General features: G+C 67.8%; 199 protein-coding genes, 2 tRNA genes and 2 riboswitches (1 of these 203 only partly in view). Of the genes, 108 read left to right on the top strand and 93 right to left on the bottom strand.

Annotated elements, in window-relative coordinates; genetic code table 11:
* From ODI_RS13430 to ODI_RS13420, 3 genes are all read right to left on the bottom strand, one after another.
* On the bottom strand, positions 1 to 364 hold the start of the coding sequence (locus tag ODI_RS13430; RefSeq protein ID WP_067751195.1) for a carboxynorspermidine decarboxylase. It extends 734 nt beyond the left edge of the window; only the first 364 of its 1098 coding nucleotides appear in the window; its start codon is at positions 362 to 364; the stop codon falls past the left edge of the window.
* A gap of 440 nt (positions 365 to 804) precedes the next feature.
* The gene (locus ODI_RS13425) at positions 805 to 1368 is read right to left on the bottom strand and encodes an N-acetyltransferase (RefSeq protein ID WP_197707099.1); all 564 of its coding nucleotides are present in this window, start codon (positions 1366 to 1368) and stop codon (positions 805 to 807) included.
* A complete protein-coding gene (locus tag ODI_RS13420; protein ID WP_067751190.1) occupies positions 1358 to 2272 on the bottom strand; it encodes a polymer-forming cytoskeletal protein in 915 nt (304 codons plus the stop codon). The genes ODI_RS13425 and ODI_RS13420 overlap by 11 nt, the downstream gene beginning before the upstream one ends.
* Before the next feature lie 480 nt (positions 2273 to 2752).
* Between ODI_RS13420 and ODI_RS22540 the strand changes: the two genes are divergently transcribed.
* Entirely contained in the window at positions 2753 to 3751 is a 999-nt protein-coding gene (locus ODI_RS22540) for an ABC transporter substrate-binding protein (RefSeq protein WP_067751900.1), read from the top strand.
* A gap of 97 nt (positions 3752 to 3848) precedes the next feature.
* Positions 3849 to 4346, top strand: coding sequence for a YbaK/EbsC family protein (locus tag ODI_RS13410; protein WP_067751188.1), 498 nt, complete (start codon positions 3849 to 3851; stop codon positions 4344 to 4346).
* Between the two features lie 16 nt (positions 4347 to 4362).
* On the opposite strand, the gene ODI_RS13405 is transcribed toward ODI_RS13410, so the two are convergent.
* On the bottom strand, positions 4363 to 4830 hold the full coding sequence (locus ODI_RS13405) for a CopD family protein (RefSeq protein WP_067751185.1): 468 nt from the start codon (positions 4828 to 4830) through the stop codon (positions 4363 to 4365).
* A 20-nt stretch (positions 4831 to 4850) separates the two neighbouring features.
* Positions 4851 to 5618 carry a GntR family transcriptional regulator gene (locus tag ODI_RS13400; protein ID WP_067751183.1) on the bottom strand — a complete coding sequence of 256 codons (768 nt, stop codon included), beginning with the start codon at positions 5616 to 5618 and terminating at the stop codon, positions 4851 to 4853.
* Between the two features lie 196 nt (positions 5619 to 5814).
* Between ODI_RS13400 and ODI_RS13395 the strand changes: the two genes are divergently transcribed.
* The 7 genes from ODI_RS13395 to ODI_RS13365 all read left to right on the top strand — a co-directional run bounded on the left by ODI_RS13395 (position 5815) and on the right by ODI_RS13365 (position 11497).
* Positions 5815 to 7377 (top strand): FAD-dependent oxidoreductase, encoded by a 1563-nt coding sequence (locus ODI_RS13395; protein ID WP_082985216.1) that lies wholly within the window; start codon positions 5815 to 5817, stop codon positions 7375 to 7377.
* Positions 7374 to 7706 (top strand): 4Fe-4S dicluster domain-containing protein, encoded by a 333-nt coding sequence (locus ODI_RS13390; RefSeq protein WP_067751180.1) that lies wholly within the window; start codon positions 7374 to 7376, stop codon positions 7704 to 7706. The genes ODI_RS13395 and ODI_RS13390 overlap by 4 nt, the downstream gene beginning before the upstream one ends.
* A gap of 56 nt (positions 7707 to 7762) precedes the next feature.
* Positions 7763 to 8779 (top strand): taurine ABC transporter substrate-binding protein, encoded by a 1017-nt coding sequence (locus ODI_RS13385; protein WP_067751177.1) that lies wholly within the window; start codon positions 7763 to 7765, stop codon positions 8777 to 8779.
* Entirely contained in the window at positions 8779 to 9549 is a 771-nt protein-coding gene (locus ODI_RS13380; RefSeq protein ID WP_067751175.1) for an ABC transporter ATP-binding protein, read from the top strand. Before ODI_RS13385 ends, ODI_RS13380 begins: the two co-directional genes overlap by 1 nt.
* Positions 9546 to 10343 carry an ABC transporter permease gene (locus tag ODI_RS13375; protein ID WP_082985215.1) on the top strand — a complete coding sequence of 266 codons (798 nt, stop codon included), beginning with the start codon at positions 9546 to 9548 and terminating at the stop codon, positions 10341 to 10343. The genes ODI_RS13380 and ODI_RS13375 overlap by 4 nt, the downstream gene beginning before the upstream one ends.
* 77 nt (positions 10344 to 10420) lie before the next feature.
* A complete protein-coding gene (locus ODI_RS13370; protein WP_082985214.1) occupies positions 10421 to 10822 on the top strand; it encodes a DUF4878 domain-containing protein in 402 nt (133 codons plus the stop codon).
* Positions 10823 to 10843: 21 nt separating this feature from the next.
* Positions 10844 to 11497 (top strand): YiiX/YebB-like N1pC/P60 family cysteine hydrolase, encoded by a 654-nt coding sequence (locus ODI_RS13365; protein ID WP_082985213.1) that lies wholly within the window; start codon positions 10844 to 10846, stop codon positions 11495 to 11497.
* Here ODI_RS13365 and ODI_RS13360 read toward each other — a convergent pair.
* The gene (locus ODI_RS13360) at positions 11494 to 12570 is read right to left on the bottom strand and encodes a calcium:proton antiporter (protein ID WP_067751172.1); all 1077 of its coding nucleotides are present in this window, start codon (positions 12568 to 12570) and stop codon (positions 11494 to 11496) included. The two genes, ODI_RS13365 and ODI_RS13360, sit on opposite strands and share 4 nt — an antisense overlap.
* 60 nt (positions 12571 to 12630) lie before the next feature.
* Here ODI_RS13360 and ODI_RS22630 point away from each other — a divergent pair, with 60 nt between their 5' ends.
* A complete protein-coding gene (locus tag ODI_RS22630) occupies positions 12631 to 14418 on the top strand; it encodes a sensor domain-containing phosphodiesterase (protein WP_067751170.1) in 1788 nt (595 codons plus the stop codon).
* Positions 14418 to 16637: a putative bifunctional diguanylate cyclase/phosphodiesterase gene (locus ODI_RS13350; RefSeq protein WP_067751168.1), complete on the top strand. Its 2220-nt coding sequence runs from the start codon at positions 14418 to 14420 to the stop codon at positions 16635 to 16637. The genes ODI_RS22630 and ODI_RS13350 overlap by 1 nt, the downstream gene beginning before the upstream one ends.
* Here the strand turns inward: ODI_RS13350 and ODI_RS13345 are convergent.
* The 4 genes from ODI_RS13345 to ODI_RS13330 all read right to left on the bottom strand — a co-directional run bounded on the left by ODI_RS13345 (position 16634) and on the right by ODI_RS13330 (position 20609).
* Entirely contained in the window at positions 16634 to 17572 is a 939-nt protein-coding gene (locus tag ODI_RS13345; protein WP_067751165.1) for a DMT family transporter, read from the bottom strand. The two genes, ODI_RS13350 and ODI_RS13345, sit on opposite strands and share 4 nt — an antisense overlap.
* Positions 17573 to 17723: 151 nt before the next feature.
* Entirely contained in the window at positions 17724 to 18194 is a 471-nt protein-coding gene (locus ODI_RS13340; protein WP_067751163.1) for a DUF2214 domain-containing protein, read from the bottom strand.
* A 17-nt stretch (positions 18195 to 18211) separates the two neighbouring features.
* Positions 18212 to 18598 (bottom strand): DUF6152 family protein, encoded by a 387-nt coding sequence (locus tag ODI_RS13335; RefSeq protein ID WP_067751160.1) that lies wholly within the window; start codon positions 18596 to 18598, stop codon positions 18212 to 18214.
* Between the two features lie 61 nt (positions 18599 to 18659).
* Complete coding sequence (locus tag ODI_RS13330) at positions 18660 to 20609, bottom strand: sigma-54-dependent Fis family transcriptional regulator (protein WP_067751158.1); 1950 nt, start codon at positions 20607 to 20609, stop codon at positions 18660 to 18662.
* 211 nt (positions 20610 to 20820) lie between these two features.
* Here ODI_RS13330 and exaC point away from each other — a divergent pair, with 211 nt between their 5' ends.
* Together exaC and ODI_RS13320 are read left to right on the top strand one after the other, a co-directional pair.
* Positions 20821 to 22347, top strand: a complete 1527-nt coding sequence (gene exaC / locus ODI_RS13325) for an acetaldehyde dehydrogenase ExaC (protein WP_067751156.1) — start codon at positions 20821 to 20823, stop codon at positions 22345 to 22347.
* Between the two features lie 115 nt (positions 22348 to 22462).
* Positions 22463 to 23482 (top strand): hypothetical protein, encoded by a 1020-nt coding sequence (locus ODI_RS13320; RefSeq protein ID WP_067751153.1) that lies wholly within the window; start codon positions 22463 to 22465, stop codon positions 23480 to 23482.
* Here the strand turns inward: ODI_RS13320 and ODI_RS13315 are convergent.
* Together ODI_RS13315 and ODI_RS13310 are read right to left on the bottom strand one after the other, a co-directional pair.
* On the bottom strand, positions 23479 to 24180 hold the full coding sequence (locus ODI_RS13315; RefSeq protein ID WP_067751151.1) for a glutamine amidotransferase: 702 nt from the start codon (positions 24178 to 24180) through the stop codon (positions 23479 to 23481). The genes ODI_RS13320 and ODI_RS13315 overlap by 4 nt on opposite strands.
* Positions 24177 to 24962 carry a YggS family pyridoxal phosphate-dependent enzyme gene (locus ODI_RS13310; RefSeq protein ID WP_067751142.1) on the bottom strand — a complete coding sequence of 262 codons (786 nt, stop codon included), beginning with the start codon at positions 24960 to 24962 and terminating at the stop codon, positions 24177 to 24179. The genes ODI_RS13315 and ODI_RS13310 overlap by 4 nt, the downstream gene beginning before the upstream one ends.
* Before the next feature lie 76 nt (positions 24963 to 25038).
* On the opposite strand from ODI_RS13310, the gene ptsJ reads away from it, so the two are divergent.
* On the top strand, positions 25039 to 26352 hold the full coding sequence (ptsJ, locus tag ODI_RS13305) for a MocR-like B6 salvage transcription factor PtsJ (protein WP_067751140.1): 1314 nt from the start codon (positions 25039 to 25041) through the stop codon (positions 26350 to 26352).
* Positions 26353 to 26467: 115 nt separating this feature from the next.
* Positions 26468 to 27061, top strand: a complete 594-nt coding sequence (locus tag ODI_RS13300) for a biotin transporter BioY (RefSeq protein ID WP_067751137.1) — start codon at positions 26468 to 26470, stop codon at positions 27059 to 27061.
* 42 nt (positions 27062 to 27103) lie between these two features.
* Here the strand turns inward: ODI_RS13300 and ODI_RS13295 are convergent, their stop codons facing one another.
* Genes ODI_RS13295 through ODI_RS13280 form a run of 4 tightly spaced genes read right to left on the bottom strand, consistent with a single transcriptional unit; the run spans position 27104 to position 32216 of the window.
* On the bottom strand, positions 27104 to 28222 hold the full coding sequence (locus ODI_RS13295) for an ABC transporter permease (RefSeq protein WP_067751135.1): 1119 nt from the start codon (positions 28220 to 28222) through the stop codon (positions 27104 to 27106).
* A gap of 15 nt (positions 28223 to 28237) precedes the next feature.
* A complete protein-coding gene (locus tag ODI_RS13290; RefSeq protein ID WP_067751134.1) occupies positions 28238 to 29392 on the bottom strand; it encodes an ABC transporter permease in 1155 nt (384 codons plus the stop codon).
* Positions 29389 to 31188, bottom strand: coding sequence for an ATP-binding cassette domain-containing protein (locus ODI_RS13285; RefSeq protein ID WP_067751131.1), 1800 nt, complete (start codon positions 31186 to 31188; stop codon positions 29389 to 29391). Before ODI_RS13285 ends, ODI_RS13290 begins: the two co-directional genes overlap by 4 nt.
* Positions 31185 to 32216, bottom strand: coding sequence for an HlyD family efflux transporter periplasmic adaptor subunit (locus ODI_RS13280; RefSeq protein WP_067751129.1), 1032 nt, complete (start codon positions 32214 to 32216; stop codon positions 31185 to 31187). The genes ODI_RS13285 and ODI_RS13280 overlap by 4 nt, the downstream gene beginning before the upstream one ends.
* A 134-nt stretch (positions 32217 to 32350) precedes the next feature.
* Between ODI_RS13280 and ODI_RS13275 the strand changes: the two genes are divergently transcribed.
* Entirely contained in the window at positions 32351 to 33046 is a 696-nt protein-coding gene (locus ODI_RS13275; protein ID WP_067751127.1) for a TetR/AcrR family transcriptional regulator, read from the top strand.
* Here the strand turns inward: ODI_RS13275 and ODI_RS13270 are convergent.
* Positions 33040 to 34731 carry a methyl-accepting chemotaxis protein gene (locus ODI_RS13270; RefSeq protein ID WP_082985211.1) on the bottom strand — a complete coding sequence of 564 codons (1692 nt, stop codon included), beginning with the start codon at positions 34729 to 34731 and terminating at the stop codon, positions 33040 to 33042. The genes ODI_RS13275 and ODI_RS13270 overlap by 7 nt on opposite strands.
* Here ODI_RS13270 and ODI_RS22310 point away from each other — a divergent pair.
* From ODI_RS22310 to dusA, 3 genes are read left to right on the top strand one after another with little or no spacing between them, the layout of a single operon-like run.
* Positions 34730 to 34975, top strand: coding sequence for a hypothetical protein (locus ODI_RS22310; RefSeq protein ID WP_157929759.1), 246 nt, complete (start codon positions 34730 to 34732; stop codon positions 34973 to 34975). The genes ODI_RS13270 and ODI_RS22310 overlap by 2 nt on opposite strands.
* 25 nt (positions 34976 to 35000) lie before the next feature.
* Positions 35001 to 35174, top strand: coding sequence for a hypothetical protein (locus ODI_RS13265; protein ID WP_162292301.1), 174 nt, complete (start codon positions 35001 to 35003; stop codon positions 35172 to 35174).
* Positions 35175 to 35183: 9 nt separating this feature from the next.
* Positions 35184 to 36215, top strand: coding sequence for a tRNA dihydrouridine(20/20a) synthase DusA (gene dusA / locus ODI_RS13260; protein ID WP_074046775.1), 1032 nt, complete (start codon positions 35184 to 35186; stop codon positions 36213 to 36215).
* Positions 36216 to 36244: 29 nt separating this feature from the next.
* On the opposite strand, the gene ODI_RS13255 is transcribed toward dusA, so the two are convergent.
* A complete protein-coding gene (locus ODI_RS13255; RefSeq protein ID WP_067751121.1) occupies positions 36245 to 36709 on the bottom strand; it encodes a CBS domain-containing protein in 465 nt (154 codons plus the stop codon).
* Positions 36693 to 38069 carry a YihY family inner membrane protein gene (locus ODI_RS13250; RefSeq protein WP_082985210.1) on the bottom strand — a complete coding sequence of 459 codons (1377 nt, stop codon included), beginning with the start codon at positions 38067 to 38069 and terminating at the stop codon, positions 36693 to 36695. Before ODI_RS13250 ends, ODI_RS13255 begins: the two co-directional genes overlap by 17 nt.
* Positions 38070 to 38086: 17 nt before the next feature.
* Between ODI_RS13250 and ODI_RS13245 the strand changes: the two genes are divergently transcribed.
* From ODI_RS13245 to ODI_RS13235, 3 genes are all read left to right on the top strand, one after another.
* On the top strand, positions 38087 to 38461 hold the full coding sequence (locus ODI_RS13245) for a DUF2069 domain-containing protein (RefSeq protein ID WP_067751118.1): 375 nt from the start codon (positions 38087 to 38089) through the stop codon (positions 38459 to 38461).
* Complete coding sequence (locus ODI_RS13240; protein WP_067751115.1) at positions 38458 to 39954, top strand: protein adenylyltransferase SelO; 1497 nt, start codon at positions 38458 to 38460, stop codon at positions 39952 to 39954. Before ODI_RS13245 ends, ODI_RS13240 begins: the two co-directional genes overlap by 4 nt.
* Positions 39955 to 40137: 183 nt before the next feature.
* On the top strand, positions 40138 to 40869 hold the full coding sequence (locus tag ODI_RS13235; protein ID WP_067751112.1) for a response regulator transcription factor: 732 nt from the start codon (positions 40138 to 40140) through the stop codon (positions 40867 to 40869).
* Here ODI_RS13235 and ODI_RS13230 read toward each other — a convergent pair.
* The 4 genes from ODI_RS13230 to ODI_RS13215 form a co-directional block, all read right to left on the bottom strand.
* On the bottom strand, positions 40851 to 42080 hold the full coding sequence (locus ODI_RS13230; protein ID WP_067751109.1) for a sensor histidine kinase: 1230 nt from the start codon (positions 42078 to 42080) through the stop codon (positions 40851 to 40853). The two genes, ODI_RS13235 and ODI_RS13230, sit on opposite strands and share 19 nt — an antisense overlap.
* A complete protein-coding gene (locus tag ODI_RS13225) occupies positions 42077 to 44020 on the bottom strand; it encodes an EAL domain-containing protein (protein WP_067751106.1) in 1944 nt (647 codons plus the stop codon). Before ODI_RS13225 ends, ODI_RS13230 begins: the two co-directional genes overlap by 4 nt.
* Before the next feature lie 101 nt (positions 44021 to 44121).
* Positions 44122 to 45396 carry a GGDEF domain-containing protein gene (locus ODI_RS13220; protein WP_067751103.1) on the bottom strand — a complete coding sequence of 425 codons (1275 nt, stop codon included), beginning with the start codon at positions 45394 to 45396 and terminating at the stop codon, positions 44122 to 44124.
* A gap of 22 nt (positions 45397 to 45418) precedes the next feature.
* Complete coding sequence (locus ODI_RS13215) at positions 45419 to 45967, bottom strand: molybdopterin-dependent oxidoreductase (RefSeq protein ID WP_157929758.1); 549 nt, start codon at positions 45965 to 45967, stop codon at positions 45419 to 45421.
* 548 nt (positions 45968 to 46515) lie between these two features.
* Here ODI_RS13215 and ODI_RS13210 point away from each other — a divergent pair.
* The 4 genes from ODI_RS13210 to ODI_RS13195 all read left to right on the top strand — a co-directional run bounded on the left by ODI_RS13210 (position 46516) and on the right by ODI_RS13195 (position 53015).
* Positions 46516 to 47880, top strand: a complete 1365-nt coding sequence (locus ODI_RS13210) for a putative bifunctional diguanylate cyclase/phosphodiesterase (RefSeq protein WP_231968054.1) — start codon at positions 46516 to 46518, stop codon at positions 47878 to 47880.
* 58 nt (positions 47881 to 47938) lie between these two features.
* On the top strand, positions 47939 to 49015 hold the full coding sequence (gene aroC, locus ODI_RS13205; protein ID WP_067751098.1) for a chorismate synthase: 1077 nt from the start codon (positions 47939 to 47941) through the stop codon (positions 49013 to 49015).
* 14 nt (positions 49016 to 49029) lie between these two features.
* Positions 49030 to 49857 (top strand): M48 family metallopeptidase, encoded by an 828-nt coding sequence (locus ODI_RS13200; protein WP_067751095.1) that lies wholly within the window; start codon positions 49030 to 49032, stop codon positions 49855 to 49857.
* A gap of 443 nt (positions 49858 to 50300) precedes the next feature.
* Entirely contained in the window at positions 50301 to 53015 is a 2715-nt protein-coding gene (locus ODI_RS13195; RefSeq protein WP_067751092.1) for an AAA domain-containing protein, read from the top strand.
* A 245-nt stretch (positions 53016 to 53260) separates the two neighbouring features.
* Here ODI_RS13195 and ODI_RS13190 read toward each other — a convergent pair whose 3' ends face one another.
* The 13 genes from ODI_RS13190 to bcsD all read right to left on the bottom strand — a co-directional run bounded on the left by ODI_RS13190 (position 53261) and on the right by bcsD (position 72430).
* A complete protein-coding gene (locus tag ODI_RS13190) occupies positions 53261 to 54418 on the bottom strand; it encodes an alginate O-acetyltransferase AlgX-related protein (protein WP_067751089.1) in 1158 nt (385 codons plus the stop codon).
* Complete coding sequence (locus tag ODI_RS13185; protein WP_067751086.1) at positions 54418 to 55830, bottom strand: MBOAT family O-acyltransferase; 1413 nt, start codon at positions 55828 to 55830, stop codon at positions 54418 to 54420. Before ODI_RS13185 ends, ODI_RS13190 begins: the two co-directional genes overlap by 1 nt.
* 51 nt (positions 55831 to 55881) lie before the next feature.
* Complete coding sequence (locus ODI_RS13180; RefSeq protein WP_067751083.1) at positions 55882 to 56556, bottom strand: cell division protein FtsQ; 675 nt, start codon at positions 56554 to 56556, stop codon at positions 55882 to 55884.
* Entirely contained in the window at positions 56553 to 57209 is a 657-nt protein-coding gene (locus ODI_RS13175; RefSeq protein WP_331716296.1) for an SGNH/GDSL hydrolase family protein, read from the bottom strand. Before ODI_RS13175 ends, ODI_RS13180 begins: the two co-directional genes overlap by 4 nt.
* Before the next feature lie 140 nt (positions 57210 to 57349).
* On the bottom strand, positions 57350 to 58009 hold the full coding sequence (locus tag ODI_RS13170) for an SGNH/GDSL hydrolase family protein (RefSeq protein ID WP_067751079.1): 660 nt from the start codon (positions 58007 to 58009) through the stop codon (positions 57350 to 57352).
* A 51-nt stretch (positions 58010 to 58060) separates the two neighbouring features.
* Positions 58061 to 62338, bottom strand: coding sequence for a cellulose biosynthesis protein BcsC (locus tag ODI_RS13165; RefSeq protein ID WP_067751077.1), 4278 nt, complete (start codon positions 62336 to 62338; stop codon positions 58061 to 58063).
* On the bottom strand, positions 62314 to 63594 hold the full coding sequence (gene bcsZ / locus ODI_RS13160; protein ID WP_082985206.1) for a cellulose synthase complex periplasmic endoglucanase BcsZ: 1281 nt from the start codon (positions 63592 to 63594) through the stop codon (positions 62314 to 62316). The genes ODI_RS13165 and bcsZ overlap by 25 nt, the downstream gene beginning before the upstream one ends.
* A gap of 31 nt (positions 63595 to 63625) precedes the next feature.
* Positions 63626 to 65962: a cellulose biosynthesis cyclic di-GMP-binding regulatory protein BcsB gene (gene bcsB / locus ODI_RS13155; RefSeq protein ID WP_067751075.1), complete on the bottom strand. Its 2337-nt coding sequence runs from the start codon at positions 65960 to 65962 to the stop codon at positions 63626 to 63628.
* Between the two features lie 14 nt (positions 65963 to 65976).
* Positions 65977 to 68277: a cellulose biosynthesis cyclic di-GMP-binding regulatory protein BcsB gene (gene bcsB, locus ODI_RS13150; protein WP_231968053.1), complete on the bottom strand. Its 2301-nt coding sequence runs from the start codon at positions 68275 to 68277 to the stop codon at positions 65977 to 65979.
* 20 nt (positions 68278 to 68297) lie between these two features.
* The gene (bcsA, locus tag ODI_RS13145) at positions 68298 to 70550 is read right to left on the bottom strand and encodes a UDP-forming cellulose synthase catalytic subunit (RefSeq protein ID WP_067751071.1); all 2253 of its coding nucleotides are present in this window, start codon (positions 70548 to 70550) and stop codon (positions 68298 to 68300) included.
* Entirely contained in the window at positions 70547 to 71323 is a 777-nt protein-coding gene (gene bcsQ / locus ODI_RS13140) for a cellulose biosynthesis protein BcsQ (protein WP_067751069.1), read from the bottom strand. The genes bcsA and bcsQ overlap by 4 nt, the downstream gene beginning before the upstream one ends.
* The gene (bcsP, locus tag ODI_RS22465; protein WP_197707098.1) at positions 71320 to 71922 is read right to left on the bottom strand and encodes a cellulose biosynthesis protein BcsP; all 603 of its coding nucleotides are present in this window, start codon (positions 71920 to 71922) and stop codon (positions 71320 to 71322) included. Before bcsP ends, bcsQ begins: the two co-directional genes overlap by 4 nt.
* Before the next feature lie 52 nt (positions 71923 to 71974).
* A complete protein-coding gene (gene bcsD, locus ODI_RS13130; protein WP_067758473.1) occupies positions 71975 to 72430 on the bottom strand; it encodes a cellulose biosynthesis protein BcsD in 456 nt (151 codons plus the stop codon).
* Between the two features lie 539 nt (positions 72431 to 72969).
* On the opposite strand from bcsD, the gene ODI_RS13125 reads away from it, so the two are divergent.
* Positions 72970 to 74403 (top strand): mannose-1-phosphate guanylyltransferase/mannose-6-phosphate isomerase, encoded by a 1434-nt coding sequence (locus ODI_RS13125; RefSeq protein ID WP_197707097.1) that lies wholly within the window; start codon positions 72970 to 72972, stop codon positions 74401 to 74403.
* A 198-nt stretch (positions 74404 to 74601) separates the two neighbouring features.
* Positions 74602 to 76023, top strand: coding sequence for an undecaprenyl-phosphate glucose phosphotransferase (locus ODI_RS13120; protein WP_231968052.1), 1422 nt, complete (start codon positions 74602 to 74604; stop codon positions 76021 to 76023).
* Between the two features lie 226 nt (positions 76024 to 76249).
* On the opposite strand, the gene ODI_RS13115 is transcribed toward ODI_RS13120, so the two are convergent.
* Both ODI_RS13115 and ODI_RS13110 read right to left on the bottom strand, forming a co-directional pair.
* Positions 76250 to 77551 (bottom strand): hypothetical protein, encoded by a 1302-nt coding sequence (locus ODI_RS13115; RefSeq protein ID WP_098020906.1) that lies wholly within the window; start codon positions 77549 to 77551, stop codon positions 76250 to 76252.
* On the bottom strand, positions 77548 to 78336 hold the full coding sequence (locus ODI_RS13110) for a WecB/TagA/CpsF family glycosyltransferase (RefSeq protein ID WP_067758908.1): 789 nt from the start codon (positions 78334 to 78336) through the stop codon (positions 77548 to 77550). Before ODI_RS13110 ends, ODI_RS13115 begins: the two co-directional genes overlap by 4 nt.
* Positions 78337 to 78469: 133 nt before the next feature.
* Here ODI_RS13110 and ODI_RS13105 point away from each other — a divergent pair, with 133 nt between their 5' ends.
* The gene (locus ODI_RS13105; protein WP_082985475.1) at positions 78470 to 79573 is read left to right on the top strand and encodes an SLBB domain-containing protein; all 1104 of its coding nucleotides are present in this window, start codon (positions 78470 to 78472) and stop codon (positions 79571 to 79573) included.
* 29 nt (positions 79574 to 79602) lie between these two features.
* Here ODI_RS13105 and asnB read toward each other — a convergent pair whose 3' ends face one another.
* Positions 79603 to 81498: an asparagine synthase (glutamine-hydrolyzing) gene (gene asnB, locus ODI_RS13100; RefSeq protein WP_067758485.1), complete on the bottom strand. Its 1896-nt coding sequence runs from the start codon at positions 81496 to 81498 to the stop codon at positions 79603 to 79605.
* Positions 81499 to 81723: 225 nt separating this feature from the next.
* Between asnB and ODI_RS13095 the strand changes: the two genes are divergently transcribed.
* From ODI_RS13095 to ODI_RS13080, 4 genes are read left to right on the top strand one after another with little or no spacing between them, the layout of a single operon-like run.
* Positions 81724 to 82503: an SGNH/GDSL hydrolase family protein gene (locus ODI_RS13095; RefSeq protein ID WP_098020905.1), complete on the top strand. Its 780-nt coding sequence runs from the start codon at positions 81724 to 81726 to the stop codon at positions 82501 to 82503.
* 10 nt (positions 82504 to 82513) lie between these two features.
* On the top strand, positions 82514 to 84175 hold the full coding sequence (locus ODI_RS13090) for a GMC oxidoreductase (protein WP_067758490.1): 1662 nt from the start codon (positions 82514 to 82516) through the stop codon (positions 84173 to 84175).
* A 27-nt stretch (positions 84176 to 84202) separates the two neighbouring features.
* The gene (locus tag ODI_RS13085) at positions 84203 to 85153 is read left to right on the top strand and encodes an NAD-dependent epimerase/dehydratase family protein (RefSeq protein ID WP_067758492.1); all 951 of its coding nucleotides are present in this window, start codon (positions 84203 to 84205) and stop codon (positions 85151 to 85153) included.
* Positions 85154 to 85165: 12 nt separating this feature from the next.
* Positions 85166 to 86239 (top strand): acyltransferase family protein, encoded by a 1074-nt coding sequence (locus ODI_RS13080; protein ID WP_067758495.1) that lies wholly within the window; start codon positions 85166 to 85168, stop codon positions 86237 to 86239.
* 27 nt (positions 86240 to 86266) lie between these two features.
* Here ODI_RS13080 and ODI_RS13075 read toward each other — a convergent pair whose 3' ends face one another.
* Genes ODI_RS13075 through ODI_RS13045 form a run of 7 tightly spaced genes read right to left on the bottom strand, consistent with a single transcriptional unit; the run spans position 86267 to position 95793 of the window.
* Positions 86267 to 87442: a glycosyltransferase family 2 protein gene (locus ODI_RS13075; RefSeq protein WP_067758498.1), complete on the bottom strand. Its 1176-nt coding sequence runs from the start codon at positions 87440 to 87442 to the stop codon at positions 86267 to 86269.
* A 27-nt stretch (positions 87443 to 87469) separates the two neighbouring features.
* Positions 87470 to 89887: an alpha-amylase family protein gene (locus tag ODI_RS13070; RefSeq protein WP_067758501.1), complete on the bottom strand. Its 2418-nt coding sequence runs from the start codon at positions 89885 to 89887 to the stop codon at positions 87470 to 87472.
* Positions 89884 to 91218, bottom strand: coding sequence for an O-antigen ligase family protein (locus ODI_RS13065; protein ID WP_067758504.1), 1335 nt, complete (start codon positions 91216 to 91218; stop codon positions 89884 to 89886). Before ODI_RS13065 ends, ODI_RS13070 begins: the two co-directional genes overlap by 4 nt.
* Positions 91199 to 92116, bottom strand: coding sequence for a glycosyltransferase family 2 protein (locus tag ODI_RS13060; RefSeq protein ID WP_067758507.1), 918 nt, complete (start codon positions 92114 to 92116; stop codon positions 91199 to 91201). The genes ODI_RS13065 and ODI_RS13060 overlap by 20 nt, the downstream gene beginning before the upstream one ends.
* Before the next feature lie 7 nt (positions 92117 to 92123).
* Positions 92124 to 93398, bottom strand: a complete 1275-nt coding sequence (locus ODI_RS13055) for a lipopolysaccharide biosynthesis protein (protein WP_067758510.1) — start codon at positions 93396 to 93398, stop codon at positions 92124 to 92126.
* Positions 93386 to 94381, bottom strand: coding sequence for a polysaccharide biosynthesis tyrosine autokinase (locus ODI_RS13050; RefSeq protein WP_067758513.1), 996 nt, complete (start codon positions 94379 to 94381; stop codon positions 93386 to 93388). Before ODI_RS13050 ends, ODI_RS13055 begins: the two co-directional genes overlap by 13 nt.
* Entirely contained in the window at positions 94378 to 95793 is a 1416-nt protein-coding gene (locus tag ODI_RS13045) for a GumC family protein (protein WP_231968263.1), read from the bottom strand. The genes ODI_RS13050 and ODI_RS13045 overlap by 4 nt, the downstream gene beginning before the upstream one ends.
* Positions 95794 to 96103: 310 nt before the next feature.
* On the opposite strand from ODI_RS13045, the gene leuC reads away from it, so the two are divergent.
* The 7 genes from leuC to ODI_RS13010 all read left to right on the top strand — a co-directional run bounded on the left by leuC (position 96104) and on the right by ODI_RS13010 (position 103692).
* Positions 96104 to 97507 (top strand): 3-isopropylmalate dehydratase large subunit, encoded by a 1404-nt coding sequence (gene leuC / locus ODI_RS13040; RefSeq protein WP_067758517.1) that lies wholly within the window; start codon positions 96104 to 96106, stop codon positions 97505 to 97507.
* Positions 97508 to 97513: 6 nt separating this feature from the next.
* Positions 97514 to 98164 carry a 3-isopropylmalate dehydratase small subunit gene (gene leuD / locus ODI_RS13035; protein ID WP_067758520.1) on the top strand — a complete coding sequence of 217 codons (651 nt, stop codon included), beginning with the start codon at positions 97514 to 97516 and terminating at the stop codon, positions 98162 to 98164.
* 63 nt (positions 98165 to 98227) lie between these two features.
* Positions 98228 to 99304, top strand: coding sequence for a 3-isopropylmalate dehydrogenase (leuB, locus tag ODI_RS13030; protein ID WP_067758523.1), 1077 nt, complete (start codon positions 98228 to 98230; stop codon positions 99302 to 99304).
* 133 nt (positions 99305 to 99437) lie between these two features.
* Complete coding sequence (asd, locus tag ODI_RS13025; protein WP_067758525.1) at positions 99438 to 100571, top strand: aspartate-semialdehyde dehydrogenase; 1134 nt, start codon at positions 99438 to 99440, stop codon at positions 100569 to 100571.
* A gap of 143 nt (positions 100572 to 100714) precedes the next feature.
* Entirely contained in the window at positions 100715 to 102469 is a 1755-nt protein-coding gene (locus tag ODI_RS13020; protein ID WP_098020904.1) for a FimV/HubP family polar landmark protein, read from the top strand.
* 65 nt (positions 102470 to 102534) lie between these two features.
* The gene (gene truA, locus ODI_RS13015; protein ID WP_067758533.1) at positions 102535 to 103326 is read left to right on the top strand and encodes a tRNA pseudouridine(38-40) synthase TruA; all 792 of its coding nucleotides are present in this window, start codon (positions 102535 to 102537) and stop codon (positions 103324 to 103326) included.
* Between the two features lie 150 nt (positions 103327 to 103476).
* The gene (locus tag ODI_RS13010; protein ID WP_067758536.1) at positions 103477 to 103692 is read left to right on the top strand and encodes a hypothetical protein; all 216 of its coding nucleotides are present in this window, start codon (positions 103477 to 103479) and stop codon (positions 103690 to 103692) included.
* Between the two features lie 150 nt (positions 103693 to 103842).
* Here the strand turns inward: ODI_RS13010 and ODI_RS13005 are convergent.
* Together ODI_RS13005 and ODI_RS13000 are read right to left on the bottom strand one after the other, a co-directional pair.
* Positions 103843 to 103919: transfer RNA gene (locus ODI_RS13005), tRNA-Val, on the bottom strand.
* A gap of 100 nt (positions 103920 to 104019) precedes the next feature.
* Complete coding sequence (locus ODI_RS13000; RefSeq protein WP_067758539.1) at positions 104020 to 104685, bottom strand: phosphoribosylanthranilate isomerase; 666 nt, start codon at positions 104683 to 104685, stop codon at positions 104020 to 104022.
* A gap of 148 nt (positions 104686 to 104833) precedes the next feature.
* Between ODI_RS13000 and ODI_RS12995 the strand changes: the two genes are divergently transcribed.
* On the top strand, positions 104834 to 105175 hold the full coding sequence (locus ODI_RS12995) for a DMT family protein (RefSeq protein WP_067758542.1): 342 nt from the start codon (positions 104834 to 104836) through the stop codon (positions 105173 to 105175).
* A gap of 22 nt (positions 105176 to 105197) precedes the next feature.
* On the opposite strand, the gene ODI_RS12990 is transcribed toward ODI_RS12995, so the two are convergent.
* A complete protein-coding gene (locus ODI_RS12990; RefSeq protein ID WP_231968051.1) occupies positions 105198 to 105578 on the bottom strand; it encodes a hypothetical protein in 381 nt (126 codons plus the stop codon).
* A 498-nt stretch (positions 105579 to 106076) separates the two neighbouring features.
* Here ODI_RS12990 and thrS point away from each other — a divergent pair, with 498 nt between their 5' ends.
* The 8 genes from thrS (at position 106077) to ODI_RS12950 (ending at position 113992) form a co-directional block, all read left to right on the top strand.
* On the top strand, positions 106077 to 108032 hold the full coding sequence (thrS, locus tag ODI_RS12985) for a threonine--tRNA ligase (RefSeq protein WP_067758545.1): 1956 nt from the start codon (positions 106077 to 106079) through the stop codon (positions 108030 to 108032).
* A gap of 29 nt (positions 108033 to 108061) precedes the next feature.
* Positions 108062 to 108619 (top strand): translation initiation factor IF-3, encoded by a 558-nt coding sequence (infC, locus tag ODI_RS12980; protein WP_074046843.1) that lies wholly within the window; start codon positions 108062 to 108064, stop codon positions 108617 to 108619.
* Positions 108620 to 108736: 117 nt separating this feature from the next.
* Positions 108737 to 109708: a glutathione synthase gene (gshB, locus tag ODI_RS12975; protein WP_067758551.1), complete on the top strand. Its 972-nt coding sequence runs from the start codon at positions 108737 to 108739 to the stop codon at positions 109706 to 109708.
* A complete protein-coding gene (locus ODI_RS12970; protein ID WP_067758554.1) occupies positions 109705 to 110103 on the top strand; it encodes a PTS sugar transporter subunit IIA in 399 nt (132 codons plus the stop codon). Before gshB ends, ODI_RS12970 begins: the two co-directional genes overlap by 4 nt.
* Positions 110104 to 110149: 46 nt before the next feature.
* Positions 110150 to 110419 carry an HPr family phosphocarrier protein gene (locus ODI_RS12965; protein WP_067758556.1) on the top strand — a complete coding sequence of 90 codons (270 nt, stop codon included), beginning with the start codon at positions 110150 to 110152 and terminating at the stop codon, positions 110417 to 110419.
* A gap of 88 nt (positions 110420 to 110507) precedes the next feature.
* Complete coding sequence (gene ptsP / locus ODI_RS12960; protein ID WP_067758920.1) at positions 110508 to 112238, top strand: phosphoenolpyruvate--protein phosphotransferase; 1731 nt, start codon at positions 110508 to 110510, stop codon at positions 112236 to 112238.
* Positions 112239 to 112413: 175 nt separating this feature from the next.
* Entirely contained in the window at positions 112414 to 112914 is a 501-nt protein-coding gene (locus ODI_RS12955; protein WP_067758559.1) for an RNA polymerase sigma factor, read from the top strand.
* 34 nt (positions 112915 to 112948) lie between these two features.
* Complete coding sequence (locus tag ODI_RS12950; RefSeq protein ID WP_082985478.1) at positions 112949 to 113992, top strand: FecR family protein; 1044 nt, start codon at positions 112949 to 112951, stop codon at positions 113990 to 113992.
* 41 nt (positions 113993 to 114033) lie between these two features.
* Here ODI_RS12950 and ODI_RS12945 read toward each other — a convergent pair whose 3' ends face one another.
* Complete coding sequence (locus ODI_RS12945) at positions 114034 to 116418, bottom strand: TonB-dependent receptor (protein ID WP_082985479.1); 2385 nt, start codon at positions 116416 to 116418, stop codon at positions 114034 to 114036.
* A gap of 175 nt (positions 116419 to 116593) precedes the next feature.
* Between ODI_RS12945 and ODI_RS12940 the strand changes: the two genes are divergently transcribed.
* Together ODI_RS12940 and ODI_RS22305 are read left to right on the top strand one after the other, a co-directional pair.
* On the top strand, positions 116594 to 117142 hold the full coding sequence (locus ODI_RS12940) for a GNAT family N-acetyltransferase (RefSeq protein WP_067758561.1): 549 nt from the start codon (positions 116594 to 116596) through the stop codon (positions 117140 to 117142).
* The gene (locus ODI_RS22305; RefSeq protein WP_067758563.1) at positions 117139 to 117384 is read left to right on the top strand and encodes an AAA family ATPase; all 246 of its coding nucleotides are present in this window, start codon (positions 117139 to 117141) and stop codon (positions 117382 to 117384) included. Before ODI_RS12940 ends, ODI_RS22305 begins: the two co-directional genes overlap by 4 nt.
* Here the strand turns inward: ODI_RS22305 and ampC are convergent.
* The gene (gene ampC / locus ODI_RS12930; RefSeq protein WP_067758566.1) at positions 117359 to 118564 is read right to left on the bottom strand and encodes a class C beta-lactamase; all 1206 of its coding nucleotides are present in this window, start codon (positions 118562 to 118564) and stop codon (positions 117359 to 117361) included. The genes ODI_RS22305 and ampC overlap by 26 nt on opposite strands.
* A 49-nt stretch (positions 118565 to 118613) precedes the next feature.
* Positions 118614 to 119510 (bottom strand): alpha/beta fold hydrolase, encoded by an 897-nt coding sequence (locus ODI_RS12925; RefSeq protein ID WP_067758925.1) that lies wholly within the window; start codon positions 119508 to 119510, stop codon positions 118614 to 118616.
* 104 nt (positions 119511 to 119614) lie between these two features.
* Between ODI_RS12925 and ODI_RS12920 the strand changes: the two genes are divergently transcribed.
* The gene (locus tag ODI_RS12920) at positions 119615 to 120505 is read left to right on the top strand and encodes a LysR substrate-binding domain-containing protein (RefSeq protein ID WP_067758568.1); all 891 of its coding nucleotides are present in this window, start codon (positions 119615 to 119617) and stop codon (positions 120503 to 120505) included.
* 153 nt (positions 120506 to 120658) lie between these two features.
* On the opposite strand, the gene ODI_RS12915 is transcribed toward ODI_RS12920, so the two are convergent.
* The gene (locus ODI_RS12915) at positions 120659 to 121891 is read right to left on the bottom strand and encodes an ammonium transporter (protein WP_067758570.1); all 1233 of its coding nucleotides are present in this window, start codon (positions 121889 to 121891) and stop codon (positions 120659 to 120661) included.
* 30 nt (positions 121892 to 121921) lie between these two features.
* The gene (locus ODI_RS12910; protein ID WP_067758572.1) at positions 121922 to 122260 is read right to left on the bottom strand and encodes a P-II family nitrogen regulator; all 339 of its coding nucleotides are present in this window, start codon (positions 122258 to 122260) and stop codon (positions 121922 to 121924) included.
* Between the two features lie 289 nt (positions 122261 to 122549).
* Here ODI_RS12910 and ODI_RS12905 point away from each other — a divergent pair, with 289 nt between their 5' ends.
* Positions 122550 to 122837 carry an accessory factor UbiK family protein gene (locus ODI_RS12905; protein ID WP_067758575.1) on the top strand — a complete coding sequence of 96 codons (288 nt, stop codon included), beginning with the start codon at positions 122550 to 122552 and terminating at the stop codon, positions 122835 to 122837.
* 73 nt (positions 122838 to 122910) lie between these two features.
* On the opposite strand, the gene ODI_RS12900 is transcribed toward ODI_RS12905, so the two are convergent.
* Positions 122911 to 124290: an amino acid permease gene (locus ODI_RS12900; protein ID WP_067758578.1), complete on the bottom strand. Its 1380-nt coding sequence runs from the start codon at positions 124288 to 124290 to the stop codon at positions 122911 to 122913.
* A gap of 43 nt (positions 124291 to 124333) precedes the next feature.
* A complete protein-coding gene (locus ODI_RS12895) occupies positions 124334 to 125221 on the bottom strand; it encodes a LysR family transcriptional regulator (protein WP_067758580.1) in 888 nt (295 codons plus the stop codon).
* 123 nt (positions 125222 to 125344) lie between these two features.
* Here ODI_RS12895 and ODI_RS12890 point away from each other — a divergent pair, with 123 nt between their 5' ends.
* The 6 genes from ODI_RS12890 to ODI_RS12865 are packed head-to-tail and all read left to right on the top strand — an operon-like array spanning position 125345 to position 130254.
* Positions 125345 to 126019: an RraA family protein gene (locus ODI_RS12890; protein WP_067758583.1), complete on the top strand. Its 675-nt coding sequence runs from the start codon at positions 125345 to 125347 to the stop codon at positions 126017 to 126019.
* Positions 126016 to 127230 (top strand): aminotransferase class I/II-fold pyridoxal phosphate-dependent enzyme, encoded by a 1215-nt coding sequence (locus tag ODI_RS12885; RefSeq protein WP_067758586.1) that lies wholly within the window; start codon positions 126016 to 126018, stop codon positions 127228 to 127230. The genes ODI_RS12890 and ODI_RS12885 overlap by 4 nt, the downstream gene beginning before the upstream one ends.
* A 39-nt stretch (positions 127231 to 127269) precedes the next feature.
* Positions 127270 to 128097: an ABC transporter substrate-binding protein gene (locus tag ODI_RS12880; RefSeq protein WP_067758927.1), complete on the top strand. Its 828-nt coding sequence runs from the start codon at positions 127270 to 127272 to the stop codon at positions 128095 to 128097.
* A gap of 24 nt (positions 128098 to 128121) precedes the next feature.
* Positions 128122 to 128820: an amino acid ABC transporter permease gene (locus ODI_RS12875; protein WP_067758589.1), complete on the top strand. Its 699-nt coding sequence runs from the start codon at positions 128122 to 128124 to the stop codon at positions 128818 to 128820.
* A 1-nt stretch (position 128821) separates the two neighbouring features.
* Complete coding sequence (locus tag ODI_RS12870; RefSeq protein WP_067758592.1) at positions 128822 to 129532, top strand: amino acid ABC transporter permease; 711 nt, start codon at positions 128822 to 128824, stop codon at positions 129530 to 129532.
* Positions 129529 to 130254, top strand: coding sequence for an amino acid ABC transporter ATP-binding protein (locus ODI_RS12865; RefSeq protein ID WP_067758594.1), 726 nt, complete (start codon positions 129529 to 129531; stop codon positions 130252 to 130254). The genes ODI_RS12870 and ODI_RS12865 overlap by 4 nt, the downstream gene beginning before the upstream one ends.
* A 29-nt stretch (positions 130255 to 130283) precedes the next feature.
* Here the strand turns inward: ODI_RS12865 and ODI_RS12860 are convergent, their stop codons facing one another.
* Complete coding sequence (locus tag ODI_RS12860) at positions 130284 to 131471, bottom strand: MFS transporter (RefSeq protein ID WP_067758597.1); 1188 nt, start codon at positions 131469 to 131471, stop codon at positions 130284 to 130286.
* A 108-nt stretch (positions 131472 to 131579) separates the two neighbouring features.
* Between ODI_RS12860 and ODI_RS12855 the strand changes: the two genes are divergently transcribed.
* The 11 genes from ODI_RS12855 to ODI_RS12810 all read left to right on the top strand — a co-directional run bounded on the left by ODI_RS12855 (position 131580) and on the right by ODI_RS12810 (position 141144).
* A complete protein-coding gene (locus tag ODI_RS12855) occupies positions 131580 to 132044 on the top strand; it encodes an Lrp/AsnC family transcriptional regulator (protein ID WP_231968050.1) in 465 nt (154 codons plus the stop codon).
* A gap of 96 nt (positions 132045 to 132140) precedes the next feature.
* A complete protein-coding gene (locus ODI_RS12850) occupies positions 132141 to 133670 on the top strand; it encodes a YifB family Mg chelatase-like AAA ATPase (protein ID WP_067758602.1) in 1530 nt (509 codons plus the stop codon).
* Between the two features lie 54 nt (positions 133671 to 133724).
* Complete coding sequence (locus ODI_RS22625) at positions 133725 to 133847, top strand: hypothetical protein (protein WP_269460521.1); 123 nt, start codon at positions 133725 to 133727, stop codon at positions 133845 to 133847.
* Positions 133848 to 134129: 282 nt separating this feature from the next.
* Positions 134130 to 134327, top strand: coding sequence for a 50S ribosomal protein L35 (rpmI, locus tag ODI_RS12845; protein ID WP_067758605.1), 198 nt, complete (start codon positions 134130 to 134132; stop codon positions 134325 to 134327).
* A gap of 13 nt (positions 134328 to 134340) precedes the next feature.
* Complete coding sequence (gene rplT / locus ODI_RS12840) at positions 134341 to 134700, top strand: 50S ribosomal protein L20 (RefSeq protein ID WP_067758608.1); 360 nt, start codon at positions 134341 to 134343, stop codon at positions 134698 to 134700.
* Between the two features lie 133 nt (positions 134701 to 134833).
* On the top strand, positions 134834 to 135862 hold the full coding sequence (gene pheS, locus ODI_RS12835; RefSeq protein WP_067758611.1) for a phenylalanine--tRNA ligase subunit alpha: 1029 nt from the start codon (positions 134834 to 134836) through the stop codon (positions 135860 to 135862).
* Between the two features lie 15 nt (positions 135863 to 135877).
* A complete protein-coding gene (gene pheT, locus ODI_RS12830) occupies positions 135878 to 138304 on the top strand; it encodes a phenylalanine--tRNA ligase subunit beta (RefSeq protein ID WP_067758614.1) in 2427 nt (808 codons plus the stop codon).
* Between the two features lie 15 nt (positions 138305 to 138319).
* Positions 138320 to 138664, top strand: coding sequence for an integration host factor subunit alpha (locus ODI_RS12825; protein WP_067758616.1), 345 nt, complete (start codon positions 138320 to 138322; stop codon positions 138662 to 138664).
* An 85-nt stretch (positions 138665 to 138749) separates the two neighbouring features.
* Entirely contained in the window at positions 138750 to 139160 is a 411-nt protein-coding gene (locus ODI_RS12820; RefSeq protein ID WP_067758619.1) for a MerR family transcriptional regulator, read from the top strand.
* Between the two features lie 65 nt (positions 139161 to 139225).
* Positions 139226 to 139302: transfer RNA gene (locus tag ODI_RS12815), tRNA-Pro, on the top strand.
* Positions 139303 to 139494: 192 nt separating this feature from the next.
* A complete protein-coding gene (locus ODI_RS12810; RefSeq protein WP_067758623.1) occupies positions 139495 to 141144 on the top strand; it encodes an ABC1 kinase family protein in 1650 nt (549 codons plus the stop codon).
* A gap of 48 nt (positions 141145 to 141192) precedes the next feature.
* On the opposite strand, the gene ODI_RS12805 is transcribed toward ODI_RS12810, so the two are convergent.
* On the bottom strand, positions 141193 to 142167 hold the full coding sequence (locus ODI_RS12805) for a zinc-dependent alcohol dehydrogenase family protein (RefSeq protein ID WP_067758626.1): 975 nt from the start codon (positions 142165 to 142167) through the stop codon (positions 141193 to 141195).
* A 70-nt stretch (positions 142168 to 142237) separates the two neighbouring features.
* On the bottom strand, positions 142238 to 142540 hold the full coding sequence (locus ODI_RS12800) for an ArsR/SmtB family transcription factor (protein WP_067758628.1): 303 nt from the start codon (positions 142538 to 142540) through the stop codon (positions 142238 to 142240).
* 170 nt (positions 142541 to 142710) lie between these two features.
* Between ODI_RS12800 and ODI_RS12795 the strand changes: the two genes are divergently transcribed.
* Complete coding sequence (locus ODI_RS12795; RefSeq protein ID WP_067758631.1) at positions 142711 to 143841, top strand: hypothetical protein; 1131 nt, start codon at positions 142711 to 142713, stop codon at positions 143839 to 143841.
* Here ODI_RS12795 and ODI_RS12790 read toward each other — a convergent pair.
* The 7 genes from ODI_RS12790 to ODI_RS12760 all read right to left on the bottom strand — a co-directional run bounded on the left by ODI_RS12790 (position 143838) and on the right by ODI_RS12760 (position 150759).
* On the bottom strand, positions 143838 to 145280 hold the full coding sequence (locus ODI_RS12790) for an amidase (protein ID WP_067758634.1): 1443 nt from the start codon (positions 145278 to 145280) through the stop codon (positions 143838 to 143840). The two genes, ODI_RS12795 and ODI_RS12790, sit on opposite strands and share 4 nt — an antisense overlap.
* 16 nt (positions 145281 to 145296) lie before the next feature.
* Positions 145297 to 145977 (bottom strand): RraA family protein, encoded by a 681-nt coding sequence (locus ODI_RS12785; protein WP_067758637.1) that lies wholly within the window; start codon positions 145975 to 145977, stop codon positions 145297 to 145299.
* Between the two features lie 70 nt (positions 145978 to 146047).
* Complete coding sequence (locus ODI_RS12780) at positions 146048 to 147322, bottom strand: TRAP transporter large permease (RefSeq protein WP_231968049.1); 1275 nt, start codon at positions 147320 to 147322, stop codon at positions 146048 to 146050.
* On the bottom strand, positions 147319 to 147879 hold the full coding sequence (locus ODI_RS12775; RefSeq protein ID WP_082985480.1) for a TRAP transporter small permease subunit: 561 nt from the start codon (positions 147877 to 147879) through the stop codon (positions 147319 to 147321). Before ODI_RS12775 ends, ODI_RS12780 begins: the two co-directional genes overlap by 4 nt.
* A gap of 60 nt (positions 147880 to 147939) precedes the next feature.
* Positions 147940 to 149058, bottom strand: coding sequence for a TRAP transporter substrate-binding protein DctP (gene dctP, locus ODI_RS12770; RefSeq protein WP_067758642.1), 1119 nt, complete (start codon positions 149056 to 149058; stop codon positions 147940 to 147942).
* A gap of 25 nt (positions 149059 to 149083) precedes the next feature.
* Positions 149084 to 149932, bottom strand: a complete 849-nt coding sequence (locus ODI_RS12765; RefSeq protein ID WP_067758645.1) for a putative hydro-lyase — start codon at positions 149930 to 149932, stop codon at positions 149084 to 149086.
* A gap of 119 nt (positions 149933 to 150051) precedes the next feature.
* Complete coding sequence (locus ODI_RS12760) at positions 150052 to 150759, bottom strand: maleate cis-trans isomerase family protein (RefSeq protein ID WP_231968048.1); 708 nt, start codon at positions 150757 to 150759, stop codon at positions 150052 to 150054.
* Positions 150760 to 150952: 193 nt separating this feature from the next.
* Here ODI_RS12760 and ODI_RS12755 point away from each other — a divergent pair, with 193 nt between their 5' ends.
* The 13 genes from ODI_RS12755 to ODI_RS12695 all read left to right on the top strand — a co-directional run bounded on the left by ODI_RS12755 (position 150953) and on the right by ODI_RS12695 (position 165827).
* The gene (locus ODI_RS12755) at positions 150953 to 151846 is read left to right on the top strand and encodes a LysR family transcriptional regulator (RefSeq protein ID WP_067758651.1); all 894 of its coding nucleotides are present in this window, start codon (positions 150953 to 150955) and stop codon (positions 151844 to 151846) included.
* An 8-nt stretch (positions 151847 to 151854) separates the two neighbouring features.
* The gene (locus ODI_RS12750; protein ID WP_197707096.1) at positions 151855 to 153087 is read left to right on the top strand and encodes an MFS transporter; all 1233 of its coding nucleotides are present in this window, start codon (positions 151855 to 151857) and stop codon (positions 153085 to 153087) included.
* Positions 153088 to 153154: 67 nt separating this feature from the next.
* Complete coding sequence (locus ODI_RS12745; RefSeq protein ID WP_067758933.1) at positions 153155 to 153649, top strand: sigma-70 family RNA polymerase sigma factor; 495 nt, start codon at positions 153155 to 153157, stop codon at positions 153647 to 153649.
* The gene (locus ODI_RS12740; protein WP_074046844.1) at positions 153642 to 154667 is read left to right on the top strand and encodes a FecR domain-containing protein; all 1026 of its coding nucleotides are present in this window, start codon (positions 153642 to 153644) and stop codon (positions 154665 to 154667) included. The genes ODI_RS12745 and ODI_RS12740 overlap by 8 nt, the downstream gene beginning before the upstream one ends.
* A 243-nt stretch (positions 154668 to 154910) precedes the next feature.
* Positions 154911 to 157346 (top strand): TonB-dependent siderophore receptor, encoded by a 2436-nt coding sequence (locus ODI_RS12735; protein WP_067758660.1) that lies wholly within the window; start codon positions 154911 to 154913, stop codon positions 157344 to 157346.
* A 47-nt stretch (positions 157347 to 157393) separates the two neighbouring features.
* On the top strand, positions 157394 to 158722 hold the full coding sequence (locus ODI_RS12730) for a lysine N(6)-hydroxylase/L-ornithine N(5)-oxygenase family protein (RefSeq protein WP_231968047.1): 1329 nt from the start codon (positions 157394 to 157396) through the stop codon (positions 158720 to 158722).
* Positions 158719 to 159984: an MFS transporter gene (locus tag ODI_RS12725; protein ID WP_067758664.1), complete on the top strand. Its 1266-nt coding sequence runs from the start codon at positions 158719 to 158721 to the stop codon at positions 159982 to 159984. The genes ODI_RS12730 and ODI_RS12725 overlap by 4 nt, the downstream gene beginning before the upstream one ends.
* Positions 159981 to 161837 (top strand): IucA/IucC family protein, encoded by a 1857-nt coding sequence (locus tag ODI_RS12720; protein WP_408635827.1) that lies wholly within the window; start codon positions 159981 to 159983, stop codon positions 161835 to 161837. The genes ODI_RS12725 and ODI_RS12720 overlap by 4 nt, the downstream gene beginning before the upstream one ends.
* Before the next feature lie 225 nt (positions 161838 to 162062).
* Entirely contained in the window at positions 162063 to 162863 is an 801-nt protein-coding gene (locus tag ODI_RS12715; protein WP_067758667.1) for a MetQ/NlpA family ABC transporter substrate-binding protein, read from the top strand.
* Positions 162864 to 162999: 136 nt separating this feature from the next.
* Entirely contained in the window at positions 163000 to 163782 is a 783-nt protein-coding gene (locus tag ODI_RS12710; RefSeq protein ID WP_067758670.1) for an enoyl-CoA hydratase-related protein, read from the top strand.
* 12 nt (positions 163783 to 163794) lie between these two features.
* Complete coding sequence (locus ODI_RS12705) at positions 163795 to 165009, top strand: CaiB/BaiF CoA transferase family protein (protein ID WP_067758673.1); 1215 nt, start codon at positions 163795 to 163797, stop codon at positions 165007 to 165009.
* A 49-nt stretch (positions 165010 to 165058) separates the two neighbouring features.
* Positions 165059 to 165436, top strand: coding sequence for a hypothetical protein (locus ODI_RS12700; protein WP_067758676.1), 378 nt, complete (start codon positions 165059 to 165061; stop codon positions 165434 to 165436).
* A 28-nt stretch (positions 165437 to 165464) separates the two neighbouring features.
* Positions 165465 to 165827, top strand: a complete 363-nt coding sequence (locus tag ODI_RS12695; RefSeq protein ID WP_157929756.1) for a hypothetical protein — start codon at positions 165465 to 165467, stop codon at positions 165825 to 165827.
* Between the two features lie 85 nt (positions 165828 to 165912).
* Here the strand turns inward: ODI_RS12695 and ODI_RS12690 are convergent, their stop codons facing one another.
* The gene (locus ODI_RS12690; RefSeq protein ID WP_067758683.1) at positions 165913 to 166881 is read right to left on the bottom strand and encodes a LysR family transcriptional regulator; all 969 of its coding nucleotides are present in this window, start codon (positions 166879 to 166881) and stop codon (positions 165913 to 165915) included.
* A gap of 144 nt (positions 166882 to 167025) precedes the next feature.
* Between ODI_RS12690 and ODI_RS12685 the strand changes: the two genes are divergently transcribed.
* Positions 167026 to 168549 carry a CoA-acylating methylmalonate-semialdehyde dehydrogenase gene (locus ODI_RS12685; protein WP_067758686.1) on the top strand — a complete coding sequence of 508 codons (1524 nt, stop codon included), beginning with the start codon at positions 167026 to 167028 and terminating at the stop codon, positions 168547 to 168549.
* A gap of 19 nt (positions 168550 to 168568) precedes the next feature.
* On the opposite strand, the gene ODI_RS12680 is transcribed toward ODI_RS12685, so the two are convergent.
* Together ODI_RS12680 and ODI_RS12675 are read right to left on the bottom strand one after the other, a co-directional pair.
* Positions 168569 to 169024, bottom strand: a complete 456-nt coding sequence (locus ODI_RS12680; protein ID WP_067758689.1) for a hypothetical protein — start codon at positions 169022 to 169024, stop codon at positions 168569 to 168571.
* 136 nt (positions 169025 to 169160) lie between these two features.
* A complete protein-coding gene (locus ODI_RS12675; RefSeq protein ID WP_067758692.1) occupies positions 169161 to 170417 on the bottom strand; it encodes a D-amino acid dehydrogenase in 1257 nt (418 codons plus the stop codon).
* Positions 170418 to 170466: 49 nt separating this feature from the next.
* A riboswitch (glycine riboswitch) is annotated at positions 170467 to 170548 on the bottom strand.
* 3 nt (positions 170549 to 170551) lie between these two features.
* A riboswitch (glycine riboswitch) is annotated at positions 170552 to 170643 on the bottom strand.
* 165 nt (positions 170644 to 170808) lie between these two features.
* Here ODI_RS12675 and ODI_RS12670 point away from each other — a divergent pair.
* The 9 genes from ODI_RS12670 (at position 170809) to ODI_RS12630 (ending at position 182287) form a co-directional block, all read left to right on the top strand.
* Entirely contained in the window at positions 170809 to 171441 is a 633-nt protein-coding gene (locus ODI_RS12670) for a biliverdin-producing heme oxygenase (RefSeq protein ID WP_067758695.1), read from the top strand.
* A 91-nt stretch (positions 171442 to 171532) separates the two neighbouring features.
* Positions 171533 to 172039, top strand: a complete 507-nt coding sequence (locus tag ODI_RS12665; protein ID WP_067758698.1) for an RNA polymerase sigma factor — start codon at positions 171533 to 171535, stop codon at positions 172037 to 172039.
* A gap of 69 nt (positions 172040 to 172108) precedes the next feature.
* Positions 172109 to 173107 carry a FecR family protein gene (locus tag ODI_RS12660; protein ID WP_082985481.1) on the top strand — a complete coding sequence of 333 codons (999 nt, stop codon included), beginning with the start codon at positions 172109 to 172111 and terminating at the stop codon, positions 173105 to 173107.
* A 142-nt stretch (positions 173108 to 173249) separates the two neighbouring features.
* Positions 173250 to 176261, top strand: a complete 3012-nt coding sequence (locus tag ODI_RS12655) for a TonB-dependent receptor (protein WP_231968046.1) — start codon at positions 173250 to 173252, stop codon at positions 176259 to 176261.
* A gap of 126 nt (positions 176262 to 176387) precedes the next feature.
* The gene (locus tag ODI_RS12650) at positions 176388 to 176996 is read left to right on the top strand and encodes a heme acquisition protein HasA (protein WP_067758700.1); all 609 of its coding nucleotides are present in this window, start codon (positions 176388 to 176390) and stop codon (positions 176994 to 176996) included.
* A gap of 137 nt (positions 176997 to 177133) precedes the next feature.
* Positions 177134 to 179062 (top strand): type I secretion system permease/ATPase, encoded by a 1929-nt coding sequence (locus ODI_RS12645; protein ID WP_067758703.1) that lies wholly within the window; start codon positions 177134 to 177136, stop codon positions 179060 to 179062.
* Positions 179059 to 180429: an HlyD family type I secretion periplasmic adaptor subunit gene (locus ODI_RS12640; RefSeq protein ID WP_082985483.1), complete on the top strand. Its 1371-nt coding sequence runs from the start codon at positions 179059 to 179061 to the stop codon at positions 180427 to 180429. The genes ODI_RS12645 and ODI_RS12640 overlap by 4 nt, the downstream gene beginning before the upstream one ends.
* Before the next feature lie 41 nt (positions 180430 to 180470).
* Positions 180471 to 181820: a TolC family outer membrane protein gene (locus ODI_RS12635; RefSeq protein WP_231968045.1), complete on the top strand. Its 1350-nt coding sequence runs from the start codon at positions 180471 to 180473 to the stop codon at positions 181818 to 181820.
* A gap of 11 nt (positions 181821 to 181831) precedes the next feature.
* Positions 181832 to 182287: a YbaN family protein gene (locus tag ODI_RS12630; protein WP_067758710.1), complete on the top strand. Its 456-nt coding sequence runs from the start codon at positions 181832 to 181834 to the stop codon at positions 182285 to 182287.
* On the opposite strand, the gene ODI_RS12625 is transcribed toward ODI_RS12630, so the two are convergent.
* Positions 182260 to 183705: a diguanylate cyclase gene (locus ODI_RS12625; RefSeq protein ID WP_082985485.1), complete on the bottom strand. Its 1446-nt coding sequence runs from the start codon at positions 183703 to 183705 to the stop codon at positions 182260 to 182262. The two genes, ODI_RS12630 and ODI_RS12625, sit on opposite strands and share 28 nt — an antisense overlap.
* Before the next feature lie 287 nt (positions 183706 to 183992).
* Between ODI_RS12625 and ODI_RS12620 the strand changes: the two genes are divergently transcribed.
* Complete coding sequence (locus ODI_RS12620) at positions 183993 to 186125, top strand: ATP-dependent helicase (protein WP_098021011.1); 2133 nt, start codon at positions 183993 to 183995, stop codon at positions 186123 to 186125.
* A gap of 45 nt (positions 186126 to 186170) precedes the next feature.
* On the opposite strand, the gene ODI_RS12615 is transcribed toward ODI_RS12620, so the two are convergent.
* Positions 186171 to 186935, bottom strand: a complete 765-nt coding sequence (locus ODI_RS12615; protein WP_082985486.1) for a FadR/GntR family transcriptional regulator — start codon at positions 186933 to 186935, stop codon at positions 186171 to 186173.
* Between the two features lie 193 nt (positions 186936 to 187128).
* Between ODI_RS12615 and ODI_RS12610 the strand changes: the two genes are divergently transcribed.
* From ODI_RS12610 to ODI_RS12600, 3 genes are all read left to right on the top strand, one after another.
* Positions 187129 to 188052 (top strand): dihydrodipicolinate synthase family protein, encoded by a 924-nt coding sequence (locus ODI_RS12610; protein ID WP_067758719.1) that lies wholly within the window; start codon positions 187129 to 187131, stop codon positions 188050 to 188052.
* 141 nt (positions 188053 to 188193) lie between these two features.
* A complete protein-coding gene (locus ODI_RS12605) occupies positions 188194 to 189174 on the top strand; it encodes a Bug family tripartite tricarboxylate transporter substrate binding protein (protein ID WP_067758721.1) in 981 nt (326 codons plus the stop codon).
* A gap of 74 nt (positions 189175 to 189248) precedes the next feature.
* On the top strand, positions 189249 to 189689 hold the full coding sequence (locus tag ODI_RS12600; protein ID WP_067758723.1) for a BPTD_2524 family lipoprotein: 441 nt from the start codon (positions 189249 to 189251) through the stop codon (positions 189687 to 189689).
* Between the two features lie 89 nt (positions 189690 to 189778).
* Here the strand turns inward: ODI_RS12600 and ODI_RS12595 are convergent, their stop codons facing one another.
* The 4 genes from ODI_RS12595 to imuA all read right to left on the bottom strand — a co-directional run bounded on the left by ODI_RS12595 (position 189779) and on the right by imuA (position 195690).
* Positions 189779 to 190246, bottom strand: a complete 468-nt coding sequence (locus ODI_RS12595) for a GatB/YqeY domain-containing protein (RefSeq protein ID WP_067758725.1) — start codon at positions 190244 to 190246, stop codon at positions 189779 to 189781.
* Positions 190247 to 190330: 84 nt separating this feature from the next.
* Positions 190331 to 193558: an error-prone DNA polymerase gene (locus tag ODI_RS12590; RefSeq protein WP_067758728.1), complete on the bottom strand. Its 3228-nt coding sequence runs from the start codon at positions 193556 to 193558 to the stop codon at positions 190331 to 190333.
* 16 nt (positions 193559 to 193574) lie between these two features.
* Positions 193575 to 195053 (bottom strand): Y-family DNA polymerase, encoded by a 1479-nt coding sequence (locus ODI_RS12585; protein ID WP_067758731.1) that lies wholly within the window; start codon positions 195051 to 195053, stop codon positions 193575 to 193577.
* Positions 194983 to 195690: a translesion DNA synthesis-associated protein ImuA gene (imuA, locus tag ODI_RS12580; protein ID WP_067758734.1), complete on the bottom strand. Its 708-nt coding sequence runs from the start codon at positions 195688 to 195690 to the stop codon at positions 194983 to 194985. The genes ODI_RS12585 and imuA overlap by 71 nt, the downstream gene beginning before the upstream one ends.
* A 154-nt stretch (positions 195691 to 195844) precedes the next feature.
* On the opposite strand from imuA, the gene ODI_RS12575 reads away from it, so the two are divergent.
* Positions 195845 to 196141, top strand: coding sequence for an ArsR/SmtB family transcription factor (locus ODI_RS12575; RefSeq protein WP_067758735.1), 297 nt, complete (start codon positions 195845 to 195847; stop codon positions 196139 to 196141).
* A gap of 23 nt (positions 196142 to 196164) precedes the next feature.
* Positions 196165 to 197247, top strand: coding sequence for an alkene reductase (locus ODI_RS12570; protein ID WP_067758738.1), 1083 nt, complete (start codon positions 196165 to 196167; stop codon positions 197245 to 197247).
* 56 nt (positions 197248 to 197303) lie between these two features.
* On the opposite strand, the gene ODI_RS12565 is transcribed toward ODI_RS12570, so the two are convergent.
* Positions 197304 to 198143, bottom strand: coding sequence for an NRDE family protein (locus tag ODI_RS12565; protein WP_067758741.1), 840 nt, complete (start codon positions 198141 to 198143; stop codon positions 197304 to 197306).
* A 61-nt stretch (positions 198144 to 198204) separates the two neighbouring features.
* Here ODI_RS12565 and arfB point away from each other — a divergent pair, with 61 nt between their 5' ends.
* On the top strand, positions 198205 to 198621 hold the full coding sequence (gene arfB / locus ODI_RS12560; RefSeq protein WP_067758751.1) for an alternative ribosome rescue aminoacyl-tRNA hydrolase ArfB: 417 nt from the start codon (positions 198205 to 198207) through the stop codon (positions 198619 to 198621).
* Positions 198622 to 198853: 232 nt separating this feature from the next.
* On the opposite strand, the gene ODI_RS12555 is transcribed toward arfB, so the two are convergent.
* Positions 198854 to 199693 carry an SDR family oxidoreductase gene (locus ODI_RS12555; RefSeq protein WP_067758753.1) on the bottom strand — a complete coding sequence of 280 codons (840 nt, stop codon included), beginning with the start codon at positions 199691 to 199693 and terminating at the stop codon, positions 198854 to 198856.
* A 206-nt stretch (positions 199694 to 199899) separates the two neighbouring features.
* On the opposite strand from ODI_RS12555, the gene ODI_RS12550 reads away from it, so the two are divergent.
* The gene (locus ODI_RS12550; protein WP_197707094.1) at positions 199900 to 200808 is read left to right on the top strand and encodes a D-hexose-6-phosphate mutarotase; all 909 of its coding nucleotides are present in this window, start codon (positions 199900 to 199902) and stop codon (positions 200806 to 200808) included.
* 113 nt (positions 200809 to 200921) lie between these two features.
* Entirely contained in the window at positions 200922 to 201521 is a 600-nt protein-coding gene (locus ODI_RS12545) for a DUF1415 domain-containing protein (protein ID WP_067758756.1), read from the top strand.
* Positions 201522 to 201533: 12 nt separating this feature from the next.
* Here ODI_RS12545 and ODI_RS12540 read toward each other — a convergent pair whose 3' ends face one another.
* Positions 201534 to 202388 (bottom strand): class I SAM-dependent methyltransferase, encoded by an 855-nt coding sequence (locus ODI_RS12540; RefSeq protein ID WP_067758762.1) that lies wholly within the window; start codon positions 202386 to 202388, stop codon positions 201534 to 201536.
* Between the two features lie 346 nt (positions 202389 to 202734).
* Between ODI_RS12540 and ODI_RS12535 the strand changes: the two genes are divergently transcribed.
* The 5 genes from ODI_RS12535 (at position 202735) to ODI_RS12515 (ending at position 208433) form a co-directional block, all read left to right on the top strand.
* Positions 202735 to 203247 (top strand): (2Fe-2S)-binding protein, encoded by a 513-nt coding sequence (locus ODI_RS12535; RefSeq protein WP_231968262.1) that lies wholly within the window; start codon positions 202735 to 202737, stop codon positions 203245 to 203247.
* 15 nt (positions 203248 to 203262) lie between these two features.
* Complete coding sequence (locus ODI_RS12530; RefSeq protein ID WP_067758766.1) at positions 203263 to 204282, top strand: FAD binding domain-containing protein; 1020 nt, start codon at positions 203263 to 203265, stop codon at positions 204280 to 204282.
* Positions 204279 to 206504 carry a xanthine dehydrogenase family protein molybdopterin-binding subunit gene (locus tag ODI_RS12525; RefSeq protein WP_067758769.1) on the top strand — a complete coding sequence of 742 codons (2226 nt, stop codon included), beginning with the start codon at positions 204279 to 204281 and terminating at the stop codon, positions 206502 to 206504. Before ODI_RS12530 ends, ODI_RS12525 begins: the two co-directional genes overlap by 4 nt.
* A gap of 208 nt (positions 206505 to 206712) precedes the next feature.
* On the top strand, positions 206713 to 207675 hold the full coding sequence (locus ODI_RS12520; protein WP_067758772.1) for an ABC transporter ATP-binding protein: 963 nt from the start codon (positions 206713 to 206715) through the stop codon (positions 207673 to 207675).
* On the top strand, positions 207672 to 208433 hold the full coding sequence (locus tag ODI_RS12515) for an ABC transporter permease (protein ID WP_067758774.1): 762 nt from the start codon (positions 207672 to 207674) through the stop codon (positions 208431 to 208433). The genes ODI_RS12520 and ODI_RS12515 overlap by 4 nt, the downstream gene beginning before the upstream one ends.
* A 33-nt stretch (positions 208434 to 208466) precedes the next feature.
* Here ODI_RS12515 and ODI_RS12510 read toward each other — a convergent pair whose 3' ends face one another.
* The 15 genes from ODI_RS12510 to egtB form a co-directional block, all read right to left on the bottom strand.
* A complete protein-coding gene (locus ODI_RS12510) occupies positions 208467 to 209276 on the bottom strand; it encodes an ABC transporter ATP-binding protein (protein WP_067758961.1) in 810 nt (269 codons plus the stop codon).
* A complete protein-coding gene (locus ODI_RS12505) occupies positions 209273 to 210337 on the bottom strand; it encodes a FecCD family ABC transporter permease (protein ID WP_067758778.1) in 1065 nt (354 codons plus the stop codon). Before ODI_RS12505 ends, ODI_RS12510 begins: the two co-directional genes overlap by 4 nt.
* Positions 210334 to 211278 carry a FecCD family ABC transporter permease gene (locus ODI_RS12500; RefSeq protein ID WP_231968044.1) on the bottom strand — a complete coding sequence of 315 codons (945 nt, stop codon included), beginning with the start codon at positions 211276 to 211278 and terminating at the stop codon, positions 210334 to 210336. Before ODI_RS12500 ends, ODI_RS12505 begins: the two co-directional genes overlap by 4 nt.
* A gap of 86 nt (positions 211279 to 211364) precedes the next feature.
* Positions 211365 to 212474: an ABC transporter substrate-binding protein gene (locus ODI_RS12495; protein ID WP_231968043.1), complete on the bottom strand. Its 1110-nt coding sequence runs from the start codon at positions 212472 to 212474 to the stop codon at positions 211365 to 211367.
* A 43-nt stretch (positions 212475 to 212517) separates the two neighbouring features.
* Positions 212518 to 214710 carry a TonB-dependent alcaligin siderophore receptor FauA gene (gene fauA, locus ODI_RS12490; RefSeq protein WP_067758781.1) on the bottom strand — a complete coding sequence of 731 codons (2193 nt, stop codon included), beginning with the start codon at positions 214708 to 214710 and terminating at the stop codon, positions 212518 to 212520.
* 116 nt (positions 214711 to 214826) lie between these two features.
* The gene (locus ODI_RS12485) at positions 214827 to 216014 is read right to left on the bottom strand and encodes a multidrug effflux MFS transporter (protein ID WP_067758784.1); all 1188 of its coding nucleotides are present in this window, start codon (positions 216012 to 216014) and stop codon (positions 214827 to 214829) included.
* A gap of 215 nt (positions 216015 to 216229) precedes the next feature.
* A complete protein-coding gene (locus ODI_RS12480) occupies positions 216230 to 217174 on the bottom strand; it encodes a helix-turn-helix transcriptional regulator (RefSeq protein WP_067758970.1) in 945 nt (314 codons plus the stop codon).
* Between the two features lie 152 nt (positions 217175 to 217326).
* Entirely contained in the window at positions 217327 to 218490 is a 1164-nt protein-coding gene (locus tag ODI_RS12475) for an aromatic ring-hydroxylating oxygenase subunit alpha (RefSeq protein ID WP_067758787.1), read from the bottom strand.
* Positions 218491 to 218533: 43 nt separating this feature from the next.
* Positions 218534 to 219283: a siderophore ferric iron reductase gene (locus ODI_RS12470; RefSeq protein ID WP_067758788.1), complete on the bottom strand. Its 750-nt coding sequence runs from the start codon at positions 219281 to 219283 to the stop codon at positions 218534 to 218536.
* Positions 219284 to 219323: 40 nt separating this feature from the next.
* The gene (locus ODI_RS12465) at positions 219324 to 221192 is read right to left on the bottom strand and encodes an IucA/IucC family protein (protein ID WP_067758791.1); all 1869 of its coding nucleotides are present in this window, start codon (positions 221190 to 221192) and stop codon (positions 219324 to 219326) included.
* Positions 221189 to 221818, bottom strand: coding sequence for a GNAT family N-acetyltransferase (locus ODI_RS12460; protein WP_067758794.1), 630 nt, complete (start codon positions 221816 to 221818; stop codon positions 221189 to 221191). The genes ODI_RS12465 and ODI_RS12460 overlap by 4 nt, the downstream gene beginning before the upstream one ends.
* Positions 221815 to 223173 (bottom strand): lysine N(6)-hydroxylase/L-ornithine N(5)-oxygenase family protein, encoded by a 1359-nt coding sequence (locus tag ODI_RS12455; RefSeq protein WP_067758797.1) that lies wholly within the window; start codon positions 223171 to 223173, stop codon positions 221815 to 221817. The genes ODI_RS12460 and ODI_RS12455 overlap by 4 nt, the downstream gene beginning before the upstream one ends.
* Before the next feature lie 455 nt (positions 223174 to 223628).
* Positions 223629 to 224537, bottom strand: coding sequence for a DMT family transporter (locus ODI_RS12450; protein ID WP_067758799.1), 909 nt, complete (start codon positions 224535 to 224537; stop codon positions 223629 to 223631).
* A gap of 127 nt (positions 224538 to 224664) precedes the next feature.
* Complete coding sequence (gene egtD, locus ODI_RS12445) at positions 224665 to 225648, bottom strand: L-histidine N(alpha)-methyltransferase (protein ID WP_067758802.1); 984 nt, start codon at positions 225646 to 225648, stop codon at positions 224665 to 224667.
* A gap of 1 nt (position 225649) precedes the next feature.
* Positions 225650 to 226909, bottom strand: coding sequence for an ergothioneine biosynthesis protein EgtB (gene egtB / locus ODI_RS12440; RefSeq protein WP_067758805.1), 1260 nt, complete (start codon positions 226907 to 226909; stop codon positions 225650 to 225652).
* Positions 226910 to 227023 lie beyond the last annotated feature (114 nt).

The raw sequence follows: 227023 nt of genomic DNA, 5'->3' as shown, positions 1-227023 counted from the left end.
GATTCAGGCGCAGGCCCACGGGCAGGCCCTGGGCACGCGGCGCATGGCGAGCCAGTTGGCCGAGGCTGTTGAAGATGATCTTGTCGGCGCAGGACACGACTTCGTCGATCTCATGGTCGGCATAGGCCACGCTGTAGGCATGGGTCTCGCCGCCGAATTTCTCGCGGCCCAGCCGCACCTCGTAGAGCGAGGACGACGTGGTGCCGTCCATGTGTTCGCGCATGAGGTCGAAGACGGACCAGGTGGCGAAGCACTTCAGCGCAAGCAGGACCTTGGCGCCGGAATGCTGGCGCACATGGTCGATGCGCCGCATGTTTTCCATGAGGCGGGCGGCGTCGATCAGGTAGTAGGGGGTTTGAATCATCTATCGGTCTGTACCACGGTAACGAAGCCGCGCGGGCCGGATGGGCGCGCGCGCAATGGCGGCCTGCGCCGCATGGCGCAGGCGTCAGGGCAGGGCTGGACGAAAGCCCTTAGTGTTCGGGGGGTGTTCGGCCGTGGCGAACGCCACGGGCCATCAGTCCGAAGCCTGGCTTGCCGCAGCGCGGCGGGGCTTCCTGAGGGGTTTCCTGAGGGGTTTCCGTTAGGGAGATGTTCAGACGGACTGACGCGATCCCCAATTGGAACAGGACGTCTGTAGACATGGCGACCTCTCCAACCAGCAGATGGTGGTCCGGCTTCAGGGGCCGGGCGACCCTGCATTCTAGGACAGCGGACGATTTGACTCAAGGCTTGCGCGCCTGGCGGGCCGTTTTTGGGCTGCCAGGCGCGCTGCCATTGTCTTCGCTCGTACGGCGTCATGGCTCAAGGCAGCGCGCACAAGCCGGCCAGGCGAGTGGCATTCCAACCGGCGCCGCACAGCAGCAGCCGGGTTTCCAGCGCATCCAGCTGGGCGGGCGATACGCTCGTACCCAGGTCGTGCAGCTGGCGCCGCCGTAGCTGTGCGTGCGTCAACGGAAAGCGTGCGCCCAGGGCCCGCCACAACGCGTGCGCTGCCGGGGACTGACGCGCGCCGCTGAGCAGGCACACGCCCGATGCCAGCATGTGCCCATAGATCCACGAGGCCAGGCCCCGCCGCTGATCGCGCGGTCGATAGCGTGAATGCGGGGATCGGACGTACGGGTCCAGGCGCTTGTCTATTTCCACCAGGCGATTGAAGACCGTGCAGCCGGCAAGCCTGCCCGTTACCGGGTCGTGGACATAGACGTAGTGCTCGCCGTCCGCCGTGCGAACGTGCAGGCGGTAATGCGGCAGGCCGGGGGCATCCGGCAGGCGGCGGGCGTGCCGCAGGTAGTCGGGCAGCCGGACCTGTAATGCGTCCAGCTCGGCGTCCAGGCGATCCGGCGTCGGGCTGACGTCAAGCCGCATGGCTGTCGCCCGCGCAGGCATCCTCCTCTTCCTGGCAGCCTGGCGGCGCACCGGCCCACCAGCCGCTGCGCAAGCCTTCGGGGCGCCGTCGCGCCCGCACGCTGGCACTGGACTCCCACGCGTCCACGCGCACATCCATGCCTGCATAGACGCCGTACCCGTCGCCCGCGAGGATGTACCCGTCCGCCCACAGGCTCTCACCGACCCGTATCGCTCCGCCCGCCGCGATGTCGCCGCGTGCGCGGATGCCCCAGCCCGCCAGCAGGTGCATGGCTGCGCGCACGTCGCCCTCCGCTTCCACGCCCTGGCCGGCCTGCAGCGTCGCGCCGCAATCGAGGCCGGCGCCGACCTGCAATTGCTTGCTGCAGCGCAGCGCGCCGCCCGTGCGAAGCTCGCCGCCGATACGCGCGTGTCCGTCCATCCGCGCGTCGCCCTCGCAGTGCACTTCCCAGCCCGCACGCAGGGTCTCGCAGTGCAGGCTGCCTTGCACGCTCACGCTCCAGGCGGCCTGGAGCGCGCCCGCCGTCATGAGGTCTTCGCCTATCGTCACGGCGCCGCCGCTGTGCACGTCCGCGCCGGCGTGCAGGCTGCCGCCCACGCGGATACCGCCTTCCGCGTGCAGACCCCGGCCCGTGCGCAGGGTGCCCGTGATATCGACGCCGCGACGCACGCGGACGGTGCCCGCGAAGACGAGATCGTCGGCGCCCAGCTCGTCGAGGTCGAGGGTGGCGTCGGTGGGACCGAACTGGGTCAGCAGCCAGCACGCGTCCTGCACGCGGCCGGCGGCCACGAGCGCATCCAGGAGTTCCTGGTAGCTACTGTCTTCATGAGCGTTGCGCACGTACCAGCGAAAGCCGTCCGCGCAAGGTTGCTTGGCCTTGATGAAGGCCTTTGTGATGTCCATGCGTATCCATGCTGCCCAGGCACGGAAGCACCGTGGCTGGGAGAGAAGGGCGGAACCGGTGGAACCGCCACACGTCGCGCGGGAGATGTGCCCGGTGACCTGTGGATTGCGCTGGAGGGGAGTGTGGTCGCCGGGCTTAGGTGTCTGCGGCGAGGTGCGCCGCGGCGGCACGCGAGCAACCGCGCTGCGGCAGTGCAGCGGCGCAGCGGGCTTGCGCGAAGAGGCGGGAGAGAGGGGTGGTCATCGAGGCGGGATTCTACTGATTGGCGCAGGCGCTGTACAGCTGTGCCGCCCGTACACCTCGGCCAGCTTTGTCATGCGCGCTTACATCGCCGCGCCACGCTGGCGGCTAAGATCGTTCCGGAGTCGCGCTTGAGCGCCCGCGTGTCGCGGGGCAGGCAGCGGCGGGAGAACACAGTGCGCAAGCTTTCACGATTCCACCCCCGCCGGCTCGCGCTGGCCGCGCTGGGCGCCGCGGCCATCGCCGCCGGCCCCGCCGCCTTCGCCGCCGGCCCCTCGGCGCCCGCAGTCGCGCCTGCAGCCGCGCTTGCCGCCGCGCCCAAATGCGAGATCGATACGCCCGTGCGCTTCAGCGGCCTGAACTGGGAGTCGAACCTGCTGCTGGTCAGCATCGAGCAGTTCATCCTGGAGAAGGGCTACGGTTGCAAGACCTCCACCGAGTCGGGCGAGACGCTGGCCATGCTGGCCGCCTTGCAGCGCGGCGATGTCGAGGTGACGTCCGAGATCTGGCCCGGCCAGATCGAAAGCGCGTGGCGCAAGGCGCTGGACTCCGGCAAGGTCATCGGGGTGGGGCACGTCTTCGACGCGGGCGAAGGCTGGTATATCCCGCGCTATACCGCCGAGCGGCATCCCGACCTGAAAAGCGCCGCGGATCTCGCGCGCTACAAGAAGGTCTTCGCCGATCCCGAAGAGCCGGGCAAGGGCCGCATCTATGGCTGTCCGGCAGGCTGGGCCTGCGACACGCTGAACGTGAACCTGCTGAAGGCCTTGAAGCTGGAGGACGACTACACCCTGTTCGCACCGGGCGCGGGCGCCGCGCAGAAGGCGGCCATCGTGTCCGCCTACCAGCGCAAGCGCGACATCGTGTTCTATTACTGGACGCCGACCGCGCTGGTCGGCGCGCTCGACCTGGTGAAGCTGTCGCTGCCGCCGTTCGACGAGAAGGCCTATGCCTGCATGACCGATCCGAAGTGCGAGAACCCGGTGCCTACCGAGTTCAAGGGCAACAAGGCGGTGACGGGGCTGAATGCCGGCTTTTCCAAGCGCGCGCCGATGCTGACGGCATTCTTCACCAAGCTGCACATGCCCGGTCCCGTCATCGACGATGCGCTGGGCTGGATGGAGCGCGAAGAGGCCGAGCCCGAGGCGGCGGCACAGTATTTCCTGAAGCGCCACGCAGCCATCTGGAAGGCCTGGGTGCCCGAGGACGTGGCGAGCCGCGTCGAAGCCGCCCTGTAGTTTCCGCGCGGCTTTGCGGTATCGTTGCCCACGCGCCCTCCGGGGCGCGTGTCTCATTGTGGCGGCTACGCGCCGTCCTCCACCCCTGAAGGATTCCATGAGCCTGCAGAGCGTCCGCCAGTTCTTCGCCGACAAGGCGCCCGACATCGTCATCCTGGAAGCCGAGACCAGCACCGCCACGGTGGAACTGGCCGCGCGCGCGCATGGCGTGGCGCCCGGACAGATCGCCAAGACCCTGTCGCTGCGCGTGGGTGAGGAGGTGGTGCTGGTCGTGGTGCGTGGCGACGCCAGGCTGGACAACGGCAAGCTCAAGCGCGCGTTCGGCGCCAAGGTGCGGATGCTGGATGCCGAGCGCGTGATGGCGTTGACGGGCCACCCCGTGGGCGGCGTCTGCCCCTTCGGGCTGGCGACGGCATTGCCCGTCTATTGCGACGAGTCGCTGAAGGCGTACGAGGAAGTCTGGCCCGCGGCAGGCGACATCCACACCGCCGTGCGCATCACGCCCCAGCGCATGGCGGACCTGGTGTCCGCGCGCTGGGTGGACGTGGCGAAGCTGCCGGAACCGGAAGCAGCGGTGGCGCAGCCCGGCGCCTGATGCCTGGCCTGCGGCGTCAGAGCAGCACGACGGCCGCCACCGCCAGCACGCCCAGGCAGAGATTCAGCAGCACCAGCTTGCGGATGCCACCCAGGGCGGCCGCGCCTGCCGGCCAGTCCTGCGCGGCCACGGCGCGCGACAGGCGGCGATACAGCGCAAAGCGGATGTGGCCGAAGATGAGCAGCATGACGATGCCCAGCGTGGCCATCACGGTCCAGCCCAGCGGCATCTGGAACTGTCCGCCGGCCTGCACGATCTGGCGCGCGGCCTGGCCCATCATGACCACGCCCGTCACCACGCTCAGACAGGACGCCCACAGCACGACCGAGAAGAAGCGGCCCAGCACGTCGTGCATGAGCGGCAGGCGCGTGGGCGGCGCCAGCGACGCCACGGCGGGGCGCAAGGCGAAGTGGGCGAAGACCATGCCGCCGATCCAGATGATGACGGACAGCAGATGGACGAGCTTGAGCAGGGCGTAGAGCATCGGGACCTCGGTTCGGGGAGTCAAGGGCGAAGCGCGGTCCGGCCTTGCCGGTCCACGCGCATGCGGTATTGAAAGGCGTCGGCGCGAAAGCGCAGGGTCTCGTACAGCAAGGGGGTGCCGCCCGCTTCGAATACCAGGCGGTCGATCCTGAGCACGGGCGATCCCGTGTGGCACTGTAGCAGCGTGCAGAGCGCTTCGTCGGCCAGTTCAGACGTGATCGCGACATCGGCGTGGCCCAATGCCACCCGGCCGTCGTGCTCGAGGATATGGAAGAGGTCGCGGTGCGCCAGGTCGGCACCGGCGAGTGCCTGGCCCAGCACTTCCGGGACATAGGTGGTTTCGTAGGAGATCGGCTGCCCGTCCAGCACGCGCACCCGGCCGATCTCGGCCAGCAGGGCCGTGGCAGGCAACTGCAGTCTGCCTGCCAGGCTTTCGCCGGCAGTCACGTAGCGGAACTGATGGAGGCGGTTGCGCACGTCGTGGCCCAGCGGCGCCATGGCCTCGGCGAATCCCTGGAGCGTCGAGACGTTCTGCGCGGCCCGCGGGCGGCAGGCGAAGGTGCCGCGCCCCTGGATCTTCTGCACCAGTCCTTCGTTCTGCAGCGCAGCCAGCGCCTGGCGCACGGTGATGCGGCTGACCTGGAACTGTGCGCACAACGCGTGTTCGGAGGGCAGGCGTGACTGCGGCGGATAGGTGCCGTCGAGCAGGCGCGCCCGCAGGCCTTCCTGCACGCGCAGATGCAGCGGCAGTTCGCCGCTGGCAGGCGGTTGAGTGGTTCGGCGGCGCATTTTCAACTTGTCATGACAGGAAGGTTGGGGCGGCTGCCGCCCCGCGGCGGGGACGCGCGCTGAAGCATGAGGCGTCCTGGGCTTTCCGGCAAATAGCAAGAGACCATAAGCTTTTGATGAACATGTTGTTTGTGCTGGCGCAAGGTGTTCCTACACTGCGAGGCATCATCTTGTTATAACAAGTTGGAAGCCAACCGTGTCCCAGGCAGTTCTTCATTCTAGTTTCTCCTCCGAGGCGCCGCCGCTGCACGCGGATGTGCTCGTGTTGGGCGGCGGCCCGGCCGGCGCCTGGGCGGCGTTGACCGCCGCGCGAGCGGGCGCGGAGGTGGTGCTGGCCGACAAGGGCCATTGCGGCACCTCTGGCGCGGCCGCGGCGTCCAACAACAGCGTCTGGTATGTGCCCCAGCCCGAGGATTACCCGCGTCACCACGCCGAGCGCTATGACAGTGGCGGCCAGTTGAGCGAACGCGAGTGGGTGGATGCGGTGCTGGCGCAGGCTGCCGCCCAGCTGCATCTGTTTGCCGAGCTGGGTTATCCCTTTCCGCGCACGCAGTCCGGCGCGTTGAACTACGCCTCGTTGCGAGGGCCGGACGCCCAGCGCCTGCTGCGGCAGTTGCTGCGGCGCGCCGGCGTGACGATCCTGGATCACAGCCCCGCCACCGGGCTCTTGCGCGACGGTGCGGCGGTGGTGGGCGCACAGGGCTGGACCCGTGAAGGCGCGCACTGGCAGGCCTGGGCGCCCGCCACCGTGATCGCCACGGGCGGCTGCGCCTTCCTGAGCGGTGCCTTGGGGACGAATGTGTGCACCGGCGATGGCCAGCTTGCCGCGGCCGAGGCGGGCGCCTTGTTCTCGGGCATGGAGTTCTCGAATCAGTACGGCTTGTCGGCGGCGTTTTCCTCGGTGACGAAAGGCTTGCCGTTCCACTGGGCCAGCTATTACCGGGCGGATGGCCGCGAGATCGAAGTGGAGGGCGAGGAACCGTTCGTGGCGGTGGCCCGGGTGCTCCAGGAAGAGGCCGTGTATGCCTGTTTCGACCGGGCCGATGCCGATATCGAGCGCTGGTTGCGCAGCGCGCAGGCCAACGCGTTCCTGCCTTACGACCGGATGGGCATCGACCCTTTCTCCCAGCGCTTCCCGGTAGGGTTGCGGCTGGAAGGCACGGTTCGGGGCACCGGCGGCATCCTGTTGCGCGACCGCAGCGGCGCCACCCAGGTGCCGGGCTTGTATGCGGCGGGAGATGCGGCGTCGCGCGAGCCTATCGTTGGCGGGCGCAGCGGCGGCGGTTCGCCCAATGGCGCGTGGGCCATCGCCACCGGGACCTGGGCAGGCAAGGGGGCCTGGGAGCACGCGCAACGCGTGGGCAGGGTCAGGCATGCGGACACGGACCCCTGTTCCCTGCGCGTGGCTGATCCCGCTGACGCCCTGGCCGTGATCCGGCGCGAATTGTGGCCCCTCGGAAAGAATGTGTTTCGTGAGGAGGCAGGCCTGCTGGCCTCGCTGCAGGCGCTCGACGACGCATGGGCGCAGCCCGTACAGGCCGTGGCCGGGCAGGTGGCCGCCGGCAGGCAGGCCCGTGCCATGCTGCTCATGGGCCGCATGGCCTACCGCAGCGCGCTGGCGCGCCGCGAGTCGCGCGCCTTGCACCAGCGCATGGATCATCCGGCCAGCCAGGGCCACCCTTATCGCCAGCACGTGCGTGGCCTGGACACGTTGTCCGTGTCGGCCGCGGCGATGCGCCTTGCGGAACCCGCGCCATGATCGAACTCATCAGCGAAAGCCGCTGCACGTCCTGCAACCGCTGCGTGGATGTCTGTCCCACCAATGTCTTCGACATCGTCCAGGGCGGCATTCCCGTGATCGCGCGCCCGGACAGCTGCCAGACCTGTTTCCTGTGCGAACTGTATTGCCCTGTCGATGCCATGTATGTGCATCCCTGCGCGGACGTGCATGTCACGGTCGACGAGTCCGCCCTGGTGGCCGAGGGCCGCCTGGGCGGCTACAGCGCGAGCCTGGGCTGGCGAAAGGCCCGTGCGCAAGGGACGGAGCAGGACCAGATGGATCGCATCTTCGCCCTCGGCGTGTATTGAGAACGGCCCGCCAACCGTCGTTTTTCCCCATCCCTTCCTCATCCCTGGAGTTTTCGATGCTGAGCCGTCTTCTGCGTCTCGTTCTGCTGTGCCTGGCCCTGGCCGGCGCGGCGCCCTCGGCCCTGGCCCAACCCTTGCCTGTGCGCATCGGTTATCAGACGGGCGATATCAATGTGCTGCTGATGTATGCGGCGAACGCCAAGCTGTTCGAGGCGCAGCAACTGGCGGTGACGCTGGTGCCTTTTCCCGCGGGGCCTGCCATGCTGCCCGCCCTGGCCGCCAGCGAGATCGATCTTGCCTGGATGGGTGAGTTTCCCGCGGTGACGGGATACAGCAATGGCATGCCCATCGAGATCCTGATGGTCGAGCGGCTGGACGCCACCAATGTGCGCCTGGCCGTCAATCCGGCGGCGGGCATCCAGTCCCTGGCCGATCTGAAGGGCAAGCGCATCGCGGCCAGCGTGGGGTCGACCAGCCACAACCACCTGCTGCACGCCTTGAAGCAGGCCGGACTGCGACAGGAGGACGTGACGATCGTGAACCTGGCGCCTGCCAACATGCCGCCGGCCTATCTGGCCGGGCAGGTGGATGCCGCCCTGACCTGGGAGCCGAACATCGGCCTCATCGAGCAGGAGGGCGCCAGGACGCTGGCCACCACGCGCAGTCTTGGCATGATCACGGGCGGCATCTGGGTGTCGCGCCAGGCTTTCACCCGCGAGCAGCCCGAGACCGTGCAGCGCTTCCTGAAAGCCTGGCGACTGGCGCAGCAGGCCTATCAGGGCGCGCCCCGCGAGGTGCGCCAGTACGAGGCTGCACGGGTCAAGCAAAGCGGCGATGCGTTCGATGCGTTGATTGCCCGGCAGACCGCCCAGCATCCCGGCTTCGAAGCGCAACTTACCGCGGAAGTGCTGGGCGCGCCGGGGCAGGAGCTGGACGCCCGCTTTGTGCGCCATCTGCGCGGCATCGGCGATTTCCTGCTGGCTGAAAAGCGCATCCAGGCCTTGCCTGCCGACTGGCGCGGGCTCATCAACACGCGTCCGCTGCAGCAGTTCCTGGCGGAGCCGCCGCGCTGATGGGGTCGGCATTTCCTTCAGTGGTGCCGGCACTGGCGGTCGACGGCGTGGGCTTTGCGTATGGCGGCCTGCCGGTGCTGGACAAGCTGAGCTTTCACGTCGCGCCGGGCGAGGCCGTGGCCTTGCTGGGCCCGTCGGGCTGCGGCAAAAGCACCGTCCTGAACCTGCTGGCGGGATTCATCGCGCCGGATACGGGCAGCGTGCACGTCGATGGCGTGCCCGTGCATGGCCCTGGACCGGATCGTGGGATGGTGTTCCAGTCCTATGCCTTGTTCGACTGGATGACCGTGGGTGAGAACATCGCGTTCAGCCTGCGGTGCGCGGGCCGTTCGCGTACCGAGCAGCGGGCGGCGGCGCGCGACATGGCGGCGCTGGTCGGACTGGCGGGTTTCGAGTCCGCCTATCCCTACCAACTGTCGGGCGGCATGCGCCAGCGTTGCAGCCTGGCAAGGGTCCTGGCTGCCAAGCCGCGTGTCATGCTGATGGACGAACCCTTCGCTGCCGTGGATGTGCAGACGCGCGAGAAGCTGCAGGAGGAAATCCTGCGCATCCAGGCCGCGACGGGCACCACCATCGTCTTCGTCACCCACAGCATCGACGAGGCCGTATTCGTGGGGCATCGCGTGCTGCTGTTCGGCGCTTGCGGCCAGGCGCCGCGCGCTTTCAGCGTGGATCTGCCCGCGCCGCGCAGCCAGAAGCGCAACCGGCTGCATCCTGATTTCCTGGCATTGCGCAATCAGATCTACCAGGCCATGCACGAGGACGCATGAAGACGCCACGATATCGATCACGTACCTGTTTGCGCGCCGGCCTGGTGCTGGCCAGTCCGGTGGCACTGCTGCTGCTCTGGTGGGCGGCCGCGGGCCTGGGGTGGGTCCGTCCCATCATCCTGCCGTCGCCGGACGCGGTGCTGGCGAGCTTCCTGGACATGCTGCGCCACGGTTATTCGGGCGTGCCGCTATGGACCCACCTTGCGGCCAGCGCGGGGCGGGTCGGGGTGGCCTTCGCGACAGGGGCCGTGCTGGGGGTGGCGCTGGGGTTGTGGCGGGCGCGCAGCGGCGTGGCCGACGCCTTGCTGCTGGTGCCCGCCGAAGTCCTGCGGCCGATACCGCCGCTGGGACTCGTTCCCTTGTTCATCCTGTGGTTCGGCATCGGCGAGCTGTCGAAGGTGCTGCTCATCCTCTTGTCGGTGCTGCTCATCATGATGGTCAGCGCACAGGCCGGCGCGGCGGGCGCCAGCCTGGATGCGATCCGCGCGGCCCGCTCGCTCGGGGCGGGCCGGCTGCAGGTGTTCCGGCACGTGATCCTGCCCAGTGCCTTGCCGCAGATCATGACGGGCCTGCGCGTGGCGATGGGAGCAGCGCTTTCCATCCTCGTTGCCTCGGAGCTGCTGGGCGGGGACAAAGGCCTGGGCTTCATCGTGCTGGATGCCGCCAATTTCTTCCGCACCCCCTATGTTTTTGCGGGCGTGCTGCTGATCGGCGCATTCGGCATGGCGGCTGACAGGCTGTTTGCCTGGCTCGGCCGCCGGATCGTGCATTGGCAGCGCCAGGCAGACACATGACGTAACCAAGTTGGCACCGAGACGCATTTGCGAGTGATATAGTCCGACGCGATTTCCTCACCCATCAGGAGTAGTCCATGCAGGTCTCGCGCATTTGGTCGTTCTTCATGCTGGCGGCGTTCAGCGCGCTGTTGTCGGCGTGCTCGGGCGGTTCGCCCGAGTCCGTGGTCGAGACCTTCTACAAGGCCGCGGCCAAGGGCGATACGGACACCGCGGTGAAACAGATCTCCTTTGCCAAGTTGGATGCGGGCCAGACCAACCAGGCCAAGGGCAAGGTCCAGATGATGGTCGGTGAAATGCAGCGCCGCGCCGATGCCAACGGCGGCCTGGACAAGGTGGAAGTGCTGGAGTCCCAGATCGACGAGAAGGGCGAATCGGCACGGGTGCGCGTGAGGCTGGTCTTCAAGAACGGCAAGACGTCCGACGAAAGTGGCCGCCTGGTGAAGGACGATGGCGACTGGAAGATGGCCCTGAAGTAACGCAGCGCAGCCGCCTCGCCCATGCCGGCGCGCAGCCGAGCCTGGCGCCCCCGCGCGTTGCTCGCGCCGCTCCTGCTGGCTGGCGGGCTGGCGGCGCAAGCCGCCGCGCCCACGGCGGCCTCGCCCACGGCGACGTCCGCCTCCGCTTTCGCCGCAACGCCGTGGCGCTTGCCCGCCGAGGCGCAAGCCGGTGACCTCATTTTCCGCGAAGGCACCGAAACCATCAGCGACATCATCCTCGGCATCGACCCGGGCGGTTACAGCCACGTCGGCATGCTGCTGGGCTCGGCGGGCAACTGGCAGGTGCTGCATGCCACGCCGTCCGAGGTGGCGGGACGCCCTGATGGCGTCGTCATCGATACCCTCGATTTCTTCCTTGATCCCGTGCGCGCGCGCCGGCATGCGGTGTATCAGGTGCGGGCGGACGACGCCGCGCAGCGCGAACAGGCCGTGCGCCGCGCGCGGGCGGCGCTGGGCAGGCCGTTCCGCATGGCCGACGACAGCGGCACCTATTGCACGCGGCTGGTCTGGCAGGCCTGGCAGGACGCCGGGCTGAGCCTGGCTGCGCGGTTCCGGCACCTGGACCTGCCGCTCATTCCTGGCGACTATCTGCTGCCCAGCGGGCTCATCGCCTCGCCGCGCCTGCGCGCCCTGACGCAGGACGCGCCAGACTAGAGTCCCAGCGCCGCGAGCATCAGGAAGGTCGCGAACAGCACGAAGTGCGTCATGCCCTCGATGGCATTGGTCTGGCCGTCGTTCAGGTTGATGGCCGTCACGATGAGCGTTACCAGCACCATCATGGTCTGCACCGGTGTCATCGCCATGACGAAGGGCTGCCCGGTCAGCAGCGACAAGGCTTCGATCAGCGGCACGGTCAGGATGACGGTGGAGAGCGACGCGCCGAGCGCGATGTTCACGACGGCCTGCATGCGGTTGGCCAGCGCCGCGCGCAAGGCGGTCAGGATCTCGGGGCTGGCCGAAATGAAGGCGACGACGATGGCGGGAATGGCGATGGGCACGCCCAGTTCGGCCACCGATGCCGACAGGCTCTTGGACATGACCTCGGCCAGCACCCCCACCAGCACGACGCCGGACGCCAGCAGCAGGATGCTCGAGCGCGCCGAGGGCGGCGGCAGGGCGCGCGCCTCCTGCTTGCGGCGCTTTTCGGGATAGCTGTAGCTGAAGAAATAGCTGTGCGGCCCCGTCTGCATGCGCAGGAAGGCGGCATACAGCGTGATCATGATGAGGATGGTGAAGATCGAGTAGGCGTGCTGCGCCTCGCCGGGGATGAATTCCGGCACGACCATCGACACGGCCATGGCCGTCAGGATCATGACGGTGTAGGTACGGCTGGAGTCGTCGTTGTAGGATTGTTCGCCGTGCTTCAGGCCGCCCATGAGCGCCGCCAGGCCCAGGATGCCGTTGATGTCGAGCATGACGGCGGCATAGATGGTGTCGCGCGCCAGCGTGGGCGAGCCTTCGTGGAAGATCACGAAGCCCAGCACCACGACTTCGACCAGCACCGCGGACAGCGTCAGCACCATCGTGCCGTAGGGATCGCCCAGGCGGCGGGCGATCTGCTCGGCATGGTGGGCGATGCGCAGCGAGGCGCAGATGATGGCTCCGACCAGGATGGCGGTGGACGCGTAGGCGGCGGCGGGAGAGCCCGTGAGCAGCTGTCCAGGTAGCGCGAGTGCCACACATCCGACCCCCAGCGCGACGATCAGCAGGATTTCGTGTCGAATCATGGTGAGATGATCATAAACTGGCGCATCATACCTCCACGCGACCTGATCTGGAGAGCACGCATGCCTGGCCCCATCGTGAAGGAAAAAGAACGCATCGGCGTGCTGCGCTCGATGGGGCTGCTGGACTCGGCCGAGTCCGAGGACTTCGACCGCCTTACCCGGCTCGCGGCCTACTGCTTCGATGTTCCCATTGCGCTCATCTCCCTGGTGGATGCCGACCGGCAGCAGTTCCTCTCCAAGGTCGGTTTCATTCCCAAGGAGACCACGCGCGACGTCTCGCTGTGCGCGCATGCCATCCATGTGAAAGACATCCTCGAGGTGCCAGACCTGAGCAAGGATGAGCGTTTCCAGGAAAACCCGCTGGTATCGGGCCAGTCGCACATGCGCTTCTATGCGGGTGTGCCGCTGGTCACGGATTCCGGTTACGCCATCGGGGCGCTGTGCCTGATCGACACCAAGCCCCGCCGGCTCGATGCGCGGATGCGGGAACAGTTGAAGGCCCTGGCCAAGTTGGTGATGGACCAGATCGCCCTGCGCCAGATGGTGGGCCGGCGCGATGCGGTGAGCGGGCTGCCGAACCGCCACCAGTTCGTGGAAGACCAGGGAAGCATGCTGCGGCTCGACGGCAGCGTCAGCCGCAGCCTGATCCTGCTGGATCTGCTGGAACTGGCGCGGGCGCACGAGATCGCGCAGGCGGTGGGGATCGGCGTGATCGAGTCGCTTCTGCGGCAGCAGGCCCAGCGTTTACAGAAGGCATTGGGGGCGGAAGTGGATGTCTACCAGGTGGGGGTGACCCGCCTGGCCTTCACGGTCGATGCGGCTCAGGAGGTGGATGTGCTCCTCCGCGACGTGCTGGCGGTACTGGCCGAGCCCGTGATCGCCGAAGGCGTGCCGGTGCAACTGGATGCCTGCGTGGCGGTGGTGCCCTATGTCCAGGGCGAACGCACGCCCCTGGACAATCTGCGTTGCGCCATGGTGACGCTGGGCGCGGCGAAGGCGTCGGAACGGCGCTGGGCCCTGTACGACGCCGCCCAGGATGCGCAACTCAAGCGCAAGTATCGGCTGGCGCTGGATATCCAGCGGGCCATTGCCGGCTCGCAGCTCCACCTCGTCTTCCAGCCTCGCATCGATGCGGCCTCGGGCCGCCCGACCGCCCTCGAGGCGCTCTTGCGCTGGACGCACCCCGAGTTGGGAGAGATCGGACCCGCCGAATTCATCCCGATCGTCGAGCGCACGGCCGTGATGCAGTCCCTGACACGCTGGGTGCTGCACGAAGCCATGTCGGCCCTGCCGCGCCTGGACGCGTTGTTCCCGGGCTGCCGCCTGGCCGTGAACCTGTCGCCGCGTGACTTCGACGACGGCAAGCTGGTCGGGAACGTCCTCGAACTGTGCAGGACACTGGACGTGCCGCCGGGTCGGTTGGAGCTTGAAGTCACGGAGGGCGAATGGCTGCATGCCGACACGGGGGTCTTGAAGCAGATGCAGGCGCTGTGCGAGGCCGGTGCCGTCATTGCCATTGACGACTTCGGCACGGGATACAGCAATTTCTCCTATCTGACCGAGATCCCGGCCAGCGTGGTGAAGATGGACCAGTCCCTCGTGCGACGCGCGGATACGAACGCGCGCCATCGCACGCTGTTGCGAAGCGTGCTGGGCGTCGCCCGCGACCTGGGGTACCGGACCGTGGCCGAGGGCGTCGAAACGCAGGAAATGTTCGACCTCATGCGGGAGTGGGGCGTGGACGAGATTCAAGGCTTCCACGTCAGCCGTCCGGTGCCGCTCGAGGCCTTGCCCGCCTTCCTCGCCAACTGGCGCGGCGGCAAGGGCGCCGCAATGCCGGAGGCGTGATGAGCGAGCCTGACGACATCTGGACGACGGGCCTGCCGGTGCGCCAGGACGAGCCTGCGCGCCTGGCCAGCCTGGCCGAATACGGCATCCACGAGACATTGGACGACCCGGGCTTTGAGCGCCTGCTGCTCCTGGCGCAACGGCTTTTTGGTGTGTCGACGGCCCTGGTTTCGCTGGTCGAGGCGCAGCGCCAGCTCTTTGCCGTGCGGGCAGGGCTGTCGCTGTGCGAGACGCCACGGCAATGGTCGTTCTGCGCCCATGCCCTGGGCAGTGAAGATCTGCTGGTCGTGCCCGATGCAAGGTTGGATAGCCGGTTCGCCGCCAATCCGCTCGTGCTCGGACCGCCTCATATCCGGTTCTACGCGGGGTGCCCGCTGGTCAGCCCGCAGGGCTTTGTGCTGGGCACCCTATGCCTGATCGACCAGGCGCCACGGCCGGCAGGGCTGGACGCCGAGGCCTCCCGGAATCTGCGCGACCTGGCCGCGCTGGTCATGGACAAGCTGGAATGGCGCCGCCTGGCGCAGGCGCGCCAGGTCAGCCAGGCATGCCTGGAAAGCATGGCGCGTCATTCGCCGGATGCCATTTTCTGCCTGGACGCCGAAGGCGGCATCACCTTTCAGAACGGCAGCGGGCGGCGCTTGCTGGCGCGCCTGGCGCCAGGGAAGTGCGACACCGCCGGGCGCGTGCCCGCGCGGATACTGGCCGTGCTGCGCAAGCTTTTCGATCGGCGCGACAGCGCGGCTGAAGAGGCGGGGATCGCCGAGCTCGAGCTGGAGGACCAGGCCGGCCAGACGCTGTTGGTGGAGATGGCGGCGTCGCGCTGGGGCGTCGCGCCCCAGGCGAGTTGCTGCGTGGTGCTGCGCGACGTGACCGAGCGCCGGCGCAACGAAGCCAAGCTGTATCAGCTCGCCCACATCGACGCGCTGACCGGCCTGCCCAACCGCGTGCTGTTCCGCAGCCGGCTGGATGCCTTGCTGCGGGACGAATCCGCGGTCAGCGTGATGATGCTGGATCTGGACGGATTCAAGGACGTGAACGACAGTCTTGGGCACCCGGGCGGCGACGCCGTCCTGAAGGAAACGGCCCGCCGCCTGCTCGCAGGGGTGCGCGAGACGGACGTGGTGGCGAGGATGGGCGGGGACGAATTCGCCCTGCTCATCCGGGGCATGCGCGAAGAGGCGGGAAGGCTGGCCGCGGAGCTCATCGATGTCCTGTCGCGTCCGATGCTCGTGGAGGGGCAGCCCGTCACGGTGGGCGCGAGCGTGGGCATCGCGTTGTTTCCCGAGCACGGCACAGGCAGCCAGGAGCTGCTTTCCGGCGCCGATCTCGCGCTTTATCTGGCCAAGTCCGAGGGCCGCCATGGCTGGCGGTTTTTCTCGCCCAGCCTGCGCGATGCCGCGGCGGCCAGACGGGCTTACCAGGCGGAGCTCGAACGCGCCTTCTCGCAGGGCGAACTGGTGCTGCATTACCAGCCGCTGGTGCGGCTGGCCGACAATGCGCTGACGGGCGCCGAAGCGTTGCTGCGCTGGCGCCATCCCGAGCGGGGGCTGCTGGGCGCGGCGGCATTCCTGCCCGCGCTGCAGTCCAGCCCCTTGGCCGGCGCGGTAGGCAACTGGGCGCTGCAGGAGGCATGTGCTCAAGCCGTCGCATGGCGCCGGCGGGTGCCGGGCCTGCGCATGAGCGTGAACGTGTTCCCGGCGCAGTTCCGCCGCGGCGATCTGGTCGAACGGGTGGCGGGCGCGCTGCATCAGGCCGGCCTCGCGCCGGAGGCGCTGGAGCTGGAGGTCCGGGACGACCTCGTGGCTCGCCACGACGAGGCCCTGCTGGTCGTGATGCGCGCCATCCGCGAGTTGGGCGTGGGGCTGGTCTTCGATGATTATGGCACCGGCCACGCTTCGCTCAACATGCTCAAGCAATACCCCCTGAGCCGCCTGAAGATCGACCGCAGTTTCGTGCGCGGCATTCCCGGCTCCCCCGCCGATGCCGCCATCGTCAGGGCGATCCTGTATCTGGGGCGCAGCCTGGGCATGGCCGTGACGGCCGAGGGCGTCGAGAACCCGGTCCAGTTCGAGCGCCTGCGCCGCAAGGGTTGCGAGGAAGCGCAGGGCTATTACCTGGGGCCGCCGGTGGCGCCCGCCGACTTCTCGGCCTATCTCGAGTCCGAGGTCTTGCGGCTGGGCGCCAGCGAGCAGCTATCCGCGCCCCCTGCGGGGGCCTAGCGCGAGTCGCCGGGTCGGCCGGCCACGCGGCGGCGACGGGTTTCCCCGGACTGGCCCATCACCATCCGGATCCCCCAGGCCGCCAGCGCCATGCCGGCCCAGCCCAGCGGCGGGATGGTCTCGCCCAGCACGATCCAGGCGATGACCGCGGTGACGGGCGGCACCATGAAGAAGAGCGCCGACACACGCGAGGCCTCGCCGTGCCGGATCATGGCCAGCAGCAACGAGATGGCGACGATGGAGTTGCCCACCACCAGGAAGAGCAGGGAGCTGAACAAGGCGCCTGTCCATTCGACGTGCATGGGTTCCAGCGCCAGGGCCAGCGGCAGCGTCACGGCCAGGCCCACGCCGTATTGCACCAGGTTGGCGGTGAGCGGATGGGTGTCCTTGCCATGGCGCTTTTCCCACAGGGTGCTGGCGGTGATGACGGCCAGCGCCAGGATGGCGAACACGATGCCGCCGGTGGTGGCGCCCATTTCATCGGCCGATTTCGACAGCAGCACGATGCAGGCGCCGGCCACGCCCAGCAGCAGGCCGATCCAGCGGCGCCGGCCCACGCGCTCGCCCACCAGCACCGGCGCGAGCAGCGCCACCAGGATGGGTTGCTGCGAGGTCACCAGCGCAATGCCGCCCGATGACAGGCCCGACTTCAGGCTGAGATAGACGAAGGAGAAATAGCCCGCCTGAAGCAGCAGGCCCGTGACAGCCAGGTTGCCCCATTCGCGCGGCGTGGCGGGCAGCGCGGGGCGCAGCCACAGGAAGGGCAGGATCAGCAGGCCGATGACGCAGGCATAGCGCAGCGCGAGGAAGGTAAGCGGATCGCTGTACGCGAGGCCGAGTTTCAGGAAGACGAAGCCGCTGGACCACAGCAGCAGGAAAAGAACGGGCGCGGCGGCCAGCCAGCGCGGCGCCGCAGTGGTGGGGGTGGCTTGCATCGTGTGGCTGTCTCCCGGCGCCGCGGGCTTGTGATTGTCGTGGGCTTGATGCCCGCGCGGCGCGCCTGCCAGCGAGTGTACCGCTCGCGTGATGCGTCGAGGCGGTCGAGCGCGCCTCGGACAGCGGGTTGGAAACAGCGGGTGGGAAACGCTAGAGGAATCCGATCCAGCGGCCCGCCACCAGGACGGCCAGCCACAGGAACACGGAAAGCAGCGCGCGCAGCTTCACGCCCGGGCTGACGGCCTGCCCCGCGTAGGCGCGGCGCAGGGCGGGCGACAGGTGCTGCCAGGCCACGTTCGCCAGCGCCAGGCCCAGCAGCCCAAGCTTGTAGAGGAAGGCGGCGTTGTCGAGATAGGTGGCGGCGTTGACGGTGAAGAGCCACAGCCCGGTGAGCAAGGCCAGCGCCACGCCGGTGGCGCCGATGCGCGAGAGCAGCGGTCCGGCGACGGTGAGCGGCACGCTGCGCAGGCCGCCAGCCAGGCGCAGGTCCAGCGGCAGCACCGCGCCCAGGATCAGGCCCACGGCCAGGATGTGCGCGGCGTTGACGAAGATATAGGCCGTGGCCGAGCCCTGCAGCCAGGCGGCGCCGGGCCAGGCGCTCAGCCAGTCTACGAACGCCATGGGGAAGTCCGTCCTCGTCAGTGCTTGATGCGCTCGGGGTACATGTCGTAGTGCTTGCCGTCGATGGTGATGCGGACGGCCTTGATGTGCGGCTTGCTGCTGTCCTTGTTGCGGTTGCCCAGCACGGTGATGGGATCGCCGGGCTTGGTGGTCTTCGCGGTGAAGCCGGAGCGCTCGGTCTGGCCCGGATTGCCCAGGTCCACCTGCCAGACGACGCCGTCATCGGCCTTCACGCGCAGCGAGGGATGAGGCGGGGCCATCGAGACCTGCTCGACGGTACCTTCGAGCGTGGTCTGTTCGCCATCGGCCCAGGACCAGCCGTGGTGAGCCTGGGCGGCGCCGGCGGCGGCGAGGCACGCGGCAAGCAGGGCGGCGCCGGCGCGGCGTGACGTGATCAGGTTCATAACAAGACTCCTTGTCGAAGGGAACTGGCGGAATCGACGCCTCGGCGCGCGGAAAGTTCCGCTATCGATGGATCGGCCCAGGCATGCCGGGGCGAGCCAGGTGACGGTGCAGGGTGCTGCGGTGGATGCCCAGGTCGCGCGCCGCGCGGCTGATGTTGCCGCCGTGGCGCGCCAGGGCCTCGCTGATCTGCTGGCTTTGCTGGCTGCGCAAGGTGGCGTGCGCGGCGATGTCTGGCGCCGGGGCGGCCTGGGAGGAGGACGAAGCGTCCTGGGCATGATGGGCGGTGGCTGGCCGGCATGCCTGTATCTCCTCGGGCAGGTCGCCGACCCGGATCAGGCTGCCCGGCGGATGGAAGAGCGCCAGGCCGCGCAGCACCGCCTGCAATTGCCGGTAATTACCCGGCCACGGATAGCGAGCCAGTTGCGCCAGGGCGCCGTCGTCCAGGGTGGGCGGCGCAGCGGGCGCGGCGCAGGCGCGCAGGGTCGTGCACACATGGGCGCGCAGGTCTGCACGCGAACGCAAGGGAGGCAGGTCGACGCGGCAGTCCTGCAGCCGGTAATACAGGTCCGCGCGAAACGCGCCTGTTTCCACCATCGCCGCCAGGTCGCGGTTGCTGGCGCTGACCAGCCCGAATTCCACGGGCACGGCGCGGCCCGCGCCCAGCGGCTGGACCGTGCGTTCCTGCAGGACGCGCAGCAGCCGCGTCTGCAGCGTCAGCGGCATGTCGCCGATCTCGTCCAGGAACAGGATGCCGCCGTCCGCTTCCCGCAGCCGGCCGCGCGCACCCTGGCGGCGGGCGCCGGTGTAGGCGCCGGCCTCATAGCCGAACAGTTCCGCCTCGATCAGGGTATCGGGCAGCGCACCGCAATTCACTGCCACGAGCGGGCCCGCATGCCAGCGGCTGGCCTGGTGCAGATGGCGGGCATATACCTCCTTGCCCGCGCCGGTTTCCCCTTGCAGCAGCACGGCCAGGCCGGCATCCAGCGCACGGCGGCTGCGCGTGAAGCGTGTCTCCAGCGCCGGGTCCAGCGGTGGCAGCAGGTCGGTGCGCACTACCGGTGCGCGCGTCGGCTGGGCAGGGGCAGGCGTGGCAGGGCCAGGTGGCTTGGGCGAGGCGGGCGTGTCCGCTTGGGCGCGGGTCCAGACCGGCGTGCCGGCAGGCTGGCGCAGCAGCGCAAACAAGGCCTGGCCGTCATGGCCCCGCAAGGGGGCGGGCGAGGCGGGCAGGGTGCGCCAGGCGGGCAGCCAGCGCTCGACGGGCTGGTCCAGCAAACGGCGCCAGTCGGTCCGCAGCAGCGCCAGCGCCGCGTCGTTCGCGCCCACGACACGGCCATCCTCGATCAGCAGCAGGCCCCGGTCGGCGGTTTCCAGCATGCCGGCCTGGTGGTGGAAGACCAATTGCTGGCAACGCGGGCCGGCGTGCAGCATGAGGCGATTCGCGACCTGCCGCGCGCACAGCGTTGCCAGGCCCAGCGCATAGGCATGCAGCCGCTGCGCGTCGCCGGAGATGTCCAGCACGCCCAGGATGTCGCCACGCGGCGAGCGGATGGGCGCGGCATGGCAGCTCAGTATCTGGTTGCGCGGCAAGAAGTGCTCGGCGCCATGCACGCACAGCGGCGCGGCTTCCGCCAGCGCCGTGCCGATGGCATTGGTGCCCCGGTGGTTTTCGGCCCAGCTGACGCCGGGCCGCAGCGCCACGCGGTCGGCGCGGCGCAGGAAGTCGGTATTGCCCGTGGCCTGCAGGATGACGCCGCTGGCATCGGCCAGCAACACCAGGCTGGAGGCGCTGGCGACGAGGCTGGCCAGCGTGTCGATCTCGGGCTGGGCGGCGCGCAGCATGCTGGCGTGCTGCTCGTGGCGGGCATCGAGGTCGCCGCGGCCCAGGGCCACCGGGTCGTCGGGCAGGTCGTCCGCCCATTGCGCGCAGCGCGCCCAGGAACGCCGGATGAGGGCGGGCGGGGTGGCGGCCGCAAGCGCGTGCCGCGTTCCAGGCAATGGCAAGCCATCCATGATCTGTCTCCTTGCGTGTCGCGACATGCCACGGGCTGTCGCGGCCGGCGACGCCTGGGTGTCGCAAAACGCGACAGTGGGGCGTTCATGCGGGCGGCAATTCTTGTCGGGCCATTATGCATCAGGCGCGCACGGCGGGATGGAACGGTTCTTGCATGGGTGTGGGTATCCCCGTGATGGCGCGGGGCACACCCACATCAAGGAGACAGCCATGGATTTGTCGGATCTGAAGAAACTTGGCCTGGACGTCGAGTACCCCTTCAAGGAGCAATACCAGAACTACATCGGCGGCGAGTGGGTACCGCCCAAGGGCGGCCAGTATTTCGAGAACCTGTCGCCCATCACCGGCAAGGCCTTCTGCAAGGTGTCCCGCTCGGACGCCGCCGACATCGAGCTGGCCCTGGACGCCGCGCACCGGGCGCGCCAGGGCTGGGCCGAGACCTCGCCCGCCGAGCGCGGCAACCTGCTGCTGCGCATCGCCGACCGCATCGAGCAAAACCTGCCGCTGCTAGCCGTGGCCGAATCCATCGACAACGGCAAGCCGCTGCGCGAGACGACGGCGGCCGACCTGCCGCTGGCGGTCGACCACTTCCGTTATTTCGCGGGCTGCATCCGCGCGCAGGAGGGCGGCATTTCCGAGATCGATGCGCATACCGTGGCCTATCACTTCCACGAGCCCGTCGGCGTCGTCGGGCAGATCATCCCGTGGAATTTCCCGCTGCTCATGGCCGCGTGGAAGCTGGCGCCGGCGCTGGCCGCCGGCTGCACGGTGGTCCTGAAGCCCGCCGAGCAGACGCCCGCATCCATCATGGTGTTGATGGAGCTGATCGGCGACCTGCTGCCGCCGGGCGTGGTCAACGTGGTGACGGGCTATGGCAAGGAGGCCGGCCACGCGCTGGCGACCAGCAAGCGCATCGCCAAGATCGCCTTCACGGGCTCCACGCCGGTGGGCAAGCAGATCCTGCATGCCGCGGCCGACAACCTGATCCCCGCCACGGTGGAGCTGGGCGGCAAGAGCCCGAACATCTTCTTCGACGACGTGATGGATCACGACGATGCCTTCCTGGACAAGGCGCTGGAAGGCCTGTCGATGTTCGCGCTGAACCAGGGCGAGGTCTGCACCTGCCCCTCGCGCATCCTGATCCAGGAATCGATCTACGACGCGTTCATCGAGAAGGCGGTGGCGCGCGTGTCCGCGATCAAGACGGGCAATCCGCTGGACAAGCAGACCATGGTCGGCGCGCAGGTCTCGCAGGCGCAGATGGACAAGATCCTGTCCTACATCGACGTGGGCCGCCAAGAGGGCGCGCAATGCCTGACCGGCGGGGCGCGCAATGCGCTGAAAGGGGGCCTGGACCAGGGCTATTACATCAGCCCGACGATGCTGCTTGGCAAGAACGACATGCGCATCTTCCAGGAGGAGATCTTCGGGCCGGTGGCGGCGGTAACAAAATTCAAGGACGAAGCCGAGGCCATCGAGATCGCCAACGACACCTTCTATGGCCTGGGCGCGGGGGTGTGGAGCCGCGATGGTGCGCGGGCCTATCGGGTGGGACGCGGCATCCAGGCGGGCCGGGTGTGGACCAACTGCTATCACCTCTATCCGGCCCACGCGGCTTTCGGCGGCTACAAGCAGTCGGGCATCGGCCGCGAGACGCACAAGATGGCCTTGTCGAACTACCAGCAGACCAAGTGCCTGCTGGTGAGCTACAGCCCGAACGCGCTGGGTTTCTTCTGATGTCCTTGCGACACAAGCGGTAGCATCCGCCTGCGGAGGGCGCCTCTACACTGGCGCCTTCCCAGACTCCCCTGCGGCGTGCCGTGCCCGAGCGGCGGGCGCGCCGTGCACGCCGATGCGTTTCCTGTTGTTGTTCATCGCCCTGATCCTGGCCATCGTGATGCCCATCGGCGCAGCGATCTATGTAGGAGCCGCCGGACCCGGTCCCTATCTGCTGGTCGATGAAGGTCCAGGCGAAGCGTGGCTGACGCCGCGCAACGTGGGGCAGGGGCAGGCCGTGGCGCGCCGTTATGCGTCGCAGGCCGAGGCGCGCGATGCCGCGGATGCCGAGCGCGATTCGCTGGAGACGTCTTCCTATTCCTCGACCCTGGCCGTGACGCGCTATCGCCTGAGGGAGGGCGGCGTGGGCCTGTTGCTGCCGGTGGAGGGATGGCTGGTGCACGTCGTCGCGCCGGACCGCGCGGCGCTGGATACGCAGGTGGCCGCGCTGCCGTTTCTCCAGGCCAACCCCGACCCGAATCCCGTCGCCCGGGCGCTGGACCAGCATCCCGGCGGGGTGGCGCTGGGCATCCTGGGGTATGCCTTTTTCCTGGGCATCTTCATGTTCCGTGGCGCGGCCTGGGCCGGCACGGTCAAGCCAGCACCGGGCACGCCGGTGTTGGACGCCACGCAGTTGCGGGCGCGTCTGCTGGCGGTGAATGGACTCGATGTGCCCATGCAGGTCTCGCAGACCGAGAAGGGCCGCTATGTGCTGACCTGGGTGCTGGATCACGCGCGCTGGGCACGCCCGGGCGGCATGACGTTCGCCAGCAAGGTGAAGCGCGTGGAGCTGGAATTCGATGACGCGCGGAACGTGGTGCGCGTGGTCGAAACCACGATGCTGCGCGACAAGGACAAGGGGGTGACGGGCCTGAGCGCGCGCATTGCGCTGTTCCGCGGCGTCACGATCGCGGAACACTCGCACAAGGTGGACATCGGGCTTAACTACCATCCCTCATTGGGCTGGACGGTGCGCCCCGAGCACACGTTCCGTTATCGGGACAGCGAGCTGAAGGGACCGTTCATCCAGTGCGTGACGGGCAGCGGTTGGTCCTGGCGGCCCGTCATCACGTTCTGGCGTCCGCTGGGCGGCTAGGCCGTTTCCAGCGCCGCCAGCCAGGCCGACAGGCAGCGGCGCGCGGCGTCGGGCAGCGTGGCCTGGGCCTGGCGCGCCGCCTCGCGCAAGGCGCGCGGATCGATGCCCGCGCCTTCCAGTTCGCAGGCATGTCCCACCAGCCAGCGCTCGATCCGCGCGGCATCCGCTTCCAGATGGCATTGCAGGCCCAGTGCATGCGCGCCCAGCGCGAAGGCCTGGTTGTCGCAGACCGGGGTCGATGCGAGGCGGATGGCGCCGTCGGGAATCTCGTAGCGGTCGCCATGCCAGTGCAGCACGGGCACGCCCGCCAGGGCGGCCAGCGGCGAGGCCCGGCCTTCCGGCGTCAGCGTCAGCGGCGCATAGCCGATCTCCTTCACCCCCATCGATGCCACGCGAGCCCCCAGCGCCCGCGCCATCAGTTGCGCGCCCAGGCAGATGCCCAGGATGGGCAGGCGGGCTGCCAGCCGCTGGCGCACCAGCGTCAGGTCGGCGGCCAGGAAGGGGTATCGGTCGTCATCGAAGGCACCGATAGGGCCGCCCAGGACCACCAGCAGATCGGGCTGCAAGGCATCGATCCCGGCCAGGTCGTCCACGCCCGGATCGATGTAGCGCAGGGCGTATCCCTGCGCCTGCAGCACGGGGGCGAAGGTGCCCAGGTCTTCGAAATGGAGGTGGCGCAGCACCAGGGCGGTCTTCATGCCGTGGATTCCCGGTCGGAAGAGGATTCGGGCCAGTAGTGATGGTCGGGCAGGGCGCGCGCGCCGAAGATGGCCTGGCCCACGCGCACGGTCGTGGCGCCTTCCTCGATGGCGAGCGTGAAGTCGCCCGACATGCCCATGGACAGTTCATCGAGGACGATGCCGGCGGGCGCCGTCTGGCGCAGGTGTTCTCGCAAGGTGCGCAGGCGGCCGAAACACGGCCGCACGCGCGCGGCGTCGGCCGACAGCACGGCCAGCGTCATCAGCCCGCGCACGCGCAGCGACGAATACGCGGGCAGTTGCTTCAGGAAGCCCGCCACCTCCTCGGGCGCCAGTCCGAACTTGCTGGCTTCGCCCGAGGTGTTCACCTGCACCAGCACGTCCAGCCCGCGCCCCAGCGCCTGCAGCCTGCGGTCCAGCGCCTCGGCCACGCGCGGGCTGTCCAGGGCCTGGAATTCGCTGGCGCAGCGCGCCACCAGCTTGGCCTTGTTGGTCTGCAGATGGCCGATCACGACCCAGCGCAGATCGGCCAGGTCGCCCATGGCCTCCCACTTGCGGTCTGCCTCTTGCGGCTTGTTCTCGCCCAGTTCGCGGCAACCGGCGGCATAGGCCAGGCGGATGCGGGCTTCTTCGACCGTCTTGCTGACGGGCAGCAGGCGCACCTGGGCGGGATCGCGGCCTACGCGTTCGCAGGCGGCCTGGATGCGCGCGCGCACCTGCGCAAGATTGCGCTGGAAGTCCGCGACGGTCAGGGCGGTGGGGTAGGGGGTGTCGCCAGCCATGGAAGTCCTGGAGAAAACGGCAGGGGGGCCGGTGTACTATCGGCTTGGGTCAGATTGTACATTGTCATAGGACAAAATGAGAATACAAGGCGAAACCGCGGCCGGCATCTTCGACAGCATCCGCGACCAGGTGCAGGCGCGCGTCATCGAGCCCGGCCAGGCGCTGCCGCCCGTGCGCGAGCTGGCCGTGGCCTTGGGTGTCAACCGCAACACGGTGGCCGCCGCCTACAAGCGGCTGGTCAGCGCCGGCATCGCCATCACGCAGGGCCGGCACGGCACCTCGATCCGGCCTGCCCAGGGGCCGGGCGAACAGGAGGGCAGCCTGCCCGGGTCACCGCTGACGGATCTGGCCAGCGGCAATCCCGCGACGGCCTGGTTGCCCGACATGGCGCGCGTGTGCCGGGCCGTGGCCGCCGTGCCGCGCCTGTACGGCGAACCCACGCTGAATGCGGACCTGGCCGACAGCGCACGCGCCTGGCTGGACGATGATCCGCCCGCGGGCTACGCGCTGGACCTGTGCCATGGCGCGGTGGACGCGGTGGAGCGTCTGCTGGCGGCCTGGCTGGCGCCGGGCGACAAGGTGGCGGTGGAGGATCCGTGCTTTCTTGGCAGCCTCAACACCTTGCGGCATGTCGGGCTGGTGCCGGTGGGCGTGCCGGTGGACGAGGAAGGCTTGCGGCCCGAGGCGCTGGTCGACTCGCTGGCGCAGGGCGTGCGCGCGGTGATCTGCACGCCGCGCGCGCACAACCCGACGGGCGCGAGTTTCAGCCCTGCGCGCGCCAAGGCCTTGCGCCGCGTGCTGGCGGACTTTCCGCAAGCGCTGCTCATCGAGGACGATCATTTCGGGCCGCTGTCCGCGACGCCCTACCGCAGCCTGATCGCCCCTGCGACAGCGCATTGGGCGCTGGTGCGCACGCTGTCGAAATGCCATGGTCCCGACCTGCGCCTGGCGGTGGTGGCCAGCGACGCGGAAACATCGCGCCGCCTGCGGCTGCGGCTGGCTCCGGGCAATGTCTGGGTCAGCCATGTGCTGCAGGACATGGCGCACGTGCTGTTGTCCTCGCCCGAGGACAGCCGGCGGGTCGGCGAGGCGCGCGAGGATTACGCCCAACGGCGGCGCACGCTGGCCGATGCCTTGCGCGCGCAAGGCATTGCGTCGTGGTCGCGCGGCGATGGCCTGAACGTGTGGGTGCCGCTGCCCGTGGCGGGCCGTGACGTGGCCGAGCGGCTGGCCCGGCTGGGTTGGCTGGTGCGGGTGGCCGACAGTTTTTGCGTGGATACACCGGTGCAGGCCATCCGCGTGACGGTGGCGGAACTCGCACCTGCCCGCGCCGCGCGCTTTGCGCGGGATCTGCGTGCGTGCCTGGACGCCTTGCAGGCCGCCGCCTGAACCTGGGTTCGTTCCGGTGTCGCATCGGCGCATCGCAGCGGGCGGCAAGGCCAGCGGGCGGCGCCAGGCCCGCACACGGCAGTGTTACGCTGCGATTCTCTTCCCTGGAGCCTCCATGAATTCGATCTCCGAGCGTCCGCCGCTGCCCGCTCCCCGCAACTACTGGTTGAAAGGCCGCTCCCCGCTGGTTCACGCCGTCGCGCTTGTCCTGACCTTTGTCGCCTTGGTCCTGTCGTCCTATGCGACGGTGCCGATGGTGCCGGTGCCCATGACCCTGCAGACCCTGGCCGTGTTGCTGGCCGGCGCGCTGCTGGGCTGGCGGCTGGGCATGATCGTCGTCATCACGTGGCTGGTGCTGGCCGCGACAGGCTTGCCGCTGCTGTCCAACGGCGGAGGCGGCGTGCGTCATTTCGTCGGCCCGACGGGCGGTTATCTGGTGGCTTTCCCGCTGGCTGCCGGCCTGGTGGGCTGGCTGGTCCAGCGCGGCTGGAATGGCGAGCGCGCCCTCTGGGCCCTGGCGGCGTTCCTGCTGGGTCACGTGGTGTGCCTGTTGCTGGGTGGCATCTGGCTGGCCGCGGCCATCGGCCCCACGAAAGCCTGGCTGCATGGCATCCTGCCGTTCCTGCTGGGCGGCGTGGTGAAGTCGGTGCTGGGCACCACGGTGCTGAAGGTGCTGGCCTTGCGCACGCGCGCGTCCGCCTGGGCCTGAACCCGGGCGGCATGCAGCCGGCGCGGCGCGCCGGCGCGGGCATCAGGCCAGCTTGTGCCGGAACAGCCAGGCTGCCAGCGGCAGCGTCACGGCGGCAATCCCGATGAACGGAATGAAGTCCGGCCACACCAGCGACCACGAGGCGCCTTCAAGATAGACCCGCCGCACCAGGTCGATGGCGAAGCGCAGCGGATTCACGTAGGTCGCGATCTGCAACGCCTCCGGCATGTTCCGCACGGGCGTGGCCAGGCCCGACAGCAGGACCAGCGGCATCAGCAGCACGAAGGTGTAGAGCATGGCCTGCTGCATGTTGGCCGACAGTGCCGATACCGACAGGCCGATGCCCACCACCGCAATGGTGAAGAGGGTCAGCCCCGCATACAGCACCAGCAGGTTGCCTGATAGCGGTATCGCGAACCAGTACAGCGCAATCGCCAGGATGAGCGAGGACTGCAACAGACCGATAGCGATGGCCGGCAGGGCCTTGCCCGCCAGGATCATCATCGGGGTATAGGGCGTGACCAGCAACTGGTCGAAGGTGCCTTGCTCGCGTTCGCGCGCCACGGCCAGCGCCGCCAGCATCATGGTCTGCATCATGCTGAGCGAGGCAATGAGTCCCGGCACGATGTTCCAGCGCGTCTCCAGGTTGGGGTTGTGCCAGGCGCGCGCCGTCACGCTCACCGGCAATTGCGTGCCCATGCCGTGGCGGCGGTTGAAGTCGTCGACGATGGTGCGGATCTGTCCGGCCGCGGCGCCCGCGGTGGTGGAGTTGCGGCCGTCCAGGATGATCTGCAGCGGCGCGGGCTCGCCGCTCGTCAGCTTGCGTTCGAAGTCGGGCGGGATATGGATGACCAGCAGCGCGTCGCCGGCGTCGACGGGCTCGGCGATCTGCCTGCTGCTCTGCAGGGTGGCGACGCGGTGGAAGACGCCGGTGCCGTCCAGCCGCGCCATGAGCTCGGTGGAATAGGCGCCGCGGCTCTGGTCCAGCACGGCATAGGGCACGTTGGTGAGGTCATAGGTGGCGCCATAGCCGAACAGCAGGGCCTGCAGGATGGGCGGAATCACCAGCACCACGCGGCTGGACGGGTCCTTGAAGATGGCCAGGAATTCCTTGTGGCAGAGATTGCCCAGGTGCTGGAGGAAAGCGAAGAAGGCACGCATGGCTCGGTCCGGGTCTCAATCCAGTTTCTTGCGGGTGGCCAGGCGCGCGGCGCCCAGCAGGCAGACGGCATAGGCGGCCAGGATGGCGCAGTTGCGCGCGATCAGCCCCCACTGGTTGCCGGCCAGGAACAGCGACTTGGCCAGCTCCATGAAATAGGTGGCGGGCAGCATGTGGCCGATGATGCGCACCGCCGCGGGCACGTTGCGCAGGTCGAAGACGAAACCCGACAGCATCATGGCCGGCAGGAAGCTCGCCAGGATGGCGATCTGGCTGGCCAGGAACTGGTTCTTGGTGAAGGCCGAGATCAGCAGGCCGATGCCCAGCGAGACGAACATGTAGAGCATCGAGGCCACCAGCAGCACGCCCAGCGAGCCGTGCAGCGGCACGCCGAAGAGCAGCCGGGCCGCCACCAGGCACAGCGCCAGGCCCAGCAGGCCCACGCAGAAATAGGGGATGATCTTGGCGACCAGGATCTCGACCGGGTGCACGGGCGTGACGAACAGGGACTCCAGCGTGCCGCGCTCCCATTCGCGCGCCATGACCAGGGCGGTCAGGAAGGTGCCCACCAGCGTCATGATGAGCACGATGAGGCCGGGCACCAGATACCAGGTGCTGTTGTTGGCGCTGTTGAACCACAGGCGGTCCACCACCTGGACGCCGTCCTGCGTGGCGGCGCTGCCTTCGCGGTCGGCCCGTTGCAGGGCCCAGGCGCCGACGGCGCCGTCCACATAGCCCTGGATGACGAGCGCGCGGCTGGGGTCGCCGCCCTGCGTCAGCACCTGCAGTTGCGCGTCGCCCGCCGCCAGGCGGCGCGAGAAATCGCTGGGCACGTGCACCAGCGCATCCACCTCGTGCCGGTCCATCATGGCCTTGGCTTGCGCCAGTGAGCGGGCGGGCAGCACGCGCAGATAGCTTGAGCCTTGCAGGCCCGAGACCACGTCGCGCGCATCGGGCGAGACGTCCTCCATCGCCACGGCGAGGTCCGCGCGCTTCACGTCCAGCGACAGCCCGTAGCCGAAGATCAGGATGAGCACGATGGGCAGGCCGATGCCGATGAGCAGGTTGCTGCGGTCGCGCAGCAGTTGCCGGAACTCCTTGCGCGTCAGCGAGACCAGGCGTCGCCAGAAGCCGCGTGCGGCATTGTCGCCGGCATGGGGGGCGGCGCTCATGCGGCCTCCCTGGCGCGGCGGCCCTGTTCGACGATGCCGATGAAGGCCTGCTCCATGTCCAGCCGCGCGTCGGGCGTTTCGCCGGCCTGCTGCCTGACCTCTGCGGGCGTGCCCAGCGCCAGCAGCTTGCCGGCATCCTGGATCACGATGCGGTCGCAGTATTCCGCTTCTTCCATGAAGTGCGTGGTGATGACGATGGTGGTGCCGGTGTCGGCCAGCGCGGTGATGCTGCGCCAGAAGCGCCGCCGCGCCAGCGGATCGGCGCCGCTGGTGGGCTCGTCCAGGAACAGGATGTCGGGTTCGTGCAGCAGTCCCACGGCCATGGCCAGGCGCTGCTTGGTGCCGCCCGGCAACTGGCCGGCGGGGGCGTTCTCGTGGCCATGCAGGCCGAACTGCGTGAGCACCGTGTCGATGCGCCGGGCCAGGCGCTTGCCGCGCAGGCCATAGGCGCCGCCGAAGAAACGCAGGTTTTCCATCGCCGTCAGGTTGCCGTACAGCGCGAATTTCTGCGAGACGTAGCCGATATGGCGGCGCGCCCGCGCGCGCGCCGTGCGCAAGTCCATGCCGGCCACCTGGGCGTGGCCGCCGCTGGCGGGCAAGAGGCCGCACAGCATGCGGAAGGTGGTGGTCTTGCCCGCGCCGTTCGGGCCGAGCAGGCCGAATATCTCGCCCCGGCTGACGGAGAAGGTGGTGCGATCGACCGCCGTGAAATCGCCGAATTTGCGCACGAGGTCGCGAACCTCGATGGCGGGGCGGTCCAGGGCCAGCGCCTCGTCGTCCGGGTCCGTTGGCAGGGCGTCCTGGGCCGTGTCCTCTCCGGCTTGCATGCCCGGATCGTCCACGGCGCCGCTGTCGGCGTCTTCCTGGCGGGCGCGCAACAGCACCATGAAGCCGTCTTCCAGCCTTTCGGGCACTGGCCGCAAGACCGCGCCGCGCAAGGCCGGCAGGGCGGCGGTGTCATCGCCGCGGATCAGCCGGACCTCGCCGCCTTGCGGCACCGCGTCGATGATGTGGGCGGTGTCGTCCAGCAGGCGGGCCTGCAGTTCGCGGGCGGGCTCGCCGTCGGCGGGCGTGGCCACGAAGCAGCGGCCGTGGGCGTGCCGGGCGATGGCGGCGGGGTCGCCCGCGGCCAGCAGCCTGCCTTCGTGCAGCACATAGACCCGCGCGCAGCGTTCCGCCTCGTCCAGGTAGGCCGTGGCCACGATGACCGACAGATTCTCTTCGTCGATCAACTGGCTGACGATCTCCCACAGTTCGCGGCGCGACAGCGGGTCGACGCCCACGGTGGGCTCGTCCAGCAGCAGCAGTTCGGGCGAGCGCACCAGCGTGCAGGCCAGCCCCAGTTTCTGCTTCATGCCGCCGGATAACTTGCCTGCGGGCCGGCTGGTGAAGCGCGCCAGGTCGGTCATCGCCAGCAGCTTGTCGTAGCGCCCGCGGCGCACGTCGGCGGGCACGCCGTGCAGGTCGGCATAGAGGTCCAGGTTTTCCTGCACGCTCAGGTCTTCATAGAGGCCGAAGCGCTGCGGCATGTAGCTGATGCGGTCCTGGATGCGCTGGGGCTGCGCGATCACGTCCTCGTTCAGCACGCGCAGGGTGCCTTGCTGGGGTGTCATCAGGCCGGCAACCAGCCGCAGGAAGGTGGTCTTGCCCGCGCCGTCAGGGCCGACCAGCGCAGTGAGCGCGCCGGCGGGCACCTGCAGCGACACGTCGTCCAGCGCCTGCACGACCTGGCCAGACTCCTTGACGACGAAGCGCTTGCCGATGCCGGCGGCGTCGATCGCCAGCGCCTGGTTCATGGGGCGGGGCTCGTGGCGGGGGCGCCGTCCTGCCGCGGCTGCTGCGTCAGGTCGAGCCGCAACGTGGCGGGCATGCCCAGGCGCAGCCGGTCTTGCGGGTCGTCCACGTGCACGCGGATTTCATAGACCAGGCTGGTGCGCAGGTCTTCGGTCTGCACGCTCTTGGGCGTGAACTCGGCCACCGACGAGATGTAGCCGACGCGGCCGGCCACGGGCTCGCCGGGGTGGCTGTCGGTGAGCACGCTGGCCGTCATGCCCAGGCGCAGCTTGCCGAGTTCGGGCTCGTTCACATAGGCGCGGATCCACTTGGGATCGGTCAGGGCCAGCGTATAGGCGGGACGTTGCGGCGAGGCCATGTCGCCGGGTTCCAGCAGGCGGGCCCGCACGATGGCGTCGCGCGGCGCCTTCAGTTGCGCCAGGTCCAGCTGATGGCGCAGCAGCGCCAGTTGGGCGCGCGCCGCGTCGCGTTCGGCCTCGGCCTGGGCGATGTCTTCCTGGCGCGGTCCGATGCGGGCGAGGTCCAGGGATTTGCGGCGGTCTTCCAGCTGCGCCTGCGCCACGCGCTGGCGCGAGGCGGCATTGTCCACGTCCTGCTGGCTGACGCCGCGCCCGCCCGTGCTGTTGGCGATGCCGCGCAGGCGCTTCAGTTGCTGGCTGGCCAGGTCAGCATCGGCCTGGGCGGAGGCCACCTGGGCTTGGGCCTGGGCGATTTCCTCGGGCCGGGTGCCGTTGGTGAGCCGCAGCGCCGCCTGCTCGCTGGCGGCTGCCTGCGCCTCGGCCTGCCGGATCTGCAAGGCCAGCGTGCGGGTGTCGAGTTCGGCCACGACCTGGCCGGCGCGCACCGCGTCGCCTTCCTCCACGTTCATCTTCGCCACGCGGTCGCTGCCGTCGAAGGCCAGGGAAATCTGGCGGATGTCGACATTGCCATAAAGCGTCAGCGTGCCGGTGTCGGGGGCAGGGCGCAGGGCGTACCAGACGCCTGCGGCGATGACCAGGGCCAGGACGAGAAGGGCGGCGGTTTTCTTCATGGGGCGCGCGTCTGCCGTAAGGGGGCACGTGCTGGATGGCCGGAGTGCCAGGCAGCGGGGTGCGGTTCGCAGGATTTAATTCAAATCTGAATTTGAATTATGCTAAGCCACTCTCTTCTCCAGAGCAAGACGCCATGCCGCCCAGAACCAGCTCGCCTCGCAAGGACCGCTCCGGCAGGGCCGACGGCGAGGCCACGCGCGCGGGCATCCTGGAGGCAGCTGGCCGCGCGTTCGCCGAACGCGGCTTTCGCGATACCACCAGCAAGTCGATCTGCGAACGCGCGCGCACCAACATGGCTGCGGTCAATTATCACTTCGGCGGGCGCGAGGGCCTGTACCGCGCGGTGCTGAAGGAAGTGCACCAGCGCCTGGTCAGCATGGACTTCCTGACGCAATTGGCGGAAAGCGGGCTGCCACCCGAGGAAAAACTCAGGCGCTTCCTGCATGCCCTGGTGACCAGCACGGTCGATGCCGACAACTGGCCCACGCGGGTCTGGGCGCGCGAAGTGCTGTCGCCGTCGCCGGTGCTGTCGGACATCCTGTGCGAGGCCTCGCATCCCAAGTTCGGCATGCTGTCGCGCATCGTGGCCGAGCTGGCGGATGTGGCGTTGGACGATCCGCGCCTGACGGCCTGCGTGCTGGGCGTGGCCGCACCCTGCCTCTTGATGCTGGTGGTCGACCGCAAGCTGGATACGCCCTTGCAGCCCCTGTTCCGCCAGCCGCCCGAGACGCTGGTCGAGCAATTGCTGGCGTTTGCGCTGGCAGGCATCCGTGGCGCGGGAGGACAGGCGGGGGCGCGCCGCCCGTCCTTCCGCGCCCGGGATCAATAACGTTCGTCTTCCCATTCCTCGCGCGGGGCGGGCAGCGCGGCGCGCATGGGCACCGGCCTTGGCGTGTCCAGTCGGGACGTCTCCACGCGGGGCGTCTCCACGCGAGGCGTTCCCGTCACCTTGAAGACGCCCACCGCCTCCATCAGCGACGCCGACTCGTGGCCCAGGTGCTCGGCCGCGCGTGCCAGTTCGCCGACCAGCGTGACGTTCTGCTGGCCGATGCCGTCCATGCGGTTCACCGCCACGCTGATGCGCTCGACGCCCAGCGACTGCTCGGCGGACGCCCGCGAGATTTCCTCCATCAGCCCGCTCACGCGCTCCACCGACTGCAGGATGTCGCGCATGCTGTGGCCCGCCTGGCCTGCCTGTTGCGAGCCGGTGGACATGCGCGAGACCGACTCGTCGATGAGCACCTTGATCTCCTTGGCCGCCTGGCTGGATTTCTGCGCCAGGCTGCGCACCTCGCCCGCCACCACCGCGAAGCCCTTGCCCTGTTCGCCGGCGCGGGCGGCTTCCACCGCGGCATTCAGCGCCAGGATGTTGGTCTGGAAGGCGATGCCCTCGATCAGCGTGACGATCTCGGAGATCTTGCGTGAACTGTCGTCCAGCTCCTGCATGGTGGCCACCAGCCGGCCGACGATCTCGCTGCCCTGGCCCGCCACCTCGCGGCTTTCCTGGGTGAGCTGCGTGGCCGAGCGCGCGCTCTCGGCATTGCGCGTGACGGTCACGGCCAACTGCTCCACGCTGGCCGCGGTGTCCTGCAGGGAGCTGGATTGCGCGTCGGTGCGGTCGGCCAGGCTCTGGCTGCTGGTGCGCAGGTCGCCGATGGTGCGGGCATGGTCCGAGGTCTTGTGCATGACCTCGGAGGAAATCCCGATCAGGCTCTTGCGCATCAGGTCCAGATAGAAATAGAGCTTGCGCATCTCGCCGCCGGTACCGCTGTCGACCTCGTTGACGAGGTTGCCCGCGGCGATCTGACGCGCGACTTCCTCGGCGACGGCCAGGGGCGACGTGACGCGCCGGGCCAGGGACAGGGCGGTGCCGATGAGCGCCAGTGCCGCCACCGCGTAGATGCCCCAGTACAGCGCCTGCATGGCAGGCTCCTGTGGCCTGGCGGCCAGCCAGGTGGGCACCGCCGCCATGGCGCTGGCCGCCAGTGCCAGCCGGAGCAGCGCGGGGCGCAGCCCGCCGCGTAGCGGGAAGGCCAGGGCATGCAGCGCGCGCCGCCAGCCGGCAGGCACGCGCTGGCCGTGGCGCAAGGTAAAGCCGCCGGTCTGGCCGCGATTGATCTGGTCGTAGAACCGTTCGGCGTCGGCAATCTGCTCGGGGCTGGCCTTGACGCGCACGGACGCATAGCCGGTGACCTCGCCGTCCTCGATGACAGGCATGGCATTGGCCAGCACCCAATAGAAGCCGCCGTGCTTGTGGCGGTTCTTCACGACCGCCAGCCAGGGCTTGCGGGCCTGCAGGGTGCGCCACAGGTCGGCGAAGGCCGCGGGCGGCATGTCCGGGTGGCGCACGATGTTGTGCGGCTGGCCCAGCAGTTCCTCGCGCGAGAACCCGCTGATGGCCAGGAAGGCCGGATTGCAGTACGTAATCCGGCCCTTCAGGTCGGTCTTGGAAATCAGGTACTGGTCGTCCTGCAGGACGAATTCCTGGTCCGTGACGGGCAGGTTCTTTCGCATGGCGGCGTACCTCTTCCGGGATGGGTGCATCGAAGGTGAAGCGAAGGGCAACAGTGTTCCCCGTCACGGCGTCGGCCCCCGCTGCAAGCGGAAACCGGCACGCGGCATGACGGGTGCGCATACTGTATGGCGAGATTATCTCCACAATTTCAAGGAAATCGCGGTATTGACCGATTATTTCCGGAGATCGGGCGTTCTCGAACAGGCTGCCCCGCAAGCCGCGCCAGCTCTGGTTCTGGTTTGAACCAGGAGATTGATGGATTATGTCGATGGTTTTGATGGAAAACGGCAGTGATTATCTGAAGATGATTAATGACTGCCAGTTTTTGATAATCGAGGAAGGCCGCGCCTGGCGCGTGCCCGTGCCCGTGCCAATGACGGTGTGGCGCGATGCATACTGGCGCGGCATGGCGGGCCCAGGTACCGGTACTGGCCCCTGCTAAACTCACAAAATGCTGCAAAATCAGACTCTTACAGATTCATCGCCTGACGCCGCCCACGCGCTGCCGGCCGACTCCCCCTGGCGCTTGTGCGTCGCGCCCATGATCGACGTCACCGACCGCCACTGCCGGGTGTTCCATCGCCTGCTGGCGCCGCGCGCGCGGCTGTACACCGAAATGATCACCACGGGCGCGCTGCTGCATGGCGACGTGCCGCGCCACCTGGACTTCGACGAGACCGAGCATCCGGTCGCGCTGCAATTGGGTGGCAGCGACCCCGAGGCACTGGCCGAATCGGCGAAGCTGGGGGAGCAGTGGGGCTATGACGAGATCAATCTCAATTGCGGGTGCCCGTCCGAGCGGGTCCAGAAGGGCGCTTTCGGCGCCTGCCTGATGGCCGAGGCGCCTTTGGTGGCCGATTGCGTGAAGGCCATGCTGGACGCCGTGTCGGTGCCCGTCACGGTCAAGCATCGCCTGGGCCTGGACTACGACGACTCCTATGCCTTCGTGCGCGATTTCGTGGGCACGCTGTATGACGCGGGTTGCCGCGTCTTCATCGTGCACGCGCGCAATGCCGTGCTGAAGGGGCTGTCGCCCAAGGACAACCGCGAAGTGCCGCCGCTGCGCTACGAGGCCGCGCGCCAGCTCAAGCGCGACTTTCCGGATTGCACGATGGTGCTCAATGGCGGGCTGGCCGATGCGGCGCAGTCCGTGGCGGAACTGCCGGGGTTCGACGGCGTGATGCTGGGCCGGGCGGCATGGCACCAGCCGCGCGTGCTGTCGGAGGTGTCGCGGATCTGGTGGCCCGGCGATGTCCTGCTGGACGATGCCGCGGTGGTGGAGGCGATGCGTGTGTATGCCGCCACCCAGACGGCGCGCGGCATGCCCTTGCGGATGATGACCCGGCCCATGCTGGGGCTGGTGAATGGCCGTGCCGGCGCGCGGGAGTGGCGCCGCGTGCTGTCCGACCAGAAGCGCCTGGCCAGCAACGATCCGGCCCTGCTGGCCGAGGCCTGGCGCGGCCTGGCCGCGGTGCCCGCCTGAAGGGCGGCCCGGGCCCCGCGCCGTGCCGCTCAGGTGGCGGGCGTTTCCTCGCGGGAGTCACCGGGCCAGTCGCGGATGTAGGCCTTCAGCATGTTGTTCTCGAAGCGCTGAGCCGCGACGATGGCCTGCGCCATGTCGTAGAACGAAATCACGCCCTGCAGCATCGGACCGTCCATGACCGGGATGTAGCGGGCGTGCTTTTCCAGCATCAGGCGCTGCACTTCGTCGGCGCTGGTGTTGGGCGTCACGCTGACCGGCGCGTCGTCCATGATGGCGCGGATGGTGGTGTCGCCGGCGACGCCGCCGCTCTTGTGCAGATGGCGGATGATTTCGCGGAAGGTGAGCATGCCGGCCAGGTTGCCGTGCTCCATGATGACCAGCGAGCCGATGTCCTGCGTGCTCATGGTCTGGATGGCCTCGGTGACGAGCACGTCGGGGCTGGCGGTGTACAGGGTCTTGCCCTTGACCCGCAGGATTTCAATGACTTTGAGCATGGTTTTCCTCCGTGGCGTCGTCCGGCGCCTTCGATATTGTTGATTTTGAGCGGGAATCCGTCGGGGCGCCAGTCGTGTCGGCGGCTTGCGGGGCGGCGGGCTTGAGCAGCGCTTCCAGCGGCATGCTCACGCCCCCGGCCAGCAGCGGGGCGATGGTTTCCAGGATTTCGGGTTCGTTTTCCAGCCGGCGTTGACCGCGATCGATCAGGAAACGGTCCACCAGCGGGGCCAGGGTGGCGGCCTGCGGGTCGCAGCTTAACACCCAGCTTTCGCGATTGCGGGTCTGGACCCGCGAGACCAGGCCCAGCGAGGTCAGGGTGGCCATGACGTCCGCCAGTTCATCCGGATGCAGCCGCAGTTGCCGCGCCAGCGCGGTGCTGTCGCGTGCCGCCTGGCCCTGGTTGCGGGCCGAGTAAAGTGCGCGCAGCACCGCCAGTGCGTCGATGAATTCCGCGCCCGGGCGCCGGTTGATGTCCCAACGCCCCATGCGCAGATAGGGCAGGATGGCCGCGATGGCCGCCCCCAGCAGTACCGCCAGCCAGGACAGGTAGATCCACAGCAGGAACACCGGCACCGTGGCGAAGGCGCCGTAGATGACGGTATAGGTCGGGAACTTGGTGATGTAGAACGCGAAGCCGCGCTTGGTCAGCTCCAGCAGCAGCGCGGTGCAGAAGCCGCCGGCCAGCGCGTCCTTCCATTCCACCTTGCGGTTGGGCACCACCACATAGAGCGCGGCGAAACCGATGGCGGTGAGGACGATCGGGACGTAGGACAGGGTGAGCTCCAGCGCGCGCGACATGGTGTCGCCGGCCAGGCCCATGGACTCGCGCGCCAGCACCGAGGTCGTCCACAGGCTGGCGCCCGCCAGCACCGGCCCCAGCGTGATCACCGCCCAATAGATCAGCGCGCGCTGCGCCAGCGGACGCTGGCGGGTGACGCGCCAGATGTCGTTGAAGGCCATGTCGATGGTCATGATGAGCATCAGGGACGTCACCACCAGGAACGCGCCGCCGATGGTCGTCAGGCGCGAGGCCTGCTGGGCGAACTGGTTCAGGTGGTCCATGATGTTGTCCGACACGGCGGGCGGCATCAGGTTGTTGGCCAGGAAGTCTTCCAGGGCAACGCGAAAGTCGTTGAACAGGGGGAAGGCGGTGAACAGCGACAGCACCACGGCGAGCAGCGGCACGACGGCGAGGACCGTGGTGAAAGTGAGGCTGGAGGCCACCTGCAGCAGCCTTTCCTCGTCGGCGCGCTTGCCCACGAAGCGCAGCAGGCTGCCAGCCCGCTCCCTCCAGCTCAGGGAGGCGTGGGCGGCGGGGACCGCGAGGGTCCGGTCTACCGGCGCTGCGGGGTGTTCCATCGCGCGATAATAGCAGCATGGATATCTCGCTGAACCCCACCTTGCGCCGCGTCGCGGCCATTTCACTGCTCGCGCTCATCGTGCTGTGCGTCGCCTGGGAAACCGTGCTGGCGCCTTTGCGCCCGGGTGGTTCCTGGCTGCTGCTGAAGGCGCTGCCGCTGGCCTTCCCGCTGCGCGGCGTGCTGCGCGGTAACCTCTACACCATGCAGTGGGCCGCCATGCTGAGCCTGCTGTATCTCATGGAAGGGGTGGTGCGGTTCATGTCCGATCCGCCCGGACCCTCCGTGACGCTGGCCGCGATCGAGATCGTGCTGTCGCTGGCGTTCTTCCTGTCTGCCATCTTCTACGTGCGGCCCGCCAAGCGCGCGGCCCGCAAGGCGCATCGCTCATGACCCTCGCCAAGACCCTCGATCAGCTTTCCCTGCGCAACAGCTTTGCCGCGCTGCCCGATTCCTTCTACACCCGGCTCGCGCCCAGGCCGTTCCAGCATGCGCCGCGCCTGCTGCACGCCAATGCCGACGCCGCTGCCCTGATCGGCCTGGATCCGGCCGCCTTGCAGACGCCCGAGTTCCTGGCGGTGGTGTCCGGCAGCGCGCCGCTGCCGGGCGGCGACCCGCTGGCGGCGGTCTACAGCGGCCATCAGTTCGGCGTGTGGGCGGGTCAGCTGGGCGATGGGCGCGCGCACCTGCTGGGCGAGGTGCAAGGCCCGTCGGGCAATTGGGAGCTGCAGTTGAAGGGCAGCGGCCTCACGCCGTATTCGCGGATGGGAGACGGGCGTGCGGTGCTGCGTTCCTCGGTGCGCGAATACCTGGCCAGCGAGGCCATGCATGGACTGGGCATTCCCACCACACGTGCGCTGGCCATCGCGGTGTCGGACGATGCCGTGGTGCGCGAAACCGTCGAGACCGCGGCGGTGGTGACGCGCATGGCGCCCAGCTTCGTGCGTTTCGGCTCCTTCGAGCACTGGGCGTCGCGCAAGGACATGGCCAACCTGCGCATCCTGGCCGATTACGTCATCGATACCTTCTATCCCGAGTGCCGCGACGCGCCCGCGGGCGAGCCGCAGGCGCCCGGCGCCGACGTCGTGCGCATGCTGGCCGAGGTCACGCGGCGCACCGGCACGCTCATGGCGGACTGGCTGTCGGTGGGCTTCTGCCACGGCGTCATGAACACCGACAACATGTCCATCCTGGGCCTGACGCTCGATTACGGGCCTTACGGGTTCATGGACGGCTTCAATGCCGGCCACATCTGCAACCACACCGACAGCCAGGGCCGCTATGCCTGGAACGTGCAGCCCTCCGTGGCGCACTGGAACCTGCAGCGGCTGGCCACGGCCCTGCACCCGTTGGTACCCGGGCAGGAAGACGCGCTGGGCGAGGCCCTGGATGGCTATGAAGCGGCGTTCCTGTCGCGCTGGCACGGCCGGGTGGCCGCGAAGCTGGGCCTGGCCCAATGGCAAGCCGAGGACGAAGCCCTGTTCGATGAACTGCTGCGCCTCATGCACGGCTCGCGCGCCGATTTCACGCAGACCTTCCGCCGGCTTGCGTTGGCGCCCGAGGGCCAGGCCGCCCCGTTCCTGGATCTCTTCATCGACCGCGAGGCCACGCAGGCCTGGCTCGCGCAGTACGCCGCAAGGCTGGCACGCGATGGGCGCGACCCCGTCGAGCGTGTCGAAGTCATGAACCGTAACAATCCTCTGTATGTTTTACGCAACCATCTGGCCGAAACCGCGATCCGGGCGGCGGCGGAGGGAGACGCCGGGGAGTTGGACAATCTTCTGCGCGTGCTGCGAAATCCGTGGCAAGAACATGAAAATGCTAAGGAATATGCGGCTCTTGCGCCGGATTGGGCTTCGGACCTCGAGGTTAGCTGTTCATCCTGATGGGACCGGACGGGGGCAATGGAGGGAAATGGTTGCGTTAACTTTTTGTATTCGGGTCAGTCCTGACTCGCTTCCGAACCCATCAAAATGTTAAAATCTGTCATCTTCCCTTCGGTCCGGGAAGAAAAAGCGTAGGCGTCACCGTGCGCCCTGTCGTCAGCGCAGATCCGGATATCCTCTTTCGTGCAACCGCATTTTTCCGAAGACCTACTACGCATCGGACTGCTCGAGGACGATGACGACTTCCGTGAAGAACTGGCGTTGGGCCTGGGCGGCTTCGGCTTCCACGTGTCTTTCTCCTGCGCCGATTCCGCGTCCTTCCTCAGCCAGTTCGACGTCGAGCCTTGCGATGTCGTCCTGCTGGACGCCAATGTTCCCGGCGAGGACGGCTTCACCGTCGCCACGCGACTGCGTGCCCACCACCCCGTGGGCATCGTCATGCTGACAGGCCGGGGCGCGCTGGAAGACCGCGTGCGCGGCCTCGAGGGCGGCGCCGACATCTACATGACCAAGCCGGTCGACATGCTGGAGCTGAGCTCGGTGATCCGCAGCCTGGCGCGCCGCATGCGCATGGCCGGCGTGGTTCGCCAACCGTCGAGTCCCACGCCCGCGCGCGCCGTGCCGTCGCCCAGCTGGTCGCTGCAGGATGGCGGCTGGATTCTCACTGCCCCCGACGGCACTACGCTGCATCTCAGCGCCCAGGAGCGCATCTTCATCGGTGCGTTGCTGAAAAGCGCGGGCACGGTGGTCAGCCGCCAGACCCTGTCCGAGATCTTCAATCCGGGCGATCCCAACGACTTCGAACTGCGGCGCATCGATGTGCTGGTCAGCCGCCTGCGCGCCAAGGCGCAGTCTGTCGGCATGAAGGTGCCGGTGCTGTCGGTGCGCGGCCAGGGTTACGTCTTCGCGACCTGATCCGACGTCTCCGCCCGCGCCATCGGCAGGCGCAGGGTGAAGACCGAGCCGTGGCCGTCACGGCTCTGCACGCTCAGTTCGCCGCGCTGGCGGCGGCACATTTCCCGGGCCAGGTACAGGCCCACGCCCATCCCCTTGGTTTCCCTGTGCGCCGTCCGCCGGTAGTGCGGCTCGAAGATGCGCGCCAGTTCCTCTTCCCCGATGCCCGGGCCGCGATCCGCCACCGACACCCAGGCCTGGCCCGCGGCGTCGTCCGTGCCCCAGCGCAGCGAAATGGGCTGGTCCGCGGGGGAATATTTGGCGGCGTTGTGCAGCAGGTTGCGCAGCACTTCGACGCAGAGCACTGCGTCGCAGACGGCCAGCGCCTGCCCCTCGGTCGGCATGTCCAGCGGATGCGCCATGTCGGCCTGCATCTGCAGGGCCGTGCCGCGTGCGAGCTTGCCCAGGTCTTGCGACGCCGTGCGCGGCTGGAGCAGGCGCTCGCCCAGCATGCCGCTGCCCAGGAAACTCCCCGTCAGCTCCGTCACGCGCTGCACCGCGCGGCGCATGCGTGCGAGCCGCGCGCGGGCGTGTTCGTCATCGTCGGAGACGGCCAGCGCCAGGGCCTGGACCGCCGAGTCCAGCGTGGAAAGCGGCGCGCGCAGTTCGTGCGCGAGCAGGCTGCCGGCCTGGCGGTAGGCGTGCACGGCGGTGGCCCATTCCTCGGCTTCGGCCAGGCCGGCGTGGGGCGGCGCGGGCATGTGGCGCGTCGGCGGGACGAGACGCGCCGGTGCGGCCTGCAGGGCCATGCCGAGGCAGGCCAGGGCACGCACGGCCAGCCCCGCCTGCCACACGAACAGGGTCCATTCGTGCGCGGGCATCAGTCCGCTGCTGGCGGCAAGCGCGGGCAGGTTCGCCAGGTAGCTCAAGCCCAGCACCAGCGAACCGTTACGGGGCAGGCCGGGCGCGTGACGCACGCCCAGGGCGGCAATGGCTGGCGGCAGGGCCAGCGCCAGCCAACCGGGCGGTGGCGGCAGCAGCAGCACGGCCAGGAATTCCAGCGCGACCAGCGCCAGCAGACCCAGCCATTCGGCTTGCGGCTGGCGCCGGGCGCGCGTGCCCAGGGCCAGGAGCGCGGCAAGGAACAGGCCCGGCAGGAGCCAGGCCGGCCAGCCCAGCATCATGGCGATGTCCAGCGGGGCGTGGGCACGCAACAGCATCTCGGGGGTCATGCCGAGTCCTCCAAGGCGGGACGTTCGACGACGAGGGTGATGCCCAGGTCCTGCAGCCAGTCGCGCAGCGCGGCATTGGCCGGCAGCGTGGCGTGCACCGCGATGCCCAGCGCAGTGGCCGTCTGCGCGACCGAGCTGGCCAGGTGGCGGCTGCCCGGGCTGTCCGGCAGGCCGTCGACGAAATCGGCGTCCAGCTTGATGTAGCTGAGCGGCAGGTGGTGCAGATGCGCCATGGCGCCGAACTGCCGGGTCAGGCGGCGCAGGCCGATGCGCACGCCGGTGGCGGTGGCCAGTTCGCACAGCGAACGGACGTCCGCATAGTGATCGACCAGGCCATGCGCGTCGATTTCCAGCAGCAGCTTGGCGGCTTGCGCCGGACGGTCTTCCAGCATCTGCTGCAGGCGCGGCAGGAAGCGGGACTGCCCCAGTGATGCCAGCGACAGCAATGTCGCAAGCTCGCCCCGGTCCGGGGTCAGCCAGTCCAGCGCCAGCCTGACGGCCTGGATGTCACAGTCCGAGGCGAGACCCAGGCGGATGGCGGCGGGAATGAAGGTCTGGGCCGGCAGGGCCTGTTCGGTGCGCGGGTCGTGCAAGGTCAGGGAGGCCTCGTGGCGCAGCAGCGTGCCGTCCTGCAGCTCGCGGCGGCCGGTGGCCAGCGAGAAGCGGTGCTGGTCCAGCGCGGTCAGCAGGGTGTCCTTCCAGGCGTATTCGCCCGAGGCCGAGGCCAGGGCGGGCGGACGCGGCGAGGACGCGGCGATGGTTTCCTCACCGGCGCTTTCCGAGCGCATCAGGCCGTGGTCCAGCCGAGCCAGGATGCGCGTCGGGGTGTCGGCACTGGTATAGGCGGTCAGCGTCAGGGCCCAGCGGCACAGCGTGCCCGCCTCGTCGATGGCGATGCGGCAGCCGCGCAGCGCAATACGCAATTGCTCGCTGAGCCGCAAGGCGTCGGCGGGCTCCATGCCGGGCAGCAGCAGGCCGAAATCCGAGCCGTTCAGGCGGCCCAGCAGCGCTTGCGTGCCCGTGTCCGGCAGCAGGCCCTGCACGCGGTCCGTCACCCCGCGCAGCCACTGGTCGGTCAGCTGGCGTGGCATGTGCTGGTTGATGCTGGCCAGGTCGCGCTGCCGGAACAGCACGACGTGGCCATGGGCGTTGATCGTGTCCTCGCCGGTCATGCGCGGCAGCACGGCCTGGTGCAGCGCGGCCAGGAAGCGCTTGCGATTGGGCAGGCGGGTGACGGGGTCGACTTCCAGTTCTTCCTGCAGCGTCTCGATGGTCTGGGTGTGCTGGGCGATGCGCGCGCGGGCCTGCGCCTGCAACTGGTCGATGGCGGCGCCGACAGGTTGCAGTTCAGGGGGCAGGGGAGGCTTGGTCCCATTGCCGCGCTCGGTCCACTGTTGCACGCTGCGGCCCAGGCTGCTGAGCCTGCGGGCAAGCAGGCGGCGCATCAGGATGGCGATGAGAAGGGTGCAGGCCAGCGTGGCGGCTGTCAGTTGGCCCAGCGACCTGGCGCCTTGCCAGAGCCGGTCGCGGCCCGGCTTGTCATCGGCGGATACACTGAGCGTGGCGCCCTGATAGGGGCCGGTGGGGACGGCGAGGGTGACGGGCGGGACGGCCAGCGGGACGAGCCGCTCGAACCATTGCGGCGCGTGGCCGGCGGCGGCAGGCCGCGAGGCCTCGAAGACGGTGTCGCCTTCGGCCGCGCGCAGGCGCAATTGGCGATAGCCGTAGGCATCGAAGACCTGGCTCAGCAGCGGCACGGCGTTGGAGGCGTCGAGTTCGCCCAGCCGGCGGGTCAGCAATGCCGCCTCGGCCTGGGTGCGATGCGTCAGCGACTCTTCCAGGAAGCTGTGGACGGTGTGCAGCCCCAAGGCGAACGAGCCGCAGGCCACGACGACCACCACGGTGGCGACGCTCAGGGTCAGGTCTCGGAGTAAGCCCATAGTCTTGATATTCCGCGCGGCGCGTCAGGCGCGCGCGCATCCGGGCCCGGGATCAACAGCGTCTGGCGTCGAGGCTGCCCTCCCGGGCAGCGCAGGGGGCCTCAGCTTGCTTCATAGGACGTCATGATATCCGCTCCATATGTACGAATGCGGTCCCGGCCGTCATGTTTGGCGCGGTAAAGCGCCAGATCGGCATGCATGACGAGGATGTCGAGCGACATGCCGTGTTCGTACCCGGCCACGCCGATGGAAATCGTGAGCGTGATCGGCGTGGAGGAAGGCGTGGGAATGCGCAGTTGCGCGACCGCGTGGCGCACCCGTTCGGCGGCCTGCAGCGCGGCGGCCAGGTCGGTGTGGGGCATGAGCACGGCGAACTCCTCGCCGCCCAGCCTGCCGGTCACGTCCGTCTCGCGCAGCGCCGCGGTCATGGCGTCGGCCACCTGGCGGATCGCCTCGTCGCCCAGGTGATGGCCGTAGCGGTCGTTGATGCTCTTGAAGTGGTCGATGTCGATCAGCAGCGCCGACAGCGGATGCGGATAGCGCCGGCATTGCATGATGAGCGCCTCGCCCACCTCCATGAAGGCCCGGCGGTTCTTGAGTTCGGTGAGGGGGTCGGTGTTCGCCAGCCAGGCAAGTTCCTGCGTGCGCTGTGCCACCGCGGACTCCAGGCGGGCGTTGGCGTGCGCCAGGCGCGAGCCGAACTGGCGCGACTGGTAGTTCAGCACGAGCAGCCAGACGGCCAGCACGATGCTGCCGGTGATGAGGCCGGCGATGGTCCATTCCAGGCGATAGAAGCCGCCATGCAGGCGTTGCCGGTTCAGGTCGCGCATGCTGCCCTGTTCCAGGTGGATCAGGCTGACCAGCCGGTCCGACAGCGAACGCAGGGTGCCGGCGTTGCCCAGGATGTCCTCGGCGACGCCGCGGTCCGTCTGCTCGGTGAAGGCCACCTGCATTTGCGCGTACCACGGGATGATGAGGTCGGACAGCGAGGACAGCAGTTCACGGGCCTGGGGCAACTCTTCCAGCAGCAGCGCCTGGGCCCGGGGGGCGTCCATGGCGGGATCCAGCAGGCTGGCAAGCACTTCCAGGCGCAGCACCAGCTCGGTGGCCTTGTTGTCGTGGGCGCGCACCGCGCGCGCGGTGTCGATCAGCAGGTTCACTTCCGTGGCGATCTGGTAGGACACCAGGAAGTCGCTGCTGAGGCTGGGCTCGGCCAGTTCACGCGCGTGGTCGCGCAGCGTGATGGTGGCCAGGACGGTCAGGCCGGCCATGGAGATGAGCAGGAGGGACAGCACCACCGTGAGCCATCGCGGATGACGCAATGGCGGGAGGGCCGGCGAGTTCTGGTCCGGCGCGGGATTGGGCTGGGGGATCATGCTGCGTTATCGAAGCCAGGCATCACTGGACCGTCAGCGCCTGCACCTGCCAGACGATGCGCTGGAGGTAACGGATATCCCCGCGCAGGGCAGGGTGGCTGTCGAAGGGGTAGATGACGATGAGCGGCCCGTTATTGCGCACGGCAAGTGCCTGGCCGTTGCGGCGCCAGGCCAGGATGGGCGAGTACGTGCGCAGGTCCTCGGAAGGCAGGTCGGCGCCATAGCCGCTCAGCGATTCGACGTAGACGCTCCGGGCGGCTTGCAGGCCTTGCTCGGCCAGGACGTCCGACAGCGACGGGCCCTCCCAGGCGGCACGCCTCACGGCGTGCAGCGCATGGGGCAGCGACGTCTGGATGGTGGTCTGGGGCAGGGCCTGGAGCTGGGCCAGCGTCAGGCTGGCGAGCGGCACGTCGTCGGGGCGGCGCTTCGGCCCGTGGATGTCCAGGACGATACAGCTGGCGGCATCGCGGGTCGCGCTCAGGGCCGCGGTGCGGCAGGCCGCGCGCGCGGCAGGAGCCAGGGGCAGCAGCAGCGATGCGCCGGCAACCAGTACGGTCCTACGTGACGTCATGCCTGCTACCTCCAATGGAACGAGACGGCTGCGGTATCGAACTGGGTTGGCCGGCTGGACAATCGTTGGGGAACCTGGGTGAAGGGACGACGTTTTCCGGCGGGGTGCTCGTCGTTGCGGGAATGCACGCCGCCGCCGGCCAGGCATGAGCCTGGCAAGCGAGGGTGTTGCAGGCGTGGCGCAAGTTTGCCGCCAGAGCGATTGTGCCCAAATGTGTCCCGTTGGCGCAAAACGCATCTATTGATTTCTGCAACCCGGCATTTTCTGGGTGGCGGGACTTTCTATCAACGACGAAAAATGTCTTATTGTTGCTTACAAATACAAATAGCGTCATATATTTTCCGAAAAACAAGGGTTTTTACGTAAAAATGGCTGCTTTTCGACGTCTAGGGGGTGCTTCAAACTCATGCATAATCACTGTTACACAGTCACCCCGGCAGGCAGTCTCGCTGGCACCGGGAGATCAGTTGGAACCGGAAACCCTGGTTCCAGCGACGAATTCGGGGCGTTCCTTGAGCACGGTTGATTTACCCGCCTTATGGCTCTTGTTGTCCGTCGCGGTAGTCCTGGCGCTGCTGTCCTGGTGGTACGTCCGCCGGCTGCGCGCCTACCACGATGTTCTGATCCATGATGCCGTCACCGGCACCCTGAACGCGGACGAGTTCCATCGCCGCTGCAGGAAGTGGGTGAACGAGCAAGGCGCGCCGCCCAGCGAGGCCGCCATGCTGCTCATCAACATGGATCACTACACGGAGTACAGCTCGCTCTTGCAGCTGGATCAGGCCAACGCGCTGCTGCAGCAGATAGCGGGGCGCCTGATGCTGCACATCCAGGGCAGGCCGCAGGCCATCGTCGCGCGCTGCTCGCAGGACGAATTCCTGTTGTTCCTGCCGGGCGCCAGCACATCCCAGGCCCGCGCCTTCGCCACCCGCCTGCACGAAACCCTGTCCAGTCCCTACGCGCTGGTCGGCCAGCAGTTGCTGGCCACGTTCGGCGTGAGCATGGTGCTGTACCGGCAGCACGGGGCCACCGTGGAGGTCCTGCAGCGCAACCTCTATGTGGGCATGCGCCACCTGAAAAGCCGGGGCAGCAATGCCTGGCAGGTGTTCGAGCAGGAAATGCTGGCCTACCAGGGCGAGCACCAGGCGCTGGAGCAGGCCTTGCGCCATGCCGTCGCCGACGAGTCCTTCAGCCAGTTTTCCCTGGATTACCAGCCGATCTGTGAAACCCGCAGCCTGCGCGTCATCGGCTGCGAGGCGCTGCTGCGCTGGCGTCATCCCGAGCGCGGACTGGTGTCGCCGGGAGAGTTCATCAGCCTTGCCGAGAGTTCGGGCCTGATTGTGCCGCTGGGCTACTGGGTGCTTGAAGAAGCGTGCCGGCGGGCCGCCGGCTGGCCCGTGCCCTGGCGGGTGCACGTGAACCTGTCGGTCTGCCAGATGCAGAACGACGACCTGCCCGAGCGGGTGGCCGCCATCCTGGCGCGCACGGGCTTGGCGCCGTGGCGCCTGGTGCTGGAAGTGACCGAATCCATCCTCATCGTCCACTACGAGCGCCACGCCCGCATGCTGGACACCTTGCGGGCGGGCGGCGTGAGCGTGGCGCTGGATGATTTCGGCACCGGGTATTCCAGCCTGACCCACCTGCGCAAACTGCCTTTCGACTGGCTCAAGCTCGACATCATGTTCATCGCCGAGCTGGAGTCCGATGGCAACAGCCGCGAGGTCGTGGCGGCGCTGCTGTCCATGTGCCACGCATTGGGGCTGTCCGTGGTGGCGGAAGGCATCGAGACCGAGGCGCAGCGCCGTATCCTGGAAAACCAGGGCTGCGAGGCGATGCAGGGCTACCTGCTGGGCCGTCCCATGCCCGCCCACAAAATCGATCTCTTGGCCGCCGAGGCCCAGGCGGTGCAATAATCCCCATTCTCCGATTCCCCTGCCGGGCGCGTGCCGTCCGGCCTCATCCTGCGATTCCATGTCCGGCAATACTCTAGGCAAGCTCTTCTGCGTCACGAACTTCGGCGAATCCCATGGGCCGGCCATCGGCTGTGTCGTGGATGGCTGCCCCCCGGGGCTGGCCCTGTCGGCCGAAGACATCCAGGTCGAGCTGGACCGCCGCCGGCCCGGCACCTCGCGCCACGTCACGCAACGCCAGGAGGCCGACCAGGTCGAGATCCTGTCCGGCGTCTATGAGGGCGTCACGACGGGCACGCCCATCGGGCTGCTGATCCGCAACACCGATGCGCGCAGCAAGGACTACAGCAACATCACCGACACGTTCCGTCCCGGCCATGCCGACTACGCCTACTGGTCGCGCTACGGCGTGCGCGACCCGCGCGGCGGCGGCCGGTCGTCGGCGCGCCTGACGGCGCCCACCGTGGCGGCGGGCGCCATCGCCAAGAAGTGGCTGCGCGAACAGCATGGCGTGCAGGTGCGCGGCTACATGAGCCAGCTGGGCGACATCCGCATTCCCTTCACGTCCTGGGCGCACGTGCCGGAGAATCCTTTCTATGCGCCGGACGCGGCCATCGTGCCCGAGCTCGAGACCTACATGGACGCGCTGCGCCGCGACGGCGATTCGATCGGGGCGCGCATCGAGGTGATCGCCGAGGGCGTGCCCGCGGGTTGGGGCGAGCCGCTCTATGACCGGCTGGATGCCGATATCGCGCACGCCATGATGGGCCTGAATGCCGTCAAGGGCGTCTCCATCGGCGCGGGTTTCGAGTCCATCGCGCAGCGCGGCTCCGAGCACGGCGACGAGATCACGCCGGAAGGCTTCCTGTCCAACAACGCCGGCGGCGTGCTGGGCGGCATCTCGTCCGGCCAGGCCGTGACGGTGTCGCTGGCCATCAAGCCGACTTCCAGCATCCGTGTCGAACGCCGCTCGATCGACCGCGCGGGCAACCCCGTCATGGTCCAGACGCTGGGCCGGCACGACCCCTGCGTGGGCATCCGCGCCACGCCCATCGCCGAGTCCCTGCTGGCTCTGGTGCTGATCGACCACGCCTTGCGCTGGCGCTCGCAGTGTCTCGATGTCTCCGAACGTCCCTGATCGAAGGAAGCAACATGTCCCTTTTCTCTCGCATGCTGGGCGCCGCGGCGCTGGCCGCCGTGGCCGTGCTGAGCGGCTGCGCCGGCGTGAACACCACCCAGTCGGGCAGCATCGGCGTGAACCGCACGCAATACATGTCCAGCATGGTGCCCGAGGCGCAACTGGTGCAGGAGGCGGGGCAACAGTATTCGCAGATCATCGACGAGGCGCGCAAGCAGAAGGCGCTGGATCGCGATGCCAACCTGGTGGCGCGCGTCAACGCCATCACCAAGCGCCTGGTGGCCCAGGTGGGTGTGTTCCGCCCCGATGCCGCCAGCTGGGACTGGGAAGTCCATGTGCTGAGCGTGGATGAGGTCAACGCCTGGTGCATGCCCGGCGGCAAGATGGCCGTCTATACGGGCCTCGTCAACCAGATCAAGCCGACCGATGCCGAGCTGGCAGCCATCATGGGCCACGAAATGGCGCACGCGTTGCGCGAGCATGCCCGCGAGCGCGTGTCGCAGCAGATGGTGACGAACATCGGCCTGTCGGTGCTGGCGATTGCCACCGGCTCCAGCGCCGCGTCGGACCTGGGCGGACAGCTCAGCAACGTGATGTTCACGCTGCCCAACAGCCGCACCCACGAAACCGAGGCCGACCGCATGGGCGTGGAACTGGCCGCGCGCGCGGGCTACGACCCGCGGGCGGCGGTGACGTTGTGGCAGAAGATGGGCGCGGCGGCAGGCGGCAAGGCGCCGCCCGAGTTCATGTCGACCCACCCGTCAGCCGAGACGCGGATCAACGAGCTGCAGCAGGCGTCGGCACAGGTGATGCCGCTGTACGAGGCTGCGATCAAGAAATAAATCCGGGTCGGCAATATCCTGTTAAAAGAGCCGCCGCGATTCCTCGCGGCGGCTTTTTTTATTTCACGATGACTTCAGTGCTGCAATTCACTGGACTACGCAAGCTGGGTACAGCAAATTCATTAATCACTTTGGTGAGATCAACACATATCGGTGCTTTCCGAAACTTGACCCGACTTTCCCTCATGTAGCTCCCATGCCGCACATCCCGCTCTGTGAAGGCAACAGCATGAGAAGGGAGATGTCTGTGGCAGCAAAACATTATCTGATGCTTGACGAGAAAGACTGGCAGTGGTGCAGCGCTTGGCCGGACACGTAAGCGTCGGCGATGGGTGGCATGCTCATGTTGTGAACTGACGAAGCCGTCAAGGTAGACAGGTAATGCCGCTCGCGTAAAAATCAACGCTGTAGATAGCTGCCGCATGCACACGGATAAGGGATGTATGGTTTCGATTCAGATAGGTGGAGAGGATAAGACCGCAGATATCGCTAAGTGGGCGATCCGGAACGATAAGCAAGAAGGCCTGCAACTGACTTGCACCTACTTTAATAAGATACGGGCAGTGCACGCACTCGACGATTGTGTGATCTCGCCCACTCGCGAACTTGGCGACATGTTGCTGACCAAGCCTGGTAGCGCGATCATCACACCTATTGCCAAGGCCAAAATCTACGGCGAAAGATATGCTGTCGTGCACTATCTGGACAGCAAAAAGCCCTATCTCTTCAAGATGGTCGACATCGGTTTCGCCGCACCCACAGCGATGAAGGACGCACCGGTCTTTCATTATTTCGCTTCAGTGGCTAAAGCGCGACAGGCGCGGGCGAAATTACAGAGCGACCGGAATATGTTCGCCAATGTCGTGCGCCAACTGGACAAACTGCCCGCCAGTGCTGACACCGCCTTGCAGGCATACTGTCTCGGGCGCAACGGCACGCTGGTGCCGGGCCAGGGGCTGATCTACCCGTTCGGACTGAACGAGAGCCAGCTTACGGCGGTGGAGCAGGCCTTCCGCGCCCAGGTCAGTGTGATCGAAGGCCCGCCGGGCACCGGCAAGACTCAGACCATTCTGAATATCCTCGCCAATATCCTGCTGCGCGGGCAGACGGTGGCGGTGCTGTCCAACAACAATGCGGCGGTGGAAAACGTCTACGAGAAACTGGAGAAATGCGGCCTGGGTTATCTAGTTGCCAAGCTCGGCAAAAAGGACAATCGCCAGGATTTTTTCGACGAGCTGCCATCATGGCCAGCCAGCGAAGCCGAACCCGAACCGGCGCCGACCCTTGGGGATATTCAGGCCACGTTGGCGCGCTTGAAGCAGCAATTGTACGACCGCAACCGGGCAGCTCAATTGCAGGTCGAACTGGATGAACTGGTTATCGAGCGGCGCTACTTGCAACAGTGGCAGACAGATTGCAGGGTGCCGGCCACCGTCTCGCTGGACAAGTACGGGCTGACTCCAGGTAAGACGGCGGACCTGATGGCCTACTTGGCGCATCTAGGCGAGCAGCGAATCCGCCTCAAGGATCGCGTCGAACTGCTGTTTAATTTTAGGATCTTTCGGGCCAAACCATTTGCCCAGGGCGATGCTCGGCTGGCGGTGTTCCATGCGTTGCAGATGCACTTCTACGACAAGGCGCTGCGCGACAAGGAAGTGGCGCTGAAAGCGTGCCGCGAATCGCTGGCGCTCGGACATTTTGAGGCCTTGCTGGATGAGTTGAAGCTGGCGTCGATGCGCCATCTGAAGCAGCACTTGCAAAAGCTGCCCCGACCATCGGAGCGCTTCGATGCCGAGAATTACAAGAAGCAGTTCGACGCCTTTTTGCAGCGCTTCCCGATCCTGGGCAGTAGCACGCACTCCATTGTCAACTCGCTCGCGCCAGGGACGATCCTCGATTACGTAATCATCGACGAGGCCTCGTTGCAAGACATCGTGCCGGGAATTTTGCCGCTGGGCTGTGCCAAGAATCTGATTGTCGTCGGCGATAACCGTCAGTTGGCGCATATTCCCGTGACACTGGGAGTGCCGGCACCAGCCGAGGCCTACGATTGCGAGCGCTACAGCCTGCTCGACTCGTGCATCGGCGTATTTCAGGAAACGTTGCCCAGGACGCTGCTGAAAGAGCATTACCGTTGCCATCCCCGGATCATCCAGTTCTGTAACCAGCAGTTCTACGACAATGCTCTAGTGCCGATGACCGAGGACAAGGGCGAAAATCCGATGCGGCTGGTGATCACGGCCAAGGGAAATCACGCTCGCCAGAACACCAACCAGCGCGAACTGGATTCCCTGCTCAAAGTGCTCGAGGCCGAGGGCGATCCCGTCGGGATCGATCGCGACGGGCGTGGCTTTATTGCTCCGTTCAGAAACCAAGTCGACCTCTCCGGAACGCACCTGCCGGTGGATTTCGTCAAGGACACAGTACACAAGTTCCAGGGCCGGGAGTGCGACGAGATCGTTTTCTCCACCGTGCTGGACAGGAAACGCTACAACCAGACTCCCCAACGCCTGGCGTTCGTCGATGACCCGCGTATGATCAATGTGGCGGTGTCGCGGGCCAAGCGCTGCTTCACTCTGGTGACGGGGGATGAGGTGTTCACCGAGCACAATCGCCACATCGCGGCGCTGATGCGCTACATCACCTATTACGCACCGGACGATCAGGTCGTGCGTGCGCCCGTGGTGTCAGCTTTCGACCTGCTGTATCGCGAGTTTGACCAATCTCTGGCACGCCTGGATGCCCGCTTGCGGCCAGAGGATTCGCGCTACAAATCCGAGCAAATCGTGGCGCAGCTGTTGCGCGAGGCGCTGGCCGATCCGTCGTGCCAAGGCTTGATAGTCCATGACCAAGTCAAGCTGGATCAGCTTGCCTCGCCGAGCAATACGGAGTGGACGCCGCGCGAGCGGGCTTTCATGGCACGTGCTAGTTGTGACTTCGTCATTTATTTCAAGGTTGGCAAGACCCCGGTCGGCGTGATCGAGGTCGATGGCGGCTCCCACGACCGGCCCGACCAGATCGAGAGGGATGGCGTCAAGAACGGCATCCTGGCTAAGGTCGAGATCCCCATCCTGCGTCTGCGTACGGTCGAGAGCCGCATCGCGGAGCGGATTGGCGAGTTCATCGCGCAGTGGGCCAGCCCAGCACCCGACGCATAAACCTACGCGCCCCGGCTCGACCACGCCTGCGCAATGTCGTCCGGATTCAGCTACTGCGCTAACCCACGGTTGCTGCCGCCAGTTCATATGGCGCTCAAGGACGGCCAGCCACAGTTGAGCGTCTTGGCGTTTCGTGGTTGAAGTATCTCAAGGCAAGAAAGCGGTCTCCTTTTCAGGTCAATCAAGCCGAGCGTACGGTGTGGGGACGTCTTCAACACGCCAGTCTCTTGGCAATGGCCGGGTTTTCAAGGCAGATTCAAGGTCTCCCCCGTGACGGGCGACTGCAGGTCACGCTCCGGAATCTCCCACACGATCAGGCGCGGGGGCGTCTGCTTGAACGCCGGGCTGGCGAAATAGGCATTCGGGCCGCCGGCGAACTTGCCGCCGTCGCGGCCGAAGTTGGCCACGTCGGTGCCCAGTGCATCGGCCAGGAAAGGCACGAAGTTCGAGGTGCGCGAGAACGACGAGCCCATCACGGTGACGCGCGGCAGCTTGGCGTCGCCGAAGAGATCGTCGTCGGTTGCGCCTTCGGCCGCGGCGGCTGCCGTGATGGTGCTGGCGCGCGCCTGCTCGGCCTCGGGCTGCAGCGTGCGTGGCAGCCAGTCCAGGCCGGCCAGGCGCACCAGGTCGCCCGGGCGCCAGGCAGGCTCGCCCTGCTCGATGGTGTAGGTCTGGTCGGGCGAAGGCGCCAGCGACAGCGCGCGCAACTGCTCGGCCACGTAGCGGGCCGAGGCCTGGGCGCCGGCTTCGGTCCAGTGCGTGTCGGTGCGCAGGAAGGGCTCGCCTTGCCGCGCCAAGGCCGCCATGGGCGTGGCCAGGTCGATGGCGGGCACGCCCGCGGCCGCCAGGCTCGCGGTCCAGTCCGCCGCCCGCGTGCCCAGCAGGGCCGAGCGCTGCAGGCCGCACAGGCGTTCATGCTCGATGCGGCTCTTGTCCGGCACCACGGCCACCACCAGCGCGATGCCGCGCGCTTCCAGCCTCTTCTGCACCGCCAGGACGGTCTTGGCGCGGGCCGCGGCGTTCTGCTCCCGGCCGGGATGAATGGCCAGCTCCTCGGCCAGGAACAGCCAGCCCGGGCAGCCTTGGCGCACGCGGTCGCCCAGGTCGTTCATCAACAACCAGCCCGCGCCACGCTGTACGTCGGCAAAGGCCTTGGGCAGGGGCGTGCCGGCCAGGTTGTCGGCGATGCCGCGGGTGAGCTTGCCGTCCACGAAGGCGGCCCAGCTCCGGTCCTCGGGCAGCAGTGCGCGATCCTCGGCCAGCACGGCATAGCCGTTGGACGCTAGGCCCGCGATCATGAAGGCCAGCAGGCTGTAGCCGGCGAAGGGGCTGACCAGCCGGGCCAGCCAGCTGGGCTTCTGTTGCGGCGGTTTCGCCGTCGAGGGAGGGAGGTCGTCGCGCATCAGAATTGAAAGTACAGGAAAGGTACCGCGCCACGGCTGGCGATCAGGCTGAACGACAGCAGGAAACCGGCAAGCGGCCACAGGCCGGCCAGGTAAAGCACCGCGCCCGGCAGGCGCAGGCGCGCGGCCCACGGCTGCCAGATGGGAAAGACGACGCAGACCAGGCCCAGCGCAGCGGCCAGGTAGTGGGCGGGACGCAGCGCGAGCGTCAGCGCATCCCCCAGCGGCATGCCGTTCAGGCCGAACTGGCCACGATACATGTTCGCGGCTTCTTCCAGCGTGATGGCGCGGAACAGCGTCCAGGCCAGCATCACGAACAGCAGCGTCAGCACGCGCGACAGCCACTCGGGGGGCGGCTTCCAGCCGGCCTCGCCCCAGGCGCGCGCCACGGCCAGCGCCAGGCCGTGCGCCAGCCCCCACAGCAGGAAGTTCCAGCTGTCGCTGCCGTGCCAGAGACCGGCGATGCCCATGGTGATGAGCAGGTTGCGATAGGTCTTCCACACCCCCAGGCGGTTGCCGCCCATGGGGATGTAGAGATAGTCGCGGATCCAGGTCGACAGCGACAGGTGCCAGCGGCGCCAGAAGTCCTGGATGCTGCGCGCCAGATAGGGGTGGTTGAAGTTTTCCGGGAAGTGGAAGCCCAGCATGTTGCCCAGGCCGATGGCCATGGCGCTGTAGCCCGCGAAGTCGAAGAAGAGCTGCAGCGTGTAGGCCGCGCAGCCCAGCCAGGCATCGGCCAGCGTCGGGTCGGGCAGCTTGAAGGCGATGTCGACGATGGGCGAGAGCGTGTCGGCGATCAGCACCTTCATGCTCATGCCGACCATGAAGCGGCGCGAGCCCAGCGCGAAGCCTTCGCGCGTGAAGCTGCGGTGGGAGATCTCCTTGGCGACCCAGTCATAGCGGATGATCGGACCGGCGATCAGCTGGCCGAACATGGCCTTATAGGCGGCGTAGTCGATGAAGCTGCGCTGCGCGGTGACCGTGCCGCGATAGACGTCGACCAGATAGGAGATGGCCTGCAGCACCACGAAGGACAGGCCGGCAGGCAGCGCCACGCGCTGCCACTCAATGGGCAGGGCGCCCGCCGAGACCAGGCCCTGGCTCAGGATATCCACCGCCAGGTTGATGTATTTGTACCAGCACAGGATGCCGGCATTGATGACGATGAGCAGGACCAGCAGCGCGCGGCGCCCGCGCGGTTGCGCGGCCAGGCGCTCGATGCCCATGCCGCCCAGCCAGGCGACCGTGGTCAGCAGGATGAGCAGGACCAGGAAGTAGGGGCTCCACCAGCCGTAGAAGATCCAGCTGCCCACCATCAACACGGCATTGCGCGCCCGCACGGGCGACAGGGCGTAGAAGAACAGGAAACCTGGCAGGAAGAGCGTCAGGAATTCCAGCGAGGCGAAGACCATGATGGCGGACGGGCGAAAGGGAGGGGCACGGGCGCCGGGGCGCCCGCGGGATCAGCGCGCCAGGGAATCGACGGCTTGGAAGATGCGCGAGCCCTTGGGGCCGGGCACCACGAAGACGGTGTAGCGCTCACCGGCTTCCAGCGTGCCCAGCGACAGCGGTTCGCCCGTGGCCGTGCCGCCGCAGGTGAGCTGCACGGTCAGCGCGACGGGATTGATCTGGCGGCGTTGCACGCTGCGATCGGCGGCCTTCTCGAAGATGGCGACCTGGCGCGGCATGGCCTGCAGGCCGGCGTCCTTGCAGGCGGCATCCACCACGTAGAAGCCCAGCGAGGCCTTCAGCGCGTTGAAGTCGTCGGGTTCCTCGCGCAGGATCTCGGCGGTGGGGGCGTCTTCGCCCAGCGCGATGACGGTGGCGAACTGGCCGGGCGCCACCTTGAGCGCCACCGGGGCTTCCTTGCCGCCGCGCGACAGCGTGCCACGGATGTCCGCCTCGGCCTTCACGGGCATGAAGTCGGAGGCAGGCTTGGCGGCGTCCAGCGCCAGCTTGGCCTTCGAGCCGCTGGCGCCCACTTCCAGGCCCTGCGTGCCGCCGTTCACGAAGCGCAGGAAGGAAGAGTCTTCGGCCGGGCCGGTTTCATACAGTTCGATCTGGGCAGCGGCAGCCGTGCCCAGCGACAGGGCACCCAGCGACAGGGCGAGTGCGGCGCGGATCAGGGGTGTCTTCATTTCTTGACCTTCTTGGCGGTGGAAGAGTCCGCGATGGCGCGGCCGATGGCGTCGCCCCAGGCCTTGTAGCCCGAGCGGTTGAAGTGCTGTCCGTCGATGGTGGCCCATTCGCCGGGCTTGGAGAACGTGGTCGAGTCGATGTACTCGCAAGGCGCGACATTGGTGGCCAGGAACTTCGACATCTGCTGCACGCGCGCGTCGGTCTTTTGATACTGGCCGCCAGGCGTGCCGTAGGGCGGGCCGACCCAGATGCAGGCCTTGCCGGTGGCGGCGATGGCCTTGGTCAGGCCGGTGATGCCTTGCCAGGCCCAGGTGCGCGGGAACACGGGCTTGTCATAGGACGCCATGGTGTCGCCGATGATGACCACGACCACGTCGGGCTTGGTCTTGGTGATCAACTGGTCGATGGGCGTGGTCTTGGTGTCGCGCCCCTTGATGACGGCCTTGCCCTTGCCGATGCGTTCGGCCCCGCAGCCCTTGGACACCGTCTTCAGCCACTCCTCCGCGCTGGCGCCGCATGCGCCGATGGAGGTGACGACCGCGCCGCGGCGCGTCAGGTCGTCGTGCAGCGTATCGATCAACTGCCCGGAAAGACTCATGTGGCTTTCGCCGATGACAAGTAGCGCAAGGCCTGCGAGGGCAGAGGCGGACACGGTCAACTCCTTTTGAATGCGGGTGGATACGCGCGGCATCGCGCGCCGCCGATTGCTGGCATGCGCGCGAGGACCGCCCGGAATGGCTGGAAATCAGGTCGGGTCGGGCTGGCTGCTTCTTTCGTCAACGCTGATCGGGCTTATTTCTTCTTGATGGCCTTGACCTCCGGCGTCACCAGGATCTGCTTGGCGATGGCGTCGCCCCAGGTCTTGTAGCCGCTGGCGGTGAAGTGCTGGCCGTCGGTGGTGGTCCATTCGCCGGGCTTGGAGAACTTCAGCGAATCGATGTATCCGCAAGGCGCGACGTTCGAGGACAGGAAGCTCGACATCATCTTCACGCGCGGGAAGGTCTTGTTGTATTTGCCGCCTTCGCTGCCCCAGGCCGGACCGACCCAGACGCAGGCCGTCTGCGATTTGCCGATTTCCTTGGTCAGGCTGGTCACCTGCTGCCAGATCCAGGTCTTGGGGAATTGCGGGGTGGTGTAGCCCGCCATGGTGTCGCCCATGACGATCACGACGAGATCGGGCTTGTCTTTCTGCAGCAGCTGCGTGATGGGGGTGGTCTTGGCCGCGCTGCCGGCGGGAACGATCTTGCCCTTGCCGATGCGCTCGGCGCCGCCGCAGGTCCCGGGCGTGACTTTCAGCCAATCGCCCGCGTTGGCGCCGCACACGCCGATGGTGTGGACGTGGGCGCCCTGGGCGCTCAGGTTGTCGTGCAGCGTCGTGATCAGGTAATTGGAGGTCAGATGGCTGTCGCCGATCACGAGGATCGACAGGCCGGCAAGAATCGAGGTAACCACCGTAAAGCTCCTAGACGGTAAAGACGTGGGCGGTGGACAGCATGCGGCCCATCACTTCTGGTAAGGCGATTGGAACGGGACCACGGGCAGCGCCATCTGGCGGCTCATGGGGTACAGCGTGTAGCGCAGGGTCAGGCCGCCTTGCCACTGGCGATAGTCCTTGGCGTTGTCCATGCCGGCGTTGGCGCCGATGAACCAGTTGGGAGCCATCTGATACTCGGCGGCGGCGGCAAGGTTGTAGCCGAAGCCCGTGCTGCGCTGGCCCGAGTAGCGCGGACCGTTGTTGAACTCCAGTCCCTGCGCCCTGGCCTGGGCCATGGCCAGGTCGGCCTGCTGCTGCATGGATGCGTCGGTCGGGAAATAGTCGGCGTCGTCTTCCTTGAAGCGCTGCACGCCCACCGATCCCTGCAGCTTGTAGGTGAGGCGGTCGTTGCGTTGCGCCCAGGTCACCGGCACGCCCAGGTAGTACATGCTCTGCGGGCTGAAGTAGCCACCATGGCCATAGGTGAAGAAGCGCTGGTTGTTGCCGTAGAACGTGGCCGAGGCATGCAGGCCGGCCGTCAGCAGCCTGTCTTCCTCGCGGATGAGGTGGCGGTAGACGCCGCCGGCGACTTCGGTGCGATGGTTCGACCTGGTGTTCTGGCCGTTCAGCGAATGCCACGAGGCCGAACCGTAGACGCCGTGGGACTGGTAGTCGGCGCCGGCCTGCAGTTGCACGCCGGTGGCGGTGACGCCACCCCAGCGCAGGCCGCTGCGGTCGTCGCGCGTGCCGGCGAAGGAGAGCACGCTGTCGGTCATGGCGCGGCGCGACACGTCCACGCCGTACCAGTAGGTCTGGCTGCCAGGGAAGAGGCCGCTCAGTTCCACGCCGCCGACGATGTTCGTGCGTTCGAAGCCCAGCGGCGTCGTGCCGATGTCGGCGCGGATGCCGCGCATTTCATAGGCGGCCGACAGGCCCACGCCCGAATCGCGCTGCCTGCCGACACTGCCCGTGGGCACGCCGTTGGCGTCGTTCAGCGCGGCTTGCGGGCCGGCGCCGAACTGGCTGCGCGCGGCGTAGTCATCGCCCAGCCGGCCCGCATTCAGCGAGACGTGCGTGGCGTTCAGCACGACCTTGCCGTCGCCGACAGGGAAGCGGAATTCCACGGGCGTCTCGACGCTGGTCAGCTTGCTGGTGCCGTCCTGGCCGTTGTTGCTGCGGACAGTGACGCCCACGCGGGCTTCGGCGCTGCGGTCCTGCATGACGTCGTCGAGCTCGCTGCGGATCTCGGCCAGGCGCGGGTCTTCCGCCGTGGGACCGGCCATCGGCGGCTGGGCATAAGCCGTCTGCGTGGCCGGCTGCCCGTAGGCGGGGACGGCAGGGACCGGTGCGGGCGCCGCCTGCTGCACGGGCGCCGGCGAGCCATCAGGGCTCTGGCTGTACACCGGGGCAGGCTCGCGCGTCGGCTGTACCGGTTGCGCGCGCGTGGCGGTGGCCGCCGTCAGGGCGGGAATCGTGGCCACGGCGGCCGGGGCGGCGACGCCGGCCGACGCGCGCGACGGGGCCGGCTGCGGCGCGTCAGGGACCGGCAAGGCCGAGGACTGCGCGACGGCAGGCGCCGGCGCGGCGGCATAGGGCGTCAGGCGCTGGTTGCTGGATGCCTGGGCTTCCACGCGTTGCGACAGCGGCGGAAAGGGGGCCTGGCTGCCATGGGCGATGGCGGGCGGCTGCACCACGCGGGCTTGCGCCGGCACGAAGGGCGAGGCGGCGCCGCGGGTCTCGGCCAGGGCTTCGGGCTGCAGGCCGCTCTGGCGCTGGCCGGGCAGGCCGATGAAGGGGTTCACCGCACGCGGTGCGCTGCCGGGCGCGGCGGCAACCTGCGTGGGCTGGCGGCTGCGCTCCTGCGCGGCCAGTGCGGACTGCAGCAGCTCCGCGGCCTTGCCGCTGCGGCCGCGCTGGCGGTACATGCGGGCCGCGGTCAGCAGCACCTCGGCGTTGTCAGGCGCCAGCGCCACGGCATTGTCCAGGGCGGAGTCGGCGTAGCGGTTCTGGCCCAGCTGGGTGGCGGCCATGGCCGCGCCCAGGTGCCATTGCGCGTTGTCCGGGTCCTTGGCGACCAGGTGCTGGTAGATCTCCAGCGCCTTCTTGTTGTCGCCGCCATCCGAATACATGCGGGCCAGGGCCGACAGCGCCAGGGGGTCCTGCGGACGGGCGGCAAGCGCCGGTGCCAGCGTGTCGTAGGCCGCCACCAGGTCGCCGCGCTCGCGCAGCACGTCGGCCTGGCGCACGGTATAGAGGAACTGCAGGTTGTTGTAACTGCGTTGCTCGCCCACGGTCAGCTTGCGGCCGTGCAGGTCGCGCATCACGCTGGCGAATTCCACGTCCTGCCTGGTCTTGAGCAGCAGCCCGGCATAAGGCAGCAGCACGTCCGGCTGCGGACGCTGGTCGCGCGACACGTGCGGGCGCATCAGCGCCATGCCGCGTGCGGGCTCGCCGGCGTCGACATAGGCCGACGCGATGGCGCCCAGCAGCGCGGGCTTGCCGGCGGCTTCGCCTTCCAGCTGGCCCAGCAGTGCGCGGGCGTCGGCGCTGCGGCCGGCTTCGGCCAGGCGCGTGGCGTTCGCGGCCTGCGCATTGACCCACACGTCACGGCCGAAGGCATCCATGTAGGCGGTGCGCGATTGTGGCGGGATGCGCTGCATGGTCTGGTCGGCCTGCTCCCAGTCGCCCATCTCGCCAGCCAGCATGGCGCTGGCGTACAGCGCGCTGGGGGTGTCGGGATGCGAGATGAGCAGACCGTCGCGGATGCCGCGCGCTTCCTCGGTCAGGCCGAGGTCCAGGTAGACGCGCGCCAGTTCGTAGCGGATCCACGGATTCTGCGGGTCTTCGCGCAGGGCGCTTTCTAGTGCCGCGCGCGCCGCGTCGGTGTTGCCGGCGTCCAGCGCGGCCTTGGCCTGTCCCGAGGCGATGGCCGCGCGCAGCTTGCCGAGATCCAGCTTGGGGTCGGGCTTGCCTGCCATCAACTGGTCCAGCGATTGCTGGGCTTCGGCCAGCCGGCCCTGGCGGGCCAGCACACCCACCAGGCCTTCCAGGGCCTGCGGGTTGTTGCGATGCTTGGCCAGCACCTGGCGATAGCGCTTTTCGGCCTCGGGCAGCTTGCCTTCCTCGGCATCGATGGCGGCCAGCGTGTTGTAGGCGCCGGCCTGGCTGGCGTTGAGCTTGATGGCACGCTGCGACAGATCACGGGCCGCGGCCATGTTGCCGGCGGCCTGGGCCTTGCTGGCTTCGTTCACGAGGATCCAATAGCGCGCGATGTTCAGCGAGGGCGTCCAGGATCTGGCGTTGCGGCGGGCGGCGCGGGTGAGCAGGTCGTGTGCTTCGGGCAGGTTCTCCTGCTGCATGCGCACCAGGCCCAGGCCGCCCAGCGCGTCGGCGTCATCGGGCGTCTTGGCCAGTTTCTCGCGGAAGGCGGCTTCGGCGGTTTGCAGGTCTTCCTTGTCCAGCGCGGCGAAGCCGCGGGCCAGGATGGGGTCGCGGGCGGGGCCGCGCTGGGCAGCCATGGCCTGGCCGATGCCGTTGTACAGCTTGCGGACTTCGTCGTCCGTGGGGTGCACTTTCAGGTAGGCGGTGTACAGCTCGCGCTCGGCCGGGCCGGGCACGCCGCGCCACAGCAGGCCCAGGCGCCAGCTCTCGGTGGCTTCGCCGCCGACGTCGGCGCGTTGGGCCAGCTTGGACAGGCGCTGGATGCCGTCGCGCCAAGCGCCCTGGTTCAGGATGAGCAGCTTGGCCAGCACCAGCTGGATGGTCGGGTTGCCGGGGCGGTCCTGCAGCAGGCGCTCCAGGCCGCGGCGCGCCGTGTCCCAGCCGCCGTCGGTATAGCCCAGGCGGCCGTAGTATTCGAGGCCCACGTCGCCCATGGGCTCCAGTCCTTCGAAGGCCTTGCGGTAATGCGGCATGGCCTTGTCCAGTTCGCTGGATTCGGCCAGCAGGCGCGCGGTTTCCAGTTCCTTGGCGTTGGCGGGACGGGCCAGTTGCAGGTCCTGCTGCAGTTGGCGGGTGTAGCGGCCATTGGGCGAAATGCCGCGCAGCTTGTCCAGGTACTTCTGGGCCTCGCCCAGGCGCTTCTCACGGATCTCGATGAAGGCGAGCCCGTACAGCGCTTCCTGGTTGGCAGGGTCGATGTTCAGCAGCTTGCCCCAGGCCTGGCCGGCGCGGTCGTTGTCGCCGCGCTCCTGCCAATACTGGCCCTGCTGGCTGAGCAGCCGGGTGGGCTCGTCCTGTGCCCAGCCCGCATGCTGGACCAGCGCCAATAGCAGACCGGCTGCTAGCGTGTGGCGGCGTTTGGACATGAATTCTCCCAGGATGGTTGCAAACGGCCAGCGCCGTCATAGCGATATCGTTGCTGATCCCAGCCCAGGCCGAACAGGCTGAGCATGAAATCATAATAGGGGGGGGCTTGCGTGGCGGCCTGCGACAGGCTCTGGCGCACGCCTTCCTCGGCACGCGCACGGGCGTGGTCGGCGTCTTCCGTGGCGCCGTTGGCACGCAGATAGGGCAGCACGGCCGCCGAGAAGCCGAAAGGCCCCAGGCCGCGGGTGCCGCCTGACAGCGCATAGATGAATTCAGGCGGGCCGCCGTGTCGGCGCACGGCGCCCAGCATGCCGCGCAGGGCCGCGTTCACCCGCTTGGCCAGGGGGTCCGACGGTGCCGTCATGCCCGACCACAGATAGGTGCGGATGGCATCGTAGCTGCCGATGTCGAGCTTCTCGGGCAGGGTGGAAAACGCGCCTTGCGGCTTGCCTTCCTGCGTCCAGCCCCGATAGGCCAGCCAGTCGGTGGCCAGGCCGTGCGGGCTGCCGGCCTCCAGCAAGGCGGCGGTGCCGGTGGCGATCTCGCTCCAGGGGCCTTGCGGCGACAGCGCCGCCAGCCGGCGCATGATCGGGATGGGCAGGTAGCTGGGATTCAGCAGCCAGACGCCGCCGTCCTGGACAAAGCCGTTTTCGCCCGGCAGCAGCATGGGCCCGAAGCCTGGCAATTGCGCGATTTCCCTGGTTTCCACCAACGCCAGCAGGGCGCGCGCGTCTTCCAGGTAGTCCGGACGATTCCACAGGCGGGCGGCCTCGGCCAGCGCATAGACGAACCACATGTCGCCGTCCGAGGCCGAGTTCTGGTCCAGCACGCGCCACTTGCCTTGTTCGTCCTTGCCCCAGATCCAGGCCGGCAGGCGCTGGCGCATGTCGCCGCCCGCCAGGTTGTTCACGCTCCAGCGCCAGAGCTGTTCGAAGCGCTCGGGATCGTTGGCCACCAGGGCGAAGAACATGGCGTAGGACTGGCTCTCCGAGGAACTGTGCAGCTTGGGCGTGCTGGCGTCCAGCACGCGGCCGTCCGGCTGCACGAAATGCGTGCGGAAGTCTTCCCACAACTGCCACGGCGCGCTGATGCAGGCGCGGGCGTCAGGGGCGGCTTGCGCGGCGGCGTGGGCGGGACCCAGGCCCAGCCAGGCGGCGCCCGCCAGCAGGGCGCTGCCGATCCACCCGCGTGCGTGTGCCCGCGGACCGCGTGCGCGGGCCGGACGGGCGGTGAGCGAGGAGGGCTGGCGCGTCATCGGAGTCATCCTGTGGCGGAGCATGCCGGGCTCAACCGCGCGGCTCGCGGCCGCGCACCAGCCGGCGGATGCCCCTGCCCAGCAGGCCGGCCAGCACCACGAGCAGCAACAGGCTGAAGAGGAAGGCCGCCAGCGGGAAGCGCTCCAGCGTGGGCGAGACCTGCCAATACAGCCTCTTCAGGAAGTCCAGCTGGCCCAGGTAATAGCTGTGCTCGGCCACCAGCGGGTCGACCTGCTTGTCGCGGATCACCGCCAGGCTGCCCTGGATGGGTCGCTCGTAGCCTTCGCCGCCAAAGAGCGCGTCCAGCGCCACGTTCAGCTGCGCGGGCTCGCTGGCGGCCACCAGCACGACGCTGCGGCCGCTCTGCAAGGGCGACTCGAAGCCGGCATAGATGGCGCTGGCGCCGGTCGACGCGTAGGCGATCTCGCCGTTGGCGGGCGCGGCATTCAGGCGCGGGTCCGGATTGCGCCAGCCCAGGCTGCGATACACCACATCCGAGGTCTTGAAACGCTTGCCCGAGGCGCTGACGCTGGCGGGCAGCGATTGCACCCAGTTCTTCAGCAGCGGCTGGTCGCCGCTGGCGATCACCAGCAGGTCCTTGTCCGACACGCTGTCGACCTGGTCGGCGCGCGCCACGGTCACCCGGGTGGCCGGGTAGCCCGTGGCTTCACCCACATGGCCCATCAACGCCAGGTAGGCGCTGTATTCCGCGGCCCCGGCATTGTTGGGCAGCACCACGGCGGTCTCGGCCAGGTCGGCCAGGCGCGTGAAGGGGAAGCCCAATTGCTCGAAGGCCCTCAGGTCCGGCATCGCCATGAAGTGCGGATACGCCGAGATGTCGATGGTCGACTCAGGCTCGATGGCGCCGCGCGTGTTGTCGATGATGATGTCGCGGCACTCGCCCTGCTTGATGTAGTCGTACATGTAGCGCAGTTGCAGCTGCGAGCGGCCCAGCACCTTGTCCAGCGGGATGTCGACGTCGGCGCGCAGCGGCAGCATCTCGTCCTGCACGCGCGACTGCCAGACCTCGGGGTTGACCAGCCGCTCGATGGGCAGCAGCGGCATGGACTGGAGGTACTGGTCGCTGACGCTGACGAGCAGCGACGAGTTCACCGAGGTGGGCTGCGGGGTATAGCGGTACTTCAGGTCCACGGGCACCGGCTTGGCGTGCCAGCCGAACAGGTCGGGCGGCACGCGCAGGTCCAGGTTGATCGTCTCGGGGTTGTAGCCCGTGACGTTCAGGTCTTCCTGGGCCGCGATCAGCTCGCCGAAGGTGGTCGGGCGGTCGCTGCGCACCCAGCGGGGGGCGTCGTAGGGCTGGCGCGGCGCCTGCTCGGCCAGGTTGCCGACCGAGGCGCTGGGGCCGGTCAGCGTCTGGCTGGCGGTGGCCAGCGCGGTGGCGGCCACCTTCACTTCGCCGGCGTCGCGGCCGCTCAGCACCAGCAGCTTGCCGTTCGGGTCGTTCGGGTTGGGCAGCACCGTCAGGGTGGGGCCGGACGCCGCGGGCAAGCCCAGGGTGTCGGCCATGGCCGAGCCGATGGCCAGCACGATGGCGTGGCCGCTTTGCGGCAAGTCCGCCACGCTGGCCGGGAAGGTCGCCTTGCGGTAGCCCGCCAGCGCGCCCAGCCAGGACGACACGACACCCGCGGCTTCCAGCGTGCCGTTGTCAGGCGTGGCGCCGAAGACGATGGGCACTTCCAGCGGATGCATGTCGCGGCGGTCGAAGAACGGACGCGGCAGGATCGCCAGGTCGTTCACCAGGCCGATGGGCGTGACCGTCATTTCCAGCGTGCTCAGGTTGCTGACGGTGGTCCACAGGCTGGAGTGCAGCGGATCCTCGCACTCCATCGTGTAGTGGCCGATCAGCTGCAGGCGCAGGCGATTGAAGTCGGTGATGAGCTCGGGCGGAATCTCGACCGTGTGCTGCTGGGGCCTGCCGGCGGTTTCGCGCGGCAACTCGATCGTGCCCGCGACCTCGTCGTTCACCAGCACGTTCAGCTGGGACAGGTCGGGCAGCAGCGCGGGCGAATAGGTGTAGCGCAGCTTGACGCGGGCGTGGGTCACGACCTCGTCGCTGCGGATGTTGAAGGGCAGGGTACGGCTGCCGTCCACGCCATGCAGCTTGATGGTGGTGGTGGCGCCGATGTCCTTGAGCGGGATGACGTAGGTCGGCTCGGGAACGGGCTGTTCTGCCGCGGCATCGGCGGGCGCATTCGCACCTGCCGGCGTGGCGACCGCCTGCGCCTGCGGCGCGGGGGCAGCGCCCAGCGGCGCGGCCAGGCCGGCCCCCAGCAGGGCGGCGACCAGCGCGCACAGCGCGGTGTGCGTGAACGGCGAGGCGGGGCGCGCGTGTGGCTTGACGATCATGGCGTCTCCTCCGCTCAGGCCTGCAGGCGCTGCTTGGCGCGCGCACGCAGGGCGAAGTAGACGACCACCGCCAGCAGCACCACGCTGACCAGGCCCAGCAGCAACAGCAGCACCGGATGACGCGAGAAGAACCAGTACAGCGATTCGACGATCGTCAGGCTTCCCACGTAGTAGGTGTGCTCGCCGGTCAGGCTGGTGACCTGGTTGTCGCGCACCAGGGACACACTGCCGGAGATGCGCGAGCCGCTGTAGCGGTCCTGCATCAAGGCGGTGGTGACAGCTTCCAGGCCGTCGGGGTTGCTGGCCGACACCACCACCACGCTGCGTCCGCGCTTCAGCGGCGATTCGAAGCCGGTCAGCAGGTTGCTGGCGCCGCGGGTCTGCTGGGCGATCTCGGCACGCGTCTTCACCTCGCGCTCGCGCGGGTCGGGGCTGAGCCAGCCGAAGCTGCGGGCCATCAGGTCCGAGATGGAGAAGCCGTGGCTTTCGCCGGCCAGGTTGGCGGGCATGCGCTCGCGCCATTCCCTGGTCAGCGGCTGCTTACCCGAGTCGATGACCAGCAGGTCCTTGTCGGCGACGGCCTGCACATTGGCGGCCTGCGTCACCGTCACGGCGGTGCCGGGATAGCCGGTGGACTCGCCCAGGCGGCCCATCAGCGTCAGGTAGGCGGCCAGGTCCAGCTCGCCCGCGCCGTCGGGCATGACGACAGCGGTCTCGGCCAGGTCGGCCAGGCGGGTGAAGGGGAAGCCCGAGCGTGCATAGGCCGACAGGTCGGGCATGGCGAGGTAGTGCGAGAAGCCCGAGATGTCGATGGTCGAATCCGGCTCGATCGCGCCACGGACGTTGTCGATGATGACGTCGCGGCACTCGCCCTGCTTCACGTAGTCGTAGAAGTAGAGGAACTGCAGCGTGCTGTGGGCGCCGGCCAGCGAGACCGGCATCATGATCAGTTCTTCGGCTTCCGACAGCGGCGCGTGCAGGCGGCGATAGGCGCCGGTGGTCTCGGGCAGCAGCGGCAGCGAACGCAGGAACTGGCCTTCGACCTGCACGTTCAGCGTGGACTGGTCGGCGGCCGGACGCGGCGTGTAGCGGTACTTCAGGTTGATCGGGATGTGCTTGTCGCGCCAGGCGAAGAGGTCGGGCGGCAGGCGCAGGTCCACGTTGACGACGTCGGGACGGTAGCCGGCGACGTTCAGGTCCTGCGTGGCCACCAGCTCGCCGAAACGCACCGGGCGATCCGAACGCAGCCAGTTCGGCGCGTCATAGGGACGGCGCGCGGCGCGGGGCTCAAGCTTGGTGATCGTGGCGCGCTCGCCGGTCAGGGTCTGGGTGCCCAGCGAGACGGCGGCCGCGGCAGTCTTCAGTTCCTCGGCATTGCGGCCGCGCACCAGCAGCAGCTTGCCGTAGGGATCGTTCGGATTGGCGACCATCTGCAGGGTCGGGCCCGTGATGTCGCCCGCGTCCACGCCGGCCAGGCGCTGGCCGCCGGTCAGCAGCACGATGGCGCTGCCCTGGGCGGGAATGGCGTTCACGTGGGCGCTGAACTGCGCGCCACGGAATCCGGCCAGCGCGCCGAACCACGACGACAGCGTGCCGGCGGCTTCCAGCGTCGCGTTGTCAGGCGTGGCGGCGAAGACGAAGGGCAGTTTCAGGCGGCGCACGTCGCGCGCGTCGAAGAACGGACGCGGCAGGATCGCCAGGTCGTTGGGCATTTCGATGGGGGCGACCGTCAGCGCCAGCTTGGTGTCGTTGCTGACGTTGGCCCACAGGCTGGAGTGCAGGGGATCCTCGCACTCCATGGTGTAGTGGGCGATCAACTGCAGGTTCAGGCGGTTGTAGTCGCGCACCAGCTTGGGCGGCAGCTCGACTTCCTTGCTGACCTGCGAGCCGGCCTCTTCCTTGGGCAGGGCCAGGGTGCTGGTGACTTCGTCGTTGACCAGCACCTTCAGGTGCGACAGCTCGGTGATCAGCGACGGCGAATAGGCATAGTCCATCTTCAGCCGCGCGCCCAGCAATTCCTCGTCGGCGCGGGTGCTGAAGCGCACGGTGTTGCTGCTGTCCACGCCGGCCAGCCGGATGGGGAAGCGGGCGCCGAGTTCGCGCAGCGAGATCTCGTATTGATAGGCGCCGGCAGGCAGGGGCGCGGGCGCTTCGGCGGTCAAGGCAGCCGGATCGTGGGCGGGATCCGCGGGCGCCGATTCGGCTGACGCTTCCGTGGGAGCAGGCGCGGCGTGGGCGACGCCGGCGTGAAGGCCCAGCGCGAGCAGGCTGGACAGCAAGGACGGCAGCAGCCGACGGGTCGAGTGTTCTTGCACTTTTTTTCCTGATCCCTGGTTCATCGTTTTGCCGACCCCAGGCGGGTGGCGGCGCGGGCGGTGCGCGTGGCAGCGCTTGCGGTGCGGGTTGCGGCTCCCCGGACGGCGCGGCGCGCGCCCGAGAAGGTTTCCAGCGTGATCAGCGACAGGCCGCGCATGCCGATGCGGCAGACGTGGCGCAACGCCATCAGCGGCGAATCGGGGGTGTTCTGCCCCCACATATTGGCCCAGGTGTCCGCGCGCGCGAACGTCACGCGGGCCAGGTCCAGCTCCTGCTGGATCGACAGGTCACGGAAGCCGACGCCCAGGTGGCCGGGCTTGCTGAAGGTGACCTGGCCGGGGAAGACGCCTTCTTCTTCGTCCCGATACAGGGAGATGTGCAGCGCTTCGCCAAGCGGAATCTGCGCGTTGCCGGGCAGCGTCAGGCCCACGCCGCCCTGCGAGAAGTCGGTGGTGCGGCAGGCCAGGGTGCGGCCGTTGGCCAGGTGCACGGTGGCAGCCAGGTCGGCCGACACGCGCGGCGTGCTGCGCAGTTGGCGAACCTCGCCCGCCACGGCCACGCTGGCCGCGGTGATGACGATGTTGTAGGCCGTCCAGGCCAGGTTCACGGCCACGGTCAGCGTGTGGTCGGTGTCGCCCGGCGCCAGCACCAGCATCAGCACGCCCACGGTCATGCCCAGCAGGTTCAACACCAGCAGCACCAGGTAGGGGCGCGCCAGCGTCCAGTCGAAATACGCTTCGGGAATCACGCCGCCCTTGGCCGTCACGTTGAAACGCGCGCGGTGGGGCTGGATCAGGGTCTGCAGGGCGGGACGCATGATGTACCAGGCCAGCACGGACTCGTACACCTCGTTCCAGAACGAATGCCTGAACCTGCCCTGGATGCGCGAGTTGGTGACGCTGGCGTGCACCAGGTGGGGCAGGGCGTAGAGCGCGATCAGCAGCGCCGATGCCTGGAACACGTGCGCGCCGAAGAACAGGTAGGCAAGCGGCGCGGTCAGGAACACCACGCGCGGCAGGCCGTGGAAGAAGTGCAGCGTGGCGCTCAGGTAGCACAGGCGCTGGCCCAGCTTCAGCCCGCGGCCGAGCAGCGGATTGTTCAGGCGGATGATCTGGGCCATGCCTCGCGCCCAGCGGATGCGCTGGCCGATGTGGCGCGACAGGTTCTCCGTGGCCAGGCCGGCTGCCTGCGGCACGGCCAGGTAGGCCGTGTTGTAGCCGGCACGGTTCATCTTCAACGCCGTCAGGGCATCCTCGGTCACGCTTTCGGTGGCGATGCCGCCGATCTCCGCGATGGCCGAGCGGCGCATCACGGCGCAGGAACCGCAGAAGAAGGTGGCGTTCCAGAGATCGTTGCCGTCCTGGATCAGGCCGTAGAACAGTTCCCCTTCGTTGGGCACGTTGCGGAAGGTCTCGAGGTTCTTCTCGAACGGATCGGGCGAGAAGAACACGTGCGGCGTCTGCAGCATCGACAGCTTGGGGTCCTTCAGGAACCAGCCCATGCTGATCTGCAGGAAGGAGCGCGTGGGCACGTGGTCGCAGTCGAACACGGCGACGAACTCGCCGTCGGTCTTGCTCAGCGCGGCGTTGATGTTGCCGGCCTTGGCGTGCTTGTTGTCGGGGCGGGTGATGTAGCCCACGCCCACGCGTTCGCAGAATTCACGGAATTCCGGGCGGCGGCCGTCGTCCAGCAGGTAGACCTTCACCTTGTTGGCGGGCCAGTCCAGCGACATGGCGGCCAGCACGGTCTGGCGCACGACTTCCAGCGGTTCGCTGTAGGTGGGAATGAAAACGTCGACGGTGGGCCAGTTGCGGGTGTCGGCCGGCATGGGCAGCGGACGGCGGCGCAGCGGCCAGGCGCTCTGGAAGTAGCTGAGCAGCAGCACGGTCAGCGCATAGAACTCGGCGATGACCAGTCCATAGCCGAACAGCATGTCCAGCGGCGTCTCGAAGCCCAGCGTCGACGTCACGCGCCAGTACATGTAGCGCAGCGACACGCCGACCGACAGCATGATCATCATCAGCGTGGCCAGTCGTCCGGCCACGCGCGACAGCAGCAGGGTCACCACGAAGCAGATCAGCGCGAAGATGGCCTGCTCGGTGGCTTCGAGCGGCACGCTGATCAGAAGCAGGAACAGCAGGCCCGCCATGATCAGGGCCGCCCAGTGCGCCCAGGGCGAATTCCAGATGCGCAGGTTGAGCAGGGCGTTGCCCGCGCGCAGGGTCCAGCCCGTGGCTGGCTTCTGCCTGCCCGTGGTTTCCTGGCGGCTCATGGCGACACGTTCCGGATGGCGGTGAGGCGGGCCGCGATGTTGCGCGCGCAGTCCACGAAGTCCTGCGTGCTTTGCGAGCCCGGGTCGTAGGCCAGTGCATGGGTGCCGCTTGCCAGCGCCTGCGCCACCGCCTGGTCGGCGTGGATGCGGCCGATGAGGCGCGCGCCCAGCGCGTTGCGCAGGATCTGCGTGACGTCGCGCGACAGTTCACGCGTCTGGTCGACCTGGTTCAGCACGTAATAGTGGCCGTGGAAATCCGGCCGGCCCGAGCAATAGTTGCGGATCAGTTCTTCCATCTGGGACACCGTGGCGTACGAGGCCGCGTCGGGCAGCGTGACCACGACGGCCAGATGAGCCACCGAGAGCGCCTGGCGCAGATAGGTGGAGGGGCCGGGCGGGGTGTCGATGATGATGACCGCGTCGGGCGGCAGGCCGAGCGATGCCAGGTTGCGGCGCAGCCATTGCGGGTCGTTCTTCAGTTGTTGTTCGAAGCTTTCGCGCTCGGGTTCGCTGACCGCGCCGTAGGGCAGCAGGTAGACGCCCGAGGGGCCGGGCGCCCAGACGTGGCGCCAGTCCTGGCCGTTCAGGCTGGCGCGCGCGACGCCTTCGGGCGCATTGGGGTTGCTGCCGATGTGGAAGCGCAGCGCATTTTGCGGGTCGAGGTCCAGCGCCAGGACGGCCAGGCCGGCTTGATGCAGGGCCACGCTCAGGTTGGCACAGACCGTGCTTTTGCCGACACCGCCCTTGGCGGAAACGATGGTGATGATCTTCACGGGTTCAGTAGCCGCTTGAACAGGGAGGGAGGCGCACTTGCCGCGGGCGCCGCGGCGGGCGCCAGGCCGGCGAGCCGGTCGAAGGTCGCTTGCAAGCCATTGCCGGCGGCCACGGCCGGGCTGCCCACGTTGGCCGCAAGCGGCGTGGCCGGGATGTGCGGCGATGCAACGGTGGCCGGGGCAGCGGGGGGCGTCACGGGCGCAACCGGCACGGGCGGGGTGGGACCCGCGTGCATGGGCACGACCGGCGCCGCCGGCGCGATGGCGGGGGCGGCGGGCGGCTCGGACGCCGTCAGCGGCGCCACGGGCGGGTGCGCGCGGGGGCCGGGGTGGCCGGGGTGGCGCTCGGGCAGGGGCGCCATGCGAGGACGCGGCGGCACCACTTCGACGTTCTGGCCGTGAGGAGAGGGATCGCCATAGACCTGCGCGTCGGGATCATCGCCGGCATGCGTGGCTTCCGGGATGCCCGGGACGGCCGACAGCAGCGACCAGCGCGCGCGCGAGTCCTGGGCGCGGTTGGCGTTGTCCAGTTCCTGGTAGTGCTCGGGATGGCCCCCGAACTTGCCGAAGAGATTCGAAATGTCGCTGGAAGTGCTCATGGCATTCTCCCTCAGTGAGTGCCCGCCGGGCTGGCCCGGCGAGTCTGGCAAATCAACGGCCCAGGCGCAGCACGATGGCCTTGCGGACATCGCTTTCCTCGCTCTGGCGCACGTGCAAGGCATCGCTCGCGCCCAGTTGGCGGAACCATTGCTCGTAGACGCCTTCCAGGAAGGCGGCGCTCCAGGCAAGGTTCTGCGCGCCGAATGCGGATTCGAGCGGCGCGGCGTAATGCGTCAGCGTCAGGAAGCTGTCGAGGTCATGGATGTCGACCCAGCCCCAGTCCTGCGTCGTCCAGACGCCGTTCATCGCGTCCTGCATCGACTGCACGGTCTCGGCGGCCTGTACCGGGTGCTGGCTGGCGAAATGCTGGCCGGCCTCGCGCAGCAGCGTGCGCAACTGCTCGGGCGAGAAATGGTTCGTCAGGGACTGGGCCAGGGCGCCCAGGGCGCCACGCCACTGCAGCGGGGCCTGGCGATTGCGGTAATAGTCGAAGAGCGGGTTTTCCACGGTGGTCCTTGCTTAACGGAGGGGCGTAAGAAAATGACGCGGGATAGCCGACCGTCAGATTCGGCGCGGGCAGGGCGGAACGGCCCAGGTACGCGAAGCGCGCTTGGGGCGAGGGTGCAGCGGGGGAAAGACGACGCCATGAAGCGGAGCGGCAAGAGAGCGCTCGAACGCGAAGGAATCCGTCATGATGGCAAGTGGTGCCAAATGGCAAGGCGGAGCTGCGACTTTCTGGTCGCATTCTTGAGGCATGACCTTGCGTCTTGAACGTTGCTCGCGTCTCTGGTTTCCTTGAGGGAAAGGGGAGTGGACGCGTCACAGCAACATTTGGATTCTATACATTTTTCAGCTTGTATCAACTATTTTTGTGTGAATTACGCGCCATTCACGTCATGTTTGCGTGCGCAATCCCCAATTCCCGGTATATTCGCCCGCCCCGAACCGTAAGGGCGGCACATCGAGCGGGTTAGCATGCCTGCATTCCCGGCCGCATGCTGCAAGGCGGTCCTTCAGTCCGTGTCGAACCGAGTCCGAACAAAAGGATGATCGCGATGTCTTCCCCCGCCTCACTGCGTCTGCTTCCTGTCCTGCTTGCTGGCGGCGCCGGCACCCGTCTCTGGCCCTTGTCCCGGGAAACCTATCCCAAGCAGTTCCTGCCGGTCCTGGGTGAGCGTTCGCCGCTGCAGGCCACCTGGCTGCGCCTGGCAGGCCTGTCGCCCGCGGACCCGCTGGTCGTCACCAACGAAGCGTACCGGTACGTCGTGGCGGAACAACTACGCCTGGTCGGGGTGGAAACCGCGTCGATCCTGCTGGAGCCCGCCGCGCGCAACACGGCGCCCGCCATCGCGCTGGCCGCGCTGGAAGCGGTGGCTCGGGAAGGCGATGCCCTGCTGCTGGTGCTGCCCTCGGACCATGCCTTGACGGACGAGGCGGCCTTCTGCCAGGCGGTGCAGGCCGCCATCGCGCCGGCCACCGCCGGGCGGCTGACCACCTTCGGCATCGTGCCCACCTACGCAGAAACCGGCTACGGCTATATCCGCGCCGCGCAGGAAGGCGAGGGCGTGGTGCGCGACGTGCAGGCCTTCGTGGAAAAGCCCGACGCCGAGACTGCCGCCGCCTACCTGGCCAGCGGCGACTACTACTGGAACAGCGGCATGTTCCTCATGCGCGCCAGCCGCTACCTCGAAGAGCTGGAGCGCCACCGGCCGGACATCCTGCAGGCCTGCCGGCAGGCCATGGCCGCCACGCGCCGCGACGGCGACTTCCTGCGGGTCGACGCCCAGGCCTTCAAGGCCAGCCCGTCGGATTCCATCGACTACGCGGTCATGGAGCGGGCCGGCGACACGGTCGTCGTGCCGATGGACGCAGGCTGGAGCGACATCGGTTCCTGGGCGGCGCTGTGGCAGATCGCGCCGCAGGACGACGCGGGCAACGTGCTGCATGGCGACGTGCTGGCCGAGGATTGCCGCGGGCTGTATGTCTATGGCGGCAAGCGCCTGGTCACTGCCCTGGGTGTCGATAACCTGGTGGTGGTGGAGACCTCCGACGCCGTGCTGGTGGCTGCCCGTGACCGCGTGCAGGATGTCCGCAAGCTGGTCGAGCGGCTGCGCAAGGCCGAGCGGCCCGAGGCATCGACGCACCGGCAGGTCTTCCGGCCCTGGGGGCAGTACGAGGGCATCGACGAGGGCAGCCGCTTCCAGGTCAAGCGCATCACCGTCAAGCCGGGTGCCCGCCTGTCGCTGCAGATGCATCATCACCGTGCCGAGCACTGGATCGTCGTCAAGGGCACGGCCAAGGTCACCCGCGGAGACGAGAGCTTCCTGCTGACCGAGAACCAGTCCACCTACATTCCGCTGGGCGTGACGCACCGCCTGGAAAACCCGGGCGCGATTCCGCTGGAGCTCATCGAGGTGCAGTCGGGCTCCTACCTGGGCGAGGACGATATCGTGCGTTTCGACGACGCCTATGGCCGCTGAGGGCCAGGCGGGTTGCGGGCGCCCGCAACCCCGTTTGCATCCCGATACTTGCTGCGAGAAAGCCACACCGGTAGGCTTGCACCATCCTGAACGTCATCTTTCGGCGATACACTCGCTGTTACCGATGTTACGTTTTCTTGTATTCGTGTGCCGTCTCGGGCGCTCGAAGCGTCCGCGGGCTGCTGTCGAACCTCGTCCATGTACCTGAACGAAAAACCTAGCCATAACGACAGTCTGTTCATGCTGGCCTGCGCCGGCGCCTCCGCATTGATTGCCGGGGGCATCTTCGCGATGCTGATGTCGCGCCACGGCATCAGCAGCGTTCCGATGTACACCCAGACCGTGCCGCTGCTGCTGGCGCTGGGCACGTTCCTGACATTCTTCCCGTTCAACCTGCTCATCAGCGCGCGTAATACGCTCTGGATGCTGGGGCAGGGCGTCATCCGCTGGCTGCGCGTGCTGTTCCTTGCCATGGCGGCGCTGTTCTTCCTGCCCGAAACCGGCACGAACACCGAGTGGCTGCGCGTGGTGCTGGGCGAATGGGCCCTCATGACGCTGCCGCTGCAACTGCTGGTGCTGGCCTGCACGCGTTCCGCGATCTTCCTGATCAACAACTCCTCGTCGAACCGCCGTCACGCGGCTTTCATCGGGCTCGGGCCCGAGGCGCTGAAGCTGGCGTTGCGCCTGAACCGCTCGCCCATCCTGGGCATCCGCGTGCTGGGCTATTACGCCGAAGAGCCGGTCGTGAGCGATGACGACGATGCCTTCATGCCCACCTATCTGGGCGCCTACGACCAGGCGCTGCGGCATGTCGGGCGCGACCGCATCGACATCCTGTTCGTGGGCCTGGGCATCGAGCAGACCAGCCCGCGGGCGCAGGAGCTGATGAACCGCGTCTACGATTCGACGGCGTCCATCTATTTCATGCCCGAGTCGCCGCTGCTCGACGAGTTCGCGGTCAGCGGCGCCGACATCGCGGGCGTGCCGCTGCTGGCCTTGCACGAAACCAAGATGCTTGGCCTGTCCAAGAGCATCAAGCGCGGCATGGACATAGCGCTGGGCACGCTGGGGCTGCTCATGGTCTCGCCCATCATGCTGGGCGCGGCGCTGGCCATACGCCTTGATTCGCCCGGGCCGATCATCTTCCGCCAGCGGCGCTACGGCGAGGGCGGCCGCCCGATCACGGTCTACAAGTTCCGCTCCATGCGCGTGCAGCCCAAGCCCACCGAGGGCGCCGTGCTGAAGCAGGCGCAGGTCAACGATGACCGTGTCACCAAGATCGGCCGCATCCTGCGCAAGACGTCGCTCGACGAGCTGCCGCAGCTTTTCAACGTGATCCAGGGCACCATGAGCCTGGTGGGGCCGCGCCCGCACGCGGCCGAGCACAACGAGTTCTATCGCAAGCAGATCCGCGGCTACATGCTGCGGCACACGGTCAAGCCGGGCATCACCGGCTGGGCGCAGGTCAACGGCTTGCGCGGTGAGACCGACACGCCGGACAAGATGCAGCGCCGCGTGTCCTACGACCGCTACTACATCGCGAACTGGTCATTCTGGCTGGACGTGAAGATCCTGTTCCGCACGGTGCTGCTGGTCTTCTGGGACCGTCACGCGTATTGAGGCGGGACGGCATTGGCGTCGGATACGGACCGGCGCCAATGCGATGCGCGATGTATCGTTGCCGGTTCCCGTGCGACGTCCGTGATCGCCTTCGAGAGGGTCGCAAGCGTTTTTCCGGTACATCCTTGCCGCGCAGCAGCAAGCCGACTCCAGCCTGACGACGGCATTCCTGGGCTGCCTGCGCGACGAGTGAATGCCATGGCTTTTCCGGCGGCCGCGCGTCGGTTCACTCCGGCCGGATGGCGTCGCACAGCAGATACTCCACATAGCGCCAATCGCATTCCGACGTGAAGAGCATGCGCTCGGGCTGGCTGCTGCCGCGGCTGGTGCTGAACTCCACGCCCAGCCGCAGGATGTTCTGCGAGAAGCTGTTGCCGGCATCGGCGCCGACTTCGCGCGTGCGGTAGCCGTCCAGCACCATCCGCACGTTGTCCGTGGCCTTCCACTCCAGGCGGGTGCCGTAGCGCCACACCGTGCTGCGGCTGTCCACGCCCGAGAAGCGGGTGTCCGCCTGCACCTCGCGGGCGACGCTCAGCCAGGCCGCGCTGCGGTCGCTGGCCTGCCAGCGCATGGTCATGCGCAGGCCCGTCTGGGTCGAATAGAGGGTGTCGGGGCTGTCGTCGTTGCTGTAGGGGCGGCGCCAGGCGTAGACCTCGAAGCGGGTCTTGGGGGAATACTGGTACGAGGCGCGGGTATCGATCGTGAGCAGCGACGTGTCGCGTTCGCCCAGGTTCTCGTAGCTGCGGCGCAGGTAGCCGAAGCGCGTCTCCACCGAGGTCTTGATCGTCAGGTCCCAATGCGAATCGATGAAGATCTCGTTGTCCTGATAGGCATCGTCGATCTGCGCGCGCCAGAAGTCCGTGCGATCGATGTAGGTCACGCGCGACTGCCGGAAGCCCGCGTTGACGAAGCTGCGATCCATGCCCGAGTAATAGGCGCTGGCTTCCCAGCCGGTTTCATCACGGTTGTACAGCGTGCGGTTCAGGTCCGTTTCGTAGCGCGAACGGCCCTGGTGGACGGAAAGCAGCGGCAGCGTCAGGTCTTCCGTCACGCGCAGGCCCAGTTGCGTCTGCCAGCGCTGCTGCGCCTGCATGTCGCGGTCGGGCCAGGTGCGGTTCAGGTATTCGTACAGCCGGTCGCTGTAGCCATACGAAAAGCGGCCCGCGAAGAGCTTGCCCGCGCGCCACGGCAAGGCCGCCGAGAACTGCTTGGGCTGATGGTCCAGCTGGCGGTTGCCGTCGTAGCGGGCGTCGCCGATGTTGCCCGCCAGTTCCAGGCGGGTGCGCTCGGACAGCAGTGGCATGCGCACCGCGCCGCCGATCGTGTTGATCAGCACCTGGCTGCCCTGGCGGCGCGTGTCGTTGTCGGGCAGGCGGGCGGGGTTGCTGTGGTACTGCGGCATGCTGCGCAGCCGGAAGATGTGTTCCATGCCTTCGGGGAAGGTAGGACTCTGGGCCTGCGCCGGAACCGCCGCCAGGGCGGCCAGGAGCGCCAATGCAAGGCAGGTCGGCCGGAAGGCCAAGGTCATGCGCCAGGGCTCCGGCCCTGCCGGCGCGTGCGCCACTCGCGCCAGCACAACGCGAGGAAGCGGGTGTCTTCGACCAGGTAGCGGCGCCAGAGCCTGCGCGGATTGCTGGCCAGGCGCCAGAGCCATTCCAGGCCGTTGCGCTGCACCCACAAGGGCGCCCGGCTTTGCAGGCCGATGGCGAACTCCATGGCGGCGCCCACGCACAGCACGATGCCGCCGCCGAAGGAGGGGGCGTGGCGCAGCGACCAGTTCTCCTGCTTGGGCATGCCCAGGCAGACGAACACGACGTCGGCGTCCAGCTCGCGCACCCAGTCGGCCGCTGCCAGGCCTTCTTCGCCATGGGGATCGAAGCGCATGGAGGGGCAGCGGATATCGATGCGCAAGCCGGGGTAGTATTCCTCGAAACGGGCTTGCAGCCGCGCTTCGTCGCCGGGCATGCCGCCCAGCAGGGCCACGCGCCAGTTGCCGGCGACGGCCTGGCGGCACAGCGCGGTGAAGAGATCGGCGCCGGTAACGCGCTCGGGCAGCGGTTCGCCCAGCAGGCGGCTGGCCCAGATGACGGGCATGCCGTCGGCAAACAGGAAGTCGGCTTGTGCGTAGTTGCGCTTGAACTCGGGTTGGCGCTCCAGGCGCACCACGTGGTCCACGTTGGGCGTGACGACCACCTTGGCGGCGCCATCGCGGCGAACGGCGGCCTCGCTGAGCAGCGTCACGGCTTCATCGAACGTCACGGCCAGGATATCCAGGCCGAACAGCCGGCGGATCGGGGCAGGGGGCGCGGGCATCAGGAGGTCGTCGAGGTTATGGCGGGCGCGGCATGCCCATGCCGGCATTGTATGTAGAAAATCGTGCCGGAGTTATACCTATAATGGCGCACTGCGCGGCGTGTGGCCGCGTGCCCACATGCGGAGAACGATCTTGGCGAGCTCGAAGGTATGGCGCAACGTGGCGGCGGGCCTGCTCGGGCTGGCATGCTGCATGGCGGCACAGGCCCAGATCCCGTTGCCCTCCGAGAACCCGTTTCGCGTGACGCCGCGGGCCGCGCCGACGGCGCCGCAGCCCGTCCTGCGCAGCGGACCCGAGATCGTCGATACGACCACCATGCCGCGTGGCACCGCGCCCGCACCCGTTGCCGCGCCCGCTGCCACGCCGGCGCCCGCACCCGTTTTCGAGCCCGTGCCGGCGCCCGCGTCCCCGGCCATCGCCGCGCCCGCGCCGCGCGCCTTGCCCGAGTCCGTGAGCGACGTCGGCCCGCTGGTCGCGCCCGTCGAGACCGTGGTCGAGGCCTCGGGCGCCGTGGCCGTGGTGGGGCCGGGCGACACGCTGTCCGTCAGCGTGCTGGGCCAGCCCGAGCTCGATGCGCGGCTCACCATCGATGCCGATGGCCGCATCACCGTGCCTTTCCTGGGCGAGCTGGACGTCAGCGGCCTGGCGCCCACCGAGGTCGGCCGCCGCGTGGCGGAAGGCCTGCGCAAGGGCGGTTATCTGCAGGATCCCAAGGTGGCCGTGGATGTGCTGCGCGTGCGCAGCCGCGTGGCTTCCATCCTGGGCGAGGTCAACCGGCCCGGGCGCTATGCCATCGAAGGCCGCCTGACCCTGCTGGAACTGCTGGCGATGGCGGGCGGCGTGCGTGAAGGCGCATCCGACACCGCCGTGCTGATCCGTCCTGGCATCGATCCCTTCACGCAGCAGCGTGTGGAGCTCTTCGTGGGCAACCGCCAGTTGCCGGCCCGCGAGATCCAGAACGTGGTCCTGCAGGCGGGCGACGTGGTCTTCCTGGCGCAGGCGCCGCGCTTCTATGTGCATGGGGAAGTGTCGCGCTCGGGGTCGTTTCCGGTGGAGCCGGAGCTCACCGTCATGCGCGCCATCGCCATCGCCGGCGGCATGACCCAGCGGGCCTCCGATGGCCGTATCAGCATCAACCGCAAGGGCCCGGACGGCGGCATCGTGAAGATCAAGGTGAAGCTCGACGATGCGGTGCTGCCCGGCGACGTCGTGTTCGTCGACGAGCGTTTCTTCTAGGCCGCACGCTCGCCGGCGTGGCCGGGCGATCAGGCCTGCATGCCGCTGACGCGGTACCAGCGCACGAAATTGATCCAGCGCCAGGCCTGCCACGAGAAGGGCTGCTTGCCCTGGATGATGGCGTCGAACGCGTCCAGCAGGGCGCGGGTGTCCAGGAAGGGGATGTCCTGCGAGTCCGCCAGCCATTCCCGCGCCTGCGGCGCGAAATCCTTCAACCATTGGTGTTCCGGCGTGACCAGGCCGATCTTGTCGCGGCGGTCCAGGATCGCGTCCGGAACCAGGCCGCGCAAGGCTGCGCGCAGGATGTGCTTGGTCTCGCCGCCGCGCGAGATCAGGTAGTCCTCGGGCAGCGACAGCAGGAACTCGGCCAGCGCCAGCGTCAGGAAGGGCACGCGGTTCTCGATGGAGAAGCGCATGGCGTTGCGGTCGCCCTGGCGCAGCAGCGCGGGCAGGCCGCTCTGGCCCAGCGCGCGGGCCAGTTCCTGGATGACGCGGCGGCCTGGCGCGGGCGCCATGGCGGTCGGCCGGGGATAGCTGCGGCGCACCTGGTTTTCATCCAGCAGCCGGGCGTCCAGCCACGCGGGCTCGGATTCGGTGTGGCCGTAGCGGGTGCGCAGCGCGTGATAGGTGTCGTCCTTCAGGAACAGCGAGGCCGTGTGGCGCAGCAGGTGGCGCGTGTCGCGGCCCGGCCACTGGCGCCACGCCAGCATGAAGGACACGGCCTGCGGCAGGCGGCCGGTTTCGATCAGGCTCTGCATGCGGAAGGCCGGATAGCCCTGGTAGCCCGCCAGCACTTCGTCGGCGCCCTGGCCCTCGAGCATCACGGTCAGGCCGTTTTCGCGGGCCGCCTTGAAGACGCGGTATTGCGCATAGATGCTGGTGCTGCCGAAAGGCTCGCCCTGGGCCTGGATGAGGTCGTCCAGTTGCGCGACGAGTTCGCCTGGCTGCACGACGACCTTGTGCGGGATGGCGCCGACGTGCTGGTTGATCTGGTCGACCCAGTGCGCCTCGGATTGCGGCGAGCCTTCGGCGATGAAGCTGACGGTGTGCAGCGGCAGGTCGGGCTCCAGGTGGCGCATGGCGCACACGATGGCAGAGGAATCAATGCCGCCCGACAGCGCCGCGCCCAGCGGCACGTCGCTGCGCAGGTGCAGGCGTACGCTGTCGAGGAACATCTCGCGCAGCTGCGCGGTGGCGTCGGCGAAGCCGATGCGGCGCGGCGCCACCACGGGCGCCTGCCACCACACATGCACCGTGGGCAGGGTGGTGGCGCCCAGCTTCCAGCGCAGCAGGTGGCCGGCAGGCAGGCGATGCACGCCTTGCGTGAACGTCGAGGCGCTGCTGTCGTAGACGCCGTGGGCCAGGTAATCGTAGGCGGTCTGCCAGTTCAGGCGGGGCGGGCCATCGGCCAGGGCCTGCAGCGCGCGGGCCTCGGAGGCAAAGCTGAAGCTGCCGTTTTCGGCGCGCCAGAAGAAGGGCTTGATGGCGAAGGGGTCGACCACGCAGGTCAGCGTCTGGGCGACCGTGTCGAACACCACGAAGGCGAACATGCCGGTGAGGCGGGGCAGGGCGGCCTCGCCCCAGCTTTGCCAGGCGCACAGCAGCACCTCGGTGTCGCTGTCGCTCTCGAAGACGTGGCCCTCGCGCGCCAGTTCCACCCGCAGTTCGCGGTAGTTGTAGATTTCGCCGTTGAAGGTCATCCAGTAGCGGCCGTCGGCCGAGCGGCGCGGCTGGTGGCCAGCCGGGCTGAGGTCCAGGATGGACAGCCGCGTGTGGGCCAGGCCCAGCGTGCCGCCGGATTGCTCGGACGTTTCGATGCCGCTGTCGTTGGGGCCGCGATGGCGCAGCGCATCGACGCCCGCCTGGAGACGTTGGGTCAGGTTGCCCGGAGCCTGGTGCCACCAGCCTCCCAATATGCCGCACATAGGTTTTCCGTTATCAATCGGGGGCTGGACAGCCATGCTTTTGCGCCGCGCAAAAACAGCCGGATTGCTGTCCGCACCAGGTCATCCAAAACCATCATAATATGCGCAGGCGTGTTTCCGGACGAGTCCCGGCGCCAGTCTTCACGCCGTCCCGAACCAGGGCGGCCTGCCCGGGTCCGATGCCGCGGGCAGGCATGCCGCCAACTCCCCCCAGGAATGCCGTCCATGCCGAGCACACTGATCCGTTCGTTCCTTATTGGGTGCGCCCTGTTCCTGGCGGGCGCCCATGCCCTGGCCGCGCAGCGCGCGCCGGCCTATGCGCCGGGCAAGTCCTATGCCGTGGTGGTCGGTGATTCCATCGCCGAAGGCGAGCCGCAACGCAAGGGCCGCCTGAACCTCAACGGCCAGTTCAAGGCCGACCATCCTTCCGAACCGGGCCAGCTGTCCTATGAGCTGGCCGTGCGCTATGGCGTGTTCCATTTCAATCACGGCATGGGCGGGCAGACCTCGTCGCAGGTGCGCGCGCGCTGGCTGCGTGACGTCCTGGCGCAGGACGTGAACGTGGGCGATGGCCGTCCGGCCCGCACGCTGCCCGCCGGCACGCAGCCCAGCACCATCTTCCTGCACGTGGGCATCAACGACCTGGCGCTGGGCGTGCCGCTGGCCGTGCTGCAGGACAACTTCCGCTATTTCGCCCAGACCGCCGCCGACCGCCGCATCCCGCTCATCATCGACAACATCGGTTCGTGGCTGGGCATGACCGATGACCGCATCGCCGTGGGCAACGCCTTCAACCGCTGGCTGGTGGAAGACCTGGCCGTGCGCTACCCCAACGTCACCGTGGTGGATTATTTGAACTGGTCCAGCGGCGGCACCAACGATTTCCGCGTGCTGGCGCAAGGCATGTTCGCCGACGGCGTGCATCCCTCCATGGCCGGCTACATCAATTTTGCCGACTACGTGCAGCGCAGCCTGGCGGGCTCGGGCGCGGCTGGCCCGCGCTAGGAGCGGCGCCATGTTCCTCAAGCCCGATTCCGTTCCGCACGGCGCCACCCTCACCGCCGATCTCTGCATCGTCGGCGCGGGCGCCGCGGGCATCGCCATGGCGCTGGCCCTGCGCGATGCCGGCCTGGACGTCCTGTTGATCGAAAGCGGGGGGGAAAAAGACGACCCCCGCATCCAGGCGCTCTATGCCGGCACGGTTGCCGACGAGCGCCTGCACAGCCCGCTGGACCGCTACCGGCAGCGCCGTTTCGGTGGCTCCACCACGATCTGGGGCGGGCGCTGCATGCCCTTCGACGCCATCGACTTCGAGCCGCGCGACTACATGGCGCACAGCGGCTGGCCCATCGGGCTGGGTGACCTGCTGCCGTACTACCCGCAAGCCAATCGCCTGTGCGAAGCCGGGGCCTATGCCTACACCGCGGAACAGGCCTTCGACCGGCCCATGCGGCCGATGCTCGACGGTTTCGACAGCACGAGCTTTTCCACCGACACGCTGGAACGCTTCAGCTGCCCCACCCATTTCGGCCACCGTTATCACCGCCGCCTTGAAAACAGCGCCGTGCGCGTGCTTCAGGGCTACTCGGTCTGCAACCTGGCCTTGTCCGAGACGGGTTCGCATATCGTCGGCGCCCAGGCGCGCACGCTGGATGGACGGCAGATCACGATAGCCGCGCGCTGCTACACCCTGGCCATGGGCGGGCTGGAAACCACGCGCCTGCTGCTCAACAGCGCGGGCGCCGGCGGCCAGAGCCTGGGTAATGCCCATGACGTGCTGGGCCGCTATTACATGTGCCACCTGGCAGGCACCATCGGGACGCTGAGCATCGATGCCGCCGAGCGGGTCTGGCACGGCTATGAACGCGCCGATGACGGCGTCTACTGCCGGCGACGCCTGGCCTTGTCGGCGGCCGCCCAGCAGCGGCTTGAAGTCGGCAATTTCATTGCGCGGCTGCACCATCCGCGCATCACCGATCCGGCACACCGCACCGGACCGCTGTCGATGCTGTACCTGGCCAAATACTTCATCCCCTACGAATACGGCAAGCGCCTGCACGGCGAAGAGTCGCTCACACCGGGCGCCACGCTGCAGCACGTGCGCAACGTGGTGGCCGACGCGGGTGGCATCGCGAAGTTCCTGACGCATTGGGTGCGCCACCGCACGCTGGCGGCACGCAAGTTTCCTTCCGTCATCGTGCATCCGCGCGCGCCGCGCTACAGCCTGGATTTCCACGCCGAACAGGAACCGAACGCCGAGAGCCGCGTGACGCTGGGCGACGGCCTGGATGCCCTGGGCATGCGCCGCCTGCATGTCGACTGGCGCTACACCGGGCGTGACGTCCACACGGTCAAGGCGGCGCTGGCCGAATTCGCGCAGGAACTGGAAAAGTGGGGGCACGCGCGATTCGACTACGACCCGGACAGTGTCGAGCACGAAATGACCCGTTATGGCGCCTATGGCGGCCATCACATCGGGACGGCGCGGATGGGGAGCGATCCGCGTGATAGCGTGGTGGACGCGCACTGCCGCCTGCACGAGGCGGACAACCTCTATCTGGCGGGATCCGCGGTGTTCCCGACCTCCAGCCAGGCGAATCCGACGCTGACCATCGTGGCGATGGCGTTGCGCCTGGCGGACCACCTGAAGGGCCGGCTGGCCGCGCGACCAGCCTAGGGCCGACAACGACACATGGGAGCCGACATGACGAGCAAGGTACTGGTGCTGGGCGCGCAAGGATACGTGGGCAGGCGCGTGGCCGCCGCCCTGGCCGCCAGCGAGTGGGCCCAGCCCGTGGCTGCCGGCCGCAGGGCAGGCGCCGGCGTCGACATCGTGGTCGACGCGACGGACAGCGAAGCGCTGGCCCAGGCGTTCGCGCAGGCCGACGCGGTGGTCAACTGCATGGCGGGCTCGCCGGCCGCCATCGTCGAGAACGCGAAGGCCTTGCGCCTGGCCTTGCAACGCGTGCCGGTGCGCCTGGTGCATTTCAGCTCCATGGCCATCTATGGCGCCATCGAAGGTCTCATCGATGAATCCTGCCCGCCCGCCGGCGGCGTGGGCGGCTATTCCGCCGCCAAGGCCCAGGCCGAGCAGGAACTGGCGCGGACGGCCGACAAGGTCGTGCTGCGGCCGGGCTGCATCTATGGCCCCGGCAGTCCCCAATGGACGGACCGCATCGCCGCGCTGGTGCGCGCGCGCCGCATCGGCGACCTGGGCGAGCGCGGCGATGGCTGCAGCAACCTGGTTCACGTCGATGACGTCGTGCAGGCCGCGCTGGCGGCCCTGCGCCTGCCCGGCACCGTCAACGCGGTCTACAACCTGGCCATGCGCGACGCGCCGGACTGGAACGATTACTTCCTTGCCGTGGCGCGCGAACTGGGCGCGGTGCCTGTCACCCGCATCGGCAATCGCCGCCTGAAGATCGAAACCCACCTGGCCGCGCCCGCGCTCAAGATCCTGGAGATCCTGGCCCGCCGCGCGAAGCTGCGCATGGCCTTGCCGCCTCCCATCCCGCCGTCGCTGGCCCGTCTGTGGGGGCAGGACATCCGTCTGGACAGCCGCGCCGCGGAACGCGACCTGGGACTGCTGCCGTGGCGATCCCTGCAGGAAGGGCTGCGCGACAGCCTGCCCCAGCCTGCCGGCGCCCGGCCATGATGGAGCGCCTGCGTGCGTAGCACCGGTCATGCCTACCTGCCCGCGCTGGACGGCCTGCGCGCGGCATCCATTCTGCTCGTCATGCTGTCGCACGCCTGGCTGGGCGAGATCATTCCCGGCGGGCTGGGCGTCACGGTCTTCTTCTTCATCAGCGGCTTCATCATCACCCGGCTGATGCTGTCCGAGCACGCGCGTGACGGCGGCATCGACATCCAGGCCTTCTATTTGCGCCGCCTGTTCCGGCTCATGCCCGCGCTTTATGTCTTCGTGGCGGTGGGCGCGATCAGCCTGTGGCTCTCCGGCGCGCCCGTGCCCTGGCAGGACGTGGCGGCCGCGCTTTTCTATTTCAGCAACTACTGGAACATCTGCGACTGCTTCGACAGCTCGGTCATGGCCTCGCCCTTGTCGATCACGTGGTCGCTGGCGGTGGAAGAGCATTACTACTTCGTGTTCCCGCTGCTGTTCGCCGTGCTGGCGCCGCGCGGCGCCTGGCTGACGCGCGTCATCGTGGGAGCGTTGTTCGCCGTGCTGGCCTGGCGCATCTGGCTGGCCTCGGGGATGGACGCCCAGACGCTGTCGGGCAAGCGGATCTACATGGGCACCGACACGCGCGTCGACTCCATCTTCTATGGCGCGGCCTTTTCCCTGCTCACGACGGACCGGCCCGGCTTGCGCGCCCTCCTGGGACGGCCTGCCGTGTTCGCGGCGGGCATCGCGCTGATGCTGGCCACGTTGCTGTACCGCGACCCCTTCTTCCGGGAAACCCTGCGCTTCTCGCTGCAAGGCATCGCGCTGGCCCTGATGTTCCAGTACCTGGTCTTCGGGCAGAACCTGTTCAGCCGCATCCTGGCCTCGCGCCCGCTGGTCCATGTCGGCCTGATCAGCTATTCGCTGTACCTGTACCACTGGCTGGTGTTCGTGCTGCTGGACACGTGGATACCGGACTGGCCGCTGGCCCTGCGCATCGGGCTGCTGGGGGGGCTGTCGTTCGGGGCGGCGCACCTGTCCTGGCGCTATGTCGAGCGCATCGGCCTGGTGCTGCGTGACCGGATGCGGGGCCGGGGGCATGCCCCGGCGCCCCGCTGATCCACTGCCCGGGACGGCTGGCCGCGTTTACTTGCGGTCGGTCCGCACCCAGCCCTTGTTGCCGCGGGTGCGCAGCTTGGCGTACATCTTCCACAGGATGAAGAAGGGCACATAGGCCAGGTCCGCCAGCGCGCGCCAGCCCACCGGCGCCAGTTGCCAGCCGCGCCAGACATGCGCGGCCAGGATCAGCAGCAGGATCAGCGGCAGCCAGAGCCAGGCCGCCAGGGCGGGGACGAGCAGCGCCGCGCCACCGGCCACCAGGGCCAGCAGCACGATCTGCAGCACGATGTTGCCCAGCGGCAGGGTCAGCAGGTCCAGCGCCAGCTCGAAGCTGGTGGCGCTGCGCTGGCGCCAGGCGTGGCCCAGCAGCCTGCCGGCATAGGCGCGGGCCACCGCCAGGCGGCCGCCTTCCCAGCGGCTGCGCTGGGTGCGCGCCCCGCGCTCCGAATCGATGATCTCCGCGTCGGCGCAGGCTTCGTCGGCGTAATGCACGCGGATGCCGTTCAGGCCCAGCAGCACGCCGTACTCCAGGTCTTCGGTCAGCGAATAGATGTTGAAGGGATGCTGGCGCAGCAACGCATGCGTGTAGCAGGCGCCATTGCCGCGCAGGCCGCAGGACACGCCCATGCGCTCGCGGGCGCGTGAGCGCACGGCATGGAAGGCGCCATAGGCGATGGTGATGAGGCGGGTGCGCCAGCTGTCGTTGGGGTTCAGCACGCCGTAGTTGACCTGGACGGCCAGGGCGCCCTGTTCGATCCGGGCGGCGCAGGCCTGCAGCAGGTTGGGCGTGACCTCGGTGTCGGCGTCCACCACCACCACGGCGGTTGCCGGGCCTTGCGCGCTGTAGGCGAAGGCATGCTCCAGCGCATAGCCCTTGCCGCGACGCGTGGCGTCCTGGCGCTCCAGCACATGGGCGCCCGCCTGCCGGGACAGTTCGGCGGTGTCGTCGGTGCAGTTGTCGGCAATCACCAGGATGCGGTAATTGCTGGCGGGCCAGTCCAGCTTCTGCAGATTGGACAGCGTACGGGCGATGACCTGGGATTCGTTGTGCGCGGGAATCAGCACGTCGAACACCATGTCCTGGCTGCTGGGCCTGGGCGTGGGCAACCTGGCCGACAGCAGGGTCAGCACGCCCAGGTAGACGCAGCTCAGCACCGGCGCGATGGCGACCAGCAGGATCAGGATATGCAGGGCAGTGGACATGTCGCGGCTCCCTTCTTGTGCGTGTGATCAGGGGCGGCCGGCCGCCGCTTGGGCGGGACCGGGAACGATTTCGTACCAGGGGCTGGTTTCCTGCGAAGTGGCCTGCACCGAGACCGTCAGGCGTCCGCCGCCGATCGACACGCGCGAGGCGGGCAGGGCGGCCATGCGCTTGCCCTGTCCGTCCAGCGGATAGACCTGCGCGGCGGTCCAGGGGGTGGGCCAACTGACGTCGGCGCGGTTGAGGGTCAGCCAGGGCTGGCCGGAACCGTTATGCGACCCCGAGGGGCGTTGCATGAACTGGGGGTCCGGCTCCAGCGTCCAGGAGTCCGAGCCCGACGGGTGCTTCACCATCTGCTTCGGGCGCGGCGGGAGCGAGCCTGGTTGCGTGCCCACCGTGCCGCTGCCCAACGACAGCAGCAGCTGTTGCGAGTCGGCCAGCGGCTTGTTGTCGGCGGCCGTCAGCAGGATGCTGGCGTGAGGCGCGGGGTCATTGCCGGTGAAGCGCGCGCCCAGCCCGTTGGCATCGGGCGAGGCCGGCGGGCGGCCAAACAGGCCCAGTACCTGGGGCGCCTGGATGCCAAGCACGCCTTGTGTCGGATCATAGGTCACCTCGCCGCCGGGCGAGCGCAGCGGCTGGGCCGGCGCCGCAGGCCGGGCGACAGGGGTGTCCTCGCTGGCGGAGGGATTCAGGGCGATGCGGCGGCTCCAGCCCATCGCTTCGACCACCCCGTGGCGCGCGGCCAGGTGTGCTTCCAACGCGTCGGGACGGCGCGACGCGGCCAGGGCGGCCTGCGTGCCGGCGGGCATGGGCAGGACCAGCGCTTCCTGGTTGGCGGGAATCCAGCCCGAACGGAAAAGGCGCGCGGCCTGGCCGATCAGCGCCACCTTGCCCCAGTCGCCGCGCAGCGCGAAGCTGCCCGGCACAGCCGGCCCGCGGCTGCCATCGGCGTAATCGAAGAAGAACAGGCCGTCCCAGTCCTGCAGCGCGGCGAAGGCCGCGGTGATCGGCACCAGTTCGGCGGCAGGCAGGCTGGGCAGGGGCTGGTTGAATTCGCTGACCACCAGCGGCTTGCGAACGTCGCGCCGCAAGGCCATGCCGGTCAGCAGGTCCATGTGCTTGCCGGTCAGCGACACGTTCCAGATGCGCCAGTCGCGCACGTCGCTGCTGCCGTTGATGAAGTGCGGATGGTCGACGTAGAAATGCTCGTCGGTGTAGTCCATCTCTTCATGCGAGACCAGGTTGAGGATGCCGCCGTAGCCCATCTGCGTGCCGGTGACGGGCACGGGGAAACCCGCCGCCTGGTGGATCACCTGGCGGATCTGCTTGTAATAGGCGCGGTCGGTGTCGGCAAGGAACAGCAGGAAATCGCGTGTGCGCAACGCCTTGCCCGAGGCCGGGTCGGAGGACGCATCGCGTCCGCCCACCCGTTGGCCGGAGAGCCGCAGCCATTGGGAGTCCAGCTTGTCGCGCAGCACCTGCAGGCCGCTTTCGGCGGCCTCGGCGTCTTCGGGCGTCAGCAGGATGACCTCGTCTGCCTTCTCGCAGGTGCGCCATGCGGCGCAGGCCTGCTCGACCGAGCCGTAGCGTTGCGCCAGCCAGGCCTTCCACAGGCGCAGCAGTTCCGGGCTGTATTGCTCGGGGACGGCGTCGCGCCATTCGCGACGCTGCCAGGCGGCCAGCAGCCCCGACTCATTGTTGATTTCCACCATGGCCAGCGCGGGATTGTTCGCCAGGCCCAGGCGCGCGATCGCCTCGCTGGCGAAACGCGCCTGCAGTTCCACCATGCGGGGGTAATACACCACGATGGGGCTGGCGATGGGCCGTGCCTGCTGGCTGGCGTCGAAGGCGGGCACCTTGTCCACGTCGGGACGGAACTGGTAGCCGACGCGCAGGTTCAGGTTGACGTAGATGCCTTCCTTGGCCAGCGCCTCGATGAAGCCGCGCAGCCGCGTCACGGCGGCGTCGTTGAAGCTGGGATAGGGGCCGGGCGTGAGGAGGCTGACGGGGGGATCGGTGGCCGTGCCGGGCGAGGTGTCCATGTGGTGCAGGCGCACGGCGTTGAACCCCTGGCGCTTGAGCCTGCGTGCGATGCCGGCGGCGTCTTCCGGCGCGGGAAAGTTCGCCGCGAAACTGAGGTTGATGCCGAAGAGGCGCAGCCGCTCGTCGTCGCTCGTGTTGATCCGGCCGTCCGGTCCGGCCTTGTGGAAGCGGGCATTCTTGATGAACATCCGCGAGCTGGCATCCAGCGGCTGGTTCAGGCTGGACTGGTCGGGTGCGCCGCCCAGTTGATCTTCATCGATGTCGTACCGGTAGTACGGCGTCTGCAGCGTGCCGGGCAGCGCCAGGGCGGCTTGCGCCATCGCGCCTGCGCTGGCGGCGAGTCCGGCAGCCAGGGCGGCTGCCTGGGCGAGTCGGCGTGCGGATGCGAGTGGGGCGAGCGTCATGTCTGGGGAACGGGCATGGGATACGGCCGGCTGGCCGGCTGGTGCCGGGCCACCAGGGCCGACAGCGCGATGGAAGAGAAGATGAGCAGGCAGTTCTGGAAGAGCACGCCGTTGAAGAACTGGCTTTCCGAGAAGTTGCTGATCAGGATCAGGATGAAGAAGGCCCAGTGGATGGCGGCCTGCTCCCTGTCGATGTGGCCGACCTTGAACAGTGTCACCGTGTGCCAGAGCAGGAAGGCGATGAAGAGGCCGAAACCGACGCCGCCCAGTTCATTGAGCAGGTCGATGTAGCCGTTGTGCGCCTGCAGCGGAATCCAGTTGACCGCGTCGATGATGTATTGCGATGGGCTGCCCACGTTCAGCCAGAACGCGCCGAAGCCGATGCCCTGCACCGGGTGGCGGGCCACGTCCAGCAGCACCATCTCCCACAGGTCGGTGCGGCCCGTCAGGTCGGGGCTCTTGTTCAGCAGCAGCAACAGGGGGCGGATGATCTCGTTCCAGGTTGGCAATCGGCCGGTCACCGTGAAGAAGATCTGCAGGAAGCCCAGTCCCACGATGGTCAGCGCCAGCGCCGCCATCAGCCGGGCATTGGGTCCGCCCAGGTAGCGCCGGCGCGCGAACAGATAGATGGCGATGCCCGTCATGGCCGAGATCAGCGCCGTGGAGCTGCGCGACATCACCAGCATCAGCAGCGTGAAGAGCAGGGCCGGGATGCCGATGCGCCAATCGGTGTCCTTGTTGCACAGCCGGTTGACCCAGGTGAGCACGGCAAAGCAGGCGACGCCGCCCAGGGTGTTCTTGTGCCACAGGATGCCGCGCCAGCCGCCTTCGCGCAGCGGGTCGACGCCGATCTTGGGAATGACCAGCACCATGATGAACGACGCCACGAGCAGGGCCGTCAGCGTGCGGCACAGCACCCGGATGAAGTGCCGGTCCTGCACGAAGGGCAGCGTCAGCGTGATACCCACCAGCATCAAGCCCACCAGCTGGATCGAGCGTTTGACCGTCACGGCCGGATAGGGGGACCAGAGGACAGTGGCGGCGGCCCACAGCACGATCAGCAGCAGGAAAGGATTGACCCGTCGCACGATCTGCGCCGCCCAGGCGCTGTGGCGCCAGACCAGCCAGGCGGCCAGCAGGAAGGCGGGGCCGAACATCAGCTGCATCAGGATGGAGCCTTCGGCATAGCTGGCGTCGGCCTCGGTGTTGTCGCTGAAGAGGTCGATCGTGCGCAGGGCGGGAAAGCCCAGGCAGATCGCGATCAGCAGGGACACGCCGGCCAGCTCCAGCCTTTCCAGGCTGGTGAGGGGTCTACTGTTTAGCGTATTCACGATAGCGGTGTCCGATCAGGGCGCCCAGCTTGCCCAACTGGGCGCAAGCGGTGCGCAGCCAACGCGCGGCGCCGGCCCGGGAGAACGGCAGGTTCAGCAGGGCGAGCCCGCCCGCGACCACGAGTTGCACGCACGCCCGGGCGCCGAGCCAGGCCGCGCGCTGGTAACGCCGCACGCCGTGCAGCCGGGTGATCTCGGCGCGCACGAAGCTCTGTCCGCCGCGGTAGGCGCGGCGCAGGATCCATTTCAGCTTGGCGCGCTGGACAGGCACGTCCTCGGTGACGAGGCCTTCCTCGCACCAGACGGTCTTGGCGCCTTGCCTTTCCAATTCCCAGAACAGCATGGTGTCCGAACCGCCGGTCACGCCGAAAGCCGGGTCGAAGGGGCCGGGCAGGCCGGCGATGGCGGCGCGCCGCAGCAGGGTGTTGCCGGAATAGGCCTGGCTGTAGCCCAGGCGCGTGCCGGTGGGGCGGCTGGGCGCGGCGAAGAAGCCGCCTTGCTTGATCCATTCGGCCACGCCAGCCGGATAGCGCGGCCCGACCGGGCCGATCACGGCATCGGCATCGTTGGCGCGTTGCGTGGCCATCATGTGCTGGACCCAGTCGGGTTCGGGCGACTCATCGTCGTCGATGAACAGGATGAACTCGCCTTGCGATTTGCGCACTGCCGCGTTGCGGGCAAGCGCGATGTTGGGCGTGGGCTCCTGGTCGCTGTGCAGCGGAATCGGCATGCGCGTGCGCCAGCTGTCGACCACGGCCAGACCGGAGCCCGCGGCATCGTTGTCCACCACCACGATCTCGGCGCGCAGCCCGTCGTAGTTCTGGCGCGCCAGCTCGGCCAGCAGCTGGTCGAGCAGCGCGGGCCGGCGGAACGTGCAGAGGCAGATGCTGATGTCCATGGCGGTCTCAGTGTCGGTGGCGTGTCTTCGGGATGAAGACGGCCCAGATCAGCAGGGCGGTAAGGGCTTCCACAAGGATGAGGGTGCCGATCGCGCCCGCCTGGCCAAAGCGCGGAATGGCGAAGACGATGACGCACAGCGTGGCGACGAGGCCGGCGAAGGCAGCGACCAGCAGCGGGCGGTAGCCGTCGGCGCCCAGCATCACCACCGTGCCCACGGTGCGGATGGCGAACACGGCGAAATAGGCTGCCCACCAGGGCACCAGCCAGCCCACCGCGCTGTATTCGTGGCCCAGCAGATGTGTCTGCAGCCAGGGCAGCGCCAGCCACAGCACGGCGACGTAGGCAGCCGCCAGCGCCAGCAGCCCGCCGATGGAGGCCAGGGCCAGGCGCGTGACGCCCCGATGATTGTACGCGGCCTGCATCCGGCTGACGGTGGGCAGCGCCACGCGCGACCAGGCCACCACGCTGAGCAGGATGGGCATGAGGAGCAGGCGCGAAGCGTTGAGGTCGGCGGTGGCGGCGGCGCCCAGCCAGTAGGCGGTCAGGAACAGATAGCCGTAGTTCACGACCCAGGAGGACATGGCGCCCGGCCAGCCCAGCCTGCCGCGCTCCCAGATGACGGCAAGCAGCGAGCGGTATTCGGCCCTGGGCGGCGGCGCAGGCAGCACGGGGCCGGCGGGATACAGCAGGCTGGCGGCGCTGGCCAGCGCGAGCGCCGCCAGGGCCATCGGCAGGGTCAGCGTCGTGAGCAGGGCGGGAATGGCGACCCCGGCAATCAGCGCGACGCCATAGGTCACGTCCATGCGCAGCACCGCCATCGGCTGGCCAGCCAGGAAGTGCAGGCCGCGGCGGAATTCGCGCAGGGTGTTCAGGTGCAGGTAGATGCCGAACGCGGCGGCCAGCAGCAAGGGCTGCGGCAGGTCCAGGACCAGGGCGACCCCCAGCGTGACGGCCGCGAAGAACAGCGCCATCCCGGCCGTCACGCGGCGCTGGAAATGCGCCAGGCAGGCGATGATCCGCGCGCGCTCGTCCTCGGCCTTGCCCGGCACCACCGTGTTCAGCGGATTGATGATGGAGGCTTCCACCATCGACACGACGAACAGCGCCACGACATACAACTGGGCGTAGGTGCCGTAGGCATCCTTGGTCGTCAGGCGGATCAGCGCCAGGCCCAGCAGCAGGTTCAACCCGCTCAGCCAGGCCTGGTCCAGCAGAGACGTCAGGGAATGCAGCAGCAGACGCCGGCGGGCGGGCGGATGCTCGGGGCTCAGCGGCGCCATGGTCGCAGCAGGCTGCGGCGGCGTTCGCGGCTGCTGGCCGGATCGAATGCGTTATAGACGCTGCCCACCATGCGGGTGCCCGCGGTCTGCATCATGGCAAGCGTCTGGTGGATGTCGTCGAGCCGGGTGGCATCCTGTTTGGCGACCAGCACGCAGCCATCGGCCTGGCGGGCGATCACCTGCGCGTCCGACGACTGGTTGGCGGCGGGCGTGTCCAGGATGAACACGTCGAAGTCGGGTTCCAGGCGCTGGATGATGTTGCGCAGTACCGGTTCGGCCAGGATTTCCAGCGGATTGGGCGGCTGCGGCCCGCTTTGCAGCAGGCTGAGCAGCGGGAAGCCCGGCACGGGCTCGCCCGGCGTCAGCGGCGAGCGGCCCGCCAGGATGGACGACAGCCCCGCCCCCACGCCGGGCGCCAGGCCGAACATGTCGTGCTGGCCCGAGGCGCGCAGATTGGCGTTGATGAGCAGGGTGCGCTGGCCGGATTGCGAAAACGCGATGGCCAGGCTGGCGGCCAGGTAGCTTTTGCCTTCGCCCTCGTTGGGGCTGACGATGGCGATGGAGCGGCTGCTGCCCGCGCGGCCGGGGCCGGCCTGTTCGGCGGTCTGCATCTGCAGGTTCGAGCGGACCTGGCGGATGGCCTCGGCTTCCGGGCTGAAGGGCGCGCTGGCAATGGCCAGGCGCACCGTCATGCCGGGGTTGGGCGTGAGCGCGGTGGCGTAGTTGAACTGCTGGGCCAGCACGCGCTGGACGTCCTGCTCGGACAGGAAGCCCAGTTGCACGGCAGCCTCGCCGAAGCGGATGCGCGCGCTCTGCTGGCGGGCGACCACCTGCTCGACCTGCTCGGCCGTGAGCAGGCCGGCGCTGATGAAGCGCTCGCCCATCTTGTCGGGCGGCTTGCCGCCCGGATTGGGCTGGCCCTGGCCTTCCGCCTGGGCCAGGTTCTGGTTGGCCAGCCTGGAAAGAAGGGAAGGCTGTGTCATGCTTTGGCGGCCTTGGGAGGGAGGGGCGGGGCGCCGATGCGTCCGAGCAGCGGCATGCCGATGCCACGCACCAGGTCGTCGGTGCAGCGCACGCGGCGCTGGCGCAGTTCCAGCAGCAGGGCCAGGCACAGCGCCAGGATGGCGCCCACGGGCACGCTGGCGACCACGCTGCTGATCGTGCGCGGGCTGGCATGCGTGCTGGGGGCCTCGGCGGCCCGCAGCACGGTGACGTTGCCCAGGTTGATGTTGCTGGCCATCAGCAGGCCGTCGTACTTCTGCAGCGCGGCGTGATAGATCTGCTCGACGCTGGCCAGCTGGCGCTGATAGACGGCGATCCGGTCGTAGTGCAGCTTCTGTTCCAGCACGCGGCTGCGCTGCGTTTCCAGTGCGCCCTGCAAGGCTTCCTGCTGGGCCTTCAGGCGCTCGACCTCGGCCTGCTGCGAGTCCAGCGCGCCCTTGGCGGCCCGGTTGATGCGGCCAACCAGGTCATTGCGTTCCTGTTGCAGGCCGCGGATGCGCGGGTGGTTGACGCCCAGCGAGCCACGGACGTCGCCCATGACGCGATCCGTGTCGACCAGCGAGGATTTCAGTGCGGCGATGGCGGCCAGTTGGGCGACGTTGGGCAGTTCGTCCGGGCGCACGCCGGACGCCAGCAGGCGTTGGGTGGCGGCGTTGCGCGCCTCGGCTTCCTGCTGCGCGTTCTGCAGCGTCAGCAGGGCAGCCGTCATCTGCTCCAGGCGCTTGACCTCCAGGTCGTCGCTTTCCTTGTCATTGAAGATGCCGTGCTCGCGCTGGTACTGCGTGAGCTTGTCCTGCAGCTGGTCGGCCTCGGTGCGCAACTGCTCCAGTTGCGCGTTGTACTGCTCGGTGCGCGAGCGGGCGGCGGAAGACGAAATGGCCTGGCTCATCTCCAGGTAGGCGCGCACGATGGCGTTGGTGATGTCGCGGGCCTGCGTCGGGGAGGGGGCCGAGAACGACACGGCCAGCACCCGGTTGCCGCGGCCGCTGGTGACCTGCGTGTTGCGCGACAGCGTCTCCAGCAGTTTCTCGCGGGCACGCACCTCGCCCAGGCTGCGCAGGTCCTTCTGGTATTGCTCCTGCTGTCGCAGGCCGAGCGCCTCGATGACGCGCTCGGCCACGGCCTGGCTGCGGATCATCTCGATCTGGGTCTGCATGTAGCTTTCGTCCAGCCCGGGCGAAAAACCGCGGTTGGCAAGAGGGTCGTTGTCGCGCGAGTCGATGTACAGGTCCGACACGGCGACCCAGGTGCGCGGCAGCAGCATCACGATGGCCAGCGTCACCAGCATGACGGCCGCAATGGTGCGCAGAACCAGCGTCTTGCGGGCCATGATCATGGCCAGGATCTGGTTCAGCGAGAAAAGGCCGTTGTCGGCGGCGTATTGCGGGGTCACGGTCAATGTGGTCTCGAGAAAGGCCTCGGAGGCATTCTACTTGCAGTCCTTCACGGTTACCTCGCAAATTCGCGGCCAAAATGGCGGTTGTCCCCATTCTGGACCCGGCGGGCGGGAACAGGTGCCGGCTGGGCGGAAGTCTTGCCACAGCGATATGTTGCGTCGCCGCAAAGACACATTGTGTCATGTGGCCTTGGGTCAGGCCCGGCGCGCTAGGCATAATCAAAGCCATGACAGGAGCGCGCGCCATCGTGGCGTCCGTTCCCGGCGCCGGTCCCCTGGGCCGGGCGCCCACCGACGCGAGACCGACATGGCCCAAACCCTCTACGACAAGCTCTGGGACGCCCACGTGGTGAGCCAGGAATCCGATGGCACCTGTCTGGTGTACATCGACCGTCACCTCCTTCACGAGGTGACCAGCCCGCAGGCCTTCGAGGGCCTGGCCCTGGCCGGCCGCAAACCCTGGCGCATCAACGCCAACCTGGCCGTCGCTGACCACAACGTGCCCACGCGCGGCCGGGCCCAGGGCATCGACGATCCCATTTCCAAGCTCCAGGTCGACACCCTGGACGCCAACTGCGAGAAGTTCGGCGTGACCGAATTCCGCATGAACGACCTGCGCCAGGGCATCGTGCACGTGATCGGGCCGGAGCAGGGCGCGACGCTGCCCGGCATGACGGTGGTCTGTGGCGACTCGCACACCAGCACCCACGGCGCCGTCGGCGCGCTGGCCTTCGGCATCGGCACCTCCGAGGTCGAGCACGTGCTGGCCACCCAGACGCTGATCATGAAGAAGAGCAAGAGCCTGCTCATCCGCGTCGAGGGTGAACTGCCTTTCGGCTGTTCGGCCAAGGACGTCGCCCTGCACGTCATCGGCGTGATCGGCACGGCGGGCGGCAACGGCACGGCCATCGAATTCGCGGGCAGCACCATCCGCGGGCTGTCCGTCGAGGGCCGCATGACCCTGTGCAACATGTCCATCGAGGCAGGCGCCCGGTCGGGCATGGTGGCGGTCGACGACAAGACCATCGAATACTTCCGCGGCCGCCCCTATTCGCCGACCGGCGTGCTGTGGGACCAGGCCGTGGCCTACTGGCGCACGCTGCGCTCGGATGAAGGCGCGAAGTTCGACCGCGTGGTCGAGATCGACGCGCGCGATATCCAGCCGCAGGTGTCCTGGGGCACCTCGCCCGAAATGGTGCTGCCCGTGGACGGCCGCGTGCCGGATCCCGACAGGGAAAAGGATGACGTGCGCCGCAGCGGCATGGTGCGCGCCCTGGAATACATGGGCCTGACGCCCAACACCCCGCTGGTGGACATCAAGGTCGACCGCGTCTTCATCGGTTCCTGCACCAACTCGCGCATCGAGGACCTGCGCGCGGCTGCCGCGGTGGCGCGTGGCAAGCGCGTGGCTGCCAACGTGCGCCAGGCCATGGTCGTGCCGGGCTCGGGCCTGGTCAAGCAGCAGGCCGAGCGCGAAGGCCTGGACCGCATCTTCCTGGACGCCGGCTTCGAATGGCGCGAGCCGGGCTGCTCGATGTGCCTGGCCATGAACGCCGACCGCCTCGAGCCGGGCGAGCGCTGCGCCTCCACTTCCAATCGCAATTTCGAGGGTCGGCAAGGCCAGGGCGGCCGTACGCACCTGGTCAGCCCCGCCATGGCGGCCGCCGCTGCCGTGGCCGGCCATTTCGTCGACGTCCGAACCTTCCGGTGATCCACTATGCAAGCATTTACCCATCATGAAGGCCTGGTCGCGCCGCTCGATCGCGAGAACGTCGACACCGACCTGATCATCCCCAAGCAATTCCTGAAGTCCATCAAGCGCACGGGTTTCGGCCCGAACCTGTTCGATGAGCTGCGCTACCTGGACCACGGCGAGCCCGGCATGGACAACAGCCGCCGTCCGCTGAACCCGGATTTCGTGCTGAACCAGCCGCGCTATGCCGGCGCGTCGATCCTGCTGGCGCGCAAGAACTTCGGCTGCGGCTCCAGCCGCGAGCACGCGCCGTGGGCGCTGACGCAGTACGGCTTCCGGGCCATCCTGGCGCCGTCCTTCGCCGACATCTTCTTCAACAACAGCTTCAAGAACGGCCTGCTGCCCATCGTGCTGTCCGAGCTCGACATTGCGCGCCTGTTCGACGAGGTCAAGGCCTTCCCCGGCTACAAGCTGAATGTCGACCTGGAGCGCCAGGTCGTGATCAAGGCCGATGGCGCCGAGCTGCCTTTCGATATCGAGCCGTTCCGCAAGTACTGTCTGCTCAACGGCTTCGACGACATCGGCCTGACCCTGCGCCAGTCCGACAAGATCCGCGCCTTCGAAGCCGAGCGCCTGGCCCGCCACCCCTGGCTGGACGCCCGTCCTCTGGGCTAAAGGGCAGGCAGCGACCTAGGCTCGCGCCTTCTTTTCTCAAAATTTTGCCAGGATGTTTCCCTGATGACCCACAAGATTGCAGTCCTTCCCGGCGACGGTATCGGCCCCGAGATCGTCGAGCAGGCCGTGCGCGTGCTGCGCGCGCTGGACCAGCCTTTCCAGATCGACGAAGCCAAGGTCGGCGGCGCGGCCTTCGATGCCTTCGAGCACCCGCTGCCCCCGGCCACCCTGGCGCTGGCCAAGGCCTCGTCGGCGGTGCTGTTCGGCGCCGTCGGCGACTGGAAGTACGACAGCCTGCCGCGCGAATTCCGTCCCGAGCAGGCCATCCTGGGACTGCGCCGCGAAATGGGTCTCTTCGCCAACTTCCGCCCGGCCATCCTGTATCCGGAGCTGGCCAATGCCTCGTCGCTGAAGCCGGAAGTCGTGGCGGGCCTGGACATCCTGATCCTGCGCGAACTGACCGGCGACATCTATTTCGGCAAGCCGCGCGGCGTGCGCACGGCCGAGGACGGCCCCTTCAAGGGCGAGCGCGAAGGCTACGACACCATGCGCTACGCCGAGCCCGAGGTGCGCCGCATCGCCCACCTGGCCTTCCAGGCCGCGATGAAGCGCAACAAGCGCCTGTGCAGCGTGGACAAGGCCAATGTGCTGGAAACCTCGCAGTTCTGGCGGGACATCGTCATCGAGGTCAGCCAGGAATATCCGGACGTCGCGCTGTCGCACATGTACGTCGACAACGCGGCCATGCAACTGGTGCGCGCCCCGCGCGAGTTCGACGTGATCGTCACCGGCAACCTGTTCGGCGACATCCTCTCGGACGAGGCCTCGATGCTGACCGGCTCCATCGGCATGCTGCCCTCGGCATCGCTGAACGCGGCCGGGCAGGGCCTGTACGAGCCCAGCCACGGCTCGGCCCCGGACATCGCAGGCAAGAACATCGCCAACCCGCTGGCGACCATCCTGTCGGCCGCCATGCTGCTGCGCTACTCGCTGGACCTGTCGCCGCTGGCCGACAGGATCGAGGGGGCGGTGCGCAAGGTGCTGGCCGACGGCCTGCGCACGGCGGACATTTTCGAAGACGGCACCACCAAGGTGTCCACCTCGGAAATGGGCGACGCGGTGCTGAAAGCGTTGCGCTAGCACCCCGCTTCAGGCCTGGAAAGGGCGTCGGAAGGGGGAATTCCCCCCTCCGGCGCCGTTTTTTTTGAGGTTCTGATAAATTGTTGTTCTTTCTCCACGAATTTTTTTCACAATCCAGACGTAAGGCATAACGATGGCGCAAGCAGTAGGCTTGGTCGGCTGGCGCGGCATGGTGGGCTCGGTCCTCATGCAGCGCATGCGCGACGAAAATGATTTCTCCCTGATCGAACCGGTCTTCTTCTCCACCAGCAACGCTGGCGGGAAAGCGCCGGCCTGGGCCGAGGGCGCGGGCCCGCTGCAGGACGCCCACGACATCGAGAGCCTCAAGAAGCTGCCCATCATCCTGACCGCCCAAGGCGGCGACTACACCACGGCCGTCTACGGCAAGCTGCGTGAAGCCGGCTGGCAGGGCATCTGGATCGACGCGGCCAGCACGCTGCGCATGGCCGACGACGCCATCATCGTGCTGGATCCGGTCAACCGTTCCGTCATCGACGCGGCGCTGTCGCGCGGCGTGAAGAACTTCGTCGGCGGCAACTGCACGGTCAGCTGCATGCTGATGGGCCTGGCCGGCCTGTTCCACCAGGACCTGGTGGAGTGGATGACCAGCATGACCTACCAGGCCGCCTCGGGCGGCGGCGCGCAGCACATGCGCGAGCTGCTGACGCAGTTCGGCCAGATCAACGCCGAAGTGCGTGGCCTCTTGGATGATCCGGCCTCGGCCATCCTGGAAATCGACCGTGGCGTGCTGGCCCTGCAGCAGGGCGGCCAACTGCCCGCCGAACACTTCGGCGTGCCGCTCGCCGGCAACCTGATTCCCTGGATCGACAAGGACCTGGGCAACGGCGTCTCGCGCGAAGAGTGGAAGGCAGGCGTCGAAACCAACAAGATCCTGGGCCGCGGCGACGCCTTCGGCACGCCCGCCACGCCCATCGACGGCCTGTGCGTGCGTATCGGCGCCATGCGCTGCCACAGCCAGGCGCTGACCATCAAGCTCAAGCGCGACGTGCCGCTCGATGAAATCGAGGACATCCTGCGCCAGGGCACGTCGTGGGCCAAGGTCATCCCCAACACGCGCGAAGCATCCATGCGCGACCTGACCCCGGTGGCCGTGACCGGCACGCTGGACATTCCGGTCGGCCGCCTGCGCAAGCTGGAAATGGGCCCGAGCTACCTCAGCGCCTTCACGGTGGGCGACCAGCTGCTGTGGGGCGCGGCGGAGCCGCTGCGCCGCATGCTGCGCATCGCGCTGGGCGAGCAGGTGTAAGCGTCCGCGCACATGCCGCGCCCGGGTCATTCGCAAGAAAACCCGGGCGCAGTCTTATCCGGACCCAGGCCTTGCGGCACGGGTTCATGTTTTTTCGGCTTTTCTGGCCCCATTCCACCTTGTTGCCTCTGGAACCCCAGGATATGACCCGCTCCGATCGTCGTGCTCCCTCTCTTGCCCACTCCCGCCGCCTGGCCTTGGGCGCCGCATTGGCTTGCGCCGGCATTTTCGGCGGGACGGCCCAGGCCGCCGATATCGGCCATTCCCGGCTGGTGTCGGCGCCGGGCGCGCCCTTGCAGGTGCTGGTGCCCGTGCGGGGCATGAGCACGGACGAGGCTGCCAGCCTCAAGGCCGCCATTGCGCCGCTGTCCGCCTGGAGCGAGGTCAACCTGGCGCCCCCCGTGGCGTTGAAGGGACTGCGCGTGCTGGTCGAGCCGGGCCGCAAGCCCGATGAACGCCAATTGCGTATCGTGGGCGCGGCGGCGCCTGCCGGCCAGGTGGTGGACCTGCTGCTGGATGTGAGCACGGCCTCCGGCCAGCGCCGTGTCCAGGTCAGCCTGCTGGTGCCCTCGGGCGCAACGCCTGCCGTGTCGCCCGCCGTGGTGGCGCCCCAGTCGGCGGCGCCTGCGCCTGCAGCCGCAGGGCCGCTTGCGGGGGCGGCAGCCACGCGCGAGATCCAGCGCGGCGACACGCTTTTCGCCATCGCGCGCGCAAATCCGGTGGAAGGCGCGGGGGTCCTGCAGGTGCTCGTGGCGCTGTGGCAGGCCAATCCGGACGCCTTCATCGGCAACAACATGAACCTGCTGCGCACGGGTGCGTCGCTCACGCTGCCGGATGCCGCCGCGGTGCGCGCCGTCGATCCGCGTGAAGCCAGCCGGATCTATCAGCAGCAGGTCGAGGCATTCAATCGCGGTCGTGGCGCCGGCCGGGCCGGGCAGGGTGGCGACGCCGGATCCGGCAAGGTGGGTTCGGCCGATGCGACGGTAAGTGTCCAGCCTGCGCAGGGCCAGGACCGGGTGCGGCTGTCGGCGGCGGATGCCGCGGCTGACGAAAGTGCCTCCTCGGGCAAGGCCATCGACGAGGCTGGCGGCCGCGTCGACACCTTGCAGCGCAACGTCGATCAGTTGAAGCAGGCCCTGGGCGAGAACGGCGCGGCGGCGGGTGCGCAGGCTGGTCCGGATGGAGAGCAGGCTCGCAATGGCGGCGCCAGTGGCTCGGGCGATGCCGCGAACGCTTCTTCCGCATCCGGCTCGGGCGAGTCCGTGGCCCAGGCTGGGACTGCCGAAACGAATGGTGCCGGCGCGGCGACGGCGGGCGGGAATGGCGCGTCCGCCGCGGCGCCGGGGGCGGCGGAATCCGGCCAGGCGGCCTCGCCTGCCCAGGGCGGCGGCGCCCCCAATGCAAATGCAGGGTCGGGCACGGCGGCGCCGGGCGGCACGGCAGGGGCAGGCGCGACGCCGCCCGCCACGTCGGGCGGCAACGGCGCAGCGGCCGGCAATGGCGCGGCCAGCGGCGCTTCTTCGAATGGCGCCCCCGGCGGCTCGGCCAACGGCCTTTCCTCGCCTTCCTTGCCGGCTCCCGGTGCCGGCAGCACGAGCGGTGCCGCGCCGGTCACGCCTGCCACGCCCGACGCCGCCCAGACCGCGCCGCGCGGCAACTGGTGGTCCGAGAACCTGCTGGCCATCGTCACGGGTGTCCTGGCCCTTATCGCCTTCATCATCGCGTGGGCGATGCGCCGTGCGGGCGCGCGGCAGGATGACGACGGCTTCGATAACGAGGACGACGAAGCCTATGATCCCGACCGTCATGGCGTCGCCCAGGCGGCATTCCAGGACAAGCTGCAGCGCATCGACCTCGAGCTGGACGACCGCCGTCCGCCGCCGGACGAGCGCCGCTAGGCCGGCTGCTCCGGCCTGGGGCGCCTCGGGCTGGTTTCTCTTTCTCTCGACACAGGTTTTCCGCCATGCCCCGCATTGCCCTGGGCCTCTCGTACGACGGCTCGGCCTGGCAGGGCTGGCAAACCCAGCCCCACGGCCAGACCGTGCAGGACAGCCTGCATGCCGCGCTGGCCCAATTCACGGGGGCGCCCATGCAGGTCATGTGCGCCGGCCGCACCGACACCGGCGTGCATGCCGCCATGCAGGTGGTCCACCTGGACACCGCGCTGGACCGGCGCATGGAATCCTGGGTGCGGGGGCTGAACCGCTATCTGCCGGACAGCATCGGCATCCAGTGGGCGCAGCCTGTCGATGACAGCTTCCACGCCCGCTTTTCCGCCACGGCGCGCGCCTACACCTATCTGCTGTGGAACGAGCGCGCACCCGTGCCGCTGTGGCAGGGCCGGGCGGGCTGGTGCTTCCAGCCGCTGGAGGTCGATGCCATGCGCGACGCCGCGACGGCCTTGCTGGGCGAGCAGGACTTCAGCAGCTTCCGCTCCTCGCAATGCCAGGCGGCGCATCCGGTGCGTGTCATGCACCGGCTGGACATCACGCGGCACGGTTCGCTGATCGTCTTCCAGCTGCGCGCCAATGCCTTCCTGCACCACATGGTGCGCAACATCGTCGGGCAGTTACTGCAGATCGGGCAGGGCAGGCAGCCCGTGTCCTTCATGGGCGAGTTGCTTGCCTTGCGCGACCGCCGCCGTGCCGCGCCGACCTTCGCGCCCGACGGGCTGTACCTGACTGCCGTCGAATATCCCGAGCACTTCGGCCTGCCCTCGACGGATGGCTCGCGCTTCCTGCCCTGGGCGGTCTAGGCGTTTCTCGCCGGCGCTTCGCTTGATCCCGGTTCGACCTTCCTCACGGCTTTGCAAGCGAACGCATCAGTTGTCCGCAGGTGTTAGCCGCGTGTGCCATTGCAAGTGCGCAGGGGTACCATGAGCCTTCGTATTGAAGGAGGACTCACAATGAGCGTACAGGTGAATGTCACGATCGAACCCACGGCGGGCGGCACATACAAGGCCCGTGTCGACGTGGGCGGCCTGGTCAACGCGGAAAGCGGCAAGCCCGAAGCGCAGGTACTGCACACCAACGAATACGACACGCCGGACGAGGCGCGCCGAGCCGGAGAGAAGCTGGCACAGGGCATCAATGCGCGGCACGAGCCGCCACAAGGCGCCTGAGTACCCCGCCCGGCCTTGCAAGCGCGGTATCGAAGGACAGGGCCGGAAAAGAAAAAAGCCGCGAAGTCCAAAGGGCTTCGCGGCTTTTTTTGCACTGGCTTGATGGGTCTTATGCGTCTTGCATGACGCTTCAAGCCCCTGCAGACATTTTGGTAGGCGGTATTGGAATCGAACCAACGACCTCCACGATGTCAACGTGGCGCTCTAACCAGCTGAGCTAACCGCCTGCAGAGAAACGAGATTCTAATATGGAAAATCAGGGCTTGTCAAACGCGTGACGAAAAAATGTCAGGAAGGGTGTAGCGGGCGGACGCGCACCCGCCTGCATCACCCCGCCAGCGCCGTCAGCCGGGCATCCGCGGCGCGTACTGCGGCAACGAATTCCTGGATGCGCCCGGCCGACTTGATGCCCGGCGCGCTTTCCACGCCGCTGCTGACGTCAACCGCCCACGGGCGCACGTGCATGGCGGCCGCTTCCACGTTCTCGGCCTTCAGGCCGCCAGACAGCACGACGGCACGGCGCTTCGTGGCCGGCACGCCGTTGAGCAGCGTGTGGTCGAAGGCGAGGCCGCTGCCGCCATAGCCGGAGCTGTAGCTGTCGAAGAGCCAGCCTTGCGCCCCGGCATACTGCTCGCAGGCCTGCGCGATGTCGTCCTGCGTCTGCAGCGTGGGGCCGCCCACGCGGAACGCGCGCAGGTAAGGGTGTGCGTAGCGTTCGCACGCCTCGGGCGTTTCGTCGCCATGGAACTGCAGCAGGTCCGGGCCGACCTCGTCCAGCACCCGTTGCACGTCGTCGGGCGAGGGGTTGACGAAGAGGGCCACCACGCTGACGAAGGAGGGCGCCAGGCGCCGCAGGCGCGCGGCCTGGGCCACGTCCACGCAGCGCTTGCTGCCTGCATAGAAGACCATGCCCAAGGCATCGGCGCCGGCGTCGGCGGCCGCCAGCAGGTCGTCTTCGCGGGTCAGGCCGCAGATCTTGATTCGGGTTCTCATCCGGGAATTGTAGCGACGGGGGATGGGCTCGCAAGGATGGCCGCATTCCCGGCAGGGGCTTGCCGCTGGCGGCTGCGAGGCGCCAGGCGTAAGCTGGGCGCCTTCCCGGCAATCAGGCCGTCATTCCTGTCTTTTCGCGCGTGTCCCCATGCACAAGTTCCTGCCCATCGGCCTGCTCGTCCTGTCCAATGTCTTCATGACCTTCGCCTGGTATGGGCACCTGAAGTTTCCCAACAGTCCGCTTGCCAAGGTCATTTTCATCAGCTGGATGATCGCGCTGGTGGAGTACTGCCTGGCCGTGCCGGCCAACCGCCTGGGGCATGCGGTCTATAGCGCCGCCGAGCTGAAGACCATGCAGGAGGTCATCACGCTGGTGGTGTTCGCGGTGTTCTCGGTCTTCTACCTGAAGGAAAGCCTCACGCTGAACCATGCCGTGGGCTTTGCCTTCATTGCGCTGGGCGCATTTTTCGTCTTCAAGGGGCCGCTCTGATGTTGAGCCGCCCCGTCGTGCCTCAGGGCAGATGCGTGCGCGCGTGCTTGGCGTCGGGTTTGGGCTTGACGCTGTCGGCCCAGTTGTCGTTGTTCCTGCCGTCCACCCGGGGCTGTCCGTAATTGCGGGCTTCGTCCGGCGTGTCCGCCGTGGGCTTGGGCGGCAGGCGGGGCACCTCGACCGGGCTGCTGGGCGGCAGGATCTTGCCTTGCAGCGCGGACGTGCCGGCGGCCTGGATGGCGTTGCCCGAGCCTGAGGAGCCGCCCGTCGCGGGCTTCTTGATGGCCTCGGGGCGGGGCGGCGGCGCGTCCGGGCCCGTGGGGTCGCCCGGCGCGGGCGCGGGTTCGGGGCGCGGATCGCCGGGGCTCTTCAGCGGATCCTGGCTGTGCGTCGTCTTGGGCATGGGTCTCTCCTGGCAGGGCACGTCGTCGGCCAGGCGCCTGGCGAGGCAGGCGCCGGCGCGGCGCGCAAGGGGTGGAAACTACTTCATGGTAGTGGCGGCACGCCGGAAAGTCCGCGAGCTACCTTGTCCGGATGCAAGGGGATATTGCGCGCCGACGCCCGTCACGCACTGTCGGCGTGGCGCCACGCATGACGAAGCGCGGCGGGGAAGGGTGATACACTCCAAGGATTGGTGGGGTCCATCAAGACACCTTGGCAGCGTGTTTTTCGCGCTGCCGCGTGATCACCCCGACATGTGCGTCACCGCATTTTCACGAATACCCGCATGATGCTTGCTACTCGAACTACGACTGGAAGTCCTCGCCCCTAGCCGCGTTGGTTTCGTCGTGTTCGGCCGCACGCAAGTGCGCAGCAAACTCCAGTCAACCCGATCAACGCGGCCACCAGGGCCGCGTTTTTCTTTTGCATCGTTTACTTTCAGCACTTCAGGATGGCTTCAATGGTACAGATCACCCTGCCCGACGGTTCGCAGCGTGAGTTTCCCGGTCCGGTGACCGTGGCCGAGGTGGCGCAGTCCATCGGCACGGGCCTGGCGCGCGCCGCGCTGGGCGGACGCGTCACGCAGGCGGGCGGCGAGCCCCGGCTGGTCGACACGTCCTATCGCATCGAGCAGGACGTGCAACTGGGCATCGTGACGGCCAAGGATGCCGACGGCCTGGACCTGATCCGCCATTCGACGGCCCACTTGCTGGCCTACGCCGTGAAGGAGCTGTTCCCCGACGCCCAGGTCACCATCGGCCCGGTCATCGACAACGGGTTCTACTACGACTTTTCGTACAAGCGTCCCTTCACGCCCGAAGACCTCCAGGCCATCGAGAAGAAGATGGCCGAGCTCGCCAAGAAGGACGAGCAGGTCACGCGTGAAGAATGGCGCCGCGACGACGCGGTCACGTTCTTCAAGGGCATCGGCGAGGACTACAAGGCAGAGATCATTTCCTCGATCCCGCAGGACCAGATCATCAGCCTGTACCGCGAAGGCAAGTTCATCGACCTGTGCCGCGGCCCGCACGTGCCGTCCACGGGCAAGCTGAAGGTCTTCAAGTTGATGAAGGTGGCCGGCGCCTACTGGCGCGGCGACAGCAACAACGAGATGCTCCAGCGCATCTACGGCACGGCCTGGGCGACCAAGGAAGACCAGGACGCCTACCTGCACATGCTGGAGGAGGCCGAGCGCCGCGACCACCGCAAGCTGGGCCGCGAACTGGATCTCTTCCACATGCAGGAAGAAGGCCCGGGCCTGATCTTCTGGCATCCCAAGGGCTGGACCCTGTGGCAGCAGGTCGAGCAGTACATGCGCGCGGTCTTCCGCGACAACGGCTACCAGGAGGTCAAGGCGCCGCAGATCCTGGACCTTTCGCTGTGGAAGAAGACCGGCCACTGGGACAATTACCGCGAGAACATGTTCACGACGGAGTCCGAGAACCGCGTCTATGGCCTGAAGCCCATGAACTGTCCGGGCCACGTGCAGATCTTCAATGCCGGCCTGCATTCCTATCGCGACCTGCCGCTGCGCTATGGCGAGTTCGGCCAGTGCCATCGCAACGAACCCTCGGGTTCGCTGCACGGCATGATGCGCGTGCGCGGCTTCACGCAGGACGACGGCCACGTCTTCTGTACCGAAGACCAGCTGCAGGACGAGTGCGCGGCCTTCACGGCGCTGCTCCAGAAGGTCTATGCCGATTTCGGCTTCACCGACGTGCTGTACAAGGTGGCCACGCGTCCTGAAAAACGGATCGGCGACGACGCGGTCTGGGACAAGGCCGAAGAGGCGCTGATGGAAAGCCTGCGCCGCACCGGCTGCGAGTTCGAGATCTCCCCGGGCGAGGGCGCGTTCTATGGCCCCAAGATCGAATACACGCTGAAGGACGCCATCGGCCGTCATTGGCAGTGCGGCACGATCCAGGTCGATTTCTCCATGCCCGTGCGCCTGGGCGCCGAGTATGTGGACGCCAACGACCAGCGCCGCGCGCCCGTCATGCTGCACCGTGCGATCCTGGGTTCGCTCGAGCGTTTCATCGGCATGCTGATCGAAAATCACGCCGGCGCCATGCCTTCCTGGCTGGCTCCGGTGCAGGCAGTTGTGTGTTGTATTTCCGAACCTGCCGCTGATTATGCTGAAGAAATTGCGCAAAGCCTGAAAAAACAAGGCTTTAGGGTCGAGTCTGATTTGCGCGGTGAAAAAATCACTTATAAAATCCGAGAGCACAGTCTGCAGAAGGTGCCGTACATTCTGGTCGTGGGCGAAAAAGAACGCCAGGCCGGTGCGGTGGCCGTCCGCGGGCGCGGCGGTCTTGACCTGGGCGTCATGCCCCTGGCTGATTTCTCGGCCAGGCTCGCCCAGGAGGTCGCCGAACGCCGCGGACAACCTTCTCCGCAGCCGCCTTCCCAGCAGTAAGATCTGCTCAATATTTAGGAGTCGTCAACATCGCAACCGAAAAGCCCAATCGCATCAATGGTGAAATCCGTGTTCCCGAGGTGCGCCTCATAGGTCTGGACGGTGAACAGCTCGGTATCGTGAAGATCGCCGATGCGTTCCGCCTGTCCGAACAAGCCGACGTCGATCTGGTCGAGATCGCGCCCAATGCCGAGCCGCCCGTCTGCCGCTTGATGGACTACGGCAAGTTCAAGTACCAGGAACAGAAACGCCAGGCCGAAGCCCGCGGCAAGCAGAAGATCATCCAGGTCAAGGAAGTGAAGTTCCGTCCGGCCACGGATGAGGGCGATTACCAGGTCAAGCTGCGCAACCTGCGCCGCTTCCTGGAAGAGGGCGACAAGGCGAAGGTGACGTTGCGGTTCCGCGGTCGCGAAATGGCTCACCAGGAGCTGGGCATGCGCGTGCTGGAGCGCGTGCGTGACGACCTGACCGAGCTGTGCCAGGTCGAAGCCATGCCCAAGCTCGAAGGCCGCCAGATGGTGATGGTGCTGGCCCCGCGCAAGAAGGCAGCGCCCGCCGGCGGCGGCAAGCCGTCCGACGCCGCCTGACCCGCTGGCCGGACACTCGCCGTACACGTGCCGCGCTCCGCTTAGGCTGGGCGCGGCTTTTCTTTTTTTCGGTTCCCGTGCGCGCTGCGGGAACGCCAGGTTGATTGCAGGTTGCACATGCACGTCCTCTTCATCATCGATCCGCTGCCGCGTCTGAAGGCCTACAAGGACAGTTCCGTGGCCATGATGCGCGGCCTGGTGGCGCGTGGCCACACGCTGTCCTATGCGCTGCAGGGCGACCTCTATGCCGAGGACGGCAAGGTGCTGGCCGCGGCCACGGGCTTCTCGCTGGTCGAGGGCGCGGACCTGCACGGCCATGACTGGTGGCGCGAGTCGGGCGAGCGCAACGACGTGCCGCTCGAGGCTTTCGACGCCGTGGTCATGCGCAAGGACCCGCCGTTCGACATGGAATACGTCTACGCCACGCACCTGCTGGAATACGGCCAGGCGCAGGGCGCCAACGTGTTCAACGCGGGCAGCGCCATCCGCAATCATCCCGAGAAGCTCGCCATCACCGAGTTCTCCGAGTTCGCCGCGCCCACGCTGGTCACGCGCGACATGGCGCGCCTGAAGGCATTCCACGCCCGCCACGGCGACGTCATCGTCAAGCCGCTGGACGGCATGGGCGGCACGGGCATCTTCCGCCTGCGGACGCAGGAGCCGAACCTGAACGCCATTCTCGAAACGCTGACCGATGACGGCACGCGCAGCATCATGGCGCAGCGCTACATCCCCGAGATCACGCAGGGCGACAAGCGCATCCTGATCATCGGCGGCGTGCCGGTGCCGTATGCCCTGGCGCGCATTCCCATGGCGGGTGAAACGCGCGGCAACCTGGCCGCCGGCGGCCGGGGCGTGGCGCAGAAGCTGTCGGCGCGCGACGAGCAGATCGCGCGCGCCATCGGTCCCAAGCTGGCTGCGCGCGGCCTGCTGCTGGTGGGCCTGGACGTGATCGGCGACTACGTCACCGAGATCAACGTCACCAGCCCCACCTGCTTCGTGGAAATCACCGAGCAGACCGATTTCGACGTCGCCGCCATGTTCGCCGAGGCGCTCGAACGCGCGGTGGACCGGGGAGCCGTCGCATGATCGGCCTCGTTCTCGTCATGCACGAGCCCTTGGGCGGTGCGCTGGCCAATTGCGCCGGCCACGTCATGGGACCGGCGCTGGAGCTGGCCGTGTGCGACATCCATGCCGACCAAGACGTCGAGGCCGATGCCGCACGCGTGGTTGCCGCCATCGAGGCCGCGAACAAGGGGCAGGGCGTGCTGGTGCTGACGGACATGGTGGGAGCGACGCCCTCGAACATCGCCACCCGCGCCGTCGAGACCGCGCGCGCCGATGGCGTGCCCTGTAGCCTCGCGGCGGGCGTGAACCTGCCGATGCTGCTGCGGGCGCTGAACTATCGTGACCGGCCGCTGGCCGAAGTGCTCGAACGGGCGCTTTCGGGCGCGTCGCAAGCGGTCCTGTGCGTCGATCGTTGACACGGCGCAAGCCTGCTCAACGCCGGAACTCCTTACTATCCCGAACATGCCTTCCATCGACATCGTCATCAGCAATAAACTGGGCCTGCACGCGCGCGCGGCGGCCAAACTGACCCAGCTGGCCAGCAAGTTCAGCAGCGAAATCCACATCGCCAAGGGCGCGCAGCGCGTGAACGCCAAGAGCATCATGGGCGTCATGATGCTGGCGGCGGGCATGGGGCTCACTGTCACGGTCGACGCGGCCGGCGCGGACGCCGACCAGGCGCTGATCGATATCCAGGCCTTGTTCAATGACCGATTTGGCGAAGGCGAATAAGCCCGGCGGCTCGCCCGCCTTGCGCGAGGACGTCCTGGCGGCCGGCCTCACCGCCGCGCTGCCGTCGGATGGCCCGCTGCCTGGCGTCATGCCGGGCCCCACGCTGTGCCTCTATGGGCAAGGCGTGGCGCGCGGCTACGTCATCGGCCGGGCGGTCGTCATGGGCGCCACGGCGCTCGAGGTGGCGCACTATCGCATTGCCGCGGAAGACGTGGCGGCCGAGTCCGAGCGCCTGACGAACGCGCTGCAGGAAGCCAGCGACGAGCTGGGCGAACTCATCGACCACCTGCCCGAGGACGCGCCACGCGAGATGGCCGCGATGCTCAACGTGCATCGCCTGCTGATGTCCGACCCGCTGCTCAGCAGCCAGACGCTGTCGCTCATCGAAGAGCGGCACTACAACGCCGAATGGGCGCTGACCACGCAAGGCCAGATCCTGGGCGAGCAGTTCTCGGCCATGGAAGACGAATACCTGCGCGAGCGCGGCGCCGACGTGCGCCAGGTGATCGAGCGCGTGCTGGACGTGCTGCATGGCTCGCCGGCCATGCTGCGCCTGGATGACCCGCCCCCGGGCGACGAACCCCTGGTGGTGGTGGCCCACGATATCTCCCCGGCCGACATGATCCGCTTGCGTGGCGGGCGCTTCAGCGCCTTCGTCACCGACCTGGGCGGGGCCACCTCGCACACGGCCATCGTGGCGCGCAGCATGGGCGTGCCTGCCATCGTGGCGATGGGCAAGGCGCGCGCGCTGCTGCGCGATGGCGATACCGTCATCGTCGACGGTTCGGCGGGCGCGCTGGTGGTGAATCCGTCCGATGCCGTCTTGGCCGAATACCGCGCGCGGCAGGACGCCTATGCGCGTGAGCGGGCCGAACTGGAACTGCTGCGCAACGAGCCGGCCGTGACGCTCGATGGCATCGACATCTCGCTCAACGCCAATATCGAATTGCCCGAAGAGGCCGCCGTGGCGCTGGCCGCCGGCGCCAAGGGCATCGGCCTGTTCCGCAGCGAATTCCTGTTCATGGGGCGCGACGAGTTGCCAGGCGAGGAAGAGCAGTACCGCGCCTACGCCTCGGTCGCCAAGACCATGGCCGGGTTGCCCGTCACCATCCGCACCCTGGACCTGGGCGCCGACAAGACCCTGGACGGCGACACTACCGTCGCCACCAATCCCGCCTTGGGGCAGCGCGCCATCCGGTATTGCCTGGCCCGTCCGGAAATGTTCGGCACACAGCTGCGCGCGATCCTGCGCGCATCGGTGCACGGCAACATCCGCATCCTGCTGCCCATGGTGGCGCACCTGCACGAGGTGCGCGCCACGCGCGCGGCGCTGGACGCGGCGCGCCGCGAGCTGGATGCCCGCGGCGAGCCGTATGCGGCGCACATCGAGCTGGGCGCCATGGTCGAAGTGCCGGCCATCGCCATCGCCATCGAGCCCTTCGCGCAGGCGCTGGACTTCTTCTCCATCGGCACGAACGACCTGATCCAGTACACGCTGGCCATCGATCGCGGCGACCACGACGTGGCGGATCTCTATGATCCCCTGCATCCGGCCGTGCTGCGCCTGATCGCCAACACCATCAACGCGGCCCAGCGGGCCGGCAAGTCGGTGGCCGTGTGCGGCGAAATGGCGGGCGATTCGCGCCTGACGCGCCTGTTGCTGGGCATGGGGCTGACCGAGTTCTCCATGCATCCGCAGCAGTTGCTGGACGTGAAGCGCGAGGTGCGCGGCGCGCACTCCAACGCCTTGCGGGTGAAGGTGGCGACGGCGCTGAACCGTGCCCAGCCGATCGACCCGGACGCCTTGCAGCTGCCCTAGGACGGGTGGCGCGCCATGCCGGGTCGAGGCGGGCAGCACGCAGAAACTGGAATGAAAGTGATTCTCGTCCCTATAATGGCGGATCGCGCCCGCCCGTGCCTTCCTGCATCGGGCGGCACGCGCGAACCGCCAGGCTGGGAGCCGCGGTTTCGTTTCCGTCTCGAGCTTACCCGCCATGGCTTCAGAGTATTACCAGGATCTGCTTCGTTTCTGCCGGCGGCTGACGCGGGACATCGATACCGCGCGCGATGCCGTCCAGGAAACCTATGCGCGCTTTCTCGCCTTGCAGCAGCAAGGCGGGCAGGCCGTGCGCCAGCCTGGCGCGCTGTTGCGGCGCATCGCCCGCAACCTGCTGGTGGACGAGCATCGGCGCGCGAACTTGCGCCCGTACGCAAACCTGGACGGGTTGACCGAGGAAGAGCAACCCATGGCGCCTGCAGCCTTCCAACCCGAGCAGGCCGCTTGCAGCAGCCAGGCCGTGACGGCCTACCTCGACGCCATCGCGGCCTTGCCGCCCCGCTGCCGGGAGGCATTCCTGCTGCACGTGCTGGATGGCTTGCCGCAAGTCGAAATCGCCCGGCGCATGGGGGTGTCCGTCAGCATGGTCGAAAAACATCTGGTGCGAGGCATGGTGGCCTGCCGTGCCTGCGAGCGTCGGATGGGGGGCGGGGGGTGAGCCGGCCCGGGCATCCGAGAGGTTGGGCTGCACGATGAGCAAGCGTCATGGCGCAACCCGCGCGACCGGGCACACCGACGTCGAAATGCCTGCCGGCACGGACGCAGAGGCTGCGCGCTGGGCGCTGCGCCTGCAGCGCGGCCTGGACGCGCGCGAGCGTGCCGCATTCGAGGCCTGGCTGGGCGAGGATGCCGCGCATGCCGAGGCGCTATCGGCCATGCAGGACACCGCGCGCAGGCTGCGCGCCATGTCAGGGACACAGCTCGCGGCCGCAAGGCCTGCGCGCCGTGCCTGGTTGCGGCGTGTCGGACTGCCGGCCGCAGGCGCCGCCGGCTTGGCGGTGGTCGCGGGCGGCGGCTGGCTGGCGTGGCAGGGTCGCGACGACGGATTGGGCGCGCCGTGGCGGCTTGCCACGGCGCGTGGCGAGATCAGGCCCATCGTGCTGCCGGACGGCAGTCAACTGGTCCTGGACACGCAGACGCAGGTGGACGTGCGCTATGGCGAGCACGGCAGGGAGATCACGGTGCACGAAGGCCAGGGCTGGCTGTCCGTGCAGGCCGATCCCGCCCGTCCTCTGGTCGTGCATGCGGGCGGTTTGCGCATTGCGGTCGTGGGCACGCAATTCACGGTGCGCCATACCCGCAGCGGGCTGGACGCCGGAGGCGTGCGCGTGGTCGTCGAAGCGGGGCGAGTACGCGTGCGGCGCGCGCAGCCCGCCTGGCGGGAACTGGTGGGTGAAAGCGGCCTGCGCGATGTCAGCCTGTCCGTGGGGCAGGCTTATGTGCTCGATGCCTCGGGCCGCAGCGGCGTCGTGCCGGCGCCCGCATCCGGTGCAACGGCGCTCTGGCGGGAGGGACGGCTGGATTTCGAAGACACGCCGCTTGCGCAGGCGCTGGAAGAGTTCGGCCGCTACGGTGTCACGGGCGCGGTGATCAAGGAGCCCGCCATCGGGGCATGGCGGGTGGGCGGCAGCTACAGCCTGCGCAATCTTGCGGGATTTCTCGCTGCCCTGGCCCAGCAGCTTCCCGTGCAGGTGGAGCAAGGCGCCACGGGCGTGTTCGAGATCCGGGCCCTGTAGCCGGCCTTGCGTCCTTTGGTGCAAGGCCATGCGCACGCGGGTCAGAAGTCCATCGTCGCCGACAGCAGGTAGGTGCGGGGACTGCCGGACGAGACGGCGCCCCATGATGTGACGCCAGCCCAGTAATCGCGTCCCGCCACGTTCTGGATGGTGGCCCGCAAAGTAAGATCCCGGCTCGCAACAGTAGTCAGATAGCGCACCCCCAGGTCCAGCCGTGTCCACGAAGGGATGCGCAAGGTGTTGGCCTGGTTGACGTATTGGTGGCCGGTATGGATCAGGTCGGCACGCAGCGTGAGGCCAGGCGCGGCGGGCACGTCCCATTCCGCTCCCAGATTGGCCTGCATTTTGGCCACGCCGATCGGACGATTGCCGCGCAGGGCCGGGGTGGGGGAGCGTGTGAGCTCGGCATCCAGGAAAGTGACCCCTCCCAGCAGCCGCAGCCCCTTCATCGCCTCCCCGTAACCGTAGAGTTCCAGCCCCCGATTGCGCTGCTCGCCGTTCGCGGCATAGATGCCGTCATGGATACCGCCGCTGGGCTTGTCGATCTGGAACACCGAGGCCGTCAGCATGTAGCGGCCGGTGTCGTACTTGGTGCCCAATTCGTATTGCTTGCTCTTGTAGGGCGACAGGACTTCGCCGTAGTTCAGGGCGGCGGGCGGGGCGATGTCCCCCTTGCTCAGGCCTTCGATGTAGTTGGCATAGAAGATCCACCCCGATGCGGGCTCGACCACGATGCCCAGCGCAGGCGTGGTCACGCTCTCATCGTAGGTGTTGGCGGCCGCGGTGCCCAGCGGGTTGTAGTTGGTCGATTCGATGCGCTGGCGCCGCAGACCCGCGGAGATCTGCAGTCGCTCGTCCAGCAGCGAGAGTGTGTCCACCAGTGCGAAGCTGGTATTGCGGTTGTCGTGGATGCGGGGCAGGAAGGAGGGCCTTGCCACGTGCTGGCGCGGCGAGAGTATGGGATCGTAGAGATTGGAGCGCACGCTCTGCCCCGGGTTGAGGGCGCGGTGGAAGTCTTCTTCGTAGCGCGAGGCCTGCAAGGTGACGGCATGCTGCACGGCGCCGGTCTTGAAGCGCGCGCGCAGCCCGCCATCCAGGGTGTGGCGTTCCACGTCGAAGCGGGCGTAGGTGGGCGTAGCCAGGGTGTTGCCCGCCGCGTCGGTGATTCTTGGCGCCGAATCGTAGAGTCGCGAGACTTTCGCGCGCGACTGGCCTGCATTGGCAAAGACCGACAGGCGCGGGCTGACATCGAACTCGGTGCGCAGCAGCGTGGCCTGCTCGCGATTGCGCGACCATTCCCAGGGCTGGGTGACATTGCGCCTGCCGTCAGGCGCCTCGGGCATGGGCAGGCCCGCGGTGGGCATGATCGGCCTCCCGGTGCCGTCTATCCGCTCGTTCTGCGACAGCACGTCCAGCGTGGCGCGAAAGCGCGTGCCTTCGTAGTCGAGCGCAAGTGCCCCGACATTGCCTTCCGTGGACTGGTGGTCCACCGCCGTATCGCCGTTGTAATAACTGGCATTCAGGCGCACGCCGAATTGCGCCTCGTCTCCGAAGCGGCGCCCCACGTCGGCGTGCGTGCCCCATTGGCCACCCGAGACGACACTGCCGGTCAGGCTGCTGACGTCCGTGCTGGCGCGCTTGGGCGCCACGTTGATCACCCCGCCCACCGATCCGTTGGGCGACATGCCGAAGAGCAGCGCGCCAGGACCTTTGACGACCTCGATGCGTTCCACGTACTCGGTGCGCACCCGGTAGTTCGGCGCGATGCCGTAGATCCCGTCGAAGGCGATTTCGCCGGAGTTGCCTTCCCAGATGGGAAAACCGCGGATGCTGAGGTTGTCCACGTTGCCGCCGGGCAGGACGGTGTATCGCACGGAGGGGTCACGGTTGACCGCGTCGGCGATGGTGCCGGCCTCCAGGTCGCGGATGGTGGCCGCGGTGTAGCTGGTGGTGCTGAACGGCGCCTTCATGTTGCTGGTGTTGCCCAGCACGCCCAGCCGCACGCCCGTCGCCACCTGGCCGCCCGCATAGGCGGGCGCGAGGGCGTTGACGGACTGGTCGCTGGCGGTGACCACCACTTCCTGCAGGGTGCTGACCTCGGGGGCGGCCGGCCGCACCGTCGCCACCCCGGACTCGACCACGGCGGTCAGGCCGCTGCCGGCCAGCAATTGATCCAGGGCCTCGCTTGCCGTCAGGGTGCCGTGCACGGCGGGTGCGTGCAGGCCGGCCACCAGGCGCGCGGGAAAGCTGAGTTCCAGGTTTGCCTGGCGGGCCAGGGTATTCAGGGCCGATGCCAATGATTGCGCCGGGATCGCGAGGGGGACCGGCGCATCGGCCAGGGCAGGGCGCGGTCCCGCCAGGGCGATCAGGAGGGCCAGGGCCGCGGGGGCGTGGCGCAAGCGGAATGCGGATGTGGTGGTCTGCATGAAGCAGGAATCCTCTTGGTGGAAAGGGTGTGGGAAACAGGGCTCTCCATGGACCTGACGTACGAGACGGCGAAATCCTCATGTCGCGCCTCGTCGCCGTCGTCCCGGGGCGGCCTGCTATCCTTGGCCGTGCCGCACGCACCGCCGTGCCCCCGCGCCTTCCCGCCGTTCCGACATGCTTGAAACTGCACGCCTGCTGCTGACTCCGCTCACCCTGGAAGAGGACGCGGCAGCGCTCTTCGCCATCCAATCCGATCCCGTCGTCATGCGCTACTGGAACCATGCGCCGTGGACCGATCTGGTTCAGGCGCGCGACGCCATCGTGGCGGATCAGGCCGCGCAGGCCGACGGCACGCTGTGGAAGCTGGGCATCCGCGAGCGTGACAGCGGGGCGCTGGTAGGCACCTGCATGCTGTTCGCCGTCGAGCGGGACAGCCGGCGCGGCGAGATCGGCTACAACCTGGCGGCGTCGGCCCAAGGCAAGGGCTATATGACGGAAGCGCTGGATGGCTTCATCAGGCATCTCTTCACCGTGCGAGGCTTGCGTCGCCTGGAGGCCGAGATCGACCCTCGCAATGCCGCCAGCGCCAAGCTGCTGCTGCGCCTGGGCTTCCAGCAGGAAGGCTTGCTGCGCGAGCGCTGGGTCGTGGACGGAGAGATCTCGGATTCTGCCCTGTACGGGCTGCTGGCCGAGGATTTCCAACGTGCGCGGCCTGCCGCATGACTGACGGCGCAGGCCTCATGACTGCGTCGCGGCATGTCGTGGTCACGGGCTGTTCGGGCGGCGGGAAATCCACGCTGCTAGCCGAGCTGGCGCGAAGAGGCCATGCCGTGGTCGATGCCGCCGTGCAAGATTACGCCCGGCTGTGCCGGGTTTATCCGGCGCTGGGCTATGCGGCGTCGGACGTGCCTCGTGACAGCGTGCAGGCACGCGCCGATTTCATTTTGTCGGCGTTGCGGGCGTAGCGGCTGGACGGGACGCCTGGATGGCTTGCAGGATCGCCCACGCGGCCTCGATGCGCTGCGGGACGGGATAGTTCCGGTTGGCCAGCAACACGACGCCGATTCTCTGCGTGGGCAGGAACGCTACATAGGCGCCAAACCCCCGGGTCGAGCCCGTCTTGTTGACGTAGCGATCCGGTGCCGGCGCTTGCGGCGGGTCGATCCGCGCAACGGCCTGGGGTTCCAGGGCGATGGCCGCGGTATTGCCCGCCAGCACCTTGTCCCGCGTGACCGGCGCGTCATGGATCTCCCAGCCCAGGCCCTGCAGGACTGCACCGTAGCGGTAATAGCCCGTCTGGGTCATGGCCAGGGCCTGGCGCAGCGCGGGATCCAGCGCCGACGCATCCATGCTCAGTTGAACCAGGCGGATCAGGTCGCCCGCGGTGGTCTTGATGCCATAGGCCTCGGCATCCAGCGCACCCGGCGAGACGCGTACCCGCGGGGCATCCTGCGCCACGCCCACGGCGTAGCGGCCCATGTCCTGTTCCGGCACGCGCAGGAACGTGTCTCGCAGGCCCAGCGCCGGGAGCAGCGAATGCGTCATCAGCGTGTCGAAGCGGGCATTGCCGCCTTGCGCCGCAAGGCGGCCGAACAGCCCGATGCTGGGATTGGAATACAGGCGTTGCGTGCCGGCAGGGAAGTCGGGTTGCCAGTTCCTGAAATAGGCCAGCAGTTGCGCGTCGTCCCGTACCGCATCGGGGATCTGCAAGGGCAGGCCGCCCGCCGCGTAGGTGGCCAGGTCGAGCAGGGTGGCCTGGCCGATGGGGGCGCCGGCAAGCGCGGGCCAGTGCCGCTGGGCCGAGTCCGAGAGCGCAATCTTGCCGCGTGCCGCCATCCAGGCGCCCAGGGTGCCGGTGAATACCTTGCTGACGGATCCGATCTCGAACAGGGTGCGGGCGTCCACCGGCAGTCCGCCGGCCTTCGATGCGAAGCCGTAGGCATACACGTGGCGCCGTCCGTCGATGCTGACGGCCACCGCCATGCCGGGGATGTCGTTGGCCGCCATGAGCGGCCGGATCACGTTGCCGATGGCGGCGTGCAGGGAGGGTTGCGCGACGGGCGCCGCGGCGTCGGCCGGGTGGGCGGGCAAGAGCAGGGCGACGGCCGCGGCCAGCGCCGCAAGCGGAGTCTTGTTGGGTTTCATCCGCGTTTTATAACCCGCTCACCCCGCGCCCGGGACGCGGGCCACGTGCTCACGCCGGCCCGCCCACGCAGAACCGCAGGATGGCCTCGGCAACGGCACGCGGCGCCTCCCGCTGCGGGAAATGCCCCACGCCCTCGAGCACCTGGCGCGCGTAGCCGCCCTGGAAGAACGCCTCCCGGCCTTTGGAGCTGTCGGGATGATTGCATGTGTCGGCGCCGCCATGCAGCACCAGCGTCGGCACGGACAGCACCGGCGCCGGGTGCAGGCGCGCCTCGTCCTCGGCATAGGCCGGATCGCCCTCGGCAAAGCCCCAGCGGTGGCGATAGGAATGCAGCACGATCGCGGGCCAGTCCTCTCCCTGGAAAGCGCGCGCCGCTTCGTCGAAATCGGCCGGGTCGTACCAGCCGTTGGGGGCCCAGGTGTCCCACATCAGGCGGGTGAATGCCGTGCGCTCATCCCGCAGCACGCGGGCGCCGCGCGGCGTGGCCATGTACCAGTGATACCAGTAGTTGCGCGCCTGCGGCAGCGCCAGCGGCTGGTCCGGATCGTTGGTGCCGTAGCCGACCGACAGCATCACCAGGCGCGACGCGGCGCCGGGGCACAGGCCGCAGGCATTGGCCGCGGCCCGCGCGCCCCAATCGTGGCCGACCAGCGTCGGGGGTTCCAGTCCCAGCGCATCGATAAAGTCGAGCACGTCACGGCCCAGCGCGGACAACTGGCCGCTGCGCGGCGTGCCGGCATCACGGAACCGGGTCGGCGCGAAGCCGCGTAGCGCGGGCGCCAGCACGCGGTAGCCGGCCTCGGCCAGGAGCGGCGCCACGGCCTTCCAGCACGCGGGGCTGTCCGGCCAGCCGTGCAGCAGGAAGGCGGTCCGGCTGCCTTGCGGATTCCATTCCAGATAGGCGATGTCGAGCCTGTCGGTCGATGCGTAGCGGTAGTCGTGCACGGGCTTGCCTCCCTTCGTGAACATGGCCCCAGCATAGCGGGACGACTCCGTTCGATTGGAAAATAATCATTCACAATTAATGATTTTTCGCGTTGAATGTCGGCATGGATACTTCCTCTTCCGCCGACGGCCCGCCGCTGGAAACGGCGCTGCTGCGCACCTTTCTGGAAATCGTGGACAGCGGCAGTTTCGCCACCGCCGCCGAGCGGCTGGCGCTGACGCCTTCCGCCGTCAGCGGGCATATGCGCCGCCTGGAACAGATCGCCGGCGCCAGCCTGCTGGCGCGCACCACGCGCCGGCTCGCACTGACGCAGGCCGGCGACACCTTGTATGCCTACGGCCGCAACATCCTTGATCTGGAACGCGAGGCCCGTGCCAAGCTGCGGGGCACGCCGTTGCGCGGGCGCCTGCGCATCGGCGCGTCGGAAGACTTCGCGGGCGCGTGGCTGCCCCAGGTGCTGCAACGCTTCCGGCAATGGCACCCCGATGCCACGGTCGAGCTGAAGGTCGGCATCACCGCCGATCTGCTGCGCCAGCAGGAACGCGGCAGGCTGGATCTCGTCTTCGGCAAGCAGTGCAGCCGCAACGAAGGCAGCGGCACGCTGCTGTGGGAAGAGCCCCTGGTCTGGGCGTATGCGGCGGATCAGCCCCTGGCGGCCGGCGGGCCGCTGCCGCTGGCCGTCTTTCCCGAGCCGTGCGTGTACCGTGAGTCGGCCATCATGGCGCTGGGGCAGACGGATCGCAGCTGGCGCATCGTCTTCGAGAGCAGCAGCATGGCCGGATGCCTGTCGGCGGCGCGTGCGGGCTTTGCCGTCACGGTCGTCGCCGACAGCCAGCGCGGCGAAGGCCTGCGTGTCCTGGGCAGCGAGGAGGGCCTGCCCGATCTGCCGGCGGCGCGCTTCTATGCGTTTGCCGGCAGGGGCGGCGCGGCTGGCGCGGCATTGATAGAAGCTGCCAGGCGAGCGGGTCAGCGCCGGTTCGCCGCGCACGGGTAGCGGCCGATGCGGGCACGGGCGCCCTTGCCGGGCAGTCTTTGGCGATATAAAAAAAACGGCCCGCAAGGCTGCGGGCCGTTTCCCCCTGGGGGCCTCTGATCGGGCGGGATGTCCCGCCCGCCGGGCTTATCTGGATGACACTGCTTGCGTTGCTTAGCTGTGGTAGGCCGACTCGCCGTGCGAGTTGATGTCCAGGCCTTCACGTTCGACGTCTTCCGGCACACGCAGGCCGCAGACCATGTCGGCGATCTTGTAGGCGATGAAGGCGACGATGCCGGACCACACGATGGTGAGCAGGATGCCTTCGAGCTGGATCCACAGTTGGCCGGGGATGGCGCCGATGCTTTCCAGGCCGGGGCCGCCGAAGGCCTGGGCGTTGAACACGCCGGTCAGCAGGGCGCCGACGATGCCACCCACGCCGTGCACACCGAACACGTCCAGCGAGTCATCTGCCTTCAGCAGGCGCTTCAGGCCGTTCACGCCCCACACGCAGATGGCGCCGGCGGCGATGCCGATGATCAGCGCGCCGACCGGACCCACCAGGCCAGCGCCCGGGGTGATGCCGACCAGGCCGGCCACGGCGCCCGAGGCGGCGCCCAGGATCGACGGCTTGCCCTTGATGGCCCACTCGGTGAAGACCCAGGCCAGCACGGCGCCTGCAGTGGCGATCAGCGTGTTGAAGAAGGCGAGGGTGGCGACGCCGTTGGCCGACAGGGCCGAACCCGCGTTGAAGCCGAACCAGCCCACCCACAGCAGCGTGGCGCCGATGAAGGTCATGGGCAGGTTGTGCGGCTGCATGGCTTCGCGGCCATAACCCAGGCGCTTGCCGATCACGTAGGCGCCCACCAGGCCAGCGATACCGGCGTTGATGTGCACGACCGTGCCGCCTGCGAAGTCCAGGGCGCCCGCGGCGAACAGGAGGCCGGGGTTGTCACCGCCGTACCAGACCATGTGGGCAATGGGCACGTAGGCGAACGTGAACCAGATGAAGGTGAAGACCAGCACGGCCGAGAAACGGGCGCGTTCGGCGAAGCTGCCCACGATCAGGGCGCAGGTGATGCCGGCGAACGTAGCCTGGAAGGCGGCGAACAGGATTTCCGGCACGGTGCCCGAGAGCGGGAACACGTCAGGCGGCGTGAAGACGCCCGAGAGGAACAGGCGCGAGAAGCCGCCGAAGAAGGCGTTGCCGTCGGTGAAGGCCAGCGAGTAGCCGTAGACGAACCACAGGACCACGGCCAGGCTGAAAGTGGCGATGACCTGCATCAGCACCGACAGCATGTTCTTGGACCGCACGAGGCCGCCGTAGAAAAGCGCGAGGCCGGGAACGACCATCAACAGCACGAGCACGGTCGACGTGCTCAACCATGCGACATCTGCGTTATTCATGTTCTTGCTCCGAGGATTATGTCGAATGGATCACAGTGCCGCTTCGCCGGCTTCGCCGGTGCGGATGCGGATAACTTGCTCGAGGGGCGCCACGAAAATCTTGCCATCGCCGATCTTGCCCGTGCGCGCGGCAGCTTCGATGGTCTCGACAGCCTGCTCCACGAGCGCGTCGGGCACCGCAGCCTCGACCCGCAGCTTGGGCAGGAAGTCCACGGCGTATTCGGCGCCGCGGTAGAGCTCGGTGTGGCCTTTCTGGCGGCCGAAGCCCTTGACCTCGGTCACGGTCAGTCCTTGGACCCCGATCCCGGACAGGGCCACCCGCACTTCGTCCAGCTTGAAGGGCTTGATGATGGCGATGATGAGTTTCATGGCTTTTCCTCTGTGGTTGCGCGTTGGCCTACACACCTAAGCAAATGGCGTGCCAGCTCCAGGTTCGTCACAGCAAGACACAGAAAGGCCGGGGATGGCGCAGGAAATGCACTGGATTGGTGCTTCATGGTGGTGCGGGGCACCTGTCTGGTGCGCAAGCCGGTGCGCGTGATGGTGCGTGCGGAAAAGCGGCGCGCGTGTGCCTGGGGGCCGATCAGGCGCGGTCAGGGACAAGCCTGGCGCGAGGCTCTACACTGTCGTCAACGATCCACACCAGAGAGGACACGTCATGAACCGCACGCAATGGCTGGACGATCTCCAGAAGAACATTTCCGATCTCATCGCCCGCAGCCCCGCGGCCGACATCGAACGCAACGTGCGCTCGCTCGTGTCGCAGACTTTCGCCAAGCTCGACCTGGTCACGCGCGACGAGTTCGAGATCCAGGCCGACCTGCTGACCCGCACCCGGGCCCGCGCGGACGCGCTGGAAGCCCAGTTGCGTGCCCTGGAAGCGCGGTTGGATGCGCTGGACAAGCCGGGCGCTGCCCAGACCCAGGCCGAGCGCCCCGGTCTCTGAGCCGCGTCACCGGCAGTCAAGCAAAAGCCCCGCATGCGGGGCTTTTGCTTGGGGCACATGGGCCGCCAGCGCGTCAGGGACTGGCAGGCACGTTCGCCGCCGCCTTGCGTGTCTTGTAGCGATAGGCCAGCGCAAGCAGCAGGATCCAGGGCGGGATCAGCAGCACCGAAACGCGCACGCCAGGCGTGAACAGCATGATGACCAGGATGCCGGCCAGGAACACCAGGCACAGGTAATTGGTGAGCGGATAGCCCCAGCTGGGAAAGCGCGTGGTCGTGCCTTCCTTTCTCTTCGCGGCGCGGAAGCGCAGGTGCGTCAGGCTGATGATGAACCAGTTCAGCACGAGCGCCGACACCACCAGCGCCATCAGGAGGCCGAGCGCGCCTTCGGGCATCAGGTAATTCAAGAGCACGCAGGTGCCGGTCGCCAGCGAGGACAGGCCCAGCGCCCGCAAGGGCACGCCGCGCGTGTTCACCCAGAGCAGGGAGCGGGGCGCGTTGCCCTGCCTGGCGAGGCCATACAGCATGCGGCTGTTGCTGTAGACGCAACTGTTGTAGACGGAGAGCGCCGCCGTCAGGATCACGACATTCAACGCCGTCGCCACGGCATTGCTGTTCAGTTCGTGGAAGATCAGCACGAAGGGGCTGCCGCCCGTCACCACCTTCTGCCAGGGATACAAGGCCAGCAGCACCAGCAGCGCGCCCACGTAGAACACCAGGATGCGCACGATGACCTGGTTGGTGGCGCGCGGAATGCTCTTCTCGGGCTGGTCTGCCTCGGCGGCGGTGATGCCGATCAGCTCCAGCCCTCCGAACGAGAACATGATGATGGCCATTGCCATCACCAGGCCCGAGACGCCGTTGGGGAAGAAGCCGCCGTGCTGCCACAGGTTCGCCATGGAGGCTTGCGGGCCGCCGGTGCCGCTGGCCAGCAGCCAGGCCCCGAAGCCGATCATGCCCAGGATGGCGCCCACCTTCACCAGCGAAAACCAGAATTCCAATTCGCCGTACAGGCGCACGTGGGCCAGGTTGATGGCGTTGACCAGCATGAAGAAGAGGGCCGCCGAGGTCCAGGTAGGCAGCGCTGGCCACCAGTACTGCATGTAGACGCCGATGGCGGTGAGTTCCGCCATGCCCACCAGCACGTACAGCGCCCAGTAGTTCCAGCCCGACATGAAGCCGGCGAAGCCGCTCCAGTAGCGATAGGCGAAATGGCTGAACGTGCCGGCCACCGGCTCTTCCACGACCATCTCGCCCAGCTGCCGCATGATGAAGAAGGCGATCATGCCGCCCAGCGCATAGCCCAGCAGGATGCTGGGGCCCGCCAGCTGGATCGTGTGCGACACGCCCAGGAAGAGGCCGGTGCCGACGGCGCCGCCCAGGGCGATGAGCTGGATATGGCGGTTCTTCAGGCCGCGGTTGAGGGTGGTGGCGTGGGAGGAGGGGGATTCCATGGGGTCCTCGCGCGGCGCATTGCCGGGGATGGGGCCACGTGCTTCAGTGGCTCGAGAAGTCGCAGCAGCGTTCAGCCAGCTTGGCCAGGTCATGATAGAACGCCGAATCGGCATCCTGGCGATAGGTGGCATGGTAGACCGACTGGGGGGGCGTGATGCTGGTGCGCAGTACCCGCAGCTTGCGGTCGCGGATCCAGTCGCTGAAGTAGTCGCGGGGCAGGCAGGAAATACCGAAACCGGCAGCCGTCAGTCCCGCCATGGCGATCAGGCTGTTGATGGTGAAGATGTTGTTGGTCGAGACGTGTGGCTTGAGCCACAGGTCATAGATGCGGTTCAGTCCGGATTCCCGGGACTGCCTCAGCAGGGGCATGCCCGCGATGTCTTCGGGGCTGTAGCTGCGGGCCTCATCGATCTGTTCGGCCGAACCGGTCCACACGAAATCCAGTGCGCGCAGCCTGACCGATTCCAGCTCGGGCGGAATGAGTTCCTCGTGGACAATGGCCATGTCGATGCTGCCGGCCGCCAGCCGATCCATCAGGTCGCTGCCCAGGTCGATGCTGGGCTCCAGCGTGAGCCGCGGATAGATGTTGCGCAGCTCGCTGATGAACGCAGGCAACCAGGTCATCGCCGTGATTTCCGTGATCCCCAGGCGGACCGTGCCGGTCTGGACGTGCAGGTCCTGCATCCGGGTCATCATCCGGTCGCGTTGCGCAAGCAGCTCCTGCGCCATGGCATAGATCTCATGGCCGCGCGCGGTCAGGACGGCCTTGTGGCCAGAACGGTCGAACAGCGCAAGGTCGAATTCCTGCTCGATGTCCTGGATCCGCTTGGTGATGGCGGACTGCGAGGTGTGCAGTTTCCGCGCCGCCGCATGGAATGTTCCGAGCCGGACCGTCCAGTACAGCGCCTCGATCTGCTTGAAGGTGAACATATTCGGGTTATCCCTTTGATTCCAGCAGGGAATCAAGTGCTTTGAGTTTAAATCACTTTTTTTGAAACCATGAAAGTCCGATGATGGCTTCCTCATCGATCTTCCGGGCCCGATTCCGACACCATGCGTACACCTCTTCCCGGCACGCGCGTCCTGCCTGCCGCCGCCGCCGGCGATGCGTCCATCCGTGACGCGCTTCAAGGCATCGTCACGCCGCACCTCAGCGACAACCTGGGCCGCCAGGCCGGCATTCTTGGCCTGCATGCCTATCACGGCCGCGGCAAGCTCGTGGGGACGGCGCTGACCGTGCGTACCCGGCCCGGTGACAACCTCTTCATCTACCAGGCCATGATGCAGGTGCAGCCTGGCCATGTGCTGGTCATCGACGCGGGCGGCGCACTGGAGAATGCCGTGCTGGGCGAAATCATGAAGCGTTATCTCCAGCAGCATGGCTGCGTGGGGGTGGTGGTCGATGGCGCCATCCGGGATGTCGGCGCTTTCGCACAGGACGACTTCCCTTGCTATGCGCGCGGCGTCACGCATCGTGGTCCTTACAAGGACGGTCCGGGGGAAGTGAATGTGCCGGTCACGGTCGGTGGGCAGGTCGTGAGTCCTGGCGACTGGCTGGTCGGCGACGAAGATGGACTGGTCTCGTTCGCGCCGGCGCATGCCCCGGCCCTGATCGAGGCGGCGCGGGCCCATGCGGCCAAGGAAGAACGCATCATGGCGGAGATCGCCACGGGCGCCCGCGAACAGAGCTGGATGAACGCCGCGTTTGCCGCGAAGGGCATGGCATGAGTCTCGATACCTCCTTTCTTGCGGCCCGCGCGCTGGCGATCAAGCCGTCACCGAGCATGGCCGCCAAGGCACGCGTGGACCAGTTGCGCAGCGAGGGACGCGACATCGTCGATTTCACGGTGGGTGAACCCGATGCGGACACCCCTGCCCACATCGTCGAGGGCGCCATCGACGCCCTTCGCGCTGGACAGACGCGATATACCCCCACGGCGGGCACGGCCGCCTTGCTGAAAGCGGTGCAGGGCAAGTTCGAGCGCGAAAATGGATTGCGCTTCGGGCTGGACCAGATCATCGTCGGCGTGGGGGCCAAGCAACTCATTTTCACCGCGCTGGCTGCGTCGGTCCAGGAAGGCGACGAGGTCATCGTGCCCGCGCCGTTCTGGGTGTCCTACCCGGATATGGTGCTGGCCAACGAAGGCAAGCCCGTCATCGTGGTGTGCGACGAGGCAAATGGTTTCAAGCTGACGCCACAGGTGCTGGAGGACGCGATCACGCCCCGCACCAAGTGGCTGATCCTGAACTCGCCCTCCAATCCCACCGGCGCGGTCTATGCCAAGGAAGAGCTGGCCGCCCTGGCCGACGTTCTGCTGCGCCATCCGCAAGTGGCGGTGCTGACCGACGAGATCTACGAGCACCTGTGCTACGGCGAGGCCCCGATGGCCAGCCTGGCCAAGGTCGCGCCGCAATTGGCCGATCGTGTGCTGACGGTCAATGGCGTGTCGAAGGCCTACGCGATGACGGGATGGCGCCTGGGATACGCCGCCGGTCCCAAGGTGCTGATTCGCGCGATGGCCACGCAGATCTCCCAGAACACGAGTTGCGTGAGCGCGGTGAGCCAGGCTGCGGCGGTGGTTGCGCTGACCGGCGACCAGGCCGGCGTGGCAGAGGCGCGCGAGACCTACCGCGCCCGGCGTGACCGCGTGGTCGCGCTGCTGAACGCCATTCCCGGCATCCGTTGCGCGGTGCCCGACGGTGCGTTCTACGTCTATCCGTCCGTGCAGGCGCTGCTGGGACGTCGGACGCCGCAGGGAAAGATCCTGGCCAACGACCTGGACGTCGTCATGTATCTGCTGGATGCGGCAGGCGTGGCCGTGCTGGATGGTGCGGCCTACGGGTTGTCGCCGTACATCCGATTGAGTTTCGCGACCTCGATGAGCCAGATCGAAGAGGGATGCGATCGTATTGCCAAGGCGTGCGCGCAATTGCGTTGACGCCGCGGCATGTTCTTTTCATTCAACAAGGGGAAAACCATGAAAAAAATCCTGTCTGTTTCGGGTGCAGTGCTGGCCCTGGCCACCGTCTTGCCCGGCGCGGCCCAGGCTGACCAGTTGCAGGACATCAAGTCCCGCGGCAAATTCATCTGCGGCACCCTGGGAACGGCCGAACCGTTCAGCTTCCAGGACAGCAAGACCCGCGCCGTGGTGGGCTATGAAGTGGACCTGTGCAAGAAGATCGCGGACAGCCTGGGCGTGCCCATGGAGCTCAAGCTGATCGCCGTCGAGGCGCGCATTCCCGAGCTGGTGGCGGGCCGGGTGGACGTGGTCGCCGCCAACCTGGGCTGGTCGCCGGCGCGCGCCGAGCAGATCGACTTTTCGCATCAGCATTTCGTCAGCCCGCAGAAGGTCCTGGCACGCGAGGCCGACGCTGGCCTGACGTCGCCCGCCGACCTGCGTGGCAAGCGGGTGAGCGCGACGGCGGGCTCGTCGTCGGAGCAGGGCGCCCGCACGCACATTCCTGACGTCAACGCCATTTCGTTCAAGGATCCCCCCAGCGCCTTCATGGCCCTGCAGCAACGCAAGGTGGACGGCTTCGTCGCCTCCGAGCTCATGCTGGCCAAGTTCCGCACGCAGGCTGCCGGCGGTCCCGTGCCGGTCAAGATCCTCGAGCCGGCGCTCTTCATCGAGCCGTGGGGCGTGGGCGTGCGCAAGGGCGAAAAGGCGCTGCTGGACCACGTCAACAAGGTGCTCGACGGCTTGCAGGCCAGCGGTGAGATCGACCCCATCTTCAACAAGTGGCTGGGATCGGACTCGCCCTACAAGATGAAGCGCGACTTCAAGATCGAAGCCATCAAGGGCTGACGCCAGCAATAAGGTCCGACGCCGATGCAATATGCCTTTGACTTCGGCGCCATCCTCCAGGGCCAGTATGCCGATTGGCTGATCCAGGGTCTCTTGACGACCCTGGCGCTGACCGGCCTGGCCTGGGTGCTGGCGTTCTCCGTGGGGACGCTGCTGGCCATCATCCGGTTGGCGGGCGTCCGTTCCCTCAACTTTCTCATCTCGGCCTACGTGGCGTTCCACCGCAACGTGCCGATGCTCGTCCATATCCTGTTCTGGTATTTCGGTGTGCCGGCGCTGCTGCCGATGGCGCTGGTGGACGAGATCAACGCGATGGGGGGCGAGTTCCTGATGGCCATGACGGCCATTGCCCTGGTCATGTCCGCCTACGTGGCCGAGGATCTGCGCAGCGCCTTGCGCGCGATTCCGGCCGGGCAGTTCGAGGCCGCGCGCGCCCTGGGCCTGTCCTATATGCAGACGATGCGCAAGGTGATGATGCCCCAGGCTTTCCGCATCGGCATTCCCCCGTTGGTGAACCAGACGCTGCTGCTTTTCAAGAACACCAGCCTGGCCATGGCGATCGGCGTGGCCGAGCTCACCAAGGCCGCGCGGGAAATCGAAAACGTGACCTTCAAGGTGTTCGAGGCGTATGCCGTCGTCACCGTGATGTATCTCGTGCTGTCCCTGCTCATCATGTGGGGCGGCGATGCGCTTGCCCGCCGCAATCGACTGGGAGCGCGCTGACATGTGGGAAATCCTTTCCGACAACTGGCTGCTGTTGCTCGTCGGCCAGTATCCCAACGGTCCGATGGGTGGGCTGGTTGCCACGCTGGGGCTGGCGGCGCTGAGCCTGAGCCTGGCATTGCCTTTCGGGCTGCTGCTTGCCCTGGGGCGCTTGAGCTCGCGCAGGCTATTGCGCTGGCCGGCCACGGCATTGGTCTACATGGTGCGTGGGCTGCCGTTGCTGATGTTCATCTTCTGGGCCTACTTCTTCGTGCCCGTGCTGATCGGCCGTCCCGTGGCGGGCTTCACGACCCTGGTCGTGGCCCTGGTCTGCTACGAGAGCGCCTATCTGGCGGAGATCATCCGGGCCGGCATCCAGGCGCTGCCACCGGGCCAGACCGAAGCCGGCCGGGCGCTGGGATTGTCCTATGGACAGACCATGCGCCGCATCATCCTGCCGCAGGCGCTCTACAACATGCTGCCCAGCATGATGAGCCAATTCGTTTCCACCGTGAAGGAAACCTCCCTGGCCTATGTGATCAGCGTGCAGGAGCTGACCTATGCGGCCAATCAGCTCAACAGCATCCTGCTGGTGCGGCCCTTCGAAGTGTTCGGCCTGCTCGCGCTGACCTATTTCACGTTGAACTTCATTCTGACCGGCCTGGCGCGCCTGGTCGATATCCGCGTGGCGCGCCGCCGCCTCGCCAAACCCTTGCAGGCAGCCAACGCATGATCAATTTTGTCGATGTCAACAAATGGTATGGCGACTACCAGGCGCTTGCCGATATCAACGCCAACGTCAAGCGCGGCGAGGTGCTGGTCGTGTGCGGCCCATCGGGGTCGGGCAAGTCCACCCTGATCCGCACGATCAACCGCCTGGAACCCATCCAGAAAGGGTGGATCGAGGTCAACGGGGAGGACATCACGCGCAAGGGGGCGAATGTCGACGAGCAGCGCAGCCATATCGGCTTCGTGTTCCAGCAGTTCAACCTGTTTCCGCATCTGAGCGTGCTGGACAACGTGACGCTGGCGCCCGTCATGCTCAAACGCGCGACCAAGTCGCAGGCCCATGATCAGGCGCTGGCCCTGCTGGAGAAGGTGGGCTTGGCCCACAAGGCGCAGTCCTACCCTTCGCAGCTGTCCGGCGGGCAGCAGCAACGGGTGGCGATTGCGCGGGCATTGGCCATGAACCCGCCCGTGATGCTGTTCGACGAACCAACCAGTGCCTTGGATCCGGAAATGGTGGGCGAGGTGTTGCAGGTGATGAAGGCGCTGGCGCGTGAAGGCATGACCATGGTGTGTGTCACGCACGAAATGGGTTTTGCGCGCGAGGTGGCCGACACCGTCTGGTTCATGGATGCAGGCCGGATCGTGGAAACGGGCACGCCCGAAGACTTTTTCAATCAGCCGAAAAGTCCTCGGGCGCAGAAGTTCCTGGCGGAAATCCGGCACTGACCGATGTGACGAAAGCGGCCCGCGAAACGCTAGTTGCCCGCCGTGGCGCAGGCCGCTTTCCCTGAAGCGGGCCTGCGGTCGAGCCAGCCCGAAAGCAGGGCCAGGCCCAGCCCACCCAGCGACAGCAGGCCGCCCGCCCAATTCGGGGCGGTAAACCCCCAACCGCTGTCGATGACAGCCCCCCCCAGCCAGGCGCCCAGCGCGTTCCCCAGGTTGAACAGCCCGATGTTGACCGCCGCGGCGAGCGTGGGGGCGCCCGCGGCCTTGGCCTTGTCCATGACGAGCTTCTGGATGGGCGAGACGGTCGCGAAGCCGAAGGCCGCCATCAGGAAGATGCAGAGCACCGAAGCAAGCTGGCTGCTGGCCACGAAATGGAAGATGAACAGCACGACCGCCTGGGCCAGCAGGGTGCCGTACAGCAGGGGCATCAAGGCCCGGTCGGCGTAGCGCCCGCCCAGCCAGTTGCCGACGAAGAGCCCGAAACCGAAGACCATCAGCAGCCAGGTGACGGCGCCGTCCGTGAAGCCGGCGACTTCGGTCATCATCGGGGCGATATAGGTGATGGCGGTGAAGAACGCGGCCGGGCCCAGGATGGTGATGCCCATGGCAAGCAGAACCTTGGCGTTGCCGAAAGCGGCGAACTCGTGGGCGATCGGCTTGGCTTCGGGCTTTGGACTTGCCGGAATCAGCGTCAGCACGCCGGCCACCGTCACCAGCCCGATGGCGGCAATCGCGTAGAAGGTGACCTGCCATGAAAACTGCTGGCTGATCCACGTGCCTACCGGCACGCCCACCAGGTTCGCGACCGTCAGGCCGGAGAACATGAAGGCGATCGCGCTGACGCGCTTCTCCCTGGGCACCATTTCCGCCGCCAGCACCGAGCCGATGCCGAAGAACGCGCCGTGCGTGAGCGACGTGATGACGCGGCCGATGATCGCCACTTCCAGGTTCCACGCCACCGCGGTGACCAGGTTGCCAAGCACGAACAGCCCGGCCAGCGAGGCCAGCATGGTCTTCCTGGCAGTCCGGCCGCCCAGGATGATGAGGACGGGCGCGCCCACGAAGACGCCCAGGGCATAGCTGGTGGCCAGGTGGGCGGCCATGGGAATGGAGACGCCGAAATCGGCGGCGATGGCCGGGATCAATCCGGCGATGACGAACTCGGTGGTGCCGATACCGAAGGCCCCGATCACCAGGGCCCATAATGCCAAAGGCATGATTTTCTCTCTCAAATGATGTTCAATGCAGGAATTGCAGGCTGAACAATATTCGGGAATAAACGGAAAATGCCTAACCCTATTGAAGAAACGAATGCTGTTAGGCAGGTGCGCCACCAACCGGCCAAACTGGACGAGATCGACCGAAAGCTGTTAGCCCTGCTGGCCGAGGACAGCACGCAAAGCTATGCCGACCTGGGCGAGGCCATCCACCTGTCGGCGCCAGCCGTGCACGACAGGGTCAAGCGGCTGAAGCGGGACGGCGTCATCAGGGCGACGGTGGCGAAGATCGACGGCTGCAAGGTCGGCCGCACGCTGCTTGCCTTCGTGCTGGTGAACACGAAGAACCTCGTCAGCACCAAGCGTCTGCTGACGCTGGCCAACGTGCCGGAGATCGAGGAGATGCACACCGTCGCCGGCGACTCCTGCGTGTTGTTGAAGGTGCGCGTGCGCGAAACCGAAGGGCTGGAGGAGCTGCTGGGCAAGATCCAGGACATCGAAGGCGTGGATGGGACGCGCAGCTATATCGTGATGTCGACGTTCGTGGAGCGGGGGCCGGACCCGTATCTGTGAGGGAGGGCGTGGACGTGTCCGTCCACCGAGGTCTGGTTTTGTCTTCCGGCGCCTGCCCATACTCCCGGCTTGTCCCGTTGACGCCAGGAGGCCGCCGTGACCCTCGCCGTTCTTGCCAGCCGTGCCCTGTCGGGTCTGCACGCGCCAGCCGTGCGTGTGGAAGTGCATCTTGCGCCCGGCTTGCCGGCCTTCCACGTCGTGGGCCTGCCCGACGCCGAGGTGCGCGAAAGCCGTGAACGCGTGCGGGCGGCGCTGCTCAACAGCGACTTCGACTTTCCCGCCGGTCGCCTGACCGTCAACCTGGCGCCCGCGGACCTGCCCAAGGAGTCGGGGCGTTTCGATCTGCCGATTGCACTGGGCGTGTTGCTGGCATCGGGCCAGTTGACGCTGCCGGAGCATCGGCAGGGCGGGGCGGTCCCAGGCGAGTCCGTGATGACCCACCTGGTCCTGGCAGGCGAACTGTCGTTGACCGGCGCGCTGGTGCCGGTGGCGGCCGCCCTGGCCATTGCCTTGTCCGTGGCCCGCAGCCAGCCCGGCGCCACGCTGATCCTGCCGCGTGCCAGCGCCGGACAGGCTGCCCGCGTGCCCGGCGTGGCGGTGCTGGGCGCGGACACCTTGCGGGACGTGGTGGCGCACCTGGCGGGCGAGACGCCGTTGTCACCGCCCGCGGCGCCGGCCTTGCAAGAAGCGGGGCAAGCGCCGTGCCTGCGCGACGTGCGAGGCCAGCCCGCCGCCCGGCGCGCCCTGGAGGTGGCGGCGGCCGGCGGGCATGGCCTGTTGATGATCGGTTCGCCCGGCACGGGCAAGAGCATGCTGGCGCAACGCCTGCCGGGCCTGTTGCCGCCCTTGTCGGAAGAGGACGCCTTGGAGGCGGCGGCCGTGGCCAGCCTGGGCGCCGTGGAGACGCCGTTCTCGCGCGTCCCGCCTTTCCGGGCGCCGCATCACGGGGCTTCCGCGGCGTCGCTGGTGGGCGGAGGGTCGCGGCCCCGCGCGGGCGAGATCACCTTGGCGCACCTGGGTGTCCTGTGTCTGGATGAACTGCCGGAGTTCGACCGCCGCGCCCTGGAGGCGCTGCGCGAACCGCTGGAGACGGGCAGGGTGGGGGTGGCCCGGGCGATGTGGCGGGTGGAGTACCCGGCACGCTTCCAGTTGGTCGCGGCCATGAACCCCTGTCCTTGCGGCTGGCATGGCCACCCTGTGCGGCTGTGCCACTGCACGCCCGAGGCGGTGCAGCGTTACCGGGGGCGGATATCCGGGCCGTTGCTGGACCGCATCGACCTGCAGGTGAGCCTGCCCGCGCCCGAGGCGGGGTGGCTGGACCTGCCGCCCGGAGAGGCGTCGGCGCCGGTGCGTGCGCGGGTGGAGGCCTGCCGCGCCCGGCAATGGCTGCGGCAGGGTATGCTCAACGCCGCGTTGCCGCCGTCGGCGGTCGACGCGCACTGCCGGCTGCCCGACGATGCCCGCGTCCTGCTGAACCGGGCCATGGAGCGGCTGGGCTGGTCGGCCCGCTCGGCGCACCGGGTGCTGCGGGTGGCGCGCACCGTGTCTGACCTGGCGGGCAGCGACGCGCTCAGGCTGGCGGACGTGGCGGAGGCCATCCAGTATCGTCGGCAGTTGGGCGTGTGACGCGCGGCCGCCTTGTTTCCCCTCCCTTGTTTCCCTCTATACGCAGCATCAGGCATGTCGAAAAGAATCCGCCCCTCCACCGTGAAGATCGTCCTGTATTTCTGCGCATTCCTCTTCTGCGCCTACGCGATCCTTCACGTGCTGGGCGCCGCGGGCGTCATCGCCGCCAGCCAGTGAACCTGCGCCCGTCGGCGTGCCTGCCGCCCGCCAAAACCGGGGCGAAAAAGGGACACTTCAAGGAAAAGCGTGGCCCGATTCGACACAAACGGAAAAATCACCGTATAATCAAGGGCTTTTCTGCCCACGCCAACATCAAATCCGATAGCGTTGCGTGCTCATGCAAATGGGTGCTTTCCGCATACCGGTGCGCGGGACGGAAAAAGAGCGTGGCCTTGGGTTCATCAAGATCTGTCCGCAATCAGGCGGCAGGCACCCGAAGTCATCATTATGGAAGTCGTCATGCCCAAGATGAAGACCAAGAAAAGCGCCGCAAAGCGCTTTAAGGTCCGCGGCAGCGGATCGATCAAGCGGGGTCAAGCGTTCAAGCGCCACATCCTGACCAAGAAGACCACGAAGAGCAAGCGCCAGCTGCGCGGTTCGGCTGCGGTCCACGAAACCAACGTGGCGTCCGTTCGCGCCATGATGCCTTTCGCTTAACAGGAGCTAGAACATGCCTCGCGTCAAACGTGGTGTAACGGCTCGCGCCCGTCACAAGAAAGTCATTGCCGCCGCCAAGGGTTACCGTGGCCGCCGTGGCAATGTGTTCCGCATCGCCAAGCAAGCGGTCATGCGCGCCGGGCAATATGCCTATCGCGATCGCCGCAACAAGAAGCGCACCTTCCGTGCCCTGTGGATCACCCGTATCAACGCCGCCGTGCGTGAACATGGCGTGACCTACAGCGTGTTCATCGCCGGTCTGAAGAAGGCTGCGATCGAACTCGACCGCAAGGTGCTGGCCGACATGGCCGTTCACGACAAGCCCGGCTTCGCCGCGGTGGTTCAGCAAGCCAAGTCCGCCTTGGGCGCCTGATCCCGTCGTAGAACGTCCGCGCGCAACGTAGTACTGTGCGTCATGCAAACGGGGCCGTCATGGTCCCGTTTGCATTTCTGGCCTGCCATCCGGTCTGACCAGTCATCTCCCCCAGGTTTACCGCTACGACATCATGGCCGACGATCTGAACTTGCAGGACCTCATCTCCCAGGCACAGGCGCAGTTCGCCGAGGCGCAGGACGCGCCCGCGCTGGAAAACGCCAAGGCCCGTTTCCTGGGCAAGCAGGGCGCGCTGACCGCGCTGTTGAAGGGAATGGCCGCGTTCACGCCCGAGCGCAAGCGCGAGGAAGGTGCCCGCATCAACGAAGCCAAGCAGCGTATCGAGGCCCTGCTGACCGAGCGCCGCCAGGCCTTGGCGCAAGCCGAGCTGGACCAGCGCCTGGCCGCCGAGACCATCGACGTCACCTTGCCCGGCCGTGGCCGTGGCGTGGGCGGCATCCATCCGGTCATCCGCACCTGGCAACGCGTCGAAGAGATCTTCCGCTCCATCGGTTTCTCGGTGGCCGACGGCCCCGAGATCGAAGACGACTGGACCAATTTCACCGCCCTGAACAATCCCGAGAACCATCCCGCGCGCTCGATGCAGGACACGTTCTACGTGGACATGCAGGACGAGAAGGGGCTGCCGCTGCTGCTGCGCACGCACACCAGCCCCATGCAGGTGCGCTATGCCCGCATGCACGAGCCGCCCATCAAGGTGATCGCGCCGGGCCGCACCTTCCGCGTCGACAGCGACGCCACCCATTCGCCGATGTTCCACCAGGTCGAGGGCCTGTGGATCGCCGAGGACATCTCGTTCGCGGACCTGAAGGGTGTCTACACCGATTTCCTGCGCTGCTTCTTCGAGACCGACGACCTGGAGCTGCGTTTCCGCCCGTCGTTCTTCCCCTTCACCGAGCCCTCGGCCGAGATCGACATGCGCTTCATGTCAGGCCCCAACAAGGGCCGCTGGCTGGAAATCTCGGGCTGCGGCCAGGTGCATCCCCAGGTAGTGATGAATTTCGGGCTCGATCCCGAGCGCTACATCGGCTTCGCGTTCGGCTCCGGCCTCGAGCGCCTGACGATGCTGCGTTATGGCGTGAACGACCTGCGCCAGTTCTTCGAAGGCGATCTTCGCTTCCTGCGTCAGTTCAACGATTAATCTCCACGGCAGATCATGCAATTTCCTGAATCCTGGCTGCGCACGCTGGTCGACCCCGCGATTTCCTCGGACGAGTTGGGCCATCGCCTGACCATGGCGGGCCTCGAGGTCGAAGACGCGGTGCCGGCCGCGCCGCCTTTCTCGGGCATCGTCGTTGCCCGTATCCTGGAAACCACCCAGCACCCCGACGCCGACAAGCTGCGCGTCTGCCGCGTCGACGACGGTTCGGGCGAGCCGCTGCAGATCGTCTGCGGCGCGCCCAACGCGGCGCCCGGTCTGGTCGTGCCGCTGGCGCGCGTGGGCGCCGAGCTGCCTGGCGGCATGAAGATCGGCGTGGCCAAGATGCGTGGCGTGCAGTCCTCGGGCATGCTGTGCTCGGCCCGCGAACTGGGCCTGTCGCAGGACCACGGCGGCCTCATGGTCCTGGCCGATGACCTGGCGCCCGGCCGCGACCTGCGCGATGCCCTGGCGCTGGACGACACCGTCTTCACCCTGAAGCTCACGCCCAACCGTGCCGACTGCCTGTCGATCCTCGGCGTGGCGCGCGAAGTGGCTGCCCTGACGGGCGCGCCGCTGAAGACGCCGCAAGCCGCGCCGGCCAAGGTCGAACTGGACGAGGTCATTCCCGTCGACATCCAGGCGCCCGGCCTGTGCGGCCGTTTCGGCGGCCGTGTCATCCGCGGCGTGAACGCGCGCGCGGCCACGCCCGAGTGGATGCGCACCCGCCTGGAGCGGGCAGGGCAGCGCTCGGTGTCGGTGCTGGTCGACATCTCCAACTACGTCATGCTGGAACTGGGCCGCCCGTCGCACGTGTTCGACCTGGACAAACTGCCGGCCAAACAGCTCACCGTGCGCTGGGCGCGCGAAGGCGAGAAGCTGGAACTGCTGAACGGCCAGACCATCGAGCTGGACGGCGACATGGGGGTCGTCGCGGCTGGCGAACAGGTGGAAAGCCTGGCCGGCATCATGGGCGGCCAAGCCACGTCGGTCACGCTGGACACCACCAACATTTATGTCGAGGCCGCGTTCTGGTGGCCCGAGGCCATTGCCGGCCGCGCGCGCCGCCTGCGTTTCGGCTCCGAGGCCAGCCATCGCTTCGAACGTGGCGTGGACTACGCCAGCATTCCCGAGCACCTGGAATTCATCACCGCCCTGATCCAGCAGATCTGCGGCGGCCAGGCCGGCCCGCTGGACGACCAGACCGTGGGCACGCTGAAGGAAGCCGGCGCGCGCGCGCCGGTGCGCCTGCGCACCGCCCGTTGCGCCCGCGTGCTGGGCATCACGGTGTCGACCGATGACATCGCATCGGTCTTCACGCGCCTGGGCCTGCCGTTCACGCAGGAAGGCGAGGACTTCATCGTCACGCCGCCGTCGTACCGCTTCGACATCGAGATCGAGGAAGACCTGATCGAAGAGGTCGCCCGCATCCACGGCTTCGAGAACATTCCCGACCGCCCGCCGCTGGCGCGCGCCACCATGCTGTCGCAGCCCGAGGCCGAGCACGGCCCGCACGCGCTGCGCCGCGCCGTCGCCGCCCTGGACTACCAGGAAGTGGTCAACTTCGCCTTCGTCGAAGCCGAGTGGGAGCGTGACTACGCCGGCAATGACGACCCCATCAAGCTGCTGAACCCCATCGCCAGCCAGCTGGCCGTGATGCGCAGCAGCCTCATGGGCGGCCTGATCGCCAATATCGTGCACAACGCCAAGCGCAAGCAGAGCCGCGTGCGCGTGTTCGAACTGGGCCGCGTGTTCAGCCGCGATCCGCGCGTGGAAGCCGGTGGCCTGTCCGTGCGTGGCGTGCACCAGCCGCAACGCCTGGGCGGGGCGGCCTGGGGCACGGCAGCGGAAGAGCAGTGGGGCCTGCCCAGCCGCCAGGTCGACTTCTATGACGTGAAGCGCGACGTGGAGCTGCTCTTCGGCGCGCGCCTGTCCGCGGTGCGCTTCGTCGCCGCCGAGCATCCCGCCCTGCATCCCGGCCGCAGCGCCCGCATCGACGTCGATGGCGCGCCCGCCGGCTGGATCGGCGAACTGCATCCCCGTTGGGTGCAGCAGGCCGAGCTGGCGCACACGCCCGTGCTGTTCGAGATCGCGCTGGATGCGCTGACGCCCGCGCGCGTGCCGCAGGCCGACGACCTGTCGCGCCAGCCCATCGTGGTGCGCGACCTGGCGCTGTGGGTGCCGGCCGGCGTAGACGTGCAGTCGCTGCTCGACACGATTGCCGCCACGGCGGACAATGACCCGGCGTTGTCGGTGCTGCGTGACGTGCGTCTCTTCGACGTGTGGCGCGACCCCAAGGCCGGCGCCGACGCCGACAAGAGCCTGGCGTTCCGCTTCTGGCTGCAGGACCCCGTCGTCACGCTGGAAGATGCGCGCGTCGACGCCTGCATGGCGACCCTGCGCGATGCCCTGGCCAACGCACATGGCGTGCGCCTGCGCACCTGATCATCCGGAGCCGACATGAGCACTGCCGACCCCCGTACCCTGACCAAGGCTGAACTGGCCGAATTGCTGTTCGAGCGCGTGGGCTTGAACAAGCGCGAAGCCAAGGACATCGTGGATACCTTCTTCGAAGAGATCCGCGATGCGCTGGTCAGGGGCGACACCGTCAAGCTCTCGGGCTTTGGCAACTTCCAGGTGCGCAACAAGCCGCCGCGTCCCGGCCGCAATCCCAAGACGGGCGAGACGATTCCCATCGCCGCGCGCCGCGTGGTAACGTTCCACGCCAGCCAGAAGCTCAAGAGCTCCGTCGAGCAGACGGGCTTGCCGGCATCCACCGAGGACGATTCCGACGCCGACGATTGATCCCTTGCGGATCCTCGGCGGACGATACGTTTTGTTGGCTTTTGTCATCCCTGCATAGACGGGCATCGCGGCCTAAAATCGAACAATGACTCGACCCGACCCTACCGTTGCCCTGCCTCCCATTCCGGCCAAGCGCTACTTCACCATCGGCGAAGTCAGCGACCTCTGCGGCGTGAAGCCGCACGTGCTGCGCTACTGGGAGCAGGAATTCACACAACTGAAGCCCGTCAAGCGCCGTGGCAACCGGCGCTACTACCAGCATCACGAAGTGCTGCTCATCCGCCGCATCCGTTCGCTGCTGTATGAGCAGGGCTTCACCATCAGCGGCGCGCGCAATCGCCTGAGCGACGGTGGCCGCGATGCGTCCTTCGACCAGGAAGCCGCCGTGCGCCTGAGCGCACAGGAATTGCAATCGCTGCGCGCGGAGCTGGCCGCCATCTCGGAAAGCCTGCGCGGCGCGCTGGGCACGGCCGCCCCCCCGCAGCAGGTGCACTGATTTTTCGTGTGATGCGCCGTGTTTTTTACACGACGCCAAAAATGGTGCTATAATCTTTTTCTTCACGGAGCGTAGCGCAGCCTGGTAGCGCACTTGCATGGGGTGCAAGGGGTCGCGAGTTCGAATCCCGCCGCTCCGACCAGTACCACAAAGGCCTTAGCAAATTTTTGCTAAGGCCTTTGTCTTTTCTGGCGTCTTTTGGGGCAATGCGCGGCGCAACGAATTTGGCCGGCGCACCGCTGCAGAGGAGGGGAACATCAGACGAAATGGGTTCTCAACGTGCTTGCGAATCCCTTATGCTGAAATTCCGTCGCCCAGGCCGAAGGAATTGCCCATGCTACAAACCGCGATCGTCGCCGTGCGTGACCGCCAGCGACTGCAGGAGATCGTCAGCGTGTTGCTGCGTCACGGTCTTGGCGAAATCGCCGAACGCCTGACTTTGCGCACGTGGCTGCCCGGACGCGATATCCCGCTGGCGCCGGCTGTCGAGGCCGCCACCCCTGCCCAGCGGCTTCGCATGGCGCTCGAACAGCTTGGTCCCACTTTCGTGAAGCTTGGCCAGATGCTGGCCACGCGCGCGGATCTGTTGCCGCCGGAATGGACGCGCGAACTGGAACGATTGCACGCGGGTGTGACGCCCGTGCCGTGGGACGAGATCGCCGCGCAGATCGAAGAAGACCTGGGCGCACCGGTAAGCGCCGTCTTTCCCGACTTTGTCACCGAACCCGTCGCGGCGGCGTCGATGGCGCAGGTGTACCGCGCGACCCTTCCCGATGGCGGCGCGGTCGTGCTCAAGGTGCGCCGGCCTGGCTTGCGGCGCGCGATCGAGGCCGACCTGCGTTTGCTCGACCACCTCGTGGCGCTGGCCAGCGAGCATTGGCCAGCACTTGAGCGCTACCGTCCGCGGGAGGTGATGGCCAACCTGGCCGCCGCCTTGCGCGAGGAACTCGATTTCCGCCAGGAAGGGCGCAATACCGACGCCGCGGCCGCCGTGCTGGCGCAGCGCGAGGATGTGCTGATTCCGCGGATTCATTGGGCATGGACGAGCGAACGGCTGCTGGTGATGGACTTCGTCCAGGGCGCATCGCCAGGTGATTCAGCGGCGATGACGGCGCTGGGGGCCGATGGTCCCGTGCTCGCCAGGCGTGGCGCCGAAGCCTTTCTGCAGATGGCCTTCGAGGGCGGCATCTTCCATGCGGATCCGCATCCGGGAAACCTGTTTGCGCTGCCGGGCAACCGCGTGGCGTTCATCGATTTTGGCATGGTGGGCCGCTTGTCCCCACGCAGACGCCAGCAGTTGCTATCGCTGGTCGCCGCGATCGTGCAGGCGGATGCCGATGGTCTTGCGGCCGTGATGCTCGATGTGTCGGAAGGTGGCACGCCGGACCTGCCGGAGTTGAGTGGCGCGAGCGAGCGCTTCGTGGCGCGCCACGCAGGCGGCGTGCACAACCTCGTGCAGGCGCTCGAAGACTTGATGGCCGTGGTGCGCGATGCGCGGTTGTTCCTGCCCGCAGACCTGGCGCTGCTGTTCAAGGCGTTGGCGACGGCGGATGGCATGCTCAGGCGGCTCGACCCGGCCATCGACCTGATTGCGGTGGCCGCACCGATCGTGCGCCGCGAGCTGCTGGCACGCCATTCCCCGGATGAGCTGGCAAAACGTGGCAAGGCGGCCGCGGCGCAGCTCTACGGCGTCGTGCAGGATGTGCCGCAGGTTCTTCGGCTGGTGCTCTATCACCTGAAGCAGGGAAAGGTGAATGCGCAGATCGAGGTGCGGCATCTTGACCGCGTCAGCGGTGCGCTGGAGCGCGCCGCGACGCGGCTGGCCATCGCCATCGTCACCGCGGCGCTTATTCTCGGCCTGGCGCCGCGGCTGCTCACGGTCGGGCCGGCGTGGCATGGCATGCCGGTCTTCGCGCTGGTCGGCCTTGTCCTGGCGATGATCGGACTGCTCGTGCTGCTGTGGACTTTCCGGCGGCGGCGATGAGCAGGCGCGTAGACCGCCGCGCAGAGCACGCGCACTGCGCGTGCGCGCTTAACGGACAAGTCCAGGATCGACCGCAATCGCGATCTTTCCTTTGAGCCCGTTGTTGGGGTGCTCCAGCCGGGCGTGGGCGCGTGGGATCTCGGCCAGCGAATAGACGGCGCCCACGTGCGGGCGCAACTGGCCGCGGTCGATCAAGGTGCGCAGTTCATCCAGCTTGCCGCGGTTCTGCCGCGTGAAGACGAAGTGATAACTCGCGTTCTTGCCCCAGGCCTGGATCAGGTTCTGCGGCTGGGCAATGTCCACGATCGAGACCACGCGACCGAGTTGGGCGAGCGCATCGGGGCTGCGCGCCAGGGTATTGCCGCCGATGGTGTCGAACACGACATCGACCCCGCGGCCACCGGTTTCCCGCCTGATCACGTCGACATAATCCTCCTTCTCATAGTCGATGGTCACATCGGCGCCCAGGCTTCGCACGAACGCGACGTTCGCCTCGCGCACGGTCGTGAACACCTTTGCGCCGATGGCTTTGGCAACCTGGATCGCCACGTGGCCGACGCCGCCCGCGCCGCCGTGCACCAGGATGCTTTCCCCCACGCGCAGCGCCGCCCGCACGGTCAGTGCTTCCCACACCGTTCCGCCAACCAGCGTCAGGCTGGCTGCCTCGAGATGGCTCAGCGAGGCAGGTTTCCTGCCGATGATGTTCTCGGTGGCGACGTGGTATTCGGCATAGCTGCCCTGGCCATCGAAGATCTGTGGGGTGTACCAGACTTCGTCGCCGGGGGCGAAGGCCGTCACGCCCGGGCCGACGGCCTCGGCCACGCCCGAGACGTCGTGGCCGGTGATGGCGGGCAGCGGCACCAGGTCGGGGTAGTCGCCACGGCGAACCTGGTAGTCCAGCGGGTTGATGGAGGTCGCATGGACCCGGACCAGAACCTGGCCGGCCTGCGGCACGGGCTTGGGGACGTCGCGGAGTTCGAATGCGTCGGGGCCGCCGAATGCTGCCAGTACCATTGCTTTCATGATGATCCTCGTTTCTGGAAAAAGGGATATCGGGAAATTTCGATATCATGGAATAAAAAAAGGTGAAAAATTACAGCTCCTGCCCGATGGCTTTCGCCAGGGCATTGATGGTTGCTTCGTTGCGCTTGTAGTAGGTCCACTGGCCAATGCGCCGGACTTCGACCAGGCCGGCGCGCTGCAGCGTGGCCAGGTAATCGGACACCGTCGACTGGGACAGCCCGACGCCTTCCTGGATGCTGCTGACGCAGACGCCGACCGTATGAACGTCCCCTTCGTCTTGCGCAGGGAAGCTGTTCGCCGGATCCTTCAATCCTTTCAGGATTTCCAGACGCGTACGGTTCGACAGGGCTTTGAAGATTTCCAGCAGGTCCATGGGGTCTCATGATATCGAAAATTCCCGATATGTCAATGCGAAACCCGGCGTTGTTGCGTGAGGCCATCGCAGCGGGGCGGCTTGCCCCAAAAGGAGCCCGACGCCAAGCCGCCGATATACTTGGCCCCCTTTGGGTGACAAATGGCCTCCGACGACGGCCGGGAGTGAGCATGCATACGCTGGACAGCACGGACCCGACGCCGCGGGCCTGGACATTGGCCGAATTGTTGAGCACTGGCAGGTATTGGGGCTTCGTGGCGGCGGTGGTGCTGGCGGCCATGGCAATGCGCAATCTGTACGCCATGCTGCCCATCCTGGTGTCGGAGGTCGGGGCCAGTTATTCGGTCATGCAGTTCCTGTCCGCGGGCAGCATCCTGGGTTGGATCATCGGCGCCATGCTGGCGATGCTGCTGGCGCCGCGCTGGCCCAGGTTGACGCTGGCCTTGCCCTTGGTGGTCTTCACGGCGGGCCTGGCGGCAGGCCTGTGGCTGCCACTGGCGGGCGGCCTGGGCGCCTATCTGTTTTTCATGGGCCTGTGCGGCAGCATCTTCACGGCGGCGGCGGCGGTGACCGTGGCGGGCGTGCTGGCAGGGAGGCACCTGTCGACGTCCGACTTCGTGCTGGCCTTCATGCTGCCCGTCTTGTACATGGGCACGTTCCCCGAGTTCGTGATGGCAGCCGCCGTGTACATGGAGATATACATGGACGAGCCGCAAGGCGTGATGACCGGCATGCTGGTGTTGGCCATCATCGCGGTGCTGGTCCTGCTGCTGACGCCGGCGTTTGCATTCGATGGGAATGCGCGCGTGCGGCACGTGCCGCTGGCCTATCGGCGCCGGTCGCCGGCGCTGGTGGCCATCATCGGATTGCTGCCCGCGGTTTTCTTCGGGGTGTACCTGGCGGCGTTGGTGGCGCAATGGCAAGGCGCCGGCATGGGGGGCAGGATGCTGCCGACCTTGCGCGGCCTGGCCATAGGGGTGGGCATTGGCGCGGCGGCCTATCTTGTCCATTGGGCGTACCGCATCCATGGCGAGATCGCGGGGCAGGGCGCCTCCCGGCAATTGTTGACGCCGCTTGCCGCGGTGCTGATCACGCTGCTGCCCTTGGGATATTTCGTGCTGCTGACGGTGCTTGGCGCCGTCCTGCGTGAGCGGGGCGTGTCCCAGCCCGCCGCGCGTGCCTTGTCGCGGCGTTGGCTGGCCTTCTGGACGATCGTGGCGCCGCCCGTCGCCATGGCGATGCTGCAGGGCGCGGTCAACCGGCTCGAGCACGCCACGCCCGAACCGCGCGCCGCCATTTAAGCCGCGCCTGCCCCTTGCCCGGCAAGATGCCCGCCGTCCACTGCCATGGACGGCGGGCGGCGCAGGTGCCATGACGTGGCGTTCTGCACGGCCCAGCCGATGCGCAGCGCGGTGGCTTCGTCACCGGCGCGCGTGACGATCTGCAGCGAGGTGGGCAGGCCGCCCGCGTCGGCGCCGTTGGGCAGCGCCAGCGCGGCCAGGTTCAGGTAATTGGCGAACCGCGTGTAGTGGGCGGGGGCCTTGGTCTGGTCCACCTCGTGCAGCGGCACGGCGGTCGTCATCGTGGCGGGCGTGAGCAGCGCGTCGATGCCCGCCATGGCGGCCTCGAACTGCGCCATCATCTTCGCGCGCATGGATAGCGCATCGATGTACTGCTTGGCGGTCACGCCGCGTCCGGCAGCCAGGCGCGGGCGCACGTGCGGATCCACCGCGGCCGTCTCGTCGTCGATGATGGCGTGGTACATGGCGTAGCTCTCGGCCGCCATGATGCGCAGGTTGTCGGTGGCCACGTCCACGAAGCGGAAAGGCAGCTCCAGGGGGACGATTTCGGCGCCCAGTTTTTCCAGTTCCTGCAGTGACGCGTCGTACGCGTCCAGCACTGCCGCGCTGGCATATTCGCGCTCGGCGCGAGGCATGCGGGCCAGCCGCAGGCCCTTGATGCCGCGCCGCAGGCCGGGCAGGGGGTCGGCATAGGCCAGGCCGCGGGTCAGCGGGTCCAGCGGATCGGCGCCCTGCATGACGGTGTAGAGCAGGGCGACGTCCTCGACGCTGCGGGCCATGGGGCCCGGCGTGTCCAGCGTCGGGCTGAGCGGCAGGATGCCATGGGTGCTGACGCGGCCCGTGGTGGTCTTCAAGCCCGTGATGCCGCACCACGACGCGGGCAGCCGCACCGAACCGCCCGTGTCGGTGCCCACGGCCCAGGGGGCCAGCGCGGCCGCGACCGCCACGCCGGAGCCGCTGCTGGAGCCGCCCGGCGTGCGGGGCAGCTGGGTGTCCCAGGGATTCCAGGGCGTGCCGGTGTTGCTGTTGGTGCCCCAGCCGCCCATGGCGAATTCCACGGTGTGGGTCTTGCCCAGCACGATCATGCCTTGCGCCAGCAGCCGATCGGTCAGCGTGGCGTTGCGGGGGGCCTGCCACACACGGGTCAGCGAGCCGCCGCCGGTCGGGCGCCCGGCGATGTCGATGAGGTCTTTCAGCGCAATGGGCACGCCATGCAACGGGCCGACGGCATGGCCGGCGCGGATGGCACTGTCGGCGGCCTGCGCGGCCAGCCTGGCGTCATCGGCGTAGACCTCGGCGTAGGCGCGCAAGGCGGGGTCGTCGCGTTCGATGCGCGCCAGGTAGGCGTCCACCAGCGCGACAGGAGACAGCGTGCGGGCCTGCAGCCGCTGGCTCAGGATGTGAACGGGAAGCTCGGTCAGGTCGTCGTGTCGGGTCATGGCGGCGTCATCCTTCTCAGCGCGCGGCTTGCTGTTTCTGGATGGCATCCAGGATGACCTGCGTCGAGCCCAGGATGTCGGGATATTTCTCGCCGGCGTCGATGCGGGCCAGCGTCTTCTTCTCGTCGCGCATCATCTGCAGCGCGCGTTCGGCGGATTCCCTGATGTCCGAGGGCGGCAGCACCAGGATGCCGTTCTCGTCGGCCAGGATGGCGTCGCCAGGCGCGACGGCCACGCCGCCGCAGGTGACCGGGACGCAGAACTCCCCGCCCAGGCCCAGCGTCTTCACGGTGACGGCGGAGGTGCCGCGCGACCACACGGGCACGCCGTACTGGCGCAGTTCGCTCAGGTCGGTGATCAATCCATCGACCACGATGCCTGCCACGCCTGCCGCGCGCGCGGCATAGGCCACCGCGCCGCCCAGCGAGGCGATGGCTTCGTCGCCGCAGCGGTCGATGACCAGCACGTCGCCGGGCCGGGCCTGGCCGATGGCGTAGTGCACCATCGCGCCGTCCATGCCGGGGGCGCGCAGCGTGACGGCGGTGCCGGCGATGCGGCGGTCGGGCATCACCGCCTTGATGGCGGGCGTCATGAAGCCGGTGTAGCGGAAGTGGCCGATCACGGCGGGTTCGGCCTGCACCAGCAGGTCCAGCAGGTCGCGGTCGATGGCGGGCGGGAGGTCGTTCAGGACGTACATGGCGTTCTCCTGTTCAGCGAAAGCGTCACGGTGCGCCGCGCGGGCGCACCGTGGAGGGATGGGGGATTGTCTATCGGTACCAGAGCACCACGCCAGGCCAGGCGATGATGATGCCGACCAGCACGAACAGCGCGATGAGATAGGGGGATACGCCCACGAACACATCGACCAGGGAGCCGCGTCCGCGCGCCGCCTGGACGACGTAGCAGTTCATGCCGACAGGCGGGGTGATCAGGCCGGCCTCGGTCACCAGGATGACCATGATGCCGAACCACACCGGATCGAAGCCGGCCTTGGCCATGATGGGGGCCAGCACGGGCACGGTCAGCACGGTGAGGGACAGGCCTTCCAGGAAGCAGCCCAGCACCAGGTAGATCAGCACCACGATCAGGATGAGTTCGTACTTGCCCAGGTCCAGGTTCGTGATGAAGCCGTCCAGCACGCGCGAGAAGCCGATCAGGCCCAGGGCGAAATTCAGCAGCGCCGCGAAGACGATGATGATGATCAGGATGGCGTTGGTCTTGGCCGTGGCGAACAGCGCGCTGTGCAGGATCGACAGCGACATGCGGCGCTTGAACAGGGCCAGCACCAGGGTGGCCAGCACGCCCAGGGCGGCGGCCTCCGTGGGCGTGGCGATGCCCGCATAGATCGAGCCGACCACGACGATGAACAGGGCCAGCGGCGGCAGCAGCCTGGGCAGGGTGCGCAGGCGCATCTGCCAGTCTGTCTCGATGACCTTGCCGTCCCAGTCCGGCCGCAACATGCACAGGACGCAGGTCACGAGCATGAAGAGTGCCATCAGGATCAGGCCGGGCACGATGCCTGCCATGTAGAGCTCGGGAATGGACGTGTTGGTGATGCTGCCGTAGACGATCATGTTGATCGACGGCGGAATCAGGATGCCCAGCGTGCCGCCAGCTGCGATCGAGCCCAGGAAGATGCGCTCGTTATAGCCGTGGCGCTTGATCTGCGGGATGGCGATGGCGCCAATCGTCGCCGACGTGGCCAGGCTCGAGCCCGAGGTGGCGGCAAAGATGGTGCTGGTGACCACGTTGGTCTGCATGAGCCGCCCGGGCACCCGGTTGAGCCAGGGCGCGACGGCGTCGTACATCTCGCCGGCGATGCCGCTGCGCACGAAGATCTCGCCCAGCAGGATGAAGAGCGGGATCGAGATCAGCACGTAGTTCTGCGAGTGGCCCCAGGCCGTCATGCCCAATGCGTCGACGATGGGCACGGGCGAGATCAGGCCGACGGCCAGGGCGCCGAGGCCTATCACGGAAAAGATGGGCAATCCGGCGAAGAAGAGGATGAATGCCCCGATGGCGAAAGCCAGGCCGATCATCATGACGTGTACTCCTCGACTTGGTTCTGCTCCTCGGCCAGTGCCGAGGCCGCTTCATAACGCCCGCGCGCGGCCAGGCCCAGGCTTTCCAGGAAGACGACCACGGCGGACAGCAGGAACAGCACGATGCCGCCCAGGAAGAGGAATTGCGGAATCCACAGGGGCAGGCGCAGGGGGGTGTTCGAGACGGCGTCGAATTCCCAGGACTCGAACGCGACGATCCAGACCTGCCAGGCCAGCACGCCGATGATGAGGGCGGTGACGCAGGCGGCGAGCACGTCGAGCCAGGCTTTTGCGGCCGGGCGCAGCGTCATGTGGATGACGTTGACGCGGATGTGCGCGCCTTCGAGGAAGGCGTAGGACAAGGCCCAGCTCGTCGCGAGCGCCATGGCGTAGCCGCCCAGCTCGTCGGTGCCGACGAATGCAATGCCGAAGAGCTTGCGCACCAGCACGTCCGCGCTGACGCCCAGCGCGGTGAAAAGCATGAGGTACAGGCCCGCCAGGGCGCTTGCGCGGGAGATGCGGGCAAGCCTGAGTCTCGTGTTCGTTAGGAATGACATGGCAACTCCTGTCCATCCGCGAGGCCGGCAAGCCGCCGGGCCCGCGGACGTCCGTGATGATTACTGGGTGGAGATCTGCATATCGATCGCCTTGCCGGCGGTCTCGTTCCACGAGCGCGTGCAGTCGGCGCCGCAGGTACGGCCGTAGGCGGGCAGCACGAATTTCTCGACCACCTCGCGCACCTTGGCCAGGTCTTGCTGGCTGGGCTCGACCAGCTTCATCTTGCCCTGGGTGACGCCGCTCTGGCCAACCATCGTGCAGCGCGTGTCGGCGGTGTTGCACCACACGCCCTGGTTGACGTTGCTGGTCTGGATGGTGTCGCTGACCTCGCGGTAGTAATAGGTCATGGCCTTGTCCAGCCAGGCGCGTTGCTTCTCGTCCAGGCGGGACAGGCTGCGGGCGTTGGCGACCTGGACGGTGGGTGCCCATCCGGCGATCAGGAAGTACAGCGTGTCGGCCACTTCATAGAGCTTGGCCGTGTTGCCCGACATGCTGCCGGTGATCACGCAGTCGATCACGCCGCGCTGCAGGGCGGGGACGAGTTCACCGAAGGCCATGGTGACGGGCGCGGCGCCCAGGCCCTTGACCAGTTCGGCCAGGGTGCTGGAACTGACGCGGATCTTCTTGCCGCGGAAGTCGTCGATGGTGTTGATGTTGCCCTTGCAGAAGAAGGTCTGCGCGCCCGACATGCCGGCGCCCAGCAGTTCCAGGCGATAGCGCTTCTTCAGGGCGGCGTCGGCGGCGGGCTCATAGGCTGCCAGCACCTTCTTGATCTGCTCGGTCGAGGTGGCGGCGCCCGCCAGGTCGAAGCCGTCCAGCGTCGGGACGTCGCCCGAGCCGTAGTTGGCGACCATGTTGGTCATGTCGAAGGTACCCTGCGACACGAGTTGCAGCGCGTCCTGCGGCTGCGCGCTGATGTCGGTGACGCTGTTGAGCGTGGCCGTCACCTTGCCGTCGCTGATCTCCTTGACGGCCTGGGTCCAGAAGGGCTGCACGACGAAGACCCACTCGGCGGTGCCGACGGGGGGGCCGAGCACCCGCATCGAGAAGGGCTTCATTTCCTTGGCCATGGCGATCAGTTCCGCCTTGGTGTCGCCCTGGGCGTGGGCGGGCGCGATGCCCAGCATGGCTGCCAGCACGAGGGCGGTGGGCAACAGTTTCTTGTACGTCTTCTTCATGGTCTAGCTCCAGGAGAAAATCGGTTCACGTGTGTGGCGCGGCGGGAATGGAGGTGGCTCCGAGCAGGGCGAGGTCTTCGGCCCGCACATCGCCGATGAGCATGTGCCCGGGGGCGTGGGTGATGCAGAGGGGCGGCTTGGCAAGAATGGCCGCGGCCTGCGGCGTGACGCCGCAGCCCCAGAAAACGGGCACTTCGCCGGGAAGAATCTCGGTGGGCTCGCCCTCGTCGGGGCGGGTCACGTCCGCGATGCCGATGGCGGCGGGATCGCCCATGTGCACCGGCGCGCCATGCGCGCCGGGCAGGCGGCCGCAAACCTCATAGGCGATGCGCGCCTCGTCCGGCGTGTAGGGGCGCATCGAGACGACCATGGGGCCGTGGAACGCGCCGACGGGGCGGGTCTGGATCGCGCTGCGGAACATCGGCACGATCTTGCCTTCGTCGACGTGCCGCACGCGCAGGCCGGCCTGCTCCAGGGCGTATTCGAAGGACAGCGAGCAGCCCAGCACGAAGCCCACGAAGTCGTCCTGCCAGTGCGCCGAGATGTCGGTGCATTCCTCGACGAGCACGCCATCGCGCCAGATGCGGTAACGCGGCAGGTCGGTGCGCAGGTCGACGTCATCGCCCAGCATCGGCACCAGCGGGCTGCCCGGCTCGGTCATGCCGATCAGGGGGCAGGGCGTGGGATTGGCCTGGCAATAGCCATAGAAGTCTTCCGCCCAGGCCTTGGGCAGGATCACCAGGTTGCCTTGGCCGTAGCCGGGCGCCATGCCGCTGGTGTTGCCGGTGAGCAGGCCCTGGCGCGCCTGGGCACGCACGCCTGCCGGGGTGGCGGCCCAGTCGGGCAGGGTGAGGGTGGGGGCGATGTTGGCCATGACTCGTGTTGCGCTCTCGTAACGGGGTTGGACGTAGCCTGCCGAGCGCCAAGACGGACGCACTGCAAGGCATGCAGGTCAGGGGAAAGGGAGACGGCGCGGGCAGGGCGCCGCCGGTGTCAACAGACTGCGCTGCGGGTGAACAGGCGCCCCAGGGGCTGCGCCGCGTGCAGCATGTCCAGCTGCCGCAGCGCCGCCCAGATCGTGGCCTGGTTGGAGGTGATCACCGGCACGCCGAGCGCGGCTTCGAGCGCGGTCACGCACTCGGCGGCGCGCCAGGCCGTGCAGGAGCAGAAGAGCGCCTGGGCATCCCGGTCGAAATGGTCCAGCGCGAACTGGATGATCTCGTCGGGATCCTGGTCATTGATGGCGCGATGGCCCTGCGCTGCCGCGCGGACGTCGCCGTGCACGCCCAGCACATCCATGCCCTGCTGGCCGTAGTACGCGGCGAGCTTGTCGTTGGTCCACTGGGGATAAGGGGTGATGACGCTGATGCGCTGGATGTCCAGCGCCTGGAAGGCGTCCATGACGGCGGTGCTGGTGGTGACACAGGGCAGGTGGGCGGTGCGCTGCACCAGCGCGTGGACTTGCTCGTCCCAGGCCGGGCCGCGATAGAAGCTGCCCGAGGTGCAGGCGTACGCGATGAGATCCATGCTGGCCGAGGCCACCGACGCCACCTTGGCGGCCAGGTCCTGGTTCATCTGGTCCAGGAATGCCGGCGTCATCGCGCCATCGGGGATGGCGAGCCGTTCGCTGTGCGCGGTGACCGCTTTCGAGGTCACCCACTTGAAATCCGCCTCGACCGATGTGTTGGTCGAAGGGATCAATATGCCGATCCGCTTTGGAATCATTTTTTTCCCTCTTGAGCGTGCCAGCCGCCTGATCCAGGTTCGCGGGAACCCTCGCCGGCGTGCTTGAGGCACTTTCATCGCTTCATGCGATTTGTATGGGCAATGCTATATCCATGCTTCAATGAACTGGTAATCGAAATTTCGGAGCCGCGCAGCGCCAATTTCTATCATGAAGCTTTCCCTTAGTCAGATCGAGACGTTCTACTGGGTCGCCCGGCTCAAGAGCCTGCATGCCGCGTCCCGCCAGCAGCACCTGGCGCAGCCGACGGTATCGGCGCGTATCCATGAGTTGGAATCCACGGTCGGCTACAAGCTGTTCGAGCGTCACGCGCAGGGAACCGAGCTGACCCCCAGGGGCCTGGCTTTCCTGAAGAAGGCCGAGACACTGCTGGACCTGGCCGACAACATCCTGGCGGATGACGCCATGCCCTTGCGCGGCCTGCTGCGCATCGGCTCGAACGAGTCCGCGGCGCTGGCCGGGCTGGGCGCGTTCCTGGCGACGCTGGGCGAGCGGTATCCCGAACTGAACGTCGAACTCACGGTGGATGTCGGATCGATGCTGCGCAGCCGCATCACGGCAGGCGGGCTGGACTTCGCCATCCTGACCAACCCCAGCGAACACCCGCAAGTGCGCGACGTGTTGCTGGGCGACTCCGACATGTGCTGGGTCAGCGCCAAGGGCAAGCTGAAGCAGCGCGAGCCCCACAGTCCCGCGGACCTGGCGCGCCTGCCCATCCTGAGCGTGCCCGCGCCGTCGTCGCTGCATGCGCTCACCATGGGCTGGTTCGCCAGTTCGCGGGTATCGCCGCCGAACATCAACACCTGCAACTCCTTGGCGGTGACCCTGCAGATGGTGGTCTCGGGCATTGCAATCGCGATCCTGCCGCGCGCCATCGTGCAGCGTGAGCTGGACGACGGCACCATCGATCTGCTCGCGGTGACGCGGCCGGTGCCGCCCTTGCCCATCTATGCCTCGTTCCCCGTGATGGGAGACACCAAGGTGTTCGAGGACATCGCCGAGATGGCGGGCACGGCCTTGCTGGCGTCAGGGCTGACGCGCTGATGGCCGGCATGCGTGCGCCCGTTGGCGCGCCGTCGTCGGCCGCCATCATCATGGCGATCGCAGGCGTCTATGTCGGGCAAAGTGTCATCGCCGGGCTGACCATCATCGGCTTGCCGGCGGTGCTGCGCGATGCGGGCGCATCGCTGGAGCGCATCGGCCTGTTGTACATCACGGTCCTGCCCTGGTCTCTCAAATTCCTGTGGGCCCCTGCGGTGGACCGGTTCCGGCTGCCGGCCGTCGGCGGGGACCGCTCCAACCTCGTCGTGCTCGTCGGCAACGCGTTGTGCGCGCTGGGCCTGGCCATCGCGGGCCTGCTGGGGGAAAGCCTGCTCTCCCAGGTGGCCTGCCTGTCATTTGTGGCATTCGTGGCGGCAACCACCGATATCGCCTGCGACGGCTACGCCGTCGAGCACCTGCCGCGCCGCCATCACGGCTGGGGCAATGCTGCGCAGGTCGGCAGTTCCTACCTCGGCTCCGCCATCGGTGCCGGCCTCTTTCTGGTGCTGGTGGCGCAGCTTGGCTGGCGCTCGGCCTGCTTCGCCATGGCGGCACTGGTGCTCGTGCTGGGCTTGCCGTTCTCCCTGGGGCTGGGGCGGGGGAACGCGGTGGGGACCCGCAGCCATCGTCCGATGCTCTTGGCCGCGTTTGCCCGTCCCGAGATGCGGGACGCGATCGTGGCGACGGCCCTGTTTGTCGCCGCACAGAAGTGGGGACTGGCCATGCTGGGCCCGTTCCTGGTCGACCAGGGGTTCAGCCTGTCCATGATCGGCGTCTTGAACGGGGCGGGCAGCGTGGTGCTGGGATTGAGCGGGGCCGTATCGGGCGGGGCGTGCGTGCGCTACCTGGGACCCGCCAAGGTGCTGGCGATCTCCTTGCTGGCGCAGGCGGTCCTGCTGGCATGCCTCGCGGCCATCGCCCTGGGCATGGACGCCCCCTTGCAGGTGATCGTATCGGTGGCGCTGATGGCCTCTTCCGGTGTCATGTCGTTCGGCTTTGTCGCCCTGTATTCGCAGTTCATGCGTCTGGCCGACCCGCGGCAGGCCGGCGTGGATTTCACCATCCTGCAATGCACGGACGGCATCGTGACCATGGTGGGCGGCGTGGCGGTGGGATGGCTGGCCGAGCGACTGGGGTACGGGGCGATCTTCGGCGCGGCCAGCGGCGTCGCCCTGGCATCTATCTTGATCATCTTCAGGCTGTTCGGCAGGATCGGGATGCGCGAACCATTGACACCAAAATGAATTGATAATAATTTGCATTATCAATTTTTGAAGGGCTGGCGCGTCCATGTACAAGCTGCAGGCAGAAATGGTTCCCCAAGAACGCATGCACAAGCTGTATTGCGATCATCATGGCTGGCTGGAGGGGGTGTTGCGCCGCAAGCTGGGGAATCGCGACGATGCCGCCGACCTGGCGCAGGATACGTTCGAGCGGGTGCTGCGAACGCCCGCGCAGGTGGCGTTGCGGGAGCCACGCGGCTATCTGCGCGCCGTGGCCATCAACTTGATGCGCAACCGCTACCGGCGTGCCGCGCTGGAACGTGCCTACCTCGAGGCGCTGGCCGCGCGCCCCGAACTGACCGCGCCGTCGCCTGAAACCCAGCGATTGCTGATGGAAGCCCTGGAAGCCGTCCATGCGGTGCTCGATGGCATGCCCGAACGCACCCGCCGCATCTTCCTGATGGCCCAGATGGACGGCATGCCGTACAAGGCCATTGCCGCTGAACTCGACATCACGGTCAACGTCGTGCAGAAAGCCGTGGTACGTGGCTTGCAGCATTGCTACCAGGCTGTCTATGCGTGACGACACGCCGTCGTTGCCGACTTTTGCGCCACTCGCCGACGGCGCCTGTCGGCCGTCTGCCCAGGTCGTCCAACAGGCGGCGGAGTGGATGGCCCGCTTGCAGGATGACTCCGGCGAAGAGGTTCGACTGGCCTGTGAGCGTTGGCGCGCGGCGCATGCCGACCACGAATGCGCCTGGCGGCGATTGGCCGACCTGGCCCGGAACCTGTCGAGCACGCGCCACTATGCCGATGCGAACCTGGTCGACGGCACGTTGGCCAGGTCCGACATGCGCGAACAACGCCGGGGCATCATCAAACTGGCGTTGCTGCTCGCCGGGGCAGGGGGGCTGGGTTGGCAAGCCGTCAATCTCGCGCCTCCCGGCTGGCTGGCGGCGTACCAGACCGGCGTGGGCGAGCGACGGACGCTGACGCTCGCCGATGGCACGCGGGTGGATTTGAACACCGACACCGCCATCGATGTGAGCGTCGATGGCCAGACGCGCGACATCTGGTTGCGGCGTGGGGAAATCCTGGTGGCGACCGGCCATGACGCGCAGGCCAGGCCGCTGCGGGTACATACGGACAGCGGCGACATCCTGCCGATAGGGACCCGCTTCACCGTGCGGCAGTTCCACGGCGGCGATCGGCAGGGCGTGCGCGTCGCGGTGCTGGAAGGGGCGGTGCGGCTGGTTCCGCGTGAAGCGTCTGCCCCGCAGGCCGTGGTGAATGCCGGGCAGGCGGCCTGTTTTGATACCGGTCGTGTGCAGGCCGTCGCGGGCATCGACGACGCTTCCGCCGAAGCCTCGTGGCTGCACGGCATGATCGTGGCCGTGCGGATGCCGCTGGCCCGGTTCGCCGCTGAACTGGGCCGCTACCGCAGCGGGCTGGTGCAGTGCGAGGGCGATGTCGCGCACCTGTCCGTGACCGGTGCGTTTCCGGTGCAGGACACGGATGCGGCGTTGCGGATGCTGGAAGAGGTGCTGCCCGTGCGGATCCGCTACCGCACCCGGTATTGGGTGCAGATTCGCGCCAGCTGACGCACGGTGCTGGCGTCCGCGGGCCTTGCCTTGGGGCGGCCCGGCGGAAAAAAAGCCCCCACGCCGCGCCTTCGGCTTGCTGCCCCCCGAGGGGGCCGTTTTTGCCTTGGGGCGGCCCGGCGGCAAAAAAGATGTAACGGCCCGGCAGATTCCTTTTTCTCGCGTGTCTTGTTCATGAGCCCGCCGCGATGACGCGGCCAGTGGCCAGACAAAGCCAACCATCGCGAGACAGGAATTCCTTTCATGGCGAATCGCCAGTTGTTGTCCCCCGCCCGCGCAGGCGGTGTTTCCATCGTGTTTTCCCGCCCGGGGCTGACGCTGCTGTGTCTCGTGGCGGCCCTGCAGTGGGCCGTGCCCGCTGCGCAGGCGCAATCCGCCGCCACGGAAATCCCGCGGCGATACGACATTCCCGCCGGTCCGCTCGACAATGCCCTGAGTGCGCTGGGCGCCCAGGCGGGGGTCATGGTGGCGGCCGATCCCGCGTTGACCCAGGGCCTGCGCACCCAGGGGCTGCAGGGAAGCTATTCGGTGGCCGAGGGCCTGGCGCGGCTGCTTGCGGGCACGTCGGTGCAGGCGGTGCCCGGACGCAACGGGGGGTATGTCCTGCGCGCCCGTCCCCAGCCCGATCCCGGCCTGGACGCGTTGGCGCCGGTGACCGTCATGGGCGCCGAGCAGACCGCCTACAGCGCGGGCGACAGCCTGGTGGCGCGGCGCAGCGCCGCCGGCACCAAGACGGACACGCCGCTGCTCGAGACGCCCCAATCGGTGTCGGTCATCACCCGCAAGCAACTCGAGGACCAGAAGCCGCGCAGCATCTCCGAGGCGCTGAACTACACGCCGGGCATCTTCACGGCGCTGGTGGGCGCCACCAACCGCTACGACTACGTATCCCTGCGTGGATTCACCGACAACAGCGTGGACAATGTCCTGCTCGATGGCCTGCGTACGCTGAGCGACCAGGGCAGCTATACCGCGCTGCAGATCGATCCCTATTTCCTCGAACGCGCCGACGTGCTGCGGGGGCCGGCGTCCGTCCTCTATGGCCGGTCCTCGCCCGGCGGCGTGGTGGCGCTGACCAGCAAGCGCCCCAGCTTCGAGCCCTATCGGCAGGCGGAAGTGACGGTTGGCAATCGCGATCGCTACGAGGCCGGGCTGGACGTGACCGGCCCGCTCGGCGAAAGCGGCAAGGTGGCCTATCGGGTCACCGGCATGGGCCGTACGCTCGACAGCCAGTTCGACCACGTCAGCGAGCAACGCTACGCCATTGCGCCTTCGCTGGACATCCACTTCTCGGACCGCACGAGGCTGTTGCTGCAGGCCTATCTGCAGCGAGATCCGGAAGGCAGCTACCATGGCGCGGTCCCGGCGGATGCCAGCATCACCAACAGCCACGCCGGACGGCGCACCTCGCGGCGATTCTTCGACGGCGACCCAACCGCCAATGCCTATGACCGCAGGCAGCAGCTGCTGGGCTACCAGTTCGAGCACGTCTTCAACGATCGTGTGGCGGTACGCCAGAACTTCCGCCATGTCCGCACCCGGGCTTCACTGGAGCAGGTGTATGGTTTCGGCTGGGCCGACGAAACCTCCCTGACACGCTACTACGCCGGTGCCCAGGAGAAGATGCATGCGGTGGCGGTGGACAACCAGATCGAGTTCAAGTTCGGCACCGGCACCGTCCAGCACACGCTGCTGGGCGGCCTCGACTACCAGCGCCGAAAACTGGACGGCACCTGGCGCTCGGGCAGCGCGGACCCCGTGGATGCCTTCGATCCCGTATATGGCAATCCCAACATTGCCGACATCTACTCGGCACCGGTAGATCGCCAGCTCGAGCAGACGGGCGTCTACCTGCAGGACCAGTTGTCCTGGAACAAATGGCGCCTGACGCTGGGGCTGCGCCATGACCAGGCGCGGGTGACCAACGCCTATGACAACGCCGCTTCGAGCTGGAAGGGGTCCAGGCTGACCAAGCGCGCTGGCCTGGTCTATCTCTTCGACAACGGCCTGGCGCCTTATGTGAGCTACGGCGAAGGTTTCAACCCCAGCATTCGCGCCGACCAGCAGAACAGACTGCTCAAGCCCGCCACCAGCAAGCAGTACGAAGTCGGCCTGCGCTACCAGCCGCCGGGCAGCGAAAGCTACCTGTCGGGGGCGGTGTATCAGCTGACGCAGGACAACGTGGCGTCGCGCGCACCGACGCAACCTTTCTACGAACCCTCCGGCAAGGTGCGGGCGCGCGGGCTGGAGCTGGAGGCACGCAGCCAGCTGAGCAAGACCTTTGCCGTGCTGGCCAGCTACACGCTGAACGACCTGACCTTCGTCGAATCCGCGGACGGGTTCAAGGGCAACACGCCCTATCAGGCGCCCAAGCACCTGGCGTCGCTCTGGGTGGACTGGAAAGCGATGGCCGGCGTGGACGTGGGCGCGGGGGTGCGCTACGTGGGCACGAACTGGATCGACAACGCCAATAGCGGCAAGGTGCCGGCCGTCACGTTGACGGACCTGATGGTGCGCCTGGACCTGGGACAGTTCCACCAGGGCTTGGCGGGCAGCAGCGTGCGTCTGTCGGCCAACAATCTGTTCGACAAGACCTATGTCGCTTCCTGCATCAGCATCGAGAACTGCTATTGGGGTGAAGGCCGGAACCTGATGGCGACCCTGTCGTACGCATGGTGAAGGGAAGAGGACGGCCGGGAGGGAAGTCGGGCAAGGGGAGAAGCGCCGTGAAAGACGAGGGCGTGCACGACTTCATCGCCATCGGCCTGGGTCCCTTCAATCTCAGCCTGGCCTGCCTGGCCGAGCCCATCGAGTCACTGCGCGGGCTTTTCCTCGAGCGCAACGCCACCTTCGATTGGCACCCCGGCATGCTGATCGAGCACACCACGCTCCAGAATCCTTTCCTGGCGGACCTGGTCAGCCTTGCCGATCCGCAAAGCCGGTACAGCTTCCTCAACTACTGCAAGCAGGAAGGCAAGCTGTATTCCTACTACATCCGCGAGAACTTCACCCTGAGCCGCGCCGAGTACAACCGCTATTGCAAGTGGGTGGTGGCGCGGCTGGGCAACCTCCGGTTCGGCCATGAGGTCCGGTCGCTTGGGCACGACGCGGCCAGTGGCCTCTATGTGGTGGCCGGCGTGGTCGGGCCGGCACGTACGCCGTTCACATACCATTGCCGCAAGCTGGTGCTGGGCGTGGGGTCGGTGCCGGATTTTCCTGCCTGCTGCCGCGAGAGTGGCCACCGCTACCTTCATTCCTCCGACTACCTTGCACATAAGGCGGCATTGCAGGGGCGCAAGTCCATTACCCTCGTCGGCAGCGGGCAGAGTGCCGCCGAGATCTACCACGACCTGTTGCGCGACAGCGGCAATCACGACTACCAGCTCACCTGGATCACGCGCTCGCCGCGCTTCTTCCAGATGGAGAACACCAAGCTCACGCTGGAAATGATCTCGCCGGACTACATCGACTATTTCTTCGATCTTCCCGACGCGACGAAAGCCGGCATCATCGACAGGCAGGACAGCCTTTACAAAGGCGTGAACGCCAGCCTGATCAACCGGATCTATGACCTGCTGGACGATCTCCGCAGCCAGGGCCGGCTGCGTACGCACCTGATCACCAACTGCGAGGTGCAGGCCTGCCGCCAGGTCGAGGACGGCACCGGCTACGTGCTGGACTTCGTGCAGCGTGACACCCGCGCCCGCTATACCCATCGCACCGAGGCGGTGATATTCGCCACCGGCTACCGCCAGAACATCCCGCCCTTCGTCGAGGGCATCCGCCATCGCCTGCGCTGGGACGGGCAGGGTCGCTATCGGCTATCGCGCCACTACGCCGCCGATCTTGAAGGCACCGACGTCTTCGTACAGAACGCGGGGATGCACACACACGGGCTGACCAACCCCGACCTGGGCATGAGCTGCTACCGGAATTCCTGCATCATCCGCGCGCTGACGGGCGTGGAGCACTACAAGATCGAACGGAATATCGCGCTGCAGGACTTCGCCGTGCCGGTCGGGGAACACTTCCAGCGCATCGCGGAGCATGCATGACGCTGCGCACGCACATCATCGTGATGACGGCCTTCGCGGTGGTCAGCGACGCGATCCTGATCCCCTTTTATCCGCAGTTCTTTTCCTTGCGCTACGGCATGGACAGTTCGGTGCACGTGGGCGCGTATGTGGCGGCGATATCCATCGCGGTCATGTGCACGCTGCCCCTGTGGGCGCGCCTGGCCCGGCGGGTCGAGCCGCTGCACCTGCTGGTCTGGACGCAACTGGCGGCGGGCACCTTCAGCGTGGCAAGCAATTGGGCGCCGGACGTGGCCTGGTACTGGGGGCTCTCCATGCTGATGTTCATGTGCAAGAGCAGCTATCTGCTCATGTATCCCTATCTGATGCGCCTGACGCCCAAGGCCGAGCATGCCGGCGTGGTGGGCACGCTGTCGGTGGTGGTGAACTTCGGCGCGATCCTGGGCGCGGTGGTGGGAGGCTTCGTGCTGAGCGAATGGGGCGCTACGGGCAGCATCATGGCGATGGCGGCGGGCGACTTCTTCCAGATGGGCGTCTGCGCCTATCTCATCCGCAGCGGCAGGATCGTGCGGACCACGCGTGCGCACGATCCCGGCTATGTCGCCCCTGCGTCCCCGCTGCCGGCATTGGCGGCCTGGCGGGCCCGCATGCCCATCTTGCGGCTGGCGTTGATCATGTTGCTGTTCGATTTCGGCTGCTATGTGATACGGCCGTTCTTCTCGACACATTGGCAGGCGATCAGCGGCGATGACTCGGAGCTCGCATCGGGCGCGGTGTTCGCCATCCCGGGCGTGCTGGCGTTGATCGCCTTGCGGGTGCATGCCAGGCTGCGTGCCCGCCAGGCGCGCTTGCCGGATCACACGCTGGGCAACCTGCTGCTGGGCATGGCGGGCCTGCTCATGCAGGGGGCACCCGATCCCGCGCTGGTCATCGTGGGGCGCTGCCTGTATGGCTGGGCGATCTTCCAGATCATCGTCAAGCTGGACGTGGCGCTGTTCCGCCTGAGCCGTCCCGAGCGTTATGCGCAGGATTTCGCCGTGACCAATTTCTTCCAGAACCTGGGTGTCCTGCTGTCCTCTTTCGCAGCCGGCGCCATCGTCAGCCGCTATGGCTTGTACATGCCGTTCGTGGTCGGGGCGGCGGTCTTCCTGCTGACGGGGATGCTCGACCGGCTCATCCTGCGCGTGCCCAGTGCCAGCGAGGCGCGGGTTGCCGACGTGGGCTGTACGCGCGACCTGTTCAAGGCCGCCTCACCAACCGTCCCGGAGGATATCCAAGCATGAATCCCGCCACGCTTACCCTGATGTCTCAGCAACCCGCCCAGGCTGCCACGCACCTGACGCCCGAGCACTGGGCGGCCAGCAACCGCCATTTGCTGCGCAAGGCGCTGTCCGAATACTCGCACGAGTTGATCCTGGCGCCCGAGATGATCGAGGACATGGACGACGGCCTGGCCCGTTATACGCTCACCAGCGACGACGGCAAGACCGTGTATACCTTCATTGCGCGGGTGCTGGCCCTGCGCCATTGGTCGATCGATGCCGAGTCGATCACGCGCGTCCGGGAGGGAAAAACGCTGCCCCTGGATGCCCTGCAGTTCATCATCGATGTCCGGGCGCGCATCGGCATCAAGGAAGAGTTGCTGCCGATCTATCTGGACGAGATCAGCAGCACGCTCTATGGGGCTGCCTTCAAGCTGGCCAAGGCCGATGCGCCCAGTTCGTCCGAACTGGCGCAGACCCAGGATTTCCAGCGCATCGAGGTCGCCATGCGTGAGGGGCACCCGGGGTTCGTGGCCAACAACGGGCGCCTGGGTTTCAACGCCGCCGATTACCGCGCCTATGCCCCGGAGGCCGGCTCGCCGGTGCGGATCATGTGGTTGGCCGTGCACAAGGACAATGCCCATTTCGCCAGCATCCCCGGGCTGGACTACGCGCAGCTCATGCGCGAGGAGCTCGGGGAGGCCACGGTGGCGCGATACACCGAGATCGTGCTCGGGCAAGGCGCAGACCCCGCCGACTACTATTTCATGCCGGCGCACCCCTGGCAATGGTTCGACAAACTGTCCATCGCGTTCGCGGCCTACGTGGCGGATCGCAAGATCATCTGCCTGGGCTACGGCGACGACGAATACCTGGCCCAGCAATCGATCCGCACCTTCTTCAACGTCACCGACCGCAGCAAGCGCTACGTGAAGACCTCGCTGTCCATCCTGAACATGGGGTTCATGCGGGGCCTGTCGCCGTATTACATGTCCGGCACCCCGGCCATCAATGACTACATCAGCGGCCTGATCGAGCGCGACGACTACCTGCGCGAGAACGGCTTCACCACCCTGAAGGAGGTGGCAACGCTGGGCTTCCGGAACTACTACTACGAAGCCGCCATCCCGGCCGATACGCCTTACAAGAAGATGTTCTCGGCCCTGTGGCGGGAAAATCCGCTGCCGCGTTTGCGGCCGGGCGAGTCGCTGATGACCATGGCCGCACTGCTGCACACCGACACGCAAGGCAAGGCGCTGCTGCCCGAACTCATCCGCCGTTCAGGCCTGGACGTGCAGGCGTGGCTGGCAAGCTATCTGCGTGCCTACCTGGCGCCGCTGGTGCATTGCTTCTACCAGTATGAACTGGTTTACATGCCCCACGGCGAGAACCTTATCCTCGTCATGGACAACTGCGTGCCGGTACGCGCCATCATGAAGGATATTGCCGAGGAGTCGGCGATTCTCAATGTCGAGGCGCGCGCGCACATGCCCGAGAACGTGCATCGCCTGGCGGTGGACGTGCCTGAGAACGTCAAGCTTCTGGCCATTTTCATCGACGTGTTCGACGGCGTGCTGCGGTACGTGAACGAGGTACTGGTCGCCAACCAATGCTGCGACGAGGGGACTTTTTGGCAGGCGGTGGCCGATTGCATCCTGGAATACCAGGACGCGCATCCCGAACATGCGGCCAGGTATGCCCGGTACAACCTGTTTGCGCCCGAGTTCCTGCATTCTTGCCTGAACCGCCTGCAGTTGGGCAACAACCTGCAGATGGTCAACCTGGCCGACCCCGCCGGCAACCTGAAGATGGCCGGTAATCTCCAGAACCCGATTGCGCGGGTGCCGGCGCGCGACATGGCGTTGTCTGCGTAGCGCTGCACGCAGTGTGTCGTAGCGTGGCGACCAGCCTGGCCGGCGGTGCCGGCCAGGCCACATCGGGCCGCCATGTCCCCCGCGCGGGTCGCCGCGGGGGGCCTGCTTATTTCTTATGTTCTTATGTCTCGTACGCCTAACTTTATTCTGCGATATTTGTTTATAAGTAAAGCGAGTGTTATTACAATTTCAACCCTTTCCCTTGGGCGTGCCTCGCTGTTACTCATGAACAAACGCAATTTCCTGTCGACCGTCGTGCTTGCCGCCGCGACGCTGGTGTTTTCCTCCTCCGCCGTGTTCGCGCAGGACAAGCCGATCCGCCTGGGCGTGACGGCGGGCCCGCATGCCCAGATCGCCGAAGCCGCGAAGGCCGCGGCCGCCAAGGATGGCGTGACCATCCAGGTGATCGAGTTCAGCGATTTCATCCAGCCCAATTCGGCGCTGGTGGCCGGCGACCTGGATGCCAACGCTTACCAGCATCACCCCTATCTGGACCAGCAGGTGGCCGACCGCCGCTACAAGCTGGTGGCCGCGGCCAACACCGTGATCCTGCCGATGGGCATGTATTCCAAGCGCGTGAAGTCGCTCGGCGAGCTGAAGGACGGCGCCACCGTCGGCGTGCCCAATGACCCGACCAACGGCGGCCGCGCCTTGCTGCTGCTGCAACAGCAGGGCCTCATCAAGCTGCGCGCCGACGCAGGCATCAAGGCCACGCCCATCGACGTGGTGGAGAATCCCCGCAAGCTCCGCCTGCGCGAGCTGGACGCCGCCCAGCTGGTGCACGCGCTGGACGATCTGGACGCCGCCGTCATCAACACCAGCTACGCCATCGCCGCCAAGCTGAACCCCAGCAAGGACGCCATCGCGCGCGAAGAGGCCAACTCGCCCTATACCAACCTGATCGCGGTGCGTCAGGAAGACAAGGACAAGCCCTGGGTGGCGAGCCTGGTGAAGGCCTATCACTCGGACGACGTGCGCAAGTTCATCGAGACGCAATTCCAGGGCTCGATCGTGCCCGCGTTTTGAACGCGTGCCGCGTCTTTTCGCCGCCCACGCCTTGTTCCCTTGATCCGGTACGCCGGCGCATGCTGGGTTCACCCCGCATGCGCCTTTTCGCGTGCCCAACGTCCCGCCTGACGGGCAGCGCCCACGGAGTGCACACATGAGCGGAACCATCACTCTCCAGCGTGACGTGCACGTCGCCACGCTCATCATCGACAACGAAGCCAAGCGCAACGCCATCAGCCAGCGCATGTGGGTCGAACTGGCGGGGCACCTGCAGGCGCTCACGGGCGACGCGACGCTGCGCTGCATCGTGTTGCGTGGCGCGGGCACCCAGGCCTTCGGCAGCGGCGCCGACATCGACGAGTTCGAGGAACTGCGTTCCACCAAGGAAAAGGGCATCGCCTTCGGCAAGCAGGCGCACCTGGCCATGCAGACCCTGCGCGAAAGCCCGGTGCCCACGCTGGCCGCCATCCGTGGCGCCTGCGTGGGCGGGGGGCTGGAGATCGCCGCGTGCTGCGACCTGCGCATCGCCAGCGAGGATGCGCGTTTCGGCATTCCCATCGCCAAGCTGGGCGGCGTGCTGGCCTATCCGGAAATGCAGGCGCTGCTGGGCGCCGTGGGCCCGCAGGTGGCGCTGGAACTGTTGCTGGAAGGCCGCCTGCTGAATGCAGCGCAAGCGTGCGCCAAGGGCCTGGTCACGCGTGTCGTGCCGGTGGATGCGTGGGAAGCGGAAATTTCCACCAGCGTCGCGCGCATCGCCGCACTGGCGCCGTTGTCGGCGCGCTGGCACAAGCGCTTCATCCGCCGCCTGCAGGCGCAGCCCGAGCCGCTGACGCAGGCCGAGCAGGAGGAAGGCTATGCGTGCTTCGACACGCAGGATTTCGTGGAAGGGTATCGCGCGTTCCTGGACAAGCGCACGCCCGTCTTTCAAGGCAAGTAAAAGTAGGAACAGATGAATCAAGCCGCACGCAAGGGACCGCTGGCCGGCCTCAAGGTAGTTGAACTGACGAACGTGATGGCCGGTCCGGTGGCCGGCCTGATGCTGGCCGACATGGGCGCGGACGTCATCAAGGTCGAGCGCCTGCCCGGCGGCGACGACACGCGCCGCGCCACGCCGCCCGAGATCAGCGGCGAGTCCTGCGCCTTCATGATCATCAATCGGAACAAGCGCGGCATCGCGGTGAACCTGAAGAAGCCCGAGGGCGTGGACGTCGTGCGGCGCCTGATCGCCAAGGCCGACGTGGTGCTGGAGAACTTCCGTCCCGGCACCATGGAAAAGCTGGGCCTGGACTATCCGTCGCTGAAGGCCGTGAACCCGGCCATCATCTATTGCAAGATCACGGGCTTCGGCCTGACCGGCCCCTATGCCAAGCGCGCGGGCTACGACCTGATCGCGCAGGGCATGTCGGGCATCATGAGCCTGACCGGCGAAGGCCCGGGCCGGCCGCCCGTGAAGGTGGGCGTGCCGGTCGGCGACGTCTCGGCGGGCATCCTGGCCTCCAACGGCGTGCTGGCGGCCTACATCGAGCGGCTGCGCACCGGCGAAGGCCAGTACCTGGACACCTCGCTGTACGAGGCCTCCATGATCTACACCTATTGGCAGGCCGCGATGGCCTTCGCCACGGGCGAGTCCGTGACGCCGATGGGCTCCGCACATCCGGTGGCTGCGCCCTACCAGGCCATTCCCACGCAGGACGGCTGGGTGAACATCGGCGCGGTCAGCCAGTCCACCTGGGAAAAGCTGGCACAGGCCATCGGCATGCCCGAGCTGGTGACGGATGCGCGCTTCTCGACCAACGGCGCGCGCATGAAGCACCGCGAGACGCTGATCGACATCATTTCGCAGGCCATGAGCGGCCACGGCACCGATTACTGGGTGGAACGTTTCGAGGCGGCAGGCGTGCCCGCCGGTCCCGTGCGCAAGATGCGCGAGATGCTGGACGATCCGCAGACCCTGGCGCGCGACATGGTCATCACGGTCGATCACCCGGTGGCGGGCGAGGTGCAGGCGCTGGGCCTGCCCGTGAAGTTCTCGAACGGCAACGGCGTCACGCGCCGGGGCGCGCCGCTGTATGGCGAGCACACCCAGGAGATCCTGCGCGAGGTGGGGTATTCCGACGAGGAGATCGCGCAGTTGGCCGGGATCGAGGCGGTGGCGGTGCGTTGATGGCATCTGCCAGCGTTGATCAGCGGGTCGGGCAACAGGAGCACACGGCATGAGAATTCGACGTTCAGCGTCTGAAAGCGTACGCACCGGCCTCGTGCTGCAAGAGCGGTGGCATGCCGAGGACCGTGGGCTGATTGCCTGCTGGGAGCGGGGCAGGGAACTGGCCTTGCAAAAGGCCGAGCTGGCGGAGCAGGCGAAGCGTGGCGAGTTGCTGCTGCTGCCCTGGCGCGGTGGTGTCGAGCGCGCATTGAAGTCGGGCAGGAAATACGGCTCCTTGCGTTATCTGGCGATGTGGCAAGGCCTGCGGGGCGAAGACCTGGACATCCACCTGGAGATCGAGCGGGAGATCGTTTGCACGCGGCATGCGACCACGGTGTTCTTCACTGCAGATCAAGCTAAGTACGCGACCGCGGCGGAAGACGCGTAGGCGTTGCGCTGACCAGGAGAGCACACACATGAAATCCGCAAGACTGATCGGACTGGCGTTGTTGGCTATGGCCCTGGGCAGCGCCGCCAGCGCGACGGGCAATTCGCGCTACGCTGATCCGAACCCCGCCCTTGCCGCCTGCCGGGTGCTGCAGGAGACCGCGGCATGGGTACCGTCGGCCAGGGACAAGGGCATCGTTCGCGAGGCCGCCACGCAAGAAGTCCTGAAGGCCTTGCATGGCTTTGGCTCGTCTGAAGATGCCGACCTGGCGTGGTCGGCCTTCGTGGAAGAGGTGTACGCGTCGGCATGGACACCCACGCACATTGCGGATCGCTACAGGCAACTGTGCGCGCCCTACGAATCATTGCGGATCCCCTTGCCTTTCCCATGATGGCAGCAAGCCGAACCTATTCAAGAGAAGTGCGCTTGGCTTGCCGGCGCGACGCCTAGAAGTCCGCCGACTTGCAATACAGCTGTCAGTTCTGTTGTTGCCGTGTATCGGATCGGCCGTCCTCCAACTGCACCGGTAACTGCTCACGCAGGAAATCCACCAGGCTGCGCACCGCCTGCGGTACCGACGCCGACCACGGCCGCATGGCATGGATCGTCTCGCCAAAGAACCCTTGCACCGACCAGTCCGGCAGCACGGGCCGCAGCGTCCGCGCGTCGCGCCCGGTGGGCAGGCTGAAGTCCGGCAGCAGCCCGATGCCCAAGCCTCCCAGCAAGGCGCCGCGCAACACCTCGCTGTTGTTCGCCTTGAAGCGGCCGCGCACCGGCACGTTCACGCGTTCCCCTTTGCGCGGCCCACGCTCGCACTGGAAGGTCCAGGTGGCCGCGCCGCCGCTGCGCAAATAGGGCAGGCAGGCGTGGGTGAGCAGGTCCTCCGGCTGGGCAGGGGTACCGTGCCTGCCCAGGTAACGGCTGCTGGCCAGCAGATGCGTGGCCGTCCGCGCCAGCGGCCACGCGACGTAGGCGGGCGGCGCCTCGCCTGCGTGGCGGATGGCCAGGTCGAAACCCTCGCTTTCCAGGTTCACGAAACGGTCGCTCAGGTCCAGCTCGATATTGATGTCGGGGTGTTCCATCAGGAACCTCGTGAGCAGCGGCGCCAGGTGCTGGCGGCCGAAGGCGACGGGCGCGGTGAGCTTCACCAGTCCGCGTGGCTGGTCCGCCAGGTCACGCACGCGCGACAGGCTGTCCTGCACGGCGGCGAAGCCGGTGGCCGCGCCATCGGCCAGCGCCTGGCCTGCCTGGGTCAGCGACACCGCGCGCGTGGAGCGGCGCACCAGCGGGGTGCCGACGCGGCGCTCCAGCGCGCCGATGCGACCGCTGACCGAGGCCTTGGACAGCCCCAGGCGCCTGGCGGCCTGGGTGAAGCTGCGCGTTTGCGCCAGCACGGTCAGCAGGAAGATGTCGGCGACTTCGTCGGCCAGTTCGTCCATGGACATGGGGCGGACTCCAGGAAGAGGGGGGTAAGCCATGTGTTCAGATTTATGAACACTAATATCACACACAAATGGCTTATCAAGGAAGGCGAGAGTTCCTAGACTGCATGGACATACCGCCACTCTCCGACCGATAAGGACGCTTGCATGCCTGCCGACACTTCCGCCCCCCCGCTCGTTGCCCACTGGATCCAGGGCCAGCCCCATGCCGGACAGGGCGCCGGCCGTTCGCCCATCACCAACCCCGCCACTGGCAAGGTGCGCGCGCAGGCCGCGCTGGCGAATGCCGCCGACGTGGACGCCGCCGTGGCATCGGCGCAAGCGGCCTTCCCGAAGTGGGCCGAGACGCCGCCGGCGCGACGCGCGCGCGTGCTGTTCAAGTTCCTGGAGCTGCTGAACACGCATCGCGAGGAACTGGCCCATCTCATCACGGCCGAGCACGGCAAGGTGTTCGATGACGCGATGGGTGAGGTGGCGCGCGGTATCGACATCGTCGAGTTCGCCTGCGGCGCCCCGCAGTTGCTGAAGGGCGACTACACCGACCAGGTGTCGGGCGGCATGGACAACTGGACGCTGCGCCAGCCCCTGGGCGTGGTGGCAGGCGTCACGCCCTTCAATTTTCCGGTGATGGTGCCGATGTGGATGTTCCCGATGGCGCTGGCCGCCGGCAACACCTTCGTGCTCAAGCCCAGCCCGCTGGATCCGTCGCCGTCGCTGCGCATCGCGGCGCTGCTGAAGGAAGCCGGCCTGCCGGACGGCGTCTTCAACGTGGTGCAGGGTGACAAGGACGCGGTGGAGGCGCTGCTGGCGCACCCGGATGTGAAGGCGGTGTCTTTCGTGGGCTCCACGCCGATTGCGCAGCGCATCTATGAAACCGGCGCGCGCCACGGCAAGCGGGTGCAGGCCCTGGGCGGCGCGAAGAACCACATGGTGGTGATGCCCGATGCAGACCTGGAACAGGCGGCCGATGCGCTGATCGGCGCGGCTTTCGGTTCGGCGGGCGAGCGCTGCATGGCGATCTCGGTGGCCGTACTGGTGGGCGACGTGGGCAAGACGCTGATTCCCGTGCTGGCCGAGCGTGCCCGCACGCTGAAGATCCGCAATGGCGAGAGCGCGGGCGCGGAAATGGGCCCCATCGTGACGGCGGCGGCCCTGGCGCGCATCCGTGGCGCCATCGATGAAGGCGTGCGCGAAGGCGCCGCGCTGGTGGTGGATGGCCGGGGGTTCGACGCCAGCCTGGCCGGCGAGGGCTGCGAGGCAGGCTTCTGGCTGGGCGCCACGCTGTTCGACAAGGTGACGCCTGGCATGCGCCTGTATCGCGAGGAAATCTTCGGGCCGGTGCTGGCCTGCGTGCACGTGAAGGACCTGGCCGAGGCGGTGGCGCTGATCAACGCGCACGAATTCGGCAACGGCGTGAGCTGCTTTACCCGCGATGGCCAGGCCGCGCGCGAGTTCAGCCGCCGCATCGAAGTGGGCATGGTGGGCATCAACGTGCCCATTCCGGTGCCCATGGCCTGGCACGGCTTCGGCGGCTGGAAGCGCTCCCTCTTCGGCGACATGCATGCCTATGGCGAAGAGGGCATCCGTTTCTATACCCGCCAGAAGAGCGTGATGCAGCGCTGGCCCGACAGCATCGGCAAGGGCGCGGAGTTCTCGATGCCGACGCCCTGAGGGCGGCGCGCGGGGCCGCTCAGAAGAACAGCGGCCGCAGCGCGACGATCCAGAACGCCAGCAGCAGCACCGGCGCGCTCACCGCCAAGGCCAAGGCGCGCGTGCCGCGTGTCAGCGGCGCGCGCGACGCGCCTCGCTGCCAGGATTTGAAGGCAAAGAGGGCCAGCACCAGCAAGGCGGTGGGCGCGCCGACGAAAGGCAGGCCGTCGGCGAGGCGTGCGGGCAGCCCCCACGCGATGATCACCCCCAGCAGCGTCAGCACCAGCGCCAGCAAGCCGAAGAAGCCCAGGCGTTCGCTCAGCTTCCTGAGAAACAGCGCGATGCCGCCGGCGATGAAGGCATGGGCCGCCAGCGCGGCGGCGCCCGCCTCATCGTTGCCGTTGTTGATCAGGGCCAGCGGCGCGCGCGAGCCCGTGCCACGCAGCACGTAGAAAAACAGCAGCGCGATCGCCACGCCGAACAGCAGGCTCAGCACCCCGTCCCGGCGTGATGGGGCTATCGGGGGTATTGCACCGTCCGCATGCGTGTTCATGGTCCCTCCAAGACACAAGAGGGACGGATTATCGCGCAGCCAGGGCGCCAGGGCGAGCCGCTCGTGCCCCCTCTGGCCGTCACATCTGCCGCAACCCCGGCAAGTCGGCCTGCACCAGCGCGGCGATGCCTGCCGCCGTGGCCGCCGACAAGGTCCAGCCCAGGTGGCCGTGGCCGGTGTTGTAGTAGACGCCAGGCCGCTTGCCGCGCTGCACGCGCGGCATCATGTCGGGCATCATCGGCCGCAGGCCCGCCCAGGGCACCACGCGCGAGGTGTCCATGGCGAAATGGGCGCGCGTCCAGCGCAGCAGCGGCTCGACGCGGTCCGCGCGGATGTCGCGGTTCTCGCCGTTGAATTCCGCCGTGCCGGCCACGCGGAAGCGGTCACGGCCCAGGCGCGAGGTGACGATCTTGGCGCGCTCGTCGAGCAGGCTCGTCCAGGGCGCGCCGCGCACGCTGGCTTCGTCGTCCAGGTGGACGGTGATGGAATAGCCCTTGACCGGATAGACGTTCACGCGGTCGCCCGCCAATGCGGCCAGGCGGCGGCTGCCCACGCCCGCGCAGATCACGACGGCATCGACCTGCAAGGATTCGATGTCCGCCACGCGTTCGCCGGTGCCCGCATCCAGCGGCGCCATGTCCACGCGCACGCCGGCTTGTGAGTGATCCAGGCCGGTGATGTCTCGGCCATGCAGGAAGCGCACGCCGCGGCGTTCGCAGGCGCGGGCCAGGCCGCGTGTGAACTTGTGGATGTCGCCGGTGGCGTCCGACGGCGTGTAGTAGCCGCCGTGGTAATGGCCTTGCAGCGCCGGTTCGATGCGGCGGATTTCCTCGGGCGTGACGGCGTGGCGTTCCAGGCCGCCGGCCTGCAGCAGGGCGTTGCCGCGCGCCGCGGCCTCGAAGCCCGCGCGGTCGTGATAGACGTGCAGGATGCCGCGGCGTTCGAGATCGAAGTCGATGCCTTCCTGCTGCGCCATGGCGTACAGGTGCTGGCGGGCCTCGATGGCCAGGCGCGTGGTGGCGATGGTGTTCTGGCGGTACTTGCGCACGGCCCACAGGAACTCGGCCAGCCATACGGCCTTGTGCCACGAGGGGCGCGGGTTCATGAGCAGCGGGGCATCGGGCTGGAACATCCAGCGCAGGCCCTTGGCAAGGGTGGACACCTGGTTCCAGACTTCGGCGTTGCTGGCCGACAGCTGGCCGCCGTTGGCGTAGGACGTTTCCATGGCCGGATACAGCTTGCGGTCGATGACCGTGACGTCCAGGCCGGCCTGGTTCAGAAGATAGGCAGTCGTGACGCCGGTGATGCCGGCGCCGAGTACGGCGATGCGGGGCATGGTCGCTCCAGATAGGGGATGGGCGATGACCAGGTAGTCATCGCGCCCCATCTGTCCCGTTACCTGAGAGCTTCACCGCGCGGCAGCGCGGCTTCCCCTTCGGTGGGCGCGCAAGGCGCCTCTCTCCAGATCGTCTGGACCGCGCAGTCCTTGGGCCTGAGAGTTTCCGGGGCGGTTGCTCCGTCGGCGCCAGCCCGGGCGGGCTGGACTCTTCTGTGCGGTCAGTGAGTCGACCGGCAGAGCATAGCCGCAAGCTTCGCGGCTCGGCAAGCGCAAGCCTCGCGTCAGGGCGCTGCCGCGGGAAAAAGTATTCGATTGCGCGGCTGAACCGTCTTACCAGGGAGACACTGTTCGTCCATCGCGTGACGAGCGCCAAGACGAGGAGCCAGCCATGCAGACCGCCACCGAGACCGTCACGCCCGCCGGGCAGCCCAATGCCGCCCGCAAGCCCGGGCGCGCCTTGCACCTGCGGGAGGCCACCAGCGCGCTGCACGCCCAGGTGGATGCGGCCATGATGGCGGGCGAGCCCATGAAGGACCGCGAGCACTATGCGCAATTCCTGATCGTGCAGTACCGCTTCCACCAACTGACCCGCCATTACTTCCGCGATCCGATCCTGAATGGCTGGCTGCCCGGTCTGGCCGAGCGCGAGCGCCTCGCCGCGCTCGAGCAGGACTGCCGTGACCTGGGGCTGACGCCCGAGCATTACCTGAACCTGCCGCTGGCCACGCCGCGCCATGCCGCCGGCCGTGCAACCGCATTGGGATGGCTGTACGTCACCGAGGGCTCGAACCTGGGGGCGGCGTTCCTGTACAAGGCGGCGCAAGCGCTGGGGCTGGATGCCGATTTCGGCGCCCGGCATCTGGCGCCGCACGCGGATGGCCGCGCCTTGCACTGGAAGACTTTCGTCGCCCAGCTCGATGCGGCGCCGGTGGGCGACCAGTACGAGTCGCTGGTGGTGGAGGGCGCGCAGGCCGCGTTCCTGCGGGTGATCGCCCTGGCGCAAGGCATGGCGCAGGGGTAAAGCGGTGTTACATGCTGGGTCGCTCTGCCTTGGCGATAATGATTATCATGAGCATTGTCTTGGCAATCTTGACCCGACAGTCAAAAGGAACGTGGCGGCCTTACCCGATATCGAGCAACTCTATGCAGCGCACGCGGAGCGGGTGCGGCGCTTCCTGGTCTTGAAGACGGGCGACGCCGAACTTGCCGCGGATCTGCTGCATGACTGCTATGCGCGGCTGATCGTGCGCCTGCAGGAAGGCATGCCGGACAACGTGCTGTCGTACCTGTACACGGTGGCCACGCACCTGTTGATCGATCATCGCCGCAACCACCATCAGGCTCGCACCCAGGCGGTGGCACTGGAAACGCTGGAAGAGGTGCACGATCCGGCTGCCGGGCTGGACGTGCAGGCCGATGCGCGCCAACGCCTGCGCCGCCTGCACGATGCGTTGCAGGAGCTGCCTGTGCGCACGCAGCAGATCTTCCAGCTGTGCCGGATCGAAGGCATGCGCTACCAGGATGCCGCGCGCCACTTGAACGTTTCCACCAGCGCCGTGCAGAAGCACCTGGCCCTGGCGCTGGATTTCCTGCGCGAGCGGGCCGGGACCGAGGACTGAGGCCATGGCTGGCGCCATCTTTACTGTTTCAAGGCTCTCAGACGTCTTAGTCTTCATGAAGGCCTTTCCATGTCCGAAATGAACGCCCCCGTGCCGCGCCGAGTGCGCGAAGCCGCCGCGGCCTGGGCCGTGCGCCTGGGAGAGGGCGAGCTGGATGCCGGGAGCGCGCGGCGGCTGGCACGCTGGCTGGCGCGCGATCCGCGTCACGGACAGGCGCTGGCCGACGCGGAGATGACCTGGGCGCTGGCGGGCGACCTGCGTGGCAGCGGTCTTTTCGCCGCGCCGGTGCCCAGGGCGCCGCGCAATCCATTGCTGTCGCTGCTGCAGGCATTCGCCGCGCCACGCCGCATGGCGGCGGGCGCGGGCCTGGCGCTGGCCGGGTGGCTGGGCGTGGCAAGCATGGGCGGCTGGGCTGTGCTGACGGCGGACCACCGTACGCGTCCGGGAGAGATGCGCACACTGCATCTGTCAGACGGCAGCGAGGTCCTCTTGGGCAGCGACAGCGCCCTGGACGTGTCGTATGACGGCAAGCAGCGGCGCACGACGCTGCTGCGCGGGGAGGCGGTCTTCTCGCCGGCGCCGCGTTCGGCTGACGAGCCGCGGGCCTTCGTCGTCGTTGCGGGCCCTGGCGCCAGCACGGCGCTGGGCACGCGCTATCTGGTGCGGCGTGAAGACGCCACCCATACTTGGGTGGGCGTGCTCGCCCACAGCGTAGAAGTGGGCCTGGCGCAGCCGCCGCGCGCGGGCCGTGCGCAGGCGCGGGTGGAGCAAGGGCAGAGCGTGCGGTACAGCGCCGACGAGGGCGTGGTGTCCACCCCGATGTCGCCGGACAGCCAGGCAGACTGGACACAGGGCTTGTTGCGCTTCGAGGCACAGCCCCTGGGCCAGGCGTTGGCGCGCATCGACGGCTTCCTGCCCGGACGGCTGGTGATGCTCAATCGTGAGGCCGTGCGCACGCCGGTCACGGCGCTGGTGCATCTGGACAGCCTGGACGATGCCATCGACCGCCTCTGTGCGCAGGTCGGGTTGAAGGCCGTGCGCCTGCCCGGCCTGACGATGGTGTATTGACGGGCGGCTTCCTGCGCCCGGTGGCAGGCCAGGCGTCACGCTTCCAGCCCCTTCGATAATAATTCTCATCTTTTTTTACTCGATTCTTTTCGTGGTCCGTCAATGTTAATGATGCGCGTTTGCATCTTGGCACGGACAGAACATGAAAAGAACACGAGGACGAATGGGGTTGGCGGGCAAGGCACTGGCGGCAGGGGCGCTGGCGGTCTTGCCGCCAGCGGCTGCCTGGGCCCAGTCGCCTGCCGCGGGGCAGGCGCAGACGGTCGAGGCGGGACAGGCTGTGCGGCAGTTCAACATCGCCGCACAGCCTCTGGGCGAGGCCGTGATGGTCTTCGCCCAGCAGGCAGGCATCGATCTGTTTGTCGGCAAAGCCGATCTGCGTCATCTGCAGGCCAGCCCGCTGGTGGGGCAGTTCACGGTGACGCAAGGGCTCGATGTGCTGCTGTCTGGCTCGGGCGTGGGCTACCGCTACGCGGCGCCGCGCGACGGCGGGCGCCTGGCGGTGCAGCTGTATGCGCTGCCCGCGGCATCGCGTGTCAGCGTGCATGCGCTGCCGGAAGTGGTGGTGGTGGGCAGGATCCCCGAGGACCAGTGGGTCTACCAGACGCCGCGCGCGGTCAGCGTGATCACGCGCGAACAGATGGACCGCACGCCGGCGCGGCATGCCGCCGACCTCATCCAGGACACCCCGGGCGTGGCCAGCGCCGTCAATCGCCTGAACCCCGGCCTGTCGGTGAACATCCGCGGCATGCAGGATTTCGGCCGCGTGAACATGATGATCGACGGCATGCGCCAGAACTTCGTGCAGACCGGGCACATGCAGCGCAATGGCGAAATGTTCGTCGACAGCGAGCTGCTGTCCACCGTGGTGGTGGAGCGCGGGCCCCGCTCGGATGTGCACGGCCTGGGCGCCATCGGCGGCAGCGTCAACTTCCGCACGCTGGACTTCGATGACGTGCTGCGCGAAGGCCAGCACCTGGGCTTTCGGCTGCGCGCCAACACCGGCCTGGGCAATGCCGGCAATGGCGTGAACTTCATCGGCAGCGCCGCGGGCGCGGCGCGGGTGGGCGAGCGGGTGGAGCTGCTGGCCGCCTATGCCCGCCGTTCCTTCGGCGATTACGAGATCGGCTCGCGCGGCGCGAACCACAACACCGCCTGGCAGGACGGCGAGTTGGCCGCGTTCAACGACGTGAAGTACGCCAGCCAGCGCCAGAACTCCAGCCTGTTCAAGGCCCGCTGGAACCTGGACGGCGGCCAGTCGCTGCAGTTCAGCTACGTGGGCACGCAGGTGGGCTACCAGAACACGACGGATGCCGACCTGTCGATGCAGCAGGGGGGCACGGTGTGGCGCAGCCTGGGCAGTTCGCGCGTGCAATCCCAGGGGTATTCGCTGGACTACCGCCTGCAGCCGCCGGGCAACAACCTGGTGGACCTGAACCTGAAGCTGTATTCCGTCGATACCCGCAACCGGAACTACACGGACCCGACGTATCCGCGCTCGCTGCGCATCGGCAGCGGAACCGTGCCGCTGACGGACCCGGAACTGATCAGGCTGTCCGTGGACGGCGCCTGGGAGCGGGGCAATTGCGAAGGCGAGACGGTGGCGGATTCCGTGCGCACCGCTTGCGGTTACGGGCTGGGCTCCGATCACCGCATCCGCACCAAGACCCATGGCATGCAGCTGGACAACACGTCGCGCCTGCCGATCGGCGAGGCCAGCGTGCTGCGCGTGAACTATGGCGGCGAGTACTACACGGACCGTGCCAGTTCCTCGATCGCCCTCGATCACAAGGGCCGCGCGGTGCCGTCGTACAACCCTTACGGCCAGGGCGTCGGGCTCAACCCCAAGGGCAAGCGTGACATGGGCGGCCTCTTTGCCAACGTCACGTTCGAGAACGAGGTCTACACGCTCTCGGCAGGCTTGCGCTATGACCGGTACTGGCTCAAGGGCGATACCCAGGTGCCGGGCACACAGCATGAGTATGTCGACCGCTTCCAGCGTTACATGGCGCGTTTCTGCCCGGGCACCTCGGCGACGCAGCGCAGGGCGTGCGAGGCTGGACGCACGGGCGGCGAGGCTGGCGCGGCTGCCTTCATGGAGGCGAACGACCGCAGGGGCTACTGGAACAACCCGAACCTGGCACCCCAGTGGACGCAGCGCCAGGGCATGTATGACTCGTCCGTGGACCGCAGCGAAGGCAAGCTGCTGCCCTCGCTGGCCGCGGCGGTCCGGCCGACATCCTGGCTGGAACTCTATGGCACGTGGGGCCGCTCGTGGCGTCCGCCCGCGATCAACGAATCGTTGATGGTGGGGGCGCATCCCGGTGACAACGCGTCGGTCATGTATCCCAACCCCAACGCCGATCCGGAGACGACGCGCAGTTGGGAACTGGGCGTGAACACCCAGTTCCAGGACGTATTCCAGCGCGGCGACCGCCTGTCGGCCAAGCTCGGCTACTTCGATACCCGCGCCTACAACTACCTGTATTCCTCGCTGGAGAACAACCTGCCGGGCACGGGCACGACAGTGCCTTTCGGCTTCGGCAAGGTCGCTTTCGTCAACAACCGGAACGTCACCAATTTCCGTGGCCTGGAGTTCGAAGGGCACTACGACGCAGGCTGGATCTATGCCGGCCTGTCCTACACGCATTACCTGGGCGGCGCCAACAAGTTCTGCCAGGACCTGTATTTCGCCGGCGCCGGCAGCAGCGTGCACGACCAGCCGAACGAGGACGGCAGCTATCCGCAAGGCCACCAGGATGCCCTGGCGGCGGGCTATCCCTCGTGGGAGGCCTGGGTGAACGACATGATCGTGTGCCGCAACAACGTCTTCAACAGCGCCATCGCCAAGCCGGTGGACAAGGGCGCCGCGGTGCTGGGTGTGCGCATGTTCGAACGCAAGCTCGACACCGGCGTGCGCTTCACCTACAGCGGCAATGGTTACTACAACCGCGAGACCGGCGGCGCGCAGACCTGGTTCCGCTACACGACCTGGGACTGGTTCGCCAGCTACCAGGCCACCAAGCAGATCAAGCTCATGGCGGCGGTGGAGAACGTGACCGACCGCATGTACCGCGACGGCTACTCGGACGCGCTGGCACGCACCTATGCGCCAGGCCGGACGGTGCAGGTCGGGATGGAGATCCATTTCTAAGGGATTGCCGCGCGAGTGCGCGCGGCGCAGGGACATGCGGCGTGTTGCCGCATGGGGGTGGCGAGCCTCGCCATCCTGGGCGCCGGAAGCGATTCCGGCATCGAAACTTCAGACAGGAGTGTTGTTATGAGCGCCTACATCAGTGATTACGACGAAGACTTCTTCCCGGACTTCACCTCCGCCGACGATGACCTGCGCACCGTCCTGACCGAATTCCAGAACAACGGTGTGCAAGGTGAGCACACCAGCGCGCCCAACTATGGCGGCTTCTTCGGCGGCGATACCTTCAACGGCACCAGCTACGGCTACACCAGCACGCTGGTGGACGGCTTCGCCTTCCTGGCCACGGGCAACCTGAGCTACTACTTCCCGCCGCTCAATGGTTCGGTCGGTGACGGCCCGGTGTCGCACACCCTGCACGGCTCGATCACCAGCATCACGCTGGGCGCGGGCGTGTCGGACACGGGCGTCGTCGACAAGCCCTTCCTCACGTTCAACTTCGACACGCCGCTGGTGGGGGACATCGCCGATGGCCGCACCAACGTCGTCCATGACGTGATCTGGGGCCTGATGAACGGCTCGGTGTCGGGCGCGTCGGACAGCCTGAACACGGTGAGCAATGGCGGCCTGCTGGCCGCCCTGCAAGCCAACGGCCTGACGCTGGACGGCGTGTCCATCGCCGACCTGGTCGGCGCCTCGGCGCTGTCCGAGACGGAAGTGGCGCTGGCGGCCTAAACGGGCTGCCACGTCGTCATCCCGGCGGCCGCCAAGGCTGCCGGGATACCGGTCCCGGGCATCGCGTCCGGGACCTTTCCTGTTTTTGGCGATGCCAGCCCTCAGGGCATCGCCGGTTTCATGCCGAGGCCTTCACCATGCTCGACTCCGTGCGCGCATCCGCCGCGCCACCCGATCCGGGCGCGCCTGCTTCCGTGGACATCCGCGACGTGTTGCGGCGCTATCGCGGCGCGTGGCGCAGCGCGGCGGCCTTCAGCGCAGTGATCAACCTGCTGATGCTGGCGCCGGCGCTGTACATGCTGCAGGTCTACGACCGGGTGCTGGCGTCGGGCAATCCGGCCACGCTGGTCATGCTGAGCCTGTTGATGCTCGGCCTGCTGGCCATGATGGGCGCGCTGGAATATGCGCGCGGCATGGTGGTGGTGCAACTGGGGGCGCGCTTCGATGCGGTGCTGGGCAGACAGGTGCATGGCGCCGCCTTCCGGCGCGGGCTGGCGGGACAGCCCGCCAATGCGGCTCAGGCCGTGAGCGACCTGAACACCCTGCGCCAGTTCATGACGGGCAGCGCCGTGTTCGCCTTCTTCGACGCGCCCTGGTTTCCGCTGTTCCTGCTGGTGATGTTCCTGCTGCATCCGTGGCTGGGCGTGCTGGCGCTGGCGGGCGCCTTGCTGCTGATGGGGCTGGCCTGGCTGAATGAACGCCAATCCCGCACGCCGCTGGCCGAGGCGGGCACCTGGTCGCTGCGGGCCAACCTGCTGGCCGAAGGGCAGTTGCGCAACGCCGAGAGCATCCAGGCGATGGGCATGCTGGGCGCGCTGCAACGGCGCTGGCAGCGCCTGCACCGGGCCTACGTGGGAAGACAGGCGCAGGCCAGCCGGACGTCGGTCGGCATCGGCGCGATTTCCAAGAGCCTGCGCATTGCGCTGCAATCGGCGGTGCTGGGGCTGGGCGCCTGGCTGGCCATGGACAACCGGATCAGTCCGGGCATGATGATCGCCGGCTCCATCCTGATGGGGCGCGTGCTGAGTCCCATCGACCAGGTGATCGCGGCGTGGCGGCAATGGAGCGGCACGCGCCTGGCGCATGCGCGCCTGCAGGCCTTGCTGTCCGACCACGGCGAGCCCGCGGCGGGCTTGCCGCTGCCGCGCCCCGACGGCGCCTTGCGGGTGGAGGGGGTGACGGTGCTGCCGCCAGGCGCGCGGACGCCGTCGCTGGTGAACCTGAACCTGGTGCTGCCTGCCGGCGAGGTGCTGGGGGTGATCGGTCCGTCGGGTTCCGGCAAGTCCACGTTCGCGCGCGTGCTGGCGGGCATCTGGACGCCACGCGTCGGTGTCTTGCGGCTGGATGGGGCAGACCTGGCGCAATGGGATCGTGAGCGGCTGGGGCCGTGGATGGGGTACCTGCCCCAGGATGTCGAATTGTTCGCCGGGACGGTGGCCGAGAACATCGCACGTTTCCAGGAGCCGGCAGGCGATGAGGCCGACGAGGCGCAGGCCAGCCGCGCGGCACGTGTCGTGGCCGCCGCCCAGGCGGCGGGGGCGCACGAGTTGATCCTGGGGCTGCCGCAAGGCTATGACACCGTGCTGGGCATGGGAGGCCAAGGCTTGTCCGGGGGGCAGCGTCAACGCGTGGCCCTGGCCCGGGCCTTGTACGGCGAACCGAGCGTGGTGGTGCTGGACGAACCGAATGCCAGCCTGGACGACGCAGGCGAGCAGGCCTTGATGGCCGCGCTGCAAGGCTTGCGGGCCCGCAAGGCGACCGTCGTGCTGATCACGCACAAACCCAAGGTGTTGGCGGCCACGACCCAGTTGCTGGTGTTGCGGGCCGGACAGCTGCAAGGCGTGGGACCGACCGCGCAGGTGCTGGCGAAGTTGCAGGACGCGGGCCAGGCCAGGCAGGCGGCGAACCCGTCCGCCGTGGCCTCGGACGCCGCCGCCAACAGCGCCACGGCCGGGCTGGCGGCCACCGGCCCGGTGCCTGGGTTGCGCCGCAGGGCGACCGGCACGGATGGGGCCTATGCCATGCCCGCCGGCATGACGATCAAGCATCAAGGAGACAAGGCATGAGCCAGGCCGTGATCGCGCGCCGCCCCTCGCGCGGGCAAACCGCGTCCGCCGATATCGAGGACGCGGTGCTGTGGCCGACGGCCGAGGACGCCCGCTTGCGCGATGCACGCCCGGGACGCCTGGGCTGGTGGGTCGTGCTGCTGGGTTTCGGCGGCTTCCTGGCCTGGGCGGCGCTTGCGCCGCTGGACAATGGCGTGCCCATGCCCGGCGTGGTGGTGGTCAGCGGCGAGCGCCAGGCGGTGGACAGCCTGGGCGGGGGCGTGGTGGGCGAGCTGCTGGTGCGCGAGGGCGAGACCGTCAGCGCGGGCCAGCCCTTGCTGCGGCTGGATGCCACGCGCGCGCAGGGTGAAACGCAGGGCCTGCGCGAGCAACTGGCCGCCTTGACCGCACGCGTGGCGCGGCTGACGGCCGAGCGCGATGGCAGCGCGGACATCGCGCGGCCCGCCATCGGGGCGGAAGACACGCGCGCGCTGGCGGCCTTCGAGCTCGAACGCCAGCTCTTCGCCAGCCGGCGCGCGTCGCTGGCGGGAGAACTGTCGGGCATCGAGGCGTCCGCCCAGGGCAGCCGCAACCTGCTGTCCGGCCTGGAGGCATCGCTGGCCCACAAGCGCGCGCAACAGACCTTGCTGCGCGAACAGGTGGACAACCTGAAAGGACTGGCCGAAGAAGGCTATGTGCCGCGCAACCGCCTGCTGGAGTTGTCGCGCATGCAGTCGCAGTTGTCGGGCGAGATCGCGTCGGACCTGGGCACCATCGGCCAGACGCGCCAGCAATTGGCGGAACTGAACCTTCGGGCCCAGCAGCGCCGTGACGCCTTCCAGCAGGAAGTCCGCGCCGATCTGGCCGAGGCCCGCGTGCAGGCCGAGCAGGCCGCGCAGCGGCTGGAGACGGCGCGCTTCGAACTGGCCCACACGGAAATCCGCGCACCGGCCAGCGGCATCGTGGTGGGTCTTGCCGCCCACACCGTGGGCGGCGTGGTGCAGGCCGGCACCCGGCTCATGGAGATCGTGCCCCAGGACCAGCCCCTGACAGTGGAAGGCCGGTTGCCCGTCGCCAGCGTGGACAAGGTGTACGCCGGGCTGCCCGTCGAGCTGATGTTCTCCGCCTTCGACAGCGCCCGCACGCCACGCCTAGCCGGTGAGGTCGCGCTGGTGTCGGCGGACCGTTTCGAGGACGAGCGCAGCGGCCATCCCTATTACACCTTGCGGGTGCAGGTGGGCGCCGGCGAGCTGGCCCGCCTGGGCGACGCGCCCTTGCGCGCGGGCATGCCGGTGGAGGTCTTCGTGCGCACCGGCGAGCGGTCCTTGTTGAACTACCTCTTCAAGCCCTTGCAGGACCGGGTCCGGACGGCATGGGGAGAGTCATGATGCGCGGGTTTCGCCGGACGGCCGCGGCTTGCCTGTCCGTCGTGTCTTTCCTTGCTTGCGCCCAATCCGTGGATTTCCGCCAGGCCTATGCGATGGCGCTGTCCGCCGATCCCACGTGGGCGCAGGCGCGCGCGCAGGCCCGGGCCGACCAGGAAGAGCGGGCCCTGGGCCGCAGCGGCCTTCTGCCCACGGTGCAGTACCGCTACAACCGGGGACGAAACTGGACCGAGTCGCGCAGCAGCAATCTGTTCGGCGAGGTGACCCAGGACTATCGCTACAACAGCTATTCCTCTGGTTTCACGCTGACCCAGCCGCTCTTCGACGCGGCGGCGTTCGCGCAGTATCGCGAGGGGGCGGCCCGAGCCGAGGCGGCGGGCTTCACGCTGGCGCGGGCGCGGCAGGCGCTGGCCGTGCGGGTGCTGCAGGTCTACACCGATGTGCTGTATGCCGAGGAGGCGTTGGGACTGGCCGAGGCGCAGGCGCGAACCCTGCACGAGGATGCCCGGCGCAGCGAGCGCTACGTGGCGGGCGGGGAGGGCACTGTCACCGACAGCCTGGAAATCGAGGCCCGCCTGGGCCTGGTGCAGGCGCAGGAGATCGAGGCGCGAGACCAGTTGCGCGACGCACGCAACGCCTTGCGTGCCGTGGTCGGGCCGGACCTGGGCGAGGCGGCGCTGGCGCCCCTGGATGCGCGGGCCATGGCGCAGCTGGCGGGCTCGCCCCAGCCCTTGGCGCAGTGGCGCGATACCGCCCTGAACAGCAATCCGGAACTTGCCGCCCAGCGTCGCCTGCTGGAAGCCGCCCGCCAGCGGCGCGAGGCGGCGCGCGCGGGCCATTTGCCCAGCGTGCGCCTGTACGCGCGCAAGCAACTGACCGACTCGAATGCCGAGAACCAGATCGGCCAGCGCTACGACACCAATACCGTCGGCGTGGAAATCTCGGTGCCGCTCTACAGCGGCGGGCGCACCAGCGCGGCCAGCGCCCAGGCCCTGGCGCAGCAGGATGTGGCCCAGCACAAGCTGGAGGCCGACACACGGGCGATGCTCGATGACCTGGAGCGGCAGTACAACCTGCTTGCCAGCAGCGAGCGGCGCATCGCGGCATACCAGCGGGCCGCCGATGCGGCGGCGGGCCGGTTGCGGGCCACGCGCCGCAGCGTGCTGGGCGGCGAACGCACCAACCTGGATGTCCTGGACGCTGAACGCCAACGCGTGGAGGCCCTGCGCGACCTGGCGCGGGCGCGCTACGACAACCTGCTGGCGTGGCTCACGCTGCGTTGGCAGGCCGGCGTGCTGGAAGAAAGCGACGTGTCCGCGGTCGGCATGCTGTTCCTCGCGCCGCCGTCATCCGTGCGCGCCGCAAGCAGGGTCTCGCCGAGGGCGGGCGGTTGAGGGCGGCGGTCATGCCGGACACGGGCTGGCAGGCGCGCTGGCGCCGCCGTCTGTATTTCGCCTGCGGGCTGGCGTGCCTGGGCTTGGCCGTGCTGGGCGCGGTGTTGCCGGTCATGCCCAGCACGGTGTTCGTCATCCTGGCGGCCAGTTGCTTCGGCCGGGCGTCGCCGCGCTGGGAGGCCTGGCTGCTGCGCCACCCGCGCTATGGCCCAGCGCTCGTGGCCTGGCGGGAAGAGGGCGCCATCTCGCGCCGCGGCAAATGCTTCGCGGTCGGCGGCATCACGCTGGGGGCCGTGATGTTCTGGTGGGGAGCCAATCCGGGGGGATGGCTGGGGGGCGCGGTGACCGCCGGCATGGCGGCCTGTGCGGCGTGGCTGGCCACGCGGCCCGCGCCAAGCGCCACCCGTCTCCGTGGCGCGGGTTGCGATGGAGACACGCCTCAGCGCGCGCCGGCGCGTACCGGTTGATGGCCTGCCGCGTGGCTGGCCGGCGCGCCGGAGGGCATGTCGGTGTCGTCTTCCGCCAGCACGCAGCGATTGCGGCCCGCCGCCTTCGCCGCGTACAGCGCCTGGTCGGCGCTTTTCAGCAGGCGCTGGTAATCGGGATGGCCGCTGTGTCCGGACACGCCCACGCTCAGCGTCACCTGCACGCGGCTGCCATCGGGCAACGCCACGGGTCGTTCCTGCACGCGGCGGCGCAATGCATCCGCCACGCTCAGGGCCTGGGGCCCGTCCACATCCACCAGCACGATGAGGAATTCCTCGCCGCCCAGGCGGAAGGTGTAGTCGCCGCCGCGGCTGTAGGTCGAGATCAGGCTGGCCACCTGCTGCAGCACGACGTCGCCGCCGTCGTGGCCGTGCGTGTCGTTGATGAGCTTGAAGTGATCGATGTCGGCCAGCAGCACCGACAGCGGCGCGCCGATCTTGCGGGCGTAGGCGATCTCCTTGTTCATGACCACCTGCAGGTACTTGCGGTTCAGCAGCCGCGTCAGCGTGTCGCGGCCGGACTCCAGGTTGCCCGCCTGCTCGAACAGGCACTCGACCAGATAGGCAACCGCCTGGGTCGCGTCGCGGATGCCTTGCAGTGCTTGCGCGCGTTGCGCGCTGCCGGGCGGGTGGTGCGAGGCGGTCTGGATCAGCGAATCGACCTGTGCCAGCTGCAGCAGGATGCTGCGTGTTTCGCTGGCGCCCTCGAAGGCGTGCGAGGCCTTGTGGGTGAACCACAGGCCGAACTCGGATTTGCGGATGCGCGGCAACTGCTGCCACGGCAGGTTGGCCGACAGGCCGAACATGAGCTGGTTTTCCCAATCCAGCAGCGCCGCGCGCTGGCGTTCCTTTTCCGCGCCGATGTTCTGCGACAGGGCCAGCAGCCGATAGCCTTCCTCGGCGCGTGACTTGCGGTCGTGCGAGGTTTCATAGGCATGGCACATGATCTCGACCGAGATCAGCGTGACTTCCGAAATATACCGGCAGGCGCCCAGCACGGCGTGAGGCAAGGCATCCGGTTCAGCGTGGAGGAGTTCGTGCATGCGCCGGGTCAGCAGCCGCATGCCGCGAATGATGAAGTGCACCGGAATCTCGATGCGCGCATGCACTTCGCCGATGCGGTATTGATAGGCCACCGCTGCCTGGAACTGCGCCAGGTGGCGCGCATCGAACACCGTCAGCAGCCATTCCTGCATGGCGTGTCGCAGGCGCGTCTGTACCAGCTCATGCGACAGGAAGAAGGCCGCGCCCTGGTCCGCCAGCATGCAATCGTAGAAGTCATCGGCAAGCGCCGCCGTGTGGCGGGCGGAGACATCCTGGGCGAGTTGGCATTGCTCGGCGCTGTAGCGGGAATGGGTATGTGCCCAATCCAGCGCCATGACTTCGGTGGAATGTTTCAAGAGGGGTCCGGTGTCGGGTCGGCGTGCGAATCCATTCTAGGTTCGCGCGTTGGCGCCCGAGGCCGCTGTCTCGCGGGCATCTGCGCTGGCGCAAGGCATCGCGCAAGACGCCGCGCGGCGGGCTTGCTTTTCTGGTGGGCGCCTGGCTGTGGCGCAAGAGGCATTGGCCGCCGGATGCAAACGTGTTTTCCCGTGCTGCGCGCCAACGGCCCGCCGATACAGGATGGATATACAGTATATTGGTCGATGCGTCGGCCCCGGCGCCTGCTTTCCGCCGCCCTGATTCCATGCCCACCGACCTGCTCTCCGTGACTTCCCCAGCCAGCCCCGCCGTCGCCCTGCCTGCCTGGGCCGTGGGCCCCCAGCATGCCGACATCCTGGCCGAGCTCAATGCCGAGCAGCGGGCCGCGGCGGCGCATGGCCTGGCCGATGCCGATGCCCGTGCCCTGCTGGTCATCGCGGGGGCGGGCACGGGCAAGACCAGTGCGCTCGCGCATCGGGTGGTGAACCTGATCCTGCACGGGGCGGACCCGCAGCGCATCCTGTTGCTGACGTTTTCGCGCCGGGCCGCCCAGGAAATGGCGTGGCGGGCGGGGCAGGTGCTGTCGCGCGCGCTGGGCCTGCAGGGCGGCGAGCCGCCAGCCTTGCCGTGGGCCGGCACGTTCCACGGGATCGGGGCACGGTTGTTGCGCGATTACGCGCCGCGTATCGGGCTGGCCGAAAATTTCAGCATCCATGACCGCGGCGACGCCGAAGACCTCATGGGCATGGTGCGCCACGCGCGCGGCCTGTCGGCCACGGCCGCGCGCTTTCCGCTGAAGGGCACCTGCCTGGGCATCTATTCGCGCGTGGTCAACAGCGGCGCGCCGCTGGCCGAGGTGCTGGCCCGGGCTTATCCCTGGTGCGCGCAGTGGGAAGAGGAACTGAACGGCCTTTTCACCGGCTATGTGCAGGCCAAGCAGGACCAGCAAGCGCTTGATTACGACGACCTGCTGCTGTATTGGGCCGAGATGCTGGGCGACCCCGGCCTGGCGGCCGAGCTGGGCGGGCGCTTCGACCACGTGCTGGTGGACGAGTACCAGGACACGAACGCCTTGCAGGCCGGCATCCTGCTGGCCATGAAGCCGGACGGCAAGGGGCTCACGGTGGTGGGCGACGATGCCCAGGCCATCTATTCCTTCCGCGCGGCCACCGTGCGCAACATCCTGGATTTCCCCCAGCGCTTCGCGACGCCCGCGCGGGTGATCACGCTCTCGCGCAACTATCGCTCGTCACAGCCCATCCTGGAGGCATCCAATGCCGTGATTGCGCAGGCGGCCGAGCGTTTCAAGAAGGACCTCTGGACCGACCGTCACTCCAGCCTGAAGCCCCAGTTGGTGGCCGTCAGCGACGAGGCCGGGCAGGCGCGCTGGGTGGCCGACCGCGTGCTGGAGCGGCGCGAAGAAGGCCTGCGGCTCATGGCCCAGGCCGTGCTGTTCCGCACGTCCAGCCACAGCGCCGCGCTGGAACTGGAGCTGGCGCGGCGCAACATTCCCTTCGTGAAGTTCGGCGGCCTGAAATTCCTGGAGGCCGGCCACATCAAGGATGCGCTGGCGGTGCTGCGCTGGGCGCAGAATCCGCGCAGCCGCGTGGCCGGTTTTCGCGTGGCGCAGTTGCTGCCCGGTGTCGGGCCGGCCACGGCGGCGCGTCTCATGGACACCCTGGCCGACGCCGCGGATCCGGTGTCGGCCATTGCCGGTTTCGTGCCGGCGCAAGGCGACATCGAGGCTTGGCGCGGCTTTGCGCAGCTGTATGCCGCGCTGGCCAGCGGCAAGGCGGGCTGGCCGGCGGAGCTCGAGCTGGTGACCCGCTGGATCGCGCCGCACCTGGAGCGCCTGTATGAAGATGCGCGCGTGCGGCAAGGCGACCTGCAGCAGCTGTCGCGCCTGGCGGGGGCCTACGGCAGCCGCGAGCGCTTCCTGACCGAACTGACGCTGGACCCGCCCGATGCCACCAGCGCGCATGCCGGGCCACCCATGCGCGACGAGGACTACCTCATCCTGTCCACCATCCATTCCGCCAAGGGCCAGGAGTGGAAGGCCGTCTATGTGCTGAACGCCGTGGATGGCTGCATCCCCTGCGACATCAGCACCGGTGCGTCGGAAGAGATCGAAGAGGAGCGGCGCCTGTTGTACGTGGCCATGACGCGCGCGCGTGACTTCCTGCACGTGATGGTGCCGCAGCGCTTCTATGTGACCCAGCAGACCGGCATGGGCGACCGCCATGTGTACGGCGGACGCACGCGCTTCATCCCCGACAGCCTGCTGGACAAGTTCGACTTGCTGCCCAGGCCGGAGCCGCTGGAACCGATACGGCCGAAAGGCGAAAAGCCAGCGCCGGCGATGGACGTGGCGGCGCGGATACGGGCGCGCTGGCGCTAGGGCGCACCGGCGTCCAGGGCGTCCCGCTGCACTGGCGTTGCCGTATCAGCCCTGCTGCGGCTCTTCCGTCAGCATGCGCAGCCGCGCGTTGTCGATGTGGCTGCGCATGGCTTCGCGTGCGCCGGCGCTGTCGTGCGCGCGCACGGCCTGATAGATGCGCTCGTGTTCGGCCTGGACGAGTTCCAGGCGGGCGCGGCCCACTTTCAGCGACAGCTTGCGCGTCAGCGCCACGCCTTCGGCGATGTACTCCGACAGCGCCTGCATGCTGAACTCGAACAGCGGGTTCTTGGTGGCGGCCGCAATCGCGCGATGAAAGCGCAGGTCGGCCTCGGCACCCACCCGGCGTTCGTCCATGGCCGCCCGCATGTCCTTCAGGGCAGCCGACAACAGGCGCAGGTCGGTTTCGGTGCGGCGCTCGGCCGCCAGCCATGCCACTTCGCCTTCCAGCGCCACGCGGTATTCATAGGCGCGCAGCAGGTCCGCCACGCCGCCGATGGGCGCCAGTTGCAGGAAATCGACCGCAGGCTTGCGTTGCACATAGGAACCCGAGCCGTGGCGCGACACGATGACGCCATCGGCGCGCAGGCGCGCCAGCGCCTCGCGGATGACCGGGCGCGACACGCCGAAGGTTTCCGCCATTTCGCTTTCCGCCGGCAGGCGCTCGCCCTCGGGGAGGGCGCCGCTGACGATGCGGGCCATGATCTCTTCGTAGATCTGGTCGCTGTATTTCTTCACGCGGCGCAGGACCGGGCCGCCCTCGGTGGAAGGGGGCGGGGTGGCGGCGCGCGCGGACAGGGGGGCGGTGGACATGCCGGCATTCTACCGGCCAGCTTGTCAGTATGTTGGAAGTATAAATAACCACTTGTTGACAAGTTGCAAGGGCGCTGCCAAGATTCAGCCATCGTCATCGCCGATGTGGCGGGCTCTGTGCACGGGGTCCGGCGCCAGGCGGATCCGTGCCCTGACCGGCACCATCCCCTCAACACTCCAAGAGTTCCGCAACATGAAAACCACGCCCCACACCCTGCAGGACGTCGCCGCTTCCGTGCTGGCCGTGCCGCCGCTGGCGCGCAACGCCGACCTGTCCTTGAACGCCGACGCCAACCGCGCCCTGATCCGCCATATGGAAGCCGGCGGCATCTCGACGCTGGTCTATGGCGGCAACGCCAACTTCTATCACCTGGGCATGCACGAATATGCCGCGGTGCTGGACCTGCTGGTGCAAGCAGCCGCCGACGACACGTGGGTGGTGCCCTCGGCCGGGCCGGACTTCGGCAAGCTGGTCGACCAGGCCGCCGTGCTGCGCGACTACGACTTCCCCATCACGATGGTCATGCCCCAGCGTGGCGCCTGCCATCCCGCGGGCGTGGCGCGCGGCGTGAGCCTGTTCGCCGAGAAGCTGGGCAAGCCGGTGCTGCTGTACATCAAGGACGAAGGCTATCTGCCGGCACAGACGGTGCGCGCGCTGGTGGACGACGGCACGGTCAGCCTCATCAAGTACGCCGTGGTGCGCGAGCAGCCGGCCCAGGACGAGCAACTGCGCGAACTGGCGGCCCAGGTGGATCCCAAGCGCATCATCAGCGGCATCGGCGAGCGTCCCGCCATCGATCACCTGCGCGCCTTCGGCCTGGGCAGCTTCACTACCGGTACGGGTTGCATCGCGCCTGCCGCGTCGATGTCGCTGCTGCGCGCCATCCAGGCGGGCGACTGGGAAGGCGCGGAAACCCTCCGCAAGGGCTTCCTGGGCGTGGAAGACCTGCGCGACGCGCACGGCCCCATCCCGGTCCTGCACGACGCGGTGAGCTTCTGCGGCATTGCCGACATGGGTCCCATGCTGCCCATGCTGGCCAATACCGACGCGGCCCTGAAGGCGCCGCTGACGGCCGCCGCCAGCGCACTGCTGAAGGCCGAGTCCGTGGCGGCCTGATCCGCCTGGCCTGATCCCCCGCCGATCGACAGTCCATGCCGCGCGGCCCTGAGGGCACGCGCGGCGGGGCAGGGTGCGTCGCGCCGGTGGCCGCGCGCCCGGTCCATGCATGCCTTACAAGAACACAGGAGACAAAGCATCATGACGTTCAACAAGACCATCCTTCGCAAGACCCTTGCCGCCCTCTGCTGCGCGGTGGCGGGCGCCGCCGTGTCGGCGCCGGTGCTGGCCGCGGACACCTATCCGTCCAATCCCGTCAAATGGATCGTGCCGTTTCCCGCGGGCGGCAGCACCGACATCTTCGCCCGCGTGCTGGGGGAATCCATGCAGCGCGAGCTGGGCCAGCCCATGGTCGTGGACAACCGCGGCGGCGCGGGCGGCGGCATCGGCGCGGCCATGGCGGCGAACGCGGCGCCTGACGGCTATACGATCACCAGCGCCACGGTGAGCACGCACGCCATCAACGCCAGCCTGTATCCCAACCTGCAATACGACCCGGTCAAGAGCTTCGCGCCCATCATCCTGCTGGGCTATGTGCCCAATGTGCTGGTGGTGAACGCCGATTCGGCGTTCAAGACCGTGCAGGACCTGATCGCCGCCGGCAAGTCGCGCGAGCTGACCTTCGCGTCGAATGGCAACGGCACCAGCCAGCACCTGACCGGTGAACTGTTCAAGAAACAGACCGGCATCGCCTTCGCGCACGTGCCGTACCGTGGCTCGCCCCAGGCCTTGCAGGACCTGATGGGCGGCCGCGTGGACTTCATGTTCGACCAGACCTTCTCCCTGATCCAGTCCGGCAAGGTGCGCGCGCTGGCGGTCAGCTCGGACGAGCGTTCGCCCTTGCTGCCGGACGTGCCCACGCTGCAGGAGGCGGGCGTGAAGGACTTCAAGGTGCTGTCCTGGCACGCGCTGTATGCGCCGGCGGGCACGCCCGATGCCATCGTGACGCGCCTGAACGGCGCGGTCGGCAAGGCCTTGGCCGATGCCGGGGTGCGCGAGCGCCTGGGCGCGCAAGGCTTGCAGGTGGTGGGCGGCACGCCGCAGGCACTGGGCGAGCTGACCCGCGTGGAAATGGCGCGCTGGGCCGAGGTGGTGAAGGCGTCGGGCGCCAGGATGGACTGAGCGCCCGGCCTGCGTCGCGCGCCGGTCAGCCTAAATCAAGCATAATGGCCGGCATTCGATGTGGAGATTTCAGCATGCTCAAGAAATTGGCGGCCGTGGCCGCGATGGCGGTCGGTCTGGCGGGTTGCGCGACGGATATCGCTCCCCTGGGCGGGCGCGCCATCACCGATTCCTTCGAGGTCGCGGTGGATTACCAGGAAGCCTGGCGCCGTGCCGATGAACAGATGCGCCAGTGCCTGCGCGGCGAGAACGGCCATTCGGTGCGAGGCGGCGTGGACGACACGGCGCGCACGGCGGTGGCCGAGGTCATCACGCGCTTCAGTTCGAGCCCGCTGGTGCAGGCCGATATCCAGGCCCGTGACGGCAAGCGCAGCGCGGTGAGCCTGGCGGCCTGGAACGTGGGCGTGTGGAACGAAGAGGGCCTGGCGGCCCTGCGCGAGTCGATCGAATTCGGCACGCCGACCTGCCGCGCCTATATGCCCAAGCCCAAGGCGGATCCGAAACGGGGTCGCTGAGGGCGCTGCTGGGCGCCAGACCCGCCAATGAAAATGGGCGCCTGTGCATCACAGGCGCCCATTTTTCATGGCGGCGAGCCAAGCGCCGATCAGGCGCCGGTCAGCTTTTCCTTGACCTGGCGCGAGACGGCCGTCATGTCGGCGCGGCCGGCCAACGCGGCCTTCACGATGGCCATGACCTTGCCCATGGCCGGCGCGCCCGTGGCGCCTTCGGCGGCCACCTGGGCCACGGCGGCGTCGACGGCGGCAAGCACTTCGGCTTCGGTGGCGGCTTGCGGCAGGAACTCCTGCAGCACGAGCACTTCGGCCTTTTCGGCGTCGGCGGTTTCCTGGCGGCCGGCCTGTTCGAAGGCGGTGATGGACTCGCGGCGCTGCTTGACCTGCTTTTCCAGGATGGCGGTGACGTCGGCATCGTCCAGGTCGCGGCGCTCGTCCACTTCCTTCTGCTTGATGGCGGCCTGCAAGAGGCGCAGGGTGCCCAGGCGCTCGGATTGCTTGGCGCGCATGGCGTCCTTGACGGCGTTGGCAATACGCTGCTTGAGCGGTTCGGTGCTCATGGAAAGACCTTGGTGTGACGGTGAACGGAAGCCGTCATCTTACCGCTCCTTGGCGGGCGGGCGCGTGACGGTCCATGGAAGTGGTCAATGGAAGTCGCGGCTGTGCGGCGTCAGCCGGCCCAGCAGCGGCGAGCAATCGACCAGCCTGCCGGCCACCAGGTGACGCACGCCCTGGTGGCTTTGCCACACGCCATAGACGCCCAGCAGGGTGGCCGCGGTGGCTTCGCGGCGTTGGCGCTCCACCAGTTCCGGCCGCAGCACCACGTTGACCGGCCCGGTCTCGTCCTCGATCGTCACGAAGAGCACGCCCTTGGCGGTGGGCGGGCGCTGGCGCCCGGTGACGATGCCGCAGGCCCGTGCCAGCCGGCCATGCGGATAGCCGTTCAGCGTGGCGGCGGGCATGAAGCGCATGCCGGTCAGGCGCGGGCGCAGCAGGTGCACGGGATGGCGTCCCAGCGTCAGGCCCACGGATTCATAGTCGTCGATGATGTCCTCGCCCTCGGAGGGCGCGCTCAGGGCGGGCGATTGCACATCGCCGACGCTGGCCGCGCGCAGCAAGCCCGCATCGGCCACGGCGCCTGCCGCGACCCAGCGGGCCTGGCGCCGGTGCCCGGCCAGCGCCAGCGCGCCTGCCGCGGCCAGGGCGTCCAGCTCGTGCCGCGTGAGCCCGGCGCGGCGGGACAGGTCGTGGACATCGGTAAAAGGGGATTCCGCGCGCAAGGCGGCGATGCGTTCGGCGGTGTCCTTGGAGAGTCCGGCGACCTGGTTCAAGCCCAGGCGCACGGCGGGCCGCGGGGCCTCGGCGGGGGCATGCGCCGGCAGGGGATCGGGCCCAGGCACGGTGCGTTCGACCAGCGTGCACAGCGCCTCGCTGTGGCGGATGTCCACGGGCAGCACCTGCACCCCGTGCCGGCGCGCGTCGTGCACCAGTTGCGCGGGCTGGTAGAAGCCCATGGGCTGCGAGTCCAGCAATGCCGCCAGGAAGGCCTCGGGCTCGTGGCGCTTGATCCAGGAGCTGTAGTAGGCCAGCTTGGCGAAGCTGGCGGCGTGGCTTTCGGGGAAGCCGTATTCGCCGAAGCCTTCGATCTGGCGGAAGAGGCTGTCGGCGAATTCCTGGGTGCAGCCGTGTTTCAGCAGCCCGTCGATCAGCCTGTTGCGGAACTTGTCGACGCCGCCCTTGCGCCGCCACGCCGCCATGGAACGGCGCAGCTGATCGGCGTCGTCGGCGCTGAAGCCCGCGCCGACCATGGCGATCTGCATGACCTGTTCCTGGAAGATCGGGACGCCCAGGGTGCGCGCCAGGACTTCGCCGATTTTTTCCGTGGGGGGAATGTTGGGCTCCAGCCCGTGCTTGCGCCGCAGATAGGGATGCACCATGCCGCCCTGGATGGGGCCGGGGCGCACGATGGCGACTTCCACCACCAGGTCGTAATAGGTTCTTGGCCGCAGGCGCGGCAGCATGCTCATCTGTGCGCGCGACTCGATCTGGAAGACGCCGATGGTGTCGGCGTCGCAGATCATGTCGTAGGTGCGCCCGTCTTCATCCGGGATGTCCGGGAAGGCAAAGCCCGGCAGGCTGCGGCGCTGCGCCACCCACGCCATTGCCCGCCGCAGCACGGTCAGCATGCCCAATGCCAGCACGTCGACCTTCAGCAAGCCCACCGCATCGAGGTCGTCCTTGTCCCACTGCACCACGCTGCGGTCGGCCATGGCGGCGTTCTCGATGGGGACCAGCCTGGTCAGCGGCCCGCGCGACATGACGAAGCCGCCCGGGTGCTGCGACAGGTGGCGTGGAAATCCCATGAGTTGCTCGGCCAGCCAGGCCCAATGCTGCGCAACGGACGAGGAAGGGTCGAGGCCGGCCCGCGCGAAACGATCCATCAGGTGATCCTTGCCATCCCACCACTGGTGCTGGCGTGCGACGGCGTCCAGGATCACCTCGTCGATGCCCAGGGCGCGGCCCGTGTCGCGCAGGACGCTGCGCGGCCGATAGGAAATGACGACGGCGGTGAGCGCCGCGCGCGCGCGGCCATATTTTTCATAGACGTACTGGATCACTTCTTCGCGGCGCTGATGCTCGAAGTCCACGTCGATGTCGGGCGGCTCGCCGCGTTCGCGGCTGATGAAGCGCTCGAAGAGCAGCGTGCTTTGCGCGGGGTTGACCTCGGTGATATGCAGGCAATAGCAGACGGTGGAATTGGCGGCCGAGCCCCGGCCCTGGCACAGGATGTGCTTCGAGCGGGCAAACTGCACCAGGTCGTGCACCGTCAGGAAATAGGCTTCGTATTTCAGGTCGATGATGAGCGCGAGCTCGTGGTCGATCTGGGTTTGCACGGCAGGCGGCACGCCCTGGGGATAGCGCTGGGCGGCGCCTTCGCGCGTGGCCTTGCGCAGGTATGACGCCGCCGTGTGCCCGGCAGGCACGATCTCCTCGGGGTATTCATAACGCAGCTCGTCCAGCGAGAACGTGCAGGCCTGCGCGATGCGCAGGGTCTCGGCCAGGGCCTCGGGCGGATAGCTGGCGGCCAGGCGCTGGCGCGTGCGCAGGTGCTGTTCGGCATTGGGCGCCAGCGCATAGCCGCAGGCATGCACGGGCTGGCCCAGACGGATGGCGGCCAGCGTGTCGTGCAAGGGCTTGCGCGAACGGGTGTGCATCTCGACGCGGCCCGTGGCGGCCAGTGGCAGTCCGTGGCGGCGCGCGGCGGTTTCCACCGCGGCGCGATAGGTGTCTTCGTGCGGATGATGCAGCAGCGTCAAGGCCATGCGCGCGCGCGGCCCGAAGGTGCGCGCCGTCCATTCCGCCTGCGCCAGCAGGTCTTCCAGCGGCGTGCCGCGTTCGGGCGACAGCAGCACGATGCAGCCGGGCAGTCCGCGCAGATGGGCATGCGCGGCGGCAGGGGCATCCAGGTCGTCGGCGTGCAGCCGGTATTCCCCTTTCGGGGCGCGGCCGCGCGCCAGCGTGATGAGCTCGGACAGGTTGCCATAGCCTTCCTTGTCCTGCGCCAGCGCGACGAGCGTGCAGCCGGGATGGCCGGCACGCGGCGACAGGCGCAGCTCGCTGCCGATGAGCAGTTTCAGCGGCCTGTCCCCGGGCAGCTTCTTCGCTTCGACATGCGCGCGCACCACGCCGGCCAGCGAGCATTCGTCGGTGAGGGCCAGCGCCGCATAGCCCAGTTCCGCGGCGTACTCGACTAGGCTTTCCGGATGCGAGGCGCCGCGCAGGAAAGAGAAGTTCGAGAGGCAATGCAGTTCGGCATAGCCGGGGAGTTGACCGGACAGCAGGCCGGACAGCGGCGTGGACGTGTCGCGCATCCCCCAGGCCCCCGGTTCAGGCGAAGAGCCCGTGCAGGAACCAGCGCGGCGCAGCCTGGCCGCGCTCGCGGAAGATCCAATAGCGCGCGGCGTGCGCGTCCTCGGCCACGAAATAGTCGCGCAGCACGAAGGCGCCGTGCCACCAGCCGCTTTCGATGCGCTCGGGGCCGCGCACCAGGCGCAGCGGCGTGCCATGGACGGGCCGGTCCTGTTGCAGCGGCAGGGGCTGGGGAACGTCCAGCAGCCAGAACGGACGCTCGCCGGGCGTGGGGGCGAGCCCCTGGCGGCAGGGGGGCGAGTCCGCGCCGGCCCAGACATTCGCGTTCTCGGGGCGGTGGTCGGCGACGGCGGCCCCGTGCAGCACGCGCGCGTCGCCCAGGCGTGCGCGCAGCAGGTCCAGCAGGCGGCGGAAATCGGCGGGCGAGCCGCCTGGGTCGGGAAAGAGCTGCGCGCTGGGCGGGGCCTGCGGCGCCAGCGCCTGGGTGTCGAGCTGCACGGCCACGACCGGGCCGGCCCAGGGCAGGCGCGCATAGCGTTCCCGCAAGGGCGCAAGCAGTTGCGGCAATTGCCAGGCGGGTTCGGCCAGCGCCAGCGCCAGGCAGGTGTCGGGCTGTTCCTGCGGGCCTGCGTGACGGCGGCGTTCGTGGATCAGCGTGAGCCGCAGGCCTGTCACCGCCAGCCGGCAGGCCTGCAGCCAGCGGCACAGGCCTTCCAGCAGCCGGGCCGCCACGTGCAGCACGCCTTCGCTGTGTTCCAGCCGTTCCAGCAGGTCGTGGCGGATGTGGTAGCTGGGCGGCGGGACGAACCAGTCCGTGGCCAGCGGCGTGGGCGCATAGGCCGCGTCCAGCGCGCGCATCAGCGCGGGACTGCTGCGGCGTTGCAGCCCCGCGCGCGGCAAGGCGCGCAAGGCGCCCAGGGTATGGCAGCCGATGCCGCCCAGCCAGTCGGCCAAGGGTTCGGCCTCGGGCAGCAAGGCGCAGGGCAGGGCGTCCAGCCGGCGGGACAAGGTGGCGGGCTTGAGCGTGGCGCGCCGGGCGCGTGCCGCAGCGTGGCGGGCCAGCAGCCAGGCGCCATGCGGCGTGGGGGCCAGCGCTGCCTGCACCTGCAGGCCACAGGCGCGCACGGCCTGGCGCGTGGCGCGCAGCAGGGCGCGTGGCCCGCCGAAGAGCGTCAAACTGGCCGTGACGTCCAGCAGCAGCGTGTGGTCGGCGTATTGCACCACTTGCGGGGTGTAGGGCAGCACGGCCAGCGCGGCGGCGTCGAAGAGGGCCTGTTCGCTGGCGGCATCGCGTTCCAGCAGCGTGGCTTGCGGGGCGAGCGTGGATGCGCCGCTGCGGCGCATGCCTTCGGCCAGGCCCAGCGCGCGGGCGCCGGCGCTGCAGGCGACGATGCGCTCGCGCGACAGCAATGCCCAGGCGGCCGGCTCACTGAGCCAGCGCGTGCGGCAGGCGTCCAGCATGAGCTGGGGCAGGTGCAGGCTGATCCAGAGGGACATGGGGAAACAGGGTGTCGAGGCCAGGCAGGCGGTTGTCCAGGGGAATGTGCAGGGTGCGCGCGCAAGGCGGGCCGCGGCGCTTGAGCAGCGTGACGGCCACGCCGCCGCGCGCCGGCGCCAGCGCCACGCGCAGGGGCGCGACCGAGGCCTGCGCGGCGGTGGAGGGCGGGCGCATCAGCACGAACAGCATGTCGCTGCCTTGCGCCGCCAGGTGCAGGCGCCGCAAGGCAGGCAGCGGCACCGGGTCGTGCCAGGCCAGCAACGCGCCGCACTGGCCGTTGCGCAGCACCTGTTCGGCGGCCCACAAGGCATCGCGGTCGTGGGCGGGGTGCAGCCACAGCAGTTGCGCAGGGTCGAGCCGCCAGTGATGCCAGCAGGCCAGGTGGGGGGCGTAGGGCGGCGAGAGCAGCACGATCCGGCGATGCGCGGGCACGGCCGCCAATGCCGGGCGCAGCAGCCGGATTTCTCCTACGCCGTGGCGTTCGGGCAGCAGCTCGGTCAGGCTGCCCAGGGGCCAGCCGCCGCCGGGCAATTCCGCCGCCAGCGCCGCGTGTCCGGCGGGCAGGCACGCGCTGGCCCGCGTGGCCAGTTGCGAGCCACGCCAGAGGGCGGGATGGATGTGTTCGGGCCGGGGCATGGACAGATGAGGAACTGAAAATAAGGCTGTATGAATATACAGTATTCCGTGAACGTAAGCCGAGGCCGTACAGCAACCCTGTTGCGCACAGGGTTGTATATCGGAAAAAGCCGAACTAAGATTCGGAAAATCCAGATATACACCTACCGACACCATGGATATCGACGCCATCCACAAAGCCCTGGCCAGCCCCTTGCGGCGCCAGATCCTGACGTGGCTGAAAACCCCGGAGCAGTGTTTCGAAGCCCAGGACCACCCCTGGGACATGGGCGTGTGCGCGGGGCGCATCGACCAGCGCACGGGCTTGTCGCAGTCCACCGTGTCCGGGCACCTGGCCATCCTGCAGCGCGCAGGACTGATCACCGCCCGCAAGGTGGGGCAGTGGATTTTCTATGCACGCAACGAGGCGCTCATCCAGGAGTTCCTGGCGCAGTCCGCGCGTGATCTCTGAACTGAACCCAGAAGGATTGCAGCATGACCACGCTTTTTGATCCCCTCCAGGTCGGCGCGCTGACCCTGCCGAACCGCATCGTCCTGGCGCCGCTGACCCGTTCGCGCGCCGCCGGCCGCGTGCCCAACGCGCTCATGGCGCAGTACTACGCCCAGCGCGCCAGCGCCGGCCTCATCCTGTCCGAGGCCACCTCGGTCATCCCGCAAGGCGTGGGCTACGTCGACACCCCGGGCATCTGGTCCGCCGAGCAGGTGGAAGGCTGGAAGCGCGTGACCGAGGCCGTGCACGCCGCGGGCGGACGCATCTTCCTGCAGCTGTGGCACGTGGGCCGCATCTCGGATCCCGAGCTGCTGGACGGCAACCTCCCCGTCGCGCCCAGCGCGATCCAGCCCGACGGCCACGTCAGCCTGCTGCGTCCGAAGCGCCCCTTCGTGACCCCGCGCGCGCTGGAAACCAGCGAGATCCCCGGCATCGTGCAGGCCTATCGCACCGGCGCGGAAAACGCCAAGCTCGCGGGCTTCGACGGCGTGGAAGTGCACGGCGCCAATGGCTATCTGCTGGACCAGTTCCTGCAGAGCGGCACGAACACGCGCACCGACGCCTATGGCGGCAGCCTGGAAAACCGCGCGCGCCTGATGCTGGAAGTGACCGACGCCTGCATCGACGTGTGGGGCGCGGACCGCGTGGGCATGCACCTGGCGCCGCGTGGCGATTCGCATGACATGTCGGACAGCGATCCGCTGGCCACGTTCACCTATGTGGCGCGCGAGCTGGGCAAGCGCGGCATCGCCTTCATCTGCGCGCGTGAGTCGCTGGGCGACAAGCGCATCGGCCCACAACTGAAGCAGGCTTTCGGCGGCGTCTATATCGCCAACGAAGCCTTCACGGCCGAGACCTCGCAACAGGTGCTGGACGCGGGCGAGGCGGATGCCGTGGCTTTCGGCAAGCTCTACATCGCCAACCCGGACCTGGTCGAGCGTTTCGCGGCCGGCGCCGAACTGAACGCGCCGCGCGCCGAGACCTTCTATGCGCCCCTGGAAGGCGAAGGTCCGGATAACGGCTACACCGACTATCCGGCGCTGGCGGAGGCCGCGTCGGCGCAGTAAGTCGACGCAGTAGGTCGGCGCACAGTCAGCAAGCCAGGCCGCAAGCGCCGGCGGGCTTAACCGGGCTGGCGCGTCAGCGCCACGGCCACGCCCGCCGGCAGCCGTGTATCGGCGGGCAGCAGCCAGTCGGCTTGCGTGCCCGCCGAGCCATCGGGCCGGTATTGCAGCTCGTGCAAGGACAGGCCCACGCCGGGACGCAGCAGCAGCACGCTGGCGCAGCGCGTGCCGTAGGTCTTGCTGACGATCATCGGACTGCCCAGCAGGCGCTCGCGCGCCAGGCCCACGCCGGTGTCGGGCAATTCCGCGTCGGGTGGCGCCCGGCGGTCGGCCAGGATGCGCCACAGCGCGCGCAGGTCCGGCGCCTCGTCGGCAGGAGAGGGCGGCAAGGCGCCCTCCGCCAGCCAGGCCCGCAGGGCCTCGCGCGTGCGCACGACCTTGGGCCAGGGCGTATCCAGCAGATGATTGGACAAGCCGTGCACGCCATCGGCCAGGGCGCGCGGCGCGCCATCGCGGTTGCCCGCATACCAGGCGCCTTGCGCATCGCCCACGACCAGATTGAAGCCGTTGTAGTCCGCGCCGCGCGCATGCACGGCGTGCGCGTAATCACGCGGACTGTCCGTGCCTGACAGAAAGCCCTGCACCAGCGCGCCGCGCGAAGGGGCATCGGGCAGCACGTGGCTGGGGTCGCGGTAATTGGTCAGCAGCGCATAGCGGCCTGGCGCGGCGATGCCCAGCCAGGTGCCGCCGGCGGACAGGTCGCGGCCCGCCACCAGGCCCGGCTGCCCGGCCCAGGGGGCTGCGGGCGCGGTGGGCCGCGCATGGAACTCATCGCGGTTGGCGATCAGCACGAAAGGCAGGTCGGGCCGCGCGTTGAGCGCGAAGGCGGCAAGGCACATGGGACGGAAAAGGCACGGCGGCGGGCAAGACGGCGACGAGGCACTGTAGCAAAATGCGAAGATGATCCCGATTACCGATACGCTGTCGCTCGACCCCGACGACCTGAGCTACGGCATGATCCGTGCCCAAGGCTCGGGCGGCCAGAATGTGAACAAGGTTTCCAGCGCGGTGCACCTGCGCTACGACCTCGCCAATGCGGCGCTGCCGCAATGGTTCAAGGATGCCGTCATGGCCCTGGGCGACCACCGCGTCACGCAGGCCGGCGTCATCATCATCAAGGCCCAGTCCTTCCGCAGCCAGGAAAAGAACCGCGGCGACGCGCTCGATCGCCTGCTGGCGCTGTTGCGCACGGCCGCCACGCCCGCCGCGCCGCGGCATGCCACCCGGCCCACGCGCGCCTCGCAGCGGCGGCGGGTGCAACGCAAGGTCGCGCATGGGCAGACCAAGCGCCTGCGCGGCAGGGTGCAGGACGACTGAGCGCCGCGCCAGATGTATCCGCTTGAATTGCCTTGACGCCTTTGGACAGGCAAGGCGCGGCGCAAGCGGGCACCATGGGTGCTCGGATTTCACACAGAGGAGAAGACCATGCGCGGCATCCTGCTTTGGCTTATCGGCATTCCCATTCCCATCATCCTGCTGCTGTGGCTGTTCGGCGTCTTCTGACCTGCGACGCCAGCCAGCATCCTGAAGCACCCGAGGCGCAGCCGCGTCACGCGTCCTTCAGCAGCGCGGCATACCCCTGCCGTGCATCGGGCCAGCGCAAGGCATAGCCGCTGGCCCGCAGCCGGGCGTTGGACAGGCGCTTGCTGCCTACCGCGCCCGGCGCCGGGCCCTCGCCAGGCGCGGGGGCGCCGGCCATTTCCGCCAGCGCGGCATACAGCTCGTGCAATGGCAAGGGCGTGTCGTCGCAACCGAGATACACCGGCGCTGGGTCAGGCAGGTTCAAGAGGTGCGCCAGCGCGCCCGCCGCATCATCCACATGCATGCGATTGGCCCAGTGCACCGGATGCCGGGGCGCGCGGGCGCGTCCTTCACGCAGGCGCGCGATGAGTTGCAGGCGCCCCGGACCATACAGGCCGGCTAGCCTCAGCGACACGCTGGGCACAGGCTGCGCGGCCAGCCAGGCCTCGGCCTCGCACAGGATCTCTCCATTGAATGACAGCGGTCCGGTGGGCGTCAGTTCATCCACCCAGGCGCCTTCGTGTTCGCCATACACCGCCGTCGACGACACCAGCACCACGCGCCGCAAGGTGGCCGGATCCAGCGCGGCCATCAGGTTGCGCAGGCCGTCGATGAACACGCCGCGATAGGCCTCGGGACTGCGCGCGCCGGGCGTGGGCAGGTAGGCCAGGTGCGTGATGCCGGGCGGCAGCGCGGCCAGGGTGGCAGGCTGGCGCAAATCGGCGGCGATCCAGGAAAGCGGGGCAGGGCCGGGCGGGAGGCTGCGGCGCAGCCCCCACACTTGTGCGCCTCGGGACGCCAGCAGGCGGGCGGCGCGCAGGCCGACGTCGCCGCAGCCGGCGATGAGGATTCTGTCGGAAGCGTTCATGGCGGCAAGAGGCATCGAGAGGCAGGCAGGAGAGACAAAAGAGACAGGCTGCCGCAACAGCCATGTCAACGGCACCGGCAACCATAGCCCAAGCCGGGGTTGCCTGGCCATGGCCGCCACGCCTGGCATCGCGCTTGCAGCACTGGCGTTCAGCGCACCGCTCGGGTCAAAATCCCGCTTATCCGACTCTGCTGCAAGGAATCACCGTGACACAGGAAACGCGCATCGACATCACCCGGACCCGGCGGGGCGAACTGGATTGCTGGCGCTTGCGCGTAGGCGACACCGAGGCCTGGGTGGCGGAGCAGGGCGCGCAGGTGCTCGGTTTCGGCCGGGACGGCCGACAGCCCGTGGTCTGGCTGAGCGATGCCGCGGTCCTCGAACCCGGCAAGTCGGTGCGAGGCGGCATTCCCGTGTGCTGGCCCTGGTTTGGCGAACTGGCGCGCAATCCCGCGGCCGTGCACGCAGGGGTGCCCGATGCCGCGCACGCGCCCGCCCATGGCCACGCGCGGACACGCGCGTGGCAGGTGCAGGACGCCCAGGCCCTGGCGGGCGAGGCCGCAGTCCTGACGCTGGCCCTGGCCGCCGACGACGATGGACCCTGGCAAGGCCTGTCGGCACGCCTGGACGTGCGGCTCGACGCCGCCGGCCTGCGCGTGGCGCTGCACAGCCGCAACGGCAGCGGCCAGCCGCGCACCATCAGCCAGGCGCTGCACACCTATCTGCAGGTGGGCGACGTGCGCGACGTGCGGGTGCTGGGCCTGGAAGATGCCCGTTACCTGGACACGCTGGCAGGCTGGGTGGAAAAGCGCCAGGAGGGGCCGCTGCATTTCGACGGCGAGGTGGATCGCATCTATTACACCGGCTCGCCCTGCCTGGTGGTGGATGACACCGGCCTGGGCCGTCGCCTGGTGGTGGAAAGCGAGGGCTCGGGCAGCGCCGTCCTGTGGAATCCGCACATCGACAAGGCTCGACGCCTGTCGCAGTTTTCGCCCGATGCGTGGCAGCAGATGCTGTGCATCGAAACCGCCCGGGTCATGGATGATGCCCTGGTGTTGGCGCCTGGCGCCGCACACGAAATGGTGTTGCGCCTGTGGGAGGACGTCAGGCTTTGAGGGAAATCACCCCGGATAAAATGGAAAGCTCGGCATGACAGGAATGTGACATTTTCCCGTCCATTAGGCGGATAGAATGCGCCACCCTCCCCAGTCCCAAGTGAATCCCTGCCATGACGTCCCCCGCGATCCCGTCCGATACTCCTGAAGCCGTCCTGGCCGCCACGCAGCGCTGGGTGGAGCGCGCCGTCATCGGGCTGAACCTCTGTCCCTTCGCCAAGAGCGTGCAGGTCAAAGGGCAGATCCATTACGAAGTGAGCGCCGCCATCAACCGCAAGCAGGTGGCCCAGGACCTGCAACGCCTGCTGGAAACGGTGGCCGACGCCGACCCGCAAGCGATGGACACGGCGCTGCTCATCGTGCCCGACGCGCTGTCGGACTTCCTGGACTACAACGATTTCCTGGATGTGGCCGAAGACCTGCTGGCGGCCATGGCGCTCGATGGCGTGCTGCAGGTGGCCAGCTTCCATCCGCAATACCAGTTCGCCGACGCGGGGCCGGACGACATCGAGAACTACACCAACCGTTCGCCGTATCCGATCTTCCACATCCTGCGCGAAGACAGCCTGGATCGCGCGGTGGAGTCCAATCCGGACGCGGCGGAAATCTATCTGCGCAACCAGGAAACGCTGCGCCGCCTGGGCCCGGAAGGCTGGGAAAGACTGATGGAGGCGCCCGAAGCGGCCTCCTGTCCGCACGCCAAGCGGGATTGACTCCCCGCGTGATCAGGCCTTGGCGGACGCGGCAGGCGCCGCGCCGCCGAAGAAGCGCGCCCGCATTTCCCCGATCCCCAGCATCTCCAGCAGGTTCTCCAGCCGTTCCGTGGCCTTCTTGCGGGGCAGGTTTTTGTAACTGGCGATGATCAGCTCGTTCTTCATCGAGTGCTCCCAGCCCACCAGCTCGGTGACCGTGACCTGGTAGCCGTGCGCCTCCAGCTGCAGGCTGCGCAGCACGTTGGTGGCCTGGCTGCCGAACTCCCGCGTGTGCAGCGGGTGGCGCCACAACTCGGCCAGGGCGGACGCGCCCAGCGACATCTGCTTGCGGCGGCGCAGGACGCCCGCCACCTCGGCCTGGCAGCAGGGCACGATCACGATGTGCCTTGCTTCCTTGGCCAGCGCATAGCGGATGGCGTCGTCGGTGGCGGTGTCACAGGCATGCAGCGCCGTCACGATGTCCACCTGCGCGGGCAGCCTGGGCGAATCGATGGCCTCGGCGGCCGACAGGTTCAGGAAGGACATCCCCTCGAAACCCGCCCGGCGCGCGAGATCCTGCGCGCTGGCCACCAGTTCCGGCCGGGTCTCGATGCCATACAGATGCGAGGCATCCTTCAACTGCTTGAAGTACAGGTCGTACAGGATGAAGCCCAGATACGACTTGCCCGAGCCGTGGTCCACCAGCGTGATGCCGTCGCGGTCCTGCTTCAGGTCCTTCAGCAGCGGTTCGATGAACTGGAACAGGTGATAGACCTGCTTGAGCTTGCGCCGGCTGTCCTGGTTCAGCTTGCCGTCGCGGGTCAGGATGTGCAGGGCCTTGAGCAGTTCGACGGACTGATCGGGACGGATGTCGGGCGCGGAGGACATGAGGGGGAAGGGCAGTAGGGAAGACAGCAAGTTTACTCAATGCGACGGGGCGGGCCCGCCCGCACTGGGGCGTTTCGGAGGAAAAACCACGCAGAACCAGTGCCTGTGCGGTTTACAAACGGAATCCTTCGCATGCGCTTGGAAGGCACGGATGACCGGGGTGGGGTTCTACAGTGGCCTCACACCTGCGCGCATCGGGCGTCGCGCCGCTACTTTCCGCCAAGCGGCCGGACAGGTGCATCGAGGAGACCGGACCATGCCGCCCAAACTTGCCACCCCCGATCCCACGCATGCCGCACGGCATGCGCGTTCCAGTCCTCCTCCCTTGATGCCCACGGGACGGCGCATGCCGACGCAGGCCGAGACGGCCGCGCGCGCGCGCGCCGCGGCGCCGATTCCGCTGACCCTGGGCGTCAATGGCGAGGACCTGCATTGCGAGGTGGACCCGCGCACGACGCTGCTGGATTGCCTGCGCGACCACCTGGGCCTGACGGGCACCAAGAAAGGTTGCGACCACGGCCAGTGCGGTGCCTGTACGGTGCACATCAACGGCCGGCGCACCAATGCCTGCCTGGTGCTGGCGGCCTGCCACCAGGGTGACGAGATCACGACGATCGAAGGCCTGGGCACGCCCGAGGCCTTGCATCCCTTGCAGGAAGCCTTCGTGGAGTACGACGGCTACCAGTGCGGGTATTGCACCGCGGGCCAGATCATGTCGGCCGAGGCGCTGATGCGCGAGCCCTGTGGCCCCGCCGACGCCGATGTGCGCGAGGCCATGAGCGGAAACATCTGCCGCTGTGGCGCCTATTCCAATATCGTGGCCGCCATCCAGCATGTGCGCGGTCCGCGCAAGGACTGAGCCAGGAGGCCCCGCATGCAAGCTTTCCATCTCAGCCACAGCCGCGGCGTCAGCGACGCGCTGCGCGCGGCTGGCCGCGCCCGTGCGGCGGGGCAATCCCACGCCTTCCGCTTCCTGGCGGGCGGCACGACCTTGCTGGACCTGATGAAGCTCGAGGTCGAGACGCCGCTGGAGATCCTGGACATCAGCCGCCTGCCTCTGACGGACATCACCGAGCGTCCCGACGGCGGCCTGGACATCGGCGCGATGGTCCGCAATGCCGACCTGGCGCATCATCCAGCCATCCTGGCCGCGTATCCGGTGCTGTCCCAGGCCTTGCTGGCCGGCGCGTCGCCGCAATTGCGCAACATGGCGACCACCGGGGGCAACCTGATGCAGCGCACGCGCTGCGTGTATTTCCGCGACACCGCGACGGCCTGCAACAAGCGGGAGCCGGGCAGCGGCTGTTCCGCCATCGAGGGATACCACCGCAACATGGCGGTGTTGGGCACCAGCGAGCATTGCGTGGCGGCGCATCCTTCGGACATGGCGGTGGCACTGGTGGCCCTCGATGCCACGGTGGTGCTTGAAAGCGAGCGTGGCGCCCGGCGCCTGCCGGTCTCCGACTTTTTCCTGTTGCCGGGCAGCACGCCGCAGCACGAGCATGCGTTGGCGCAGGATGAACTCATCACGGGCATCCGCCTGCCTCCGCCCGTGCTGCAGGGCCGATCCGTCTATCTGAAGCTGCGGGATCGCGCTTCCTATGAGTTCGCGCTGGCCTCGGCGGGCGTGGTTCTGGCCCAGCGCGCCGGCGTGCTCAAGCACGTGCGGATTGCACTGGGCGGGGTCGGCGCCAAGCCTTGGCGCTCACCCGAGGCCGAAGCCGTGCTGCTTGACCGCGCGCCTACGGAGAGTCTGATCCGCACTGCCGCAGAGGCGGCCTTGCGCGATGCTCGGCCTTTGCCGGAGAACGCATTCAAGGTAGAGCTGGCGAAACGCTGCCTGATGCATGCCTTGAGCCGTGCCGTGGCTGAAGGACGCGGGGTGCGGCCATGAACGCGCCGGACAGGAAGGCCATGGCGGCGATGGTGGGCGCGGGGCATTCCCGCGTGGACGGCGCGCTGAAGGTGACGGGGCGGGCCGACTACACCGCCGACCAGCGCCTGGACGGCATGGTCCATGCCCTGCCGGTAGGCGCGACGATTGCGCGCGGCACCGTCAGGCAGGTGGATACCGCAAGCGCGGCGGCCATGCCCGGCGTGATCAAGATCTACACGCGCCACAACATAGGCAAGCTGCATCGCGTCGACAAGGACAGCGGGGTGACCGTCGATGAGCACCGTCCGCCCTTGCACGACGACCTGGTGCGCTATTACGGGCAGTACGTCGCCCTGGTCGTGGCCGACACGTTCGCGCACGCGAAGGCGGCGGCCGACGCCGTGACCGTGGTCTATGACGCCGAGGCCCCCGATGTCGGCATGGAGGCGCAACCCGGTGAGTCGGGCGAGGTGGACAGCGAGCGCGGCGACCCCGACGCGGCCTATTCGCGCGGCGAGGTCAGGCTCGACCAGTCATATTCCACGCCCGTCCAGGCCCACAACCCCATCGAATTGCACGCAAGCGTCGCCGTCTGCGAGGACGGCCACTACACGCTGTACGAAACCTCGCAAGCGGTGGTCAATCACCGCGCCGCCATGGCCCAGATGCTGGGCGTGCCTGTCGAGCGGGTGCGGGTCATCACGCATTACCTGGGGTCGGGTTTCGGCGGCAAGCTATGGCCATGGACGCATGCCGTGCTGGCCGCCGCCGCTGCCCGGGATCTTGGCCGGCCGGTGAAGCTGGAGATCACGCGCCAGATGATGTTCCAGACGGTGGGCCATCGCAGCCACACGCGCCAGCGCATCCGCCTGTCGGCCACGCGCGCGGGACGCCTCAGTTCCCTGCGCCACGACTTTCTGTATTACGCCTCGCGCTTCGACCATATGAAGGAAAACTGCGGCGAGGCCACGCCCTACCTGTACAGCGTGCCCAACCTGAGGGTGCGCAGCCGTTACGAGCGCCGGGACATGGCCCCGGCCACCTCCATGCGGGGGCCGGGCGCTGTGCCCGGGCTCTTCGCGCTGGAGTCGGCAATCGACGAACTCGCCTGTGAGCTCGGGATGGACCCGGTGGCGTTGCGGCTGATGAACGAGCCGCAGGAAGATGAAAGCCTGGCGGTGCCGTTCTCGACCCGGCACCTGGTTGAATGCCTGACAGTGGGGGCCCGCCGTTTCGGTTGGGACCGGCGCACGCGGGGCGTGGGTTCCATCTGGCGTGGGGATGAGATCCTGGGCTGGGGCGTGGCCAGCGCCTCATGGCTGGCGAAGCGCCTGCCGGCGCAGGTCAGGGTGACCCTGCGCACGGACGGCACCGCGGAGGTTGCCAGCGCCACCCAGGACCTGGGCACCGGCACCTATACGGTGTTGGCGCAGATGGTGGGAGAACTGACTGGGTTGCCCTTGTCTCGCATCACGGTCAGGCTGGGCGACACGGACCTGCCGCCCGGGCCCTTGTCCGGCGGCTCGATGGCAACGGGCTCGTTGGTGCCGGCCGCTGCCCAGGCCACCCGCGCGGCCATCGCCCAGGCATTGGGCCAGGCCGTGAAGAGGAAGGACGGGCCTTATCATGGCCGGAGCACCGCGGACCTGGTCTTCGAGGCAGGGAAGATCCGCGCCACCGATGCAGCGGATTCCGCAGGCGTGCGCTTCGAAACCCTGCTGGCGGAATCCGCCGTCGGCGAGGGCAAATCCGGTTCCAGCGACAACGATGCCGATGCGGGCAAGCTGTCGCTGCATTCCTATGGCGCGCATTTCGTCGAGGTAGCCTGGCAGCCGGAGATCGCCCGCCTGCGGGTGTCCAGGGTGGTGACAGTGATTGATGCGGGCCGCATCATCAACCCCAAGACCGGGCGCAACCAGATCGAAGGCGCGCTCATCATGGGCGTCGGCATGGCGCTGCTGGAGGAAACCCGCTACGACGCGCGCAACGGCGCGCCTGTCACCAGCAACCTGGCGGACTATCTGGTTGCGACGCATGCGGATGCCCCGGCCATCGACGTGGTCTTCCTGGATCACCCGGACACCGCCCTGAATGAGCTGGGGGCACGTGGTATCGGAGAAATCGGCTTGGCAGGATTCGCCGCCGCGGTGACCTCGGCGGTGCATCACGCAACGGGCGTGCGGGTACGGGAGCTGCCTGTGCATATCGAGGATCTGCTCAAGGCTGCCCCGTCCCGATAAGAACGAACAGTCAGCTTATTGTCAGCATCCTCGCCTATCCCCACGTCATGTGGGGATAAGCTTATGCGGCGCGGGCAGGGTGGCTACAATTCCCCCAACCCCTCGCCGGTGTCACCGCGTCGTCAAGACGCCGGGTGCGCCGGCGCCTTCGTTTTTCCTCCGATCCTCCCCCCGACCGACATTCCGATCGCAACACCAAGGAGGCTGCGTGCAGCCCGTCATTTCCGTCCAGAATCTCACCAAGGTCTACGCCTCGGGCCACCAGGCGCTGAAACCCATCAACCTGGAGATCGCGCGTGGCGAGATCTTCGCCTTGCTCGGCCCCAACGGCGCGGGCAAGACCACGCTCATCAGCATCCTCTGTGGCATCGTCACGCCGACCAGCGGCCAGGTCATGGCCGACGGCCACGACATCGTGCGTGACTACCGCGCGGCGCGTGCCGCCATCGGCCTGGTGCCGCAGGAACTCACCACCGATGCCTTCGAAACCGTGTGGGACACGGTCAGCTTCAGCCGCGGCCTGTTCGGCAAGCCGAAGAACCCGGCCCACATCGAGAAGGTCCTGCGCGACCTGTCCTTGTGGGACAAGCGCGATGCGCGCCTGCGCACGCTGTCGGGCGGCATGAAGCGCCGCGTGATGATCGCCAAGGCGCTGTCGCACGAGCCGCGCATCCTGTTCCTGGACGAGCCCACCGCGGGCGTCGACGTCGAGTTGCGCCGGGGCATGTGGGAGATGGTGCGCCAGCTGCGCGAGAAAGGCGTCACCATCATCCTGACCACGCACTACATCGAAGAGGCCGAGGAAATGGCCGACCGCATCGGGGTGATCCGCCAGGGCGAGATCATCCTGGTCGAGCGCACTGCCGCGCTGGTGGAAAAACTGGGCAAGAAGCAATTGACGCTGTACCTGGAGCAGCCGCTGGCCGCCGTGCCTGCGGCCCTGGCCAGCGAGCAGCTGGAACTGGCCGCCGAAGGCCACGAGCTTGTCTATACCTATGACAAGGAAGGCGGGGGCGGCGGCATTGCCGCGCTGCTGCAGCGCCTGGCGGCCGAGGGCATCGGCTTCAAGGACCTGCGCACCTCGCAAAGCTCTCTGGAGGAAATCTTCGTGGGCCTGGTGCACCAGCCCGCCGCCTCGTCCCAGACTTCGCAACAAGGTCAGCAATCATGAACCTGCACGGCATCCGCGCCATCTACCTGTTCGAGATGGCCCGCACCTGGCGCACGCTGATGCAAAGCATCGCCTCGCCTGTGTTGGCCACGTCGCTCTACTTCATCGTGTTCGGCTCGGCCATCGGCTCGCGCATGGTGGAAATCAACGGCATCAGCTACGGCGCCTTCATCATTCCCGGCCTGATCATGCTGTCGCTGCTGAACGAAAGCATCTCCAATGCGGCCTTCGGCATCTACATGCCCAGGTTCTCCGGCACCATCTATGAAGTCCTGTCCGCGCCGATCTCGTATATGGAGATCGTGATCGGCTATGTGGGCGCCGCGGCCAGCAAGTCCATCCTGATCGGGCTCATCATGCTGGCCACCGCAAGAGCCTTCATTCCGTTCAGCATCGAGCACCCGATCTGGATGCTGTGCTTCCTGCTGCTCACGGCCATCACCTTCAGCCTCTTCGGCTTCATCATCGGCGTGTGGGCCGACGGTTTCCAGAAGCTGCAGATCGTGCCCATGCTGATCGTGACGCCGCTGACCTTCCTGGGCGGCAGCTTCTATTCCATCGACATGCTGCCGCCTTTCTGGCAGAAGGTCACGCTGCTGAACCCGGTGGTGTATCTGGTGAACGGCTTCCGCTGGAGCTTCTATGGCGTGTCTGACGTTGCCGTGGAAATCAGCCTGGCCATGACGCTGGTCTTCCTGGCGGCTTGCCTGCTGGCGGTGCGCTGGATCTTCAAGACCGGCTACCGCCTGAAGAACTGATCGCCGTGCGCGGCCTGCCCGCGGCTGCGCGCGTCATGCCAGCCGCGGGATGACCATCGGCCGCCCGCTCTCCGGATCGGGCATGACCCGGCAGTCCAGGTCGAAGACCGTGCGCATGGCGTGTTCCGTCACGATCTCGTCTGCCGGGCCGCGCGCCATCACCTTGCCTGCGCGCATCATCACCACGGTCCCGGCGTGGCGGAAGGCCAGGTTGAGATCGTGCAGCACCACCACCAGCGTGCGGCCCGCCCTGTTCAGGCGGGTGCAGAGCGCCAGCAGGTCCACCTGGTGGCGGATGTCGAGGAAGGTGGTGGGCTCGTCGAGCAACAGCAGCGGCGCGCGCTGCGCCAGCACCAGCGCCAGCCAGGCGCGCTGGCGCTGCCCCCCCGACAACACATCCAGGGACTGGTCCGCCAATGCCGAGAGGTCGGTATCGGCCAGGGCGTTGCGCACCGCAAGCTCGTCTTCATCCGACCATTGGCGCAGCAGCGTCTGGTGCGGATAGCGGCCGCGCGCCACGAGGTCGAAGACCGTGACGAGTTCGGGCGCCACGGGGCTTTGCGGAAGATAGGCCAATTGACGCGCCGCTTCCTTGCGGCGCATCGCAGCCATGGGTTTGCCCCCCAGGATGATTTCCCCGGCGCTGGGCGCCAGGGCGCCGCTCAAGGCGCGCAGCAGGGTCGATTTCCCACAGCCGTTGGGACCCACTATCGCCGTGAAAGAGCCCGGCGGCGCGCTCAGCGAGACCTCCCGCAAGGCATCGTGCCTGCCATAGCGGACGGACAGGCCGTGAGCCTCGAGCAAGGGGGGAGGATGGGCGAGAGGGGAAGCAACCAGGGTCATGCGGAAGCCTTGCGCCATTCGGCGATGAGGAGGTATGCCAGATAGACGCCGCCGATGCCGGCTGTGAGCACGCCCACGGGCAGGCCCTGGCCGCCCGTGAGATGGCGCGCCGAGAGATCCGCGGCGCCCAGCAACACGGCGCCCGTCAGCGCGGCCGTGATGGGCAAGGGCCCGCCCCGGCGCACGCAGCGGCGGGCGATCTGGGGCGCGGCCAGGGCAATGAAGGCGACGGGGCCGGCCACGCTGACGGCCACCGCGGCGGCGACCACGCCCAGCAGGATGGCAATGCCGCGCGTGGCGCGCGGTGGTGCGCCCAGTGCGGTGGCCAGCCCGTCGCCCATTTCCAGGAGCGCCAGGCGGCGTGCCTGTGCCAGCGCCAGCAAGGCCATGGGCAGGCAGGCTGCGGCCAGCAAGTGGACGTCCCGCCAGGTGCTGCCCGCCACGCTGCCGTTGAGCCAGGCAGCAGCCAGGTAGGCCTGTTCCCGGCGCAGGTTGGACAGGCCGAACTGCACGAAGGCGAAGGCCAGCGCACCGACGGCGATCCCCGCGATGACCATGCGTTGCGGTGCCGAAAAGCCCGCGCCCGAACTGGCATGGACGGCGGCCGTCGCAATGAAGGCGCCCGACACGGCGCCGACCGCCAGGGGAACCACGCCCGGCCACAGCATGGACACGGTGACGGCGCCCGCCGATGCGCCCGCTGTCAGGCCGATGACGTCGGGGCTGCCCAGGGGGTTGCGCGTGATGCTCTGGAACAGCGTGCCTGACAGCCCCAGCGCGGCCCCTGCGCCCAGGGCCACCAGCGTGCGGGGCAGGCGGACGGTGTGCACCAGCCACTGTTCCAGCGTGGTGCCGCCACCGCCCAGCACGCGCAGCAGCCCATCCAGGTCCAGTCCGGGGCCCGCCAGCACGCCTGCCAGGGCGATGGCGCCAGCCAGGCACAGCAGCAGGCTGCAGTAGACGACCGTGCGCAAAAAGAAGGGCAGCGAGACGTGCCGCCCGATGCGCAGGCATTGGCGCGTCGGCAGGCCCTCGTTCGGCGGTGGGCGACAGGCGCTCATGCCGAGATCCTTGCCGAACGCCGCAGGGCCGCCAGCAGGAAGGGCGCGCCCAGCAGCGCGACGATGACGCCCGTCAGCACTTCCGCGGGGGCGCGCAGCACGCGCGCCAGGATGTCGGCGACGAGCATCAGGATCGGCCCCAGCAGCGCGCAATACAGCATCAGCCAGCGCTGGTCGGCGCCGGCCAGGCGGCGCGCCAGGTGAGGCACCGCCAGCCCCACGAAGGCAATGGGCCCCACGGCGGCGGTGGCGGCCGCGGCCAGCAGCGTCATGCAGAACAGTCCCAGCAGGCGGACCAGGCCTGCCCGGGCGCCAAGGGCGCTGGCCAGCGTGCCGCCCAGCGTCAGCAGGTTCAGGGCGCGCGCGAGCAGCGCGGCCAGCACCAGCCCGGCAGCCACATAGGGCACGGCCTGCCAGGCGGCCTGCAGGCTGTGGCCGGACAGGGAGCCGATGGCCCAGAAGCGATAGACGTCGAAGATGTCGTTGCGCACCAGCGCCACGGCCTGCACGAAGGCGAAGAGCACGGCATTCAGCGCCGCGCCCGTCAGCACCAGGCGGGCGGGATTCAAGCGGCCGCGTCCGCCTGCGCCGACCAGGTGCACGACCGCCGCGGCAGCCAGGGCGCCAGGCAGGGCGGCCCAGAATGGATGCGCCGGCATGCTGCCCGCGATCAGTGCCGTGCCGACCAAGGACGCCGCCGCGCCCGCGTTCACGCCCAGGAGGCCCGGGTCTGCAAGCGGATTGCGGGTAAGCGCCTGCGCGATCGCGCCTGATACGGCCAGCGCCGCGCCGGTCAGGATGGCCAGCACCGTGCGCGGCACGCGCGACGACACGATAAGGGAAAGGTAGCTGTCGTCGGGCTGGGTCAGCGCCTGCCAGACGGCGGCCGGGCCCAGGGTGCGAGAGCCCAGCGCCAGGCTGGCCAGTGCACAGGCCAGCAAGCCAAGCAGGGCGGCCGGAAGGCAGAGAGCATGAAGAGGGCGATGAGGCACGGAAAACAAGCAGCGATGGCGCGGTCAGCAGGGCTTCACGGAGACGATGCACGCTCGGCTGCCTGGGCCAATTGCGGACCCAGTCGGTCCAGCATCCAGGCAATCGCCAGCGGCGCACCCGAAGACGATGCCATGACCAGGCCCGGGTCGTCCAGTGCGACGTAGGCGCCTCGCCGCACGGCCGGAATGCTGGCAAAGAGCGGCACCGCCGCCACCTTGTCGCGTTCCTGCGCGTTATAGAACCAGGACACCAGCACGTCGACGTCGGCCAGCCGGTCCGCGTGCTCGAAGCCCAGATAGTGCGCGAAATGGCCGCCGCTGGCGCGCAGGTCGCGCACGGCGGGCGCCAGCGTCAGGCCCATGGCCGAGAGCGTGTCCACGCGCGGGTCGCCTGGCACGTAGGCCGCGAAGTTGCCCGAGCCGAGGTCCGCGCGCACATAGGCGAAGGACTTGCCTTGCAGCATGGGCCATTTTTTGGCGGCTTGCGCCAGGGCGTCATGGATGTCTTGCTTCACAGCTTCGGCCTTGGCCGTCTTGCCCAGCGCGGCTGCGCTCAGGTCCACCTGCGTGGGGACGGGCGTCAGGTAAGGCGCGTCGGGATAGCCCACCACGGGCACGAAAGCCGACAACTGCCGGAACGCCTGGGCGCTCATGCCGCTGAACGGCGCCAGCACGAGATCGGGCTGCAGCGCGATGATGCGCTCGACGTCCAGCTCGGGATACATGCGGATGGTCTCGGGCAGCGGCTTGCCTTGCCGCTCCAGCGCCTGGCGTACCCACGGCCAGTAGCCGTCGGCATCGCCGCCCCAGTCGGCACGGCCCACGCCCACGGGCGCCACGCCCAGCGCCAGGGCCAGGTCGTCGGCTCCCAGGCCCAGCGTGATGACGCGCCTGGGTGGCGCAGGGATGACGGCATCGCCCAGTGCGGTGGTCAGCGTCAGCGGGAAACCGGTGGCGTCGGCCCCGGCAACCGTGGGCGCCGACGAAGTACCGGCGCCATCCGCCGCCGGCGCAGGGGATGGCGCGCTGGAAGCCTCTGTGGCCGATGCCGGTGGCGTGTCCTTGCCGCCATCGCCGCACGCGGCAAGAACAGCGGCCAGGAAGCCCGCCAGCAGCAGGCGCGGCCATGCCGCGCCGTGTTTCAAGCGGCCACCCCTCATGCCGGGCGGCCTTCGGACAGGGGCTGCATCAATACTGGGCCCTCAAGGAAAGCATCACGTTGCGCGGCGCGCCATACCAGCCCTGGTTATAGAAGCCGATCTGCGAGTAGTACTTCTTGTCGAAGAGGTTGTTCACGTTCAGCGTGGCCGAGACCTTGTCGGTGAAGTCGAAGCGTGCCATGGCGTTGACCAGCGCGTAGCTGCCTTGCTGCACGTTCACGCGGCGATTGCCCGGCGCGGTTGCGAGCTGGTACATCCGATTCTGCCAGTCCACGCCGCCGCCGATGGTCAGGCGGTTCAGCTCACCTGGCAAGCGATATGTCGTATACAGCTTGAACAGGTTGCGCGGCTTGCTGGTGTTGATCGGGTTGTCGTTGGCGTCCTTGGCGACGAAGGTGGTGTAGCTGGTGGCCACGTTCCAGCCCTCCGTGACCTCGCCTGCGAGCTCCAGTTCCAGCCCGTTGACCTTGGCACCCTTCACCGCGCGGTAGGCACTCTGGTTCGTGGTGCCGGTGACCAGGTTGCCGGTGGCTTCGGCCAGATTCTCCTGTTCGGTACGGAAGAGGGAGATGCCGCTCGTCAGCAGGCCGTTCATGTGGGCTCCCTTCAGGCCGATCTCATAGCTCTTGCCGGTGACCGGAGGCAGGATTTCGCCCGCTTCGGTCCGGTAGTTCTGCGGCTTGAAGATTTCCGTGTAGCTGGCGTAGGCGGTGAAGGTATCGTTCAGGTCGACCAGCAGGCCGGCGTACGGAACGAACTCGTTCTTGTGGGAATACTGGCGTCGCGCGCCGAAGTAGTTCTGGTTGGTTTCCCAGTTGCTGAGGCGGCCGCCCACGATGAGCTTGACCGGATCGGCCAGCGAAAAGCGGCTCACGATGTAGCCACCGCTTTGCTTGTTGTCCAGGTCATCGGCCTGGGTTTTGGTGGACGACCAATTGGGCTCGGGGGTCAGGTCCTGGTCCCACTGGAAGTAGTTCGTCTGGCCGGGAAGGGGGAGCAGGGCGCGGTATTGCGGGAAGGCGACGTGGTCTTCGGAGCGCATGTAGCCAACCGCCAGCTCGTGCTCGCGACCGAACAGCTGGAACGGGCCCGACAGCGTCAGGTTGAGCGCATTGCGGCGCACGTGGCCGTCGTAATGGCTGAAGGACGGCGCGGCGCTCATGATGCCGGTGGCCCGGTCGGGATAGCCGCCGCGGAAGACCTGCTTCATGGTCGCGTCGGTCAAGGACTGGCTGTACGCGACACGTGCCTTCCAGTTGTTGGCGAACGTATGGCTCAGGTCGAGGAAGCCCGTGGTGGTGTCATTCTCGGCACGGGCCCAGCCGGCGTTGTTCGAGGCGGTGCGACCGAAATCCGTGCGCGTGCCGTCGCTGTAGAACAGCGGGAAGCCGCTGCCGAACCCGTTGTACGCGCTGGACTGGTAGGACACGCCGCCGGTCAGTTCGGTCGATCGTGTGAGGTCTGCGGTAATGACGCCATAAAGCGTCCGCCCGCGCGACTCCTGCAAGGCGGTATAGCTGTCCGAATCGGAGTACGCCGCGACCAGCCGGCCACGGATCCGGCCATTCTCGGACAGCGGAGAGGAAATATCGGCATAGCCGCGCTTGAAATCCCAACTGCCCACGGAGACACCGCCCGACAAGGCGAAGTCGCGCAGGGGGCGCTTGCGGACATAGTTGACCGCGGCCGAGGGATTGCCGGCGCCAGTCATGAGGCCGGTGGCGCCGCGCACGACTTCGACGCGGTCGAACACGGCCAGATCCAGGTTGCTTTCGCCAAAGGTCCAGGGCGACAGGTTCGGTTGCGTCAGACCGTCGAACTGATAGTTGTCGATGTCGAAGCCGCGGGCGGAGAAGGAGTAGCGGTTGGTGTCGCTGCGGGTCACCGAGACGCCGGGCGCGCTTTGCAGGGCGTCGGAGGTCGTCTGCAGGCCGCGGTCGTCCATCTGCTGGCGCGTGATCACGCTGACCGACTGCGGGGTCTCTCGCGGGGACAGCGACAGGCCCGTGGCCGTGCTCATCGCATTCGTCGTGTACGAGCGCGTGGTCTCGGTCACGCCGAGGCTGTCGGCGGTGACGGTCACGGCCTGGAGCTGGCCCGGCTGCTGCGCGGTGGCACTGCTTTGGGCCTGGGCGACGCCGGCGGCCAGCACCAGGGCGGTGTTGACCAGGAGAACCAGGGGGCGCACACGGAACGGCGCGCCAGAAGATACGAGCGGCATGCTTGCCTTCTCCAGCGATGGTATTAGGGATGGAACTGTTAATGAGAATTATTGTTTTTGTTGGATTTGCTTACGTATCGCTAAGCGCACGATCCCTATGCCAAACGCCGAAATTGCTATCCCGTCTGCGTGGCGCCGATGGCGCTACCCCGTCGGTGCAACATCACCCATCCCGCCGCGCTGAGTGCCACGCAGGCCAGCATCGCCAGCGCCATGCGCAGGGGCTGGCCATAGACCAGCGGGACGCACCAGCCGCTGATGACTGAAAACCCCATCATCTGGACGAAACCCAGCAGGGAGGCCGCCGTGCCGGACAAGGCCGGCGCGCGCGCCAGGATCCGCAAGGTCAGGGCCGGCATGACCATGGCCAGGCCGCTGGTGAAGATCGAGGGGAAGACCACCGCCCAGGGCAGGGCGGGCGCGGGCACGCTTGCCAGATAGACGGCATTGGCCGCGCAGCTGCCCGCCATCAGCAGGTAGGCGGTGAGGATCAGGCGTCCATCGGTCCAGCGTTCTGCCATGCGCGCCGCGAAGAAGGCGCCGGCCATGGCGCCGATCACGAGCGGCACGAACAAGGTGGCGAAGGCGGTTTCCGGCAGGCCCAGCGTGCCGGTGATGAAGTCTGGCGCGCCACCGATGAGAAAGGCCTGGCCGGCCACCAGCAGGCTGGCTGCCAGCGTCATGCCCAGGTAACGGCCGTCACGCAGCAGGCTGAGCAGGTTGCCGCCCAGCACGCGCCAGGACAGCGGCTGGCGGCGTTCCGGCGGCAGCGTTTCGGGCAGCCGGGTGCCGCACAGCAACAGGGCGGCCAGCGCCAGCGCCGTGAGCATCAGGAAGACGGCGCGCCAGCCCTGGTTGGCGGCCAGATGGCCGCCGATGATGGGCGCGAGCGCGGGCGAGACGTTGAACACCATGACGACATAGGACATGGTGCGGCGCGCCACCGCGCCGGTGTAGCAATCCCGCACGATGGCCTGGCCCACCACCAGCCCGGCGCCCGCGGAGAACCCCTGCAGGGCGCGGCCCGCCAGCAGCCAGTCGAAGGTGGGCGCCAGGGCGGCGACCAGCGACCCCGCGATATAGACGAGCAGCGTCGCGACGATGACCCGGCGCCGCCCGAACGAGTCCGACAGCGTGCCGTGCAGCAGCAGCATCGTGGCGTAGGCCGACATATAGACGCCCAGCGTCTGCTGCACGGCTTCCTGCGGAACGTCGAACTCCCGCCCCAGCGCGCCGAAGGCAGGCAGATAGGCGTCGATCGTGGCGGGTGCGACGCAGGCCAGCAGGCCCAGCATCAGCACCATGACGGGATAGGAGGGGAGAGAGGAACGCGGCACGGCCGTCTTTGCATCCAGGTCGGGCGCTCCGGGAAAAGGAGCGGGCCCCGCATGGTGGCGTCCGAGGGGCCGGCCGGGGGATGCACACCGCCGCTGGATGTTTGGCAAATGCCAGAGATCGCGTCAGGGTCTTTTCGGAGGGCGGACGCGGCAGCGCCTGGCGAGGCCAGGTGCTGGCGGAATCAGCTCAGTTCGCTGGGCGCGATGCCGTAACGCTCGCGAAACGCCGTCGCGAAATTGGTGGCGTGGCGGTAACCGACGAAATGCGCCGCCTGCTGCACGCTCCAGCCCTGGGCCAGTTGCTCGCGCGCCACTTCGAGCCGGCGTTCGCGCAGCCAGGTGAAGACCGAACGGTGGTAGGTGGCCTGGAACTTGGCCCGCAAGGTGCTGGGGCTCATGCAGGCCAGGCGCGCCAGGTCTTCCAGCGTATGGTCTTCGCCGGGCGCGTGATACAGGCGCTCGCGCACCCGTTCCAGCAACTGGCGGTCACGCGCGGAGGTCTGCGTTTCCTGCGCCGGCGCCTGGGAGAAGTCGGCCAGGGCATGGGCCAGCAACTGCATGCTGACGCCATCGCGCAGCAGGCCGTGCAGCGACCCTTGCCAGGTGCTGTCCAGCAATTGCTCGATGGCCTGGATCATGTGGGTCTGCACCGGCCAGCGGCGCAGGCGCAAGCCGGGCGCACGCAGGGCCTGGGCGATCATCTCGCTCAGTTGCGGGTCGCCGGCGCCGGCCGGGTCGCTCAGCGACACGTTGACGCTGCGCATGCGCTGGCCCGCCGGATGCACGCCGGTCATCGAGACCGCGTCGCCATAGACGGCGCTCAGGCCGCTCTGGGCCACCATGCGCACGTCGTCATGCTTGTCGAGCAGCGCCTGCGCCTGCCCTTGCAGCATGACGATGGTGGAAAACTGGGGGTGCATCACCGAGGTCGCTTCGTAGTGGTGATGCGCGATGATGTCCGACAGCACGAGCGTCAGGCCGGGCCGGATCGAGAACTCCTGGACGCGCCCCTCCGCCACGCACACATCATCGATGGTGTCGCGCGTGCCGGAGAGCTGGGGGAGGCGATAGCGGAAGCCCGCCTCGCTGCCCATCCGGTTGAAATCGGCAACCGTGAATCGGGTCATGGGGTTCAGATGCTGGGTCTGCGCGCCGGCGGCGCGGACAGTGCGATCAGGGATTTGAGAATAGCATATATTCTCATTTGAAACGACGATGGGATCCGTCGACGGCAGATTGGCGCGCGGGTGCTTCATGGCGGTTTCCTGTCCGGTTGGTTTCAGGCGGCGGCGTCGCCCAGGTGCTCGCCCATCGTGCGGCGATACCACTCGTGGAAGTGCAGCATGCCGTCCTCCATGGGCGACTGGTAGGGCCCGCTCTCGGAGGTGCCGCGCTTGAGCAGCGCCAGCCGGCCGGCGTCCATGCGCTCGCCGATCTCGTCATCCTCGATGGCGGTTTCCATGTAGGCCGCGCGCTGCGCCTCGACGAACTCCCGCTCGAAGAGCGCGATTTCCTCCGGGTAATAGAATTCGGCCACGTTCAGGGTTTCCTGCGGCCCTTGCGGATACAGGGTCGACAGCACCAGCACGTGCGGATACAGCTCGATCATGTGGGTCGGGAAATAGGTGACCCAGATCGCGCCGAAATCCGGCGCCGTGCCCGAGCGGAAGCCCATCAGCTTGTCGTGCCATTCGCGATAGATGTCCGAGCCCGGCTTTTCCAGTTCTTCATGCACGCCCACGCGCTGCAGGCTGTACTGATCGGCGAATTCCCAGCTCAGGTCGTCGCAGGTCACGAACTTGCCCAGCCCTGGATGGAAGGGGCCGACGTGGTAGTCCTCCAGGTAGACCTCGATGAAGGTCTTCCAGTTGTAGTGACAGTGGTGTACTTCCACGTGGTCCAGCACGTAGTCCGAGAAATCGAACTCCGGCCGCGAGAACAGCGGCGCCATGTCCTGGGCCGGGTCGCGCGGGCCCTCGAAGAGCAGTCCATGGCAGTTCTTCATGGGAAAGCGCGGCAGGTTCATGCAGGGCGTGCTGGGGAACTGGGGCGCGCCCAGGATCTCGCCACGGTCGTTGTAGGTCCAGCGGTGCAGCGGGCAGACGATGTTGCCGCCGCTGGCACGCAGGTTGCCCGCCGGGTTCGCCGGACCGGTCACGTCGCCCGTCTCGCCGCCCAGGATCAACGCCTGGCGGTGGCGGCAGACATTCGAGACCAGTTCCACGCCGTTGGGGTTGCGCACCAGCACGCGCCCGCCTTGCTCATGCGCCAGGCGGCGCCAGTCGCCCAGCTCGGGCACCAGCTTCTCGTGGCCCACGTACTGGGCGTTGCGCTTGAAGATGATCTCCTGTTCGCGCTCGAACAGTGCCTGGTCGAAGTAGGCGCGCACGTGCAGCGGGCTCAGGGCCTCGCGCACCTGCCTGAGGTGTCCAATATCGGTCATGCTCTTCGGGCTCCGTCAATCTTGGCGCCGCGCGGGTCTGGCCTCAGGCGGCCTGGACCTGCTCGGCATGCAGCCGGATGATGCGTTCATGCATCTCCAGCTTGGGACAGGTGCTGCAATAGTCCCCGTCACGCTTGCGGAAATAGTGGCAACACACCTGGCGATCGACCGCCAGCAGCGGCCTGCCGGGCGCGCCGCATTCGAAGTAGCTGCTGCGTCCCGACAGGCCCAGGCGCGCCAGCCATTGCGCCGCGCGGCATTGCGCCTGTGCGTTGGATTTCTCCCTGTCGTCGGGGCGCAGCGTCAGCAGCGCGTTCAGCACGATGTCGGCCTGCATGCATTGCGCCGCTTTCGCGCTGATGTGCACGACGCTGGACAGCTCGGCCAGCAGGCCGGCGCAGAGCGCACGCAACTGGCCGGCCACGTCGTCCATGCGGGCATGGAACACGCCGTGGCGCAGGGCATGGCGGCTGATGTGGTAGCCCGCCAGGAAACCGTCGTCCCGCCAGGGCGCCGACAGGCGCGACAGGTCGGGGACGCCGCGCGCCTCGTGTGCCGCGATGACGCCCAGGTAGATCGGCTGCCAGATCAGCAGGCCCCAGCAGCGCAGCGCCAGATAGTGCGGGCCGGCCTCGGGGTAGCGGGCCCGCCAGTGGTCGCGCAGCCTGGCGATGAGCGCGCTGTTGTCGGCGCCTGCCCGGATGCCGGGCGGGCCATCGTGGGCGATGACGCCCACCATGCCCGGCACCCGCCTGGCCGCGTTGGCCAACACGCTTTCCAGCTCGGTGCTCACCGCCGCCTCCTCCCGTCCATGTCCGGCGTCGTCAGGTTGCTCACGCCGCGGCCCGTACGTTGACCGCCGGCATCGACGCGTCGGCATCCAGCCACGCGGGCCGATGCACGGCGATGGGGTTGTCCAGGCGTTCGGCCATCTGGAAGCTGCCGATGGGGTCTGCCAGGTTCACCATCTGCAGGTTGTTGGCCAGTTGCAGGCGATTCAGGCACGAATGAATCATGTCGGGCGCATAGAGATCGTACTGGCGGTATTTTTCCAGATATTCCGGATGCGCTTCCTGGTAGGCCTGGATGCGGCCCGCCACGCGCGCCCAGAAGGCATCCTCGGTGCAGCAGCCGCTGTCCACCAGCACCTGGCTCAGGTGGCGGAAGTAGCCGTCGAACACGTCCACGAAGATCGTCAGCAGCTTGAAGTCCTCGGGCACGTCGGCCAGCATGCGGCGCACGTTGTCGGGCACCCGCGCATCGGGGTTCAGGATGGTGGATTCCTCGGCGATGTCCTTCATGAAGGCGCGCACCGGCACGTGGTCTTCCACCACCAGGATCAGGTTCTCGCCGTGCGGCATGAAGATCAGGTCGTGGGCGTAGAAGCAGTGCACCAGCGGGGTCAGGTAGGCGTCGATGTAGCGGTCCAGCCAGTCGGCCACCGGCAGGCCGGAGGCTTCGATCAGCGCGGGCAGCAGCGCGTTGCCGTCGCGGTCCACGTGCAGCAGCGCGGCCATCGTCATCAGGCGTTGGTTCGAGGCGATGCGCAGATAGGGATTCTCGCGCCAGAGCGCCGAGAACATCTTCTTGTAGGGGGTGTCGGCGCTGATGGCGGCTTCGTAGTAGTAATTGCGAAAGCCCAGCGAGGCCACTTCGCGCAGGATGCTGAAGCCGTTCTCACGCAGGAAGGGATCGGCCTGGATCAGCCCGTGCGTGTATTCGTTGATGGCGGGCGTGCCGGACATGTAATAGGGCGACAGGCCGCGCATGAAACCCATGTTCAGGATGGACAGCGAGGTCTTCACGTAGCGCTTGCGCGGCTGGCTGACGTTGAAGAAGGTGCGGATGGACTGCTGGGCCAGGTATTCGTCTTCGCCGTAGCCCAGGCACACGATCTTGCGCGTGGCGACGTACGAGGCGAAGGCGATGGACAGCTTGTTGAACCACTGCCACGGATGGGCCGGCATGAAGTGATAGTCGGCCGGGTCCAGGCCCTGGGCGCGCAAGGCCTCCGTGTATTCCGCGACCTTGGCCTCGCCGATCTCCTCGCGCATCAGGTCATCGTAGTTCATGTCGGACAGGCACGCGAAATGGGCGTTGTCCTTGTGCACCGCCAGCCACATCACCTGCAGGGGCGAAGCAGCCTCGGGCGCATAGACGTGGTAGTCGTGCGAATCGAAGCCCAGGCGGCCGTTGTTGGCGACGAAGCAGGGGTGGCCTTCGATCATCGAGGTCTCGATGACCTGATAGTCGGCCAGCGCCAGCTCGGCGGCCGGCAGGGCGTCGCGCGTGAGCTTGTAGGCGCTGCCGTGCAGCGTGCTGGAAATCTCGTCCAGGTAGACGGGCAGCCGGTCTTCCGGGATGCCCAGCGCCTTGCGGATCTCGATGATGAATTGCAGCGCATCCAGCTCGGCGGCCGCGCCGGCCACCGACTTCTCGATGGAGTCGGCGCGCACGCGCCAGTGACGCAGCGCCATGCGCTGCGCGTCGAAGTGATAGACCGCGTGGCCGTCGTCCACGGTCAGGCGATAGCGCTCGAAGCCAGGGGTGTCGGCGGTGCCCACGCGTTCGGGCACCAGCAGCAGTTCATGGGCGTACTCGGCGATCGCCTTGCGCACCAGCAGGCGGTTGGCGCGGGCCCATACGCCGGGCTCGAGGTGGCGGGCGATGTCGGCGGGGTGCTGCGTCGATTGGGGGCTCATGCGGTGTGCTCCTGGAGAGTGGCCGTTGCGAAATCGTCGCGGGTGCAGAAGGCGATGCCCGCGGTCTTGCCGCGCAGTTGGGCCTGGCCGTCATAGACGAAGCCGACGGCGCGGTTCAGCGCGTGGATGGGAGTGTTGTGGATGTCCGGCTCGACCACCACGCGCGTGGCGTGCAGGCGGTCGAACAGGAAGCGCATCACGAAGGTGATGGCGCGCCGCGTGTAGCCGCTGATGCGCACGCGCGGCGGCCCCACGAAAATGTGCATGCCGAGGTCGCCGGCGCGCACGGGATAGTGCTCGCCCAGCTCGTCATGGGCGGGGTCGTAGATCTCGACCAGGAAGGCCGGCTGGCCATCGCAGTAGGCCAGTCCGGCGCAGGCGTGGCCGCTGTCGACCAGGTCCTGGTAGAACGCCTGTACCTGCGCGATGCTGTAGTCCTGCATGGCCCAGAAGCGCGCGTAGTCCTGCACGAACCAGCTGTGCAGCAGCGCGGCGTCCGTCGCCGGATCCAGCGTGCGCAGCGTGAAGCCTTCGGGCGGCGGCGCGATGCGCAGCGCGCGCGTTTCCTCGAGCAGCCCGCGCGCGAAGGCCGCAGGCAGGAAATGATCGGTCTGCCGCTGCGTCATACGCTGGCCGCCATGTCGTCGGTGGCGCGGATCGGCGCCGTGCCGCGGTGATTCAGCACGCCCGAGAGCGGCGGCACGAAATCCTGCAGGGCGATGCGTTCCTCGACCTTGTAGTGTTCGACACCGGTGATCTCGCGCAGGATCTGCGAGTTGCGATGGCAGCAGAAGCCCAGGTCGGGGCTGCTGACGCCGTGGCCCATCAGCCCGCCGTTCTGCACGAAGATCTCGCCGCCGTGCTGGTCGATGCTGTAGTTGCGGGCAACGCGATAGCGGCCGTCGGCGCGCCAGCGGATGCGGTCGCGGATGGGGTTCAGGAAGGCCGGCACGGCCTGCGTGTAGCCCGTGGCCAGCACCAGCCCGTCCGTGACGTGCCGGTAGTCCGTGCCATAGTCCACGTGATGGAAGTCCAGGTGGTAGAGCCCCGTCGCGGGGTCGTGCCGGCTGGCGCGCAGCTCGGCGTTGGTGGTCAGGGTGTAGCGGCGGTCGCCGGCCTGTATCTTCTGGTCCAGCAGGTCGTAGATCTGGTTGATCAGCGTGGCGTTCATGCCCTTGTACAGGCTGTTCTGCTGGGTCAGCACCTGGCGCTGGCGCGCCTCGGGCAGGCCGAAGAAATAGTCGGTGTAGTCGGGCGAAATCAGTTCCAGCGTGAGCTTGGTGTTCTCCATCTGGAAGAAGCGCGGCGAGCGCGTGATCCAGGCAAGGCTGTAGGCGTGCTTGTCGCTGTCGCGCAGCAGGTCGTGGAAGACCTCGCCCGCGCTCTGGCCGCTGCCCACCACCGTGATGGAGCGCTTCTTCTGCAGTTCGGCCTTGGCGCGCAAGTAGTCGGCGCTGTGCACATAAGGCGCTTCGGCAGGGTTGCAGAAGCTGGGCAGCGTGGGCTGGGTGCCCAGGCCCAGCACCAGCTTGCGCGCCCGCAGCATGAAGCGTTCGCCGGTGCCCGCGTGCTGGCCGCTGACCAGGTAGGTGTCCGTGTCGGGGTCGCGCAGCACGCTGTGCACCTCGGTGCCGAAGCGCAGATTGGGCAGGCGGGACACGGCCCACTGGCAATAGCGGTTGTACTCGGCGCGGCTCAGGTAGTGGTTCTCGCGCATGTAGTACGAATAGATGCGCCCGGTCTGCTTGCAGTAGTTCAGGTAGCTGAATTCGCTGCGCGGATCGGCCAGGCTGACCAGGTCGGCCAGGAAAGGGTTCTGCAGCGTCGAGTCCTGGATCAGCATGCCGGGATGCCAGTCGAAGCCCGACTTGCGTTCGAGGAAGAGGGCGCGCACGCCGGGCAGCGGCGCGCTCAGGCAGGCCAGGCCCAGGTTGAAGGGGCCCAGGCCGATGGCAAGGAAGTCATAGGTGTCGCGGTTCATGGTCTAGCCTCGTGGCGGGATCGATGGCGGCAGCGCGGGAAAATGCGCCTGCCGGTCTGTCTGGGAAACAGCCATCGGGCCTGCTCAATCCGGCGGTGCCGGGCGGGTGCGGACCCGCAGACGGATGAACGTGCTGGGCAGTGCGTGGATCGATCTTGCGTCAGGGCGCATGGGACGAACTCCTTCACTTGTTGCGTATTGTTCTTATTCTCAGGTGCAAACACTCTAACGAATGACGCAAGCTTGTGGCGTGACGAAGGGTTCTAGAGAACAGTACCCATATGCACCCTGGCATCCGGCATAGGGTCTGCTAGGCCTTTGAAATGTTTAATATTTTTCTGGAATTTGACGTTTCAGCCCGATGACTGAGGTCCCGATTTTGCTCTCGGGCACAGGCGCGCGCGGTCACGCCGCGCGGGCGTGGCCGGGCGAAAAAATGGAAAAAGGAGGCAGGCTCAGGACTTGGCGCGGGCCGGCCAGGTCATGGCGATGACGCCGGCCACGACGCAGACGAGCCCTATCCAGGCGGTGGCGCCCAGTTGCTCGCCAAGGAACAGCACGCCGATGCCCACGCCGATGGGCACGCGCAGGTAGGCGACCGACGTGGTGCCGATGGCGCCCAGCGTGTGCACCAGGCGGAAATAGATCACGAAGGCCAGCGCGGTCGAGAAGACCGACAGGCCGAGCAACGCAAGGAGGGAGGCGCCCGACGGCGCCAGCGTCCAGGGATGGTCCACGATCAGGCTCGCGGGAATCAGGATGGCCGCGCCGCACAGCATGGAACCCGCCGCCGGCAGGATCGGATGCAGCCCTTTGAACGACCTGCCGAAGATGGCGGCGCCGGCGTAGCAGACCGTGGCGGCGACAACGGCGATCTGCGCCAGCAGCTCCCTGCCCAATCCGTCCAGCGCCTGGACGCCAACAATGAGGCTGGTACCCAGCAGACCCGCGACCACGCCGAAGACCCTGCGCCCGTTCACGACTTCGTGCCGGGTGATCAGTGCCGTCAAGAGGAAGGCGAAGATGGGCGAGGTCGAATTGAGGATGGTTGCCAGGCCGGCGTCCACCGTGAGCTCGGCCCAGGCGATCAGCGTGAAGGGGACGACGCTGTTCAGGCAGGCCTGGAACAGGAAGCGCCTCCAGGTGGTGGCGTCCGTGGGCAGGCGCAGGCCCTGCCAGCGCATGACCGCGAGCAGGATCGCACCGGCGATGAGCGTGCGCGCGGCAATCAGCGTGACGGGCGGGATGGTGGCCACCCCGATCTTGATGAAGCTGTACGACGCGCCCCACAGCGTGGCCAGCACAAACAGGAGCGCGAATTCGCGGGCAAGGCTGGGGACGGGGGTGGCGGCGGCCGGCTGCATGGGGTCTTCTTGTCAGACGCGCCAGGGCAAGGCGCTCCGGCGACTATGCCCCCATCGTCCCACGCGCGTCAACGCGCATGCTTCGGCTTCGGCCGAGCCGTGGCGTCCACGTCACGCCAGGCGTGCCTCAGTGATGCAGCATGGCCGCCGGCGCGTCCAGCCAGTGGACGCTGAAGCGCCGGTCCGGGTCCGTCCACACGGGGCCGGGCCGGAAGCCCGCCTGGCTTGCCAGCGCGCGCAGGCCGTGCACCGTGAACTTGTGCGAGCTTTCCGTGTGCAGCGACTCGCCCTCGTCGAAATCGAAGCGCTGTCCCGCCACCGTCACCGTCTGGGCGCGGCGGCTGACCAGATGCATTTCGATGCGGCGCAAGCCGGGGTGGTACAGCGCATGATGCGCATAGCCATCGAGGTCGAAATCCGTGCCCAGCTCGCTGTTGGCGCGCCGCAGCAGGTTCAGGTTGAAGGCGGCGGTGACGCCTTGCGCGTCGTTGTAGGCGGCATGCAGCAGCGCCGGATCCTTCACCAGGTCGACGCCGATGAGCAGGCTGCCGCCGCGCAGCAGCCTTGCCGCCTGGCGCAGGAAGGCCAGCGCCTCACCAGGCGCGAAGTTGCCCAGCGTGGAGCCGGGGAAGAAACCGATACGCCGGCGGCCGGCGTGCTGCGCGGGCAGGGTGAAGGCCCGGGTATAGTCGGCCACCACGGGTGTCACGTCCAGACCCGGCAGGCGGGCGCGCAGGCTTTGCACGGCCGCGCCCAGGTGCTCGCCCGAGATGTCGATGGGCACGTAGCGCGGCATCGCGTTGCGCGCCTGCAGCGCGGCCAGCAACTGGCCCACCTTGTTCAAGGAACCCGCACCGAATTCGACCAGGTCGGCATCGGCGCCGATGCGCGCGGCCATCTCCGGGGCGTGCGCGGCCAGGATGCCCAGCTCGGTGCGGGTGGGGTAGTACTCCGGCAATTCGCAGATCTCGTCGAACAGCGCCGAGCCGCGCGCATCATAGAAATACTTCGGCGAGATGGCGCGCACGGGTTGCGACAGGCCTTCCAGCAGGTCGTGCTCGAAATCGCTGATCCGCGGCGGCGTGGCGTGGGCAAGGGCAGGCGGGTTCATGTCAGAGATCCTTGGCCAGGCGCAGGCCCGAGAATTGCCAGCGCGTCGCCGGCGGGAAGAAGTTGCGATAGCTGGGCCGCGTGTGTCCTGGCGGGGTGGCGACGCTGCCGCCGCGCAGCACCAGCTGGCCCACCATGAACTTGCCGTTGTATTCCGATGCCACGCCCGGCTGCGGCTTGAAGCCCGGATAGGGGTCATAGGAGGAACGGGTCCACTGCCACACCTGGTCGCACATGCCCGTGAGCCCCGCGGTGCCGCAAGCGGCCTCCCATTCGAACTCGGTCGGCAGGCGCGCGCCGGCCCATTCGGCATAGGCGCAGGCTTCATAGAAACTCAGTTGCGAGACCGGCTCTTCGGGCCGCAAGGGCTTCACGCCCTGCAGGCCGAACACATGCCAGCCCGTGTGACGCGTGCGCGCCGCCAGGCGCGGATCGCCGGAAGACAGCCAATAAGCGGGCGCCTGCCAGTTTTCCTGCTGCACGCGTGCCCAGCCTTCCGACAGCCACAGCTCGGCGCGGTGGTAGCCGCCATCGGCAATGAAACTCTCGAAATCGCCACAGCTCACCAGCCTGTCGGCCAGCGCGTATGGGTGCAGCAGCGCCGTATGGCGGGGCGTCTCGTTGTCGAAGACGAAGCCGTCATCGGGCAACTGGCCGCCGATGTCGGCCAGTCCGCCTTCGAAGGCCAGCCAGCGCAGCGGCTTGGGCTGCGCCACCAGGCACACGAGCGGCTCGGGCTCCGGTTGATAGGCAGGCAGCAGCGGATTGCACCAGAGCGCGTGCAGGATGTCGGTCAGGATCAGTTCCTGGTGCTGCTGCTCGTGTTGCAGCCCCAGCGACAGCAGGGGCGCGATGCTGCTCCACAGTGCCGCATCGGCCGATTCCAGCAACTGCTGCATGGCGTCGTCGACGTGGCGCCGGTAGGCCAGCACCTCGTCCAGCGCCGGGCGCGTCAGCAGGCCGCGCTGCGGCCGGGGATGGCGCGGCCCCAGCGCTTCGTAATAGGAGTTGAACAGATAGTGGAAGCTGGGATCGAAGACCCGATAGCCGCTGGCATGGGGCCGCAGGATCATCGTCTCGAAGAACCAGGTGGTGTGCGCCAGGTGCCACTTGGTGGGGCTGGCATCCGGCATGGACTGCACGCATTGGTCTTCGGCCGAGAGCGGCGCGGCCAGTGCAAGGCTGTAGGTGCGCACGGCCAGGTAATGCTGCTGGCCTTGCCAGGCGGGCGTGATCTGCAGGGTGGGGCGGGTGGCGTGCATGTGAGCTCCTTGCTCGGCCCGCGCGGGCGCGCGGCTGCCGCTTGACCGCGCAGGCCGCCGTCGGGCGGCGAGACGCCTGGTACCAGGGCATAAGCTTCAAGCCTAGGGGAATAA

The organism is Orrella dioscoreae (assembly GCF_900089455.2).
Taxonomy (GTDB): domain Bacteria; phylum Pseudomonadota; class Gammaproteobacteria; order Burkholderiales; family Burkholderiaceae_B; genus Orrella; species Orrella dioscoreae.
Note: the sequence above shows the minus strand (reverse complement) of the source record. Positions and strands in the feature narration are given on the sequence as shown.

Bases quoted from the DNA above. Each gene is read 5' to 3' on its own strand.
- ODI_RS13055 (WP_067758510.1), bottom strand. From the start codon at position 93,398: ATGGCGCCGCTGAGCCCCGAGCATCCGCCCGCCCGCCGGCGTCTGCTG.
- ODI_RS12875 (WP_067758589.1), top strand. From the start codon at position 128,122: ATGCAATATGCCTTTGACTTCGGCGCCATCCTCCAGGGCCAGTATGCC.
- bcsB (WP_067751075.1), bottom strand. From the start codon at position 65,962: ATGATCGTCAAGCCACACGCGCGCCCCGCCTCGCCGTTCACGCACACC.
- pheS (WP_067758611.1), top strand. From the start codon at position 134,834: ATGGCCGACGATCTGAACTTGCAGGACCTCATCTCCCAGGCACAGGCG.
- ODI_RS13330 (WP_067751158.1), bottom strand. From the start codon at position 20,609: ATGGATGGCTTGCCATTGCCTGGAACGCGGCACGCGCTTGCGGCCGCC.
- ODI_RS12745 (WP_067758933.1), top strand. From the start codon at position 153,155: ATGGTTCCCCAAGAACGCATGCACAAGCTGTATTGCGATCATCATGGC.
- ODI_RS13335 (WP_067751160.1), bottom strand. From the start codon at position 18,598: ATGAACCTGATCACGTCACGCCGCGCCGGCGCCGCCCTGCTTGCCGCG.
- ODI_RS12995 (WP_067758542.1), top strand. From the start codon at position 104,834: ATGCACAAGTTCCTGCCCATCGGCCTGCTCGTCCTGTCCAATGTCTTC.
- ODI_RS13280 (WP_067751129.1), bottom strand. From the start codon at position 32,216: ATGAAGAAAACCGCCGCCCTTCTCGTCCTGGCCCTGGTCATCGCCGCA.
- ODI_RS13110 (WP_067758908.1), bottom strand. From the start codon at position 78,336: ATGCCCGCGCCCCCTGCCCCGATCCGCCGGCTGTTCGGCCTGGATATC.
- aroC (WP_067751098.1), top strand. From the start codon at position 47,939: ATGTCCGGCAATACTCTAGGCAAGCTCTTCTGCGTCACGAACTTCGGC.
- ODI_RS13215 (WP_157929758.1), bottom strand. From the start codon at position 45,967: ATGACGTCACGTAGGACCGTACTGGTTGCCGGCGCATCGCTGCTGCTG.
- ODI_RS12525 (WP_067758769.1), top strand. From the start codon at position 204,279: ATGAACGCGCCGGACAGGAAGGCCATGGCGGCGATGGTGGGCGCGGGG.
- ODI_RS12645 (WP_067758703.1), top strand. From the start codon at position 177,134: ATGCTCGACTCCGTGCGCGCATCCGCCGCGCCACCCGATCCGGGCGCG.
- ODI_RS12585 (WP_067758731.1), bottom strand. From the start codon at position 195,053: ATGTCCCTCTGGATCAGCCTGCACCTGCCCCAGCTCATGCTGGACGCC.
- ODI_RS12535 (WP_231968262.1), top strand. From the start codon at position 202,735: ATGCCGACGCAGGCCGAGACGGCCGCGCGCGCGCGCGCCGCGGCGCCG.
- ODI_RS13250 (WP_082985210.1), bottom strand. From the start codon at position 38,069: ATGGAACACCCCGCAGCGCCGGTAGACCGGACCCTCGCGGTCCCCGCC.
- ODI_RS13385 (WP_067751177.1), top strand. From the start codon at position 7,763: ATGCTGAGCCGTCTTCTGCGTCTCGTTCTGCTGTGCCTGGCCCTGGCC.
- ODI_RS12460 (WP_067758794.1), bottom strand. From the start codon at position 221,818: ATGACGCAGCGGCAGACCGATCATTTCCTGCCTGCGGCCTTCGCGCGC.
- ODI_RS13320 (WP_067751153.1), top strand. From the start codon at position 22,463: ATGCGTTTCCTGTTGTTGTTCATCGCCCTGATCCTGGCCATCGTGATG.
- ODI_RS12910 (WP_067758572.1), bottom strand. From the start codon at position 122,260: ATGAAACTCATCATCGCCATCATCAAGCCCTTCAAGCTGGACGAAGTG.
- ODI_RS12485 (WP_067758784.1), bottom strand. From the start codon at position 216,014: ATGGTGCTGATGCTGGGCCTGCTGGCCTGCGTCGCACCCGCCACGATC.
- ODI_RS13240 (WP_067751115.1), top strand. From the start codon at position 38,458: ATGACCCTCGCCAAGACCCTCGATCAGCTTTCCCTGCGCAACAGCTTT.
- bcsZ (WP_082985206.1), bottom strand. From the start codon at position 63,594: ATGACGCGCCAGCCCTCCTCGCTCACCGCCCGTCCGGCCCGCGCACGC.
- ODI_RS13275 (WP_067751127.1), top strand. From the start codon at position 32,351: ATGCCGCCCAGAACCAGCTCGCCTCGCAAGGACCGCTCCGGCAGGGCC.
- ODI_RS12800 (WP_067758628.1), bottom strand. From the start codon at position 142,540: ATGGACCTGCTGGAAATCTTCAAAGCCCTGTCGAACCGTACGCGTCTG.
- ODI_RS12780 (WP_231968049.1), bottom strand. From the start codon at position 147,322: ATGATGATCGGCCTGGCTTTCGCCATCGGGGCATTCATCCTCTTCTTC.
- leuB (WP_067758523.1), top strand. From the start codon at position 98,228: ATGACCCACAAGATTGCAGTCCTTCCCGGCGACGGTATCGGCCCCGAG.
- egtD (WP_067758802.1), bottom strand. From the start codon at position 225,648: ATGAACCCGCCTGCCCTTGCCCACGCCACGCCGCCGCGGATCAGCGAT.
- ODI_RS13270 (WP_082985211.1), bottom strand. From the start codon at position 34,731: ATGCGAAAGAACCTGCCCGTCACGGACCAGGAATTCGTCCTGCAGGAC.
- pheT (WP_067758614.1), top strand. From the start codon at position 135,878: ATGCAATTTCCTGAATCCTGGCTGCGCACGCTGGTCGACCCCGCGATT.
- ODI_RS12455 (WP_067758797.1), bottom strand. From the start codon at position 223,173: ATGAACCGCGACACCTATGACTTCCTTGCCATCGGCCTGGGCCCCTTC.
- ODI_RS12890 (WP_067758583.1), top strand. From the start codon at position 125,345: ATGCGTACACCTCTTCCCGGCACGCGCGTCCTGCCTGCCGCCGCCGCC.
- leuD (WP_067758520.1), top strand. From the start codon at position 97,514: ATGCAAGCATTTACCCATCATGAAGGCCTGGTCGCGCCGCTCGATCGC.
- ODI_RS13285 (WP_067751131.1), bottom strand. From the start codon at position 31,188: ATGAACCAGGCGCTGGCGATCGACGCCGCCGGCATCGGCAAGCGCTTC.
- ODI_RS12965 (WP_067758556.1), top strand. From the start codon at position 110,150: ATGCCTTCCATCGACATCGTCATCAGCAATAAACTGGGCCTGCACGCG.
- ODI_RS13020 (WP_098020904.1), top strand. From the start codon at position 100,715: ATGACCCGCTCCGATCGTCGTGCTCCCTCTCTTGCCCACTCCCGCCGC.
- dusA (WP_074046775.1), top strand. From the start codon at position 35,184: ATGCTGCAAAATCAGACTCTTACAGATTCATCGCCTGACGCCGCCCAC.
- ODI_RS13370 (WP_082985214.1), top strand. From the start codon at position 10,421: ATGCAGGTCTCGCGCATTTGGTCGTTCTTCATGCTGGCGGCGTTCAGC.
- ODI_RS12655 (WP_231968046.1), top strand. From the start codon at position 173,250: ATGAAAAGAACACGAGGACGAATGGGGTTGGCGGGCAAGGCACTGGCG.
- ODI_RS13230 (WP_067751109.1), bottom strand. From the start codon at position 42,080: ATGACCCCCGAGATGCTGTTGCGTGCCCACGCCCCGCTGGACATCGCC.
- ODI_RS13360 (WP_067751172.1), bottom strand. From the start codon at position 12,570: ATGATTCGACACGAAATCCTGCTGATCGTCGCGCTGGGGGTCGGATGT.
- ODI_RS12640 (WP_082985483.1), top strand. From the start codon at position 179,059: ATGAGCCAGGCCGTGATCGCGCGCCGCCCCTCGCGCGGGCAAACCGCG.
- ODI_RS13340 (WP_067751163.1), bottom strand. From the start codon at position 18,194: ATGGCGTTCGTAGACTGGCTGAGCGCCTGGCCCGGCGCCGCCTGGCTG.
- ODI_RS13165 (WP_067751077.1), bottom strand. From the start codon at position 62,338: ATGTCCAAACGCCGCCACACGCTAGCAGCCGGTCTGCTATTGGCGCTG.
- ODI_RS12695 (WP_157929756.1), top strand. From the start codon at position 165,465: ATGAAATCCGCAAGACTGATCGGACTGGCGTTGTTGGCTATGGCCCTG.
- ODI_RS13310 (WP_067751142.1), bottom strand. From the start codon at position 24,962: ATGGCTGGCGACACCCCCTACCCCACCGCCCTGACCGTCGCGGACTTC.
- gshB (WP_067758551.1), top strand. From the start codon at position 108,737: ATGCACGTCCTCTTCATCATCGATCCGCTGCCGCGTCTGAAGGCCTAC.
- ODI_RS12735 (WP_067758660.1), top strand. From the start codon at position 154,911: ATGGCGAATCGCCAGTTGTTGTCCCCCGCCCGCGCAGGCGGTGTTTCC.
- ODI_RS12900 (WP_067758578.1), bottom strand. From the start codon at position 124,290: ATGGAATCCCCCTCCTCCCACGCCACCACCCTCAACCGCGGCCTGAAG.
- ODI_RS12595 (WP_067758725.1), bottom strand. From the start codon at position 190,246: ATGAGCACCGAACCGCTCAAGCAGCGTATTGCCAACGCCGTCAAGGAC.
- ODI_RS12620 (WP_098021011.1), top strand. From the start codon at position 183,993: ATGCCCACCGACCTGCTCTCCGTGACTTCCCCAGCCAGCCCCGCCGTC.
- ODI_RS12545 (WP_067758756.1), top strand. From the start codon at position 200,922: ATGACGTCCCCCGCGATCCCGTCCGATACTCCTGAAGCCGTCCTGGCC.
- ODI_RS13190 (WP_067751089.1), bottom strand. From the start codon at position 54,418: ATGCGCGACGACCTCCCTCCCTCGACGGCGAAACCGCCGCAACAGAAG.
- ODI_RS13195 (WP_067751092.1), top strand. From the start codon at position 50,301: ATGGTTTCGATTCAGATAGGTGGAGAGGATAAGACCGCAGATATCGCT.
- ODI_RS12565 (WP_067758741.1), bottom strand. From the start codon at position 198,143: ATGTGCCTTGCCGCCTTCGCGCTCAACGCGCGGCCCGACCTGCCTTTC.
- ODI_RS12805 (WP_067758626.1), bottom strand. From the start codon at position 142,167: ATGAAAGCAATGGTACTGGCAGCATTCGGCGGCCCCGACGCATTCGAA.
- ODI_RS12885 (WP_067758586.1), top strand. From the start codon at position 126,016: ATGAGTCTCGATACCTCCTTTCTTGCGGCCCGCGCGCTGGCGATCAAG.
- ODI_RS12905 (WP_067758575.1), top strand. From the start codon at position 122,550: ATGAACCGCACGCAATGGCTGGACGATCTCCAGAAGAACATTTCCGAT.
- ODI_RS12825 (WP_067758616.1), top strand. From the start codon at position 138,320: ATGAGCACTGCCGACCCCCGTACCCTGACCAAGGCTGAACTGGCCGAA.
- imuA (WP_067758734.1), bottom strand. From the start codon at position 195,690: ATGCCCCGGCCCGAACACATCCATCCCGCCCTCTGGCGTGGCTCGCAA.
- ODI_RS12785 (WP_067758637.1), bottom strand. From the start codon at position 145,977: ATGTACGTCCTGAACGACCTCCCGCCCGCCATCGACCGCGACCTGCTG.
- egtB (WP_067758805.1), bottom strand. From the start codon at position 226,909: ATGCACGCCACCCGCCCCACCCTGCAGATCACGCCCGCCTGGCAAGGC.
- ODI_RS13185 (WP_067751086.1), bottom strand. From the start codon at position 55,830: ATGGTCTTCGCCTCGCTGGAATTCCTGACGCTCTTCCTGCCAGGTTTC.
- ODI_RS12940 (WP_067758561.1), top strand. From the start codon at position 116,594: ATGCTTGAAACTGCACGCCTGCTGCTGACTCCGCTCACCCTGGAAGAG.
- ODI_RS12700 (WP_067758676.1), top strand. From the start codon at position 165,059: ATGAGAATTCGACGTTCAGCGTCTGAAAGCGTACGCACCGGCCTCGTG.
- ODI_RS12860 (WP_067758597.1), bottom strand. From the start codon at position 131,471: ATGCCTTTGGCATTATGGGCCCTGGTGATCGGGGCCTTCGGTATCGGC.
- ODI_RS12865 (WP_067758594.1), top strand. From the start codon at position 129,529: ATGATCAATTTTGTCGATGTCAACAAATGGTATGGCGACTACCAGGCG.
- ODI_RS12480 (WP_067758970.1), bottom strand. From the start codon at position 217,174: ATGACCCGATTCACGGTTGCCGATTTCAACCGGATGGGCAGCGAGGCG.
- ODI_RS12790 (WP_067758634.1), bottom strand. From the start codon at position 145,280: ATGACCCGACACGACGACCTGACCGAGCTTCCCGTTCACATCCTGAGC.
- ODI_RS12895 (WP_067758580.1), bottom strand. From the start codon at position 125,221: ATGTTCACCTTCAAGCAGATCGAGGCGCTGTACTGGACGGTCCGGCTC.
- ODI_RS12505 (WP_067758778.1), bottom strand. From the start codon at position 210,337: ATGAGCGCCTGTCGCCCACCGCCGAACGAGGGCCTGCCGACGCGCCAA.
- ODI_RS12615 (WP_082985486.1), bottom strand. From the start codon at position 186,935: ATGTCCACCGCCCCCCTGTCCGCGCGCGCCGCCACCCCGCCCCCTTCC.
- ODI_RS12465 (WP_067758791.1), bottom strand. From the start codon at position 221,192: ATGAGCCCCCAATCGACGCAGCACCCCGCCGACATCGCCCGCCACCTC.
- ODI_RS13010 (WP_067758536.1), top strand. From the start codon at position 103,477: ATGAGCGTACAGGTGAATGTCACGATCGAACCCACGGCGGGCGGCACA.
- ODI_RS13085 (WP_067758492.1), top strand. From the start codon at position 84,203: ATGACGAGCAAGGTACTGGTGCTGGGCGCGCAAGGATACGTGGGCAGG.
- truA (WP_067758533.1), top strand. From the start codon at position 102,535: ATGCCCCGCATTGCCCTGGGCCTCTCGTACGACGGCTCGGCCTGGCAG.
- ODI_RS12630 (WP_067758710.1), top strand. From the start codon at position 181,832: ATGCCGGACACGGGCTGGCAGGCGCGCTGGCGCCGCCGTCTGTATTTC.
- asnB (WP_067758485.1), bottom strand. From the start codon at position 81,498: ATGTGCGGCATATTGGGAGGCTGGTGGCACCAGGCTCCGGGCAACCTG.
- ODI_RS13410 (WP_067751188.1), top strand. From the start codon at position 3,849: ATGAGCCTGCAGAGCGTCCGCCAGTTCTTCGCCGACAAGGCGCCCGAC.
- rplT (WP_067758608.1), top strand. From the start codon at position 134,341: ATGCCTCGCGTCAAACGTGGTGTAACGGCTCGCGCCCGTCACAAGAAA.
- ptsP (WP_067758920.1), top strand. From the start codon at position 110,508: ATGCCGGGCCCCACGCTGTGCCTCTATGGGCAAGGCGTGGCGCGCGGC.
- ODI_RS12675 (WP_067758692.1), bottom strand. From the start codon at position 170,417: ATGCCCCGCATCGCCGTACTCGGCGCCGGCATCACCGGCGTCACGACT.
- ODI_RS13180 (WP_067751083.1), bottom strand. From the start codon at position 56,556: ATGAAGACACCCCTGATCCGCGCCGCACTCGCCCTGTCGCTGGGTGCC.
- ODI_RS12920 (WP_067758568.1), top strand. From the start codon at position 119,615: ATGGATACTTCCTCTTCCGCCGACGGCCCGCCGCTGGAAACGGCGCTG.
- arfB (WP_067758751.1), top strand. From the start codon at position 198,205: ATGATCCCGATTACCGATACGCTGTCGCTCGACCCCGACGACCTGAGC.
- ODI_RS12650 (WP_067758700.1), top strand. From the start codon at position 176,388: ATGAGCGCCTACATCAGTGATTACGACGAAGACTTCTTCCCGGACTTC.
- ODI_RS12475 (WP_067758787.1), bottom strand. From the start codon at position 218,490: ATGACCGATATTGGACACCTCAGGCAGGTGCGCGAGGCCCTGAGCCCG.
- fauA (WP_067758781.1), bottom strand. From the start codon at position 214,710: ATGCCGCTCGTATCTTCTGGCGCGCCGTTCCGTGTGCGCCCCCTGGTT.
- ODI_RS13380 (WP_067751175.1), top strand. From the start codon at position 8,779: ATGGGGTCGGCATTTCCTTCAGTGGTGCCGGCACTGGCGGTCGACGGC.
- ODI_RS13265 (WP_162292301.1), top strand. From the start codon at position 35,001: ATGGTTTTGATGGAAAACGGCAGTGATTATCTGAAGATGATTAATGAC.
- ODI_RS13200 (WP_067751095.1), top strand. From the start codon at position 49,030: ATGTCCCTTTTCTCTCGCATGCTGGGCGCCGCGGCGCTGGCCGCCGTG.
- ODI_RS13095 (WP_098020905.1), top strand. From the start codon at position 81,724: ATGCCGAGCACACTGATCCGTTCGTTCCTTATTGGGTGCGCCCTGTTC.
- ODI_RS13245 (WP_067751118.1), top strand. From the start codon at position 38,087: ATGGATATCTCGCTGAACCCCACCTTGCGCCGCGTCGCGGCCATTTCA.
- ODI_RS12755 (WP_067758651.1), top strand. From the start codon at position 150,953: ATGAAGCTTTCCCTTAGTCAGATCGAGACGTTCTACTGGGTCGCCCGG.
- ODI_RS13070 (WP_067758501.1), bottom strand. From the start codon at position 89,887: ATGACGCTCGCCCCACTCGCATCCGCACGCCGACTCGCCCAGGCAGCC.
- rpmI (WP_067758605.1), top strand. From the start codon at position 134,130: ATGCCCAAGATGAAGACCAAGAAAAGCGCCGCAAAGCGCTTTAAGGTC.
- ODI_RS13350 (WP_067751168.1), top strand. From the start codon at position 14,418: ATGAGCGAGCCTGACGACATCTGGACGACGGGCCTGCCGGTGCGCCAG.
- ODI_RS12750 (WP_197707096.1), top strand. From the start codon at position 151,855: ATGCGTGCGCCCGTTGGCGCGCCGTCGTCGGCCGCCATCATCATGGCG.
- ODI_RS13390 (WP_067751180.1), top strand. From the start codon at position 7,374: ATGATCGAACTCATCAGCGAAAGCCGCTGCACGTCCTGCAACCGCTGC.
- ODI_RS13090 (WP_067758490.1), top strand. From the start codon at position 82,514: ATGTTCCTCAAGCCCGATTCCGTTCCGCACGGCGCCACCCTCACCGCC.
- thrS (WP_067758545.1), top strand. From the start codon at position 106,077: ATGGTACAGATCACCCTGCCCGACGGTTCGCAGCGTGAGTTTCCCGGT.
- ODI_RS13225 (WP_067751106.1), bottom strand. From the start codon at position 44,020: ATGGGCTTACTCCGAGACCTGACCCTGAGCGTCGCCACCGTGGTGGTC.
- ODI_RS12715 (WP_067758667.1), top strand. From the start codon at position 162,063: ATGAACAAACGCAATTTCCTGTCGACCGTCGTGCTTGCCGCCGCGACG.
- ODI_RS12970 (WP_067758554.1), top strand. From the start codon at position 109,705: ATGATCGGCCTCGTTCTCGTCATGCACGAGCCCTTGGGCGGTGCGCTG.
- ODI_RS12880 (WP_067758927.1), top strand. From the start codon at position 127,270: ATGAAAAAAATCCTGTCTGTTTCGGGTGCAGTGCTGGCCCTGGCCACC.
- ODI_RS13345 (WP_067751165.1), bottom strand. From the start codon at position 17,572: ATGCAAGCCACCCCCACCACTGCGGCGCCGCGCTGGCTGGCCGCCGCG.
- ODI_RS12610 (WP_067758719.1), top strand. From the start codon at position 187,129: ATGAAAACCACGCCCCACACCCTGCAGGACGTCGCCGCTTCCGTGCTG.
- ODI_RS13295 (WP_067751135.1), bottom strand. From the start codon at position 28,222: ATGCGTGCCTTCTTCGCTTTCCTCCAGCACCTGGGCAATCTCTGCCAC.
- ODI_RS13115 (WP_098020906.1), bottom strand. From the start codon at position 77,551: ATGACCTTGGCCTTCCGGCCGACCTGCCTTGCATTGGCGCTCCTGGCC.
- ODI_RS12945 (WP_082985479.1), bottom strand. From the start codon at position 116,418: ATGCAGACCACCACATCCGCATTCCGCTTGCGCCACGCCCCCGCGGCC.
- ODI_RS12955 (WP_067758559.1), top strand. From the start codon at position 112,414: ATGGCTTCAGAGTATTACCAGGATCTGCTTCGTTTCTGCCGGCGGCTG.
- ODI_RS13060 (WP_067758507.1), bottom strand. From the start codon at position 92,116: ATGGACATCAGCATCTGCCTCTGCACGTTCCGCCGGCCCGCGCTGCTC.
- ODI_RS13400 (WP_067751183.1), bottom strand. From the start codon at position 5,618: ATGCGCCGCCGAACCACTCAACCGCCTGCCAGCGGCGAACTGCCGCTG.
- ODI_RS13075 (WP_067758498.1), bottom strand. From the start codon at position 87,442: ATGTCCACTGCCCTGCATATCCTGATCCTGCTGGTCGCCATCGCGCCG.
- ODI_RS12795 (WP_067758631.1), top strand. From the start codon at position 142,711: ATGCATACGCTGGACAGCACGGACCCGACGCCGCGGGCCTGGACATTG.
- ODI_RS13315 (WP_067751151.1), bottom strand. From the start codon at position 24,180: ATGAAGACCGCCCTGGTGCTGCGCCACCTCCATTTCGAAGACCTGGGC.
- ODI_RS13420 (WP_067751190.1), bottom strand. From the start codon at position 2,272: ATGGACATCACAAAGGCCTTCATCAAGGCCAAGCAACCTTGCGCGGAC.
- ODI_RS22310 (WP_157929759.1), top strand. From the start codon at position 34,730: ATGGCGGCGTACCTCTTCCGGGATGGGTGCATCGAAGGTGAAGCGAAG.
- ODI_RS12555 (WP_067758753.1), bottom strand. From the start codon at position 199,693: ATGAACGCTTCCGACAGAATCCTCATCGCCGGCTGCGGCGACGTCGGC.
- ODI_RS12870 (WP_067758592.1), top strand. From the start codon at position 128,822: ATGTGGGAAATCCTTTCCGACAACTGGCTGCTGTTGCTCGTCGGCCAG.
- ODI_RS13365 (WP_082985213.1), top strand. From the start codon at position 10,844: ATGCCGGCGCGCAGCCGAGCCTGGCGCCCCCGCGCGTTGCTCGCGCCG.
- ODI_RS12540 (WP_067758762.1), bottom strand. From the start codon at position 202,388: ATGTCCTCCGCGCCCGACATCCGTCCCGATCAGTCCGTCGAACTGCTC.
- ODI_RS12570 (WP_067758738.1), top strand. From the start codon at position 196,165: ATGACCACGCTTTTTGATCCCCTCCAGGTCGGCGCGCTGACCCTGCCG.
- exaC (WP_067751156.1), top strand. From the start codon at position 20,821: ATGGATTTGTCGGATCTGAAGAAACTTGGCCTGGACGTCGAGTACCCC.
- ODI_RS13000 (WP_067758539.1), bottom strand. From the start codon at position 104,685: ATGAGAACCCGAATCAAGATCTGCGGCCTGACCCGCGAAGACGACCTG.
- ODI_RS12740 (WP_074046844.1), top strand. From the start codon at position 153,642: ATGCGTGACGACACGCCGTCGTTGCCGACTTTTGCGCCACTCGCCGAC.
- ODI_RS13125 (WP_197707097.1), top strand. From the start codon at position 72,970: ATGATCGCGATGTCTTCCCCCGCCTCACTGCGTCTGCTTCCTGTCCTG.
- ODI_RS12660 (WP_082985481.1), top strand. From the start codon at position 172,109: ATGTCCGAAATGAACGCCCCCGTGCCGCGCCGAGTGCGCGAAGCCGCC.
- ODI_RS22630 (WP_067751170.1), top strand. From the start codon at position 12,631: ATGCCTGGCCCCATCGTGAAGGAAAAAGAACGCATCGGCGTGCTGCGC.
- ODI_RS13425 (WP_197707099.1), bottom strand. From the start codon at position 1,368: ATGCGGCTTGACGTCAGCCCGACGCCGGATCGCCTGGACGCCGAGCTG.
- ODI_RS13405 (WP_067751185.1), bottom strand. From the start codon at position 4,830: ATGCTCTACGCCCTGCTCAAGCTCGTCCATCTGCTGTCCGTCATCATC.
- ODI_RS12820 (WP_067758619.1), top strand. From the start codon at position 138,750: ATGACTCGACCCGACCCTACCGTTGCCCTGCCTCCCATTCCGGCCAAG.
- ODI_RS12990 (WP_231968051.1), bottom strand. From the start codon at position 105,578: ATGCCCAAGACGACGCACAGCCAGGATCCGCTGAAGAGCCCCGGCGAT.
- ODI_RS13375 (WP_082985215.1), top strand. From the start codon at position 9,546: ATGAAGACGCCACGATATCGATCACGTACCTGTTTGCGCGCCGGCCTG.
- ODI_RS12950 (WP_082985478.1), top strand. From the start codon at position 112,949: ATGAGCAAGCGTCATGGCGCAACCCGCGCGACCGGGCACACCGACGTC.
- ODI_RS12775 (WP_082985480.1), bottom strand. From the start codon at position 147,879: ATGTCATTCCTAACGAACACGAGACTCAGGCTTGCCCGCATCTCCCGC.
- ODI_RS12515 (WP_067758774.1), top strand. From the start codon at position 207,672: ATGAACCTGCACGGCATCCGCGCCATCTACCTGTTCGAGATGGCCCGC.
- ODI_RS13050 (WP_067758513.1), bottom strand. From the start codon at position 94,381: ATGACACAGCCTTCCCTTCTTTCCAGGCTGGCCAACCAGAACCTGGCC.
- ampC (WP_067758566.1), bottom strand. From the start codon at position 118,564: ATGAAACCCAACAAGACTCCGCTTGCGGCGCTGGCCGCGGCCGTCGCC.
- ODI_RS13120 (WP_231968052.1), top strand. From the start codon at position 74,602: ATGTACCTGAACGAAAAACCTAGCCATAACGACAGTCTGTTCATGCTG.
- ODI_RS12450 (WP_067758799.1), bottom strand. From the start codon at position 224,537: ATGCAGCCGGCCGCCGCCACCCCCGTCCCCAGCCTTGCCCGCGAATTC.
- ptsJ (WP_067751140.1), top strand. From the start codon at position 25,039: ATGAGAATACAAGGCGAAACCGCGGCCGGCATCTTCGACAGCATCCGC.
- ODI_RS12575 (WP_067758735.1), top strand. From the start codon at position 195,845: ATGGATATCGACGCCATCCACAAAGCCCTGGCCAGCCCCTTGCGGCGC.
- leuC (WP_067758517.1), top strand. From the start codon at position 96,104: ATGGCCCAAACCCTCTACGACAAGCTCTGGGACGCCCACGTGGTGAGC.
- ODI_RS12685 (WP_067758686.1), top strand. From the start codon at position 167,026: ATGCCTGCCGACACTTCCGCCCCCCCGCTCGTTGCCCACTGGATCCAG.
- ODI_RS12725 (WP_067758664.1), top strand. From the start codon at position 158,719: ATGACGCTGCGCACGCACATCATCGTGATGACGGCCTTCGCGGTGGTC.
- ODI_RS13220 (WP_067751103.1), bottom strand. From the start codon at position 45,396: ATGATCCCCCAGCCCAATCCCGCGCCGGACCAGAACTCGCCGGCCCTC.
- ODI_RS12720 (WP_408635827.1), top strand. From the start codon at position 159,981: ATGAATCCCGCCACGCTTACCCTGATGTCTCAGCAACCCGCCCAGGCT.
- ODI_RS22625 (WP_269460521.1), top strand. From the start codon at position 133,725: ATGTCGAAAAGAATCCGCCCCTCCACCGTGAAGATCGTCCTGTATTTC.
- asd (WP_067758525.1), top strand. From the start codon at position 99,438: ATGGCGCAAGCAGTAGGCTTGGTCGGCTGGCGCGGCATGGTGGGCTCG.
- ODI_RS13290 (WP_067751134.1), bottom strand. From the start codon at position 29,392: ATGAGCGCCGCCCCCCATGCCGGCGACAATGCCGCACGCGGCTTCTGG.
- ODI_RS12765 (WP_067758645.1), bottom strand. From the start codon at position 149,932: ATGGCCAACATCGCCCCCACCCTCACCCTGCCCGACTGGGCCGCCACC.
- ODI_RS12590 (WP_067758728.1), bottom strand. From the start codon at position 193,558: ATGCGCGACACGTCCACGCCGCTGTCCGGCCTGCTGTCCGGTCAACTC.
- ODI_RS12810 (WP_067758623.1), top strand. From the start codon at position 139,495: ATGCTACAAACCGCGATCGTCGCCGTGCGTGACCGCCAGCGACTGCAG.
- ODI_RS12600 (WP_067758723.1), top strand. From the start codon at position 189,249: ATGCTCAAGAAATTGGCGGCCGTGGCCGCGATGGCGGTCGGTCTGGCG.
- bcsA (WP_067751071.1), bottom strand. From the start codon at position 70,550: ATGAGCCGCCAGGAAACCACGGGCAGGCAGAAGCCAGCCACGGGCTGG.
- ODI_RS22305 (WP_067758563.1), top strand. From the start codon at position 117,139: ATGACTGACGGCGCAGGCCTCATGACTGCGTCGCGGCATGTCGTGGTC.
- ODI_RS13255 (WP_067751121.1), bottom strand. From the start codon at position 36,709: ATGCTCAAAGTCATTGAAATCCTGCGGGTCAAGGGCAAGACCCTGTAC.
- ODI_RS12915 (WP_067758570.1), bottom strand. From the start codon at position 121,891: ATGAATAACGCAGATGTCGCATGGTTGAGCACGTCGACCGTGCTCGTG.
- ODI_RS12705 (WP_067758673.1), top strand. From the start codon at position 163,795: ATGAATCAAGCCGCACGCAAGGGACCGCTGGCCGGCCTCAAGGTAGTT.
- bcsP (WP_197707098.1), bottom strand. From the start codon at position 71,922: ATGAGCACTTCCAGCGACATTTCGAATCTCTTCGGCAAGTTCGGGGGC.
- dctP (WP_067758642.1), bottom strand. From the start codon at position 149,058: ATGAAGAAGACGTACAAGAAACTGTTGCCCACCGCCCTCGTGCTGGCA.
- ODI_RS12605 (WP_067758721.1), top strand. From the start codon at position 188,194: ATGACGTTCAACAAGACCATCCTTCGCAAGACCCTTGCCGCCCTCTGC.
- ODI_RS12710 (WP_067758670.1), top strand. From the start codon at position 163,000: ATGAGCGGAACCATCACTCTCCAGCGTGACGTGCACGTCGCCACGCTC.
- ODI_RS12510 (WP_067758961.1), bottom strand. From the start codon at position 209,276: ATGACCCTGGTTGCTTCCCCTCTCGCCCATCCTCCCCCCTTGCTCGAG.
- ODI_RS12530 (WP_067758766.1), top strand. From the start codon at position 203,263: ATGCAAGCTTTCCATCTCAGCCACAGCCGCGGCGTCAGCGACGCGCTG.
- ODI_RS13300 (WP_067751137.1), top strand. From the start codon at position 26,468: ATGAATTCGATCTCCGAGCGTCCGCCGCTGCCCGCTCCCCGCAACTAC.
- ODI_RS12670 (WP_067758695.1), top strand. From the start codon at position 170,809: ATGCAGACCGCCACCGAGACCGTCACGCCCGCCGGGCAGCCCAATGCC.
- ODI_RS12690 (WP_067758683.1), bottom strand. From the start codon at position 166,881: ATGTCCATGGACGAACTGGCCGACGAAGTCGCCGACATCTTCCTGCTG.